This is a genomic window from Agromyces sp. NPDC057865 (assembly GCF_042796995.1).
GTDB lineage: Bacteria > Actinomycetota > Actinomycetes > Actinomycetales > Microbacteriaceae > Agromyces.
Genome location: NZ_JBHVMJ010000001.1, coordinates 453,890 through 615,648 on the forward strand (window position 1 = coordinate 453,890; position 161,759 = coordinate 615,648).

Consider the following 161,759-nt stretch of genomic DNA (forward strand, 5'->3'; position numbering starts at 1 on the left):
GTCGAAACCCTCCTCCGGATTCTGGGTGAGCTTGTACCGGCCTCACAAGAAGGGCACCCGGCCTAGCGGGTAGCGTGGAACGGTGGCAGCCCGCGAGAGAGCCTTCACCGCGCCGACGGTCCAGCTCCTGACCCCCACCGGAGAACTCCGTCCCACCCCTGAGGCGGAGCCCTACCTGCCCCTCGTCGAGGCGCTTTCCGACGACGTGCTCGAGCGGTTCTACCGCGACATGGTCGTCTCGCGTCGCCTCGACGTCGCGGGTGCGAACCTGCAGCGCCAGGGCCAGCTCGCCCTCTGGGTCCCGAGCCACGGGCAGGAGGCCGCGCAGGTCGGCTCGGCGCACGCGGCCCGCGCGCAGGACCACATCTTCCCGTCGTACCGCGAGCACATCGTCGGCATGATCCGCGGGCTCGATCCCGTGAACATCCTGTCGCTGCTGCGCGGCGCGACCCTCGGCGGCTGGAATCCCGCCGAGAACGGCAACTTCCACCTCTATACGCTCGTGCTCGCGTCGCAGACGCTGCACGCCACCGGCTATGCCATGGGCGTGCAGTTCGACGGGCTCTCCGGCACCGGCGACCCCGAGGCCGACACCGCCGTGCTCGTCTACTACGGCGACGGGTCGACCTCGCAGGGCGACGCGAGCGAGGCGCTCGTGTTCGCGGCGAGCTACCAGACGCCGCAGGTGTTCTTCGTGCAGAACAACCAGTGGGCGATCTCGGTGCCCGTCTCGCGGCAGTCGCGCAGCCCGCTCTCGCTCCGCGGCGGCGGCTTCGGCATGCCGGGCGTGCGCATCGACGGGAACGACGTGCTCGTGAGCTACGCGGTCACCCGCCAGTCGCTCGAGGAGGCACGCGCCGGCGAGGGACCGAGCCTGATCGAGGCCGAGACCTATCGCATGGGCGCGCACACGACCGCCGACGACCCGACGAAGTACCGCACCGACGCCGAGGTGGCGTACTGGGCCGAGCGAGACCCGATCACGCGGTACCGCGCGTGGCTCGAGGGCCGCGGGGCATCCGCGGCGTTCTTCGACGAGGTCGACGGCGAGGCGGCGGATGTCGCCGCCGACGTGCGACGTCGTGCACTCGACCTGCCCGCGCCCACACGCGAGAAGATCTTCGCCCACGTCTACAGCGAGCCGCATCCGCTCATGGACGAGGAACTGGCCTGGCTGGAGTCCTACGAGTCGGGCTTCGAGGGAGGCGCGGCATGAGCGCACGCACCGAGGAGGAGCGCGCCGTGGCCGACGCGATCGAGCAGCAGACCGTCGTGGCATCCGCCGAGCCGACGCCCGGAACCGACGTGGTCGAGACGTCGCAGGACGAACATGCCGAGAGCGGCATGCGCGGCATCCAGACCCTCTCGATGGCGAAGGCCATCACGGCGGGACTGCGCGAGGCGCTTCGCGGCGATGACAAGGTGCTGCTGATGGGCGAGGACATCGGCCCGCTCGGGGGCGTGTTCCGCGTGACCGAGGGCCTGCAGGCCGAGTTCGGCGACAAGCGGGTGCTCGACACGCCGCTCGCCGAGTCGGGCATCGTCGGCACCGCGATCGGCCTCGCGATGCGCGGCTACCGCCCGGTCTGCGAGATCCAGTTCGACGGGTTCATCTTCCCCGCCTTCGACCAGATCACGACCCAGCTCGCGCGCCAGACCGTGCGCCACGACGGCTCGATCTCGATGCCCGTCGTCATCCGCGTGCCCTACGGCGGCCACATCGGCTCGATCGAGCACCACCAGGAGAGCCCCGAGGCGTACTTCGCGCACACCCCGGGCCTGCGCGTGGTCAGCCCATCGAGCCCGCACGACGCCTACTGGATGATCCAGGAGGCCATCGCCTCGAACGACCCCGTGCTGTTCTTCGAGCCGAAGAGCCGGTACTGGCCGAAGGGACCGGTCGACCTCGACCACTCGGGCATGCCGCTGCACGCGAGCCGCGTCATCCGCCAGGGCAGCGACATCACCGTCGTCGGCCACGGAGCGATGATCTCGACGCTGCTGCAGGCCGCCGACATCGCCGCCGGCGAGGGCACGAGCATCGAGGTCGTCGACCTGCGCTCGCTCTCCCCCATCGACTACGGCCCGCTGCTCGACTCGGTGCAGCGCACCGGTCGGCTGGTCGTCGCGCAGGAGGCGTACGGCTTCGTGAGCATCGGCTCCGAGATCGCCGCCACAGTCGCCGAGCGGGCGTTCTACTCGCTCGAGGCTCCGGTGCTCCGCGTGTCGGCCTTCGACACCCCGTTCCCGCCTGCCGCGCTCGAGTCCGAGTTCCTGCCGAGCCCCGACCGGGTGCTCGAGGCCGTCGACCGCGCGCTGGCGTACTGACCCGCGGCTCCGGCCGCGACCCGAGAGAGGCGTGAGATGAGCGAGATCCGATTCCCGTTGCCCGATGTCGGCGAGGGACTCACCGAGGCCGAGATCGTGCAGTGGCGCGTCGCGCCCGGCGACCGCATCGTCCTCGACCAGGTCTTCGTCGAGATCGAGACGGCGAAGTCGCTCGTCGAGCTGCCGAGCGCGTTCGAGGGCGTCGTCTCCGAGCTGCTCGTCGACGAGGGCCGCACGGTCGACGTCGGCACCCCGATCCTCGTGATCCAGACCGATGCACCCGATGCGAATGCCGCGGCGCCTGCCCCCTCGGCCGCAGCGCCCACCGCGCCGACGGCGCCCGCCGTGCCCGCTCCCCCGTCGGGCACCGTCGCGTCGCACGCGCCTGCGGCGTCGGAGGGCGGCGGCGTCGTGCTCGTCGGCCACGGTTCGTCGGGCCCCGCCCCGACGCGCCGCAAGCGGCACCCGATCCCCGGTGGCGCCCACGAGCGCCTCGCGGCGCGCACCGAGCCCGAGACCCCCGCGCCCGCCCCAGCCGCTGCCGGCGACGAGGCTGCGACCGCGGCCGCGACCAGTCCCGTGCGCCCCGAACCGCGCGTGCCCGTGATCGCGAAGCCCCCGATCCGCAAGCTCGCGAAGGACCTCGGCGTCGACCTCTCCCGCGTCGCGCCGACCGGCACGATGGGCGAGATCACGCGCGACGACGTGATCCGCGATGCGAGCCAGGTCAGCGTGTTCCGCAACATCCAGACGCCCGAGCTGCCCGCCGACCGCGAGACCCGCGTGCCGGTGAAGGGCGTGCGCAAGGCGATCGCGAACGCCATGGTGCAGAGCGCATACTCCGCGCCGCATGTGAGCGTCTTCGTCGACGTCGACGCCTCGCGCACGATGGAGTACGTCAAGCGCCTGAAGGCCTCCCCCGACTACGCGGGCGTGCGGGTCTCGCCGCTGCTCATGATGGCGAAGGCCATGATCTGGGCCGTGCGCCGCAACCCGTCGGTCAACGCGCAGTGGACCGACGACGAGATCATCATCAAGCACTTCGTCAACCTCGGTGTCGCCGCCGCGACCCCGCGCGGCCTGCTCGTGCCGAACGTCAAGGAGGCGCAGGGCATGACGATGGTCGAGCTCGCGACGGCGCTCGAGCAGCTCACGCTGACGGCGCGCGAGGGCAAGACCCAGCCGGCCGAGATGCAGGGCGGCACGATCACCGTCACCAACATCGGCGTCTTCGGCATGGACACGGGCACGCCCATCCTCAACCCGGGCGAGGTCGCCATCGTGGCGCTCGGCACGATCAAGCAGAAGCCGTGGGTCGTCGACGGCGAGGTGCGTCCGCGCTACGTCACCACGATCGGCGCGTCGTTCGACCACCGAGTCGTCGACGGGGACGTCGCGAGCCGGTTCCTCGCCGACGTGGCGTCGATCATCGAGGAGCCGGCGCTCCTGCTGGAGTGATGCGCGGAGCGCCGCTCGTCAGAGCCGCGCCTGGTAGGTGATCGCGTCGCCGATGCGCTCGGCCTCGACCAGCCCGGCCCGCTCGAGCGCGCGGCGTGCGGGCAGGTTGCCAATCTCGGCCTCGGCGCGCACCGCGGCGGCACCTGCCGACCGGGCGAGCTCGAGCACCTCGAGCACCGTGTCGACCGCGAGTCCCTGACCGCGCACGGCGGGCACGAGCCCGAACGCGAACTCCACCACGCCGTCGGCGTCGGGTGGACCGAACAGGTTCACTCCCCCGATGGCCAGCCCGTCGCGTTCGCGCCGCACGAGGTAGGGCCCGAAGGGCGCGGGGTCGCCGGTCTCGCGCACCGCGCGCACGTACTCGCTGAGGAGTTCGGGCTCGTCGGTGAAGGCGTAGCCGCCCTCCCAACCGTCGTGCGGGTCGACCTCGCCGGACAGCACGCGCTCGGCATCGGCGACGGTGAACGGGTGCAACGTGAGGGGCGTCGTCGTCAGGTCCACGTGCTTCATGCTCGCATGCCGGTGCGACAGTCGGCGAAACGCTCCACAACCGCGCCGTGAACGATGACGCGGAATGACGCTGGCAGCAGCGGTGTTGTGCCGAGTATCGCCGGCCACGCGCCCCGCCAAGGCCGGGACGCCAGATGGTTTTGACAATCATTATCAATAACAGCTACCGTCGTTCCATGACCTCACGCCAGCCCGCTTCGCGTCGCCGTGCCGTCACCGCCGTCGCGACGGGTGCCGTGCTGGCGGTGGGCGTGCTCGCGCTCGCCTCGTGCGCGAGCCCCGGGGCATCCGGGGCAGCGGGGGAGCGGGGCCCGTCGATCGTCGCCACGACCACGCAGGTGGGCGACTTCACCCGCGAGCTCGTCGGCGACACGGCCGAGGTCACGCAACTGCTGGCGCCGGCGCAGAGCGCACACAGCTTCGACCCCTCGGCCGCGCAGCTGCTCGCGCTCGCCGACGCCGACGCGCTCGTCATCAACGGCGCGGGCCTCGAAGGCTGGCTCGACGACGCGGTCAGCGCCTCGGGCTTCGACGGCGTGCTCATCGACGCCAGCACCGGCATCGAGCTCTACGGCAGCGACGACCACGACCACGACCACGACCACGGCGACGACGCGGATGCCGCGGAAGACGACCACGCTGCATCCAGCGACGACGACGCGCACGACGACGACCACGCGGCATCCGACGACCACTCGGGCCACGACCACGGCGACGGCAACCCGCACATCTGGACCGACCCCGAGCTCGCCGAGCACATGGTGCACACCATCGCGCACGGCCTCGAGACGGTGCCGGGCATCGACGCAGGCGCCGTCACGGCGAACGAGGACGGTTACCTCGGCAAGCTCGAGGCGCTCGACGACTGGATCGAGGAGAACGTCGACACCGTCCCGGTGGCGCAGCGCCTGCTCGTGACCAACCACGACGCGTTCACCTACTTCATCGACGCCTATGACCTCACCTTCGTGGGCAGCGTCATCCCGAGCTTCGACGACAACGCCGAGCCGAGTGCGGCCGAGATCGACGACCTCGTCGCGAAGATCCGTGCGACGGGCGTGCAGGCCGTGTTCTCCGAGGCGTCGATCTCGCCGAAGGCGGCAGCGACGATCGCATCGGAGGCGGACGTGACCGTCTACTCGGGCGACGACGCACTCTACGGCGACTCGCTCGGCGTCGCGGGCTCGCCGGGTGAGACCTACCTCGGCAGCCAGATCCACAACGCGAGCCTCATCCTCGAGTCGTGGGGCGTCACGCCTTCCCCGCTCCCAGCCATGCTGCAAGGATGACCGCATGATCGACTCCACCGTGCTGCGGCTCGAGCATGCCGCCTTCACCCACCCGGGCGGAGGCGGGGTCGCCGACCTCGAGCTCGAGATCGCGCCGGGCGAGGCGGTGGCGCTCATCGGGCCCAACGGCGCGGGCAAGTCGACGCTGCTGAAGGGCGTGCTCGGCCTGGTGCCGCTCACGGCCGGCCGCATGGTCGTCGGCTTGAGCCGGTCGGATGCCGCGAGCGAGGCTCGGGGCGATGCGCATGCCCGCAACGGCATGATCGGCTTCCTGCCCCAGTCGGCCGACCTCGACCCCGACTTCCCGATCAGCCTCGAGCAGGTCGTGATGCAGGGCAGGTACCGCCGCATGGGCCTGCTCCGCTGGCCCCGAGGCGCGGATCGCGCCGCCGTGCGCCGGGCGCTCGAGACCGTCGGCCTGGCCGACCTCGCGAAGCGCCGGTTCGGCGAACTGTCGGGCGGACAGCGCCAGCGCGGCCTCCTGGCCCGGGCGCTCGCCTCCGAGCCCGCGCTGCTGCTGCTCGACGAGCCGTTCAACGGCCTCGACCAGCCGAACCGCGACGCGCTCATCGCCACGCTGCACGCGCTGAAGGCGCAGGGCGTGGCCGTGCTCGTCTCGACGCACGACCTCGAGCTCGCGAAGCTCGTGTGCGACGCCGTGGTGCTCGTGAACGGCACGCAGCTCGCATTCGGACCCGTCGACGACGTGCTGACCCTGGGCAACGTGCAGGAGTGCTTCGAGGGCGTCGAGGTCGAGATCGACGAGCACACCCTCGTCGTGCCCGGACACGAGGGGCATTGATGCCGCTCGCGGCATGCACCCTCGCGGCATCCGTGCGCCGAGGCCGGGGGAGTGGTCGATGAGCCTGCTCGACGCCCTCTTCGGCGCGTTCGCGGTGCCGTTCATGGCGCGGGCGCTGCTCGTCATGCTCGTGCTCGCCGTCGTCGCGGGCGTGGTCGGCGTGCTCGTCAACCTGCGCGGCCTCGAGTTCATCAGCGACGGACTCACCCACGCGGTCTTCCCCGGCCTCGCCATCGGCCTGGCGGTGAGCGGCACGGCGGGCCTGATCCCGGGTGCCGCGATCGCCGCGCTGGCGGCCGCGCTCGTGCTGACGTGGCTCGACCGGGCCGGCGTCACGTCGGACGCGGCGATCGCCGTGGTGCTCACGGCGACGTTCAGCGTCGGCGTGATTGTGGTGTCGCGCAGCGACGACTACGCGGGCGAGCTCGAGGCGCTCCTCTTCGGTCGCGTGCTCACGATCCCGCCCGACCAGGTGCTGCCGCTCGTCGCGGTCGGCGCGGTCGCGCTCCTCGCCGTGGGCCTCACCCTGAAGCAGCAGCTGTTCCGCGCGTTCGACGCGGGTGGAAGTCGCGCAGCCGGCAATTCCGCGTTCGTGCTCGACCTCGTGCTCAACGGCGCCGTCGCGCTCGTGGTGGTCGCGGCGGCGAGCACGGTCGGCACGCTCCTGGTGCTCGCGCTGCTGATCGTGCCGGGCGCGGTGGCGCGGCTCGCGACGCAGCGGCTGTGGCTGCTGTTCCCCGCGGCGGCGGTGTTCGCCGGCCTCTGCGCGTGGTTCGGACTCGCGGTCGGATTCTGGGGGTCCGTCGGCTGGGGCATCGACCTGCCGGCCGGCAGCACCATCGTCGTCGTCTTCGTCCTGGGCTACGCGCTCGTGCTGCTCGCCGCCTGGGCGGCCGGCCGGACGCGCACCACCGCTCCGCGACCAGACGACGAGCGGCCGCTCGACGATGCTCGCGCCGTCGTCACGGGGGAGGGGCGCTGATGGGCTACTTCGAGCGCGCCCTCGTCGCGGCGATCGTGATCGGCGCGGGCGCCGGGTTCGTCGGCGCCCTCGTCGTGCTCCGGCGCCGCACGTTCTTCGCGCAGGCCCTGACGCACGGCACGTACCCGGGCGCGGTCGCCGCGGCGGCGCTCGGCGTGAGCGTGCCGCTCGGGGCTGCCGCGGCATCCGTGGTGCTCGTGGCCGTGATGGCGGGCATCGCGCGCGTACGACGTCAGGGCGCGCAGGTCGCCGCGGGCATCGTGCTCACCGGCGGGTTCGCGATCGGCGCGATCCTGCAGGCGGTGATCCCCGGGCTGCCCGTGCGGGCGGAGTCCCTGCTCGTGGGCTCGATCCTCACGGTGACCGACGCCGACATCGTGCTCGCGGCATCCGTGGCCCTCATCGCCGTCGCGCTCGTCGCGATGTTCGGCAAGGAGATCGCCTTCTCGACGTTCGACCCGTCGGGCTTCCGCGCCGCCGGGTACCGCGAATGGCCGATCGAGCTGCTCGTGCTCGCGCTCATCGCCGCGACGGTCGTGAGCGCGCTGCCGGCCGTCGGGGCGATCCTCGCGATCGCGCTCATCGCCGCGCCCGCCGCGGCGGCCCGCATGGTGGTGCCGACGTACCGGGCGATCCTCTGGACGGCGCCGCTCATCGGCGCCGCATCCGGCGTCATCGGGGTGCTCGCGTCGCGGGCGTTCGCCGTTGCGGCGGGCCCGAGCATCGTGCTCGCGGCGACCGCCTTCTTCGCGCTCGCGCTGGGAATCTCCAAGCTGCGCGGGCTACCGTTGAACCGAGTCGCCATCCCCGTGGAGACCGCAGAGGACGCACGCATCGCATGAAACGCAACACCTGGCAACGCGAAGCCGTTCGCGAGGCGCTCGACGAGACCGAGGGCTTCATCAGCGCGCAGGCGCTGCACTCCTCGCTGCACGCGAACGGGTCGCCCATCGGCCTCGCCACGGTCTACCGCGCGCTCGGCGACCTCGCCGCCAACGGGGAGGCGGACTCGCTGCAGTCGCCCGAGGGCGAGGCGCTCTACCGCGCGTGCAGCACGACCGGGCACCACCACCACCTGATCTGCCGCAACTGCGGGCTCACGGTCGAGATCGCCGCCGACGAGGTGGAGTCGTGGGCCAAGCGGGTCGCGGCCGAGCACGGCTTCACCGGTGCCGCCCACGTCGTCGACGTGTTCGGCCTCTGCGCGAACTGCACGAAGGCGCTCGGCGCCGACGCGCGCTGACGCGACCAGCGGCGCAGCGCGCTGACGCGCGACGCGCAGCTGCGACGAGCCCCGCGCACGCCCGTGCCGCCGTCACCCGAAATGAGTGATGTCCTTCCCCCGCCATGCGGCGTAGGGTCGCCGTGTAGACGGTGGCCGGCCCGGGGGGCTCCGGCACCTCCTGGGGTCGAGAGCCTTCCGAGTTCCGCGCGTGCGTGCGGGACCGGAAGCCGAACGACCACTGGAGGGGACATGGTCATTCAGGATGACGCGCTCACGCCGACGTTCTCGCGCATCGGCGAGGCCACGACCGCGCGGTACACCCGGATCCCGGAGGGCTCGATGCTCCCCGACACGGCGTACCGCATCGTGCGCGACGAGACGATGCTCGACGGCAACGCCCGGTTGAACCTCGCGACCTTCGTCGGCACGTGGATGGACGAGCACGCCGACCGGCTGTACAAGGACGCGTTCGACAAGAACATGATCGACAAGGACGAGTACCCCGCGACCGCCGCGATCGAGGAGTACTGCTGGCGGATCCTGGCCGACCTGTGGAACGCGCCCGACCGCGAGGACGTCATCGGCACTTCGACCATCGGCTCGTCCGAGGCCTGCATGCTCGGCGGCCTCGCCCTGAAGCGGCGGTGGCAGCACTCCCGCAAGGCCGCCGGCAAGCCCACGGACAAGCCCAACCTCATCATGAGCTCGGCCGTGCAGGTGTGCTGGGAGAAGTTCTGCAACTACTTCGACGTCGAGATGCGCTTCATCCCGACCACCGAGGAGCGCCCGCTCATGGACGGGACGGGCCTCGAGGAAGTGGTCGACGAGAACACCATCGGCGTCGTCGTCCTCATGGGCGTGACGTACACGGGCGCCTACGAGCCCGTCACGAAGATCGCCGCGAAGCTCGATGAGATCCAGGCGAAGACCGGTCTCGACATCCCGATGCACATCGACGGGGCATCCGGCGCCATGGTCGCGCCGTTCCTGCAGCCCGACCTCGAGTGGGACTTCCGGGTGAAGCGCGTGCAGTCCATCAACACGTCGGGCCACAAGTACGGGCTCGTCTACCCGGGCGTCGGCTGGGTCGTCTGGCGCAACACCGCCGCGCTGCCCGAGGACCTGATCTTCCGGGTGAGCTACCTCGGCGGCGAGATGCCGACCTTCGCGCTCAACTTCTCCCGTCCCGGTGCCCAGGTGCTGCTGCAGTACTACCGGTTCCTGCGACTCGGCCGCGACGGCTACACCGAGATCCAGCAGGCCTCGCAGAACGTCGCCCGTTACCTCTCGCACGGCATCGGCGAGATCGAGGCGTTCGAGCTGCTCACCGACGGCACCGACATTCCGGTGTTCGCCTGGCGGCTGAAGCCCGGCCACACCGACAAGTGGAACCTGTACCACCTGTCCGAGCGGCTGCGGATCCGGGGCTGGCTGGTGCCGGCCTATCCGCTGTCGGGCGACCTCGCCGACCAGACGGTCATGCGCATCGTGTGCCGGAACGGCCTCAGCCGGGACCTCGCCGAGGACCTCCTGCGCGACGTCAAGACGGAGACGGCGTACCTCGACGCGCTCGAGCAGCCGATGCCGCATCCGGGCATCGGTCCGACCTTCCACCACTGATCGCGGAGGTTCGATGAGCGATCCGGGCTCGACGGGCGACGGAGGCGCGGTGGGCGAGCGCGATGGCGCCACTGCACCGGATGCCGCGGGCGGCGCCTCGCGGCACACGGTCACGACCGTGCGACGGCTGCGTCGCGAGGCCTGGGGCTTCGCGGTCGGCTCGCTGTGCTTCTTCGTCGGCGCGCTGCCGTGGTACGCGGACTGGGTCGGCGTCGTCGGCGCGAACGTCACGTTCTTCGTCGGCTCGATCTTCTTCACGCTCGCCGCGTTCATCCAGCTCAGCCTGAGCGGCCGCGTCGCGCCGCACGCGAAGATGAACCGGGCCGACCGGGCGGACTGGTGGGCGGCCGCCATCCAGTTCGCCGGCACCCTGCTGTTCAACATCTCGACGGGCGCCGCGCTCGCCGCGGCCATCGCGCGACCCGACGCGGTGGGCATCGGCTGGCGCCCCGACGCGTGGGGCTCGATCGCGTTCCTCGTCGCGAGCTCGCTCGCCGTCGTCGCCACGAAGGATCGCGGAAAGCTCTGGGATCGGGACGCGCGCACCTGGCACGGCACCGGGCTGAACCTGCTCGGGTCGATCTTCTTCGGCATCTCGGCGGTCGGCGCCTACGTGATCCCCGACTCGGGCAGCCTGCTCGACGAGCTCTGGGCGAACGCCGGCACCGCGCTGGGCGCGGTCTGCTTCTTCGTCGCGGCGCTGCTCTCGCGACGTACGATCCCGAAGGGCTAGTCGGGCTCGTGCCAGAAGTGCTCGGCGACGAGTCGCGCCGGCGCGACCGCCGCCCACGCCTCGGCGACCAGTTCGCCGAGGCGGCGTCGCGAGATCCGGTCGAGGTGCACGAGCACGGCCGCGTAGCCGTCGAAGTGCGGGGTCGTGAAGAACACGGTCGGATCCTCCGCGATGAGCGCGAGCTTCACGGCCTCGTCCTCGGTCTTCGCGCCGAGCACCGGGCCCTGCTGCTCGGCGATCCCGAGCGACTCGAGGTCGGCGCGGCGCAGCGGGCGCTCCCACACGAAGCCCTTCGCGTGCACCTTCCACTGCGCGCCGCCCCGCGACACGTGCTCGCTCGCCTCGGGCAGGGCCAGTGCCAGCTCGCGCACGTCGTCCCACGTCGCCATGGCGATGAGGCTACGCCGGCGGATGCCGCGCCGCAGCCTCCGTGGGGGCCGCAAGCCGTGGCATCCGCTCGATTACGGCCGCGACCAGCCCGTCTGTTAGACTCGACGTTTGGCTGGGTACTTCCACTGCCCAGACCGCGACAATCCCGAACCGAGAACGCGAGCGATCGCGGGCTTCGGCATGGGGATCGTCAGCAGACAAGAGACCTTGGGAGGGGCATCCGCCCCTCGGTATTGGAGGAAAGACCAATGGCAGCAGTGTGCCAGGTGACCGGAGCCGTTCCCGGCTTCGGACACAACATCTCGCACTCGCACCGCCGGACGAAGCGCCGCTTCGACCCGAACGTGCAGAAGAAGACCTACTACGTGCCGTCGCTTCGTCGTAACGTCACCCTGAACGTGTCCGCCAAGGGCATCAAGGTGATCGACGCTCGCGGCATCGAGGCCGTCATCAAGGACATCCAGGCTCGTGGGGTGAAGCTCTAATGGCGAAGCAGCAGGACATCCGTCCCATCATCAAGCTCCGTTCGACGGCCGGCACCGGGTACACCTACGTGACCCGCAAGAACCGTCGCAACAACCCCGACCGTCTCGTGCTCAAGAAGTACGACCCCGTGGTGCGCAAGCACGTCGACTTCCGAGAGGAGCGCTAAGACATGGCGAAGAAGAGCAAGATCGCGCGCAACGAGCAGCGCAAGGCCGTCGTGGACCGCTACGCGGCCAAGCGCCTCGAACTGAAGAAGGCGCTCGTCGACCCGAACGGGACCGACGAGACCCGCGAGGCCGCCCGCGTCGGCCTGCAGAAGCTCCCCCGCAACGCCTCGCCGGTCCGCGTCCGCTCGCGCGACGCGATCGACGGCCGCCCCCGTGGCGTGCTCACGAAGTTCGGCGTCTCGCGCGTCCGCTTCCGTGACATGGCCCACCGCGGCGAGATGCCCGGCATCACGAAGTCGAGCTGGTAAGCATCGCTTGAGCGAAAGGGGCGTCCCGAACGGGGCGCCCCTTTCGTCGTCCCCCGGACGGTCTCGGAAGCATGTCGATGCATCCACTCGGCCGCCCAGCGGACTCGATGGCGCGACACGCCGTGCCCCGATGACGCAGAATGCCCCGGAAATCCGCGTGTTTCCGCGGTTCTCTGCTACTTTGAAGGCGGCCTGATCGGCCACGGGGCGGTCGGATGATCGTTCCCGAGTACTCATCGATAGCTGTACCGAAACAGCGGAAAGTCCGAGGAGGACATTCAATGGCTGACAAGTCGCTGAACAAGACCGAGCTCGTCGCGAAGATCGCTGCGTCGACCGGCCAGAGCCAGGCCACCGTCGACTCCGTGCTCGGCGGTCTCTTCGACGCGCTCGCCGAGTCCGTCGGTTCGGGCACCAAGGTCTCCATCCCGGGCTGGCTCGCCGTCGAGCGCACGCACCGTGCCGCGCGCACCGGCCGCAACCCGCAGACGGGTGCGACCATCGACATCCCGGCCGGCTACTCGGTCAAGGTGTCGGCGGGTTCGAAGCTCAAGGCTGCCGCCAAGTAGCATCCGACCTCCGAAGGGGCGTACGGCGTGGCCGTGCGCCCCTTCGCCGTGCCCGGCCGCGGCGCCACGCGAGGCCTCCGCGAATCGAGCCGTCGCAGATGCACGGTCCGACCATGCATCTGCGACGTTTCGCGAGCTGAACGCCGCCAGGGCGCATGCACCCCGAGGGCGGGGGAGTGGGGGAGTGGGGCGGATGCCGCGACGGCCCGCTCCGAGCGAGCGCACGGGTCGCGCCGTCTAGGCTGGTTCGGTGCCCCGCTCCGTCCGCGTGCTCGGCCCTGCCGTGCTCCTCGCCGTCGCGCTCCTCGCGACGTTCGGCGCCCTCGCGTACGGTGGCGGCGCGGCCCCCTTCCCCATCCAGGACCCCGGCCCGATCGCGCGCTGGGGCCTCCCCGTCGCCAAGCTCCTGGTGAACCTCGGCGCGGCCGGCATGATCGGCTCGCTCGTGCTCGCCGTGTGGGCGCTCGCGCCGTCGAAGAAGGAGTTCGACGTCGCGCTCGACATCGCCGCGGCATCCGCTGCCGTGATGACCGTCGCGAGCGCCGCGACGGGCGTGCTCACCTTCCTCGTCGTGACGGGCGAGACGCTCGACCTCGGCGAGGCGTTCGGGCAGAAGCTCGGGCTGTTCGTCACGTCGATCGAGCTCGGCCAGGCGTGGCTGACCACGACGCTCGTGGCGGCCGCCGTGACCGTGCTGTGCTTCGCGGTGCGCAACCACACCGCCCTCGTGTTCGTCGCCGCGCTCGCGGTGTTCTCGCTCGTCCCGATGGCGCAGCAGGGCCACGCGGCGGGCGCCGCCGGGCACAACGCGGCCGTCGCCGACCTCGGCCTGCACCTCGTCTTCGCCGCGGCCTGGCTCGGCGGGCTGCTCACCATCGTGCTGCTGCGCAACCAGCTCGAGGCCGACCGCCTGCCGGTCGTGCTGGCCCGCTACTCGACCGTGGCGCTCATCAGCTTCATCGTCGTCGCGATCTCGGGCTATGCGAGCGCCGCGCTCCGCATCGGCACCTGGGACGAGCTCGCGACGCAGTACGGCGTGCTCGTGCTCGCCAAGGTCGCCGCGCTCATCGCGCTCGGGCTCTTCGGCGCGCTCCAGCGCCGGTACCTCATCAACCGGATCGCGCGCGCCGAGGCATCCGCGACCCGCGACTTCTGGTTCCTCGTGGTCATCGAGCTCGCCTTCATGGGGCTCGCGTCGGGCGTCGCGGCGGCCCTCGCGCGCACGGCGACGCCCGTGACCGAGGAGGTCGGCTCGATCGCGCGCACGCCGGCGCAGATCCTCACGGGCGTGCCGCTGCCGCCGTGGCCCGACTGGTACCGCTTCTTCACCGAGTGGAACGTCGACCTCATCTGGCTGCTGCTCTGCGGCTTCGGCATCTTCTTCTACCTCGCCGGCGTGTGGCGGCTCCGCCGCCGCGGCGACCACTGGCCGGTGTACCGCACGGTGCTGTGGGTCGCGGGCCTGCTGGTGCTCGCGTACATCACGAACGGCGGCGTGAACGTCTACGAGGAGTACCTCTTCTCGGCGCACATGGGCGCGCACATGGCGCTCACGATGGCGGTGCCGGTGCTGCTCGTGCCGGGCGCGCCGGTCACCCTCGCCGCCCGCGCGATCCACCTCCGCAAGGACGGCTCGCGCGGCGGCCGCGAGTGGATCCTGCTCGCGGTGCACTCCCGCTTCGCGTCGATCATCGCGAACCCGATCGTCGCGGCGGCGCTCTTCGTCGGCTCCCTCTGGGTCTTCTACTACTCGCCGCTCTTCCGCTGGACGATGACCGACCACATCGGCCACGAGTGGATGATCGCCCACTTCCTCATCACGGGGTACCTGTTCGTGCAGTCGCTCATCGGCATCGACCCGGTGCCCTACCGGCTCCCCTACCCGTTCCGGCTCGTGCTGCTGCTCGGCACCATGGCGTTCCACGCGTTCTTCGGCCTGGCGATCATGTCGGGCACCGGGCTGCTCCTGAGCGACTGGTACGGCGCGATGGGCTGGGGCACCGACGCGCTCGCCGACCAGCAGCTCGGCGGAGGCATCGCCTGGTCGGTCGGCGAGATCCCGACGGTCGCCCTCGCGATCACGGTCGCCGTGCAATGGGCGCGCAGCGACGAGAAGGAGTCGCGGCGCCGCGACCGGCACGCCGACCGCACGGGCGACGCCGAGCTCGAGGCGTACAACGCGCGGCTCGCGGCCATCGCCGAGCACGACGCGCAGGGCCCGGTCGGCCGATAGCAGGCGAGCGGATGCCGCGGGCCGCTCACATGAGCTGGATCGCGATGCTCCCGTCGGGCCGGATCGTCGCCGTGAGCGCCAGCATGAACGGCCGGTCCTCCTCGAGCTGGGAGAACTCGCCGTCGAACAGCGATTGCACCTCGACGGAGATGTGCGCCACGCCCTCGGTGGGCGGCATCTCGAACGCGGTCTCTCCGGGGGTGAGCGTCACCGTCGGATAGGTGATCATGGTCCACGCCGGGTCGCTCACGACCTTGTCGTCGATCTCGATCCCGAAGGGGCATCCGGCCGGCTGCAGCACCGCCTGGGCCACGCACTGGTCGAGGTAGCCGTTCACCTGCACCTGCACGCGCTCGACGAACGTGGGGGTGGGCACGGAGTCGACCGTGACCGCCGGTCGGGACGACGGCTGGACCGGCAGGTCGGTCGGGACGGCCTCGAGCAACGTCGACGTGTAGCCCAACTCGTAGACCGCCGGCGCGATGGCGAGGTACGGGGCGGTCTGCGTGAACGCGGTGAGGTCGGCGCCCGACTTCGTCGCGCGGGTGTCGAGTGTCAGCGAGCCCACGGTGAACAGCGGGTTGTGCGCGGCCGTGACGTCGATGACGGCGAGCGGGCTGACCGAGAACTCCCACCGGTTCAGCACGCCGTAGAGCGGAGCGATGGGTCGCACGTCGAACGTGGTCTCGACGATCGACACGTCGAGTCGGTAGCTCGCCGTCACCGTGTGCGATCCGTCCGGCAGGGCGACATCGCTGATGATGCGGATGTCCTCCGGTCCGCTCTTGACGACGTCCGAGCGGAACATCGCCGTCGAGACGTTCTCGGGCAGGCCGAGAGCGGCCAGCTCCCCGGCGTCGAGCGCGACGCCCGGGGTCGTGGATGCCGCGGCGATGTCGTCGTCGGCGATCGCCTCGAGGTAGCGCTCGACGAAGCTCGGAGCGCCGTAGATGGTCTGGTTCAGCGAGCCCAGGGCGGCGAGGAACGCCCCGACGACGAGCACCGCGAGCATCGCCCAGCCGGCGATCGCGGCGGGCGACACCGGTCCCCGTCGCGCGCCCGAGCTCCCCACCCGCACAGTCTAAGCGGGCGCCGGTCGCACGCCCGGACATCCACAGGCGTGCGCGAGCACCCACAGGTGTCCGCCGCCTGGGCCGACGAGGGGCGCGCCGTGGTTACAGTGGGAACGCGCCCGGAGGGGCGCCGCCGCGGGAGGGGCCCGCGGCATCCGCTCGCCGAAGGCCACCAGTGCAGAACCTCACGCTCACCCGCGAACAGGCCGCGGTGTACCAGGCCATCGAGGGCACCCGCGAGCACGTCTTCGTGACCGGGCGCGCGGGCACCGGCAAGTCGACGCTGCTCAACCACCTCAACTGGCACACGCAGAAGCAGATCGTCATCTGCGCGCCCACGGGTGTCGCCGCGCTCAACGTCGGCGGGCAGACGATCCACTCGCTGTTCCGGCTGCCCATCGGCGTCATCGCCGACCGCGACATCGACCAGAACGACGCCGTGCGCAAGCTCCTGAACGCCATGGACACGCTCGTGATCGACGAGGTGTCGATGGTCAACGCCGACCTCATGGACGCGATGGACCGTTCGCTGCGCCAGGCGCGGCAGCGGCCGCACGAGCCCTTCGGCGGCGCCCAGGTCGTGCTGTTCGGCGACCCGTACCAGCTCGCCCCGGTGCCGGGCGACGGCGAGGAGCGGCGCTACTTCGCCGACACCTACGAGTCGATGTGGTTCTTCGACGCGAAGGTGTGGCGGGAGGCCGACCTGCGCATCTTCGAGCTCGGCGAGGTGCACCGCCAGCACGACGACGAGTTCAAGTTCATGCTCAACGCCGTGCGGCACGGCCGCGTCACGGCCGAGATCGCGGGCGTGCTCAACGACGTGGGCGCGCGCCGCCCGCTGCCCGAGCACGGCGCGATCACGCTCGCGACCCGCAACGACACCGTGAACCGCATCAACGCGCAGCAGCTGCACCGGCTGCCCGGTCACTCGCAGGCCAACGAGGCAGAGGTCAACGGCGACTTCGGCGGGCGCGCGTTCCCGGCCGACGAGCGGCTCGAGCTCAAGGTCGGCGCGCAGGTCATGTTCCTGCGCAACGACGTGGCACTGCGCGGCGAGGGCCCGCGGTGGGTCAACGGCACGATCGGCACCGTCACGTCGCTCACGCGCGAGCTGCGCGTCGAGGTCGACGGCGAGGAGCACGAGGTCGAGCCCGCGACGTGGGAGAAGTACCGCTACTCGTGGGATCCGGTGCGGAAGAAGCTCGAGCGCGAGATCGTCGCCGAGTTCACGCAGTTCCCGCTGCGGCTCGCGTGGGCGGTCACGATCCACAAGTCCCAGGGCGCCAGCTACGACACGGCGGTCGTCGACCTCGGGTCGCGGGCCTTCAGCCCCGGGCAGACCTACGTCGCGCTGAGCCGCCTCACCGCACTCGACGGGCTCTACCTCGCCCGGCCATTGCGGCCGAGCGACATCATGGTCGACCGCGACGTCGAGCGGTTCATGGCCGGGGCCATGCGCGAGATCGACGCGGACGCGGTCGGGCCGACCTCGGAGCCGTAACCTGCGCGTCGGGTTACGGCGGAGTTGTGCGTCGATCCGCGCGAGATGGGGCGACGGGCCCCCGTCGCGCGCCGCCCCCGGGATGCGCCCGGGGATGTCGTCGCCACGCACCCCCGGACGCGGTCAGTGGTGGTGACCCTCGTCGGTCACCACTGAGCCGTGCTCGCCGTGCGGGACCGCCAGCCGACCCGCCTCGGTGGCCGCGAGCGCGGGAGTCGCGAGTCCCGCGACGAGCAGCGCCCCGGCGACGAGGCCGACCAGCGGGAGCCGCCCGTCGACGGCCGCGGTCCGTGGCGTGGCGGCATCCGCGCGGCCTTCGCGAACGCGGCGGGCCCGCCTGCGCAGCACGACCGCGCAGTGGCCGGCAACGACGACGATGAACACGGATGCCGCGAGCAGGGGCCCGACCGGCACCTCGTCCGCCGCGGCGAGGCCGCTGCCGACGAGCGCGCCCGTCCCCACGAGGAGGGCCGCGCCCGTGCCGAGCGCGAGGCCCGGCACGAGGGCGCGGCCCGCCCGCAGCGAGAGGACGCCCCAGCCGAGGCCGGCTGCACCGGCCGCGGCCATGACGCCTCCCGGGATCCCCCCGGCACCGGCGGCGAGGGCGAGCAGCACCAGCCCGGCGCCGAGGGCGCAGAGCATCGGCCACGTGCGCGCGAGCGCCGACAGTGCGGTCATGGCCCGGCTCCCTACGCCGTGGCCACGCGTGCGGTCCGCTCGGCCGCCAGCCCCACGCCGAGCAGCACGATGGCGCTCGCGAGGTGCAGGAAGTGGTCGGCGGTGTTGAGGGCGAGGATGTTCGCCGAGGTGCCGGCGAGGAAGAAGCCGACGATGCCGAGCAGCAGGTAGGCCCCGCCGACGACGATGTTCACGGTCTTGGCGGCCGTCGCCGACACGAGTCCGGCGATGAGCAGTGCGGCGCCGATCAGGAGATGGGCGACGTTGTGCAGCGGGTTCACCTGGAAGATGCCGAGCAGCAGTCCGCCCTCGGTGGCGATGAACCCGACGCCGCCCGTCACGGCGAAGCCGAGCAACCCGACGAGCACGTAGACCGCGCCGAACACGGTTGCGACGATGCGGTTCGGGGAGTTGCGCATGAGGTGCCTCCTTCGATGGAGCCCGGCGATCGCCGGGTATGCCGGTGGTTCGGCGCACCGCCGGGAACGGATTGGTCGTCGGGGGACACGCCTCGGGCGGCATCCGGGCGCGGCATCCGCAGCGGCCCGCCGCGACGCCGTCGAAGCTCCTGCGTCATGGGACATCGGCCAACCCGCCTTGGCGGGTTACAATCGCACCGGAACGCACGGCGAGGGGGGCTCGGTGGCAGACCGTCCGGGGAGGTCCCGGCGGCGGGTTGGACCTGTCGCCGCGATGGCGGCGGCCCTGGCGATGGCACTGACCGGATGCTTCGGCACGTCGGTCGATCCGTCAGCGCAGTTCTCGCCCGTCGACGCCCCGCTGTCCAAGGACCTCGCCGAGAGCCTGCAGGGCGTGCTCGACCAGGCGGTCGCGCTCAGCGGCTCGAGCGGCGGCGTCGCCGGGGTGTGGGCGCCGTGGGCGGGCGAGTGGACCGCGGCATCCGGAACCCAGGACTTCGGCGAGAACCCGCCGCGCATGACCGAGGGCACGGGCTTCCGCCTCGCGACCCTGACCACCGAGATCACGTGCACGGTGCTGCTGCGGCTCGTCGACCAGGGCGAGCTCCAGCTCGACGACCCGGTGTCCACGTACGTCGACTGGATCCCGAAGCTCGACGGCATCACGCTCGAGCAGCTGTGCCTGCACACCTCGGGCCTGGCCGACTACTACCCCGTGCTGCGCGCGAGCTTCGGCGCGAATCCCGGACGTGTGTGGCCCGCGAACGAGCTACTCGCGAACGGCATGGCGCTGAACCGCATCGGACCGCCCGGCGAGCAGGTGCGCGAGTCGCGCACCGGCATCCTGCTGCTCGCCTTCGCGCTCGAGCGGCGCACGGGCAAGACGTGGGACGAGCTCGCCCAGCAGTACGTCTTCGGGCCGCTGGGCCTCGAGGACACCTCGGTGCCGGCCGCGACGGTGACCGAGCACGCCGGGGTGATGGGCGGCTACTCGTCGATCACCCCCACCGGCGCGGTCGACTGCGCCGTGCTGCTCGACGACACCGAGGCTTCCAGCTCGATGGGCGGCGCTGCTGCCGGCGCGATCTCGACACTCGAGGACGCCCGCGCCCTGAGCGAGGCGTTCGCGACGGGCGCGCTGCTCAGCGAGCGCACCGAGCGGGAGCAGTGGAACACCGTGCCGCTCGGCGGCGACGCACCGGCCTGGCAGTCGGCGGGCGTCGGCGGCCTGCAGTACGGGCCGATGCGCGGCACCGCCGGCGAGACGGCCGGAGCGCTGACGGCCGCGTTCACCGACCCCGCGAGCGGCCTCACGGTCGTGGTCGCGCTCAACAACTCGACGCCCGGCCCCGCGTTCGTGCGTGAGGTGGCATTCGCCCTCGCGTCGCTCGCGTCGAAGGCGGTGCCCGCCGCCGGCGGCGAGCAGCCCCTCATCGAGCTGCCCTGGTCGGCCGACCAGGCCACGGCGAAGATGCAGGAGCTCGGCGTCTGCCCGAAGGCGTAGCCGCCGCAGGCGGAACGACCTCGACACGGAGGCTCCCATGGGCTCGCTCATCGTCACCGGCCTCACCTCGCTCGACGGGTACATCACCGACGACGAGGGCGACTTCAGCTGGGCCACGCCGGATGCCGCGGTGCACACGTTCGTGAACGGGCTCGAGCGGCGCATCGGCACCCAGCTCATGGGGCGACGCATGTACGAGGTCATGCGCTTCTGGGAGACGGCCGACGAGCTCCCCGACCTGCCCGAGCCCGAGCGCGAGTACGCCGCCATCTGGAAGGACACGGACAAGGTCGTCTACTCGGGCTCGCTCGCCGAGGTCACGACGGAGCGGACTCGGCTGGAGCGCCGTTTCGACGCCGACGAGGTTCGACGGCTCGTGGCCGAGTCGGCCGACGACGTGTCGATCGCCGGGCCGCACCTCGCCGCCCACGCGTTCCACGCGGGCATCGTCGACGAGGTGGGCATGTTCGTCCACCCCGTCATCGTCGGCGGGGGCACGGCCCTGCTGCCCGACGGCGTCCGGCTCGAGCTCCAGCTGCTCGACGAGCACCGATTCGACTCCGGCGTGGTGTACCTGCGCTACGCGGTGCTGCGGGGCTGACTCCGGCCGAGCCGGCCGAGTCGGCCGAGCCGCCCGCGCAGTCGCCGGACCGCACGTCGCGCGACCGACCGCGTGTCGGGGTATGCGGTGACGCGCCCCGCTTCCACGAGCGTGCCGTCGTCCTCGACCTCGACGATGCAGGTCAGCGGATGCCGCCCGCCCACGAAGCTCGTCGCCCGCTCACCGAGCCGCCACACCGCGCGGCCGTCGCGGGCCGGGCGTCGGGCCCGCACGATCGCGCCGCGCCCGCGCCGGCGCAGCGTGATCACCACGGAGCCGCCGCGCGGCGCGCCGCGCAACCTCACCGACACCCGTAGGCGGCCGCGCCGGAACCGCATCCGGAGCCGCTCCACCTCGACCTCGAACGGCGGGGCGGGACGGTCGTGCCGGGCGGCGGCGTCGCGTTGCACGCGGCCCCACGCCGCGACCACGTGCGCGTCGTCGTGCCGCGCGGCGGTCGCGCGCGCCGCCTCCCGCATCCGCGCGCGCTCGGCGGACGGCATCGTGACGATCCGCGCCAGCGCGTCGGCCGCCCCGTCGAGGTCGCCGTCGGGCACGAGCAGGCCGTCGACGCGATCGGCGATGAGGTCCGCCGGGCCGTAGGGGATGTCGTACGCGACGGGGAGGCATCCGCGCGCCATCGCCTCGGCGAGGGTGAGGGGCGAGCCCTCGAACGTGCTCGTCACGAGGGTCCACGAGGCGTGGGCGAACGCGTCGGCGGCCCCCGCGCGGTGCCCCGCGAAAGTCACGGCGTCGCCGAGGCCCTCGTCGTCGACCCGGCGGCGGAGGGCCGCGGCATCCGGGCCGTCGCCGTAGACCACGAGCGTCGCCGGCACGCCTCGGGCCCGGCAGCGCCGCACCACCTCGATCGCGTGGTCGACGCGCTTGCGCGTGGTCAGGCGGGCGAGCACGACCCCCGCCGCGGGATCGCGTTGGGCGTCGGGATCGGGCTCGCGGGCGACGGGATCGATGCCGTTGGGGACGGCCGCGAGGTTGCCGGGGTCGCCGAGGAGGGTCGCGGCATCCGCTCGCTGCCGCTCGGTCAGGAACACGACGCCGTCGAAGCGCTCGAGGTGGGTGAACACCCGTCGCCGTGACGGCCGCAGCACGCCCCAGGGACGCTCGGGCCCGACGAGGTGGGAGTTGTGCACGAGGTGCAGCGACACCACGTTCGGTCGCCGGTACCGCGCCATGAACTCGGCGGCGGTCTTGCTGTCGGTGATGGCATACGCGCGCTCGTCGCCGACCAAGCCGTCGAGCCAGTCGGCGTAGCAGTCCCAGGCGCGGGTCCACTGCCGCACGACCGTGCCCTCGCCGTCGTACGCGGTGATGAGCCGGGCGCGCCCTTCCGCCCTCGCCGGGAAGCGCTCGTCGCGCACGGCGAGGCTGCCGTCGGCGCGGACGTGCTCGACGAGGAGGCCGCCGTGGGTGCCGTGCGTGATCATCGCGGTCCCGCCCGGGCCGCCGCGCAGGTCCTCCCAGACGTTGCGGAGCCGGATGCCCGGGATGAGCTCGCTCGCGTCGACGAGGCGATTGCGCGCGGCATCGAGGTCGGCGCTCGGATCGAACGTCACGACGTCGACCTCGCGGCCTGCGAGCCGCACGAACGCGCGGGAGCGGTGCAGCAGCGCCGAGGTCATGCCGCCGAACGGCTCGGGGATGCCCCACGTCACCGCGAGCTGGCGTCCCTCGGGCAGCGCGGAGCCGGCGGCCGTCGCGACGTACCGCCGCGCTTCCGAGGTGCCGCCCGCCATTCCCCCAAGGCTAGCGACGCCTGCGGCGCTGCACGGCGAACGGGTTGCCCCTTGCCGCCCGTGCCATCATGTGGCATGCCCTTCGGACTCCGTCGCGACGTGCTCCGGCCCGCGGGCACGCCGCGCGCCGACCGGGTGACCTACGTCGAGCTCTTCTTCGACCTCGTCTACGTCTTCGCCCTCACGCAGCTGTCGTCGTACCTCTACCAGCACCAGGACCCGCTCGGCGCCGTCGAGGGCGCGATCATGGTCGTCGCGCTCTGGTGGTCGTGGGTGGCGACCACATGGGTGACGAACTGGCTCGATCCGGTGAAGCTGCCGGTGCGGGGTGCGGTCATCGCGCTTGCGTTCGTCGCGCTCGTCATGAGTATCTCGATCTCCGACGCCTTCGGCGAGCGGGCGTGGGTGTTCGCGATCGCCTACGTCGTGCTGCAGCTCGGCCGCACCGGGTTCATCGTCTACGCCACCTGGCGGCACGACCGGCACGCGGCGCGCGACTTCTCGCGGGTGCTCGCGTGGACCGCCGCGGGGAGCGTGCTCTGGATCGTCGGCGCGCTGCTGCCGTTGCCGGCGCAGCTGCCGTTCTGGGCGATGGCGCTCGGCCTCGAGGTGCTCGGCGCCCTGCTCGGCTTCCCGCTGCCCATGATGGGGCCGATGGACATGGGCCGCTGGGACCTCTCGGGCGCACACATCGCCGAGCGGTCGTCGCTGTTCGTGCTGATCGCCCTCGGCGAGGGCCTGCTCGTCACCGGCTTCGCGTTCGTGGACCTCGACATCACGCCCGAGACGGCGACCGCCATGGTGCTCGCGTTCGCGTCGGCGGCGGCGATGTGGTGGATCTACTTCGACCACGGCGAACGCGTCGGAGCCGAGGCCATGGAGGGCTCCGACAGTCCCGGCCGTCTTGCACGAACGGCGTACACGTTCGTGCACCTGCTCGTGATCGGCGGCATCGTGCTCGCGAGCGTCGGCGACAAGGAGCTCCTCGGACACCCGGAGGATCAGAGCGCCTCCGCGGTCGTCACCGTGCTCGGCGGACCGGTCCTGTTCCTCGCGGGCACGCTCGTGTTCCGGCGGCTCCTCGAACGGCGTTGGCCGACGGCGCAGGTGGCCGGCCTGCTCGGGCTCGTCGCGGTCGCGGCGGTGTCGGGGGTGCTCACGCCGCTCGCCGTCGGTGCGGCGTCCACCGTGGTGCTCGCGGTCGTGGCCGCGATGGAGACCGTCGACCGGGTGCGGCAGGGGCGGCGAGCGGGGGGCTGAGGGCCGCGCGTCAACCCGTGTCCTCGACCGCGCCGCGCGTCGCAGGATGGGATCCATGGCCACACCGACGACCGAGCGACAGGGACGGCTCCGCCGCTTCAACGAGCGGTTCCTCGTGGAGGAGCGCGTGGTCCCGGCAGCCGCTCGCCGTGGCCTGCAGCTCACGGCGGTCGGGCTGATCGTGGTCGGGCTCGTCGGCTTCCTCGTGGTGTTCGACTCCGTGGCCGAGGCCGACGACCTCTCGCGCATCGACGCCCCGGTCGAGGCGTGGCTGCAGACCGCGCGCAGCGACTGGCTGACGGTCGTGATGAGCGTCATCGCGGTCGTGTTCGGGCCGGTGGTGATGCCGATCATCATCGTGATCACCACCGTCGTGTGGGGCGTGCTCGCGAAGCATGCGTGGCGTCCGCTGCTGCTCGCGGGCGGCATGCTGCTGGGCGTGATCGTCGTGCAGGTCATGGCCCCGCTCATCGACCGCGAGCGGCCGCCGGCCCAGGACATGCTCATGGACGTCGACACGACGGCGTCGTTCCCATCGGGCCACGTGATGGGCGTCGCGGACTTCCTGCTCATCACGACCTACCTCGTGTTCTCGCGGCACCGCAACCGTCGGATCGCCGTCTCCGCGTACACCGTCGCCATCGCGGTGATCGCGCTGACGGCGGCGTGCCGCATCTACCTCGGCTACCACTGGGCGACCGACGCGCTCGGCTCGATCTGCCTGTCGCTCGTCGTGCTCGGGATCGTGATCGCCGTCGACACATGGCGCACCGTCAGGGTTGGCACGCCCGAGGAGGTGGCGGCGTCGGAGGCCGCGGCAGAGCGCCCGGGCAACGAGGGGCTGGGATGACCGAGCGCGTCACGGGCTCGACGGGCGACGCGACGGGACCCGACCCGGCGTCCGACCTTCCGCCCGAGACGGGTGCACCGGCGCCGGTGCGCGTGTCCCGCCTCTGGTGGGTGGTCTCGGGAGGCGCGGCCCTCGCGCTGGTGGTGCTCCTCGCGCTCGTCATCGTCTACCGCGAGAGCAACAAGCCGTTCGGGTTCGAGGTCGAGTTCATGAGCGTGCTGGTGGCCGCGCGCAGCGACCTCCTCACGGTGCCGGCGCTCGTGTTCAACGCGCTCGGCGGCGGCCTCATCTCGACCATCGTCGTGCCGGGGGTCATCGTCGCCGGCCTGCTGCTGTGGCGCCGTCCGTGGGGTGCGCTGTACTACGTCGCCGCCGCCCTCGCGAGCGCCACGGTCACCCGCGTCATCAAGGTGATCGTCGCGCGGCCGCGGCCCGAGGACATCCTCGTGACGCCCGACTTCGGGTCGTTCCCGTCGGGGCACAGCGCGAACGCGGCGGTCGTCGCGACCGCGCTCGGCATCATCTTCCTGCGCACGTGGGTGTGGGTCGCGGGTGCGGTGTACACCCTGCTGATGATGCTGAGCCGCACCTACCTCGGGGCGCACTGGGTCTCCGACACGATCGGCGGCATGCTCGTGGGGGCCGGCGTGGCCGTCATCGTCTGGGCGCCGTTCGCCGAACGGCTCTACCGCGAGCATCGGATGCCGCATCCGCCGATCTGGGTCAGGCCGCCGCACGACGCACCGTCGGCGTGACGGGCGCCCGAGGCATCCGTCGCGGCATCCGTCACCCGCTCTGGATCGGGCGGCACCGATTCCGCCATGCTGGTGCGATGCAGGACGTTCCGAGCACCTCGGGCACGTCGGGCGGACGCGCGGGACGCCTCCGCACCGCCGGCGAGTCGAACCGCGTCACGACGTTCGAGCTGTTCTTCGACCTCGTCTACGTCTTCGCGTTCACGCAGGTGAGCCGCCTGATGGCCGACACGCACAGCGCGTTCGGCATCCTGCAGGCGCTCATCGTGCTCGCCCTCATGTGGTGGACGTGGGCGGCCTTCGGCTGGCTCGCGAACCAGGCGCCCGCCGACCAGCCCGGCATGCGCGTCGGCATGACCGCCGCGATGATCGCGGTGTTCATCGCGGCGCTCACCATCCCCGAGGCCTACGAGGACCTGCCGGGCGGGTGGAACGGCCCGCTCGTGCTCGTGCTCGCGTACACGGCCGTGCGCGTCATCCATGCGACCCTGTACCTCGCGGCGGCGGGCGAGGACGCCGGACTCCGTCGCCAGGTGCTGGTCACGCAGGCAGTCGCCATGGTGCCGGCGGTCGGCGCGCTGCTCGTCGGTGTGTGGCTAGGCTCGCCGTGGCAGACCTGGATCTGGCTCGCTGCCTGGCTCTACGACGCCGGCCTCACGTACCTCAGCTCGCGCCGCGTCGGCGGCTGGCGCATCCACTCGACCGCGCACTGGGCGGAACGCTACGGACTCGTGGTCATCCTGGCGCTCGGCGAGTCGATCGTCGCGATCGGCGTGGGCGTCGCGCGCGAGCCGATCGGGCCGGCGATCGCGGTGGGTGCCGCGCTCGCCGTGGTGCTCTCGGTGCTGCTCTGGTGGGCGTACTTCGGTCGACTCGCCGAGGCGGGCGAGCACGCCCTCGAACGACGGTCGGATGCCGCGCGCGTGCAGCTCGCGATCGACGCCTACACCTACGTGCACCTCGTGATCGTCGCCGGGGTGGTCCTCGCGGCGCTCGGCGTCGAGGACGCGATGGCGCACATCGCCGAGGCGGAGCCGTACGGGTGGTTCGGCGCATCCGCGCTCGCCGCGGGGCTCACCGCGTACGTCGCGGCCACGGCCGTGTTCGCCCGGCTCGTCGAGGGGCGGTGGCCGGTCGTGCGGGTCCTCGGGACGCTGCTGCTCGCGGCATCCGTCGCCGTGCTCGCGGTCGTGCCGTCGATGGCGGCGCTCGCGATCGCCGTGGTGCTGGTCACTGCCGTGGTCGCGGTGGAGGGGGCGATGCGCCCGAGATGACCCGCGACCGAGGGCTCACCTGGCTGCCGGGGATCGACACGGCCCGCCACTACCGGCGCGCCTGGCTGCTGCGCGACGTGCGGGCCGGGGTGGTCGTGACGGCGCTGCTGATCCCCGCGGGGATGGGCTACGCCCAGGTCGCGGGCCTGCCGCCCGAGGCCGGCCTCTACGCGACGATCGTGCCGCTGCTGGTCTACGCGGTGCTCGGGCCGTCGAGGATCCTCGTGCTCGGGCCCGACTCGGCGCTCGCGCCGATCATCGCGGCCGCGATCCTGCCGCTCGCGCTCGGCGACGACGACCGGGCGATCGCCCTCGCGGGCCTGCTCGCGATCATGGTGGGCGCCATCCTCGTGCTCGGCGGGCTCCTGCGGCTCGGATTCGTGACCGACCTGCTGTCGAAGCCGATCCGCGTCGGCTACCTCAACGCCGTCGCCCTGCTCGTGATCATCTCGCAGCTGCCGAAGCTGCTCGGCTTCTCGATCGAGTCGGGCTCGCCGTTCGCGCAGGTCGCCCACATCGTCGAGGGGATCCTCGGCGGCGAGGTCGAGCCCCTCGCCGCGGCGTTCGGGATCGGCTCGCTCGCCGTGATCATCGTGCTGACGTGGCTGCGATCGCCCGTCCCCGGCGTCCTCGTCGCCGTCGTCGTGGCGACCCTCGTCACCTGGATGTTCGGGCTCGCCGAGCGGATGCCCATGGTGGGCGCCCTGCCGCAGGGGCTTCCCGCACCCGCGCTCGGCGGCCTGCAGTGGTCGGATGTCGCGGCGCTCGCGCTGCCGGCGGCCGGCATCGCGCTCGTGGCGTTCACCGACAGCGTCGTGCTCTCGCGCACGCTCGCGGCCCGCCGCGGCGAGTCGGTGGACGGCAGCCGCGAGATGGCGGCGATCGGCGCGGCCAACGTCGCGGGCGGCCTGTTCGGCGGCTTCCCGGTCTCCGCCTCCTCGTCGCGCACGCCCGTCGCCGAGCAGGCCGGCGCCCGGACCCAACTCACCGGGGTCGTGGGCGCACTGCTCATCGTCGCGTTCATGCTGCTGGTCCCCGGGCTCACCGCATTCCTGCCCGAGGCGACGCTCGGCGCCGTCGTGATCGCCGCGGCGTCGCGCCTCATCGACTGGCGCGGGTTCGTGCGGCTGGTGCGGATGGACCGGGTGGATGCGTTCCTCTCGCTGGCCGCCTTCGTCGGTGTGCTCGCCGTCGGCGTGCTCGAGGGCATCGCCGTCACGATCGCGCTCAGCCTGCTCGCGTTCGTGAACCAGTCGTGGCGGCCCTACCGCGCGGAGCTCGGCCGGGTGGAGGGGCTCCGTGGCTACCACGACCTGACGCGGTATCCCGAGGGCGAGCGGATCCCGGGCGTCGTGATCGTCCGCTTCGACGCGCCGCTGTTCTTCGCCAACGGCGGGATCTTCGACGACTACGTCCGCTCGCGCGTGCGGGCGGCGGGGACCGGCGTGCACACCGTGATCCTCGCGGCCGAGCCGATCACGGGCATCGACACGACGGCGATCGACGAGCTGATCGAACTCGACGAGTACCTCGCGTCGCACGGCATCCGGCTCATCCTCGCCGAGATGAAGGACCCGGTCGTCGACGTGCTGCGCGCCTACGGCGTGACCGACCGGTTCACGCCCGACCGCTTCGCCCCGACGGTCGGCGCGGCCGTCGACGAGATCACGGGGACGCTGCGCGGCGATCTCCAGGGGACGAAGTGGGCCGGTGAGTCCGGTGCGTCCGATCGTGAGGGCGATGCCGGTGACGGCGACCCCGGAGAATCCGGGGAATCCGGAGAATCCGGCGATTCGGGCGGCCGGACTCGGCCTGACGAGCCGGGCTCATCGGGCCGGTAGCGCGCGTATCGTGAGCCCTGGAGGTCGACATGACTGACAGGAGTTCGAACGCCGGGTGCTTCGCCGGCGGCGGTGCGATCTACGGGCTCGGGATCATCGGCGCGTGGGTGTTCTTCTTCCAGCAGGCCGATCAGTTCTGGGAGTTCATCTGGGCGTTCTTCCAGGGCATCTTCTGGCCGGCGTTCATGGTGTACGAGCTGTTCCACGCCCTCGTGACGTGAGGCGGCCGCTCAGTCCTCGAAGTACAGGTGCGCGTGCAGGCGGCATCCCGGGTTGAACGCGGCACCGCACGCCGGGCAGTCGTCGGTGGCCCGGTAGGCGTCGATCGTGAGCTCGGTGCGGCACACGCCGCAGAGGATCGCGTGCTCGCCGCCCGCGTCGCGCGGCCACTGCCGCGCCGGGTGCGTCTCCGACTCGGCGTGGCAGGCGTGGCACGGGTAGTACCGGTCGCAGCACGCGAACCTGATCGCGACCACGTCGAGCTCCGTGCGGTAGTGGATGCACCGGGTCTGGTCGTCGACGGTGGCGCCGTGCACCGCAGGGGTTGCGTTCGTCATGAGCCGCGGAGGATGGACGTCATCCTCTTGCCGCGAGCGACCTCGTCGACCAGCGTGTCCATGTAGCGGATCTGCTGCATGAGCGGATCCTCGATCTCCTCGACGCGCATGCCGCAGATCACGCCCGTGATCAGGGACGCATTCGGGTTCAGCTCCGGGGCATCCGCGAAGAAGGTTCGCAGGTCGATCCCGTCGTCGATCGCCCGCTCGAGGCCGTCGTCGTCGTAGCCGGTGAGCCAGCAGATGACCTCGTCGACCTCGTCCCGGCTGTGGTTCTTCCGCTCGACCTTCTGCACGTAGAGCGGGTAGATGCTCGCGAAGCTCAGGCCGAAGATCCGGTGTTCCATGGTCGTCGGCCTCCTCCGTGTCGTGGCGATGCCCCTTCCAGCGTACGAGACCGTGGCACGATGCGAGATGACCGTACGTCGAGGATCACGGTCTCGGACGGAAGGCGAGGTGCCGGCGATGACGACGGAGCGGGAGATCATCGGCCAGCGCGACGATCCCGACCTACCGCGGTACGCGGGAATCGCGACCTTTGCGCTGCTGCCGCGGCTCGAGGAGGTCGACCACGCCGACATCGCCGTCGTCGGCGTCCCGTTCGACTCGGGCACGAGCTTCCGTCCCGGTGCTCGATTCGGGCCGGCCCACATCCGGGAGCACTCGCGCCAGCTGCATCCCTACCACCAGTTCCACGAGGCCTATCCGTTCCGGGAGCAGCAGGTGGCGGATGCCGGAGACATCGGGGTCGGGCCGTATGGGATCGAGCGGGCCGTCGAGACCATTCACGCGAACGCCGATCGGCTGGTGCGCGGCGGCTCGCGGATCCTCGCGCTCGGCGGCGATCACACCGTCGCGCTGCCCCTGCTGCGGGCGGCCGCCGCGGCGCACGGGCCGCTCGCCGTGCTGCACTTCGATGCGCATCTCGACACCTGGGACGTGCTGCACGGCGCCTCGATCTGGCACGGATCGCCGTTCCGACGGGCCGCGGAGGAGGGGCTGCTCGATCTCGAGCACTGCCAGCACGTCGGCATCCGAGGCGGCGTCTACGGCCCCGGCGAGCTCGACGACGACCGCCGCGCCGGGTTCGCGATGATCCGGAGCGAGGAGTTCCAGCACCGGTCGACGGACGGCATCGCGGAACAGATCCGGGGACGGCTCGGCTCCGGTCCGGTGTACGTGTCGATCGACATCGACGTGCTCGATCCGTCGCAGGCGCCCGGTACAGGGACTCCCGAAGTCGCCGGGATCACCACCCGCGAGCTCTTCGCCGTGCTCCGCGGGTTGCGCGGTCTCCCCATCGTCGGCGCCGACGTCGTGGAAGTGGCTCCGGCGTACGACCACGCGGGCATCACGGGTCTCGCCGCCGCGCACACGGCGTGGGAGCTCCTGACGCTGATGGGGCTGGGCGGGGCGACGGCCGAGCGGTAGGCCCACCCCCGCTTTGGGGTCAGGAACGACCGCGGCCGTGCGGATACTGTTGCGACGCTGACGTCGGTCCACCCCTTCATCCGGGCCGGCGGATCCGACCCGAAAGCCCGGTGACCATGACCGATTCTCCTCGCCCGCAGTACGGCGAATACGCTCCAGTCGCGTACCCGACCGCTGCGTACCCCACCGCCGTCCACCCCGCCGAGGTGCACCCTCCGGCCGGTCATTTCCTCCCCGACACGGCGGGCGTCCTGCCGTACGGCACCCCTTCGCCGGAGGCGGCGAAGCCCCGGACGCTCGGCCTCGTCGCGTGCATCGGCGCGATCGTCGTGTTCGTCTTCTCGGTCGCGGCGTCGGTGACGGCTGGAGTGATCGCCGGTGAGGCGGCCGATCCGTACGCGACGTTCGAGCAGGACATGGCGGCGCCCCTTTCAGCCGTCGACGTCCAGCTCGGATCGATCATCGTGCTGCAGCTCACGCTCGGCACCGTGATCGGGGTCTGGGCGCTGGTGCAGGGCATCTTCGCCGTGGTCCTGAAGCGTGGACGCGCGTTCGGCATCGCGGCGATCGCCGTGGCCGTCTGCGCGCCGGTGGTCTCGATGATCGTCTACACCGTGACCTCGAGCGTGATCATCGCCACCCGGATGTGAGCGTCCGGTCTCGCGCGTCGTGATGACGCGCTGTGGTGGCGAGACGGACCGGGGCGTAGGCTCCTGCCACACGCCGTCGGGAGATCTTGGTGGGGACCTACTCCGGTGCAGAGCTGCGACAGCCGGCAACGCCGAGCGACCTGCTGCGTGCCGGTCTCGACCGCGATCCGAACGGGCTCGCGCTCGTCTCGGCACGGGCGCGGTTGTCGTGGGAGGCGCTCGAGGACCTCACCGACCGGCTTGCAGCCGGATACCTGCAGCTCGGCCTGGAGCCGGGTGACCGGGTCGCGTCGCTCATGCCCAACCGGTACGAACTCATCGTCCACTACCTCGCCTGCTTCAAGGCGGGCCTGGTCGCGACTCCGCTCAACTACCGCTACACGGCTGCCGAGATCGACCACGCGCTCGGTATCAGCGAGGCACGGATGCTCCTCGCCCACGTCGAGCGCGAGGAGGACCTGGCTGCGAGCGATCGGGTGGCGCGACTCCCGCTGGGCACGATCGGCTACCGGGAGGCCGAGGATGGCGGCGCCGCGTTCCAGGAGTTGTTGAAGCGCGCCGCGCCCGCCGAGCCGCTGGAGTCTCCGGCGCCCACCGCGCCCGCGGTCATCTTCTTCACGTCGGGCAGCACAGGTCCCCCGAAGGGCGTGACGCACACGCATGCGACGCTCGGCTGGATGTTCGCGACCGCGGCGGCCGCGCTCGAGTTCGGCCCCGGAGACCTCGTGCTCGCCGGATCCTCGCTCTCGCACGTCGGCGCCTTCTACGTGTCGTTCGGGGCGCTGAGTGCCGGTGCGGGCATCGCCGTCGCTCGCACCTTCGACGGAGACGAGCTGCTCGCGCTCCTGCGCGACGATCGCCCCACCGTGCTCTCGATGCTGCCGTCGGCCCTCTTCGCACTGACCCGTGACCACGGCGCACGCAGGACGACTTCTCGTCCCTCCGCCTCTGTCGGGCGGCTGGTGACAAGGTGTCCGCGCAACTCGAACGCGAGTTCATCGCGCTCAGCGGGACCACGATCGACGAGGCCTACGGGCTGTCGGAGACCGGGCTCGTGAGCGTGAGTCCACCCGCCGAGATCAGGATCGGATCCGTCGGCCTGACCGCACCCGGCGTCGCGCTCTCGATCCGCGATGACGTCGGCGCCGAGGTCGAGGTCGGTGCCGAGGGTCGCGCGTGGATCAAGACCAGGGGCGCCTGCGTCGGCTACTGGGGTGACGCCACCGCAACGGATGCCGCGTTCGCCGACGGCTGGCTCGACACGGGCGACGTCCTCCGCGCAGACCCCGATGGCTTCCTCTACTTCACCGGTCGCCGGAAGCAGATCATCGTGCACGACGGATCGAACATCAGCCCGCAGGAGATCGAGGATGTCCTGCTGGAGCACCCCAGCGTCGACAGCGTGGGGGTCGTCGGAATCCATGACGAGGTCCACGGAGAGAACGTGCGCGCGTACGTCACGCTGCGTGAGGGCTGCGAGCGGCCCCCCGATGTCGAGCTGATCCGCTTCGCGCGGGCGAAGATCGGCTACAAGGCACCCGAGGAGATCGTCGTGATCGACGAGATGCCCTCCACCGCCACGGGAAAGGTGGATCGCATGGGTCTCAAGCGGATGGCGGAGAGCTCGGTGCACGGCTCCAACGCGGGCGTGCCTGATCAGGGTCGGACCGGGGACCCGAGATAATGGACGAATGTCCTCGTCCGTGGAACCCCGCTCCAACCCGACTGCCTGGGCCGCGTTCTGGTTCGCACTCGCTGGGCTCGTGCTCATGCCCATTCCACTGTTCATCGGGCTGATTGTGGGCGGCGGCCTTTCCATCGTCGCCGCGGTCCTCGCCGTGATCGCCCTCTTGAAGGGGCTCGCGCGCAGCGGCAAGGGCATCGCCCCCGTCGTGTTCGCCGGGATCTTCATCGCGCTCACGTGGGGCGGCATCTCGGCCGGCGGCGGCACCGTCTGGTAGGTCTGCCGATCGAGCATGGGCCTACCGTCGAAGGCCCTGTCGCAGGTCGGTCGTCGCGGGACCGGATGGGACGGCGGAGATTCGAGGCCACGTCCAGGCGGACCGCAGGACGAAGGCCAGGAGCAGCACCTCGATTCCGATGGAGATGCCGTAGAAGGCGGCCCAGTCCCAAGTCGCCCCCGCCGCGTTGAAGATCGAGTAGGGGATGAGAAGCGATGCGACGACGAGGTTCGTGGCGCGGTTCACCCGGGCGGGCAGCGTCATGGAGAGGATCACCATCAGGGCCGGGATCGACACGGAGACGAGGAAGATCGTCAACAACGTCGAACTGATGTCGAACCTCCAGACGAGGCCGTTGAGGATGCCGTCGACGACGCCGGGCTTATAGAAGTTGAGGACGTCCACGTAGACGTACAGGAACATGAAGCTGGTCCATGCGGCGGCGAGCTTGGCCTGCACGGGGATCGGCGGGTTGTCGAGCAGGTTCGGGGTTGTCGTTCGGATGGTCATCGGTTCTTCCTTTGAGTGGAGCGGTCCGTCCGCGGGGTGGCGGCAGGTCTGGGCGTGCGTACGCACGGGTGGGTCGTTCTCGTCGGTCGGGTCGTCAGACGGTGATGACGACCTTCCCTCTGGTGTGGCCGGCCGCGACGTGGCGGAGGGCGTCGGCCGCTTCGTCGAGGGCGTAGGTGCGGTCGATGACGGGCCTGACCTGCCCGGTCGCGAGCAGGTCGGCCAGGGTGAGCAGGTCCTGGCGCTTCGCGAACGACGTGAAGGGCTTCAGCCGCTGTCGGGTGAACCCGGACAGCACGCGCGCCTTGACGATCCGGCCGAGGGGGCCGAGCCAACGGCCGCCGTGTCCGCTGTTGGGGATGAGGGTGCCGGTGGGCGTGAGCGCGCGGCGGAGATCCGCCAAGGGCTGGGCTTCCACGTTGTCGAGGATGACGTCGTAGCGCTTCCCGGTACGGGTGAAGTCGGTCCTCGTGTAGTCCACGACATGGTCGGCACCGAGCGACCGGACCAGGTCGACGTTCCGGGTGCTGCACACACCGGTGACCTCGGCACCGAACGCCTTGGCGAGCTGCACGGCGAAGGAGCCCACGCCGCCCGACGCGCCCGTGATCAGCACCGTCTGGCCCGGTCGAACGTTCGCGATGTCGCGTAATGCCTGCAACGCCGTCGTGGCCGATGTGGGCACCGCCGCCGCATCCGTGACCGACAGATCGGCAGGCGTGGACACGAGGTGGTCCACCGGGACGCAGGCATACTCCGCGAGTGTTCCCGTGGTGCTCCAGCCGAACACCTCGTCGCCGGGGCGGAGCGCCGTGACATCCGTACCCACCGCTGCCACCACGCCGGCGAGGTCCCTGCCCGGGATGCCATGACGTGGCCGTCGGAGCCCGAACGCCAGGCGCACCACGTACGGCTGACCGGTCATGACGAAGTAGTCACCGGGATGCACCGAGGCTGCGCCGACCTCGACGAGCACCTCGCCGCGACCGGGTAGCGGCAGCCCGACCTCGGACACCTCGAGGACGGAGGGCGGGCCGTAGCGGTGCTGGACGACGGCCCGCATCGTCGCCGCTCCCGGACTCGTACGCGGCACCCGGGGTGCTCCGGCATCCGATCGTTGTTCGACTCCCACAAGATCCTCCTCACGTCAGGGCGGACTCCCGCCGACTCGTACACCGTACTCGTACACTGTACTATGACTCGTACGCTGTACCATTGTCAAGCGATTCGAGCGAGCGAGGAGACCCGTGTCTGCGAGTGAACGACGTCAGGTCACGCCGGACGCGGGGCTGAGCAAGCAGCGGGTGGTGGACGAGGCGATCCGGCTCGCCGACCGCGAGGGGGTCGACGGGCTCAGCATGCGTCGGCTGGCTGTGGCGCTCGGCGCGGGCGCGATGTCGCTCTACCACTACGTGGCGAACAAGGAGGAGTTGCTCGACGCGATGGTCGACATCGTGTTCCAGGAGATCGAGCTCCCGCCCCAAGAGACCGACTGGCAGTCGGCGATCCGCCAGCGGGCGGTATCCGCCCGCCAGGTTCTCGCGCGCCACCCGTGGGCGGTCGGCCTGATGGAGTCGCGGACCTCGCCGGGGCCTGCGAACCTACGCCACCACGAAGCGGTCATCGCCTGCCTGCGGAGGGCCGGCTTCTCGGTCGTGATGGCGACGCACGCCAACTGGTTGCTCGACAGCTACGTGTACGGCTTCGCCCTGCAGGAGGCAAGCCTGCCGTTCGACACCGCCGATGAGCTCGCGGGCATGGCCGAGGGCGTCTACCTGCCCCAGCTTCCGCCGGACGAGTTCCCCTACCTCAACGAGTCCGCCGCGGCGCTCGTCGCTGCCGGCTTCGACCCGGCGGAGCAGTTCATCTTCGGCCTCGACCTCGTCCTCGCCGCCCTCGAGCCACTGAGAACCTCCGCATAGCCACGCTCATGGTAAGCCGCGCCGATCATCTCGCTGGTCGTGTACTTCGTGACGTCGGCCGCGAACCTCGCCACGAGGATCTGAGGTTCCGTCTCACGGCGTGAATGCCCGGCGCCCTACCGGGCATCGGGCCGGCGCGCCGTGACCAGCGACGTCGCCATCCACGGACCCGACCACCAGAAGCGCCAGCCGAGGGGTCGAGGTCCCACCACCTCGAACCCGGCGCCCGTCAGCTCGACCGCGTACTCGCGCGCACGTTGGATGTCCGCGATCACGATGACGCCGCCCGGCGCGAGGACCCGCCCGGCCTCGCGCAGCGCCCGTCGCCGACCGTCGGCGGTCGGGACGTTGTGGATCGACACGCTCGCCGTGATGAGCTCGAAGCTGCCGTCGTCGTAGGGAAGCTCGGTCATGTCGCCGGTGTCGAAACGCACGCGATCAGCGACGCCGTTCAGCTCGGCGTTCCTCCGCGCGACGTCGATCGAGTTGCCCGACTGGTCGATCGAGCGCCAGAGGTCGATGCCCGTGACCTCCGCGGCCGGAAACCGCAGGGCGGTCATGATCGCGATCGCGCCACGCCCGCATCCGAGGTCGAGTGCCCGGTCGCCGGGGCGGAGGGCGACGCCGTTCAGCAACCCGGCCCAGACCTCGAACTTCCCGCGAAGCGTCGCGCGCCAGTAGACCCACGCGCCGAGCATGCCGCCCACCGCGAGCACCGCGAAGTAGCAGGTCAGGAGGATCGACCACCACGACGGCGTCATGGTGGCGAACACGATCACGCCGACGATCCCGCCGAGGGCGAGCGCGACCCAGATCCACGGAACCGCCGGTGCGTCGATGCCGAACGCACCCCGCGGCCGTGCCGGTAGCAGCGTCTCCCGCATATCGAAAGTATGCGCCGGAGTCGCGTGCTCCCTCATCCACACATCGAACGCAGCCGCGGGATCGGAGCATCCCTCCCAACCTGGTCCTGGTGCCGGCCGCCGGCAGCGGCGGCGAGATCGTCGCGGGGCTCCGGCCTGCGGCCAAGCGGGGATCACGAGGCTCGCCGGTGCGCACGCGGCATGGGAGCTCCGAGCGCTCATGGCATGAAGGACCGGCCGCGCCGTGCTTCGATCGGCCGTATTCTCCTCCGGTCATCGCCTAGCGTGAAGCCCCTGTGCCGATCGTTCTGAGCGCGCCCATGATGGCGACGTGCCGAAGGGCGAGATGCGAGAGCGGCGAAGAACGGCCACACGTTCGGACACCAGCCGAGCGGTGGCCTTCAGCGACGCTGTCATCGCGATCGTCATCACGCTCCTCGTACTCGATCTCAGGCCGCCGAAGGCCGAGCCCGGCGGCCTGCTGTCCGCCCTGCTCGGCGAGTGGCCGACCTATCTGGCGTATGCGGCCTCCTACATCTACCTGGCCGTGATCTGGCTGAACCACAAGGCCGCCTTCTCCCGGATCCGTGAGATGGATCGCGGCCTGCAGTGGGCGAATCTCGGGATCCTGGCGACGCTCGCGCTGGTGCCCTGGCCCACCGCGGTGATCGCGGAAACGGCCAGGACCGGCAATCTCGAGGACGAGCGGGTTGCGGTGGGGCTGTACGCGATCGTGGGCGCATTGCTGTGCCTGTCCTGGTTGGTGTTCTTCTCCTACTTGGCGCGGCATGCCGACCTCACGAAGGAGGAGGTGGACGATTCGTTCTTCGCGCGCGAGCGCCCGCGGGCGCTCATCGGGGTCGTGCTGTACCTGGCAGCGGGAACGGCCGGCATCCTCATCCACCCCCTGGTGGCGTCGGTGATCTTCTTGCTCCTGCCCGCCTTCTACGGCTTCACCAGCCACGGGCTCGACCACGGGCCGGGATTTCTCCGTCGTGGCGTCGAGCACGGCGACGTCGGACGAGACACGTCGTCGAGGGGCACCGGGGACCCGGGACAATGAGCGAATGTCCTCCTCCGTCGAACCCCGCGCCTGGCGTTCCGGTAGGCCGTTGTCGCGCGACTTCTCAGAACCCGTAGGGCTCCTCGTCGGCAGCGAACCGCAACTCGCCTCGCCGCGCTGGGATGCGGGTCGGTGGCCTTACCGGAGGTTGTCCCGAAGGGCCGACTGTATCCGAACGGCGATGTGGAGATTGAGCCGGGAGTCCGGGTCGCTGAAGTCGGAGCCGATCAACTCGCGAATGCGGCCGAGCCGGTACCGCAGTGTGCTCCGGTGGATCATCAATTCATCCGCCGTGCGATCGTAGTTGCCACCTGAATCGAGGTACGCGCCGAGCGTCCGAACGAGTTCGGAGCGGTGATCCCGATCGTGCTCGACGAGCCGCCCGAGCCACTCGTTCACGAAGCGTTCGAGTTCGACGCCGTCGCCGGAGGTGTCGAGAACGCGAAGCAGACCGAGGTCATCGTGGTTCGACACCCCGTACGGCCGACGCGACTCCACGCGGAGACGTAGGGCTCGGCCCGCCTCGGCGAACGAGTCGGCGAGGTCTTCGGCGACGTGAGCCCCGCCGACGCCGATCGTGCCCTGCGTGCTGGAGACCGAAGTGGACAACCTCCGGTGGAGCTCGGAAAGATCCTGGCCACCGGCAACCACCGCGAGCATTCCATCCGATCGCCGCGAGATCAGCGCCGGCACGTGCATCGCCGCCAGTTCGTGCCGCAGCGCAGCGCCGATGTCGACGCCGTTGGGGGTCGGCGACTTCCAGCGGACGAGCACCACGCGTTGAGCGCCGCTGAGATCGAACTGGAGCGCCTCAGCGCGCGCCGGGGCGTCGACGGCACGGGGACCTGCGACGAGATCGTCCGCGAGGTCGCGTCCCAGCCGGATCTCGACCTCCGCGACGTTTCGATGGTGGGCGAGCTCGACGGCGATCATCTCGCTCGCGAACTCGACGGCGAATCGATCGTCCTCGCTCAGGCTGTCGTCGGGATCGTGGATGCCGATGACACCGAGCGTCTCCCCCCGCGAGCGGATCGGCGTCGCAGACCATTCGGGGTCGTCGGTCGATGCGGTGGTCGAAGGCTCGCCGTCGGGCTGGAGCAGGCGCAACGGTGCCGCGGAGACACCGACTGCCGCGAAGGCACGCTCGACGCCGAAGGAGTCCTGCAGTACGACCGGCCGTCGGGTGATGACACTCACGGCCTCGACGATCTGCGCCTCACCGTTGCCGGTGCCGGCCGCGGCGAGGATCAGATCACGGATGTTGCGATGCGCGTTCAGCCGCGCGATCGTGGCCGCCATCGTACGGTTCGAGCCCGCCTGCGCCTCCGTGAGCCGTCGGAGTTCTTTGGCGTGACGACGCTCGCGGTCGATGAGGTCGGCAGTGGCCAAGGCTGCCCCGGTCGGCTCCGCGAGCGCGTGGAGCAGGAACATCTCCTCGTTCGACGGCTCCGCCGCCGACTGGAGTACGAAGGCTCCCCTGATCTTGCCGGTTCCCCAGAAGAACAGGGCGTAGCGCCAGACGCCTCGATCGTCGATGACACCGCTCTCGCCTTCCCGCGCCTCGACCAGCAGATCGAGGCTGCGATTCGCCCTCCCCGAGAAGCGGACGAGCCGGTCGTCGTCGTCGGCGACGTACGCGGCACGTACGGCGCATCCGGCGATCCCCTTGGCTGAGGCGCCTGCGAGGCGCAGCGTCCTTCGCGTCGACGGGCGCTCGAACATCTTCGATCCCACCCTGAAGAGGTCGTACATGCCCGACTGCTTCTCAGCATCGAGGTGGGCCTGCGCGACAGGGTCCGAACCGCTCATTGCGCACATCGTGGTGCACTCCCTTGCCCCAACCTAATCCCTTCCCGGTTGGGCCCGGCAGGGCTTGCGTCGGACGATTCTTTCGTCCTCGCAGGGCGAAGAAGCGGACGAGCCGGAGGCGCACACTTGGCACGAGGCAGACCGTCGTCGGGCGAGGAGAGCGCGACACCACGAAGGGGAATCTCATGGCCAAAGCAGTCGGCATCGACCTCGGCACCACGAACTCGGTGATCGCCGTGTGGGAGGGGGGAGAGGCGAAGGTCATCCCGAACGCGGAAGGCGCCCGCACGACCCCGTCCGTCGTCGCGTTCACGGACACCGGCGAGCGACTCGTCGGGCAACTCGCACGACGGCAGGCCATCCTGAACCCCAAGGGCACCATCTCTTCAGCCAAGCGATTCATCGGGCGCAAGTTCGACGAGGTCGAAGAGGAGGCCAAGGCGGTCGGATTCGACGTCGCGCCCGGTCCGAACGGCGAAGCCAGGTTCAACATCCGTGGCAAACTCCACGCGCCCGAGGAGATCAGCGCGCTCGTACTGCGCAAGCTGGCCGACGATGCCGGCAAGTTCCTCGGTGAGAAGGTGACCGAGGCGGTCATCACCGTCCCGGCGTACTTCAACGACGCGCAGCGCACTGCGACGAAGGACGCCGGCCGCATCGCCGGTCTCGAGGTGCTCCGCATCATCAACGAGCCGACCGCGGCGGCCCTCGCATACGGGATGGACAAGAAGGAGCACGAGACGGTGCTCGTCTTCGACCTCGGTGGCGGCACGTTCGACGTGAGCCTGCTCGATGTGGGCGACGGCGTGGTGGAGGTGCGCGCAACAGCGGGTGACACCCACCTCGGCGGCGACGACTTCGATCGCCGCATCGTCGACTACCTCGCCGACGAGTTCCAGAAGGACAACGGCATCGACCTGCGCCAGGACCCCCAGGCCCTCCAGCGCCTGTTCGAGGCGGCCGAGAAGGCGAAGGTCGAGCTCAGCAGCGTCAGCCAGACGCAGGTCAGCCTGCCGTTCATCACGGCGGACGCCGCCGGTCCGAAGCACCTGACGGCCACGCTCAAGCGCTCCGAGTTCGAGAACATCACCGCGGACCTGGTCGAGCGCTGCCTCGGCCCGGTCCGCCAGGCGATGGAGGATGCCAAGGTCTCCGAGAACGACATCGACGAGGTCATCCTCGTCGGCGGTTCGACGAGGATCCCTGCCGTGCAGAACCTCGTCAAGCGGCTGACCGGCGGCAAGGACCCGAACATGACCGTCAATCCGGACGAGGTGGTCGCCCTCGGCGCGGCCACCCAGGCCGGCGTGCTGAAGGGCGAAGTCAGCGACGTGCTCCTGCTCGACGTCACACCGCTCTCGCTGGGCGTCGAGACGCGGGGTGGGGTGATGACGAAGATCATCGAACGCAACACCACCATCCCCGCGCGGCGGAGCGAGGTCTTCTCCACTGCCCAGGACAACCAGGACTCCGTGGAGATCGTCGTGCTGCAGGGCGAGCGCGAGCGCGCCGCCGACAACCGGGTTCTGGGCAGATTCGCCTTGACCGGCATCCGGCCGGCGCCGCGTGGCGAGCCCCAGGTCGAGGTCACGTTCGACATCGACGCCAACGGCATCCTCAACGTCAACGCGCGCGACAAGGACACCGGTGTCGAGCAGGGCATCACGATCAGCGGTACCACGAATCTCGATCAGGCCGAGATCGAGCGCATGGTGCAGGAAGCCGAGCAGCACCGCGCCGAAGATCAGCGCCTGCGTGAGGACATCGACGCCCGAAACGAGCTCGACGCCGCCGCGTACCGGGTCGAGCGCGCGTTGTCCGAGCTCGGCGCAACCGTACCGGAGCACGAACGCTCACGCGCCGAGATGCTGATCGGGCAGGCGAGGGAGGCGGTGGAGCGACAGGTCCCCGCATCCGAGGCCCGAGAACTCGCCAGTGAACTGCTGCAAGTGGAGGCCGGCTTGTCCATCGCCCGCTCGTCCGAGGCGTCGTCATCCGAAAGCCCGGGCGCTGCCGAGGACTCCGACGATGTCGTGGACGCCGAGTTCGATCGAGCCTGAGGGAACGTGGGAGATGGGAAACCCAGAGGAGCGCGACACGGACCCCGAGGAGAGCCGTGCTTCCAGCGAGCGGCCCAGCCCTCCGGAGGACCCGTCGCCGGCCCCGCAGGAGGACCTGAACCTCCGTGTCACGGAGTTGGAGGACCGCTGGCGTCGTGCGGCCGCGGATCTGGACAACGCTCGGAAGCGGGCCGCCCGCGACCTCGCACTGGCCCAGGACGCCGAGCGGGCGCGCGCGGCATCCGTCTTCCTCCCCGTCGTGGACGGGCTCCAGGATGCGGTCACGTACGCCGAGCAGGTCGACGAAGGACTCGCCGAAGGCGTGGGATCGATCCGGGAGCACGCCGTCGCCGCGCTCGAGCGGCTCGGCTACCCCCGCATCGACGACGTGGAGGTGCCGTTCGATCCCCGCGTCCACGAGGTGGTCTCGGTCGTCGACCGCGGCGACTTGCCACCGCGGACGGTCGCCGCAGTCGCTCGGCTGGGATTCGGGACTCCCGAACGCCTGCTGCGGCCCGCCGGAGTCGTGGTCACGGCATCGGAGGAGTGACGGCGTGGCGGACGACTACTACCAGCTGCTCGGCGTTCCGCGGTCGGCGGACGCCACGGAGATCCAGCGCGCGTACCGCAAGCTGGCACGCGAGTACCACCCCGACGTGAACAAGAAGGCGGGCGCCGAGGAGAAGTTCAAGCAGATCAGCGAGGCGTACCACGTGCTGTCGGACCCGGAGTCGCGGGCCCAGTACGACCGATTCGGGCCGGAGTTCCGGCAGTACGCGGCTGCCGAGCGCGAGTACGCCTCGCAGGCCGCCGGTGGACGGGGTGGTCGCGGTGGCGGCCGCACCAGAACTCGCCCGGGACCGTCCGGCTTCAGCTGGTCGAGTGCGCAAGGCGCCGCTGGTCCCGGCGGGGCTTCCGTCGACTGGGGAGACCTCTTCGGCGACGTCTTCGGCTCGATGCGGGGAATGGACAATCAGGTCGAACTCGAATTGACCGTCGAGGAGGCCTTCCGCGGTGGCCCCCGGACCATCGTCCTCTCCGGCCCGGACGGCGACCGTCAGACCTTCGACATCCAGATCCCGCCCGGCGTCCTCGACGGCCAGCGCCTCCGCATCGCCGGTGGCGGGAGTGCAGGGAGGCAGGACGGCGGGGCCGGAGATCTCATCGTCACGTTCAGAGTCCGGCCCGACCGTCGCCTCCGGCTCGACGGCAAGAACATCGAGATGGACCTGCCAGTCTCCCCGTGGGAGGCCGCCCTCGGCGCAAGCGTGTCGACTCGGGTGCCCGGTGGCCCGGTCACCGTGCGGGTGCCCCCGGGCTCGTCCAGTGGCCGGCGGCTACGACTGAAGGGCCAGGGGATGCCGCAGCCGGGAGGCAAGCCCGGCGACCTGTTCGCGAAGGTCAAGGTCATGGTTCCGCCGCACCTGACCGACCGTGAGCGCGAGCTCTTCGAACAGCTGAGGCGCGAATCCGCCTACGACCCGAGGTCGTCATCATGAGTTCTCCACTGCTCCCGGTACTCCCGCCCCGCCTGGACCTCGAGATGGTCGCCGCCGCGTCCCGCGTGCATCCCGAGTTGGTGCGACGGTTCGTCGAGCTCGGGCTCCTCCCCGCCCGGCAGGACGGGTCGGGTCGGTTGTGGTTCACCCCGGCCGCGCCCGAACTGGTACGTCGCATCGTGCGACTGCACGCCGACCTGTCGCTCAACTACGCCGCCGTCGCCCTGGTCATCGACCTGCTCGCGCGGATCGATGCACTCGAGACCCGGCGGTGGGTGATCCCCTCCGGAAGGGAGACTCCGCCATGGAGATGAACAAGCTGACCCAGAAGTCCCAGGAAGCCCTGCAGGACGCGCAGAGCATCGCGAGCCGGAACGGGCAGACGGAGATCGAGAACGAGCACCTGCTGCTCGCGTTGCTGACGCAGGAGGGCGGGCTGATCCCGCGACTGCTCGAGGCGGCCGGCGTCGATCTCACGGTCCTACTCAACGAGGTGCAGCACGCGATCGAGCGCAAGCCGAGCACCACCGGCCCCGGTGCGACCCCCGGTCAGGTGTTCATCTCGAAGAGCACGGCCGCGACCCTCGATCGGGCCGAGCGGGAGGCGACTCGACTCAAGGATTCCTACGTCTCGGTCGAGCACCTGCTGCTCGCGCTTGCCGACGACCCGTCGGGCAGCGCAGCTGCGCGCCAACTGCGGAACAACGGCGTCACCCGAGAGTCCTTCCTCAAGGCGCTCACCGCCGTTCGCGGAAACCAGCACGTGAACTCCGCGACTCCCGAGCAGACGTACGAGGCTCTGGAGAAGTACGGCCGGGACCTCGTGACCGACGCGCGTGCGGGCCGGCTCGATCCGGTCATCGGGCGCGACACGGAGATCCGGCGCGTCATCCAGATCCTGTCGCGCAAGACGAAGAACAACCCGGTGCTGATCGGCGAGCCCGGTGTCGGCAAGACGGCCATCGTCGAGGGCCTTGCACAGCGGATCGTCCGCACCGACGTCCCCGAGGGGCTCCGGGACAAGACGATCTTCCAGCTCGACCTCGCCGCCCTCGTCGCAGGCGCCAAGTACCGCGGCGAGTTCGAGGAACGGATGAAGGCGGTGCTGGCCGAGGTCGTCGCCGCAGAGGGGCGCATCCTCCTCTTCATCGACGAACTCCACACCCTGGTCGGTGCCGGCGCGACCGAGGGCGCGATGGATGCGGGCAACATGCTGAAGCCGATGCTCGCGCGAGGCGAGCTGCACCTCATCGGGGCGACGACCCTGGACGAGTACCGCCAGCACATCGAGAAGGACGCCGCCCTCGAGCGCCGCTTCCAGACCGTGATGGTGGATGAGCCGAGTGTCGAAGACGCCATCTCGATCCTTCGCGGACTGCGCGAACGTCTCGAGGTGTTCCACGGAGTGCGCATCCAGGACAACGCCCTCGTGGCGGCGGCGACCTTCTCGCACCGCTACATCACCGACCGGTTCCTGCCCGACAAGGCCATCGACCTCGTCGACGAGGCCTGCGCCCGGCTGAGGACCGAGATCGACTCGATGCCGGCGGAGCTCGACGAGCTCACACGGCGTGTGACCCGGCTCGAGATCGAGGAGGCCGCGCTGGAGAAGGAGAAGGACAAGCCGAGCCGGATTCGTCTCGAGGAGCTGCGCCGCGAACTCGCCGACCTGCGAGCCGAAGCCGACGCGAAACGCGCGCAGTGGGAGGCCGAGCGTCAGGCGATCCGCAAGGTGCAGGAACTGCGTGGCGAGCTGGAGAAGGTGCGCCGCGAAGCCGAGGACGCCGAGCGCAGCTACGACCTCAACCGTGCCGCCGAGCTGCGCTACGGCCGGCTCGCGGAACTCGAACGCCACCTCGCCGCCGAGGAGCAGCGACTCCGTTCGAAGCAGGGCCAGCAGCGGCTGTTGCGCGAAGTCGTGACCGAAGAGGAGATCGCGGAGATCGTGGCGGCCTGGACGGGCATTCCCGTCGCACGACTCCAGGAAGGCGAACGCGAGAAGGTGCTGAAGCTCGACGAGGTCCTGCGCGAGCGTGTCGTGGGGCAGGAGGAGGCCGTGACACTCGTCACCGAGGCGATCATCCGCGCCCGATCGGGCATCCGCGACCCACGACGGCCCATCGGGTCGTTCATCTTCCTGGGGCCGACGGGCGTCGGCAAGACCGAGCTCGCGAAAGCGCTGGCCGGCGCCCTGTTCGACAGCGAGTCCGCGATGATCCGCCTCGACATGAGCGAGTACCAGGAGCGGCACACGGTGAGCAGGCTGGTCGGAGCCCCTCCGGGGTACATCGGGTACGACGAGGGCGGCCAGCTCACCGAGGCGGTGCGACGGCGGCCGTACTGCGTCGTGCTCTTCGACGAGATCGAGAAGGCGCATCCGGATGTCTTCAACACGCTGCTGCAGGTGCTCGACGACGGCCGCATCACCGACAGTCAGGGTCGCACCGTCGATTTCCGCAACACCATCGTGATCATGACCTCCAACATCGGGGCCGAAGACCTGCTGACCGGTGCGCGGGACAGCAGCGGAGGGATCGCCGAAGACGTGCGGAACCGGGTGCTCGGGCAGTTGCGCGGCCACTTCCGCCCGGAGTTCCTCAACCGCGTCGACGACATCATCATCTTCGCCCCGCTCGGGCTGGAGCAGATCGAGGCGATCGTGGACCTGATGATGGGCGACCTGCGGCGCCGCCTCGACGAGCGCCAGATCACGCTCGAACTCACGCCGGAAGCACGGCACCTGATCGCCGAGCGTGGATACGATCCGCTGTTCGGCGCACGGCCCCTGCGCCGGTACATCTCGCACGACATCGAGACCCGCCTGGGCCGGGCGCTCCTCTCCGGAGCGGTGGCCGAGGGCTCCACCGTGCGCATCGATGTGCGCGACGGTGACCTCGTCGTCGACGTGGTCGACGTGCCGGCTGAGTCGGAGGTCGACGAGGAGGTCGCGGTATGAAGACGCCCGCGGCGACCACGATCATCCGCTGCCCGAATTGCGGACGCAAGAACCGCGTGCCCTCCGTGGCCGAAGGGCGGCCGCGGTGCGGGAACTGTCATCGGGCGCTGCCCTGGATCGTCAACGCGCTCGACGACACCTTCGCCGAGATCGCCGAGAAGGCGGACCCGCCGGTGATCGTCGACATGTGGGCGACCTGGTGCGGCCCCTGCCGCATGGTCAGCCCGGTGCTCGAGCAACTGGCGACCGAGCGGGCGGGCGAAGTGAAGCTGGTCAAGGTGGATGTCGACCGGGCGCCCCGGCTCTCGTCGCGGTTCACGGTGCAGGCGGTGCCGACGCTGCTGATCATGCACCACGGCAAGGTGATCGCAAGGCAGGCGGGCGCTGCGCCCGTCGAGGTGCTGCGCCGGTGGTTCGATGACGCGATGGCGAGGGACGCGCAGGACGAGAAGTCCGTAGGGCGAGACGAGGACGTCGCGTGACGCGCAACCCCGGAACAGAGGACCTGGCCACGGAGACCCCCGACACGCTCGGTGCATATCCGCGGCTCACACCCCTCCAGTTGCAGACGCTGAGCGAGGTCGGTACGACCAGGCCCGTCTCCGAAGGCCAAGTGCTCGCGCGGGCCGGCGAGCCTCCCGGGTCGTTCTTCGTCGTGGTCGAGGGTCGGGTCATGGTCTACGACGGCGATCCGGGCCTCCAGCAGGGTGGTCGGGAACCTGGCCGCGACGACTCGGGCGGTGGGGACGCTCGGATCGAGATCCATGGTCCCGGCCGCTTCGTCGGCGACATCGGCTTCTTGGAAGGGCAGCCCTCCTTCGCCACGATCGCCGCACTGGAACGCGGCAGCGTGCTCGACGTGCCGATCCCAGCGCTGGAGCGGATCGTCACGGGCGATCCCCTGCTCGGCGACGTCATCCTGCGCGCGTATCTCATCCGTCGGTCGATGGCGATCGGGTTCGGCAGCGGGCTGCGTATCGTGGGATCGCGCTTCTCTCCGGACACACGCCGGCTGCTCGACTTCGCGGCTCGCAACCGGATACCCCACCGGCTGCTCGACCTGGAAGGCGACCCCTCCGCCGAAGCCATCGTGCGGCGGCTCCGCGTGGGCGTCGACGACGTGCCAGTCGTCATCATCGGAGGCTCCCGCATCCTGCGGAATCCCTCGATCGTCGAGGTCTCGGACGCGCTGGGCCTGCGGAGCAGTCGACCCCCGGCGACCAGCGATGTACTGGTCGTCGGCGCGGGGCCGGCCGGCCTCGCTGCCACCGTCTACGCCGCCTCCGACGGGTTCTCGGTGGTGCTCTCCGACGCCGTCGCGACCGGCGGCCAGGCGGCACGCTCGGCGCGGATCGAGAACTACCTCGGATTCCCCTCGGGGATCTCGGGCGCGGAACTCGCCGACCGTGCCGGGCTCCAGGTCGCCAAGTTCGGCGCCACTCTCTTCGCCCCCTCCGCGGCTCAGCGACTCACGTCCGCCGGCGGCGAGTTGGAGGTGCACTTCGAGGACGGAACGCGCATCTCCGCACGCGCGGTCGTGGTCGCATCCGGAATGGAGTACAACCGCCTCGCAGCCGAGCATCTCGATCGGTTCGAGTACACCAGCGTCTACTACGCCGCCACGGTCAACGAGGCGCGCGAGTGCGGCACCGACCCGGTCGTCGTGGTCGGCGGCGGGAACTCGGCCGGGCAGGCGGCCGTCTTCCTGGCCGGGACCGCTGCCCACGTCCACCTGATCGTGCGCGGAGACGACCTGGCGGAGAGCATGTCGCGATACCTGGTCGCCCAGGTGGAGGCTCACCCGCGGATCACCGTGCATCGGCGGACCGAGGTGGTCGAGGCGACCGGCACGACGCACCTCGAGTCGGTCGTCGTCGAGCATCGGCCCTCGGGCACCCGGGAGGAGATCGCCGCCGAGCACCTCTTCGTCTTCATCGGGTCCACGCCCGCGACCTCGTGGCTGGGGCCGGGCATCGAACGAGATGAGCGCGGCTACCTCATCACCGGATCCGGCACGACATCCCCCGACGCGCGTCGTCAGCCCCTCGAGACCTCCGTGCCCGGTGTCTTCGCCATCGGCGACGCCCGCAGCGGGTCGGTGAAGCGCATGTCGGCGGCGATCGGCGAGGGCGCGAGTGTCGTCAAGATGGTCTACGACTACCTCGAAACCGGTGGCTCCCGGTTCTGAGCGAGCGTTGCGGAGATGGAGCCGATCCGAGTGGGCCTGGTGGCGGACCCGGCTTCGCCGACCGAGGTGGCGCGCCGGATGACGGATCTCGTTCCGCCGGACAGTGAGGACCGCGGTGGCTGGGACATCGAGCTGGTGAGCGAGCCGTTCACGCTGGGGTCCGAGGATGTCGACACCGCGTTGGGACGACTTCGTGCGCTGCGCGACAAGCGCCACTGGGACCTGGTGATCGGGGTGACCGAGCTTCCGCTCCGCGACGACGACGGCCGCTACTTGCTGGCGGCGATCGATCCGCAGCAACAGTCGGCGGTGCTGTCGCTCCCCGCTCTCGGCGGGTACCGTATCCGGAGCCGCGCCCGACACGCCGTGCAAGGGCTCGTCAGCGGCATGGCCGAACCCGCCTCGCCCGACGAGCAGCGCCTGCCGCTCCCCGGTCTCAGTGGTCGTGCGCGAGTGCTGCTGGGCATGGTGCTCGCCAACCGTCCGTGGCGTCTCGCGGCAGGGCTCAAGTCCGCGCTCGTGGCGGCTCTGGCGACCGGTGCGGTGGCGACCATCGAGCCCACGTTCTGGCTGCTCGCCGCCTCCCTGTCGTGGTGGCGCCTCTGGGTCGCGACCTTCGCCTCCATCGCGATCGTCGTCGCCTGGATCGTGATCGACGGTGAACTGTGGGACCGGCCCGACGACGATTCCGCGCAGGCTCGGGAACGGTCCCGTCTCTACAACACCTCGACACTGCTGACGCTGACGGTGGGGGTCGTCATCTGCTATCTGGCGCTGTACGTCGTGAACCTGGTCTGGGCGCTGTTCGTCCTGGACCCGGCCGTGATGGGCGGATCGCTCGGCACGTCCTTCGGCTACGACGACCTGTTCGTGCTCACCTGGCTCGTCGCGTCCGTGGCCACCCTCGGCGGTGCCCTGGGCACGGGCCTGGAGTCGGACGAAGCGATCCGCGCCGCGGCGTACTCGAAACGCGAAGAGGAGCGCCGCGCCCGCCTGGCAGACGAGCGGGCCTAGGAAGTCCGCCGATGGGACGACCGGGAGATGGTTGACCAGGGCGAATTCACGGAGAGCCGATGACGGGAATCGAACCCGCGCTGTCTGCTTGGGAAGCAGAAGTTCTACCATTGAACTACATCGGCATGCGACATCCGTGGATGCAGCGTTGACCATCGTAGCAAGTGCGGGCCCCGTTCTCGCGCCCTCGGCGACCGGCGGAACGAGGCGGCCAGGCTCGCTAGGCTGGCGTGCATGCTGCTCTCGGATCGTGACATCAGGGCGGAGCTCGAACGCGAGCGCATCCGGCTGGAGCCGTACGAGCCCGGGATGATCCAGCCGTCGTCGATCGACGTGCGACTCGACCGCTACTTCCGGCTCTTCGACAACCACAAGTACCCGTTCATCGACCCCGCCGAGGACCAGCCCGAGCTGACCCACCTCATCGAGGTGCGCCCCGAGGAGCCGTTCATCCTGCACCCGGGCGAGTTCGTGCTGGCGTCCACGTTCGAGGCCGTCACGCTGCCCGACGACGTGGCGGCGCGCCTCGAGGGCAAGAGCTCGCTCGGTCGGCTCGGCCTGCTCACGCACTCGACGGCCGGCTTCATCGACCCCGGGTTCACGGGTCACGTCACGCTCGAGCTGAGCAACGTCGCGACGCTGCCGATCAAGCTCTGGCCCGGCATGAAGATCGGGCAGATGTGCTTCTTCCGGCTCTCGTCGCCGGCCGAGAAGCCCTACGGCTCCGCGGATTACTCGAGCCGCTACCAGGGGCAGCGCGGGCCGACGGCGTCGCGATCGTTCCAGAACTTCCACCGGACCGACGTCGGGGTGACCGAGGCGGGGTCCGCGGGTCGCTGAGGGATGCCGCGTCCTCCGCTGACGGCAGGCGCCCACTGTCCCGAGCCGTCTGCGCCCTCGTCTCCGTGAAGGTACGATGACCACGATGCCCGCGTTGTCGTCGCGGGCATGGCGGGAGGGGGAACGGTGCCCGAGGTGATCCTCGCCCACGACTACCTTCTGCAGGTGGGCGGAGCGGAGCGCGTCGTGGCCGAGTGGGCCGCCGGATTCGGCGCGCGGCGCGTCGTGACGCTGGCGCACGCCCCCGCATCGACCTTCGACGAGTTCCGCGACCTCGACGTGCGTGCCACCATCCCGGGTGCGTTCGCGAACCAGGTCGAGTGGATGCTTCCGGCACTGCCGTCGATCGCCGCGCGCACCACCGTCGACGGGGGCGATGTCGCGCTCGTCTCGAGCAGCGGCTGGGCGCACCGGTTCCAGTTCGAGATCCCGCACGTCGTCTACGTGCACAGCCCGGCGCGCTGGCTCTACGCGGCCGACGACTACCGGATGCGCCTCAATCCGGTGCGACGGGCGGGCCTGACGCTCAGTACGCCGCTGCTCAAGCGAGGCGACCTCGACGCGATGCATCGTGCCGGGGCGGTGGTCGCGAACTCGGCGGTCACGCAGGAGCGCATCCGCACCTGGTACGGCATCGAGTCGATCGTCGTGCACCCACCTGTCCAGCCCGTGGCGCCGGTCGCGATCCGGCCGGATCGGGAACTCCCCGCCGAGTTCGCCGTGATCGTCGCGCGCGACCGCGGCTACAAGAACGTCGGCCTCGCGGTGGCGGCCGCACAGCTCGCCGGCCTGCCCATCGTGGTCGCCGGATCGGGATCGCACGCGCTCGACGAGCCCGAGTCGGGCGTCTTCGGCCTCGGGCGGATCAGCGACGCCGAGCTCTGCTGGGTGTACCGCAACGCGGCCGTCGTGATCGGCGCCGGGCGCGAGGACTTCGGCCTCACCGTCGTCGAGGCGGCACTCGAGGGCACGCCGGCGGCGACCGTTGCGGCCGGCGGGTACCTCGAGACCGTGAGCCCCGGGATCAACGGCTTCCACGCGGCATCCGAGACGCCCGAGGCCCTCGCGGAGGCGATCCTGCTCGCGCGCCGTCTCGATGCCGACGCGTGTCGGGCCTGGGGTCGCTCCTTCGGGCGCGACGATCACGTCGCTCGGCTCTCCGACGTGATCGAAGCGGTGGTGCAGCGGGCGTGAGCGAGTCGCGGGTGAGCGTCCCGCTCCCGGTGCGCCTGCGCTTCGGACACGCGGCCGTGCAGCACCTCGCCGACTCGATCCGGGTCGACCTGCTCCACATCAAGGGCGCCGCCGTCGATCCCTCGCTGCGCCCGCCCGAGATGCACGGCACCGACGTCGACGTGCTCGTGCGGCCGGCGCACTTCGCCGCGCTCGACCGTGCGATGCGGGCTCACGGATGGCGGTTGCACACCACGTTCTTCTCGGGGTCGCCGTTCGGCCATGCGCAGACCTACCTGCACGACGTGTGGGGCTACATCGACGTCCACCGCTTCTTCCCGGGCGTGCGGCTCCGCCCCGACGCCGCGTTCGAGCGGTTGTGGGCCGACCGCGGCGTTGTCGAGATCGCGGGCATCGGATGCCCCGTGCCGAGCACCGTGGCGCAATCGCTGCTGCTCATTCTCAACGTGGCCCGCGCTCGCGGCTCTAATCCGGGCGATCTCGACGCCGCGTGGCATCGGGCGAGCCCCGAGCGCCGGGAGGAGATCGAGTCGCTCGTGGCCGACCTCGACGCGCACGTCGGCTTCGCGGCGGCCGTCGGCGACCTCGACGAGTATCGCGGGGAACGCGACTTCCGGCTGTGGAAGGCCGTCTCCTCCGGGGGTACGCGCTCCGAGGAGTGGTGGGGACGTGTTCGCGCCGCGCCCACGTGGTCCGAAGCGGTGGGCATCGTGGTGCGGGCGCCGCTCGTGAACGTGGACCACCTCGAGTACCGGCTCGGCCGGCCGCCCACCCGGGGCGAGATCGTGGTCGAGTTCGTCGCCCGACCCGCGAGGGCGGTCGGCGAGGCGTGGCGTGGCGTGCGACGGCGGGGGGCGGCGCGATGAGCCGCCTGCGTCCCGCGCCGGGCGTCGCCGTGGTCGAGGAGGGTGACGTCGTCTATGCGGCACCGGTGCCGGACGGCCAGATCGCGGTGCTCGACGGGGGCGCCGCTGCGATCTGGGTCGCCGCCCGCGCCGGCGAGCGGGACTCGATCGCCGAGCGCGTCGCCGAGCTGACCGGCGCACCGCTGTCGGCGGTGCAGGGCGAGGTCGAGCGCATCGTCGACGATCTCGTGCGACGAGGGCTTCTCGTCGCCGACCCCGAGGATGCCCCGGCCTGACGCCGTTGCACCCCCGCCGGATGCCGAGCGCTCCTCACCCTGCGATACTGGAGCGGATTTCAGGAAGGGCACGGCCATGGGTTCCACGAGCTTGCGCGCGGAGTTGTGGCGCGAGCGGCTCGCCGACTGGTGGGCCGGACTCTGGCGATGGGTGCTGCTCGCCGGAGCCGCCGCGGCCGCGGCCTACATCGTGCTCAACCAGGGTCTCGAGAACGCGACGGTGACGGCCTTCGCCCTCGCCGGTCTCGTCATCGGCGCGGTGCTCACCCCGTCGGTGCCGCTGGCCATCGCCCTCATGTCGATGCCCGCGCTCTTCATCGTGCAGCGCGTCGGCCTGGGTGCGGGCGACCTCTCGGTGTCGGACTTCGCGCTCGCCGCGGCGTTCGGGTGCGCAGTGCTGCTCGGCAAGCGCCCCTACAGCCGGTCGCTCCGAGCGCTGCTCTGGTTCAACCTCTTCTACCAGTTCACGACGCTGTTCACCGTCATCGTGAACCCCTATGCGGCGAACACGTTCGAGTGGGTGCACGCCTGGCTGCTCGTATCGGGTGCCCTCATCGTGGGGTGGGCCCTCGGCGCGGCCGGGTACGCGCGACTGGCGCTCTCCCTCCTCGTGGTGACCGCGTGCGCCATCGCCCTGCTCACGGTGATCCAGGGCGGACTCCAGTACGTGACGGGCAATTTCAGTCCCGTCTACATCACCTGGCCGTTCGGGATGCACAAGAACTTCATCGGCACGGCCCTCGCCTTCGCCGCCGTGGTGGTGTACGTGAACCCCGACTGGGTGGGGTGGAACCGCACGCTCGCCAGGTGGACGCTGGCCCTTCTCGTCGTGGCCATCCTCATGACGCAGTCGCGTCAGGCGCTGGTCGGGCTGATCCTCGCCGTCGTCGTGGTCGTCATCCGGCGCAAGGTCACCGGCCGATCCCGCCTCGTGCTGCTCCTGCTCATCCCCGCGGCGTGGCTGATCGCGACCATGATCGCCGACCAGGTCGCCTCGCAGAACGAGTTCAACTCCGTCTTCCAGCGGCTGAACTGGTTCCGCGAGGTCTTCCACTACTGGCGCGAGTCGCCGATCTTCGGCCACGGCCTCCGGTACTGGTACAACGACGCGACGGTGCCCTTCCAGCCGCCGCAGGCGGAGATGGAGGTACTCGCCTCCGCCGGGATCATCGGGCTCATCGGCTTCATCGTGATGTGGATCGGCGTGCTCGTGGTGCTCTGGCGCGTCGATCCGCGCTACGGCACGATCGCGGTCGCGGTCGTGCTGAGTCGCATCGTGCAGGGCCAGTTCGACCTCTTCTGGATCGCGGCCCAGGTCTCGATCCCGTTCGTGATCGCGGGCATCTGCCTCGGCGCGCTGGATCGCGAGGAGCAGAGCATGACGGGCGAGCCGGATGCCGCGGCGTCACGGCGCCCGGGGGCATCCGTGCGCCCGCCGTCGCGAGCCGCGACCTCGTGGAAGGCGACCCGCTAGAACGCGACCAGCAGCCCGGCCTCGACGAGGTCGGCGATCGCCGCGCTCACCACGGCCGACGGGTCGACGCCCTCGGGCGGCGTGGGCAGCTGCCGCACCGCGGCCGCCGTGATCTCGGCCTCGGTCGAGTCGTTCGCGGCGAGCCACACGATCGGGCCGATGCCATCGAGCACGGTCACGCTGCCCGGCACGAGCACGAGGAGCTGGTCGTCGACCATCAGCGCGTCGCGGTGGGTGGCCCGTCGGAACGTGCCGGCAGGGCCGTCGCCGCGCGGCTGCGGGGCATCGGGGTACTGCTCGGGCAGCAGGTGCTTGAAGCAGTCGCAGTCTCGCTCGGGCGTGGCGACCTCGGTGAGGCGCGGGTCGTCCTCGACGGACGGGTTCGCGAGGATCTGGTCGACGAGGCTCGGGAGCGTGTCGGCCTCGGCGTAGACGGCCCGTCGCACGCCGCCCGTCGAGACGACGAGCTCGGCGAGCGTGCGGAGCGGATTCTCCAGCTCGGGGAGGAAGCTCGTCTGGGGGACGAGCTCGGCCAGCACCTCGGTCAGCGGGACGTGCTCGAGGGTCGGCTCCGCGGCGTCGGGCTGACGGTCGAGGAGGGCGATCGCGGCGAGCCGGAGCGGGGCCTCGGCGGCCGGCTTCAGGCCGAGGGCCGTCGCCCCCTCGGTGCGCTTGTGCCCGGGGCGCTGGCCGAGTGACAGCGGCTTGGGGTACGGGACGACGGTGCCGTCGGGGCGCACCGCGAGGGTCTCGTCCGTGACGTAGCCGAACGCCGTTCCCAGCGCCCGCGACGCGGTCGTCTTGCCACGACCCGACGGGCCGACGAAGCCGACGACGCGACCGTCGTCGAGCGAGATGCCCGCCGCGTGCAGCATGAGCGCCTGGCCGCGGAGCTCCGTGATGCCCTGATGCGTGATCTCGGTGGCGATGAGGTCGGCGAGGATCTCGGCGGACGGTGCGACGACGGTCGGCGCGTCGTCCTCCGCGAGCATGCCCGAGACGCCCGCGCTGATGGTGCGGAGGGGCGCGTCGCCGTCGTCGACGATGAGGTCGGACCACTGTGCGGCGATGGTCTGCTGCTCGTCGGCGCTCAGGCTGTCGTCGAGCTCGATCCGGACCGTCGAGGAGAGAGCGCGCACATCAAAGGCAGTTGGCATACCATGGAGCCTACTCACAGACGGTCAGCCGCGCCGCGGCCGGAATGGCCGAACGCACCACGGAGGTGGCATGGAGTTCCGCGACTACCTGCGTGGCCTGCGCCGGCACTGGGTCGCCATCGTCCTCATGACGATGGTCGGCGTCGCCGCCGGTTATGGCTGGACGCTGTTGCAGACCCCGGTGTACACCGCCGGAGCCAGCGGTTACGTCGCGGCGAAGCAGAGCGAGGACGTGAGCCTCTCGACGGTGGGCGACGGGCTCGCCCGCTCCCGCGTGCAGTCGTATCTCGATATCGCCGGTTGGCGTTCCGTCGCGGAGAACGCGATCGACGAGCTCGGCCTCGACACGACCCCCGAGGCCCTCGTGGGCCGCGTGACCGTCACCAATCCGACCGACACGGTGATCATGAAGATCAGCGCCGAGGCATCGACGCCCGAGGATGCTCGCAACCTCGCCGAGGCGTGGATCCGGGCGATGATCATCGAGATCGACCAGATCGAGGGCGACGGCTCCGAGGGATCGGCGGCGGTGACGGTCATCCCCGGAGACTCGGCGTCGCTGCCCACCAGTCCCACGTTCCCCGACCTCCAGACCGCCCTCCTCGTGGGCGGCATCCTCGGCTTCGGGTTCGGTGTCGCGTTCGCGCTCATCCGCACCGTGTCCGACCGTCGCATCCGCACGGCCGAGGACGCCGAGCAGAAGACGGGCGTTGCGGTCGTCGGCACGATCCCCGTGGCGCCCGGCCTCGACGCCGCGACGCGGCTCGTCGACCCGTCGGCGCCGAGCGGGGGCAAGGGCGGCACGTTCGCCGTCACCGAGGCGCTGCGCGCCCTGCGAACGAACCTCCAGTTCATGGACGTCGACCACCCGCCGAAGACCATCGTCGTCACGAGCCCGCTCCCGGGCGACGGCAAGTCGACGATCGCGTGCAACCTCGCGCTGACCCTCGCAGCCGCGGGCACCACCGTCGTGCTCGTCGACGGCGACCTCCGCCGGTCGACGGTCGCCAAGACCATGGGCCTGCCCGACGGCGCCGGCCTGAGCGACGTGCTGGCCGGACGCGCGGCGCTCTCCGAGGTGCTGCAGCGCACGCCCAAGTCGAACAACCTCCTCGTGCTCGCGGCCGGCAGCACGCCGCCGAACCCGAGCGAGGTGCTCGGCTCCGAGCGCATGCACACGCTCATCGCCGACCTCACCAAGCACGCGACCGTCATCATCGACGCGCCGCCGCTCCTGCCCGTCACCGACGGCGCCGTGCTCACACACCAGGCCGACGGAGCGCTCGTCGTGGTCACGCTCGGCAAGACCACCCACGACCTGCTCACCAAGGCGCTCGACACGCTCTACAAGGCGCGCGGTCGGGCGCTCGGCATCGTCCTCAACAAGGCGCCGCTCCGCGGCGTCGACGCCTCGCCGTACTCCTACGAGTACCGCCGCGAGTACGCGAAGGACGACGCCGGCGCGGCCGAGGTGCCCGTCGTTCCGGCCGGCACGGTCGTGCCCGACAGCGCGAGCGAGCTCGTCGAGGAGGCCACGGCGCACTCGGGTCGTCGCGGTCGTCGCGGCTGAGCCGCGTGGCCCGCGGAACGGACATGGGCGGCGCGGGACATCCTGAGCCCGAGCGGACGACGACCCCGGAGCGGTCGTCGAGGATCGCGCTCGTCGCCTCCTCCGCCTACCCCAATCCGGGTGGCGTCGAGCAGCACGTCCGGCACGTCGCCCGCGAGCTGACCGCGCGTGGTCACGCGGTCGAGGTGTGGACCGTCGCGCGCGACGGCGTCCCGAGCCGAGACCTCGTCGACGGCGTACCCGTGAGGTGGCTGCCCGCCCCGCTCCCGGCCAGATCGGCGGGGGCGCTCGCCGGCTTCGCACGTCGGGTTCCGCAGGCGTGGGGCCTGTGGGCCGAGGCCGTCCGGAGCTTCCGGCCGAGCCTCCTGCACGTCCAGTGCTTCGGACCGAACGGCGTGTACGCCGCGGCGCTCAGCCGTCGGTTCCGGATCCCGATGGCGGTCAGCTCGCACGGCGAGACCTTCATGGACGAGGACGACGTGTTCGGGCAGTCGGCACTGCTGCGGTCGGGGCTCCGAACGGCCATCGCGCGGTCCGAGTTCGTGACCGGCTGCTCCGAGTACACGCTCGCCGACCTCCGCGCCCGGTTCGGCCTCGAGGGCGGACACGTCGTGCTCAACGGCGTCGATCCGCTCGATGGCCCCTCGGTCGCCGCCTCCTCGGGTGTCGACCCCGCGGATGCCGCGGGCACGGCGCCGAGCGCCGAGCCGACGGTGTTCGCCGTCGGGCGGCTCGTCCGCGTGAAGGGCTTCGACCTGCTGCTCGAGGCGTTCGCGCGCGCCTCGGTCCCCGACGGCACGCGCCTGGTGGTCGGCGGCGACGGCGCAGAGCGCACTGCCCTCGAGGCATCCGCGGATCGTCTCGGGGTGGCCGACCGCGTTCGTTTCCTCGGCCGCCTCGACCCGCCCGAGGTGGCCCGTGCCATGGCGTCGGCGTCGCTCCTCGTCGTGCCGAGCCGGGTGGAGGCGTTCGGGATCGTGGTGCTCGAGGGATGGCGCGCCGGGCTGCCCGTGATCGCGACCGACCACGGCGGCCCTGCGGAGTTCGTCGCGCACCTGCACGACGGGTACCTCGTCGATCCCGAGCACCCCGACGCGCTCGCACGCGCACTCGAGGAGGTGCTCGGCGACGCCGGCCTCGCCGACCGGCTGGGCGCTGCGGGTGCCGAACGCGTGGCGGCGTTCACGTGGGGGGCCACAGTCGATGCCTACGAGCGGCTCTATCGCGAGCGGGTGGCGCTCCCGGGCACCCTGACGGTGCGATGACGGCCCCCGACGCCGGCGCCCGGCGGCTGCGCATCGCCATGGTGTCGAACTACCTGCCGAGCGACAGCAAGATGGGCGTCGGCTACCAGGCCCACGCGATGGCGACCGAGCTGGCGCGACGCGGCCACGAGGTCGTCATGTTCAGCCCGAGCAGTGCCGTCGAGGGCGCAGAGTACGCCCATCGCGCCGTGCCGGTCATCGGGTCGTTGCGCACCTTCAGGTTCGCGCTCGCGCTGCGCGAGCAGGACTTCTCGGGGTTCGACGTGATCCACGCCCACGGCGACGACTACTGGCTCTGGCGGCGGCGCGCACCCGTGCACGTGCGCACCATGCACGGGTCGTGCTTCGAGGAGGCGTTGCGCATCAGGGGCGCGAAGGAACGGCTCCGGATGCTGCTGCTCGGCGTCACCGAGACCCTCGCCACGCTCGTGGCCGATCGCACCGTGCTCGTCTCGCCGGGGACCCGCCGATGGATGCCCTGGGTCTCGACCGTCGTGCCGAACGGCGTCGACATCGATCGCCTCGCGACGCGGGTCCCGAAGGCGGAGCGGCCGACCGTCCTGTTCGTCGGCACCTGGGGGGCGCGGAAGCGGGGCTCGTTGCTGGCCGAGGCCTTCCTGCGCGACGTGGTCCCGCGCGTGCCCGACGCCGAGCTGCGGATGGTCACGCGCGACGCGCCCGCCGACCTCCCGCCGACCGTGCGCGCACTCGGGCGGCTCGACGACGCCGAACTCGCAGAGGAGTACGGCCGGGCGTGGGTGTTCTGCCTGCCGTCGACCTACGAGGGCTTCGGCATCCCCTACGCGGAGGCGATGGCCGCGGGCGTGCCGGTCGTCGCGACCCCCAACATCGGCGCCCGGTTCGTCACCGACGGCGGTCGGGCCGGTGTCCTCGTGGCGCCCGAATCGCTCGGACTCGCCATCGCGGACGTGCTGTCGGACCCCGAGCGCCGGACGGCCCTCGGGGAGGCCGGACTCCGCCGCGCGGCCGCATTCGACCTCCGCCGCGTCGTCGACGCCTACGAGCGGATCTACCGCGACGGGCTCGGCCGACGCGCCACACGCCGTCGCCGCCGCTAGACTCCATCGTGCCCGAGCCGAGGAGACCCTGATGACGCGTCCGACGGTTTCCGTCGTCATCGCGACCTTCCAGCGCGCCGCGTTCGTCGACGAATGCCTCACGCACCTGGAGCGCCAGACGGTGCGCCCCGCGCGGACCGTCGTCGTCGACGCCTCGCCCGACACCGCGACCCGCGACGTCGTGGCGCGGCATCCGGGCGTCGAGTACCGCAGGAACGAGCGCGGCATCGGCACCACGGCCACCAGCCGGGCCATCGGCGTCGCCGACCTGGAGGAGGACGTCGTCGCCTTCCTCGACGACGACGCGTTCGCGGAGCCGAACTGGCTCGAGGAGCTCCTGAAGCCGTACGACGACCCCGCCGTCGCCGCGGTCGGCGGCAGGGCCCTCAACGGCCAGCCCGGCGAGGATCGCGAGGGACTCGGCCAGATCGGCCTGCTCCTGCCCGACGGCCGGCTCACGGGCTTCTTCGCGGCCGATCCCGGACGCGTGCTCGACGTCGACCACATGCTCGGTGCCAACATGTCCGTCCGGATGCCGGTGGTCCGCGAGCTCGGCGGCATCCGCGATCTCTACCCCGGCACCTGCCTCCGCGAGGAGACCGACATCGCGCTGCGCATGCGGCGCGCCGGCCTTCGGGTCGCCTACACGCCGTTCGCCGTCGTGCGGCACGTCGCGGGCGTCTACGCGAAGGGCCGTCGCTTCGACACCCGCTACCGCTACTACGGCGCACGGAACCACGTCGTGCTGCTCGCGACGACGCTCGGGTACCGCGACCCGCACTTCCGGAGCTGGATGCGGACGGCGGCCCGGCAGGTGGGCCGGAACGTCGTCGACGGCGTTCGCTCGGTGCGGGATCCCGACCGCCCGGACCTGCGTTCCAAGGCGCGTGGGATCGCGGGCGGCGGCTGGCGTGCGGTCGTGGACACGGTCGGCACGGCGGCGGGCGTGGTCGCCAGCGCCCGCGACGTCGCGCGCCTGCGCCGGGCCTCGGGCGGCGCAGCGGGATGACCGCCGGGCCGAGCGTCGACGTGGTGGTGGCGACGCACCGGCTGCTGCCCTTCCTCGCCGTCGCCCTGGAGTCGGTCCGCGACCAGACCTGGCTGGACCGGCGGATCATCGTCGTCGACGACGGTTGCGCCGACCCCGAGGCCGTCGAGCGCGTGGCGGGTCCCGAAGCCATCGTGCTGCACCGGCGGAACGGCGGCCAGGCTGCCGCCCGGAACTCGGGGATCGACGCCGGGGACGGCGAGCTGGTCGCCTTCCTCGACGACGACGATGTGTGGCCGCCGGGGCGCCTCGAGCAGCTCGTCGGCGTGCTCGCGGCGAGGCCCGACGCGCTCGCCGCCTTCGGCGACGGCCGCTACGTCGACGCCGACGGACGACCGTTCGGCTCCTGGGCGACGGCGGACGCCTCGCGCGAGGACTTCCTCAGCGGCGCGACGCCGATCCCGCGGATCACCACGATGGTGGTGCGACGCGACGCGCTCGCCCGCACGGGCCCGTTCGACACGACGTTCCGGCTGGCCGAGGACGACGAGTTCATCCTGCGGATGCTGCGGCTCGGTCCCATGGCGAGCTCGGGGACCGTCGTGGTCGACTACCGGCGGCACGACGACAACATCACCCGTGCCGATTGGCGCACCCGCTACGCGGCGAGCGTGCGCGCCATCCGGGTGAACATCGACGCCGCGACGACCGCGGGGGACGAGCGGAGCGTCGAGCTGCTGCGCCGGAACCTGCGCCGCTACCGGTCGATGATGGCCGCGGGGGCCCCGGCTCGGATCGGCGAGCAGGTCCGCGGTCGAGACGTCGGGGGTGCGGTCGCGGAGGTCCGGGACGCCCTTCGCATCTCGCCGAGCGGCTTCGCCCGGGGCGCGTTCGAGACGGTCGCGAGCCGCCTGCGGCTCACGTCTCCTGGTACGTGAAGTCGCAGAGCACGGTGCCGTGGCTCCACGCGTCCTCGGTCGCCGACTCGGGGTACGGCAGGGTGGGGAGCACCTCGAATGCCGCAGCACCCTCCCAGGCGTCCATGACGCCCGTGGCGCACAGGAAAACGTCGACCGAATAGCGCCCGGGACGCAGCATGAGGTCCTCGATCCCGAGCACGAGCTCGTGCGGCACCTCGGGGTCGAGCCACGTGCCCACGAGCCGCGAGTCGCACTGCACGACTGTGACTCCGTTGGCGTCGGTGACGTGGCAGGAGACGTAATACTGGCCGATCTCCGACGGTCCGCTCGGGACCTCGATCGTGACCTGCTTGCGCTCGGCCGAGGCGTACGTCGGCTTCGAGACGGTCACGGCGTCGGCGCGCAGCTGCCCCGAACCGGGGCGGCGGGATGCCTCGAGCTGCGCCTGCGCGTGGTCGTCGAACGTGTCGCGGTAGCGCTGCATCGCGGTCTCGACATCGCCCTGGTAGGCCAGCTCGCCGGCCTGCAGGAAGAGCGCGGACGTGCACAGGTTCATCACGGTGTGCATCTGGTGGCTGACGAACAGGACCGTGCGACCGTCGGCGGCCGCGTCGCGCATCTTCGCGATCGACTTGCGCTGGAACTCGGCGTCGCCGACCGCCAGCACCTCGTCGATCGCGAGGATCTCGGTGTCGAGGTGCGCCGCGACGGCGAAGGCCAGTCGCACGTACATGCCCGAGGAGTAGCGCTTGACGGGCGTGTCGAGGAACCGCTCGATGCCCGCGAACTCGACGATCTCGTCGAATCGGCGCTTGATCTCGCGGTGGCGCATGCCGAGCAGGGTGCCGTTGAGGAAGATGTTCTCGCGTCCGGTGAGCTCGGGGTGGAACCCGGTGCCGACCTCGAGCAGGCTGCCGACGCGGCCGTTGAGCACGATGCGTCCGGTCGTGGGCGCGGTGATGCGGGTGAGGAGCTTGAGCAGCGTGGACTTGCCGGCGCCGTTGCGGCCGATGATGCCGACGGCCTCGCCCTGCGGGATCTCGAAGTCGAGCGCATGGAGAGCGTCGAAGAGCTCCACCTCGGGGCGTCGAAAGGGTCGGCGGAGGAACTCGACCATCGCCTCGGTGGCGCGGCTGCTGCGATGCTGGTGGCTGATGCGGTAGGTCTTCGAGAGGTTCGAGACCGAAATCGCGGTGCCGTTGGCCATACGATCCCTCGTGCTCGGTGGGTGGCCGGGCTGCCCGGCCACGGCGACTCATACGCTAACATCCGCGCCATGACACCCGAACACGGGGTGCCGAGGATATGACTGAGGATTGCTTCTGCTCTAGAGTTGGCTCCTGAAAACCGATACTCTCAGCCCGAGAGTTGCAAACTCACAGCATTCACCCGAATAGCGGTCGCGCTCAGGCGGCCGCCTCCAGTCCACAGCCCAGGAGAAGCACGCCATGAGCGACCTCGATCTCGAAGAGAAGAAGCCGGGCGTCAGCCGACGCACGGTCGCCAAGGCGATGGCGTGGTCCGTGCCCGCAGTCGCCCTCGCCGTTCCGGCTCCGGCCTACGCCGCGAGCCCCTGTACGCCCGTCCCGTCGTTCGGCGGCCAGAGCTGCAAGTGCCCCGGTGGTTCCACCGGCGTCAAGTTCGGCTACATCCTGCAGATCTGCGTCACGGTCGGCAACCAGTGCGCGCTTCCTCCGGGCGGGCTCATCGCGACGATCACGGGCATCGTCAACAACTCGAACAAGCCGCTCACCCCGCTCACGCCGGGTGTCAGCTACCCCTTCAACGTGCCGGTCACGGTCGCCCCGAACTGCGGCGGCACCGCGATCCTGTTCGACTCCGAGAGCTCGGCTTCGACGCTCATCGTCTCGTACACCATCGGTGGCGGGCCCACCCAGACGATCTCGCTGCCGGCTCCGCCCGACTGCGCGACCAACTGCAGCGGCCCCGCCTGATCCTTCAGTGCGTCGGAAGGCCCGGTCGATCTCGACCGGGCCTTCTGCATGCGCTGGAACGCCCGAGCGCCGACCGTCAGATCAGGTCGGCGAACGAGCGCTCGTTGCGCTGGAACACGATCGAGCCGGCGAGGAAGACGCCGAGACTGACGACGACCGCGCCGATGAGCTGCCACGTAGGCGGCATCGCGGTGCCGAGCATCGAGAACCGCCAGAGCTCCATGAGCCACGAGAGCGGGTTCGCGAGGAACAGCGGCTCGAGGCCCGCGGGCACCGCCTCGAGCGAGTACGCCACGGGCGTGGCGAAGAGCGCGATCTGGATGATCCACGGGAGCACGTAGGCGACGTCGCGGTAGCGCACCATCCATGCGGAGGCGGCGAGCCCGATGCCGAGTCCGAGCAGCACGAAGAGCAGCACCCAGATCGGCATGAGGAGCACGCCCCATCCGGGATTCACGCCGAAGACGATGAGCAGCACGATGCCGAGCCCGAGGCCGACGACGAAGTCGAGCAGCGCGGCCATGACGGTCGAGATCGGCACTAGCATCCGTGGGAAGAAGACCTTAGACACGAGCGCCTGGTTGGCGACGAGCGATGGCGCGGAACGGCTCACGATGCTGCTGAAGAGGGTCCACGCGAGCATGCTGATGAACGTGAACAGGAAGTAGGGGATGCCCCCGGTCGGCAGGCCCGCCACGCCGCCGAAGATGATCGAGAAGATGCCCGCCGCGGCGAGGGGCTGGATCAACACCCAGATGACGCCGATCGCGGTCTGGCGGTAACGCAGCACCACGTCGCGCTGGCCGAATCGCAGGGCGACCTCTCGGGCCTCCCAGAGCTCGTGCCAATGCGGCAGCGCGAAGCGGCCGGGAGGGGTGATCACCGTGGGTCGCATGCGGGTCCGTCTCGAGAGGTGACCCGCCGATCGGAGGGACCCTCGAATGCTACCGGCCCGTCGCCCGTAGCATGTGGTCGTGCCCGACCTCATCCACGTCATCACCCCGGGCGACCACTACTCGCCGCGAACGGGCTCGGCGACGTCGACGGTCGCGCACGGGCTCTCGGCCGCCGCACAGCGCGACGGGTGGGGCTACCGGCCGTTCGTGGTGCTGGATGCCTCGACGATGCGTCCGCGGTACGACAGCGCTACGCCCATCGAATACGACGGCGTACCCGGCCCGTCGCGGCGCGAGCGGCTCGCGGATGTCGCGCTGGGGCGCGTCGGGCTGCCCCGCCGCGCGGCGGCGCGGTACTTCCGCCCCGCCGCCGACGCGATCGCCGAGCGGAAGCCCGCGATCGTGCTGGCCCACAACGCGCCCGTCCTGGCGTGGCTCCTGCGCGATACACCCCATCGCGTCGTGCTCTACGCGCACAACGACCTGCTCGGCACGTACACGAAGTCGGAGGCGGCGCGCATGCTCGGCGGGGTGGCTGCGATCGTCGCGGTCAGCGATTCGTTGGCGGCACAACTCGCACGTTCCCTGCCGCGCCCTCTCGTTGACCGGTTGCATGTCGTGCGCAACGGCGTGGACTGCGAGGTCTTCACGCCGGCGCCTGGGCCGAGGAGCGTCGGTCCGCTCCGGATCCTCTTCCTCGGACGCATGATCTCCGACAAGGGTCCCGACGTGCTGCTTCGTGCGGCGGCCATGCTCGGCCGAGACGATCTGGAGTTCGCGTTCGTAGGCAGCGTGGGGTTCGACCGGAACGCCGCAGCGTCGCCCTACGAGGTCGAGCTCCGCCGCCTCGCCGCGGACGCCGGTCCGAACGTCACGTTCGAGCCCTTCGTCGACCGGGCATCCGTCCCCGAGATCTTCCGCGGCGCCGACGTGTTCGTCGTGCCGTCACGCTGGGCGGACCCGTGCCCGCTCACGGCGGGCGAGGGCCTCGCGAGCGGGCTCGCGGTGGTGGCGAGCCGCATCGGCGGCATCCCCGAGGTCGTCGGCTCTGCTGGCCGCTATGTGTCGCCCGACGACCCCGACGCGCTCGCCGCGGCCATCGCCGAGCTCGTGGACGACCCGGCCCTCCGGCAGCGGCTCGGGGCGGCGGCGCGGCAGCGCGCCCTCGAGCACGACTGGTCGTGGGCGTGGGCGAACCTGCGGGCCGTGCTCGACAGGCTCTGAGACGCGTCAGGGCGCTTGCTGACGGACGGTGAAGGTCCCGGACGCGTTCAGGTCGCTGCGGGGTCCTCCGCGCGGCCCAACCGCGCCAGCACCTCGCCCATCGCGCGCGCCCGCTCGGCCCAGTCGGCCACGGGCCCGTCCGCGCCGGCAGGGAAGGTCGTCGTCGCCGGCACGGCCGCTGCGACCGCCGCCGCGAACCCCGCGCCATCCGCGATCGTGATGCGCGGGTCGACCACGTCACGGAAGCCGGCGACCGGGGTCGAGACCACCGGGCGACCGACGGCCTGGTACTCGTAGAGCTTGATCGGGTCGAGGCTGTCGGTGAACGCGTCGACCACATGCGGCACGACGAGCACGTCGGCGTGCTGGAGGTAGCCGATCACCTCATCGCGGCGGCGCGGGCCGAGCAGGCGCGCGCCGGAGGCCTCGAGCCGCCGCACATCGTCGGCGCCGAGGAGGTTCGGGCCGACGAGCACGAGCCTCCCCGTCGCGCCGAGCGCCCGCGCAGTGGCCTCGCACAGGTCGACGTCGATGCGGTCGGCGTGCACGGTGCCGAGGTAGAGCGCGACCGGCCCCGCCGGAAGGTCGGACGGGCGCGGCCGGGGCCGGCGATACGCGTCGACGTCGACCGCGTTCGGGATGAGCACGACGGGCCGCTGCTCGCCCTTGCGCCGGGCCAGCTCGGGTGAGCACACGACGACCTCGCGCGCGAGACGGAAGAGCGTCGCCTCGTTCGCCGCCGTCCGCTGCAGCTCGGCCGCCGGCCGGTCGGCCGCGAGCCAGTCGTCGGTGACGTCGTAGAGCGACGGCCACCCCGACCGCTCGGCGAGCGGCGCCATGCCGGGGTCGTTGATCCAGAGCAGCGGATGCCGCATCCCCAGCCTGCGGGCGGCACGCATGATCGACCGGGCGAGCCGGTCGTCGGCGCGACGGTCGAGCCGCCGCGGAAGCCATTTCACCGGACGCACCGAGTGCAGCCGCCCGGGCGCCACGCCCGCGACCTCCCGGATGCCCCGCCCGAATCGCGGCCGGCGGCGTGACAGCAGGTCGTGCGTGGGATCGGCCGGCGGCTCGACGAACAGCACGCGGAGTTCGGGGTCCGCCGCGAGCAGTCCGGCGACGAGGTGCTGGTTCCGACGCCACACGTCGTCCCAACGCTCCAGCGACGCCACCACGAGCTCGGTCACAGCACCTCCCGGTAGACGGCCTCGGTCCCGTCGGCCTGCGCGCGGGTCGAGAAGGCCTGTTGCTGGCGGACGCGCTCCGCGGCCCCGAGGTCGGCGCGCCCCCGCTCGTCACCCGCGAGCGCTCGAAGCCGTCGCGCGGCGTCGTCCGCGTCGTCGGCCGCGAACAGGGTGCGCTCGTCGAGGTCCTCGAGCAGCTCCACGTGTCCGCCCGCCGCGGCGGCCACGACGGGGAGGCCGCCCGCCATGGCCTCGAGCACCGTGAGCCCGAGCCCCTCGAGCGGGCACGGGGCGATGAGGATGCCCGCCCGGTCCATGACCGCGGGCAGGTCGGACCGGAATCCCGAGAATCGCACGACCTCCGCCAGGCCCAGCTCGCGGGCCAGCGCGTGCACCGCATCCCGTTCCGACCCGTCGCCGGCCACCTCGAGCGTCCAGCCGTCGGCGGCGAGGCCGGATGCGGCGAAGGCGCGGATGCCGACGTGCGTGTGCTTCTCGGGCTCGAGCCGCTGCGCGATGAGCACAGTGGGGTCACGCGGGCGGCCGTCGCCGAGCGGACGCGGGTCGACGCCGGTGTGCACCACCGTGCTGGGCCGGTCGACGGATGCCGCGACGGCGGCGCTGATCGAGACCTCGGCGTCGATGCGGTGGCGCACGAGCGCGTCGATCGGCACCGGGCCGAGGCGCCCGCGGGGCTGCGCGAAGTGGCGCGTGGACACGAGCGCGGGCCGACGACGCCCGGTCAGCGCGATGACGGCGGCGACATCGGCCGCGGTCATGTGCGTGTTCACGACGTCGACCTTAGCGGCACGTGGACGCACCGCGCGCTGCACCTCGACGGTGCGTGCAGCGGGCACGTGTTCGACGCCCGCTGCGTCGAGGTCGGGCCGCATCCGCTCGGCCGCGCCGCCGATGACGGCCACGTCGTGGCCGTCGGCCGCCTGCGCGAGCGCGAGGCGCAGCACGAACTGCTCGACGCCGGCGAACCCGTCGGACCGGACGGCGTGCAGGATCCGCAGTGGGGCCTTCACGCGCGCGCCTCGCGCTCGGCTCGGAGGGACTCCACGAGCTCGAGGTAGCGCCGGGCGATCTCGGGCCACGAGTACTGCTCGGCGGTCGCCCTGGCGGCCGCACGCAGCGCCGTGAGGTCGCTCCGGTCGAGCTCGTCCAGTCGATCGCCGACGGATGCCGCGTTCCGGTCGACGAGGTGGCCGTTCTCGCCGTCGCGCACGAGGTCGGGAGCGAACCCGACCCGCGTCGCCACGACCGGCAGGCCGCAGGCGAGCGCCTCGAGCAGCACGAGCGCATTCGCCTCGTAGGCGCTCGGCAGCACGAGGGTGTCGGCGGCCCAGAGGAACGGCACCGGATCGTCGTGCGTGCCGACGAAGCGCACGCGGTCGGCGACGCCGAGCTCGCGCGCCTCCGACTCGGCGCGGCGGATCATGTCGGGGCTGCCGCCGACGACCACGAGCGTGACGCCGACGGCGCGCGGCAGGCCCTCGATCACGAGCGGAAGCCCCTTGCGCTCGTACTCGTGGCCGACGAACACGGCGACCGTGCGGTCGTCGTCGATCCGGATCGCCGTGCGCGCCTGCGAGCGCTCCGCGGCGTCGGGCGGGCGGAACCGCTCCACGTCGACGCCGTTCGGGATGACGTGGATGGGCGCACGGACGCGACCGTAGGTCTCGACCAGGAGCTCCGCCTCCGCGGACGTGAGGGCGACGATCGCGCGGTGCGTGCGACCCCGATACCGGATGCGGTCGCGGATCGCCGTGAACAGGTGCACGGGATTGCGCACCATGCGCCAGGCGTAGTTGCCGCGCGCCCGCATCGCCGCCTGCAGGAGTCCGTGGTTGACGTAGACGTCGCCCGCCAGGACGTCGTTGTGGCAGATCGAGACGGCGTCGGGACGCTGGGCGAGGAATCGGCGCGCCCGCCGCGTGCCGACCGTGCTGAACCAGACCACGTTGCGGGCGCCCTCGAGGTGGTTCCCGATCGTCGTGTGCCCGGTCGAGCGACGCGGGCGCTTGCCGGCCTCGTGCAGCGTGAACCGTTCGACGGTCGCGCCCGCGGCCGCGAACTCCCGTTCGAGCGCATACGCGACGCCGGCCACGCCGCTGCCCGGCCGGATCGTGGGGACGATCTGCACGATGCGGGTCATCCGGCCGCCCTGGCCTCTGCGCTGCCGGGCGCACCGCGCTCGGTCGTCGCTGCACGCTCGGCGAGCAGCTCCTCGGCGAGGGCGAGGTAGCGCTCGGCGGTCGCGCGCCACGAGTGGCCCTCCACGCTGGCCCGGGCTCGCCGGCCGAACGCGGCGAGCTCCTCCTCCTCGAGCCCGGCGAGCTCCTCCAGGCGCTCGCCCACGGCCCGCGCATCGCGGTCGACGAGGTAGCCGTTGTCGCCGTCCACCACGATCTCGGGAGCGTAGCCGACCCGGGTCGTCACGACGGGCAGCCCGCTCGCGAGCGCCTCGAGCACCACGAGCGCGTTCGCCTCGTAGGCGCTGGGCAGCACGAACACGTCGGATGCCGCGAGGAACGGCGCGAGGTCGTGTCGGGGCCCGACGAACAGCACGCGGTCGCCGACGCCGAGCTCCTGCGCGGACGCGTTGGCCTCGGCGATGATGTCGTCGGAGCCGCCCACGATGAGCAGCAGCACCGACGGCGCGAAGCGCAGTCCCTCGATGGCGTAGCGCAGTCCCTTGCGGTGGAACTCGTGGCCCACGAACACCGCCACTCGCTCCTCGGTGCCGAGCCCGAGCGCGCTCCGAGCCTCGACTCGCTCGTCGGGGGTCGGTGGCCGGAAGCGCTCGAGGTCGACCCCGTTCGGGATCTCGACCAGGCGCGGGCGGACACGCCCGTACGCGTCGCGCAGCTCCGCGACATCCTGCCGCGACAGCACGACCACCGCCCGGTGGGTGCGACCGCGGTACCGCGCGCGGTCGCGCAGGTGGATGTAGATGTGGAACGGGTTGCGCACCATGAGCCACGCGGGGTTGCCGCGTGCCCGCATCGACCCGAGGATCACGCCGTGGTTCACGTAGACGTCGCCCGCCATGACGTCGTTGTGGCAGATGGAGACGGCGTCGGGCCGTTCGGCCAGGAAGCGACGTGCGCGTGTCGTGCCGAACGTGCTGAACCAGACCACCCGCCAGCCGCGCGCGAATCGCCGCAGCAGCTTGGCACGGGGCCAGTGCAGCGGTCGCCCCTGCCGCGCGTCGTCGAACGTGTAGCGCTCGACCGTCGCGCCGAGGGCGATGAGCTGCTGCTCGAGGTTGAACGCGACGCCGGCGACGCCCGAGCCGGGGCCGATGAACGGCACGATCTGCACGATATGGGTCATCCGATGGTTCCGTCCGCCGGCTCGAGGTACCTGGCCTCCACGCGGACGGGTCCGAGACGATAGAGCGCCGCGCGCTTGCGGGCGGCCCGGCCGCGCTCGCCGGGGAGCGCGATCGACCGGGCCATGGAGCCGATCCACTGGGCCGTGCGGGCGGACTGCCAGCCGAGCGATCCGTGGTGCTTGCGGAGGTAGCGCTCGAGCGAGGCGTGGAAGTGCGCCTCTCGTCGCGCGGGGTCGCTGCTCGTGCCGGCGCCGGCGTGCACCGCCCGCGCGGCGGGGACCTCCGCGTGGCGCCACCCCAGGCGGTGGGCGCGGTACGCCCAGTCGGTCTCCTCGGCGTACAGGAAGAAGCCCTCGTCCAGTCCGCCGACCTGGTCGAGCGCCTCGGCGCGCAGGAGGAGCACCGAGCCGATGACGAACGTCGGCCCACGGCGGAGCCGTGCGAGCCCCAGCGCCTCGAGCCAGGTGGCGGTCGGCGACGGGTAGCGCCACTCCACCTGCGCGGGCGCGCCCTGCTCGTCGACCTGGGAGGGGCCGACGCTCGCGAGGTCGGGCGCGGCCAGCAGTGCCGCGTGCAGTACGTCGGTGTCGGCGCGGGAGATCACGGCGTCGGGGTTGACGAGCAGCACGTCGTCGCCCGGACGGAGCCGGTCGGCAAGCGCGACGTTCACCCCGGCGGCGAACCCCGCGTTGCGGCCCGGGTCGAGGTAACGCACCCCGAGCTGGGCGCACAGCGCGGCGATCTCGGGCAGCGACGAGTTGTCGACGACCGTGACGGGCAGGCCCGCCAGCGGCTCGAGCGCCCGCCGGAGGAGCTCGGGTGCGCCGTACGCCACGACGACGACCTCGAGGCCGCGCTCGGCGTCTCCAGGCCCACCGGGCGAGCCCGCGGGCGCCACGGCTTCGGAGCCGTGCAGCACCGACCGGTACAGGTCGAGGTAGGCGCGGCCCACCTCGCTCCAGTCGCAGGATGCCGCGCGCTCGCGTCCGAGCGCCCCCAACTCGTCGGCGCGCGGGCCGGCCGCCTCCGCGAGCGCTGTGGCGAGGGCGTCGGCGTCGCCCACCGGGACGACGAGGCCCGCCCCGCCGACGACGTCGGGCAGCGCGCCCGCATCGCTGGAGACGACGGGTACGCCGCACGCCATCGCCTCGATCGCGACGCGACCGAACTGCTCCGTCCAGGTCGGCGTCGGGAGCGAGGGCACGGCGAGCACGTCGATCGAACGGTAGAAGCCGGGCACGTCCTCGGGCGCGAGCGCGCCGAGCAGTTCGACGCGGTCGCGGAGACCGCGTCGCGTCAGGATCTCGGGCAGGTCGTCGGCCATCGGGCCCCCGCCGGCGATGCGTGCGTGCAGCCGTCGGTCGCGCGCCATCGCGTCGAACAGCACGCCGAGTCCCTTCTCGGCGACGAGGCGGCCGGCGAAGCCCACGATGATGCGGTCGGCGTCGTCGGGGGGATCCGTCGCGGCATCCGCCGGCCTGGCACTGAATCGCTCGAAGTCGATGCCGAGCGGGATGACGCGAGCGCGGCCGGCGAAGCCCTTCGCCTCGGCGATGCGCGCGGCATCCGTGTTGCAGGCCGAGATGCCCGACGCGGTGCGCAGCGCGTGCCGTTCGAGCCAGCGGAACGGGATCGGGTAGCGCTTCTGCAGGTTCTGGGCCGTGTAGAGCACGACGGGCGCGTGGTTGCCGCGGAGGGCGCGGAGCAGCAGGAGTTCCGCGGTCGCGAGCGAGAACGGCTCCTCGTGCACGTCGATGACGTCCCAGTGCTCGCCGAGGCGGCGCCAGAGCGGGCGGGGGTCGTAGAGGAACAGGGCGGGATGGCGCCCGATCGTGGCCACCCCGTCGACGTTCTCGCCGGGGCGTGGGTGCAGGTCCACCAGGGCGCCGCCCTCGGGCCACGTCCGGGCGCTCAGGAGGGAGACATCGACCCCGAGGCTCGCGAGGGACCGCTCCCGGCCGCGCCACTCGCCGACGACGGCGCTGTGCGATACCCTCAGCGCGCGCACACCGCCCCCTCCACGTAGACTGCCTCTGACAGTTACAAGATATCCGTGCGTGCACGCGACCACCCATCGTCGGCCGCAAACGGATCGAGTGCCCTAGCCGGCCCGAAGCTTGGGGGAAGAACAGTGGTCGACGACGCCTGCACTGTGCTTGCCGCGAGACCCGGTGGAACCGCCGGGCCGATCGCAGCGCGCCGTCGTGCCCAGGATCGGACTCGTCGATGAGCCACGAGGCCGGCCCCGGCCGTCGACCCACGGTCGCGGATGCCCCGAAGGTGCTCCACCTCGACCACACCACCGTGGCAGGCGGTGCCGAGTTCGCCCTGCTCCGGATGCTGCAGATCGGCGCTCCGTGGTCGCCGTCGATCATGCTCGCGCCCACCGACGACACGGGGCTGGGCGTGTACGAGGCGCTGCCCGCCGACGTGCCGTGCCGTGTCGTCGGCGTGCGGCAGCCCGCGGGCGTCAGCTGGGGCGGATTCGGCCTGCAGGTGCTGGCCACCGTCCGGCTCGCCATCCAGGCCGTCGCGACGCGCATGCAACGCGAGTTCCGCACGGCCGACCTCGTGGACGCCAACACGGCTCGTGCGGCGGCGTACAGCGCGCTCGCGGCGCGCTTCTCGCGAGTTCCCTTCGTCGTGCACGTGCGCGACATGACCGACCGCGACGCGCTGGGGCGTACCGGGCACTTCCTGATGCGGCGCGTCATCCTGCCCCGCGCCGACGGCATCATCAGCGACACGCACCCGCCGCTCGACTCGGCCCGGCCCTATCTCAAGCCCGACGCGCTCATGAGCGTCATCCCGAGCGCGTCCGGCATCCGGCTCCGCGAGTCGCCGCCCGTGCGCACCCAGGGCGGCCTGCGCGTCGGCATGCTCGCCCGGATCGACCCGTGGAAGGGCCAGCGCGTGCTGCTCGACGCCTTCGCGGAGGCGTTCGCCGGCACTGACGCACGGCTCGAGTTCGCCGGTGCGGCGCCCTTCGGCCACGAGGACTTCCTCGCCGAGCTGCAGGATCGCGCGGCCGAGCTCGGCGTCGCCGACCAGGTCGTCTTCCATGGTCACGTCGATGACGTCGACGCGCTCATCGAGGAGTGGGACGTCGCCGTGCAGGCCTCCACGCGGCCCGAGCCCCTCGGCCAGAACGTGCTCCAGTACCTCGCCGCAGGACGCGCCGTCGTCGTCGCCGACGAGGGCGGGCCCACCGAGTGGGTGCGCGACGGCGTCAACGGGCTGCAGTTCCCCGCACGCGACGTGCAGGGGCTCGCCGCGGTGCTCCGCCGGCTCGACGAGGATCCGGCCCTGCGCGAGCGCCTCGGCGTCGGCGCCGCGACCACGCCGGGCCTGCTCGACGACGCGGAGGTCGCCGAGGCCCACGCGACGTTCTACAACGAGGTGATCGAGGCCGTGCGTCGTCGTGCGACGCGCGGACGCCGTGCGCACGAGACGATCTACGACGACGTCGTGCGGCGCACCGCGACCGTGAGCAGCGCCTCCACCGTGAGCAGCGCCTCCACCGTGAGCAGCGCGTCGGGACCCGCGTGACGGCGCAGGCCGACGGCGACTTCACCGTGCTGGTGGTCTGCACGGGCAATATGAACCGGTCAGCGCTCGGGCACGTGCTGCTCGACACCTGGTCGGACTGGTACCTGCCCGCCGACACCGCACGTCAGGTCAGCATCACGAGCGCGGGTCTCCGCGCGCCCGAGGGGTCCACCATGGGCCGGCGCTCTCGCACGATCGCCGAGGCGCTGGGCGCCGACGGATCGGCGCACCGTGCCCGGCAGATCTCCGAGGCAGCCATCCGCAACGCCGACCTGGTCCTGGTCTCGTCCGCCCGGCAGCGCGACGACGTGCTCGGGCTGGTCCCCGGAGCGCTCCGGTCGACGTTCACCATCCGCGAGGCCGGGCGCATCGCGAGCTTGCTCGACACGTCCATCGCCCCGACGACGACGGAGGAGATGCGCGCGCGCGTCGCGAAGCTGGCCGAGAACCGTGCCATGGCACCCGCCACGGGCGACCGCGACGACATCGTCGACCCGCAGGGCAGGGACGACGACGCCTATCGGCTCATGGCGCGCCAGGAGGTCCCCGCGCTCACGGCGATCGCGGGACTGCTCTTCGGGATGCCGAAGGCCGAAGCCGCGGCGTACGAAGAGGCCGTGGAGGCGGCGCGCTTCGGGCTCGAGGGCGAGCCCGAAGCGACGGGCGACGGCGAACGGCCTCGAGGGCGCCGCCAGGCCTGAGGGTCGGCTCGGCCGGTTCCGCCGGCTCAGTGCCCGTCGGCCTGCGGCGGCAGCGCCGCGACGAGCGGGTGGTCGAAGGCGTACGCCCCGACCTTCGCGGCGCCGCCGGGTGAGCCGATCTCATCGAAGAACGCGACGTTGGCCGTGTAGTAGTCGGCCCAGACGTCGGGGAGGTCGTCCTCGTAGTAGATCGCCTCGACGGGGCAGACGGGCTCGCAGGCGCCGCAGTCGACGCACTCGTCGGGGTGGATGTAGAGCGAGCGCTCGCCCTCGTAGATGCAGTCGACGGGGCACTCGTCGATGCAGGCCCGGTCCTTGACGTCGACGCAGGGCAGCGCGATGACGTAGGTCACGACGCGACCAGCGCGCCCGCGCGGGAGATCTCCACCTGCTCGTCGCGGGGCACGACCTTCACGCGCTCGCGCTCGACGCCCTCGAACGCGTCGCCGAGTCCGCGCTCGTGCGCGTCCAGCTCGAGCCAGCCGGCCCAGGTCGTGTAGCGGATGCCGCGGGCCTCGAGCAGCTCGAGCACCTCGGCTCCCTCGGCGGCCTCGACGAGCGTCGCGGGGAGCGCGCCCGCCGCGGCATCCGCGAGCAGGTTCGTGATCGTCTCGAGCGCGTCGCCCTTGGTGTGGCCGATCAGGCCCACGGGACCGCGCTTGATCCAGCCGGTCGCGTAGACGCCGGGGAGGTGGGCGCCCGCGGCATCCGTCACCCGCCCGCCGTCGTTCGGGATGACGGCGCTGCGCTCATCGAACGGGACGCCGGGGACCGGCGAGCTCGCGTAGCCGACCGCGCGGTACACGGCCTGCACGGCCACGTCGACGAACTCGCCCGTGCCCTCGACGCTGCCGTCGCCGACCGGGCGCGTGCGCTCGAACCGCACGCCCTCGACGCGCCCGGCGCCGAGCACCTCGACCGGGTTGTAGAGGAAGTGCAGGTGCAGGCGCCGCGACGCGGTGCGAACGGTGTCCGTCGAAGGGCGCCACCCGTTCAGCGTCCGCGTCATGACCTTCACCTGGTTGTTCGACGCGTGCAGCTGCTCGGCGTGCGGGTCGCCGGCGGCGCGCTCGAAGTCGTCGTCGTAGACGATCACGTCGACGTCGGGCACCTCGCCGAGCTCGCGCAGCTCGATGGGCGTGAACTTCACGTGGCCGGGGCCGCGGCGGCCGAACACGTGCACGTCGGTCACGGGCGACGCCTCGAGGCCCGCCACGACGTTGGCAGGCACGTCGGTGGTGAGCAGGTCCTTCGGGTGCTTCGCGAGCACGCGGGCGACGTCGAGCGCGACGTTGCCGTTGCCGATCACCGCGATCTGCTCGGCCTCGAGCGGCCACTCGCGTGGCACGTCGGGGTGGCCGTCGTACCAGGCCACGAGATCGGCGGCGCCGTAGGAGCCGGGCAGGTCGATGCCCGGGATGTCCAGCGGGGCGTCCTTCAGCGCGCCGGTCGCGAAAACGACGGCGTCGTAGCGCTCGCGCAGCTCTTCGACGGTCACGTCGCGGCCGACCTCGACGTTGCCGATCAGCCGGATGGTGCCGGCGTCGAGCATCTCGTGCAGCGAGTTCACGATGCCCTTGATGCGCGGGTGGTCGGGTGCGACGCCGTAGCGGATCAGGCCGTAGGGCGCCGGCAGCGACTCGAAGAGGTCGATCGCGACCTCGCCGCCGCCCTCGGAGACCTGGCGATGGAGGATGTTGCCCGCGTAGATGCCGGCGGGGCCGGCTCCGACGATCGCGACGCGAAGGGAGAGGGTCATCGGGTGGTGGCCTTTCGGTGTCCGGTGGTCGAGCTCGAGGTTCCGCTGGTTGAGCTCGTCGAAACCAGGTCGGGGCCGCTGGTTTCGACGAGCTCAACCAGCGGGTGGGGTGCGTACGGGCTCAAGGTCACGACATCGCCGACCACGACGACGGCGGGCGAGCGGATGCCGCGACGCGCGGCCTGCAGCGCGATCGTGTCGAGCGTGCCGACGGTGACCCGCTGGCGCGGTCCGTAGCCGTCCTCGATGATCGCGACGGGGCAGTCGCCGCCGCGCTCGCCGCGGGCGAGCGTGATCGCGGAGTTCGCGAGCGTGCCGATGCCCATGAGCAGCACCACGGTGTGGTCGCGGCCACCGCCGAGGGACTGGATCTGGTCGTGGCCGGTGACGACGGTGAACGTCGTCGCGAGGCCGCGGTGCGTGAGCGGGATGCCCGCGATCGCGGGCACCGAGATGGCGCTCGTGATGCCGGGCACGACCTCGACGTCGATCCCGCGGTCGCAGCAGTACGCGAGCTCCTCGCCGCCGCGTCCGAAGATGAAGGGGTCGCCGCCCTTGAGGCGCACGACCTGCCTGCCGTCGAGCGCGAGCGTGACGAGCAGCTCGTTGATGGCGTCCTGCGGCACCGCGTGGTGGCCCGGGAGCTTGCCGACGTCGACGACCTCGGCGCGCAGCTGCACGCCCTCGGCGGCGAGCCCGTCGAGCACGCCGCGGGCGCCCAGCCGGTCGGCGACGATCACGTCGGCGGCCTCGAGCGCGCGGAGTCCGCGGATGGTCAGCAGCCCCGCGTCGCCGGGGCCGGCGCCCACGAGGGTGACGCGACCCTTCCGGTCGTCGAGTAGCGCCGCCGTAGGCGACGCGTATCGAGACGCGGCGAGTTCCGAGGCCGGGGCACTGGGTCTCGATACGCGTCCGGCTTCGCCGGGCGCTACTCGACCACCGGGGTGTCCGGTCATCGGTCTCGCTCCACGAGCAGGCCGCGGCGGCGCAGCATCCGTCGCTCGAGCGGGGCGAAGACCACGAGCTCGATCAGGATGCCGATCGCGAGGATCACGAGGATCGTCGCGAGCACCCCCGCGAGGTCGGCCAGCTCGCGCGTCTGCTGCAGCATCGAGCCGAGACCGAAGCCGATCGTGCCGCCCATGGCGATGATCTCCGCGGCCATGAGCGAGCGCCACGAGAACGCCCAGCCCTGCTTCAGGCCCGCGACGTAGCCGGGCAGCGCGGCCGGGAGCACGACGAGGGTCGCGAGCCGCCAACGGCGGGCGCCGAGCACCGTGCCGACCCGGCGCAGCTGCGGCGGCACCTGGTCGACGCCGGCGATGAGGCCGTTCACGATCGAGGGGATCGCGCCCATCAGCACGACGAAGTAGACGGTGGCGTCCGAGAGGCCGAACCAGATGATCGCGGCGGGCACCCACGCGACCGACGGGAGCACCTGCAGGCCCGAGATGATCGGGCCGATAGCGCGGCGCAGCGGACGCACCTCGGCGAGGAGCAGGCCCAGCGGGGTCCCGATCGCGACCGAGATGAGGAAGCCGATGACGCCGCGCTCGAGGCTCGTGGCGACGGCGAGCTGGAGCCGGCCGGACTCCCACGCCTGGGTGATCGCGGCGAGCACGTCGAGCGGGCCGGGGACGATGTCGGGGCGGGGCTCCGCGATGACGATGTAGAGCTGCCATGCGGCGACGAGCACGACCACGAACAGGATGGGCGGGAGCACGCTCGTCGTGAAGCGGCGCCAGGCGCTCGCGCGGCGCTCGGGGGTGGTCTGCAGCCGGTCGAGGCCGGCCTCGAGGCTGCGGAGGTCGTCGTGGGTGTGCGTCTCGATACGCGTCGCCTCCGGCGGCGCTACTCGACGACCGGGTTCCTCCGTCTGCGTCTCGATACGCGTCGCCTCCGGCGGCGCTACTCGACGACCGGACTCCTCTTCCAGCAGGGTGTCACGCGGCATTTCGGCGGATCTCCTTCCGCAGCTGGTCGGTGATCTCGATGGAGAGCGCCGCGACCTCGGGCGACTCGATGCGCCGTCCTGCGGTCTCGGCGATGCGCCACTCGCCCGCGACTCGGCCGGGGCGGCTCGACAGGAGCACGACCCGCTGTCCGAGCCGAGCGGCTTCGCGGACGTTGTGGGTGACGAAGACGATGGTGCGGCCGGTCTGGCGCCACACGCGCTCGAGCTCCTCGTGCAGGAGGTCGCGCGTGATGGCGTCGAGCGCGGCGAACGGCTCGTCCATGAGCAGGACGGGCCGGTCCTGGGCGAGGGCCCTGGCGAGGGCGACGCGCTGGCGCATGCCGCCCGACAGCTCGTGCGGACGCTTCTCCGCGGCATCCGCGAGGTTGACGACGTCGAGCAGTTCGAGCGCCTCGCCGCGACGGGCGGTACGCGGCACGCCGCGCAGGCGCAGGGCGAGCTCGACGTTCGCGCGGGCCGTGAGCCAGGGCATGAGCGCCGACTCCTGGAACATCACCGCGGAGCCCTCGGCGGGCGTGTCGATCGAGCCCGTGGTGGGCCGGTCGAGTCCCGCGATGAGGTTCAGCAGCGTCGACTTGCCGCAACCGGATGCCCCGAGCAGGCAGACGAACTCACCCGTCGTGATCGAGAGGTTCACGTCGTCGAGCACGAGCGGCCCGGCGCCGAAGCGCTTGCCGAGGTGCTCGATGCGGATGGCCGTCTGCCCGCTCATGGGTCGATTCCCTACTCCTCGCCGAGGTCGCCCGCGGAGACCGGGTCCTCGCCGGCATCCGCGAGCAGTCCGTTCAGCAGGCGCAGGTCGAACAGGCCCTCGATGGAGCCGTCCTTCTGCGTGCCGGCCTCGAGGCCGTTCTCGACGAGCGTCGTGAACGTCTCGGCGTGCGGGTCGGCCGAGAACGTGACGTGCTCGAGCGATCGCGTGATGACCTCGTCGGAGAGGGGCTTGCCCGTCTCGGCCTCGAGGGCGGCGTTGATGACCGTCGGCGCCTCTTCGGGGTGCTCGTCGAGCCACGCGATCGACGCGAGGTGGCCCTCGAGCAGCGCCTCGACCGTCTGCGGGTGCTCGGCGAGGAACGTGGCGTTCACGAGCAGCACGGTGGTCGGGAAGTTCCCGTCCTCCCAGAGGTCGGCCTCGTCGACGAGCACCTTCGCGCCCGCGTCGATGATGAGCCGCGACACCCACGGCTCAGGCAGCCACGCGCCGTCGAGCTGGCCCTGCTGGAACAGGGTCAGGGTCTGGGCGTTCTCGGTCGGCGTGATGTGCACGTCGCCGCCGCCCGAGGTGTCGGTCGTGAAGCCCTCGTCGGCGAGCCAGCTGCGCAGCGCCACGTCCTGCGTGTTGCCGAGCTGCGGGGTCGCGAGCGTGGTGCCCGCGAGGTCCTCGGGCGAATCGATGTCGTCGCGCACCACGAGCGCGGCGCCGCCCGTCGCGGCGCCCGCGACGATGCGAGCCGACTCGCCGGCCGACTGGATGAACGTGTTGATCGACGGGTTCGGCCCGATGTAGGTGGCGTCGATGGCGCCGGCGGTGAGCGCCTCGATCGCGGCCGGGCCGGCATTGAAGACCTGGGTCGACAGCTTCGTGTCGCCGAGCGCCTCCTCGAAGAGGCCCTCCTGCAGGCCCACGAGCGCGGGCGCGTGCGTGACGTTGGCGAAGTAGCCGAGGCGGAGTTCCTCGGCCGGCGTGCCGGTCTCGGCGGATGCCGCGGCGGTCTCGCCCGAGGCGGACTGCGCGCTGCATCCGGTCAGGACGGCCGAGGCGACGATCGCGCCGGCCATCATCATGCCGCCCACCAGGCCGAGGCGGGATCGGACGCGGGACGTTGCGTTCATGCTGCTGCTCCTTCGGTGGTGGTCGTGCGAATGGGGGTGTCCGTCGCGGGTGCGACGGGCGGGGTGACGATCGCGGCCGCGAGGGTCGCGCCGTCCTGCGGGTGGATCACGAGGAACGCACCCGCACGTCGGTGGTCGGCGTACGGTTCGACCGGGAGCTCGGCGGCGAGCTTCAGGGCGACCTGTCCGATGTCGTTGGCCTCGAGCCGGTCGGCGGGTTCGAGGGCGAGCGTGCCGAGGTCGCGGCGGCCATGCACGGCCGTGACGAGCGCCTGCACGGTGGAGGTGCCGGTCTTCACGAGCACGCGCGAGCCCGGCACGAGCGGCCGGGAGTCGAGCTGGAAGACCGACGCGTCCAGCTCTCGGCGCGGCTCGGGCAGCGAGCCGGATGCCGCGATGACGGCGCCGCGCGCCGCGTCGATCTCGTCGGCGAGCCGCAGCGACACCGACTGCGGAGCCGACGCGGACTCGAGCTCGACCGGACCGGCGTCGATGCCGACGACCGTGGTCGTCGCGCCGCCGGGGAACACCTGCACGGCGTCGCCGACGCGCACGGTCCCCGACGCGATGCGTCCGGCGAACGCGCGGTAGTCGCGGAACCCCTCGGGGTCGGCGACGTCGGGCGCCAGCGCGCCCTGGGGGCGCACGACGAGTTGCACCGGCATCCGCAGCGCCTCGAGCTCGGTCTCGAGCTCGTCGAGCGACGGCAGCGCTTCGAGGAGCTCGAGCAGTGCAGGACCCGAGTACCAGGGCGTGTTCGCCGAACGGTCGACGATGTTGTCGCCCGCGAGGGCGGAGACGGGGATGACATGAGCGTCGGGCAGGCCGAGCTCGCGCGCGAGCGCGGTGACCTCGTCGGCGACGCGCGTGAACGCGGACTCGGAGTAGTCGAGCAGGTCGATCTTGTTCACCGCGACGATGACGTGCGGCACGCGAAGGAGCTGCACGACGGCGAGGTGCCGACGGGTCTGCTCGAGCACGCCCTTGCGCGCGTCGACGAGCACCACGACGGCATCGGCTGTGGTGGCGCCGGTCACCATGTTGCGCGTGTACTGCACGTGGCCGGGGCAGTCCGCGAGGATGAACGACCGACGGCCCGTCGCGAAGTAGCGGTAGGCGACGTCGATCGTGATGCCCTGCTCGCGCTCGGCGCGCAGGCCGTCGGTGAGCAGCGCGAAGTCGATCGCACCGGGTTCGCCGCCGAAGCCGCGCTCGGCGGACGTGCGGGCGACCGACTCGAGCTGGTCGGCGAGGATCGCCTTCGAGTCGTGCAGCAGCCGCCCGACGAGGGTCGACTTGCCGTCGTCGACCGAGCCGGCCGTCGCGAAGCGGAACAGGCCGGCGGCCGGTGATCGAGTAGCGCCCGGCGCAGCCGGGAGCGTATCGAGATCCTCGTGACGGGGCAGCGTCTCGATACGCGTCGCCTGCGGCGGCGCTACTCGACGACCAGCAGTCGCATGCGTCATCAGAAGTACCCGTCCTTCTTGCGGTCCTCCATGGCGGCCTCCGAGATCCGGTCGTCGGCGCGGGTCGCGCCGCGCTCGGTGAGGGTCGACGTCGCGACCTCGCGCACCACGTCGGCGACGGATGCCGCGTCGGACTCGACCGCGCCGGTGCAGCTCATGTCGCCCACCGTGCGGTAGCGAACGACGCGCCGCTCGATCGCCTCGTCCGCGCTGGCCGGCGACACCTCGGACACGGCCCGCCACATGCCGTCGCGGCGGTAGACCTCGCGCTCGTGCGCGTAGTACAGCGGCGGGAGCTCGATGCCCTCGCGCTCGATGTAGCGCCAGACGTCGAGCTCGGTCCAGTTCGAGATGGGGAACGCGCGCACGTGCTGGCCGACCGTGTGGCGGCCGTTGTAGAGGTCCCAGAGCTCGGGGCGCTGGTTGCGCGGGTCCCACTGCCCGAACTCGTCGCGCAGGCTGAGGATGCGCTCCTTCGCGCGGGCCTTGTCCTCGTCGCGGCGTGCGCCGCCGAAGACGGCGTCGTGCCGTCCGGCGGCGATCGCGTCGAGCAGCGGCTGCGTCTGGAGCGGGTTGCGCGTGCCGTCGGCGCGTTCCTGGAGGCGTCCGTCGTCGAGGTAGTCCTGCACGGCGGCGACCTGGAGCCGCAGTCCGAGACGCTCGACGGTGCGGTCGCGGAAGTCGATGACCTCGGGGAAGTTGTGGCCCGTGTCGACGTGCAGCACCGGGAAGGGCACCTTCGCCGGCCAGAACGCCTTCGCGGCGAGGTGCAGCACGACGACGGAGTCCTTGCCGCCCGAGAACAGCAGCACCGGGCGCTCGAACTCGGCGACGACCTCGCGGATGATGTGGATCGACTCGGACTCGAGCGCGTCGAGGGTGGAGAGGGCGCGGACCGGTCGTCGAGTAGCGCCCGGCGCAGCCGGACGCGTATCGAGACGCGGTGAGTCGGTCTCGGTATGCGTCTGCGTCTCGCCACGCGTCTGCGTCTCGACACGCGTCGCCTCCGGCGGCGCTACTCGACGACCGGTGGCGCGGATCGTGATCTCGCTCATAGGTGCAACCCGCATTCGGTCTTCGCGAGGCCGGCCCAGCGCCCGGACCTCGGGTCCTCGCCCGCCGCGACGGGCTTCGTGCACGGCTCGCAGCCGATCGAGGGGTAGCCGTGCGACATGAGGAGGTTCACGGGAACCTGGTGCGCGCCGGCGTAGTCGAGCAGCTCGTCGAACGTCCACGCCGCGAGGGGGTTCACCTTCACGAGCCCGTTCCGCTCGTCCCACGACACGAGCGGCGTGTTGGTGCGCGTCGGCGCCTCCTCGCGGCGCACGCCCGTGAACCACACCTCGTAGCCGGCGAGCGCCTGCTGCAGGGGCGCGACCTTGCGGCGCGCGCAGCAGAGGCCAGGATCGCGCGCGAAGAGCTCGGCGCCGAACTCGGCGTCCTGCTGGGCGACGGTCTGCTCGGGCAGCACGTCGACGATCCGGACGTCGAGCGCACGGGCGACCTCGTCGCGCGTCACGTACGTCTCGGTGAAGTGGTAGCCCGTGTCGAGGAACAGCACGTCGACGCCGGGGAGCTGCTCGGCGATCACGTGCGGCAGCACGGCGTCGGCCATCGAGCAGGCGACCGCCGCAGCATCCGTGCCGAAGTGCTCGGCGACCCACGCGACGACGGCCCGGGCGGATGCCTCGTGGTCGGTGAGGCTGCCGAGCTCGAGGTTTCCCGCCTCGGCCAGCGTTCGCAGCTCGTCGGCGGGCCTTTTCCGGTCGTCGAGTAGCGGCGCCGGAGGCGACGCGTATCGAGACGCATCATCACCGGGTCTCGAGACGCGTCCAGCTTCGCCGGGCGCTCCTCGATCACCGAGGGAACCCACGTTCCGCGCGCTCATCGCAGCGCCTCCTCGTCGGCGCGGTGCGCCCACTGTGCGAACGACTCGTCGGCGGCGCCGTCGCGCTCGGCGAGGAACCGCGTGACCACGCGCTCGACGTAGTCGGCGATGCCGTCGGCCGTGACCTTCAGGCCGCGCACGGTGCGGCCGAGGCCGGCCTCGTCGCGGTCGAGCGACGCGAGCCCGCCGCCGAGGTGCACCTGGTAGCCGGGGACCTGCTCGCCGTCGATCGTGACGAGCTGGCCCTTGAGGCCGATGTCGGCCGTCTGGATGCGGGCGCACGAGTTGGGGCAGCCGTTGACGTGCAGGCTGATCGGGTGTGGCAGGTCGAAGTCCGCGAGTCGCTCCTCGAGCTCGAGCACGGCCGCCGTCGCGTACGCCTTGGTCTCGACGATGGCGAGCTTGCAGAATTCGATGCCCGTGCACGCGATCGTGCCGCGGCGGATGAGGCTCGGCCGGGCCGAGAGCCCGAGCTCGTCGAGGCCCGCGATGAGCGACTCGACCCGGTCCTCGGGGATGTCGAGGATGACGACCTTCTGGTGCGGCGTGGTGCGCAGCCGGGTCGATCCGTGCGCCTCGACGAGGTCGGCGAGCTTCGTCAGGGCCGGGCCGGAGACGCGGCCGACGATCGGGGTCGCGCCGACGTAGAAGCGGCCGTCCTTCTGGCGGTGCACGCCGACGTGGTCGCCGGGGGTCGTCGGCGTCGGCGCCGCGGGGCCGTCGGGCAGCGGTGCGTCGAGGTACTCGGTCTCGAGCACCTCGCGGAACTTCTCGACGCCCCAGTCGGCGAGCAGGAACTTCAGGCGGGCCTTGTTGCGCAGGCGCCGGTAGCCGTAGTCGCGGAAGATCTGCGCGACGCCGTGCCACGCGTCGGCGACCCGCTCCGGCGCGACGAAGACGCCGAGCCGCTCCGCGAGCCGCGGCGCCGTGGAGAGGCCGCCGCCGACCCAGAGGTCGTAGCCGACGCCGAGCTCGGGGTGCTCGACCGCGACGAACGCGACGTCGTTGATCTCGTGCACGACGTCCTGGCTCGGGTGGCCGGTGAGGGCGGACTTGAACTTGCGGGGCAGGTTCGCGAGCGACTCGTCGCCGATGAAGCGGCTCGTGATCTCGTCGATCTGCGCCGTCGGGTCGATGAGCTCGTCGGCCGCGATGCCGGCGACCGGCGAGCCGAGCACCACGCGCGGCACGTCGCCGCACGCCTCGGTCGTGCCGAGGCCGACCGCCTCGAGCCGGCGCCAGATCTCGGGGACGTCCTCGACGCGGATCCAGTGCAGCTGGATGTTCTGGCGGTCGGTCAGGTCGGCCGTGTCGCGTCCGAACTCGGTCGAGATGCCGCCGATGACGCGGAGCTGCTCGGTCGTGAGCTGCCCGCCGTCGATGCGGACGCGCAGCATGAAGTACTCGTCCTCGAGCTCGTGCGGCTCGAGCGTGGCGGTGCGACCGCCGTCGATGCCGGGCTTGCGCTGCGTGTAGAGGCCCCACACGCGGAACCGGCCGTGCAGGTCGGTCGGGTCGATCGACGCGAACCCGCCCTTCGAGTAGATCTGCTCGATGCGACCGCGCACGCTCAGCCCGTTGTCGACCTGCTTCCACTCCTCGTTGCCGTTGAGGGGCTCGGTGCCGTCGACCTTCCACTGCCCGTGCGGGCGGGAGGCGGGGCGGGCCGGTCGGTCGCCGCGAACCGGGCGGTCTCCGGCGGTGCGCTCGGGCCGGGCCGGACGCTCGGTGCGGGCCGGGCGCGCGGGCGCGGCATCCGTCGTCGTGGGCGGTGTCGTCACGGGCGTCCTCCTCTCGGCCGGCGCGATTGCGCGGTGGTGTCCGGTCGAACGTAGGCGAGTCGGCGACCCGCGAACAGGTGACGTGTCATGCCCGGTCACGGCCCGTCGCATTGCGTCACATGGCGTCGTTGTTCGACACAGGGGGTTGCGCTCCGCCGGGAGGCGGTAATGGACGATCGCCTCCGTTTCGGAGCGCGTCGGTCAGTCGGTCAAGCGAGCCGAGCGGATGCCGCGGCGTAGCGTTCGAGCACGACGTCGACGACCTCCCGCGGGGCCGGCTCGTCGGGCACGAGGAGCGGCTGCGCGGTGACATCGGCGCCGGCGGCTCGCGCGAGGTCGTCGAAGTAGCCCGGCGCGAGCAGGTAGTTCGCGACGACGACGCGTCCGCCTGCCCCGGCCCCGGTCGCCTGCCCCTGCGTCCGCGCTGCCGCGACCGCCTCGGGGAGCCTCGGCTCGGCCGCCGAGAGGAACCCGAGCGCGATTTCCCGGCCGGATGCCGCGGCGAGCCGTGCCGCCTGGTCGCGGCAGTCCTCGACGGCGCGCACGTCGCTCGAGCCCGCGACGGCCAGCACGATGCGATCGTCGTCGCGGAGTCCGGCCTCCTCGAGCCGGCGGAGCAGTACGGTCGCGAGCCGGTCGTCGGGTCCGAGGGCGCCCGAGAGCACGACCGGGCGGGTCGACTCGTCGGCGACGGCCTCGGTCAGATCGACATACACGTGGTAGCCCGCCGAGAGCAGCAGCGGCACGACGACCGCGGGCTCACCGGCCTCGAGCGAGGCGAGGGTCGCGGGCACGTCGGGCTGCTCGACGTCGACGTGTCCGAGGCGCACGCTGGGCGGGGCATCCGGATGCCGCTGCGCCACCACTTCGGCGACGGCGTCGCCCAGCGCGCGCACGGCGCGCTGCCCCTCGGGCGACGAGGTGCCGTGCGAGATGCCCACGAGGGCGGGGGTGCGCTGCGCCATGCGTCCATGCTCGCACCTGCGCAGCGGTGGCTCGACGCCAGGCCGGCGGCTCGACCCGGCGCCCGCCGCCTCGGCTAGCGTTGCCGCCATGGCGAACCCTCCCCGCATCCGCGTCGGCATCATCGGCACCGGCTGGATGTCCGACATGATCGTGCCGGACTTCCGTGCCCTCGACGCGTTCGAGCTCGTGGCGGTCGCCGGCCGCCATGCCGAGCGCACGCTCGCGTTCGCGGCGGACCGCGACATCCCGCACGCCGGATCGGTCGACGACCTGCTCGGCCGTGACGACCTCGACCTGCTCTACATCGCGACGACGCACGACAGCCACTTCGAGCTCGCGCGGCGTGCGCTCGAGCGCGACCTGCCGGTGCTCCTCGAGAAGGCGTTCACGATGGATGCCGCGGAGGCCGAGCAGCTCGTCGCGCTCTCGCGCGAGCGCGGGGTCTTCCTCATGGAGGCGATGTGGATGCGGTTCAACCCCGCGATCCGCCGCGTCGCCGAGCTGCTCGCCGACGGGGCGATCGGCGAGCCGCGCAACCTCGCCGCCACGTTCGGGTTCGTGATCCCCGATCCCACGCACCGGCTCTGGGACGCCGAGCACGGTGGCGGGTCGGCCCTCGACCAGGGCGTGTACCCCCTCGCGCTCGCCGACCTGCTGTTCGGGCCGTACGCGTCGCTCGCGGCGACCGGCTCCCGCCTCGGTCCCGACGGTGCGCCGACCGTCGTGGACGGCGAGCTCGCGGTCCTCCTCGGCTACGAGGACGGCCGCCAGGCGACCCTGGCGACCTCGCTCCGCTCGCTGCTGCCGTGCGACGCCTCGATCGGCGGCACCGCCGGCCGCATCCGGATCCTGCCCGCGTTCTGGGCGACCGAGGGCTTCGTGCTCGAGCGCCCCGTGGGCGGCATCGAGCACGACCGCGAGGAGGTGCTGATCCCGAAGGTCGGCAACGGCTACGTGCCGATGCTCGAGGCGGTCGCCGAGGCACTGCGCGACGGGCGCATCGAGCACGAGCTCAGCAGCCACGCCGCGACGCTCCGCGTCATGCGCACGGTCGACGCGGTGCTCGCGGCGGTCTGACGCGGCTCGTCTCCTCCTGACTCAGGCGGATGCCGCGGGCACCGAGCGTTCGCCGAGGCCGACCGCGTCGACGCCCGCGAGCCCGCCCAGCGCGAACGCCGTGACCGCGTCGAGCGTCGCATCTGCGCCGAGCACCCGCGCGTGGCCCGCACCCTCGGTGAGCACGAGCCGCGAGCGCCCGCCGTGGGCGTCGTGCAGGCGCAGCGACTCCGCGACGGCGACCTCGCGGTCGGCGCGGTCGTGCACGAGCAGCAGCGGGACGGCGTCGGGCAGCGGGTTCGACACGGCGTCGACCCGCACGAACGGCTCCGCGACGTCGGGCAGGACGCGCCGGGAGAACTCGCGGGCGAGCACGTCGGCGCTCGCGTGGCCGATGCCGACGCGGTCGGCGAACGAGTCGACGAGGTAGCGGGCGTCGCCCATGCCGGCGATCGCGACGACGCCGCCGGTCGCCGTGCCATCGCGCACGGCGGTGAGCGTCGCGAGGGCGCCGAACGAGTGCCCGATCACGAGGCTGAACATCCCATGGCGGCGCTGCATCGCCTCGATGCCCGCGAGGTAGTCCCGGATGTCGGTGTGCCGCCCGGCCGAGGCGCCGTTCGCCGGGGCGTCGAACGAGACGACGCGGAAGCCCTCGGCGCGCAGCTCCCGCACGATCGGCCCGAACTGCGACGCGCGACCGCGCCAGCCGTGCACGACGAGCACCGTCTCGGGCCCGCGGCCCCACGAGTACGTGACGACCTCGCGGCCGCGCACGGTTATCGTGCCGCCCTCGGCGTCCGCATGCACGGCGCGGTCGCTCGGACGTACGGGCAGCACGGGTCGCACCTGGCGGAACAGCGGCAGGGCGAGGCGCCCGGCGAGTGAGGGGGAGACCCGGTCGGCGGCGCGAAGCGCCGAGACGGCGAGGGTGGTGGCGGGGTTCATGACGGCCTCCGATGGTCGTGGCTCGCGGCATCCGCGGGTCGATCTTCAATCAATACGAACGATCGTACGTACACTATACGTACGATCGTGCGTAAACTACAAGACATGGACCAGGTCGACGGCCGACGACTCCGCGGCGACGCCTCGCGGCGCGTCGTGCTCGAGCGTGCGGCCGACCTCGCGTCGGTCGAGGGGCTCGACGGACTCTCGATCGGCCGCCTCGCGGCGGCCGCCGACGTGAGCAAGAGCGGCGTCGCGACGCTGTTCGGCTCGAAGGAGCGCCTGCAGCTGGCGACCGTCGAGGCGGCGGCGCAGCGGTTCCGCGAGCACGTGCTCGAGCCCGCGCGCGTCGAACCGCGCGGCGTGCGCCGCATCGCGGCCCTGCTCGACGCCTGGATCGCGTACTCGCGCGACCGCGTCTTCCCCGGCGGATGCTTCTTCGCCGCGGCCCTCGTCGACTTCGACGCGAAGCCCGGCCCCGTGCGCGACGCCATCGCCGCCGCCTACCGGAGCTGGAACGACTACCTGCGCATCTCGGTCGGGTACGCGATCGAGCAGGGCGAGCTCGATGCCGGCACGGATGCCGCGCTGCTGGCGTTCGAGTTCGTCGCCCTCCTCGACGCGGCGAACGCGCAGTCGGTCATGTCGGGGTCGCCCGCGCCGTATGCGTTGGCCCGCCGGGCGATCGCGCCGCGCCTCCTGGCGGCCGGTGCACCCGACGACGTCGTGCGCCGATTCCTCGACGTCGACGACCTCGCGGCCTGAGCGCGCGCCGGCGGCGCAGGTGCGCCGCGCCGCCGCCCGAGCCCGCTAGAAGCTCGTGACGAGGTCGCCCAGCACGTCGCTGACCTTGGTCGGGTCGGTGGCGTCGTAGTAGTGCGCGCCCGTGGCGCTGGAGATCGACTGCAGCGTCGCCACGTCCGCGTCGGCGCCGTACGCCAGCGTGAAGATGAGCACGGGCGTGTCGTGGTGCAGCGCCTTGAGGTTCTCGATCATCTGGTTGGCGTCGATGGTCGGGCCCATCGTCTCGTTCTTGCCGTCGCTCAGCAGCACGATGGCGTTGATGCGGTCGGGCTGGAAGTTGGCCGCCTGCTCGTGCGCGAACGTGTCGACCGCCGCGTAGAGCGGGGTGAACTCGATCGGCTGCAGACTGCCGAGTGCGCGCAGGAAGTCGGGGCGTGTGTCGCCGATGTCCTGCACGGGGCTCACGTTTCCCGGCGTGATCGGGCCGTCGTCGACCGAGGAGAACGCGGCGAGGCCGAGATTGTCGCCGGCCGAGAAGTGGCCGAGCGCCTCGGTGATGGCGTCCTTCGCCGCGGCAAGCTTCGTCTCGCCGGTCGCGATCGGCTCGTCCATCGAGCCGGAGACGTCGACGAGGAAGAGCAGCTGGGCGCGCTTGCGGACGTCGGGGAACGCGTCGTGCGCCGCGATGACCACGCGCTGGCTGGGGAAGGGGAGCCCGCCGTTCTCGGTCGGGTCGCCGAGCAGGCCGACCGACTGCACGATCGGGCTGAGCCCGCCGTTGAGGTCGCGGTAGCCCGTGTCGCGCACGATCTGCTGGCCCTGGCTGGTGCGGGCGAAGCGGATGAAGTCGGCGCCGGCGGCCTTCTCGGTCTCGTCGACCCACGGGCCCGAGAGCACGGCGCCCGGGTTGTCGGCGATGTAGTAGCCGTCGCTGGGGTAGATCGGCACGAGCGGCTCGGCCGGGGGCGTGCTCTCGATGCGGTTCACGCCGTCGCGGCTCGTGATGCCGCGGTTGTAGTCCCACACCGACTTCTCGTCGACGATGACCGCGGAGAGGAAGTCGGCGACCGAGCCGTTGTCGGCGGCCTGGCGGGCGTGCCAGAGGAAGTGCTCGGGCGTCGCCATGTAGTGGCTCGTGCTCAGCTCGTGCTGGCGCACCTCGTCGGTGATCTTCTCGTCTTCGATCTGGTCGGCGGTGAGGTCGGCGACGGAGCCCGCGGCGGAGCCGTACGACGCCAGCAGCGCCGCCTCGCCGGAGCTCGCGATCAGCGGGCTGGTCTTGCCGAGCTTGAACGATCCCCACTCGGGGTGGCCGAGGTCGGTCCAGAGGTTCTCGTCGTCGGCGGAGGAGAAGATGTCGTCCCACGTGGGGCGCGTCTGGTCCCAGCCGATGGCGGTCGCGAGCGACTTCGGCATGGCGAGCACGATGTCGGAGTACCCGATGCTCTCGGCCGCCTTCGGCACGCTCGCGCCGCCGCCGCTGTAGCGCGCGACCGAGAGCCAGGAGCTCGCGTCGGGGATCCAGACGATGGGCCGCTCGTCTTCGGCAAGGTTCTTGAAGTTCGCCGCGGCGTCCTCGGCCGCGAGGCCCGACTTGTCCTTCGTGACGACGACGTTGACGCAGTTGCCGTCGATGTCGCGGGGCTGCGCGTTGTAGCCCTCGGCGAGCTTGGTCACCATCTCGGAGTTCTCGAGCGAGGCGAGCACCTTCACCTGCGTGCAGGGCTCGGCGCCCTGCGCGGTGGCCGGCACGTCGTCCTCGAAGACGACGGGCTCGGCCGGCTTCGGCGTCGACGCGGTGGTCTCGGGCTGGCCGTTGTCCTGGTTCATGAGCACGGCGGCGGTGACGCCGCCTCCGACGAGCAGCACGAGGGCGGCCGCTGCCGCGGCCGAGATCCAGACGACGCGCCGACGGCGCCGCCGGCGCTCCTCCCGGAGCTGTCGACGGTCGCTGCTGCGCGATGGCAGGCCCGCGCTCATGGCGTCGCCTCGTACCGCCACGGGCCGGGGTAGGGCAGGCGGTCAGTGTGAGCGGAACGGGCGTCCAATGCGTGGCGCATCGAAGAATCCTTCAGTCCGGGGGTACTGGGATCGTCGTGAGCCTATCTCAGAACCCTGTGGAGAAGCCGAGCGTGTACACAGCAAGCATTCGGGAGGCGTTCAGGTCGTCGCGTCGAGCGGCTCACGTCGTGGCATTTAACATGCCGATGAAGACCGCGGTCCACCACGCGACCTGCGAGACGATGGCGCTCGTCATGAACCCGACGCGGGCCGCCCGGGGCAGCTGGCCGTACCTGGCCGTCGGGGGGACCCGGGCCAGGTCGGCGGTCCAGCGAGTCAGTGCGACCCCGTTGAGCGACAGCACGAGCACCGCGACCATCTTGATGATCGTGAGCGGGTTGTCGAGGTGCGGCTCGAGCAGCGCACCCGTCAGGAGCAACCCGAAGAGGCCCACCCAGATCGGCAGGATGAGCGTGCGGTCGGCCTGGCGCAGCTCGCGCACGGAGCTCCAGCCGGTGGCCCAGAGCAGCGCGTGCCAGTCGATCGCGAGCACCGCGCCGAGCCCCACGACGAGGGCGGCGAGGTGCCCGAACAGGGCGATGAGGTGCAGCCAGTCGGGCGGCGAGAGCAACTGGCTCACCCAGATGGAGAGCGCCCAGGCGACGGTGACGCCGAGGTACGCGAGCGCCCGCTGCCGCTGCCGGCGGCGCCGCTTCTCGCGGATCGTGATCGTCACGGCCGAGCCCACCCCTCGTCCGTTGCGGCCGAGCGCCGTCACGCTTCGAGCACGAGCGCGAGCGAGGTGTCCCCGCACGGGACGACGGCTTCGCCGCCCGGGAGGCTCGCAGCATCCGTTGCCGTGGCGTCGTCGCGCAGCGGCGTGAGCGCGTCGGCGAGGCCGTCGAGGCGCAGGAGCGCGCCGGTGGCCCGGCGCGCGTCGGTCGACGCGACGATGCGTCCCGAGGCATTGACGAGGGTGCACGGATGCCCCGACTCGCGGATCACCGGCAGCAGCACGCCCTCGAGTCGCGCGACGTAGAGGTCGGTGCCCACGAGGCCCGCCATCTCGCCGCCCACGCGCACGGGCGTGGTGATCGTGACCGTGTAGTCGTCGGTGCAGAGGTAGTCGACGTAGGGACCGGTGAGGTGCCGCGTCCCGGTGCGCGCCGGAACGCGCCACCACTCGAGGGTCGTGTAGTCGCGGAACTGTTCGGAATCGGGATCGCTCACGACCTCCAATCGTCGCAGCTTCGGATCGGGTCCGGCGCCGAACGTGTTCGATCCGCTGAGCCACCAGGCCAGGTGCCAGGGCGCATCGACGAGGAAGCCGGGTGCGGCGACGAAGCCGGCGCCCGTGATGAGCGTGCCGTCGCGCTCGAGCTCGGCGCTCACGAGGGCGGCCACGACGGGGTCGAGGGTGGCGGCGGTGGGCTCGGATGCCCCGGTCAGGGCACCCGCGAACGGGCCCTCGAGCTCGCGCTCGAGCACGTCCCGCCAGCCGTCGATCATGGCGAAGACGGGGTCGATCGTGGAGGCGATGCGCCGCGCGATGTGCTCGGCGGCGACGTCGACGGTGACGGTCATGGCCTCCCTCCTTCCGGTGTTGCAGTCCCGGAAGCCTCGACGGCGTCCGGCGTCGGCGCCTGCTCGAGGCGCACCTTCTCGTCGATGAGCCACTCCACGGCCGACGCGATGTGGTCGGTGGTCACGCGCCGTGCACGTTCGGGTTGCACGTCGCGGATCGCCTGGATGACCTCGAGTCGAGCGGTGCGACTGCGATCACGTGAATACTGCTCCCTCAGGCACAGCCAGAGCAAGGGCCCGGCCTCCGCCTGCAGGCGCAGCTCCTCGTGCACGAGCCGCGGCGACTGGCTCACGGCGGCCACCTCGAGCTGGAAGCGGCCGACCGCGCGGCGGGCTCCGCCGGGGGTCGTGAGGTCGGCGCGTGCGTCCACCTCGACGAGGCTCGCGAGGTCGTCCTCGCTCGCGCGGTCCGCGGCGATCTCGGCCGCCATGCCCGCGATCGCGGCGTAGTGCAGGGAGAGGTCGCGCAGCTCGATGCGGCTGAGGGCGCGCACGCGGTCGTCGACCATGCGGGCGGCCGCGTCGCGGTCGTGCGTGACGAAACTGCCGCCGTCGCGGCCCCGCCGGGTCTGCACGAGGCCCTTCTCGCGCAGGGCCACGAGCGCCTCGCGCGCCGTCACGACGGCGACGCCGAGGCTGCGCGCGAGGTCGGACTCGCTGGGCAGGCGCTCGCCGTCGCGGAGCACGCCGGCGACGATCGCGTCGGTCAGTCGCTGCTCGACGAGTTCGGCGCGACCGGCCCCGTCGAGCGGGGAGAAGACGACCGCGCGCGTGGCATCCGTGCGTCCCGTCGCCTGCGGCATCCGTTCCTCCCGTACCCGGCGTCTGGAAATCCGTGACAAGACCGTAACACGCAGGACTGGACGTAGACATCTGGATCCATATGATTTAGACGAACGCACATCGAAGGGGAGAGCGTCATGACCGACCAGCAGCCGGCCATCCGGCTCACCGGACTCACCAAGGAGTTCGGCGCCGTCACCGCCGTCGACCACGTCGACCTCGAGATCGCGGCGGGCGAGTTCTTCTCCATGCTCGGGCCGTCGGGCTCGGGCAAGACCACCGTGCTGCGGCTCATCGCGGGGTTCGAGCAGCCCACCGCCGGCACCATCGAGCTCTTCGGCACCGACGTGACCAAGCGCGCCCCGTTCGACCGCGACGTCAACACGGTGTTCCAGGACTACGCGCTGTTCCCGCACATGAACGTGCTCGACAACGTCGCCTACGGCCTGCGCGTGCGCGGCATCGGCCGCAAGGAGCGCAGCGAGCGCGCCCGCCGGGCGCTCGCCTCCGTGCGCCTCGAGCAGATGGCGGATCGCAAGCCGTCGCAGCTCTCGGGCGGCCAGCGCCAGCGCGTCGCGCTCGCCCGCGCCACTGTGGTCGAGCCGAAGGTGCTGCTGCTCGACGAGCCGCTCGGCGCGCTCGACCTCAAGCTCCGCGAGCAGATGCAAGTCGAGCTCAAGCAGATCCAGCGCGACCTCGGCATCACGTTCATCTTCGTGACCCACGACCAGGAGGAGGCGCTCACGCTCTCCGATCGGATCGCGGTGTTCAACGCGGGCGGGATCGAGCAGCTCGGCACGCCGGCCGAGCTCTACGAGCAGCCCACCTCGCGCTTCGTGGCCGACTTCGTCGGCACCTCCAACCTGTTCGACGACGAGCGGTCGCGCACGATCCTCGGTCGCGACGGCCACCACTCGGTCCGCCCCGAGAAGATGTCCGTCACCCGCGACGGCCTCCAGGGCGAGGGCGTGGTGAACGTCGCGGGCACCGTCGTCGAGGCCATCTACCTCGGCAGCGGCGTGCGGCTCGTCGTCGACCTCGACGACGGCACGCGCGTCAGCGTGCTCGAACAGAACGACCGCGATCGCGTCCATGACGACGAGCGCGGCGACCGGGTGGTCGTCTCATGGCACGACGACGACGTCGTGCCCCTGGGACCGGGCGTGCTCCCCGGGATCTCCGGCTGAGGCATCCGCCCACCGGACCAGCCCACCGCACCTGCAACTGCACATCACTGCACCACCTGCACTGCACAGAACAAGGAGAGAACCATGATGCGAATGCGCACCGCCGCTCGCGGCGCGACCGTGGGGCTCGCGATCGCCTCGGTCGCGCTGCTCACCGCCTGTGGCACGTCCCAGGCCGGCGGCTCCGGAGGCGGCGAGGCCGCCGAGGAGCTCGGCGAGATGGAGGGCCAGGTCTCGATCCTCGCCTGGCCCGGCTATGTCGAGGACGGCTCCAACGACCCCGAGGTCGACTGGGTGACGCCGTTCGAGGAGGACACGGGCTGCGAGGTCACGACCAAGACGTTCGGCACCTCCGACGAGGCCGTCAACCTCATGAAGACCGGCGAGTACGACGTGGTGTCGGCCTCGGGCGACGCGACCCTGCGGCTCATCGCCGCCGGCGACGTGGCTCCCGTCAACACCGACCTCATCCCGAACTACGCGAACGTCTACGACTTCCTCAAGGAGAAGGAGTGGAACTCGGTCGACGGCGTGCCCTACGGCGTGCCGCACGGCTACGGCGCGAACCTCCTCATGTACAACACGACGGTCTTCCCCGAGGCGCCCACCTCGTGGGACGTGGTGTTCGACAAGGCCGGCGACTACAGCGGCAAGGTCACCGCGTACGACTCGCCCATCTACATCGCGGATGCCGCGGTGTACCTGATGGCGCACCAGCCCGAGCTCGGCATCGAGAACCCCTACGCGCTCGACGAGGAGCAGTTCCAGGCCTCCGTCGACCTGCTGAAGGCCCAGCGCGCGCACGTCGGCGAGTACTGGTCGGACTACCTCAAGGAGATCCAGGCGTTCACGACCGGCGACTCGGTGGTCGGCACGACCTGGCAGGTCATCCAGAACGCCCTCGCGGGCGAGGGTGCGACGACCGACGTCGTCCTGCCCGAGGAGGGTGCGACCGGCTGGTCGGACACGTGGATGATCTCGTCGCAGGCGAAGAACCCGAACTGCGCGTACGCGTGGCTCGACTACATCGCGAGCCCCGAGGCGAACGCCACGGCGACCTCGTACTTCGGCGAGGCGCCCTCGAGCGACGAGGCCTGCGAGTTCCGCGACGACTGCGAGGCGTACCACGCCGGTGACGCCGACTACGCGTCGCAGATCTGGTACTGGACCACCCCGATCGAGGACTGCGTCGACGGTCGCACCGATGTGAAGTGCGTCGACTACGCGGCCTGGACCGAGGCCTGGTCGGAGATCAAGGGCTGACATTCCGGTCGTCGAGTAGCGGCGCGGGAGGCGACGCGTATCGAGACGCCACGACGGGTCTCGATACGCGTCGGCCTCCGGCCGGCGCTACTCGACCACCGGGATCCGAAAGGAATCCATGACGACGAACGCCCCGACGAGGCAACCGATCCGATCCCCCCGCGACACGCTCGCGCGGAAGGGGTCGGCCTTCCTCGCGACCCATCCCAGGGCGCGACTGGCCTTCCTGCTCACCGCGCCGCTGTTCTGGCTCGTCGTCGTCTACATCGTGGCGCTCGCGCTGCTGCTCGTCACCGCGTTCTGGTCGGTCGACAGCTTCACCGGCGAGATCACGACCGAGTTCACGCTCGACAACATCATCGAGGTCGTCACCGGCTCGCTCTACCAGGTCGTGACGCTGCGCACGCTCGGCGTCGCGCTGCTCGTCACCCTCATCGACGTGCTGCTCGCGCTGCCCATCGCGTTCTTCATGGCGAAGGTCGCGTCGCCGCGGATGCAGCGCGTGCTCGTGATCATGGTGCTGACCCCGCTCTGGGCGTCGTACCTCGTGAAGGCGTACGCGTGGCGGTCGGTGCTGTCGCAGGACGGCATCCTCGAGTGGCTCCTCGCGCCCTTCGGCGGGCACACTCCCGGGTACGGGCTCCCGGCGACCGTCATCACGCTCTCGTACCTCTGGCTGCCGTACGTGATCCTGCCGATCTACGCGGGACTCGAGCGCGTGCCCGACTCGCTGCTCGAGGCGTCCGGCGACCTGGGCGGCAAGACCTGGTCCACCCTGCGGCTCGTGGTGCTGCCGCTCATCTTCCCCGCGATCATCGCGGGCACGATCTTCAGCTTCTCGCTCTCGCTCGGCGACTACATCACGGTGAACATCGTCGGCGGGGCGAGCCAGATGCTCGGAAACCTCGTCTACACGAACGTGGGCGCGGCGAACAACCTGCCGCTCGCATCGGCGATCGCGCTCATCCCGATCGTGATCATCTTCGGCTACCTCTTCCTCGTGCGCCGCACCGGCGCCCTCGACAACCTCTAGGGGCGACGGATGCGACTCTCACGGCTCTCCCGCACGGTGCTCGGCATCGTCACGGCGTTGATCCTCGTCGTGGTCTACGTGCCCCTGCTCGTCGTGCTCGTGAACTCCTTCTCGACCTCGACGTCGCTGACCTGGCCGCCGCCCGGCTTCACGCTCGAGTGGTGGGGCCGCGCGTTCCAGAGCGCGGGCGCGCTCGAGGCGGTGTGGACCAGCGTGCAGATCGCCGCGATCGCGACGCTGATCTCGCTGATCCTCGGCACGCTCATCTCGCTCGCCCTGCAGCGGTTCTCGTTCTTCGGCCGCGACGCCATCAGCCTGCTGGTGATCCTGCCGATCGCGCTGCCCGGCATCATCACCGGTATCGCGTTGAACAACTTCTTCCGCACGATCATGGGCGTGCCGCTGTCGATCTGGACGGTCGTCATCGCGCACGCGACGTTCTGCATCGTGACGGTGTTCAACAACGTCATCGCACGCCTGCGCCGGCAGGGCACCAACCTCGAGGAGGCGTCGAGCGATCTCGGCGCCGGCGTCTGGACGACGTTCCGGCTCGTGACGTTCCCGCAGCTGCGCTCGGCGCTCCTCGCGGGCGGCCTGCTCGCCTTCGCGCTCTCGTTCGACGAGATCATCGTGACGACGTTCACCGCCGGGTCGGGCGTGACGACGCTGCCGATCTTCATCCTGAACAACATGTTCCGGCCGAACCAGGCGCCGATCGTCTCGGTGATCGCGGTCGTGCTCGTCGTCGTGTCGATCGTGCCGATCTACATCGCGCAACGGCTGTCGGGGTCGGAGCAGCAGCGGCGCTGAGCTGCGCAGATGTGCACCGATGCCGCGTCGCCGCGCACATCCGCGCGATTCACCGACCCTTCACCCACGGGACCCTTCCACCGCTCGACGTCGGTCCCCTAGTCTGACGAGGTCTCGGGGGGCACGTCGGCACCCCCGCGCGATGAAGCTGGGGAGCTCCGATGATCCGGTCCGTCCGCCCTGTCACCGCCATGGTCGTCGCAGCGTCGCTGCTCGCCGTCGGACTGGCCGCCGCTCCGGCGTCCGCCGCCGAGGCCGCGGTCCCGGCCGACGTGTTCATCAGCGAGTACGTCGAGGGCTCGTCGACGAACAAGGCCGTCGAGATCTACAACCCCACGGATGCCCCGATCGACCTCGGCGCCTACACGCTGCGGGTGTACTTCAACGGCGGCACGACCGCGAACGTCAACCAGGTGCTCAACGGCACGGTCGGCGCCGGCGACACGTTCGTCTTCGCCGACAACCTGCTCGCGGCGTTCGCCGACCAGACGACCGGGGCCGGCCTGTGGAACGGCGACGACGCCATCGTCCTCTGGAAGGGCACGAACGTCGTCGACTCGCTCGGGCAGGTCGGCTTCGACCCGGGCACCGAGTGGGGAACCGGCCTGACCTCCACCATGGACAACACGCTGCGTCGTGCGGCGTCCGTGTGCACGGGCGACACGAACCCGAACGACGCGTTCGACCCCGCCGTGGAGTGGATCGGGTTCGCGTCGAACACGTTCGACGGGCTCGGCTCCCACACCTGCGGCGAAGCGGGTCCGCAGCCGACGGTGATCAACGAGTTCTCGGCCTCCACGGCCGGCACCGACGTCGAGTACGTGGAACTGCTCGCCGAGCCCGGCACCGACCTCAGCGGCGTCCGCGTGCTCGAGATCGAGGGCGACGCCGGCACCTCGCTCGGCGTGGTCGACGAGGTGATCTCGTTCGGCGCCCCCGACGACGAGGGCCGCTCGCTCGCCTGGCTCCCCGCCAACGCCCTCGAGAACGGCACCATGTCGCTGCTGCTCGTCACCGGCTTCGCCGGCGCCCTCGGGGATGACCTCGATGCGAACGACGACGGGGCGATCGACGAGATCGACGGCCTCGACATCGTCGACGCGGTCGCCGTCCACGACGGCGGGCCGAGCGACCGCGCCTACGGCGGCACCGTGCTCACCGCCTCGTACGACGGCGGCGCCTTCACGGTCGGCGCGGCCTCGCGCATCCCCGACGGCGCCGACACCGACTCGACGGCCGACTGGGTGCGCAACGACTTCGACAAGGCCGGCATCCCCGGCAACGCCGGCACGCTCGTCAGCGGCGAGGCGGCCAACACCCCCGGGGTCCGCAACTCGCTCACGGTCGTGATCGTGCCGCTCCCCCCGGCCGACTGCGACGCACCCGTGGTGACGATCGGCTCCGTGCAGGGTGCCGGCGCCGCGTCGCCGGTCGTGGGTGCATCCGTCGAGATCGAGGGCGTCGTCACCGGCGACTTCCAGGTCGGCGGCTTCGACGGCTACTACCTGCAGGATGGCGGTGACGCGAACGCCGCGACCTCCGACGGTGTCTTCGTCTACGCGCCGACCGGCCTCGACGTCGCCGCCGGCGACGTGGTGCACATCGCCGGCACTGTCAGCGAGTTCTTCGGCATGACGGAGGTCACGGCGACCGCCAACTCGGTCTGCGACCAGGGGGCTCCGCTTCCCGCGCCCGCCGCGATCACCCTGCCGGCCGCGTCGCCCGACGTCTACGAGTCGCTCGAGGGCATGCGCGTCACCCTGCCGCAGTCGCTCTCGATCCTCGAGTTCTTCGAGTACGGCCGATTCGGCACGATCACGCTCGGCAGCGAGCGCCACATGACGCCCACCGCGGTGGTCGAGCCGGGGCAGCCGGCGACGGCCCTGGCGGCGGCGAACGCGCTCGACTCGATCACGCTCGACGACGGCCGCAGCGAGGAGAACCCCGACCCGGCGATCCACCCGAACGGCGACATCTTCACGCTCGCGAACTCGTTCCGCGGCGGCGACCTCGTCGCGAACGCGACCGGCGTGCTCGACTACCGCTTCGACACGTGGGCCGTGCAGCCCACGCAGGGGGCCGACTACCAGGCCGTGAACACGCGCGCCGCGAACCCGGTGCCCGAGGTCGGCGGCACGACGAAGGTGGCGAGCTTCAACGTGCTGAACTACTTCACGACGCTCGGTTCGCGCGGCGCGAACGACGCCGCCGAGTTCGCGCGCCAGGAGGCGAAGATCGTCTCGGCGATCGCCGCGATCGACGCCGACATCGTCGGCCTCATCGAGATCGAGAACAACGGCGACGTCGCGGTCGGCACCCTGGTGGACGCGCTCAACGACGAGGTCGGCGAGGGCACCTACGACTTCATCTCGACGGGCGTGCTGGGCACCGACGTCATCACGACGGCGCTCATCTACCAGCCGAGCGAGGTGGCGCCCACCGGCGCCCACGCCGTGCTCGACTCGTCGGTCGATGCCGACTTCGACACCGACTTCAACCGCCCGGCGCTGGCGCAGACCTTCACCGACCTGCAGGCCGGCGGCGAGGTCACGGTCGTCGTGAACCACCTGAAGTCGAAGGGCTCCGACTGCAACGACGTCGGCGACCCCGACCTCGGCGACGGCGCAGGCAACTGCAACGTCACCCGCACGAAGGCGGCGAAGGCGCTCTCGAAGTGGCTGGCCGGGGACCCGACGGGCCAGGGAGCCGGCAACGAGCTCATCATGGGCGACCTGAACTCCTACGACAAGGAGGATCCGATCGACGCGTTCCGCGCGGCCGGGTACACGGACCTCGTGCGCGAGTTCCAGGGCGAGGAGGCGTACTCCTACGTGTTCGACGGCCAGCTCGGATACCTCGACTACGCGCTCGGCGGCACGAGCATCGTCGACCGGATCACCGGAGCCGAGCCGTGGCACATCAACTCCGACGAGCCGAGCCTGATCGACTACGACATGACGTTCAAGAAGCCGGCGCAGGACGCGCTCTTCGCGCCCGACGAGTGGCGTTCGAGCGATCACGATCCCGTCGTCGTGGGACTCGACCTCGACGTCGTCGCGCCCGAGCTCGCCGTCACCGCCTCCAACGAGGTCGTCTTCCCGCCGAACGCCAAGTGGCGCTCGATCACGTTCGACGTCGCGGCGACCGACAACGTCGACGCCGATGTCACGGTAGAGGTCGTGGGCGTTCAGGCCACCGGCCACAAGGCGGAGATCCGCAAGGTCTCCGACACCGAGGTCGAGGTGCTCGCTCGCCAGGGCGCGACCTACGCGGTAACGTTCCAAGCGACCGACGACTCGGGCAACGCCACGACCCAGACGGTCACGATCCGCGTGGCGCCGTGAGGTGACGGGACATGGACAGCTTCGCGAGTGAGTTCCGGGCGACGCTGCCGGCGTGGCTCGTGGAGGAGCTGCCGACCCTCACTGCGAAGGGTCCGCTCGCGACCGAAGCCGAGCGCATGGCCCTCGCCAACCGCCTCGCCGACCAGAACTGGCGGGCGGGTAACGGCGGGCCGTTCGCCGCGGTCGTCGTCGACGCGGCATCCGGCGAACTCGTGTCGGTGGGCGTCAACGTCGTGCTCGCCTCCGGCCTCAGCTCGCTGCACGCCGAGGTCATGGCGCTGAGCCTCGCGCAGCAGCGCCTCGGGCGTTGGGACCTCGGCGCCGACGGGGCGGACCTCGAGCTGGTGGTCAACTGGCGCCCGTGCGTCATGTGCTACGGCGCGACCATGTGGTCGGGCGTCCGTTCGCTGTCCATCGCCGGCGAGGGGTCGGAGGTCGACGAGCTCACCGGGTTCGACGAGGGGCCGATGCACGACGACTGGATCGGCGAGTTCGAGCGTCGCGGCATCCGCGTCTCGATCGGGGTCGGGTACGACGAGGCGATCGAAGTGTTCCGTGCGTTCGGCGCGTCGGACGCCGTCGTCTACAACGCGCGCGGGGCCGGCGGGGTCTAGCGGCGGCCGCGGCATTCACGTCGGCGCGGGTGCGGATCGGGGTTCGGGCGGGGATCGCAGGGATCGCATGCCGATCGACAACGAGGTCTACGACCGGCTCGGGGCGGGCTGGTGGGACGAGGACAACCCGCTGAACATGCTGCACGGCAGCTGCACGCCGGGGCGCATGGCGTACTTCCGCGACGTGCTCGGGCGACGCGGGACGGCCGGCGGCCGCACACTCGACATCGGATGCGGCGCGGGCTTCATCACCGAGGAGCTCGCCGGCCTCGGCTTCACCGCGACGGGCATCGATCCGTCGTCGGTCGCCATCGAGGCGGCCCGCGCGCACGCGACGCAGGGTAGGCTGGCGATCGAGTACGTGGTCGGCGTCGGCGAACAGCTGCCGTTCCCGGATGCCGCGTTCGACCTCGTCACCTGCTGCGACGTGCTCGAGCACGTGCGCGACCTCGACCGCGTGGTCGCCGAGACGGCTCGCGTCCTGCGGCCGGGCGGGCTGTACCTCTTCGACACGATCAACCGCACGCGCCTGAGCCGGCTGCTCGCGATCCGGGCGATGCAGGAGTGGCGGCTCACGCGCATCGTGGACACGTCGATCCACGAGTGGTCGATGTTCATCACGCCGGAGGAGCTCGAGGCGACGCTCGACCGGCACGGCCTGGAGCTCGGGGAGCTGGCCGGGCTGGCGCCGCGCGCGTCATGGCCGACGATCGTCGGGGCGCTGCGCGCGACGCGCCGCGGCCGGATCGGCTACGGCGAGCTCAGCCGCCGCCTCGACTTCGGTCGCGTGGAGTCGCTCGCCCTGTCGTACATGGGCTTCGCGGTGCGTCGCGGGTGACACGACGGAGCCGGGAGCACGCGTGGCGTGCTCCCGGCTCCGTGCGGCGGCGTCAGGCCTCGGGGTGCGGCCGTCCGTGGTGACGGTGACCGCGCCCCTTGCCCTTCCGGTCCTCGTGCACGTGCACGTGGACGTGGACGTCCTGTTGGGGATGTCCGGCGAAGCCGGGACGCGGGCCGAAGCCCGGGCGCGGGCCGAAACCCTCACGGCCGAAGCCGTGCGGGCCGAAGCCGTGAGCGGCCTCGGGGTCGAATCCGTGGGGGGCGCCGAACCCGTGGGGGGCGCCGAACCGACGGCCGAAGCCGTGGCGGTGGCCCCATCCGTGCCGGCGTCCGCCGCGCTTGCCGCGCGGCATCGGCTGCGACTCGTCCCAGCCGAGCTCGCGGGCCACGGCCTCGAGGGTCCGCAGCGTGGTCGCGAAGTCCTCGGGGGGCACCGCGCCGGCGATGCGCTCGCGGAGCGTGGAGACCTGCTCCTCGAGGCGCGCGAGCGCCTCACGACCCGACTCGGTGAGCACGGGCGGGACGCCCTCGACCCAGCCGCGCTCCACCAGGTGGTGCAGGGCGTGGGGCTTGGCGCGGAGCCGCTCGGCGAGCCGCTCGTCCGTCGCCGAACCGGCGAGCAGGTTGAGCAGCCGCCAGTCGCGGCGCGTGATGCCGTCGGCGGCGAAGAGCGCCTCCATCTCCTCGGAGAGGCGACGGTCGACGACCTTCAGCCAGAAGCCGAAGGGGCGGTCGGTGCCCGCGGATGCCGCGGTGGGCTCCTCGTCGGGGCGGTCGGGCTGATCGGGGTTGATCTGATCGGTGGTCATGGTGTTCCTTCCTCGGTGCGCCGTGTGGGCGCCCGGCGCGCGATGCGCGTCCATTCGATATTGCATGTCATGTGACATGTATATGTAGGATGACATGTATGAGCGCAGGTCGTCAAGGCGGACTCGGCGGATCCTCAGGTTCGGGCGGCTCGGGTGGGTCGAGGGGCGGCCGATCAGGCGGGAGCGGCGGCTCGGGCGGCTCGGGCGGCGACGATGCGTCCGACCCGATCGCGGCGATCGAGGCGGCGCTCGGCGCGTTCCGTGGGCGCGGACCCGGCGGTCCTTGGGGGCCCGGACCCTTCGGGCCGGGAGGCCCCGGCGGGCCCGGCGGCCCGGGCTTCGGCCCCGGCCCGTTCGGACGCGGTCCCGGCGGCTGGGGCGGCAGGCCGGGCGGGCATGAGGATCACGACGGCCCGTTCGGCTCGCACGCGCACCACGACCACGGCGGTCCGGTTCGGCACGGCGGGCCAGGAGGCCGCGGCGGACACGCGGCGATGCGCCTCCTCATGGTGCTCTCGCACCGAGGACCGAGTTCGGTGGGCGACGTCGCCGCCGCCATCGGCGTCGACCAGCCCCGTGCGAGCCGGCTCGTGCAGGCCGCGGTGGACGCCGGCTACGTGCGGCGCGAGGTCGACCCGAACGACGCGCGCCGCAGCATCCTCGTGATCACCGACGGCGGACGCACCGCGCTCTCATCGGTGCTCGACCACCGTCGGGCGTCGATCGAGCGCGCCCTCGCCGACTTCTCCGACGAGGACCGCGCCGAGTTCGCCCGCCTCCTCACGCGCTTCGCGGAGGCGTGGGGCCGCACGCACGGCTGACCGCGCGCCGATGCCGCGCGCCGAGTCGTGCGCGCTCTGCCCGTCAGCGCAGCGACAGCTCCACGGGCACGGGCTGCGGCTCGAACCCGGCGGCGCGCACGGCGGCCGCGTCGTGCCGCAGGCAGGCGACCGCGCGGCGCGGGTCGTCGCCGGCGACGTCGGGGATCGTGAGCCCGGGATCGACGGTCGCGCAGGCGTCGAACGCGAACGCGCACCGGTCGCGGAAGGGGCATCCGGCGCCGAGGCGCGCGAGGTCGGGCGGCGAGCCCGGGATGCCCGACAGCTCGCGCCGCGGTCCGCGCAGCGGCGGGAACGAGTGCAGCAGCGCCGACGAGTACGGATGCCGCGGGCGGTGGTAGATGTCGAGCGCGGGCGCGTCCTCGACGATCTCGCCGGCGTACATGATCGCGATGCGGTCGGCGATCTCGATGAGCAGCGACACGTCGTGCGTGATGAAGACGACCGAGAATCCGAGGCGCTCGCGCAGGTCCGCGATCTGCTCGACGATCTGCCGCTGCATCACCACGTCGAGGGCGGTCGTCGGCTCGTCCATGATGAGCACCTGCGGGTCGAGCGCGAGCGCCATCGCGATCATGACGCGCTGGCGCATGCCGCCTGAGAGCTGGTGCGGGTATGACCGCAGCCGGTCGGGCGAGATGCCGACGAGCTCGAGCAGCTCGGCCGAGCGCTCGAGCGCCTCCTGCTGCGACACCCCGGGGCGGTGGGCACGGATGCCGTCGGCGATCTGCCGCCCGATGCGGAACACGGGGTTGAGCGAGTTCATCGCGCCCTGGAACACGATCGCGAGGTCCTGCCAGCGCGACGCCCGCAGCTGCGTGTCGTCGAGGCGCAGGATGTCGGTGGTCGTGCCGTCGCGGTCGGTGAAGAGCACCTCGCCGCCCGTGATGAGCCCCGGCGGCGGCAGCAGCCGCGTCGCCGCGTACGCGAGCGTGGACTTCCCGCAGCCCGACTCGCCCGCGAGCCCGAGCACCTCGCCGCGTCCGAGCGTCAGCGACACGTCGCGCAGCACGTGCACCGGGTCGGCGTCGTAGCCGTAGTCGACCGAGAGGTTGCGGATCTCGAGCACCGGGTCCTTCACCGGCACGAGGGCGCTGCCGTGTCCGGCGGGGGTGGTGAGCGTCATGCGCGGTCCTCCTTCGCGAGCGGTGCTGATGTCGAGCGAGCAACGGATGCCGCGGTGCCGGCCCCCGCCCCAGCTGCCCGGTGCACGACCGGCGTGAACCCGATCCGCGGGCGGATGCCGCGTTTGCGCAGCGTGCGGGCGTGCAGGCCCGTGGAGCGCAGGCGCGGGTTGACGAACTCGTCGATGCCGAAGTTGATGAGCGTGAGCGCCATGCCGAGCAGCGCGATGCAGAGCCCGGCGGGGATGAACCACCACCAGGCGCCGCGCTGCAGCGCGAGCTGGCTCTGCGCCCAGAACAGGATCGTGCCCCAGTTCCAGTCGCCGCCCGATCCGATGCCGATGAACGCGAGCGTGATGAGCGACAGCACCGCGAACATGACCGTGCCGACGAAGCCCGACGCGATGATCGCCGTGAGATTCGGCAGGATCTCGGCCATGACGATGCGCCACGTGCGCTCGCCGTTGGCCCTGGCCGCCTCGACGAAGTCCCGCTTGCGCAGCGACAGCGTCTGCGCGCGCAGCACGCGGGCGCCCCACGCCCAGCCGGTCACGGCGATGACGACGGCCACGGTGAGCCCGCCGGCGCTCGGCAGCTGCCCGGCGATGATGATGATGAGCGGCAGCTGCGGGATCACGAGGAAGATGTTCGACAGCGCCGACAGTGATTCGTCGCCCACACCGCCGATGAAGCCGGCGGTCACGCCGACCACGACGCCGATGAACGTCGCGAGGATGCCGGCGACGAAGCCCACGACCATGACCCCGCGGGTGCCCACGATGAGCTGCGAGAGCACGTCCTGCCCGAGGTGGGTCGTTCCCATCCAGTGCTCCCACGACGGGGGCTGCAGGATGTCGTCGCTCTGCGCGCTCGGGTCGTAGGGCGCGATCCACGGGCCGATGATCGCGATGAGCGTGAAGAACCCGAGGATCACGAGGCCCGCGACGGCCTTCGAGTTGCGCAGGAACACGAACCGGCCGGGGCGACGCCGGCGGCGGGGCACCGACGGCATGACGCCGGTCACCGGTGCACCGGACGGACCGGTGACCTGGTCCTCCTCGATGAGCGTGATGTCGACGGTCATGTCAGCCCTCCTGCCGGGTGCGGGGGTCGAGTGCCGCGTAGACGAAGTCGGCGAGGATGTTCGCCACGAGCACCGCGATCGTGATGACGAGGAAGCACCCCTGCATGAGCGGGTAGTCCTTGGCGTTCACGGCGTTGAAGAGCATGAAGCCGATGCCCTGGTAGCTGAAGACCATCTCCATGATGAGCGTGCCGCCGACGATGAACCCGAGCGACAGCGCGAAGCTCGACACCTGCGGCAGCACCGCGTTGCGCGCCGCGTAGCCCGTGCGCACGGCCCGCTCCGAGAGTCCCTTCGCTTGGGCGACGGTGACATAGTCCTCCGACGAGACCGTCACGACCATGTTCCGCATGCCGAGGATCCAGCCCGCGATCGACGAGATCACGATCGTGAGCGCGGGCAGCGTGCCGTAGTAGATGACCGAGCCGACGAACTCCCACGACCAGCCGGGCACGAGCGAGCGGTCGTAGCTGCCGCTCGCGGGGAACCAGCCGAGCGTGACCGAGAACACGAAGATCGCGATGAGCGCGAGCCAGAAGTACGGCACCGCCGAGAAGAAGGTCGAGATCGGCAGCAGCGAGTCGGCCCACGTGCCGCGGCGCCAGCCGATGCCGGTGCCGATGAGCGTGCCGATGACGAAGCTGATGATGGTCGCGACGCCCACGAGGCCGACGGTCCACGGCAGGGCCTGGTTGATGAGGTCGCTCACCGGGGTCGGGAAGTAGGCGAACGAGACGCCGAGGTCGCCGCTCAGCAGGGTCTTCCAGTAGTCGAGGTACTGCTGCCAGAGCGGCACCTGCTGGTCGAGGCCGAAGAGCGCGTAGAGCGAGTCCATCGCGTCCGTCGAGATGCGGCCCTGGTTCTTCGCGATGAGTGCTTTGACCGGATCGCCGGGCATGAGCCGGGGAATGAAGAAGTTGATCGTGACCGCGGCCCAGAGGGTGATCACGTAGAAGACGAGTCGACGGCCGATGAACCTCATGCGACGGGCTCCTCGACGGTCGGGCGCTCGCCGAAGGCCTCGAGCACCGAGTCGAGCTCGGGTCGTCCGTCGCGGTCGGAGTAGCCCCAGCAGGCGGCCTGCCGGCCCTCGCCGACCTCGGCGAGCGGGGGGACCTCGGCACGGCAGAGGTCGGTGGCGAACGGGCAGCGCGGGTTGAAGCGGCATCCGCTCGGTGGCCGCACGAGGCTCGGCGCCTCGCCGCGGGCGCCGTGGGCGCGGGCCTCGAGGTCGTCGGGGTCGGGCGCCGACCGCACGAGCAGCTGGGTGTACGGATGCTTCGGGTCCTGCGTGACCGACTCGCTGTCGCCGGTCTCGACGACGCGTCCGGCGTACATCACCATCGTGCGGTCCGCGAAGTACCGCGCCGACGCGATGTCATGCGTGATGTAGAGGATCGCGATGCGCAGCCGGACGCGGACGTCCTTGAGGAGGTTCAGGATGCCGAGCCGGATCGACACGTCGAGCATCGAGATCGGCTCGTCGGCGAGGAGCACCTCGGGGTTCGCGGCGAGGGCGCGGGCGATCGCGACGCGCTGCCGCTGCCCGCCCGAGAGCTCGTGGGGGTACTTGTCCACGTACCGCTCGGTCGGCCGCAGCTGCACCCGGTCGAGGAGCTCGTCGAGCGCGGCCTCGAGCTCGTGGCCGCGGAGGGCTCCGCGGTGGATGCGCAGGCTGCGGGTGAGCGTGTAGCGCACGGTGTGCACGGGGTTCAGCGACCCGAACGGGTCCTGGAAGATCATCTGCACGCGCCCGACGTAGCGGCGGAACGCGCGGCGACCCTTGGCGGCGGCATCCGAGCCGTGCAGCAGGATCGTGCCCGACGTCGCGGGCATGAGCTGCCCGAGGAGCCGGGCGATGGTCGACTTGCCCGAGCCCGACTCGCCGACGAGGGCGACGACGCGGCCGCGGTGGAGCTCGAGGTCGACGTCGTCGACGGCGTGCACCACGTCCTTCGAGCGGATGCCGCGGACCGGGAAGTGCTTGCTGAGGCGCACGGCCTGCAGCACCGGGGTTTCGGGTTCGTGGGCTTCGTTGCTCATCTCACTCACCAGGGGTTCGGGTCGGTTCGGGTGCGGTGCGGCGGATTCGGGGAGGCATCCGCCGCACCACACCGGGGGTCACTCGGTGATGCGGGTCACTTCGTGGGCTCGAGCTTCGAGAGGATGAGCGCCGCCTGCGGACCCGTGGGCTGCGGGTTCGCATAGGGGTCGTCCTCCGAGGGGAAGCCCGTGTAGTTCACCGTGGAGTACTGTGCCACGGCGGGGCGCGACCAGATCACCAGGCCGGGCGCGTCGTTCACGAACGCGTCCTGGATCACCTGCATCGCCTCGGCGCGGGTCGCGTCATCCGATGCGCCCTTGAAGGCCGCGAGCGCCTGGGTGACCGCGTCGTTCTGGTAGCGGCCGAAGTTCCAGTTCGCGGTCTCGCCGAGCGGTACGTACGACGCGCCGTCCATGATGTTCGAGTAGAGGTTCCACGGCGTCGAGCCGCCGTCGGTCCAGTGCAGGGTCGCCTGGAAGTTGCCGAACGGGATGATGTCGTTGAACCACGTGTCCTGCACGGCCGGCTCGACGGTCGCGGTGGCACCGAGCTCCTCGGCACCCGCCTTGATGATGTCGAGCGCCGACAGGTAGTCGCTCCAGCCCGCGGGGTTGGTGAGCGTGAAGGTCACGGCGGTGCCGTCGGGATCGACGAGCTTGTCCGACGAGTCCCAGGTGTAGCCGGCGTCGGTGAGGAGCTGCTTCGCCCCGTCGACGTCGACCTCGAGCTCGGCCCCGTCGAACTCCGGCGCGATGTACGCGTCGCCCGACGGCTGCGGCAGTCCCGTGACGCTCGAGATCTGCGGCCACACGCCGTAGCCGGCCTTCTCGGAGATCTCGGCGCGGTCGACGACGAGGTTGAGCGCCGTGCGGAACGCGGGGTCGTCGAACGGCTTCGTCTCGTTGTTCAGGTAGAGCACGTCGACGCCGAAGCCGCCGCCCGCCACCTGGTGGAAGTGCTCGGGATCCTTGGCGATGAACGTGTTCTCGTAGTCGGGGATGAACGTCCAGCCCCACTGCGCCTCGCCGGTGGTGAGCGCCGTGGTCAGGCCGTTGTTGTCGTTGAACGTGTCGTAGCGCAGGGTGCCGACCTTCGGCTGGCCGCCCCAGTAGTCGGGGTTCGGCTTCATGGTGACCGACTGCGGCGTGAACTGGTCGAGCAGGTACGGCCCGGTGCCGATCATCTCGTCGTCGGTGAACTGCACCGGGTCGACGTCGGCCCAGATGTGCTCGGGCACGATGAGCAGCTTGTAGAGCTTGTCGCGGTTGACGTACTGCGAGGTCGTGAAGTCGACCGTGACCTGGTTGCCGTCGACCGAGATGTCGCCGTATTGGTCGGGGAAGTCGATGTTCAGCTCGGGGGTGTCCTTGCGCAGCTGGATCGAGAACGCGATGTCGTCGGCGGTGAAGTCCTCGCCGTCCGACCACTTCACGCCGTCGCGCGCGGTGATGATCGCCTGCGTCGAGTCGTCGTTCCACTCGACCGACTCGGCGAGCCACGGGGTGGGGTCGTCGGTGGGGTGCAGCTCGTTGATCTGCATGAGCGACTCGTACACGACGTACGCGTAGCCCAGCGAGAGCGAGGCCGAGCCGGTGGCGAGCGGGTTCTGGTTCGGCGCCTGCGGTCCGTTCGGCATGCCGATCGTCAGCACCTTGTTGCTCGCGTCACCGCCCCCGCCGCCCCCGGCACTGCACCCGGTGAACGCCAGGCCGGCGGCGACCACGAGGGCGCCGGCGGCCAGGATGCTCTTTCGCATTTCCATGCCTCCTTGCATTTCTGTGTGAGTTGGTGCGTTGGTGTTGCGTGGTGCTCAGCCGCGGATCGGCACGCCGATCTCGAGGCGGAGGTCTCGTGAGGACCGGCCGACGTGCGCGCGGTAGGCGCCGGGCCGGAGGGTGAAGCGCGCGGCATCCGTCGACCAGGTCTCGAACGCGCGGCGGTCGATGGGCAGGTCCACGGTGGCGGTGCCGCCCGCGACGACGTCGACGACCGCGAAGCCGGCGAGCCAGCGCAACGGGCGGTCGGGGTCGGATGCCGCGTCGGCCGGGTCGGCGGCGAGGTAGAGCTGCACGACCTCGCGCCCGTCGCGGGCGCTCGTGTTCGCGATCGTGACGCGCACGACGGCGGCGACATCGGCTTCGGCGGATGCCGCGTCGATGATCTCGACCGAGCGGTACTCCCACTCGGCGTACCCGAGCCCGAACCCGAACTCGCGGGCGGGGGTGCGACCGAGCCGGTCCCAACCGCGGTGGCCCACGTCGAGGCGCTCGGTGTACTCGATCACGCCGTCGACGGGGATGCCGTGCGGCACGGGCACGTCCTCCTCACGGGCGGGGAGGGTCCACGGCAGGCGGCCGCTCGGCTCGATCGCGCCCGTGAGCACCGCGGCGAGCGACGTGCCGGCCTCCTGTCCGGGCAGCCACCACCAGAGCACCGCGGACACCTCGTCGAGCCACGGCAGGATCACCGGGGCGCCCGCGTTCACGACCACGACCGTGCGCGGGTTGGCGGCGGCGACGCGGCGCACGAGCTCGTTCTGCCGGGCGGGCAGCGCGAGGTCGGGGCGGTCCCAGCCCTCGGACTCGGTCTCGGGGTTGGTGCCCACGACGACGACCGCGAGGTCGGATGCCGCGGCGGCCGCCACGGCCGCGTCGAGCTCCTCGTCGATCGTGAGCCCCGGTGCACGGTAGCGGAAGTGCACGCGCACGAAGCGCCCGTACGACTCCCCGTCGACGACTTGCGCGTCGACCTCCACGCGGGCGAGCCGCGGGGCGTCGACTTCGACCACGGCCTCGACGCTGGGCGGATTCGCGTAGCTGGAGTTCAGCACGACCTCGACGCCGACGGGCTCGTCCGACGAGCCCTGCAGGACGCCGTCGACCGTGACGCGGTGCGCGCCGACCGGCGCGAGCTCGATCACGTGCCGGCCGACCGCGCGCAGTTCGACGTCGGTGGTGAGGCGGGCGGATGCCACGGCGGCGTCGTGCACGGGAAACCAGAGGCTCGCGGCATCCGGCACCTGCAGCGACTCGCGCACGGCGCCGTCGGCATCGAGCAGGTCGATGCGGATGCCCGGCTCGCCGTCGGGTGTCGTGAGGAGCTCGCCCGGGGCCAGCGGGGCGCCGACCGTCGCCGCGCCGCCGCGATGCAGGGCGACCTCGGCGTCCGGGAACGCGGCACGAAGGGCGTCGATCGGCGCGCTCACGTGCGGTGGCGTCACGAACGCGCTGCCGCCGCCCTGGGTGAACGGCTCCACCGCGTTGTGGCCGATGAGCGCGATGCGGCGGGGGCCGTCGGCGCCCGTTGCGACCGGGAGCAGACCACCCTCGTTGCGCAGCACGACGGTGGAGCGGGCCGCGGCCTCGGTGAGGAGCGCGACGACCTCGTCGGACGCGGGGTCCTCGGTCGCGCCGCTCGCGTCGTAGGGCAGGACCTCGCCGGCCAGGCCGCTGAGCGCGCCGACCCGCTCGGCGAGGCGCAGGATGCGGGCGACCTTGTCGTCGATCGCCGACTCGGGCACGCGTCCGTCGCGGACCGCGTCGAGGAGCCCCTCGGCCCACGGGCCGCCGGGACCGGGCATCACGAGGTCGAGGCCGCCGAGCGCCGGCTCGACCGCCGTCTTCGTGGCGAGCCAGTCGCTCACCACGACGCCGTCGAAGCCCCACTCGCCCTTGAGGATGCCGTTCAGCAGCGGACCGTGCGCGGTCGCGGTGGCGTCGACGCCGTTGCGGGTGAGGCCGTTGTAGGCGGCCATGATCGTCCAGACGCCGGCGTCGACCACGGCCTCGAACGGCGCGAGGTAGACCTCGCGCAACGTGCGCTCGTCGATGCGCGAGAGGTACTCGGTGCGGTCGGTCTCGGTCTCGTTGCCGACGAAGTGCTTCACGCACGCGGCGACGCCCTGCTCCTGGATGGCGCCGACGAACGCGACGGCGAGGCGCGCGGTGAGCAGCGGGTCCTCGGCGAGGCACTCGAAGTGGCGGCCGCCCACGGGGCTGCGCTGCAGGTTCACGACGGGCGCGAGGATCACGTCGACCGCCTTTCGCCGCGCCTCCGCCGCCATGAGCGCGCCGAGGCGGGCCTGCAGGTCGACGTCCCACGTCGCGGCGGTGGCCGACGGCGCCGGCAGCTGGGCCGAGGCCAGTCCGTCGTCGCCCGTGCCGCGCACGCCGATCGGGCCGTCGGACACCGTCATCGTGCGCAGGCCGATCGCGGGGATCTCGCGCAGCGTCCAGGTCGCGGCGCCGGTCAGCAGGGCGACCTTCTCGTCGAGGGGGAGCGAGGCGGCGGCGGCCGCGGCGTCGAAGCCCCGGCCCTGCGCGATCGTCTCGGTGCCGGAGAGGGATCCGCTCTCGTCGAGGGCGCCGGTGGCGGTCGTTGGGGTCACGCCTATACTCCATTCACAGCTCGTCGTTGAGTGACGAACGACATGCTGGCACACTTACTGACTTGTAAGTAAGTTTGGAAGAGTCACAGTTCGGTAACGGCGTGCCCGGGTCCGTTCCGGGGCCGCGTCACGAGTGCTGCACTCGACTCGCGAGCCTCGTCGGGGCCTCCGGCAGAACAGCGGATGCCGCGGCGGCGAGCCGCACAGGAAGGGAACACCGTGGTGGAGACAGCGCGAGACGACACGCGCAGCCGGCCCGCCGCCGAGCGCGTGCAGCGCCCGCAGGCGCGCACGACCGAGCGCCGCGAGGCGGTGCTGAAGGCGGCGATGAACGTCTTCGGCGCGCGCGGATACAACAAGGGCGCCCTCGTCGAGGTGGCCGAGCAGGCGGGCATGACGCATGCCGGCGTGCTGCACCACTTCGGGAGCAAGGAGGGCCTGCTCGTCGCGATGCTGAAGTACCGCGACGGCGAGGAGGTCGCGGGCGTCCCGGCCCGCGCGCAGACCGAGGGTCCGGCGTTCCTGCAGCACCTCGTCGACACCGTCGAGGAGAACACGCACCGGCGCGGCGTCGTGCAGGCGTACTCCGTGCTCTCGGGCGAGTCCGTCACCGACGGGCATCCGGCGCACGACTACTTCCAGGGGCGCTTCCACGTCCTCCGGGCGAAGATCGCGGGCGTGCTCGGCGAGGTGTCGGGCAACACCGACCAGCAGGAGCTCGAGGACGCGGCATCCGCCCTCATCGCGATCATGGACGGCCTGCAGGTGCAGTGGCTGCTCGAGCCCGAGGCCATCGACATGCCGCGCATCCTCAGCCGCACGATCGACGAGCTCGTCGACCGCCTCAAGCGCGGCTGAGCCGCAGGCTCACGGATGCCGCGGGCGCGCGCCTACGCAGCCGGCGCCCCCGACCGCTCGGGCACGCGCACGAACAGCATCATCACGAAGCCGGCCGCGAGCACGATGATGATGCCGAGGATGCCCCAGTACGTCGCGCCCGCGATGCCGATGAACAGCGACCAGAGCAGCGGCGAGAGGAAGCTCGCCGCGCGGCCGGTCGTGGCGTAGAGGCCGAAGATCTCGCTCTCGCGGCCGGCCGGCGTGACGCGCGCGAGGAACGATCGGGACGCCGCCTGCGCAGGTCCGACGAAGAGCGTGAGCACGAGCCCGAAGACCCAGAACACGAGCTTGCCCGCGTCGTGCAGGAAGAACACGAGCAGGCCCGACACCACCAGTCCGCCGAGGGCGACGAGGATGACGGCCCGCGCGCCGAACCGGTCGTCGAACCGGCCCGCGAGGATCGTCGACAGGCCCGCGAGCAGGTTCGCGGCGACGCCGAACAGCAGCACCTCGTTCGAGGTGAAGTGGAAGGCGACCGCCGCGATGACGGCGCCGAACGCGAACACGCCGGCCAACCCGTCGCGGAACACGGCGCTCGCGAGCAGGAACCAGAACGTGGGCCGCGACTCGCGCCAGAGCGCCTTGATGTCCCGCACCAGCACGGCGTAGCCGCGGAAGAACCCGACCTTCTCGCGGTGCGCGGCGGGCGGCGCCTCGGGCACGTACGCGAAGATCGGCCAGGCGAACAGGATCGCCCAGATGGCGCAGCCGACCGCGATGACGCGGTACGCGAGGCCGTTGTCGGTCGGCATGCCCCACCAGTCGAACGTCGTCGCCACGACCACGAGCACGAGCGCGATGATCCCGCCGATGTAGCCGAGCCCCCAGCCGAGGCCCGACACCTTGCCGACCGTCTTCGGCGTCGACACCTGCACGAGCATCGCGTTGTAGTTCACGCCCGCGATCTCGCTGAACACCGTGCCGGCCGCGATGAGCGCGATGCCGAGCACGAAGTACGCGGGGCTCGCCTGCACGAAGAACAGCGCGAACATCGTGACGATGAGCGCGATGGTCGCGCCGCCGAGCCAGACCTTGCGGCGGCCCGAGACGTCCGCGCGCTGGCCGAGCACGGGAGCGAGCAGCGCGATGAGGATGCCGGCGATCGTGATGGCCCACCCCAGCCCGCTCGCGAGATCGGCCAGGCCCTGCTCGTGCGCCGGGTCGTCTTCGCCGAGGCCGGCCACCGACGGGTTCAGGAAGGCGTCGCTCGTCAGGTACAGCGCCGTGAACACGAACGTGAGGATCACCGAGTTGAACGGCTGCGTCGCCCAGTCCCACAGCGCCCACGACCAGACCTGCTTCGCCGGGATCCGGTGATCGCCCTGGAGCTCGAGTCCGGTCACGGGTTCGAGGTGCTCGGTCGCGCCGGCGGACTCGGAGTGCTGGGTCATGTGGGAGAGCCTCGTTCGTTCGGGTGAACGGCGGATGTCGCGCGGCTGAGCGCCGCCGCATCGGCCGGGGGATCGTCGCTGATCCTGCTGCACTGTAACGCCGCCGATCCCCCGCGCGCGAGAGGGCGGCGTCACCGTGTCACGGCAGGCTCACGTCGGCCACGACCGCGAAGTGGTCGGACGGGAACAGCCCGTCGACCGGCTCGCCGGCGACCGACGCGCCATGCACCGTGACGCCGTCGCCGCGCCGCACCAGCACGTGGTCGACCCGGCGGTCGATCTCCTTCACGGCCTCGAGCGGCGCGAACGGCACCACCGAGCTCAACGTGACCGTGTCGGGTCCGCCGCCGCCGAGCTCCCAGGTGTCGTCGGACACCGCCGCGAGCGGCGCGAACTCGGGCTGCGTCACGTCGCAGTTGAGGTCCGCGAGGAGGAACGCCGGACCCGCCTTCGTCGCCGCAGCGAGGAGCTCGGCGAGCCTCGTCGTCTGCGCGAGGTGGTCGGCGGCGTACGCCGGCTCCCACTCGGTCGCCGCGACGATCACGCGGAACGCGGCATCCGGATGCCGCACCTCGGCCTCGAGCGCCACGGGCGCGACCTGCCGGTGGCTCACGGGCAGCACGTGGCGCGTGACGCCGTGGATCGGCCACCGGCTCACGAGCCCGACGCCCATGGATACGCCCGCCTGGTCGGGATGCTCGGGCGGCACCGGCACGGGCGGCAGCGACGGCGCGAGGAACTCCGCGTGCAGCCCGAGCCGTTCCGCCACGACGTGCGCCTGCGAGGTCCCGTCGGTTCCCCAGCACTCCTGCAGGCCCACGACGTCGGGTCGCAGCCGCCCGAGCGTCACGAGGATGCCGCGCTCCCGCGCCCGCCAGTCGGGCTCGAACCGCCACAGCACGTTCCATGTCACGAAGCGCATCGGGCGAGCGTAGGCCGCGCCCGCGGCATCCGGAACCCCGTTGCGCTGCCGAACGGACGCCTGATGCGAGCTGCGAAGGGTCGTTCACGCAGCTGGCGTCCGTTCGGCGGGGCGGCCCCGCGGCCCGCAAGATCCGCGCCGCGGGGCCAGCCCTAGAACCCGACCTCGCCCACGAGCTCGCCGAACAGCTCCTCGGCGTCGCACTCGAGCCGCTGCCGGGTGAACCAGTCGCACACGTTGACGCAGTCGCGGTGCAGCAGGTCGAAGCCCTGCGGGTTCGACACGAGGTCGACCACCTGGGGCAGGTCGATCGCCACGACCCGGCCTTGGTGCACGAGCAGGTTGTACGGCGAGAGGTCGCCGTGCGCAAGGCCGGCCCGGGCGAGCAGCCGCATGAAGTCCGCCACCTGCTGGAACAGGTCGCGGAGGGTCGCGGCATCCGCCCGCTGCTGGGCGAGGCGCGGTGCCGCAACCCGGCCGTCGCCGATGAACTCCATGAGCACCTCGGTCTCGTGCACCTGCACCGGGTACGGCACGGATGCCCCGAGCTCGGTGAGCCGGGTCAGCGCGTCGAACTCGGCGTAGGCCCACTGCACGCGCGCCACCGCGCGACCGAACGACGTGCCCTTGGCCACGGCGCGGACGTCGCGGGTGCGGCGCAGGCCGCGACCCTCGGTGTAGATGGTCGAGCGGTGGAAGTCCGAGTGCTCGCTCGTGCGGTAGCGCTTTGCGGCGAGCAGCACCCGGTTCCCCGGCACGTCCGTCGGGGCATCCGGGATCGCCCGCTCGATGAGGTGGAGGTTCGCCTCCTTGCCGGTCTTCACGACGCCGAGCTCGGTGTCGATTGCCGCGGCGGAGGTGACGAGCCAGTCGGGGCGCGGCTCGGGGCCGCGCTCGGATGGGATGGTCGCCGGCCACGTGGACCAGCGCTGGCCCTCGCCGGGCTCGGCGGCCTGGAATGCGAGGGAGGTGGGCGCGCCGGACGGCGCGGCGGAATCGTCCAGAGACGAGAGGAAGTTCACGGTGGTTCTCCGAGATCATGGAGGCCACCGGACGCGGCGCTGAGCGCTACGGGCGGGCGGCCTCGCAGGGAAGGGTGTCTGCGATGAGGCGCGCGACGAAGACGGTGGTCATCGTTCTCTCCTTCCGCTCTCGGGCTCGGATGCCGCGTGGCGCGGTCCGGAGGCGAGCATACGCGCTGTGCGCCGCCGTGTCCACGGTCGATTCGGGGCCCGGTCGCCGAGCGGATGCCGCGTCCGTGCGCGCGAGTAGGGTGCTGCCATGCGCGCGGACGCGACCGTGGTGCTCGTCGAGGGCGAGAGCGACCGGCGCGCGCTCGCGGCGCTCGCACGTCGTCTCGGACACGATCTCGCGGCATCCGGCGCCGACGTCGTGCCCATGGACGGCATCACCAACCTGCGGCACCACCTCGCCGAGCTCGACGCGCGGGAGGCGCCGCCGCGGGTGCTCGGCCTGTTCGACGTCGGCGAGCAGGCGCACGTCGCGCGCATGCTCACGGCGGCCGGGCGCGGCCCGGCCGACTCGGTCGACGACCTCGAGGCGCTCGGCTTCTTCGCCTGCACGCTCGACCTCGAGGACGAGCTCATCCGCGCCGCGGGCGCCGACGTGATCGAGGGCGTGCTCGCCGAGCATCGCGACCTCTCGCGGTTCCGCACGTTCCAGCGCCAGCCCTACCAGCGCGACCGGCCGATCGATGCGCAGCTGCGCCGCTTCGCGGGCACGGCGGCCGGGCGCAAGACCTGGTTCGCCGCCGACGTCGTCGAGGTGCTGCCGATCGAGCGGATGCCGCAGCCGATGCTGCGCCTGCTCGACGCCGTCGTGGGCTGAGGCTCCGACTCCGGCCGCGCGACCGCGTGCGTCAGCGGGCGTGGTCGGCGAGGATCTGGTCGACGTCGATCTGCGAGAGCAGGTGCTGCCAGTCGAGCCGGCGGGCGACGTCGGCGACGTCGGGGTCGGCGAACGCCTGGCCGTTGCGGTGCACGACGACGCCCGTGGGCACCAGCTCGTTCAGCTTCGCGAGGATGGCGTCGTCGACCGCCTCGGTGTCGAAGTCGGCGCCGACCGTCGCGTAGTAGTCCGCCGAGAGGGTGTACGAGACCTGTCCGACCTCGATCGGTTCCGCCATGCCGGCTCCCTTCGCCGATGCTCGTGATCCGGTTCCCCATTCTGCCAGCGCCCGGTGGGACGCGGTCATGGAATCCGCTGCGCGTCGGGTCTACCCGTGCGCGACGGACTGTGGTTGTGTTCAGTCATGAGTGGACAGGGCGCGCCTGGGGCGCCGTTCAACTTCCGTCTCGCGTTCCTCCTCGCGATGGCGATGTTCGTGCTCGTGGTCGACACGTCGCTCATGAACGTGTCGATCTCCGCGGTCGTGCGCGACCTGGACACCACGGTGAGCGGCGTGCAGGGCGCGATCGCGCTCGAAGCGCTCGTCTCGGCCGCCTTCATCCTCATCGGCGGCAAGACCGGCGACCTCATCGGCCGCAAGCTCGCCTACATCCTCGGCCTGCTCGGGTACGCCGTCGGGGCGATCGCCATGACGCTCGCGCAGAACCTCGGCGCCGTCATCCTCTTCTGGGCCGTCATCGGCGGCATCGGGGCATCGCTGCTGCTGCCCGCCATGCAGTCGCTCATCCACGGCAACTTCGAGGGAGATCACCAGAAGCGCGTGTACGCCCTCGTCGGGGCATCCGCCGCCATCGCCGCGGCCGTCGGACCGCTCCTCGGCGGCTTCATCACCACGTTCCTCTCCTGGCGGGTCGGGTTCCTGCTCGAGGCCGTGATCATCGCCGTGGTGCTCGCGGGCATCGGCCTCGTGAAGGACGTGCCGTACCACGGCGACCGCTCGATCGACCTCGTCGGCGCCGCGCTCTCGATCATCGGCATGGGCGGCGTCGTCACCGGCATCCTCGTCTGGCAGGAGGGCGGCGGCTACGTCGGCGTGATCATCGGCCTCGGCGTCATGGCCTTGGGCGCGCTCGTGTGGTGGCTGCGGCGGCGGAAGGCCCGCGGCAAGCCGACGCTGCTGGATCCCGACCTCTTCAAGTCCAAGATGTTCCGCACCGGGGCATCGGGACAGCTGCTGCAGCAGGTCGCGCTGGGCGGCACCATGATCGTGCTGCCCATCTACCTGCAGATGGTGTTCGAGTACAACGCGCTGCAGGCCGGACTCTCGATCGCGCCGCTGTCGATCAGCATGTTCGTCATCGCGCTGCTCGCTGGCCGCGGGCTCAAGCGACGTCCGGCGAGCGTCATCCTCTGGGGCTTCGTGCTCGTCGTCGCCGGGCTCGCGATCCTCGTGCCCATCGTGCCGATCGCCGACTCGGGCTGGTGGCTCACGATCCCCCTCATCATCTCGGGCTGCGGCCTTGGCCTGCTCGTGTCGCAGCTCAACAACTACACGCTGTCGCCCATCTCCGACGAGCGGGTGAGCGAGGCGGCGGGCGTGAACTCGGCCGCAGGTTCCTTCGGCCTCTCGTTCGGACTGGCGTTCGCCGGCGCGATCATGCTCGCGACGCTCGCCTTCACGTTCACCGCGATGGCCGACGCGAGCACGGTGCTCTCGTCGGAGCAGCAGCAGCAGGTCTCGACGGTGCTCGAGGAGGACGCGGAGATCATGTCGAACACGGGCCTCGAGGAGCTCCTGGCCGACGAGACGCCCGAGGTGCAGGCCGAGGTACTGGCCATCAACACGGACTCGCGGAACATCGCGCTGCAGGTCGCGCTCCTCGTGCCGATCCTCGCCGGCGTGCTCGGCATCCTGAACGGGTTCCGGATGCGTCGACTGCCCGATCCCAAGGCGTCGGGCGCGAGCGAGGGGATGATGCTCGGCTAGGTTCCGGGCAGCGATGGGGGATGCCGCGTGCGCCGCTGCGCCCGCGCCCCGCACACGGATCGGCCCCCGCGCGCCGGGCCGGAGCCGCGACGCGCGAGGGCCGATGGGTGGCCGACCGCCCGCTGCCTAGGGCAGCGTCCAGGTTGCCGGGGGCTTCACCTGGTCGTACAGCCAGGTCTGGAAGAAGGCGTCGAGATCCTTGCCCGAGACCTCCTCGTACACGGCCTGGAAGTCCTCGGCCGTGCCCGCCGAGTCGTCGTAGCGCTGCAGCCAGAGCTGTGCACCGGCGAAGAAGGCGGTGTCGCCGACCTCGAGCCGCAGGGCGTGGAGCGTGCCAGCCCCGCGGTCGTAGACCTGCCCGGCGAAGAGCCCGAGCGGCTGGGGGTTGCCGACCTGGAGCTGCCAGTAGGAGGCCGGGCGGTTCACGTTGTACCAGTTGTTGTACGCCGTCTGGGCGGTGCGGATGCCTCGCTGCTCGTTCCACAGCCAGGTGGCGTAGGTCGCCCAGCCCTCGTTGAGCCAGATGTCCTGCCAGCGCTCGGGGCTCACCGCGTCGCCGAACCACTGGTGGGCGAGCTCGTGCGCGACCGTGCCCTCGCTCGCCGACGACGAGTACACCGGGCGGGTCTGGGTCTCGAGCGCGTAGCCGACCGAGTCGTTGTCGACGATGGAGCCGAACGAGTTGAACGGGTACTTGCCGAACTTGCTCTCGAAGAAGTCGATCATGGCGACCTGACGTGCCAGGCTCGCGTTCGTCGTGTTGAGCCGCGTGGTCGTCAGCTTCGTGTCCACCGCGTCGATGATCGGCACGCCGCTCGTCGAGGTGTAGGTGTCGCGGAGGTCGAAGTCGCCGACCGACGCCGTCGTGAGGTAGCTCGCCTGCTGGTCGGGCGCGTCCCAGAACCAGGTCGTCCAGCCGTTCGCCGTCTCCTCGGGCTTCGGCTGGACGCCGTTGGCGACCGCGACCTTGCCCGCGGGCACCGTGATCGCGAAGCTGTACGAGGCCTTGTCGGTCTGGTGGTCGCTCACCGGGTACCACGTCATCGAGCCATCGGGCTCGCTCACGACCATCGCGCCGTCGCGCGTCGTGACCCAGCCGTAGAGGGCCTCTTCGATGTCCTCCGGGCGAGTCGTCGTGCCGCCGTACTCGACGACGACCTGCACGTGCTGGCCCGCCTTGATCTTCGGGCGAGGCTGCACCGTGAGCTCCCAGACGCGGGTGGCGTCGTCCTGCACCTGCCAGTAGGCGGCGCCGTCGACCTCGGCGCCGGCGGCCGGCACGGGCACCTCGCCGGCACGCTTGCCGTTGACGGTGAGGGCCGTCACGTCCATGTCGCGCAGGTCGAGGTTGAACCGGTCGAGGTCCTGCGTGGCGACCAGGTCGATCGTCGCGACGCCCGTGAGCTGGCCCTCCAGCGGCGCCGGCGACGCGGCCGGCGGCGTGTACGTGATGTCGAGGTCGTAGTGCTGCACGTCGTACCCGCCGTTGCCCGCGTACGGGAAGTACGGGTCGCCGGCGCCGGTGGCGCCCGCCGTGTAGCGGGGTCCGGGCCCCTTCGGCGCGGCGGCCGCGCCCGTCACGCCGATCCCGGCGACCACCACCAGCGCGACGGTCGCACCGCCGAGCATTCGTCTCCGCATCCTGTCCACCTGTCCTCCTTCACCGTTCCGTCTGACGCACACTTGGGCGAAACCATAGCGGTGTGTGACATGGCGCCGATAGACCCTGAGCGAGGCGCAGCGGGTGATCGGATGCCGCCGCGCATCGCCGCGCGACCGCGCCGCGGCATCCGATCACCGACCGGGACGGCTAGTACTCGACCGCGTCGCGCGAGAGCGGGCACGTCATGCAGTGGCCGCCGCCGCGCCCCCGGCCGAGCTCCGCGCCGACGATGGTGATCACCTCGACGCCGGCCTTCCGCAGCAGCGTGTTCGTGTGCGTGTTGCGGTCGTACGTGAAGACGACCCCGGGCTCGACGGCGACGGCGTTGTTGCCGCTGTCCCATTGCTGGCGCTCGCCCGCGTACCATCCGCCGCCGGGTTCGACCGTGCGGAGCCGGGGCAGTCCGAGCGCGTCGGCGACGACTTCGACGAACGGCCGGCGCTCCTCGGTCACTTCGAGGCCACCGTCGTCGGCCGGACGCAGCGAGAACGCGTGGATGCCGTCGACGATGTCGGGGTAGTACGTCACGAGGTCGCGATCGGCGAACGTGAACACCGTGTCGAGGTGCATCGCGGCACGCAGCTTCGGCATGCCGGCCACCACCACCCGGGTCGCCGCCCCAGCCTCGAACAGCTTCGCGGCGACCTGTGTGATCGCCTGCCGCGACGTGCGCTCGCTCATGCCGATGAGCACGGCGCCGTTGCCGACCGGCATGACGTCGCCGCCCTCGAGCGTGGCCTGGCCCCAGTCCTCCTCGGGGTCGCCCCACCAGACGGTGCTGCCCGTGTATCCGGGGTGGAACTCGTAGATCGCCTTCATGAGCAGGGTCTCGCCGTGCCGCGCCGGCCAGTAGAGGGGGTTCAGCGTGAGGCCGCCGTAGATCCAGCAGGTGGTGTCGCGCGTGTAGATGGTGTTCGGCAGCGGCGCCATGAGGTACTCGTCGACGCCCGATGACTCCCGTGCGAGCGCGAGGGCGTCCGAACGGAACTCGTCGGGCAGCTCGCGGGTGGAGAGCCCGCCGATGAGCAACTCGGCGAGCAGCGCGTCGTCGAGGGAGTCGAGGTAGGCGCGCGTGTCGCCGACGAGGCCGTACCCGACTTCGTTCGCGGTGATCTTGCGGTCGAGCAGCCACTCCCGCGCGCCCGGCACGCCCAGCGTCTCGGCGAGGAGGTCGTGGAGCTCGACCACCTCGACCCCGCGGTCCTGCAGCTTCAGCACGAAGTCGTGGTGGTCGCGCTTCGCGTTGTGCACCCAGAGCACATCGTCGAACAGCAGGGCGTCGTTGTTGCTCGGCGTGAGCCGCTCGTGCCCCAGTCCGGGCCGGCACACGAGCACCCGGTTGAGCTTCCCGACCTCGGAGTGGACCCCGAACGTGGTGGACATGGACGCTCCCTTCCGTCGTGCGCGCGGCATCCGCTCGCACATGATCAGACCTGCACGACCCCCGTCGCGAGCAGCACGACGCCGACCACCGCGAAGGCCAGGACGATTATGAAGATCACCAGGCCCGGCCGGGTGAAGACGCGCGCCCCCTGCTGCCGACGGGCCAGGATGTAGAGCACCGTCGCCGGCGCGAGCAGGATGCAGGCGAGGAAGAGGAACACGTACCCGGCCGCCCACATCAGGAAGAGCGTGTAGAGCGTCGAGATCGCCGCGATGACGAGCTCGCGCGTGCGCCGTGCGGGCTCGACGTCGCCGTAGCCGTCGCGTCGCAGGGCGATCTTGACGGCGTAGGCGCTGGCGAGCGCGTAGGGCGCCAGGGCGAGTGCGGCGGTGAGGTCGAGCGTGAAGTCGAGGGCGTTCCGCACGAACTGCACCGCGAAGAGGATTGCCGTCACGAAGATCGACGTCCAGAGGACCGCGTGCTCGGGCACCTCCCGCCTGTTGAGCACGGCGAAGTGGCGCGGCAGGTCGTTGTCGCGTGCGGCGGCGAATACGACGTCGGCGGCGAGGAGCTGCCAGGCGAGATACGCCCCGAGCACCGAGATGATGAGCCCGACCCGGATGAACGCACCGCCCCATGGGCCCACGGCAGCCTCGAGCACGCCGCCGACCGACGGCTGCGGCAGGTCCGCGAGCTCCGCCTTCGGGAGGATGCCGTACGACAGGATCGAGACCGACGCGAACAGCGCGAGCACCGAGAGGAACCCGAGCACGGTGGCCCGGCCGACGTCCTCGCGGCGCTTCGCGTAGCGCGAGTACACGCTCGCGCCCTCGATGCCGAGGAACACGAAGACCGTGATGAGCATGGTCCCCTGCACCTGCTCGAAGAGCGACTCGCCGCCGGGCGCGTCGGCGCCTCCGCCGAGGTTCGCGACGAACACGTCCCAGTCGAGGAAGAACACGACGAGCACGAGGAACAGGGCCAGCGGCACGAGCTTCGCGAGCGTCACGATGAGGTTGATCCCCGCGGCCTCCTTCACGCCGCGCCGGATGAGGAGGAAGAAGCCCCAGACGGCGGCCACGGAGATGAAGAACGCCGGCCAGGTGTCGCCCTGCCCGAGCAGCGGCTCGAGGTCGGGGAACAGCTGGCTCAGCGTCGTCATGATGAGGACCCAGTAGAACGCGTTGCCGGCGCACGCCGACGCCCAGAAGCCGATGGCCGACAGGAAGCCGGGGTAGAGGCCGAACCCCTCGCGCGCGTAGACGTACACGCCGTTGTCGAGCTTCGGCTTGCGCACCGCGAGGGTCTGGAACACGAGCGCCAGTGTCAGCATGCCCAGCCCGGCGATCGCCCACGCGATCAGGGCGCCGGAGACGCCGGTCTGGCTCGCGAAACGCGCAGGGAGCTGGAACACCCCGGCGCCGACCATCGAGCCGACGACCATCGCCGTCAGGGCCGGCAGGCTGAGCTTCGAGGTCGTCGTCGACGTCTCGGCGGCGGTCGTCATCGGTCGTCCCTCCCCAGTGCTCGATCCCCCAGGTGCGAACGGTGCAGGGCGGGCGCGCGGCCCGATCCGTGTCTAGCGCAGGGCGGATGCCGCCGCAAGGACCGCAGGAAGACTGGGAACTCGCCGAGAGTTGAGTCGAACGCGCTCAAGTCTGGTCGACGCGACTTGACACGAATCTGGACGGTTTGACACACTTGAGCCGTCGGGACTCAAGTTCCGACGCCATTGACTTCGGTCGCGGGCCAGGACGGCCGGGCCGACCGCCGGCAAAGGGGTCTCGAGACGCGTCGCGTTCCGCGGCGCTCCTCGACCACCGGCGCGGCAGAAGGAGAAACACACATGTCACGAGCAGTAGGAATCGACCTCGGCACCACGAACTCCGTCGTGAGCGTGCTCGAGGGCGGTGAGCCCACGGTCATCGCGAACGCCGAGGGCTTCCGCACGACCCCGTCGGTCGTCGCGTTCACGAAGGACGGCGAGGTGCTGGTCGGCGAGACCGCCAAGCGCCAGGCCGTCACCAACGTCGACCGCACCATCGCGTCGGTGAAGCGCCACATGGGCACCGACTGGTCGAAGGAGATCGACGGCAAGACGTACACGCCGCAGGAGATCTCGGCGCGCATCCTGCAGAAGCTGAAGCGCGACGCCGAGCAGTACCTCGGCGACACGGTCACCGACGCCGTCGTCACCGTGCCCGCGTACTTCAACGACGCCGAGCGCCAGGCCACGAAGGAGGCGGGCGAGATCGCCGGCCTCAACGTGCTCCGCATCATCAACGAGCCCACCGCCGCGGCCCTCGCATACGGCCTCGACAAGGGCAAGGAGGACGAGCTCATCCTGGTCTTCGACCTCGGTGGCGGCACGTTCGACGTCTCCCTCCTCGAGGTGGGCAAGGACGACGACTTCTCGACCATCCAGGTGCGTGCGACCGCAGGTGACAACCGCCTCGGCGGCGACGACTGGGACCAGCGCATCGTCGAGTGGCTGATCAAGCGCTTCAAGGACACCACCGGCGTCGACGTCTCGAAGGACCGCATCGCGCTGCAGCGCCTCAAGGAGGCCGCCGAGCAGGCGAAGAAGGAGCTCTCGAGCTCCATGTCCACGAACATCCAGCTGCCCTACCTCTCGCTCACCGAGAACGGTCCGGCGAACCTCGACGAGACGCTCACGCGCGCCCAGTTCGAGAACATGACGAGCGACCTGCTCGACCGCACCAAGAAGCCCTTCGAGGACGTCATCCGCGAGGCCGGCATCAAGGTGTCCGACATCGCGCACGTCGTGCTCGTCGGCGGCTCGACCCGCATGCCCGCCGTCTCCGAGCTCGTGAAGCAGGAGACCGGCAAGGAGCCCAACAAGGGCGTGAACCCCGATGAGGTCGTCGCCGTGGGCGCCGCCCTCCAGGCGGGCGTCCTCAAGGGCGAGCGCAAGGACGTGCTGCTCATCGACGTCACCCCCCTCAGCCTCGGCATCGAGACCAAGGGCGGCATCATGACGAAGCTCATCGAGCGCAACACGGCGATCCCCACCAAGCGCAGCGAGACCTTCACGACCGCCGACGACAACCAGCCGTCGGTCGCGATCCAGGTCTTCCAGGGCGAGCGCGAGTTCACGCGCGACAACAAGCCGCTCGGCACCTTCGAGCTGACCGGCATCGCCCCGGCACCCCGCGGCATCCCGCAGATCGAGGTCACCTTCGACATCGACGCGAACGGCATCGTGCACGTGTCCGCCAAGGACAAGGGCACCGGCAAGGAGCAGTCGATGACGATCACGGGCGGCTCGAGCCTCCCCAAGGACGACATCGAGCGCATGGTGCGCGACGCCGAGGAGCACGCGGCCGACGACAAGAAGCGCCGCGAGTCCGCCGAGACGCGCAACCAGGCCGAGCAGCTCGTCTACCAGATCGAGAAGCTCATCAAGGACAACGACGACAAGCTCCCCGAGGACGTGAAGTCCGAGGTGCAGGGCGACGTCGACGCGCTGAAGTCGGCGCTCGCCGGCGACGACGACGCGGCCGTGAAGTCGGCGTTCGACAAGCTCTCGCAGTCGCAGGGCAAGCTCGGCGAGGCGATCTACGCCTCCTCGCAGCAGCAGCCGGCCGGCGCGAATCCGGGCAACCCCGGTGAGGACGCCTCCGCCAGCGGCACCGACGGCGGCAGCTCCTCCGACGAGGACGTCGTCGACGCCGAGGTCATCGACGACGAGGACGAGAAGAAGTAGCCATGACGGACGAGAACCAGGACCACGACGAGCCGATCATCCGCGACAAGCGGCGGATCGACCCCGAGACGGGTGCGGTTCGGCATCCCGAGGGCGAGGGTGAGGCCGAGGCGACGGATGCCGCATCGGCCGAGCCCGACGACGAGGACGTGCTCACGGTCGACGACATCCTGAACGCGGCGCAGGCCGAGGTGCAGGAGCCGAGCGACGAGCACCTCGCCGACCTCAAGCGCGTCACCGCCGAGTACGCGAACTACCGCAAGCGCACCGAGGCGAACCGGGAGGTCGAGCGGGAGCGTGCGGTCGGCGCGGCGGTGTCCGTGCTGCTGCCCGTGCTCGACGACCTCGACCGGGCCGAGAAGCACGGCGACCTCGAGGGCGACGCGCCCTTCGCGACCATCGCGGCGAAGCTCCGCGCGGCGGTCGAGAAGCTCGGGCTGACCCCGTTCGGCGAGGTCGGCGAGCCGTTCGACCCGACGCGGCACGAGGCGATCTTCCAGCAGCCGTCCGACGAGGTCGACACCGACACGGTCGGCGACGTCGTCGAGACGGGATACCTGCTCGGCGGCACGCTGCTGCGTGCGGCGAAGGTCGTCGTCAAGACGCCGCAGGAGTGATCCCGGTCGTCGAGTAGCGCCGCCGAAGGCGACGCGTATCGAGACGCTCAGAGGTCTCGATACGCGTCCGGCTCAGCCGGGCGCTCCTCGACCACCGGTTCATCAGACAGACTCAGAAGAGGAGGTGCCGATGGCCAGCCAGGATTGGTTCGACAAGGACTTCTACCAGGTGCTCGGCGTCTCCAAGGACGCGAGCGACGGCGACATCAAGAAGGCGTACCGCAAGCTCGCGCGCAAGTACCACCCCGACCAGAACCCGGGCGACGCCGCGGCCGAGGCGCGCTTCAAGGAGATCAGCGAGGCGCACTCCGTGCTCGCCGATCCCGAGGAGCGCAAGGAGTACGACGCGATCCGGGCCATGGGCACGGGCGCGCGGTTCACGGCTCCGGGCGCCGGCGGTGCGGGCGGCTTCGAGGACGTGTTCGGCGGCATGTTCGGCGGCCCGGGGGGCGCCGGCGGCGGCACGCGCTACACGTTCCAGCAGGGCGGCGACTACGACGACCTGCTCGGGGGCCTGTTCGGCGGCGGCCGCTTCGGCACGCCGAGCGGCGGCTACCGCGGCTTCGGCGGCCCCACGAAGGGCCGCGACGTCACCGCGTCGACCACGCTCGACTTCATCACCGCCACCAAGGGCGACCAGATCACGCTGCAGACCGCCGAGGGCAAGCCGATCACGGTGCGCATCCCCGCGGGCGTGGCCGACGGCCAGAAGATCAAGCTGCCCGGCAAGGGCCACCCGTCGCCCGACGGCGGCGAGTCCGGCGACCTCATCCTCACCGTGAACGTGCGCAAGCACCCGGTGTTCGAGCGCGACGGCCTCAACCTGCGCGTGACCGTGCCGGTCACGTTCGCCGAGGCGACGCTCGGCGCCACCATCCAGGTGCCCACGCTCGGCGGCGAACCCGTGAAGCTCCGGGTCGCGCCAGGCACCCCGAGCGGACGCGTGCTGCGCGTGAAGGGTCGCGGCGTCGAGACGAAGAAGGGCACGGGCGACCTGCTCGCCGTCGTGCAGGTGGCCGTGCCGTCGCACCTCTCGAAGGACGCCAGCGAGAAGCTCGAGGAGTTCGCGGCGCTCCTGCCCGACGAGGACCCGCGTGAGGAGCTGCTCGCGAAGGCGAGGAGCCAGCGATGAACGAGTCGAGCCCGCTGTTCGTGATCTCGGTGGCGGCCGACCTCGCCGGGATGCACCCGCAGACGCTGCGGCAGTACGACCGCATGGGGCTCGTCTCGCCGACCCGCACGGCGGGCAAGTCGCGGCGGTACTCGATGCGCGACGTCATGCAGCTGCGCGAGATCGCGCAGCTCTCGAGCGAGGGCGTGAGCCTCGAGGGCATCCGTCGCGTGCTCGGCCTCGAGGACGAGGTGCAGGGCCTGCGGGCCCGCGTGCGCGAGCTCGAGGCCGCGCTCGCCGACGAGATGCTCAACCGGCCCGGCCGCCGGGTCTTCGCCGCCGGATCCGCGGGCGACATCGTGTCGCTCCGCACCGGCACTCGGATGCGCCGCGAGAACGCCCTCGTCGTGTGGCGGCCGCTCGACCGCGAGTAGTCCTCGACCTCCTGCTGTTTCCTTGCGCCCCCGACGGTCGTGCGCGAGGCTCGCTCCGGGGGACCTCCCCGGGGGAAGGAGCACACATGGAACAGCGCGAACCGTCCGAGGCCGTCACGGCGGCGAACCAGGCGGCGCTGGCGGCGTTGCCGTTCGACGATGACGCCGACTTCGCGGCGGCCGATCGGGGCTTCGTCGGCACGCTCGACGATCCGGCCGTGCGCGACGAGGGCGGCACGGTCGTGTGGGATGCCTCGTCGTTCGACTTCGTCGACGGGGACGCGCCGACGTCGGTGCATCCGAGCCTGTGGCGCCAGTCCAAGCTCGTCGCGAAGCACGGCCTCTACGAGGTCGTTCCCGGCCTCTACCAGGTCCGCGGGCTCGACCTGTCGGTCACGTCCTTCATCGAGGGCGACACGGGCGTGATCGTCGTCGATCCGCTCATCTCGAAGGAGACCGGAGCCGCGGCGCTGGCCCTGTATCGCCGGCACCGTGGCGATCTCCCCATCGTCGCGGTGATCCACACGCACAGCCACATCGACCACTTCGGCGGCGTGCTCGGGATGGTGACGCAGGAACAGGTCGACGCCGGCGACGTACAGGTCATCGCGCCCGAGGGCTTCGTCGAGCACGCGGTCGCCGAGAACGTGTACGCCGGCGTCGCGATGGGCCGCCGTGCCGGGTACATGTACGGCGCGCGGCTCGACCGCGGACCCAAGGGCCAGGTCGGCGCGGGCCTCGGCCAGACCACCTCGACCGGCCAGCCCGGGATGATCGTGCCGACGCTCGACATCCGCGAAACCGGCGAGACGCACGTGATCGACGGTGTGGAGATCGAGTTCCAGATGGCGCCCGGTACCGAGGCGCCGTCGGAGATGCACTTCTACCTTCCGGGCTTCAAGGCGCTGTGCATGGCCGAGAACGCCACGCACACGCTGCACAACCTGCTCACGCTGCGGGGAGCGCTCGTGCGCGATCCCCACGTCTGGTCGCAGTACCTCACCGAGGCGATCGAGCGCTATGGCGACCGCGCCGAGGTCGTGTTCGCCTCCCACCACTGGCCGACCTGGGGCAACGACGAGCTCGTGCGGTTCCTGTCCACGCAGCGCGACCTCTACGCCTACCTGCACGATCAGACGCTCCGCATGCTCAACCAGGGCCTCACCGGCGCCGAGATCGGCGAGGCGTTCGAGCTCCCGCCCGCACTCGAGAACGCCTGGAACGCCCGCGGCTACTACGGCTCGGTCAACCACGACGTGAAGGCGATCTACCAGCGGTACATGGGCTGGTTCGACGGCAACCCCGCGCGTCTCTGGCCGCACCCGCCGCAGGCGCTCGCGGAACGGTACGTGGACGCCATCGGCGGCATCGACCGCGTCGTCGAGCTCGCGCAGGCGGCGTTCGACGCGGCCGACTATCGATGGGCGGCGACCCTGCTCGACCATGCGGTGTTCGCGGATGCCGCGCACGAGGGTGCGCGGGCCCTCTACGCGGACACGCTCGAGCAGCTCGGTTACGGGGCGGAGAACGGCACCTGGCGGAACTTCTTCCTCTCCGGTGCGACCGAGCTCCGCGAGGGCAACTTCGGTACCCCCACCTCGACCGCCGCACCGGCGATCCTCGCCCAGCTCACCCCCGAGCAGCTGTTCGACGCGGTCGCGATCCGCGTCGACGGTCCGCGGGCGTGGGACCTGGACCTGGCGCTCGACCTCACCCTCACCGACCTGGGCCGCAGCTTCCACCTCACGCTGCGCAACGGTGTGCTGGTCTACGTCGAGCGCGAACCGGCGCCGGATGCCGCGCTGCACCTGACGCTCGACAAGCCGCGCCTGCTCCGGCTCGCCGGCGGCGACCTGTCACCCGAGGGCATCGAGGTGGACGGCGACCTCGACATCCTGCGTCGGCTGATCGACGTGCTCGACCAGGGCGATCCGTCGTTCGACATCGTGGTGCCCTAGCGCGCCGAGCCGGGTCATGTCACGGCGCTCGGGTCAGCCCCAGGCCGACTCGGGCGCCGTGATCACCTTCACGGGCGCCGTCGACCAGTGCGAGCCGTACCCGTAGTGGCTCCCCGCCCACGGCGACGCCCAGATCGCCTGCGCCGTGGCGTTCGCGTCGTTCCCCGCTTCGAGCGAGGCCTCGATCGCGTCGTAGAACGAGTACCGCCGCAGGCTGTCGGCGGCGTACTCGGCCGCGATCGAGAGGGTCGCGTAGCTGCCGAGGCCGGATCCGCCCCCCGAGCCGTTGCCGTTGTTCAGCGGGTTGTTGCGGTTCCACCAGTTGTCGGGACCGTTCTCCTGCCGCATCCATCGCAGCATCACGTCGATGTTCGCCTGCGTGATCGGGAAGTCGCCGTAGATGAGCACGAGCTCGGCCCAGTCGTGGTTCGTGCCCGACTCGACGAGTGTCTCAGGGCCGGTCGTCGTGACGTAGGACTCGTGCGATACGTCGGGAGCGGCGACGTCGCCGGCCACGCTCACGGTCTGCGTCGCGCCAGAGAACGCCTCCCCCGCGCCGGGCGGCTCCGAGGCCGCGGGCGCCGGGGGCGTGAGCGCGTAGGTCAGCCCGAGCGAGAGCACGGCGATCGCGGCGGCGAGCGGCGCGAGGCGGCGGCCGATCCGGGCACGGTGCTCGAGGCCCGCGGCGTGGATCCTCGCCGCGCGCCGCTCCCCCTGAACCGGTCGCCCTGCTGCTGGCATGCGGGCACGAGGGTAGCAAACCGAACCGGGAGCCGCACTCGGGTTGACCCGCCACGCGTAGCCTTTCACCATGGTCCTGGACTTCGCCCTGCTGCGTCGCCACCCCGACGTCGAGGGGCATGGGCTCGAGGCGTCGGATGCCGCGGACCGCCTGATCCTCGACGAGTCGACGCCGCTCCTGGCAGGCGCCGGCGACGGCGGCGTCGTGGTGCTCGACGACGCCTACGGGGCCCTCGCGCTCGGCGCCGCCGCGGCGGGAGCCCGTGGCATCCGCGTGCATCAGGACCTCGTCACCGGGGAGCGGGCGCTCGCCGCCAACGCCGAGCGCGTGGGGCTCGCCGACCGGGTGCGGTCGCTTCCGCTCGGCGCCGACCTGCTCCGCGACGCGCGCCTCGTGCTCCTGCGCCTGCCGCGGTCGCTCGACCGGCTCGACGAGCTGGCCGGGCTCGTGGCCGCCTACGCGGCATCCGACGTGGTCGTCGTCGCGGGCGGGCGCATCAAGCACATGTCGCTCGCGATGAACGATGTGCTCGGCGCCTGGTTCGAGCGCGTCGACGTGTCGCATGCCCGCCAGAAGTCCCGCGTGCTCGCGGCGCGCGGCCCGCGGGCCCAGCGGCAGCCCTCGGCGCCGGGCTGGCCGCGTGGCGAGCGGCACGACGACGTCGGCGTCACGGTCGTCGCGCACGGCGGCGTGTTCGCCGGCACGGGCATCGACATCGGCACGCGGTTCCTGCTCGAGCACCTCGACGGCGCGGTGCCGGATGCCGCGTCCGCCGTCGACCTCGCGTGCGGCTCGGGCGTGGTGGCCGCGTGGCTCGCCCGCAGGCGCCCAGGACTGCGCGTCACGGCGACCGACCGCTCGGCGGCGGCCGCGGCATCCGCTCGCGAGACCGCGGAGGTGAACGGCGTCGCCGATCGGGTGACCGTCACGCACGCCGACGCGCTCGAGCTCCTGCCCGACGCGAGCGAGGCGCTCGTGGTGCTCAACCCGCCGTTCCACTCGGATGCCGCGCTGCACACCGGCATCGCAGCGCACCTGTTCGACGACGCGGCTCGCGTGCTCGCACCGGGCGGCGAGCTGTGGTGCGTCTGGAACTCGCACCTGCGCTACCGGCCGCTCCTGGAGCGCGCGGTGGGGTCGACCCGCCAGGTCGCGCGCAACCCGAAGTTCACCGTCACGGCCTCGCGGCGCCCGGGATGACCACCGACGAGCGCCCCCGCGCGGGCGACGATGCGACGCGCCCGGCACGACCCGCGCGGGCCGCGGATGTCCCGGCCTCCGCGCACGAGCAGCGGCTCACCCCGGTCGAGCGGGCGATCGATCGCGCGGCGCACCGCCTGCTCGCCGACGCGTCCCACCGTGGCATACGTGCCGGGCTCATCGAGTTCCTCGTGTTCGGGGCCAAGCAGGCGTGGGCCTGCGTCTTCGGTGCGGCGCTGCTGGCCGTGATCGTCGCGGCCCGGCTCTGGTACCCCGACGACGCGGCCCTCGCGCCGAACGACGCGCTCACGATCGCGGCCGTGCTCATCCAGGTCGTGATGGTCGCGACGCGGCTCGAGACGGGTCGGGAGCTCTGGGTCGTCGTGCTGTTCCATCTCACGGGCACGGTCATGGAGATCTTCAAGACGGACGTCGGGTCGTGGGCCTACGATGACGGCGGCGTGCTGCGCATCGCGGGCGTCCCGCTGTTCTCGGGGTTCATGTACGCCGCCGTCGGCTCCTACCTCGTGCGCGTGCACCGGCTGTTCGACCTCGGCTTCACGCGCTACCCGCGGCGCTGGCTCACCGAGGTCGTCGCGGCCGGGATCTACGCGAACTTCTTCACGCACCACTTCATCGTCGACGTCCGCTGGGTGCTCCTCGCCGCGGTCGCGCTGCTCTGGTGGCCGACGGTCATGCACTTCCGCGTGTGGCGTCGCACGTACCGGATGCCGCTCCTGCTCGCGTTCGCGCTGGTCGCGCTCTTCATCTGGATCGCCGAGAACATCGCCACCTGGGCGGGCGCGTGGTTCTACCCCGACCAGGCCGACGGATGGCAGCCGGTGTCGGTGTCGAAGCTGGTCTCGTGGTTCCTGCTCATGATCATCTCGGTGGTGCTCGTCACGTTCGTGTACCCGCCGCGGACGCCGGCGGCGGCGTCCGATCGGGCCGTCGCAGCATCCGGGTTCCGTCGGGCGGGCGCTCGTGGAAGGCTGGACGGGTGACGCCCACGCTCGAACAGCTCGACGCCGACACGACCACACAGGACGTGTCGGAGCAGCCGTGGCGCACGATCGTCTGGGACGATCCGGTCAACCTCATGACGTACGTGACGTACGTCTTCCGCACGTACTTCGGGTACCCGCGCGAGGTCGCCGAGAAGCTGATGCTGCAGGTGCACCACGAGGGTCGCGCCGTCGTGGCATCCGGCAATCGCGAGGCCATGGAGCGGCACGTGCAGGCGATGCACGGCTACGGCCTGCAGGCCACGGTGTCGAGGGCCGAGACGTGATCGTCGCCGGGCGCAGCGGCGGCGAGGGCGTGCGCATCGTGCTCGAGGTCGAGGAGGCGATGCTCCTTTCCGAGCTCGCCGACCAGGTCGACTCGGTGCTCCTCCTCGGCGAGGCCGACGATCCGGCGCTCGGGCGGCTGCTGCCGAACGCGTACCCCGAGGACGCGCCGGCGTCGCAGGAGTTCGGCCGGTACACGCGCGAGAGCCTCGTCGACGGCAAGCGCCAGGCGGCGCAGCGCGTCCGCGACGCGACCGCCGTGGCCGACGGCGACGAGGGCGTCGTGCAGATCGAGCTCGACCAGTCCGAGGCGTGGGGCTGGCTCACGTTCCTCACCGACCTGCGGCTCATCCTCGCCGAGCGCGTCGGCATCGTCGAGGAGGACGACGACGAGGCCGACGAGACGCGCGACGACTACCTGCGCGCGGCCTACGAGTGGGCGGGCTTCGTGCAGGGCTCGATGCTCGAGGTGCTCGACCCGACCGACTCCTGAGCTCCGCGCGGGTTCGAACCGAGCGGATGCCGCGGGCCGGGCATTCCGGACGATCGCCGCAACCGATGCGTGACACCGAGCGATCCGGCTGGCATCCTGATCCCCACAGCGGCCGCCTGGGGCCGCGGGAGGGAAGCCCCGATGACCGCTCCGACCAGCACCGCCCCCGCGCGCAGCACGCAGCCGTCCACCTCGATCCGCCGCGTGCTGCGGCATCCGGCGGAGAACGCGGAGTCGCTCGAGTCCGTCGCCCTCCTCGCCGGCGCCGCCGCGTTCCTGGTCGGCCTGGCCGTGGCCTGGATCTTCTTCTGGGGCCGGAACGTCCCGATCGCCGGACCCGCTTCGCTCGGGCAGTTCGTCGCGATCGGCGGCGCGGTGGTGGCCATCGTGGCGTTCGTGCTCGGCCGGGTGGTGCTCCGCAGGCCGGCACCGTCGCTGCAGGACCGCGTGGACGACGGGCTCGAGGTGCAGGGCGCCCGCCTGCACTGGTTCGACATCGTGGCGCTCGCGCTGGCGCACGCCGTGATCGTGCTCCTCGGCTGGATCGGCCTCGCCGACCTGCTCGAGCGCAGCTTCATCGGCGCGGTCGTCTTCACGTTCCCGGCGGCCGTGCTCTCGGGCGTCGCGTTCGCCGTGACCGCCTACGCGGTGTTCCTCTCGTCGGCGCGGCTCACCCCGATGCTGCTGTCGCTCGTGCTGGCGGTGTTCCTCGTCGTCGGCGCGCTCGCCAGCATGCTGAGCTCGAGCGACCCCCAGTGGTGGCAGAAGAACCTGTCGGCGCTGGGCATCACCAACGACGTGTCGTCGCTCGCGTTCAACCTGACGCTCATCATCGCGGGCGCGATCGTCACGATCATCGCCCGATACGGCACGGCGAGCCTGCCGACCTCGACGCCGCTCGACCTCCGGCACCGCAACCTGGTGCGCGTGAGCCTCGCCCTCATCGGCGTGCTCCTCGCCTGCGTCGGCATCTTCCCGGTGAGCGAGTTCTTCCTCCTGCACAACACCGTGGCCACGGGGATGGCCGTCGTTTACGCGGTCGTCGTGTTCGCGCTGCCGCGCTGGGTGCCCTCGATGCCGAAGGTGTTCGTGATCCTCGGCTACGTGTACGTCGCCGTGACGGTGCTGCTCGGCATCTTCTTCGCGGTCGGCTACTACAACCTCACGGCGGTCGAGCTCGTGGCCGGCGTGCTGATCTTCAGCTGGATCATCCTGTTCCTGCGCAACGCCGGCGTGATCCGCTCCGCGACGCCCGCGGACGGTGCTCGCCCGGTCGTCGACCCCGACCCCGACGCCGTCGGAGACCCCGCGGGAGCGCCGGTGCTCACCTGAGCACGAAACTGTTGACGTGCGCGCTCGGCGGGGTGGATGATGCGCGTATCGGCACACGTTCACTGGGGAACGCGCCGAACGGAGAGGGGATCCAGATGTCAGACACTGCAACGACCGGATGGGTCGGCTGGGGCTGGTTCGCGGCGATCGTCATCATCATCGCCGGCGTGATCGACGCCCTGTACGGACTCGTCGCCATCCTCATGCCCGGGAGCGCATACTTCGTGCTGGGCGAGGGCGGGCTCCTCCTGTTCGATGTGGCGGGGTGGGGGTGGTGGCATCTCGTGTTCGGCGTGGTGCTCATCCTCGTCGGCCTCGCGCTGATCGCCGGCGCCACCTGGGCGCGGGTGGTCGCGATCATCCTCGTCGCGTTCAACGGCGTCTCCCAGCTCGCCCTGCTTCCCGTGCAGCCGTGGTGGTCGCTGATCGTGCTGACGCTGGACATCCTCGTCCTCTACGCGCTCACCGTCCACGGCAAGGAGCTGAAGGCCGCGAGCTGAGTTCGCCCGAGACGACGAAGGGGCGGGTGCCGAAGCACCCGCCCCTTCGTCGCTCGTCGATCAGGCGCCGTGGCTGAGCGCCCGGGCCTTGAGCTGGTCGTACTCGGCCGGGGAGATCGTGCCGGCGTCGAGCAGTGCCTTCGCCTTGGCGATCTCGTCGGACGGGCTCGCTGCTCCGGCGGTCGCGCGGATGTAGTCGTCCGTCGCCGCCTGCACCTGCCGGGCCTCCTTCTGCGCGCGCTCCGCCATGCCGCTGCCGCGGGCGATGAGGTACACCAGCGCGGTGAGGAACGGCACGAAGATCAGGAAGATGATCCAGACGGCCTTCCACCAGCCGTTGAGCTTGTGGTCGCGGAAGAGGTCGGTGATGATCGCGATGACCGCCCAGAGGTAGGCGAAGAACGCGAAGAACCACAGGGTCCACCAGAGGATGTCGCCCAGGCTGTTCCAGAAACTCATTGGAGCCCTTTCAGAGTGTCGGATGCCGCCGCTGGGGGCGGCGACGGGTCGCGCCCGTCATCCGGGGTGCGCTGGTCCCGACTGGAGCCTGCGATCCCCCTGATCTCGGTGTCTCCCGTGGGCACCATATCGCGAGGGATGCCGCGGGGGTAGCGGGAATTCGCGTCGTGTCAGCCGAATCGACGGGGATCGCAGGCCGTATGGTGGGCCCGTGAGCGGCGAGTTCCTCGATTGGTCCACCCTCAGCGCCTGGGATGTCACGTTCGCCCTGCTCTCCGTCGTCGCGGGCTGGATCCTGTCGCGGCTCGTGCGCAGGGGCGTGCTCGCGCTGATGGGCCGGCTGGAGGGGATCTCCGCCGAGACCGGCCGGCGGATCGCGAGCATCTCGGGCATCGTCGTGCTGCTCTTCGGCATCGGCGTCGCGCTGAGCTTCCTCGGCGCTCCGCTCGAGCCGTTGCTCGCGATCGTCATCATCGTGGCGATCGTGGCCCTGCTCGTGCTGCGCGGCATCGCCGACAACTTCTCGGCGGGCATCGTGCTGCAGACCCGCAAGCCCGTGCAACCCGGCGACCAGGTGGAGACGCCCGACTACGACGGGACCGTCGAGGAGCTCACGAGCCGATCCGTCATCGTGCGGTCGTTCGACGGACGCGCGGTGCACGTCCCCAATGCGGCGTTCCTGAACACCCCGTTCGTGAACGGATCCGCGTTCGGGGCGAACCGCACCGAGCTCGAGGTGCGGACGCCGCTCGGCGGACTCGGCGTCGAGGCGATGCTCGCCGAGTTGCAGCGCGTCGCGGCATCCGTCGACGGCGTGCGCATGGAACCCGTCGAGCAGGCGCCATGGGCGCGTGCCCTCACGATCGGTGCTGGACGCGTGACCGCCCGCGTGCAAGTGTGGCACGAACCTGGGCGCAGCCAATCGGTCGGCGCAGCGGTGGTGCAGGCGCTCGCCGCGGCGCTCGCCGATCGTGGTCCAGACGTGCTCGTCACGAGTGAGCTGCCGACCTCGATGACGCGGATGGAGGAGCGATGACCGACCAGCCCGCCCGACCCGAGCCGCGACCGGCGCTGCCCGCCGCCGGGCAGACCGAGGGCGAGCTGCCGGCTCCCACGCCACGTCAGCTCCTGCTCCTGCTGATCCCGGCGCTCCTGATCGGCATCATCACGGCCCTCGTGCTGTGGAGCCTCGACACGGCGTCCGGCGCCCTCGAGGACGTGATCTGGACCACGCTGCCCGACGCCCTCGGCGTCGACCCGAACGGCTGGTGGATCATCGTCGTGCTGACGACGGTGGGCCTCCTCGTCGGACTCGGGCTGCAGTTCCTGCCGGGCCACGGTGGACCCGACTCGGCGACGACCGAGCTGGTCGGGCCCGTGCTGCCGCTGAAGGCCATACCCGGGCTGCTCATCGTGACGTTCATCAGCCTCGCGGGCGGCGTGAGCCTCGGCCCCGAGAACCCGATCATCGCGGTGAACGTGGGCCTCACGGTCGCCCTGCTGGCGCGCTTCATGCCGCGCGTGACGCCACAGCTCGCCATGCTCATGGCCGCGGCCGGCACCATCGGCGCGCTGTTCGGCACACCGGTCGCAGCAGCGCTGCTGTTCACCGGGATCGTCGCCGCCGTGCGCGGCGGGGGCGCGCTGTGGGACAAGCTCTTCACGCCCCTCGCGTCGGCCGCAGCCGGCGCCACCACCATGCACGTGCTCGGCGCGCCGCCGCTGGCCTTCACCGTACCCGAGGGCACGGTCGACCCGATCGACCTGCCGATCGGCATCCTCATCGCCTGCGCGGCCGTCGTCATCGGCCTGATCGGGGCGTACGCCTTCCCATGGGTGCATCGCGCGTTCCACGCGTTGCGCAGCCCGATCCTCATCGCGGGCCTCGGCGGTCTCGTGCTCGGGATCCTCGGCTTCATCGGCGGGCCCATCACGATGTTCAAGGGCCTCGAGCAGATCGGCGAGCTCCTGAAGGATCCGGGGGCCTACTCGGCGGGCGACCTCGCGCTCATGGTCGCCGTGAAGCTCGTGGCGCTCCTCGTCGCGGCGAGTGCGGCCTTCCGCGGCGGTCGCGTCTTCCCGGCGGTGTTCATCGGCGTGGCATTCGGCCTGCTCGCGGTCGCGCTCATCCCCGGGCTGTCGATGGGCCTCGGGATCGCGTGCGGCGTGCTCGGCATCGTCCTCGTCGTGACCCGCGACGGGTGGCTCTCCCTCTTCGTGGCGGTCGCGATGACCGGCGACCTCGCCGTGCTGCCGTGGATGACGGTGATCGTCCTCCCGGCGTGGCTGCTCGTCACGCGTGCACCCGAGTTCCGCATCGTGCCGAAGGCGCCGCCGGCAGCGGAGCCGCCGCAGCCCCCGGAGCCGCCGACGGAGGCCGCCCCGAAGCCCGCCGCCAACGGCTAGATTCGATCCCGGGAGGGGGCCGATGCAGAAGCCGCTGGCGGGCCTGAGCCGCCGGAACCTGGTTCGCGAACTCACCGCCGGCGTCACGCTCCTCGCCATCGCCATCCCCCTGAACATCGGCTACGCGCAGATCGCCGGCCTGCCCGCCACGGCCGGTCTCTACGCGCTCATCGTGCCGACGATCGTCTACGCGCTCGTCGTGTCGAGCCGACAGCTCGTCGCGTCACCGGACGCCGCGGCCGCCGCGCTCGTCGCCTCGTCGATCGGCGGGCTGGCCACCGCCGGCAGCGCCGACTACGCGACGCTCGCGATGGCCCAGGCGATCATCTGCGGCATCCTGTTCCTGCTGCTCGCGGTGCTGAAGCTCGGATTCCTCGCCAACTTCCTCTCGAAGCCGATCCTCGTGGGCTTCGTCGGCGGCCTCGCGCTCGACATCCTCGTGAGCCAGATCGCGAAGATGCTCGGGGTGCAGATCGACTCGGGCGGCGAGTTCGTCGACAAGGTCGCAGGACTCGTGACCGGGCTCGGCACGACCAACCTCGTGTCGCTCGCGATCTCGATCGTCTCGGTCGCGATCCTGCTGCTCGGCCGCCGCTTCCTGCCGGTCGTGCCGTGGGCGCTCGTCGTGCTCGTGCTCGCCACGATCGTCGTCGTGATCGCCGACCTCGACGATCAGGCCGGCGTCGACGTGCTCGGCGCGGTGCCGGCGGGGCCGCCCGCGATCACGTGGCCGGTCATCGACTGGTCGATGTGGCTCGTGCTCATCCCGTCGGCGATCGCGCTGACGCTCGTGACGACCGCCGAGGGGCTGCTGGTCTCCCGGTCCTACGGCGAGAAGCGCGGGTACGCCACCGACCCGAACCGCGACCTGTTCGCCTTCGGCCTCGGCAACATCGCCGCCGGGGCGAGCGCCAGCTTCGCCGTCGGGTCGTCGACCTCGCGCACCGCCGCCATGGACCAGGCGGGCTCCCGCACCCAGCTGCCCTCGCTCGTGCTCGCGGCCGGGACCCTGCTGCTCCTGCTGTTCGGCACGGCGCTGCTCGCCGACATCCCCTCGCCCGCGATCGGCGCGATCGTCGGCGTCGCGATCCTGCCGCTGCTCGGCATCCGCGACTTCGCACAGCTCTGGCGGCAGGACCGGTTCGAGTTCGTGGTCGGCGCCGCGTGCTTCCTCGTCACGCTGTTCATCGGCGCGATCCCGGGCATCCTCGTCTCGTTCGTGCTCGCGCTCATCAACCTCGCGAAGCGGGCCGCGAACCCGGCGATCGACGTGCTCGAGGCCGGCGGCGAGCCGACCGACTCGCTGCTCGACGAGGCGCCGAGCGGCGCCGTGACGGCACCGGGCGTCATCGTGATCCGCCTCGCGGCACCGCTGTTCTTCGCCAACGGCACGGTGTTCGACGATGCGGTGAAGCGCGCGGTCACGGCTGCGGAGCACGCGGGGAACGGCCCGGTGCGACACCTCGTGGTGGACATGGAGGCCGTGACCGACGTCGACGTCACGGGCGCCGAGAGCTTCGAGGCGCTGCTGGCGTGGCTCGAGCAGCGGGGCGTCGCGCTCGCCTTCAGCCGGGTGCGCCCCGACGCCCGCCGGCGGCTCGTCGAGCTCGGCCTGCTCGGAGACCGTCCGGTGTACGACACGAACCGCGCGGCGATCCAGGCGCTCGCCGCGCCGACGCCCTGAGCGGGATTCCCGCCCGCCTGCGGCATCCGACCGCTAGTGTGCAATCAGCACGCTGAGCAGGCGTCGACGAGGGGGACTCTTGGGATCCGTCATCGGAGATATCCTGCCGCTGGCGGTCGGGATCGCGATCAGTCCGATCCCGATCATCGCGGCGATCCTCATGCTGCTCTCGCCGAAGGCGAAGGGCACGAGCGTCGGCTTCCTGCTGGGCTGGGTCATCGGCATCGTCGTGGCCGTCGTCGTGTTCACGCTGCTGTCGTCGGTCCTGCCCGAGCAGGACCCCGACGCCGCGAAGCCCGTTTCCGGCGTCATCAAGATCGTCCTCGGCGTGCTGCTCCTGCTGCTCGCGATCCGGCAGTGGCGCAGCCGCCCGAAGCCCGGCGAGGAGCCGCCGCTGCCGAAGTGGATGTCGGCGATCGACGACATGAACGCGGGTCGCGGGTTCGGGCTCGGCTTCCTCCTCTCGGCGGTCAACCCGAAGAACCTCATCATGGCGGTCGGGGCGGGCATCACCATCGGTACGGGTGGGCTCACGGTCGGCGAGGACGTCATCGCGATCCTGGTGTTCACCCTCATCGCCGCGAGCTCGGTCGCGGTGCCCGTGATCGCCTACCTCGTGGCATCCGCCCGCATGGCCGGGCCGCTCGAGTCGCTCAGGACCTGGCTGGTGCACAACAATGCGACGGTCATGGCCGTGCTGCTCCTCGTGATCGGCGTGGTCGTCATCGGCAAGGGCATCGGGAGCTTCTGACATGACCGGGCCGGCGACGACGGATGCCCCCACGGGGGCAGGCGCGGGCCGGACCGGGTTGGCGCACGGCACCCGCGTGCTGCTGACGTTCGCCGCCGCGGTCGTCGCCTTCGCGGGCATCTGGCTCGGACGCGAGATCCTCGCGCCCGTCGCCGTCGCGGCGGTCGTCGTGATCATCGCGCACCCCGTGCGCTTCCCGCTCGAGCGTCGCGGCTGGCCGAAGTGGGCCGCGACGACGCTCGTGATCGTGGTCGCGTACCTCATCCTGGGCATCCTCGCGGGCCTGCTCATCTTCGCCTCGGCGCAGTTCGTGGCGATGCTCCCCGACTACGCCGACGAGCTGCAGGCGACCGCGGCGTCGATCGCCGACACGCTCTCGACGCTGGGGCTCACCGACGAGGCATCCGCTGCCGCATCGTCGGTGCTCGAGCCCGGCACGCTCGTGGGCATCGCGGCATCCGTCGCCGATGCAGTGCTGGGGTTCGCGACCGCGTTCTTCTTCGTGCTCGCCTACGTCATCTTCATGGCCGCGGATGCCGCCCGGTTCGGCCGCCTGCGCACCGTGTTCGGCGGCGCGCGCGCCGACGGAATCGGCACCCGGTACTTCAGCGGCGTGCGCCGCTACTACGTCGTGAACGCGACCTTCGGCGCGATCGTGGCCGTGCTCGACGGCCTGCTGCTCTGGGCGCTCGGCATCCCGATCCCGATCGTGTGGGCGATCCTCGCATTCGTCACGAACTTCGTCCCGAACATCGGCTTCGTGCTCGGACTCATCCCGCCGGCCGTGCTCGCCCTCGTCGTCGGCGGCTGGCCGCTCGCGCTCGCCGTCGTGCTGGCCTACTGCGTCATCAACGTGACGCTGCAGGTGCTCATCCAGCCGAAGTTCGTGAGCGACGCCGTCGACCTCAGCCTCACCCTCTCGTTCTTCTCGGTCGTCTTCTGGGCCTTCGTCATCGGGCCCATCGGGGCGATCCTGTCCATCCCGCTCACCCTGCTCGTGCGAGCGCTGCTCGTGGAGCCCGACGATCGTGCTGAAACGCTCCGACGCCTGTCGGGGAACCCGGCCCAGGAGGGGAGTCACCATGTGGTGGAACCGTCGCAAGCAGGCTGAGGTCGAGCCGCCCGAACCGGCCGCACCCGACGCGCCACCGGCCGACACCACGCCGGTGTCGGCGCATCGCACCGCCTTCATCATGCTCGGACTCGCCGGGGCGGTCGTCGTGTCCTTCGGCATCGCCGCGATCGCCGAGATCTTCATCTGGTCGTTCTTCGCGCTGGTGCTCACGATCTGCGTCTACCCGCTCCGGTCATGGCTCGAGCGGCATGGCATCAAGCGGGGCGTCGCGACGGTCGCGGTGATCCTCGCCGTCGTGCTGCTCCTGGGCGCGTTCGCGTTCGCCTTCTTCTTCTCGTTCGCCCAGTTCCTCGCCCTGCTCCCGCAGTACACCGACGAGTTGCAGTCGTGGGCGTCCAACGTGGGCACGTGGCTGTCGAGCCTCGGCCTCGGCCAGCAGCAGATCGACGAGATCACGACGTGGTTCGACCCGGGCAAGATCCTCGACGTCATCGGAAGCGTCGTGGGCAGCGCCGCCGGGTTCGTGACCGCGGCCGTGATCCTCCTGACGATGCTCATGCTCATGGCGATGGACTCGTCCCCGGTGCGGACGCTCGTACGCGAGCTGTACCCGCGGCGTCCCCTGCTCGCCACGGCGGCCTTCGCGTACACGATCGGGGTGCGCCGGTACATGGTCGTGACCACGTTCCTCGGCATCGCCCAGGGCGTGATCAACTGGATCGCCCTGGTGCTGCTCGGCGTGCCGGGCGCCGCCCTGTGGGGCGTGCTCGCGTTCCTCTGCAGCTTCATCCCGAACGTCGGCTACTTCATCGCCATCATCCCGCCGATCGTGTTCGGCGCGCTCGTCGGAGGCTGGCCGCTCGTCCTCGCGGTCATCGTGGTCTACGGCATCATCAACGCGGTGGTGCAGTCGCTCGTGCAGCCTCGCGTCGTCGGCAACGCAGTGGCGCTGAGCCAGTCGATCACCTTCTTCTCGGTCCTGTTCTGGGCGGTGGTACTCGGCCCGATGGGTGCCATCCTCGCCATCCCCCTGACGCTGCTGGTGCGGATGCTGCTCGTCGACTCGAACCCGAACATGACGTGGACACGCGCCGCGCTCGGCGACTTCGACGAGGCGAAGAAGGTCATGGAGGCCGAGGACGCGGCCGCGAAGGCCGAGCGCAAGCTCCGGCGGCACCCCGCGGCATCCGGTGGCAGCGCCGCAGCCGACCCCGGAGCTGCTGCGGCGGCGACGGATGCCGCGCCGAGCTGACCCGTCGACGGATGCCACGGCGGGGCGGCTGACCCGTCGGCTCAGTCGGCCGGGATCGTGCCCTTGCGGTCGGGCAGGCGCCGCGTGAACGGCAGTGCGAGGAGCGCGGCCGCGGCGCACGCGAGCATGCCCAGCTTGACGCCCATGAGCTGGGCCGCCGAGTAGTTCGCCACGAGGTCGTCGACCTGGTCGGCCGGGATGCCGGCCTCGAGCAGCGCCTGCTCGGCCTGCGCCGGCGGGATGTACTCGAGGCCCGAGGAGACCTGCACGGTCACCTGGTCGGCGACGGCCGACTCGATGTCGGGGTCGTCGGCGATGAGGCCCAGCACGGATGCCGCGAGCGCGCCCACCATGAGCGAGCCGATCAGCGCCGTGCCGAGCGACGAGCCGAGGTTCTGTGCGGTGTACTGCAGGCCGCCGGCCTCGCTGCGGGCGTCGGACGGCACCGACGACTGCACGACGTTGCCGAGCTGCGAGGCGAGCAGGCCGGTGCCGAGGCCGACGAGGGCCATGCCGATGGCGAACGGCGTCGTCGCCAGCTGGGGTTCGATCGTGGAGATGATGACGAGGCAGGCGACGGCGATCGTGAGCAGCCCGACGCGCACCAGGGCTCGTGCGCCGAAGCGGCCGCCGAGTCGCGCGCCGATCGCGGCGGCGGCGAGCATGGCGATCGACGTCGGGAGGAGGCGGAGGCCTGTCTGGAACGCGTCCATGCCCTGCGTGATCTGGAGGTAGAGCGGCACGGCGAAGAAGATGCCGAGCAGCACGAGGTTCTGCGCGAGCAGGCTCGCGAGGCCCGATCGGAGTGCGGGGATCCGGAGGTTGGTCACGTCGAGGAGTGGCACGCGACCCCGGTTCGCGACGTGCCGCTCCCAGGCGAGGAACGCCCAGAGCACGAGGAGCCCGGTCCCGATGACGAACGGCGTGAGGGCGAAGCCGAACGGGGTGATCGGCGACTGCACGGGCTGGATCCAGCCCCACGTGCCGCTCTGCAGCACCCCCACGACGACGAGCGCGAGTCCGAGCGCCGACAGGATGGACCCGACGACGTCGAGGCGGAACTTCGCGCGCACGTGGTCGTCGGTGATCCACGAGCTCACCGCGAGCACGAAGATGACGAAGACGACCTCGCCGGCGAACACCCAGCGCCAGGAGTACTCGGTCGTGAGCCAGCCGCCGAGCAGCGGCCCGATCGCGATGCCGGCGCCGGCGACGCCGCCGATGATGCCGTAGGCGCGGGCTCGCGCGGCGCCCTCGTAGCTGCCGGCCACAAGGGCCGCGAGCGCCGGCAGCACGAGGGCGGCGCCCGCGCCCTCGATGAACGACCAGCCGAGGATGAGGATGCCGATGGTCGGCGCGAGCGCGGTCATCAGCGATCCGATCGCGTAGATCACGAGCCCGATGCGGAAGATCCGCAGGCGCCCGAACAGGTCGCCGATCTTGCCGCCGGTCAGCATGAGCGCGGCCATGACGAGCGCGTAGAGCGTGATCGCGAGCTGGATCATCGACACGGTCGTGTCGAACTCCTCGACCAGCTGGCTGATCGACACGCTCATCACCGAGCTGTCGAGCACCATGATGAACTGGGCGATCGCGAGCGGGATCACCGCGCGCGACGCCTTCTCCGCGGCCGTCGCTGGAGCGCCGGTCGGCGGGGTCGCCCGGGTCACGATGCCGACGCCTCGACGCGGCCCTCCGCGATCGCGGCGAGCAGCGCCGCGTGGTCCGCCTCCGTGCGTTCGGCGTAGGCCACCGAGAAGTCGAGGATGGCGCGGGCCAGGTCCTTCGCGTCGCCGACGTAGCCGCTGATCACCGCCGGATCGCCGCCGCGGGCGTGCGCCCGCGCGAGGATGATGCCGCAGTACTCGGCGTAGAGGCGCATGGTCGACGGCTCCATGATCTCGGGCTCGGCCGAGCCCTTCCAGTCGCGGAACTGTCGCACGTAGAAGTCGCGATCCTGCCCGTCGATGCCCGTGCCGGTGGTCCAGCCGACCAGCAGGTCGCCGAGCGCTTGCATGATGCGCTGGCCGTGCACCACACGCTGCCCCTGGTGCGCGTACGCGCTCGGTTCGTCGGGCCGCTCCAGCACCGACTGCTGCGCCTCCTTGGCCTGCAGCATGAGCACGTCGTTCTTGCCGTTGCCCTGGAACAGGACGACCCACGCGCGCGTGCCCACGCTGCCGACGCCGACGACCTTCATCGCGGCGTCCACCATGCGGAAGCGATCGAGCACGCGCCGGCGCTCGGGCGGGAGCGTCTCGCGGTAGGTCTCGAAGATGTCGCGCAGGCGTTGCTCGCCCTCGTCGATGGCGAGCCCGCTCTCCTCGGCGAGGTGCCGGAACGGGACGAGGATCGGGGGGTCGGACTTGAACCGCCAGACGCCGTCGACCCGCTCGGCCAGGCTATTCGCGGCCTGCCGGCTGTCGCGGCGACGCGACTTCGCGATGAGGCGGTGGGCGCGCTCGGACGCCTCGGTCGCGAGCTCGCTGCTCAGCCCCGTGAGCACGTCCTCCATGTCGAGCCGCGCCGTGAAGAGCTCGACGAGTGGGGTGCGCGCGGCCTGCCGCATCGCGGCGCCGTACGCCCGCACCACGCGCATGACGATCCTGGCGCGGGTCTCGTCGTCGAATCCGCGTGCGCGGGCTGCGATCTCGAAGCTCGCGGCCATGCGCTTGACGTCCCATTCGAAGGGGCCGGGCGCCGTCTCGTCGAAGTCGTTGAGGTCGATGACGAGCGACCGCTCGGGCGAGGCGAACACCCCGACGTTGGAGAGGTGCGCGTCCCCGCAGAGGTGGGTGATGATGCCGGAGTCGGGGACCTCGCGGAGGTCGTCGGCCATGATGGCGGCCGCTCCCCGGTAGAACGCGAACGGCGACGAGGCCATGCGGCTGTGCCGGAGGGCGATGAGGCTCGGGACGCGCGATTCGGCCTGGCGTTCGAGCACGGAGATCGGGTCGCGGTCGGACGACGCCACCTCGCCGTGCGCCTCGACGGGCAGCCTCGTGCGCGCCTCGCGTCCGAGGTCGCGTCGCGCCTTGCGGGGCAGGAGGGCCTGGTCGGTCCGGGTGTCGAGTGCGATGGTCATGGCGGCTCCTCCGCTCAGTTGACGGACTCCGGTACGGCCGCGGTGGACGGCGGCGACGGCGGCGCCGCGGCATCCGCGGTGGAGGCGACGACGGCGTCGATGAACCGGATGAAGACGGTGATCCAGCTGAAGATGATCGTGAACGCGATGAGTTCGAACGCCGTGAGGTTGTAGTACGCGATGGGCGTGAACAGCAGGAACGCGCCGATCAGCATCGCGAATGTCACGTAGCAGATGACGAAGAAGCGGCGCGGCAGGCCCTTCAGGATGTACGGCGACCCGAGCACCATGACGGCGAACGCCGCGGCCATGCCCGACGCGCAGCCGTTGTGCACGGCCATGTTGACGTCGACGGGGAAGAGCCCGACGCCGGCGAGCATGACGCCGAGGATGACGAACGTCACCGACATGAAGCGCGGCGCCCAGCGGTGCTCGAGGATGCCGCGGTCGACGAGCGTCGTGAGGTCGCGGTGCAGGTAGAGCGTGAAGGTCGTGACGAAGAAGCCCGCGACGATGAGGGTGGTGTTGAACATCCACGCCGAGAAGTCGCCGGCCGTGCCGAGCTGGCTGAAGTGGTACTCCCACCAGTACTCGTCCTCGACTGCGGCGATCGACGCCAGTGTCGAGAGCGCCATGAACGAGACGAGCAGCGTCGCCATCTTGCGTGTCGTGATGTCGGACACCGACAGGTAGATGAGGTAGCCGCTCGCCCCGGTCGCCGCGATCACGGCGATGGTGCCGATGATGACGTCGACCTCGAGTCCGTCGAAGCTGCGCTGCAGCACCACGAACACCGACGCCGTGAAGATCGCCGCGAGGGCCGCGTGCACGAGCGCGACGGTGGTCGCGTCGAGCACGAACTTCCACGGCCGGATGCGCAGGCGCCACTCCTGGCCCGGGCGGTGCCGGGATCGCCAGTAGCCGAGGTACGCCGCGACGACGCCGGCGAGGAGTGCGGAGATCGCCGCGATCGCTCCGACGGACAGGCCGCCGCCCCACAGCGGGACCATCCGGCCGATGAACAGGGTGAAGGCGACGATGCCGCACACCACGGCCGCCGCCGTGCCGGCGTAGACCGCCTCGCTCTCCACCCTGAGCCGCGTCGAGCGGATGCCTCGGCCGCCGGATCCCGCATCCACACTCACGCCCACTGGAACCCCCGTTCCGTTGCGCCACCGCGATCGACCACTGATCGTGTCTGCATGATATGCCGGGGACGGGCCCGGGGATAGACCCCGGGAAGCGGGGGTGGATCGGCTCTTCCCGAACCGTCGCGCCGGGCGTACGCTGCCCTCAGGTGAGAGGGGGAACATGCCTGAATTCGAGTACGGACCCGTCGAGATCCTGGTCGTCGGGTTCCCTGGTGAGCGGCCCGATGCCGCGACCTTCGAGGCGATCGGAGACCTCGTCGAGGCCGGAGACATCCGGTTGCTCGACGCGGTGGTCGTGTCGCGTTCCGAGAACGGAGACCTCGACATCGTCGAGATCGAGGACCTCGGCGACGAGATCGACGTGACCGAGATCGAGCTCGAGGCCAACGGCCTCGTCGGCGAGGAGGACGTCAACGACCTCGGCGGGGCGATCCCGCCGGGAACCTCCGGCGCGATGCTCGCCATCGAGCTCGTCTGGGCGAAGCGGCTCGCGTCGCGGTTCGCCGAGTCCGGCGGCGTGCTCCTGCAATCGGAGCGCATCCCGGCGCCGGTCGTCAACGCCATCATGGCCGAGGCCGAAGAGGCCGAGGCCGCCGCTACGGAGTGAGGGGAAGCACATGCTGAGGAGGATGGGACGTCCTGGTCTCGTCGGGATGGCCGCCCGCACCGCTGTCGTCGCGGGCACCGCGACCGCGGTGTCGGGCAGCGTGCAGCGACACCAGCAGGAGAAGGCGCAGAACCAGTACGAGCAGCAGCAGTACGAGGCCATGCAGCAGCAGGAGGCGATGAACGCCGCCGCGCAGCAGGCCGTCGCCCAGCAGCAGGCTGCGGCCGCGCAGGCGGCTCCGGCGGCGCCCGCCGGCGGCACCGATGTCGTCGCCGAGCTGCAGAAGCTCGCCACGTTGAAGGAGCAGGGCATCCTCTCCGACGACGAGTTCGCCGCGGCGAAGGCGAAGCTGCTCGGCTGAGCAACGACCCGGCGGCCGGGCCCTCACTCGTGAGACGTGGGACCCGGCCGCCGTTCCGTCGTGTCCGGCGAGCGGCTGCGGAACGCGCGCTCGCGGCATCCGGCCTGTGCCTTGCCTGCGAACGGCCGTGCACCCCTTGCCGAGGCATCCGCCCGCCCCTCTACGATGAGGCATGGCCGTCGCGCTCAGGGGACTCTCGACCGTCGTACCGCCCACCGTGCTGATCCAGGAGGAGGTGCGGGACGTCTTCGGGACGCAGCCGGGCCTGAACCGCCTCGCGCAGCGCATCGTCTCGACGAGCTTCAACGTGTCGGGCATCGAGACGCGGCACACCGTGCTCGAAGAGCTGAGTCGCGACGCGCATCCCGACGAACCCGTGTTCTTCGACATCGACAGCGGCGAGCTGCTGTTCCCCGGCACCAAGGCGCGCAACGAGCTCTACGCCGAGTTCGCCACGAAGCTCTACGTCGAGGCGGGCCGCGCGGCGATCGCCGCAACGCCGGGCATCGAGGCATCCGATGTCACGCACATCATCACGGTGTCGTGCACGGGCTTCTACGCCCCGGGTCCCGACTTCGTGATCGCGCGCGAGCTCGAACTCGACGCCGGCGTCGAGCGCTACCACCTCGGGTTCATGGGCTGCTACGCCTCGGTGCCCGCGCTCCGCATCGCGAAGCAGCTGTGCGAGGCGGATGCCGCGGCCGTCGTGCTCGTCGTCTCGGTCGAGCTCTGCACGCTGCACCTGCGCTCCTCCAACGACCCCGACACGATCGTGGCCTCGTCGCTCTTCGCCGACGGCGCCGGCGCGGGGATCGTCACGGCCCGCCCCCTCGAGGACGGGGAGCGCGCCTTCGACCTCGATCGCTTCGCCACGCGCATCACGCCCGTCGGCGAGGGCGACATGGCGTGGAAGATCGGCGACCACGGCTTCGAGATGGTGCTGTCGAACGCGATCCCCGCGATCATCGACGGCCACATCACGGGCGCGCTCGAGCCGCTGTTCGACCACGATCCGGCGCTCGCCGAGGCGCTGGCGACGGATGCCTCGAGCGACGCGATCGAGCACTGGGCCATCCATCCCGGCGGTCGCAGCATCCTCGACAAGGTCGAATCGCGGCTGGTACTCACCGAGGCGCAGCTCGTGCCCGCGCGCGAGACGCTGCGCGACTACGGCAACATGTCGAGCGCGACGGTGCTGTTCGTGCTGCGGAACATCCTCGACTCGGATGCCGCCGCCGACGGCGACCGCGTCGCGGCCATGGCCTTCGGGCCGGGCCTGACCGTCGAGTCGGCCCTGCTCACCGTGCGCGCCTGAGCCGATGGCCGCGCCCCGGTTCGTCGATCGCGGGTTCCTCGCGCGGCGCGACGAGGACGCGACGGAGCTCATGGACGACCCCGACGCGGACCTCGATGCGCTCGAGCGCACGTACGTCCGGTTCGCGCAGGTGAACGCGGTGGTGTCGAACGTGGGGGCCGTGTACCGCCGCTGGGTGCGCCCGGCCCTGTCGCCGACCGCGACGCGGCGCGTGCTCGACGTCGGCACGGGCGGGGCCGACTTGCCGCGCGCGCTCCTCCACCGCGCGCACGCCGACGGGCTGCGGCTCGAGGTGACCGCGATCGACCCCGATCCGCGCGCACTGGACTGGGCACTGAGCCAGCCGCCGCAACCCGGCCTGGTGCTGCGACGCGTCTCGAGCACCGAGCTGGCGCTCGCCGGTGAGCGCTTCGACGTGGTGCTCTCGAACCACGTGCTGCACCACCTCGACGGGGCCGCGCTCGGCGCGCTGCTCGCCGACTCCGAGCGGCTCGCGCGCGGCGGCGGCGTCGCGGTGCACGCCGACATCGAGCGGTCGCGGCTCGGCTACGCGGGCTTCGCGCTCGGCACGCTGCCGTTCCAGCCGAACCTGCTGAAGGGCTCGTACATCCGTCCCGACGGGCTCACCTCGATCCGGCGCAGCCACACCGCGCGCGAGCTCGCGGGCGTGCTGCCGCCGGGCTGGAGCGTGCGGCGTGGGTTCCCGTCGCGGCTCGAGGTCGTGTGGGGCGCGGATGCCTGAGCGCGAGCGCCTGCCCCATGAGCCGCGCCACGACGTGGTGATCATCGGCGGCGGGCCGGTCGGCCTCCTGCTCGCGTGCCTGCTCGCTCGTCGTCACCTCGACGTGGTGGTGCTGGAGCGCCGGACCGCCCGCGGCGGGCGATCCCGGGCGATCGGCATCCACCCTCCGGGCCTTCGCGCGCTGGCACGGGCCGGCGTGGGCGACGAGGTGCGGGCCCGGGCCGTGCAGATCCACTCGGGGCGCGTCACCTGCGAGGGACGCACACTCGGCTCGATGTCGTTCGCGAAGGCCGGCACCGTGCTGTCGCTGCCCCAGCTCGAGACCGAGGACCTGCTGGAGGCGCGGCTCGAGCGGCTGCGCCCAGGGAGCCTGCGCCGCGGCGTCGAGGTGGGAATGGTGCACGACCGTGGCACGCACGTCGTGGTGGAGGGCGTGGAGCGCGCCGGCGACGGCGACGCCCCCGGTGGGAGCGGAGGCGGTGGTGCCGCCGGGAGCGGCGAGCCCGTCAGCGTGACGGCGTGGTACGCGGTCGCCGCCGACGGCGTGCGCAGCGGCATCCGCGACGCGCTGGGGATCGCCTGGCACGATCGGCGAGGGCGCGCCCACTACGTGATGGGCGACACCCGCGACGACACCGGCGAGCCCGAGACGGCCCTGCTGCACTTCGAGCCGGCGGGGGTCGTCGAGTCGTTCCCGATGCCGGGCGGCCTGCGTCGCTGGGTCGCGTGGGTGCGACGTCCGCCGGCCGAGCCGACCGCCGGGCAGCTCGCCACGATCGTGCAGTCGCGGAGCGGCGGGACGTTCGACGTGGCGGCGGCCGGCGAGCCCAGCGCCTTCGAGGCGCGCCAGCACCTGGCGTCGCGGATGTCGCAGGGCCGCGTCGCGCTCGTCGGCGACGCCGCTCACGAAGTGAGCCCCATCGGCGGACAGGGCATGAACCTCGGCTGGCTCGACGCCGTGCGGCTGGATCACGACCTCGCCGCGGCGCTCGCCGTGGGAGCGCCGTTCGAGGCGTTCGACGCCTACGACCGGGTGCGGCGGTCGGCCGCGTCACGCGCGCTGCGGCAGGCGGCGTTCAACATGCGGATGGGCGCGCCGGCGGCGGGCCTGCGCCTGCGCACCCGCAACGCGGCCGTGCGCGTGCTGGGAATCCCGCCGTTCCGGGCGCTGCTCGCCCGCGCGTTCACGATGCGCTGGCTCTGACCTAGCGCCGCCGGTGGTCGAGTAGCGCCCGGCGCAGCTGGACGCGAATCGAGACCTCCTGCCTCAGAGCACGATGCGCGTGAGCAGGAACACCGGGATCTGCCGGTCCGTCTTCTCCTGGTACCCGTCGTACGACGGCCACGTCTCGTTCGCACGGCGCCACCAGCGCTCGCGCTCCTCGCCCTCGAGCTCGCGCGCGGTGTAGTCGTGCTTCTCGGCGTTGTCCTGCAGTTCGACGTGCGGATGCCGCCGCAGGTTCGACACCCACTTCGGATCGTGGTGCGACCCGCCCTGCGAGCCCACGACGGCGTACTCGCCGTCATGCTCGACGCGCATGAGGGCCGTCTTGCGGAGCTTGCCCGACTTCGAGCCGACCGTCGTGAGCACGATGATCGGGCGTCCGCGCAACGTGTTCGCCTCGGCACCGTCGCTCGCCTCGAACGCCTCGGCCTGCTTCCTCGCCCAGCCTGACGTGCTGGGTGCGTACTCGCCTTCGAGCGGCATGCGTCCTCCCGGTCTCTCGTCCTCCTCCGACCGTAACCCCGCCGCGGCGGAACGCATTCCGGGTTGCGCCGGCGGGTTCGCGGTGGTGTTCGCCGTCTCGGTGGCGGGCCGCGGAGCATCCGGTCTAGCGTGAACGATGGGGCGAGTTCCACGCGACCGAACCGGAATACCCGCCTTCGGGTCAAAGTTGAGCGTAGTAGACTCAAGTTTGTGGAAGGAGGCCGCACGTGGCCAACATGCAGGGCGCGCCGAGCTCGCAGGAGGAGCAGCAGTCGGCGCTCGAACAGTACGGCGTGAACCTCACCGACCTCGCCAAGCAGGGCAAGCTCGACCCCGTGATCGGGCGCGACAGCGAGATCCGGCGCGTCAGCCAGGTGCTCACTCGGCGCACGAAGAACAACCCCGTGCTCATCGGCGAGCCCGGCGTCGGCAAGACCGCCGTCGTCGAGGGGCTGGCGCAGCGCATCGTCGAGGGCGACGTCGCCGAGTCGCTGAAGGACAAGCAGCTCGTGGCGCTCGACATCTCGGCGCTCGTCGCCGGTGCGATGTACCGCGGCCAGTTCGAGGAGCGGCTGAAGGCCGTCCTGAAGGAGATCGACGAGTCCGAGGGTCGCGTCATCACGTTCGTCGACGAGCTGCACCTGCTCATGGGCGCCGGCGGCGGCGAGGGGTCGGTCGCGGCATCCAACATGCTGAAGCCCATGCTCGCGCGCGGCGAGCTGCACCTCATCGGCGCGACCACGCTCGACGAGTACCGCGAGTACATCGAGAAGGATGCCGCGCTCGAGCGCCGCTTCCAGCAGGTGTACGTCGGCGAGCCGTCGGTCGAAGACACCGTCGCGATCCTCCGCGGGCTCAAGGGCCGGTACGAGGCGCACCACGGCGTCACGATCACGGATGCCGCGCTCGTCGCCGCGGCATCCCTCTCGAACCGCTACATCACGGCCCGCCAGCTGCCCGACAAGGCCATCGACCTCATCGACGAGGCGATGTCGCGGCTGAAGATGGAGATCGACTCGTCGCCCGTCGAGATCGACCAGCTCAAGCGCGAGGTCGACCGCATGAAGCTCGAGGAGCTCGCCCTCAAGAAGGAGAAGGACGACGCCTCGAAGGAGCGCCTGGCGAAGCTGCGCGAGACCCTCGTCGACAAGGAGCGGCACCTCGCCGAGCTCGAGGAGCGCTGGGCGCGCGAGCGGCAGGGCCTCAACCGCGTGGGCGAGCTGAAGAAGAAGCTCGACGAGGCGATCACCCAGCGCGACCTCGCGCTGCGCGAGGGCAACTACCCGAAGGCGTCGAAGCTCGAGTACGAGACGATCGCGAACCTGCAGCGCGACCTCGATGCGGCCGAGCAGGCGGATGCCTCCGGCAACGCCGGCAGTGAGAACCGCATGGTGAACGAGCAGGTGACCGAGGAGGACATCGCCGCGGTCATCTCGGCGTGGACCGGCATCCCGGTCGGCAGGCTCATGCAGGGAGAGACCGAGAAGCTGCTGCACCTCGAGTCCGAGCTCGGCAAGCGCCTCATCGGGCAGAAGCCCGCGGTGGCGGCGGTCGCCGACGCCGTGCGCCGTTCCCGCGCGGGCCTCAGCGACCCGAACCGTCCGACCGGCTCGTTCCTGTTCCTCGGCCCGACCGGCGTCGGCAAGACCGAGCTGGCGAAGGCGCTCGCGGAGTTCCTCTTCGACGACGAGCACGCCATGGTGCGCATCGACATGTCGGAGTACGGCGAGAAGTTCTCCGTCTCGCGGCTCGTCGGCGCGCCTCCGGGGTACGTCGGCTACGAGCAGGGCGGCCAGCTCACCGAGGCCGTGCGGCGGCGTCCGTACTCGGTGATCCTCCTCGACGAGGTCGAGAAGGCGCACCCCGAGGTGTTCGACGTGCTGCTGCAGGTGCTCGACGACGGCCGACTCACCGACGGGCAGGGCCGCACGGTCGACTTCCGCAACGTGATCCTCATCCTCACCTCCAACCTCGGCTCGCAGTACCTCATCGACCCGGGGCTCTCGTGGAGCGACAAGGAGCAGGCGGTGCTGCAGACCGTGCGGCAGGCCTTCAAGCCCGAGTTCGTGAACCGCCTCGACGACATCGTCGTGTTCTCGGCGCTCAGCGAGCAGGAGCTCGGCGAGATCGTGAACCTCTACATCGACCGACTCTCGGCGCGCCTGCACGAGCGCCGGCTCGAGCTCGGCGTCACGCCCGACGCCCGGGCCTGGCTGGCCGAGCGCGGGTACGACCCGCTCTACGGTGCGCGCCCGCTGCGACGGCTCATGCAGAAGGAGATCGACGACCGGCTCGCCCGCGCGCTGCTCGCCGGCGAGATCCGCGACGGCGACTCGGTGCTCGTGGCCCTCGCGCCCGACGGTCAGACGCTCACCGTGTCGCGGGCCGAGGGGCCCGTGGCGGCGGGCGGTGGGCCCGACGACGAGATCGTCGACGCGGAGATCGTCGAGTAGGCGGGGGGTCAGCTCGGCGGCTGCGGCGCCGGGGTCGCCTCGGCGGGTTCGATCACGCCGTTCGCGCTCGGCGGGATGCGGCGCTCGAGCGCCATCGCCAGCACGCCGATGACCAGGCATCCCACGACCATGAGCGCGATGTAGGCGACGTCGAGGTCCTGGTCGAGCAGGATGCCGGCCGCGATCGGTCCGGTGATCGCGCCGGCCTGGAACGCCGCCGCGTTGATCGCGTTGTAGCGGCCTCGATTGTGGTCGGAGGCGAGGTCGTTGTAGACGGCCGGCACCGTCGGCTGCAGCAGCGTCTCGCCGAACGCGAAGACGCCCATGAAGGCGAGCACGCCGATCGCCGCGGCCACCGTGTCGGGCAGCAGCCCGGCGGCGCCGAGGACGAGCCAGGACAGCGCCCACACGCCCGCCATGACGAGCATCACGCGCGTGCGGCGCCGGCCGCTGATGCGCTTCAGCACCGTGAACTGCAGCAGCACGATGACCGCGGTGTTGACCGCGAACGCGAGGCCGACGGTGCGCGTCGACACCTCGGCGACCTGCCGAGCGTAGGCGGGGAAGCCCGCCTCCATCTGCCCGTAGCCGATGAACATCGCGATGAAGGTGAGCAGGCTCAGCCACAGGATCGCCGGCTGCCGGATGATCTCGCGGTAGCCGCCGGCCGCCGGCGCGTCGTCGGACGGCGTGTGCTGCGTGCGGACGTGACGGAGCGGCCCGAGGAGCAGCGCCATCGGGATGAGGCTCGTGGCCGCGTCGACCAGGAAGATCACGGTGAACGTCCCGGGCGAGCTCACATCGACGTAGAACCCCCCGATGATGCCGCCCACGCCGATGCCGAGGTTCACGAGCGCGAAGTTGACGCCGAAGTACTGCTGCCGCAGGTCGCCGTCGACGACCGACGCGATGAGCGCGTTGAAGCCGGGCCACGAGACGCCGAAGTTCACGCCGATGAGCACGAGGGCCACCGCCGCGACCGCGGGGTGGGTCGCGAACGCGAGCAGCGTGCACCCGGCGATCATGGCGGTGAGGCCGGCGAGCAGCACGGCTCGGGCGCCGAACCGGTCGATGAGGGAGCCGCCCGGACCGGTCACGATGAGTCCCGTGATGGCGATCAGGCTCATCAGCGCGCCGGCGAGGTCGAGCTCGAATCCGCGCACCTCGTGCAGGTAGATGATCGTGAACGGCAGCGTGAGCCCGCGCCCGAGGGTCTGGATCGCGACGGTCGACAGGAGCCAGCGGCCCTCGGTGGGGAGTGCGCTCCAGAACGTCCTGATGCCGATCACTGCAACATCCTGACGGATGCCGCCGACATCGCGCAGCCGGCCTCCGCAAGCACCTCGCCCCATGGCCCGTCCGCGCCTAGGCTCGGAGCATGCCGGAGTTGCTCGGGCGCGCGACGGGGGCGGATGCGCGGCTCGTCGAGACCGACGCGGGCGCCGTGCGCGGCGTCCGCCGGGGCGGGGTGCGCAGCTGGCGGGGAATCCCCTACGGCGCGTCGACCGGCGGGGAGCACCGCTTTCGTGCGCCCAGGGCGGCTGCGGGCTGGGACGGCGTGCTGGATGCCGCCGAGTTCGGGCCCGTGGCGCCGCAGAACCGTCGAGGGCAGTTCATCGGCGCGCATCCGGGCCTGCCGCGCAGCGAGGACTGCCTGAGCGTCAACCTGCTCGCGCCCGACGAGCCCGCCGAGGGCCGCCCGGTCATGGTCTTCATCCACGGCGGCGCGTACAGCGTGGGCTCGTCGGGCGAGTACCCGCGACAGGGCGAGCTGCTCGTCCGGCGCCACGGCGTCGTCTACGTCAGCCTCAACTACCGGCTCGGTGCGCTGGGATGGCTCGACTTCCGCCGGTACTCGTCGGCGCGGCATCCGCTCGAGTGCAATCTCGGGCTGCGCGACCAGGTGCTGGCGCTCGACTGGGTGCGGCGCAACATCGCCGCGTTCGGTGGCGACCCGGGCAACGTCACGCTCTTCGGCGAGTCGTCGGGCGCGAACTCGGTCACGACGCTGATGGCGGTGCCGGCGGCCGAGGGGCTGTTCGCCCGGGCGATCGCCCAGAGCGCGCCCGCCAACGCGGTGTACACGGCGGCCACCGCCGCGCGCTTCGCCGACGAGTACGTGCGGATGCTCGGGCTGATGGTCGGCGACGACGCGGTCGCGGGCTCGCCCGAACACGCGTCGCACCTGCTCCGCACGGCCGACGCGACGATGCTCGCCGAGGCCACGACGGCGCTCTCCGTGGCCACGCCCGATGAGCGGCCGGGCACCATCAGCCTCGCGCCCGTCATCGACGGCGAGTTCCTCCCCGAGCGCCCGCTCGACGCGTTCCGCGACGGCAGCGCCCACCCGATCCCGCTGATCATCGGCACGAACGACCGCGAGGGGTCGCTGTTCCAGGGCCGGATCGGCATCCTGCCCACGACGAAGCCGCGCATCCGGGCGGTGTTCGCCAACACGCGCAAGAAGGCACGGAAGGCGATCAAGCGCCAGTACCCCGGGCTGCCCGACCCGCGGCCGGCGGCGGACTTCGGCGGCGACTTCACGTTCTGGTTCCCGAGCGTGAAGGTGGGCGAGCGGCACTCCCGCCACGCGCCGGTGTACTTCTACCGCTTCGACGCGGCGCCGCGCATCGCCCGGCTCATCGGCCTCGACGCGACGCACGGCCTCGACCTCTTCGCGCTGTTCGAGAAGTTCGACACCTGGACGGGCGCCGGGCTCACGCTGCTCGGCGGTCGCCGCATGTACCGCGAGGTCGGGCGGCGGATGCAGCGGCACTGGACGGCGTTCGCGGCATCCGGCGCACCCGAGCCCACGTGGCCGCGCTATGACGAGGCCGCCCGCCGCACGCTCGTGCTCGATCGGGTCGACCGGGTGGAGTCGGATCCGCGACGCGAGAAGCGACTCGCGTGGCAGGCGTTCGTGCCGCACGTGTGAGCGGGGGCGCGCCTCACCCGATGAACTCGATCACGTCCGCGCAGAAGTCGCGCTCCGGACCGGATGGACATGAGAAGCCCTCATTCTGGGGAGGCGCGTAGGCTCGGACCATGCTCGCCACCCTCATCCACGCGCCCCGCGACATCCGCGTCGAGACGGTGCCCGACCCCGTGCTCTCGACCGGCGGCGACGCCATCGTGAAGGTCGTCGCCTCGTGCGTCTGCGGCTCCGACCTGTGGCCCTACCGGGGCGTCACGCCCACCCGCGAGCCGCACCGCATCGGCCACGAGTTCGTCGGCGTGGTCGAGGCCGTCGGCGACCGCGTCGAGCGCATCCGGGTCGGCGACTTCGTGATCGCGCCGTTCTACGTGTGCGACAACACGTGCATCAACTGCCGCAACGGCGTCTCGACGTCGTGCCTGCACGGCGGATGGTGGGGGAGCGACGACCGCCTCGGCGGCTTCGCCGACGGCGGCCAGGGCGAGCGGATCCGCGTGCCGCTCGCCGACGGCACGCTGGTGCCGGTGCGCGAGGAGATCACCGACGAGCAGGTGCCCGGCCTCCTCACGCTCTCCGACGTCATGGGCACCGGCCACCACGCGGCGGTGTCGGCAGGGGTCGGCCCGGGCGACTCGGTCGCGGTGGTCGGCGACGGTGCGGTCGGGCTCTGCGCGATCATCGCCGCGCGCCGGCTCGGGGCGACGACGATCATCGCGATGTCGCGGCATCCCGACCGCCAGGCACTCGCCCGCGAGTTCGGGGCGACCCACATCGTGGCCGAACGCGGCGACGTGGGCGTCACGGCGGTGCAGGAGCTCACGCACGGCATCGGCGCCGACCGGGTGCTCGAGTGCGTGGGCACCAAGGAGTCGATGGACCAGGCGATCCGGTCGACGCGGCCGGGCGGCATGATCGGCTACGTCGGTGCGCCGAACGGCGGGCCGGAGCTGCCGGTGCGGCCGCTGTTCAACCGCAACATCGGCGTCAACGGCGGCGTCGCGCCGGTGCGCGGCTACATCGAGGAGCTGCTGCCCGACGTGCTGTCGGGCGCGATCCAGCCGGGCAAGGTGTTCGACCTCGAGCTCCCGCTGCGCGACGCCGCCGAGGCGTACGCGGCGATGGACGAGCGTCGCGCGATCAAGGTGCTGCTGCGGCCATGAGCGAGCTCCGGGATCGACTGGTGGCCGAGGACGCCGAGCTGCGGTTCGCGACCTTCACGCTCGACGACGCGTGGGAGCTGGGCGGGCGCCTCCGCGCCGCCGCCGCGGAGCGCGGGCTCCCGGTCGCGATCGCGATCTGGTTCGGGCCCCAGCGGGTGTTCCATGCGGCACTGCCCGGCGCGAGCGCCGACAACGACGGGTGGCTCGACCGCAAGCACCGCGTCGTCGAGCGGTTCGGCGGGGCGTCGCTGCTCGTCGGCGAGTCGTTCCGCGCGAACGGCGAGGACTTCGACACCCACGCCCGGCTCGACCCGCGGGAGTACGCCGCGCACGGCGGCGTCGTGCCGATCCGCCTCGAGGGCGGCGCCGTCATCGGCGCGGTCGGCGTCTCGGGCCTGCCGCAGCAGGACGACCACGACCTCGTCGTGGAGCACCTGCGCGCATACCTGGCGGAGCAGCGCGCGGGCTGAGCGGCCCGGCCCGGTCGGTGCAATGCAGGAAGATCGGGCCGACACGCCGATCGCGCGCATGCCGTTCGCGGCGTTTCGGCAGGTTCTTCCTGCAGTAGCGCATCGCGTCGTGGTGCGCGCCACACAACTCGACCGTGCACCGACGAAACGAGCGGATGCCGCACCGGGGGGAGTGCGGCATCCGCTCGGGTTCACTCGACGCGACCGGGCGCTGTGGGCGTGGGCTACTCGCCCGCGACGACCAGCTCGTCGAGCGGCTTGCGCAGGCGCGGCGCGACCTCGCGCTCGCGCAGGGGCTCGGGCAGCGCGTCGAGGTCGCCGAGCACGCCGATCGCGGTGATCGAGACGACCTCGAAGTGCTCGCCGAGGCCGAACGCCTGGGCGATGCGGGCGCCGTCGAAGCCGCCCATCTGGTGGGTGTGCAGGCCCTCGTGCTGTGCCTGCACGGTGAGGTGGGCGACGGCCTGGCCGAGGTCGTAACGCGCCCACGGACGCGGCTTGCCCTCGTCGTCGGCGGTCTCGGCGATGTTCACGATCAGGACGGCGGCGGAGTCGGCCCAGGCCTGGTTGAAGCCCATGAGCGCGTCGTGCACGGTGGTGAACGCGTCGCTGCCGCGGCGGGCGACGATGAAGCGCCACGGCTGGGTGTTGTTCGCCGACGGCGCCCAACGGGCGGCCTCGAGGATGGTGCGGAGCACATCGGTGGAGACCACGGCGGTCGGGTCGTAGGCGCGCGGGCTCCAGCGCTCGACGAGCGGGTGGATGAGGGGCGCGGTGGTGTCGGCCTTACGGGAGGTGAGGTCGGTGACGAGGGTCATGAGCGATCAGCTTTCGTGCGATGGAGCGGTTGCCGGGGCGCCGTCGACCCAGTCCATTCCAACGCATGCAAGCTGGAGATATTCCGGATGCCGCACCGCGACGTCATCGGTCGTGCGCGCCGTGGGACCTTCGCCCCCTTGCGCAAGCGCGCATCGCCGTAGCCTTCGATCGAGGTCGCGACGCGACCGCCGGAGGTGGGATCGATGAAGGCGTTGGTCGCCTATGCCAGCAAGTACGGCGCGACGAAGGGCATCGCCGAGCGGGTCGGCGAGGTCCTGCGCCGCCGAGGTCTCCAGGTCGACCTGAAGCGCTGCGAAGACCTGCACGAGGTGTCGGGGTACGACGCGTACGTGATCGGGTCCGCGGTGTACGAGTTCAACTGGCGCAAGGACGCGAGGAAGCTCGTCGAGCGCAACGCGGACGAGCTCGCCGCGCACGCGACCTGGCTGTTCAGCAGCGGCCCCGTGGGGACGGAGACGGTCGACAAGGACGGCCACGACGTGCTGAAGGGTGCGGAGCCCAAGCAGTTCGCGCTGTACGGGGACCTCATCCACCCACGGGGCACGCAGGTGTTCCGGGGTGCCTTCGATCGCGACAAGGTGCGCGGCGGCGACCGGATCATCGCCTGGATGCCGGCCATCCGCGACATCCTCCCCGAGGGCGACTATCGCGAGTGGGATGCGATCGAGGCCTGGGCGGGCGGCATCGCCGACGAGCTGGGTGCGCGGGTCGCGACCTCCTGACGGCCAGACCGCCTGGCCGGGCCTGCGCCTGCGGGTCGAGTCAGGCCGCGGCGTGCAGCTCGTCGCGGATGCCAGCCACGAAGTCGTCGATGTCGGCCTCGCTGGTGTCGAACGAACACATCCAGCGCACCTCGTTGCGCGAGGCGTCCCAGTCGTAGAACTTGAAGCCGCGGTCGCGCAGCCGGTCGGCGACGCCCGCCGGCAGGGTGGCGAACACGCCGTTCGACTGGGTCTCCTGCGTGAAGCCGAGGCCGGGCAGGTCGCCCGACGCGATGCCGGCGTCGAGTGCGTCGCGCAGGCGGCGGGCCATCGCGTTCGCGTGCGACGCGCTGCGGATCCACAGGTCGCCCTCGAGCAGCGCGACGAGCTGCGCCGAGACGAACCGCATCTTCGAGGCGAGCTGCATGTTGAGCTTGCGCAGGTACTTCAGGCCCTCGGATGCCTCGGGGTTCAGCACCACGATGGCCTCGGCGCCGAGCGCGCCGTTCTTGGTGCCGCCGAAGCTCAGCACGTCGACGCCGGCGTCGCGCGTGAAGGCGCGGAGCGGCAGTCCGAGCGAGGCGGCAGCGTTCGAGAGCCGGGCGCCGTCGAGGTGCAGGCGCATGCCGCGCTCGTGCACGTGATCGGCGATCGCACGGATCTCCTCGGCGGTGTACGCGGTGCCCAGCTCGGAGGTCTGCGTGATCGACACGACGAGCGGCTGGGCGCGGTGCTCGTCGCCCCAGCCCCATGCCTCGCGGTCGATGAGCTCGGGCGTGAGCCTGCCGTCGGGCGTCGGCACGGTGAGGAGCTTCATGCCGCCGACCCGCTCGGGGGCGCCGCCCTCGTCGGAGTTGATGTGGGCCGTCGACGCCGAGACGACCGCCCCCCAGCGCGGCAGCATCGACTGCAGGCCGGTGACGTTGGCGCCGGTGCCGTTGAACACCGGGAACACCTCGACGCCCTCGCCGAAGTGCCCGGCGAACACCTCCTGGAGGCGCTCGGTGTACTGGTCCTCGCCGTAGGCGATCTGATGCCCGCCGTTCGCGGCCGCGATCGCGTCGAGCACTTCGGGGTGCACGCCGGAGTAGTTGTCGGAGGCGAAGCCGCGGAAGCCGGGGTCGTGGAGCTGGTCGGTCACCGGACCATCCTGCCACCCGGCCACTCGACCGCCGAACCGAGCGGATGCCGCGACCGCGTGAACGGGCCGGGGAAGGGGTGGCGGGGGGCCGCCCGGGGCCCCCCCCCCCCCCCCCCCCCCCCGGGGGGGGGGGGGGGGGGGCGCCCCCGCCCGCGCCCCCCCCCGCCCGCCCCCCCCGGGGGGCCCCCCCCCCCCCCCCCCCCACC

152 protein-coding genes, 1 tRNA gene and 1 pseudogene (1 of these 154 cut by a window edge) are annotated in these 161,759 nt (G+C 71.4%); 94 read left to right on the forward strand and 60 right to left on the reverse strand.

Annotated elements, in window-relative coordinates; translation table 11 throughout:
* From ACFVN5_RS02050 to ACFVN5_RS02065, 4 genes are all read left to right on the forward strand, one after another.
* Positions 1-66, forward strand: the 3' end of a protein-coding gene (locus ACFVN5_RS02050; protein WP_376952963.1) for a histidinol-phosphate transaminase. Its footprint begins 1,059 nt before the window's first position; only the last 66 of its 1,125 coding nucleotides appear in the window; its start codon lies off the left edge, out of view; its stop codon occupies positions 64-66.
* A 16-nt stretch (positions 67-82) separates the two neighbouring features.
* The gene (locus tag ACFVN5_RS02055) at positions 83-1,216 is read left to right on the forward strand and encodes a thiamine pyrophosphate-dependent dehydrogenase E1 component subunit alpha (protein ID WP_376952964.1); all 1,134 of its coding nucleotides are present in this window, start codon (positions 83-85) and stop codon (positions 1,214-1,216) included.
* Between the two features lie 128 nt (positions 1,217-1,344).
* A complete protein-coding gene (locus ACFVN5_RS02060; RefSeq protein ID WP_376954294.1) occupies positions 1,345-2,328 on the forward strand; it encodes an alpha-ketoacid dehydrogenase subunit beta in 984 nt (327 codons plus the stop codon).
* A 36-nt stretch (positions 2,329-2,364) separates the two neighbouring features.
* Entirely contained in the window at positions 2,365-3,786 is a 1,422-nt protein-coding gene (locus ACFVN5_RS02065) for a dihydrolipoamide acetyltransferase family protein (protein WP_376952965.1), read from the forward strand.
* 18 nt (positions 3,787-3,804) lie between these two features.
* Here ACFVN5_RS02065 and ACFVN5_RS02070 read toward each other — a convergent pair whose 3' ends face one another.
* Positions 3,805-4,290, reverse strand: coding sequence for a GNAT family N-acetyltransferase (locus ACFVN5_RS02070; protein WP_376952966.1), 486 nt, complete (start codon positions 4,288-4,290; stop codon positions 3,805-3,807).
* 185 nt (positions 4,291-4,475) lie between these two features.
* On the opposite strand from ACFVN5_RS02070, the gene ACFVN5_RS02075 reads away from it, so the two are divergent.
* From ACFVN5_RS02075 to ACFVN5_RS02105, 7 genes are all read left to right on the forward strand, one after another.
* Positions 4,476-5,588: a metal ABC transporter substrate-binding protein gene (locus ACFVN5_RS02075; protein WP_376952967.1), complete on the forward strand. Its 1,113-nt coding sequence runs from the start codon at positions 4,476-4,478 to the stop codon at positions 5,586-5,588.
* A 4-nt stretch (positions 5,589-5,592) separates the two neighbouring features.
* The gene (locus ACFVN5_RS02080; RefSeq protein ID WP_376952968.1) at positions 5,593-6,390 is read left to right on the forward strand and encodes a metal ABC transporter ATP-binding protein; all 798 of its coding nucleotides are present in this window, start codon (positions 5,593-5,595) and stop codon (positions 6,388-6,390) included.
* A gap of 58 nt (positions 6,391-6,448) precedes the next feature.
* On the forward strand, positions 6,449-7,372 hold the full coding sequence (locus ACFVN5_RS02085; RefSeq protein WP_376952969.1) for a metal ABC transporter permease: 924 nt from the start codon (positions 6,449-6,451) through the stop codon (positions 7,370-7,372).
* A complete protein-coding gene (locus ACFVN5_RS02090; protein ID WP_376952970.1) occupies positions 7,372-8,214 on the forward strand; it encodes a metal ABC transporter permease in 843 nt (280 codons plus the stop codon). Before ACFVN5_RS02085 ends, ACFVN5_RS02090 begins: the two co-directional genes overlap by 1 nt.
* Positions 8,211-8,615 (forward strand): Fur family transcriptional regulator, encoded by a 405-nt coding sequence (locus ACFVN5_RS02095; RefSeq protein WP_376952971.1) that lies wholly within the window; start codon positions 8,211-8,213, stop codon positions 8,613-8,615. Before ACFVN5_RS02090 ends, ACFVN5_RS02095 begins: the two co-directional genes overlap by 4 nt.
* A 231-nt stretch (positions 8,616-8,846) precedes the next feature.
* Positions 8,847-10,217 carry a glutamate decarboxylase gene (locus ACFVN5_RS02100; protein ID WP_376952972.1) on the forward strand — a complete coding sequence of 457 codons (1,371 nt, stop codon included), beginning with the start codon at positions 8,847-8,849 and terminating at the stop codon, positions 10,215-10,217.
* A 13-nt stretch (positions 10,218-10,230) separates the two neighbouring features.
* The gene (locus ACFVN5_RS02105) at positions 10,231-10,950 is read left to right on the forward strand and encodes a hypothetical protein (protein WP_376952973.1); all 720 of its coding nucleotides are present in this window, start codon (positions 10,231-10,233) and stop codon (positions 10,948-10,950) included.
* On the opposite strand, the gene ACFVN5_RS02110 is transcribed toward ACFVN5_RS02105, so the two are convergent.
* Positions 10,947-11,339: an MmcQ/YjbR family DNA-binding protein gene (locus ACFVN5_RS02110; protein ID WP_376952974.1), complete on the reverse strand. Its 393-nt coding sequence runs from the start codon at positions 11,337-11,339 to the stop codon at positions 10,947-10,949. The two genes, ACFVN5_RS02105 and ACFVN5_RS02110, sit on opposite strands and share 4 nt — an antisense overlap.
* A gap of 249 nt (positions 11,340-11,588) precedes the next feature.
* Between ACFVN5_RS02110 and rpmB the strand changes: the two genes are divergently transcribed.
* The 5 genes from rpmB to ACFVN5_RS02135 all read left to right on the forward strand — a co-directional run bounded on the left by rpmB (position 11,589) and on the right by ACFVN5_RS02135 (position 15,103).
* Positions 11,589-11,825 carry a 50S ribosomal protein L28 gene (rpmB, locus tag ACFVN5_RS02115; protein WP_056727420.1) on the forward strand — a complete coding sequence of 79 codons (237 nt, stop codon included), beginning with the start codon at positions 11,589-11,591 and terminating at the stop codon, positions 11,823-11,825.
* Positions 11,825-11,992 carry a 50S ribosomal protein L33 gene (rpmG, locus tag ACFVN5_RS02120; protein WP_021760158.1) on the forward strand — a complete coding sequence of 56 codons (168 nt, stop codon included), beginning with the start codon at positions 11,825-11,827 and terminating at the stop codon, positions 11,990-11,992. Before rpmB ends, rpmG begins: the two co-directional genes overlap by 1 nt.
* A 3-nt stretch (positions 11,993-11,995) precedes the next feature.
* Entirely contained in the window at positions 11,996-12,301 is a 306-nt protein-coding gene (gene rpsN, locus ACFVN5_RS02125) for a 30S ribosomal protein S14 (protein WP_148733081.1), read from the forward strand.
* Between the two features lie 281 nt (positions 12,302-12,582).
* The gene (locus ACFVN5_RS02130; RefSeq protein WP_376952975.1) at positions 12,583-12,870 is read left to right on the forward strand and encodes an HU family DNA-binding protein; all 288 of its coding nucleotides are present in this window, start codon (positions 12,583-12,585) and stop codon (positions 12,868-12,870) included.
* Positions 12,871-13,120: 250 nt separating this feature from the next.
* A complete protein-coding gene (locus ACFVN5_RS02135) occupies positions 13,121-15,103 on the forward strand; it encodes a cytochrome c oxidase assembly protein (RefSeq protein ID WP_376952976.1) in 1,983 nt (660 codons plus the stop codon).
* A gap of 25 nt (positions 15,104-15,128) precedes the next feature.
* On the opposite strand, the gene ACFVN5_RS02140 is transcribed toward ACFVN5_RS02135, so the two are convergent.
* Positions 15,129-16,175 carry a hypothetical protein gene (locus ACFVN5_RS02140; protein WP_376952977.1) on the reverse strand — a complete coding sequence of 349 codons (1,047 nt, stop codon included), beginning with the start codon at positions 16,173-16,175 and terminating at the stop codon, positions 15,129-15,131.
* A gap of 176 nt (positions 16,176-16,351) precedes the next feature.
* Here ACFVN5_RS02140 and ACFVN5_RS02145 point away from each other — a divergent pair, with 176 nt between their 5' ends.
* The gene (locus ACFVN5_RS02145; protein WP_376952978.1) at positions 16,352-17,677 is read left to right on the forward strand and encodes an ATP-dependent RecD-like DNA helicase; all 1,326 of its coding nucleotides are present in this window, start codon (positions 16,352-16,354) and stop codon (positions 17,675-17,677) included.
* A gap of 123 nt (positions 17,678-17,800) precedes the next feature.
* On the opposite strand, the gene ACFVN5_RS02150 is transcribed toward ACFVN5_RS02145, so the two are convergent.
* On the reverse strand, positions 17,801-18,355 hold the full coding sequence (locus ACFVN5_RS02150) for a hypothetical protein (protein WP_376952979.1): 555 nt from the start codon (positions 18,353-18,355) through the stop codon (positions 17,801-17,803).
* Between the two features lie 11 nt (positions 18,356-18,366).
* Positions 18,367-18,774, reverse strand: coding sequence for a DUF4383 domain-containing protein (locus ACFVN5_RS02155; RefSeq protein ID WP_376952980.1), 408 nt, complete (start codon positions 18,772-18,774; stop codon positions 18,367-18,369).
* Between the two features lie 292 nt (positions 18,775-19,066).
* Here ACFVN5_RS02155 and ACFVN5_RS02160 point away from each other — a divergent pair, with 292 nt between their 5' ends.
* Positions 19,067-20,278 (forward strand): serine hydrolase domain-containing protein, encoded by a 1,212-nt coding sequence (locus ACFVN5_RS02160; RefSeq protein ID WP_376952981.1) that lies wholly within the window; start codon positions 19,067-19,069, stop codon positions 20,276-20,278.
* Between the two features lie 37 nt (positions 20,279-20,315).
* On the forward strand, positions 20,316-20,879 hold the full coding sequence (locus ACFVN5_RS02165; protein WP_376952982.1) for a dihydrofolate reductase family protein: 564 nt from the start codon (positions 20,316-20,318) through the stop codon (positions 20,877-20,879).
* Here ACFVN5_RS02165 and ACFVN5_RS02170 read toward each other — a convergent pair.
* Positions 20,858-22,633: a glycosyltransferase gene (locus ACFVN5_RS02170; RefSeq protein WP_376952983.1), complete on the reverse strand. Its 1,776-nt coding sequence runs from the start codon at positions 22,631-22,633 to the stop codon at positions 20,858-20,860. The two genes, ACFVN5_RS02165 and ACFVN5_RS02170, sit on opposite strands and share 22 nt — an antisense overlap.
* A gap of 75 nt (positions 22,634-22,708) precedes the next feature.
* Here ACFVN5_RS02170 and ACFVN5_RS02175 point away from each other — a divergent pair, with 75 nt between their 5' ends.
* From ACFVN5_RS02175 to ACFVN5_RS02200, 6 genes are all read left to right on the forward strand, one after another.
* Complete coding sequence (locus ACFVN5_RS02175; protein ID WP_376952984.1) at positions 22,709-23,893, forward strand: low temperature requirement protein A; 1,185 nt, start codon at positions 22,709-22,711, stop codon at positions 23,891-23,893.
* 55 nt (positions 23,894-23,948) lie between these two features.
* Entirely contained in the window at positions 23,949-24,743 is a 795-nt protein-coding gene (locus ACFVN5_RS02180; RefSeq protein ID WP_376952985.1) for a phosphatase PAP2 family protein, read from the forward strand.
* Entirely contained in the window at positions 24,740-25,498 is a 759-nt protein-coding gene (locus tag ACFVN5_RS02185; protein ID WP_376952986.1) for a phosphatase PAP2 family protein, read from the forward strand. The genes ACFVN5_RS02180 and ACFVN5_RS02185 overlap by 4 nt, the downstream gene beginning before the upstream one ends.
* A 77-nt stretch (positions 25,499-25,575) precedes the next feature.
* Positions 25,576-26,772: a low temperature requirement protein A gene (locus ACFVN5_RS02190; RefSeq protein WP_376952987.1), complete on the forward strand. Its 1,197-nt coding sequence runs from the start codon at positions 25,576-25,578 to the stop codon at positions 26,770-26,772.
* The gene (locus tag ACFVN5_RS02195; protein WP_376952988.1) at positions 26,769-28,613 is read left to right on the forward strand and encodes a SulP family inorganic anion transporter; all 1,845 of its coding nucleotides are present in this window, start codon (positions 26,769-26,771) and stop codon (positions 28,611-28,613) included. The genes ACFVN5_RS02190 and ACFVN5_RS02195 overlap by 4 nt, the downstream gene beginning before the upstream one ends.
* A gap of 29 nt (positions 28,614-28,642) precedes the next feature.
* Positions 28,643-28,834 (forward strand): hypothetical protein, encoded by a 192-nt coding sequence (locus tag ACFVN5_RS02200; protein ID WP_376952989.1) that lies wholly within the window; start codon positions 28,643-28,645, stop codon positions 28,832-28,834.
* A 9-nt stretch (positions 28,835-28,843) separates the two neighbouring features.
* Here the strand turns inward: ACFVN5_RS02200 and ACFVN5_RS02205 are convergent, their stop codons facing one another.
* Complete coding sequence (locus tag ACFVN5_RS02205; RefSeq protein WP_376952990.1) at positions 28,844-29,170, reverse strand: CHY zinc finger protein; 327 nt, start codon at positions 29,168-29,170, stop codon at positions 28,844-28,846.
* Entirely contained in the window at positions 29,167-29,517 is a 351-nt protein-coding gene (locus tag ACFVN5_RS02210; RefSeq protein WP_376952991.1) for a DUF2200 domain-containing protein, read from the reverse strand. Before ACFVN5_RS02210 ends, ACFVN5_RS02205 begins: the two co-directional genes overlap by 4 nt.
* Positions 29,518-29,635: 118 nt before the next feature.
* Here ACFVN5_RS02210 and speB point away from each other — a divergent pair, with 118 nt between their 5' ends.
* The 5 genes and pseudogenes from speB to ACFVN5_RS02235 all read left to right on the forward strand — a co-directional run bounded on the left by speB (position 29,636) and on the right by ACFVN5_RS02235 (position 33,212).
* Positions 29,636-30,601, forward strand: a complete 966-nt coding sequence (speB, locus tag ACFVN5_RS02215; protein WP_376952992.1) for an agmatinase — start codon at positions 29,636-29,638, stop codon at positions 30,599-30,601.
* Between the two features lie 116 nt (positions 30,602-30,717).
* Positions 30,718-31,251: a hypothetical protein gene (locus ACFVN5_RS02220; protein WP_376952993.1), complete on the forward strand. Its 534-nt coding sequence runs from the start codon at positions 30,718-30,720 to the stop codon at positions 31,249-31,251.
* Positions 31,252-31,340: 89 nt separating this feature from the next.
* Positions 31,341-32,404 (forward strand): annotated as a pseudogene (locus ACFVN5_RS02225) (class I adenylate-forming enzyme family protein); the annotation flags it as partial.
* 177 nt (positions 32,405-32,581) lie between these two features.
* The gene (locus tag ACFVN5_RS02230) at positions 32,582-32,935 is read left to right on the forward strand and encodes a hypothetical protein (RefSeq protein ID WP_376954295.1); all 354 of its coding nucleotides are present in this window, start codon (positions 32,582-32,584) and stop codon (positions 32,933-32,935) included.
* A 7-nt stretch (positions 32,936-32,942) separates the two neighbouring features.
* The gene (locus ACFVN5_RS02235; protein ID WP_376952994.1) at positions 32,943-33,212 is read left to right on the forward strand and encodes a hypothetical protein; all 270 of its coding nucleotides are present in this window, start codon (positions 32,943-32,945) and stop codon (positions 33,210-33,212) included.
* Between the two features lie 21 nt (positions 33,213-33,233).
* Here the strand turns inward: ACFVN5_RS02235 and ACFVN5_RS02240 are convergent, their stop codons facing one another.
* The gene (locus tag ACFVN5_RS02240; protein WP_376952995.1) at positions 33,234-33,722 is read right to left on the reverse strand and encodes a DUF6326 family protein; all 489 of its coding nucleotides are present in this window, start codon (positions 33,720-33,722) and stop codon (positions 33,234-33,236) included.
* 94 nt (positions 33,723-33,816) lie between these two features.
* The gene (locus tag ACFVN5_RS02245) at positions 33,817-34,698 is read right to left on the reverse strand and encodes an NAD(P)-dependent alcohol dehydrogenase (protein WP_376952996.1); all 882 of its coding nucleotides are present in this window, start codon (positions 34,696-34,698) and stop codon (positions 33,817-33,819) included.
* 271 nt (positions 34,699-34,969) lie between these two features.
* Between ACFVN5_RS02245 and ACFVN5_RS02250 the strand changes: the two genes are divergently transcribed.
* Entirely contained in the window at positions 34,970-35,644 is a 675-nt protein-coding gene (locus ACFVN5_RS02250) for a TetR/AcrR family transcriptional regulator C-terminal domain-containing protein (protein ID WP_376952997.1), read from the forward strand.
* Positions 35,645-35,760: 116 nt separating this feature from the next.
* Here ACFVN5_RS02250 and ACFVN5_RS02255 read toward each other — a convergent pair whose 3' ends face one another.
* Positions 35,761-36,528, reverse strand: a complete 768-nt coding sequence (locus ACFVN5_RS02255; protein WP_376952998.1) for a class I SAM-dependent methyltransferase — start codon at positions 36,526-36,528, stop codon at positions 35,761-35,763.
* A gap of 310 nt (positions 36,529-36,838) precedes the next feature.
* On the opposite strand from ACFVN5_RS02255, the gene ACFVN5_RS02260 reads away from it, so the two are divergent.
* Positions 36,839-37,570, forward strand: a complete 732-nt coding sequence (locus ACFVN5_RS02260) for a TMEM175 family protein (protein WP_376952999.1) — start codon at positions 36,839-36,841, stop codon at positions 37,568-37,570.
* Positions 37,571-37,708: 138 nt separating this feature from the next.
* On the opposite strand, the gene ACFVN5_RS02265 is transcribed toward ACFVN5_RS02260, so the two are convergent.
* Positions 37,709-39,379 carry a helix-turn-helix domain-containing protein gene (locus ACFVN5_RS02265; protein ID WP_376953000.1) on the reverse strand — a complete coding sequence of 557 codons (1,671 nt, stop codon included), beginning with the start codon at positions 39,377-39,379 and terminating at the stop codon, positions 37,709-37,711.
* A 185-nt stretch (positions 39,380-39,564) separates the two neighbouring features.
* Between ACFVN5_RS02265 and dnaK (ACFVN5_RS02270) the strand changes: the two genes are divergently transcribed.
* The 8 genes from dnaK (ACFVN5_RS02270) to ACFVN5_RS02305 are packed head-to-tail and all read left to right on the forward strand — an operon-like array spanning position 39,565 to position 49,096.
* Complete coding sequence (gene dnaK / locus ACFVN5_RS02270) at positions 39,565-41,439, forward strand: molecular chaperone DnaK (protein ID WP_376954296.1); 1,875 nt, start codon at positions 39,565-39,567, stop codon at positions 41,437-41,439.
* Positions 41,440-41,452: 13 nt separating this feature from the next.
* Positions 41,453-41,989, forward strand: coding sequence for a nucleotide exchange factor GrpE (locus tag ACFVN5_RS02275; protein ID WP_376953001.1), 537 nt, complete (start codon positions 41,453-41,455; stop codon positions 41,987-41,989).
* A 4-nt stretch (positions 41,990-41,993) separates the two neighbouring features.
* Positions 41,994-42,938: a DnaJ C-terminal domain-containing protein gene (locus ACFVN5_RS02280; RefSeq protein ID WP_376953002.1), complete on the forward strand. Its 945-nt coding sequence runs from the start codon at positions 41,994-41,996 to the stop codon at positions 42,936-42,938.
* Positions 42,935-43,252 (forward strand): chaperone modulator CbpM, encoded by a 318-nt coding sequence (locus tag ACFVN5_RS02285; protein WP_376953003.1) that lies wholly within the window; start codon positions 42,935-42,937, stop codon positions 43,250-43,252. The genes ACFVN5_RS02280 and ACFVN5_RS02285 overlap by 4 nt, the downstream gene beginning before the upstream one ends.
* A complete protein-coding gene (gene clpB / locus ACFVN5_RS02290) occupies positions 43,243-45,894 on the forward strand; it encodes an ATP-dependent chaperone ClpB (protein ID WP_376953004.1) in 2,652 nt (883 codons plus the stop codon). The genes ACFVN5_RS02285 and clpB overlap by 10 nt, the downstream gene beginning before the upstream one ends.
* The gene (gene trxA / locus ACFVN5_RS02295; RefSeq protein ID WP_376953005.1) at positions 45,891-46,376 is read left to right on the forward strand and encodes a thioredoxin; all 486 of its coding nucleotides are present in this window, start codon (positions 45,891-45,893) and stop codon (positions 46,374-46,376) included. Before clpB ends, trxA begins: the two co-directional genes overlap by 4 nt.
* Entirely contained in the window at positions 46,373-48,082 is a 1,710-nt protein-coding gene (locus ACFVN5_RS02300) for an FAD-dependent oxidoreductase (RefSeq protein WP_376953006.1), read from the forward strand. Before trxA ends, ACFVN5_RS02300 begins: the two co-directional genes overlap by 4 nt.
* A gap of 15 nt (positions 48,083-48,097) precedes the next feature.
* Positions 48,098-49,096: a hypothetical protein gene (locus ACFVN5_RS02305; protein WP_376953007.1), complete on the forward strand. Its 999-nt coding sequence runs from the start codon at positions 48,098-48,100 to the stop codon at positions 49,094-49,096.
* Between the two features lie 54 nt (positions 49,097-49,150).
* On the opposite strand, the gene ACFVN5_RS02310 is transcribed toward ACFVN5_RS02305, so the two are convergent.
* Positions 49,151-49,221 (reverse strand) — tRNA-Gly (locus ACFVN5_RS02310).
* Positions 49,222-49,330: 109 nt separating this feature from the next.
* On the opposite strand from ACFVN5_RS02310, the gene dcd reads away from it, so the two are divergent.
* From dcd to ACFVN5_RS02335, 5 genes are all read left to right on the forward strand, one after another.
* Positions 49,331-49,936, forward strand: coding sequence for a dCTP deaminase (dcd, locus tag ACFVN5_RS02315; RefSeq protein ID WP_376953008.1), 606 nt, complete (start codon positions 49,331-49,333; stop codon positions 49,934-49,936).
* 126 nt (positions 49,937-50,062) lie between these two features.
* Complete coding sequence (locus tag ACFVN5_RS02320; RefSeq protein ID WP_376953009.1) at positions 50,063-51,130, forward strand: glycosyltransferase; 1,068 nt, start codon at positions 50,063-50,065, stop codon at positions 51,128-51,130.
* Positions 51,131-51,141: 11 nt separating this feature from the next.
* On the forward strand, positions 51,142-51,996 hold the full coding sequence (locus ACFVN5_RS02325; protein ID WP_376953010.1) for a nucleotidyltransferase family protein: 855 nt from the start codon (positions 51,142-51,144) through the stop codon (positions 51,994-51,996).
* Entirely contained in the window at positions 51,993-52,271 is a 279-nt protein-coding gene (locus ACFVN5_RS02330) for a PqqD family peptide modification chaperone (RefSeq protein ID WP_376953011.1), read from the forward strand. Before ACFVN5_RS02325 ends, ACFVN5_RS02330 begins: the two co-directional genes overlap by 4 nt.
* A 76-nt stretch (positions 52,272-52,347) precedes the next feature.
* Positions 52,348-53,745, forward strand: coding sequence for an O-antigen ligase family protein (locus tag ACFVN5_RS02335; protein ID WP_376953012.1), 1,398 nt, complete (start codon positions 52,348-52,350; stop codon positions 53,743-53,745).
* Here the strand turns inward: ACFVN5_RS02335 and ACFVN5_RS02340 are convergent.
* Complete coding sequence (locus tag ACFVN5_RS02340; RefSeq protein WP_376953013.1) at positions 53,742-54,902, reverse strand: hypothetical protein; 1,161 nt, start codon at positions 54,900-54,902, stop codon at positions 53,742-53,744. The genes ACFVN5_RS02335 and ACFVN5_RS02340 overlap by 4 nt on opposite strands.
* Before the next feature lie 70 nt (positions 54,903-54,972).
* Between ACFVN5_RS02340 and ACFVN5_RS02345 the strand changes: the two genes are divergently transcribed.
* The 5 genes from ACFVN5_RS02345 to ACFVN5_RS02365 are packed head-to-tail and all read left to right on the forward strand — an operon-like array spanning position 54,973 to position 60,742.
* Positions 54,973-56,472 (forward strand): polysaccharide biosynthesis tyrosine autokinase, encoded by a 1,500-nt coding sequence (locus ACFVN5_RS02345; RefSeq protein ID WP_376953014.1) that lies wholly within the window; start codon positions 54,973-54,975, stop codon positions 56,470-56,472.
* A gap of 5 nt (positions 56,473-56,477) precedes the next feature.
* Positions 56,478-57,737 (forward strand): glycosyltransferase family 4 protein, encoded by a 1,260-nt coding sequence (locus tag ACFVN5_RS02350; RefSeq protein ID WP_376953015.1) that lies wholly within the window; start codon positions 56,478-56,480, stop codon positions 57,735-57,737.
* Positions 57,734-58,816 carry a glycosyltransferase family 4 protein gene (locus ACFVN5_RS02355; protein ID WP_376953016.1) on the forward strand — a complete coding sequence of 361 codons (1,083 nt, stop codon included), beginning with the start codon at positions 57,734-57,736 and terminating at the stop codon, positions 58,814-58,816. The genes ACFVN5_RS02350 and ACFVN5_RS02355 overlap by 4 nt, the downstream gene beginning before the upstream one ends.
* 31 nt (positions 58,817-58,847) lie before the next feature.
* Positions 58,848-59,825 carry a glycosyltransferase family 2 protein gene (locus tag ACFVN5_RS02360; RefSeq protein WP_376953017.1) on the forward strand — a complete coding sequence of 326 codons (978 nt, stop codon included), beginning with the start codon at positions 58,848-58,850 and terminating at the stop codon, positions 59,823-59,825.
* A complete protein-coding gene (locus tag ACFVN5_RS02365) occupies positions 59,822-60,742 on the forward strand; it encodes a glycosyltransferase family 2 protein (protein WP_376953018.1) in 921 nt (306 codons plus the stop codon). The genes ACFVN5_RS02360 and ACFVN5_RS02365 overlap by 4 nt, the downstream gene beginning before the upstream one ends.
* On the opposite strand, the gene ACFVN5_RS02370 is transcribed toward ACFVN5_RS02365, so the two are convergent.
* Positions 60,723-61,931, reverse strand: a complete 1,209-nt coding sequence (locus ACFVN5_RS02370) for a polysaccharide ABC transporter ATP-binding protein (RefSeq protein WP_376953019.1) — start codon at positions 61,929-61,931, stop codon at positions 60,723-60,725. The genes ACFVN5_RS02365 and ACFVN5_RS02370 overlap by 20 nt on opposite strands.
* A 241-nt stretch (positions 61,932-62,172) precedes the next feature.
* On the opposite strand from ACFVN5_RS02370, the gene ACFVN5_RS02375 reads away from it, so the two are divergent.
* Entirely contained in the window at positions 62,173-62,679 is a 507-nt protein-coding gene (locus tag ACFVN5_RS02375) for a hypothetical protein (protein WP_376953020.1), read from the forward strand.
* A 76-nt stretch (positions 62,680-62,755) separates the two neighbouring features.
* Here the strand turns inward: ACFVN5_RS02375 and ACFVN5_RS02380 are convergent, their stop codons facing one another.
* Positions 62,756-63,574 (reverse strand): ABC transporter permease, encoded by an 819-nt coding sequence (locus ACFVN5_RS02380; protein WP_376953021.1) that lies wholly within the window; start codon positions 63,572-63,574, stop codon positions 62,756-62,758.
* 79 nt (positions 63,575-63,653) lie between these two features.
* Here ACFVN5_RS02380 and ACFVN5_RS02385 point away from each other — a divergent pair, with 79 nt between their 5' ends.
* Positions 63,654-64,799 carry a glycosyltransferase family 4 protein gene (locus ACFVN5_RS02385; protein WP_376953022.1) on the forward strand — a complete coding sequence of 382 codons (1,146 nt, stop codon included), beginning with the start codon at positions 63,654-63,656 and terminating at the stop codon, positions 64,797-64,799.
* 47 nt (positions 64,800-64,846) lie between these two features.
* Here the strand turns inward: ACFVN5_RS02385 and ACFVN5_RS02390 are convergent, their stop codons facing one another.
* Genes ACFVN5_RS02390 through ACFVN5_RS02410 form a run of 5 tightly spaced genes read right to left on the reverse strand, consistent with a single transcriptional unit; the run spans position 64,847 to position 71,334 of the window.
* A complete protein-coding gene (locus tag ACFVN5_RS02390) occupies positions 64,847-65,986 on the reverse strand; it encodes a glycosyltransferase (protein WP_376953023.1) in 1,140 nt (379 codons plus the stop codon).
* Positions 65,983-67,014, reverse strand: coding sequence for a glycosyltransferase (locus ACFVN5_RS02395; protein ID WP_376953024.1), 1,032 nt, complete (start codon positions 67,012-67,014; stop codon positions 65,983-65,985). Before ACFVN5_RS02395 ends, ACFVN5_RS02390 begins: the two co-directional genes overlap by 4 nt.
* Complete coding sequence (locus tag ACFVN5_RS02400; RefSeq protein WP_376953025.1) at positions 67,011-68,144, reverse strand: glycosyltransferase family 4 protein; 1,134 nt, start codon at positions 68,142-68,144, stop codon at positions 67,011-67,013. The genes ACFVN5_RS02395 and ACFVN5_RS02400 overlap by 4 nt, the downstream gene beginning before the upstream one ends.
* Entirely contained in the window at positions 68,141-69,325 is a 1,185-nt protein-coding gene (locus ACFVN5_RS02405) for a glycosyltransferase family 4 protein (protein ID WP_376953026.1), read from the reverse strand. Before ACFVN5_RS02405 ends, ACFVN5_RS02400 begins: the two co-directional genes overlap by 4 nt.
* Positions 69,322-71,334 carry a glycosyltransferase gene (locus tag ACFVN5_RS02410; RefSeq protein WP_376953027.1) on the reverse strand — a complete coding sequence of 671 codons (2,013 nt, stop codon included), beginning with the start codon at positions 71,332-71,334 and terminating at the stop codon, positions 69,322-69,324. The genes ACFVN5_RS02405 and ACFVN5_RS02410 overlap by 4 nt, the downstream gene beginning before the upstream one ends.
* 218 nt (positions 71,335-71,552) lie before the next feature.
* On the opposite strand from ACFVN5_RS02410, the gene ACFVN5_RS02415 reads away from it, so the two are divergent.
* Positions 71,553-72,875, forward strand: a complete 1,323-nt coding sequence (locus tag ACFVN5_RS02415; RefSeq protein WP_376953028.1) for a glycosyltransferase family 4 protein — start codon at positions 71,553-71,555, stop codon at positions 72,873-72,875.
* On the forward strand, positions 72,872-73,576 hold the full coding sequence (locus tag ACFVN5_RS02420; protein WP_376953029.1) for a hypothetical protein: 705 nt from the start codon (positions 72,872-72,874) through the stop codon (positions 73,574-73,576). Before ACFVN5_RS02415 ends, ACFVN5_RS02420 begins: the two co-directional genes overlap by 4 nt.
* A 26-nt stretch (positions 73,577-73,602) precedes the next feature.
* Here the strand turns inward: ACFVN5_RS02420 and fdxA are convergent, their stop codons facing one another.
* The 11 genes from fdxA to ACFVN5_RS02475 all read right to left on the reverse strand — a co-directional run bounded on the left by fdxA (position 73,603) and on the right by ACFVN5_RS02475 (position 85,243).
* Positions 73,603-73,929, reverse strand: a complete 327-nt coding sequence (fdxA, locus tag ACFVN5_RS02425) for a ferredoxin (RefSeq protein WP_376953030.1) — start codon at positions 73,927-73,929, stop codon at positions 73,603-73,605.
* Entirely contained in the window at positions 73,926-75,335 is a 1,410-nt protein-coding gene (locus ACFVN5_RS02430; protein WP_376953031.1) for an FAD-dependent oxidoreductase, read from the reverse strand. The genes fdxA and ACFVN5_RS02430 overlap by 4 nt, the downstream gene beginning before the upstream one ends.
* A complete protein-coding gene (cobA, locus tag ACFVN5_RS02435) occupies positions 75,332-76,291 on the reverse strand; it encodes a uroporphyrinogen-III C-methyltransferase (protein WP_376953032.1) in 960 nt (319 codons plus the stop codon). Before cobA ends, ACFVN5_RS02430 begins: the two co-directional genes overlap by 4 nt.
* Complete coding sequence (locus ACFVN5_RS02440) at positions 76,288-77,289, reverse strand: ABC transporter permease (RefSeq protein WP_376953033.1); 1,002 nt, start codon at positions 77,287-77,289, stop codon at positions 76,288-76,290. The genes cobA and ACFVN5_RS02440 overlap by 4 nt, the downstream gene beginning before the upstream one ends.
* Positions 77,279-78,022, reverse strand: coding sequence for an ABC transporter ATP-binding protein (locus ACFVN5_RS02445; protein ID WP_376953034.1), 744 nt, complete (start codon positions 78,020-78,022; stop codon positions 77,279-77,281). The genes ACFVN5_RS02440 and ACFVN5_RS02445 overlap by 11 nt, the downstream gene beginning before the upstream one ends.
* Positions 78,023-78,033: 11 nt before the next feature.
* On the reverse strand, positions 78,034-79,143 hold the full coding sequence (locus tag ACFVN5_RS02450; RefSeq protein ID WP_376953035.1) for an ABC transporter substrate-binding protein: 1,110 nt from the start codon (positions 79,141-79,143) through the stop codon (positions 78,034-78,036).
* Positions 79,140-80,609 (reverse strand): sulfate adenylyltransferase subunit 1, encoded by a 1,470-nt coding sequence (locus ACFVN5_RS02455; RefSeq protein WP_376953036.1) that lies wholly within the window; start codon positions 80,607-80,609, stop codon positions 79,140-79,142. The genes ACFVN5_RS02450 and ACFVN5_RS02455 overlap by 4 nt, the downstream gene beginning before the upstream one ends.
* A complete protein-coding gene (cysD, locus tag ACFVN5_RS02460) occupies positions 80,609-81,664 on the reverse strand; it encodes a sulfate adenylyltransferase subunit CysD (RefSeq protein ID WP_376953037.1) in 1,056 nt (351 codons plus the stop codon). The genes ACFVN5_RS02455 and cysD overlap by 1 nt, the downstream gene beginning before the upstream one ends.
* On the reverse strand, positions 81,661-82,497 hold the full coding sequence (locus tag ACFVN5_RS02465; protein ID WP_376953038.1) for a phosphoadenylyl-sulfate reductase: 837 nt from the start codon (positions 82,495-82,497) through the stop codon (positions 81,661-81,663). Before ACFVN5_RS02465 ends, cysD begins: the two co-directional genes overlap by 4 nt.
* Positions 82,494-84,278 (reverse strand): nitrite/sulfite reductase, encoded by a 1,785-nt coding sequence (locus tag ACFVN5_RS02470; protein ID WP_376953039.1) that lies wholly within the window; start codon positions 84,276-84,278, stop codon positions 82,494-82,496. The genes ACFVN5_RS02465 and ACFVN5_RS02470 overlap by 4 nt, the downstream gene beginning before the upstream one ends.
* Positions 84,279-84,487: 209 nt before the next feature.
* Positions 84,488-85,243 (reverse strand): sirohydrochlorin chelatase, encoded by a 756-nt coding sequence (locus ACFVN5_RS02475; RefSeq protein WP_376953040.1) that lies wholly within the window; start codon positions 85,241-85,243, stop codon positions 84,488-84,490.
* A gap of 88 nt (positions 85,244-85,331) precedes the next feature.
* On the opposite strand from ACFVN5_RS02475, the gene ACFVN5_RS02480 reads away from it, so the two are divergent.
* Positions 85,332-86,321: a Gfo/Idh/MocA family protein gene (locus ACFVN5_RS02480; RefSeq protein WP_376953041.1), complete on the forward strand. Its 990-nt coding sequence runs from the start codon at positions 85,332-85,334 to the stop codon at positions 86,319-86,321.
* A gap of 21 nt (positions 86,322-86,342) precedes the next feature.
* On the opposite strand, the gene ACFVN5_RS02485 is transcribed toward ACFVN5_RS02480, so the two are convergent.
* Positions 86,343-87,248 carry an alpha/beta hydrolase family protein gene (locus tag ACFVN5_RS02485; RefSeq protein WP_376953042.1) on the reverse strand — a complete coding sequence of 302 codons (906 nt, stop codon included), beginning with the start codon at positions 87,246-87,248 and terminating at the stop codon, positions 86,343-86,345.
* Positions 87,249-87,353: 105 nt separating this feature from the next.
* Here ACFVN5_RS02485 and ACFVN5_RS02490 point away from each other — a divergent pair, with 105 nt between their 5' ends.
* Positions 87,354-88,013 carry a TetR/AcrR family transcriptional regulator gene (locus tag ACFVN5_RS02490; protein ID WP_376953043.1) on the forward strand — a complete coding sequence of 220 codons (660 nt, stop codon included), beginning with the start codon at positions 87,354-87,356 and terminating at the stop codon, positions 88,011-88,013.
* A gap of 45 nt (positions 88,014-88,058) precedes the next feature.
* Here the strand turns inward: ACFVN5_RS02490 and ACFVN5_RS02495 are convergent, their stop codons facing one another.
* The 4 genes from ACFVN5_RS02495 to ACFVN5_RS02510 all read right to left on the reverse strand — a co-directional run bounded on the left by ACFVN5_RS02495 (position 88,059) and on the right by ACFVN5_RS02510 (position 92,380).
* Positions 88,059-89,972, reverse strand: a complete 1,914-nt coding sequence (locus tag ACFVN5_RS02495; RefSeq protein ID WP_376953044.1) for a substrate-binding domain-containing protein — start codon at positions 89,970-89,972, stop codon at positions 88,059-88,061.
* Positions 89,973-90,174: 202 nt separating this feature from the next.
* The gene (locus ACFVN5_RS02500) at positions 90,175-90,729 is read right to left on the reverse strand and encodes a hypothetical protein (protein WP_376953045.1); all 555 of its coding nucleotides are present in this window, start codon (positions 90,727-90,729) and stop codon (positions 90,175-90,177) included.
* Between the two features lie 38 nt (positions 90,730-90,767).
* Positions 90,768-91,577 (reverse strand): hypothetical protein, encoded by an 810-nt coding sequence (locus ACFVN5_RS02505; RefSeq protein ID WP_376953046.1) that lies wholly within the window; start codon positions 91,575-91,577, stop codon positions 90,768-90,770.
* Positions 91,574-92,380: a FadR/GntR family transcriptional regulator gene (locus ACFVN5_RS02510; protein WP_376953047.1), complete on the reverse strand. Its 807-nt coding sequence runs from the start codon at positions 92,378-92,380 to the stop codon at positions 91,574-91,576. The genes ACFVN5_RS02505 and ACFVN5_RS02510 overlap by 4 nt, the downstream gene beginning before the upstream one ends.
* A 117-nt stretch (positions 92,381-92,497) precedes the next feature.
* Here ACFVN5_RS02510 and ACFVN5_RS02515 point away from each other — a divergent pair, with 117 nt between their 5' ends.
* The 7 genes from ACFVN5_RS02515 to ubiG all read left to right on the forward strand — a co-directional run bounded on the left by ACFVN5_RS02515 (position 92,498) and on the right by ubiG (position 101,449).
* Entirely contained in the window at positions 92,498-93,547 is a 1,050-nt protein-coding gene (locus ACFVN5_RS02515; RefSeq protein WP_376953048.1) for an ABC transporter ATP-binding protein, read from the forward strand.
* A gap of 84 nt (positions 93,548-93,631) precedes the next feature.
* A complete protein-coding gene (locus ACFVN5_RS02520; protein WP_376953049.1) occupies positions 93,632-94,810 on the forward strand; it encodes an ABC transporter substrate-binding protein in 1,179 nt (392 codons plus the stop codon).
* A gap of 118 nt (positions 94,811-94,928) precedes the next feature.
* Entirely contained in the window at positions 94,929-95,843 is a 915-nt protein-coding gene (locus tag ACFVN5_RS02525) for an ABC transporter permease (RefSeq protein WP_376953050.1), read from the forward strand.
* A gap of 9 nt (positions 95,844-95,852) precedes the next feature.
* Positions 95,853-96,653: an ABC transporter permease gene (locus tag ACFVN5_RS02530; protein ID WP_376953051.1), complete on the forward strand. Its 801-nt coding sequence runs from the start codon at positions 95,853-95,855 to the stop codon at positions 96,651-96,653.
* A gap of 161 nt (positions 96,654-96,814) precedes the next feature.
* Positions 96,815-99,997: an ExeM/NucH family extracellular endonuclease gene (locus ACFVN5_RS02535; protein ID WP_376953052.1), complete on the forward strand. Its 3,183-nt coding sequence runs from the start codon at positions 96,815-96,817 to the stop codon at positions 99,995-99,997.
* 11 nt (positions 99,998-100,008) lie between these two features.
* Positions 100,009-100,611: a nucleoside deaminase gene (locus tag ACFVN5_RS02540; protein ID WP_376953053.1), complete on the forward strand. Its 603-nt coding sequence runs from the start codon at positions 100,009-100,011 to the stop codon at positions 100,609-100,611.
* Positions 100,612-100,678: 67 nt separating this feature from the next.
* Positions 100,679-101,449, forward strand: coding sequence for a bifunctional 2-polyprenyl-6-hydroxyphenol methylase/3-demethylubiquinol 3-O-methyltransferase UbiG (gene ubiG, locus ACFVN5_RS02545; RefSeq protein ID WP_376953054.1), 771 nt, complete (start codon positions 100,679-100,681; stop codon positions 101,447-101,449).
* Positions 101,450-101,501: 52 nt separating this feature from the next.
* Here ubiG and ACFVN5_RS02550 read toward each other — a convergent pair whose 3' ends face one another.
* On the reverse strand, positions 101,502-102,260 hold the full coding sequence (locus ACFVN5_RS02550; protein WP_376953055.1) for a MarR family winged helix-turn-helix transcriptional regulator: 759 nt from the start codon (positions 102,258-102,260) through the stop codon (positions 101,502-101,504).
* Positions 102,261-102,358: 98 nt separating this feature from the next.
* Here ACFVN5_RS02550 and ACFVN5_RS02555 point away from each other — a divergent pair, with 98 nt between their 5' ends.
* Positions 102,359-103,081, forward strand: coding sequence for a MarR family winged helix-turn-helix transcriptional regulator (locus ACFVN5_RS02555; protein ID WP_376953056.1), 723 nt, complete (start codon positions 102,359-102,361; stop codon positions 103,079-103,081).
* A gap of 43 nt (positions 103,082-103,124) precedes the next feature.
* Here the strand turns inward: ACFVN5_RS02555 and ACFVN5_RS02560 are convergent, their stop codons facing one another.
* From ACFVN5_RS02560 to ACFVN5_RS02585, 6 genes are all read right to left on the reverse strand, one after another.
* Positions 103,125-104,225: an ABC transporter ATP-binding protein gene (locus ACFVN5_RS02560; RefSeq protein WP_376953057.1), complete on the reverse strand. Its 1,101-nt coding sequence runs from the start codon at positions 104,223-104,225 to the stop codon at positions 103,125-103,127.
* Positions 104,222-105,307 (reverse strand): ABC transporter permease, encoded by a 1,086-nt coding sequence (locus ACFVN5_RS02565; RefSeq protein WP_376953058.1) that lies wholly within the window; start codon positions 105,305-105,307, stop codon positions 104,222-104,224. Before ACFVN5_RS02565 ends, ACFVN5_RS02560 begins: the two co-directional genes overlap by 4 nt.
* A gap of 1 nt (position 105,308) precedes the next feature.
* The gene (locus ACFVN5_RS02570; protein WP_376953059.1) at positions 105,309-106,289 is read right to left on the reverse strand and encodes an ABC transporter permease; all 981 of its coding nucleotides are present in this window, start codon (positions 106,287-106,289) and stop codon (positions 105,309-105,311) included.
* Positions 106,286-107,350 carry an ABC transporter ATP-binding protein gene (locus ACFVN5_RS02575; RefSeq protein ID WP_376953060.1) on the reverse strand — a complete coding sequence of 355 codons (1,065 nt, stop codon included), beginning with the start codon at positions 107,348-107,350 and terminating at the stop codon, positions 106,286-106,288. The genes ACFVN5_RS02570 and ACFVN5_RS02575 overlap by 4 nt, the downstream gene beginning before the upstream one ends.
* Before the next feature lie 95 nt (positions 107,351-107,445).
* Entirely contained in the window at positions 107,446-109,107 is a 1,662-nt protein-coding gene (locus tag ACFVN5_RS02580; protein ID WP_376953061.1) for an ABC transporter substrate-binding protein, read from the reverse strand.
* Between the two features lie 54 nt (positions 109,108-109,161).
* Complete coding sequence (locus ACFVN5_RS02585; RefSeq protein WP_376953062.1) at positions 109,162-111,738, reverse strand: beta-glucosidase; 2,577 nt, start codon at positions 111,736-111,738, stop codon at positions 109,162-109,164.
* Positions 111,739-111,960: 222 nt separating this feature from the next.
* Here ACFVN5_RS02585 and ACFVN5_RS02590 point away from each other — a divergent pair, with 222 nt between their 5' ends.
* A complete protein-coding gene (locus tag ACFVN5_RS02590; protein ID WP_376953063.1) occupies positions 111,961-112,596 on the forward strand; it encodes a TetR/AcrR family transcriptional regulator in 636 nt (211 codons plus the stop codon).
* 32 nt (positions 112,597-112,628) lie between these two features.
* Here the strand turns inward: ACFVN5_RS02590 and ACFVN5_RS02595 are convergent, their stop codons facing one another.
* The 3 genes from ACFVN5_RS02595 to ACFVN5_RS02605 form a co-directional block, all read right to left on the reverse strand.
* Positions 112,629-114,029 carry an MFS transporter gene (locus ACFVN5_RS02595; RefSeq protein WP_376953064.1) on the reverse strand — a complete coding sequence of 467 codons (1,401 nt, stop codon included), beginning with the start codon at positions 114,027-114,029 and terminating at the stop codon, positions 112,629-112,631.
* A 139-nt stretch (positions 114,030-114,168) separates the two neighbouring features.
* The gene (locus tag ACFVN5_RS02600) at positions 114,169-114,951 is read right to left on the reverse strand and encodes an endonuclease/exonuclease/phosphatase family protein (RefSeq protein WP_376953065.1); all 783 of its coding nucleotides are present in this window, start codon (positions 114,949-114,951) and stop codon (positions 114,169-114,171) included.
* 152 nt (positions 114,952-115,103) lie between these two features.
* Positions 115,104-115,973, reverse strand: coding sequence for a serine protein kinase RIO (locus tag ACFVN5_RS02605; RefSeq protein ID WP_376953066.1), 870 nt, complete (start codon positions 115,971-115,973; stop codon positions 115,104-115,106).
* 259 nt (positions 115,974-116,232) lie between these two features.
* Between ACFVN5_RS02605 and ACFVN5_RS02610 the strand changes: the two genes are divergently transcribed.
* On the forward strand, positions 116,233-116,799 hold the full coding sequence (locus tag ACFVN5_RS02610; protein ID WP_376953067.1) for a TOPRIM nucleotidyl transferase/hydrolase domain-containing protein: 567 nt from the start codon (positions 116,233-116,235) through the stop codon (positions 116,797-116,799).
* Between the two features lie 31 nt (positions 116,800-116,830).
* Here ACFVN5_RS02610 and ACFVN5_RS02615 read toward each other — a convergent pair whose 3' ends face one another.
* Positions 116,831-117,097, reverse strand: a complete 267-nt coding sequence (locus ACFVN5_RS02615; RefSeq protein ID WP_376953068.1) for a hypothetical protein — start codon at positions 117,095-117,097, stop codon at positions 116,831-116,833.
* A 126-nt stretch (positions 117,098-117,223) separates the two neighbouring features.
* On the opposite strand from ACFVN5_RS02615, the gene ACFVN5_RS02620 reads away from it, so the two are divergent.
* A complete protein-coding gene (locus tag ACFVN5_RS02620; protein ID WP_376953069.1) occupies positions 117,224-118,807 on the forward strand; it encodes an MFS transporter in 1,584 nt (527 codons plus the stop codon).
* 126 nt (positions 118,808-118,933) lie between these two features.
* On the opposite strand, the gene ACFVN5_RS02625 is transcribed toward ACFVN5_RS02620, so the two are convergent.
* From ACFVN5_RS02625 to ACFVN5_RS02635, 3 genes are all read right to left on the reverse strand, one after another.
* A complete protein-coding gene (locus tag ACFVN5_RS02625) occupies positions 118,934-120,448 on the reverse strand; it encodes a M1 family metallopeptidase (protein WP_376953070.1) in 1,515 nt (504 codons plus the stop codon).
* 169 nt (positions 120,449-120,617) lie between these two features.
* Positions 120,618-121,853, reverse strand: coding sequence for an arginine deiminase (locus ACFVN5_RS02630; protein WP_376953071.1), 1,236 nt, complete (start codon positions 121,851-121,853; stop codon positions 120,618-120,620).
* 44 nt (positions 121,854-121,897) lie between these two features.
* Positions 121,898-123,361 carry a basic amino acid/polyamine antiporter gene (locus ACFVN5_RS02635; protein ID WP_376953072.1) on the reverse strand — a complete coding sequence of 488 codons (1,464 nt, stop codon included), beginning with the start codon at positions 123,359-123,361 and terminating at the stop codon, positions 121,898-121,900.
* Between the two features lie 339 nt (positions 123,362-123,700).
* Here ACFVN5_RS02635 and dnaK (ACFVN5_RS02640) point away from each other — a divergent pair, with 339 nt between their 5' ends.
* The 5 genes from dnaK (ACFVN5_RS02640) (at position 123,701) to ACFVN5_RS02660 (ending at position 129,701) form a co-directional block, all read left to right on the forward strand.
* Positions 123,701-125,581, forward strand: a complete 1,881-nt coding sequence (gene dnaK / locus ACFVN5_RS02640) for a molecular chaperone DnaK (RefSeq protein WP_376953073.1) — start codon at positions 123,701-123,703, stop codon at positions 125,579-125,581.
* A 2-nt stretch (positions 125,582-125,583) separates the two neighbouring features.
* Positions 125,584-126,198 carry a nucleotide exchange factor GrpE gene (locus ACFVN5_RS02645; RefSeq protein WP_376953074.1) on the forward strand — a complete coding sequence of 205 codons (615 nt, stop codon included), beginning with the start codon at positions 125,584-125,586 and terminating at the stop codon, positions 126,196-126,198.
* A 130-nt stretch (positions 126,199-126,328) separates the two neighbouring features.
* Positions 126,329-127,330 (forward strand): DnaJ C-terminal domain-containing protein, encoded by a 1,002-nt coding sequence (locus ACFVN5_RS02650; protein WP_376953075.1) that lies wholly within the window; start codon positions 126,329-126,331, stop codon positions 127,328-127,330.
* The gene (locus ACFVN5_RS02655; RefSeq protein WP_376953076.1) at positions 127,327-127,743 is read left to right on the forward strand and encodes a heat shock protein transcriptional repressor HspR; all 417 of its coding nucleotides are present in this window, start codon (positions 127,327-127,329) and stop codon (positions 127,741-127,743) included. Before ACFVN5_RS02650 ends, ACFVN5_RS02655 begins: the two co-directional genes overlap by 4 nt.
* A gap of 86 nt (positions 127,744-127,829) precedes the next feature.
* On the forward strand, positions 127,830-129,701 hold the full coding sequence (locus ACFVN5_RS02660) for an alkyl/aryl-sulfatase (protein ID WP_376953077.1): 1,872 nt from the start codon (positions 127,830-127,832) through the stop codon (positions 129,699-129,701).
* 33 nt (positions 129,702-129,734) lie between these two features.
* On the opposite strand, the gene ACFVN5_RS02665 is transcribed toward ACFVN5_RS02660, so the two are convergent.
* On the reverse strand, positions 129,735-130,442 hold the full coding sequence (locus ACFVN5_RS02665; RefSeq protein WP_376953078.1) for a hypothetical protein: 708 nt from the start codon (positions 130,440-130,442) through the stop codon (positions 129,735-129,737).
* Between the two features lie 70 nt (positions 130,443-130,512).
* Between ACFVN5_RS02665 and ACFVN5_RS02670 the strand changes: the two genes are divergently transcribed.
* The 6 genes from ACFVN5_RS02670 (at position 130,513) to ACFVN5_RS02695 (ending at position 135,257) form a co-directional block, all read left to right on the forward strand.
* On the forward strand, positions 130,513-131,643 hold the full coding sequence (locus ACFVN5_RS02670) for a class I SAM-dependent methyltransferase (RefSeq protein ID WP_376953079.1): 1,131 nt from the start codon (positions 130,513-130,515) through the stop codon (positions 131,641-131,643).
* Positions 131,640-132,647 carry a DUF817 domain-containing protein gene (locus ACFVN5_RS02675; RefSeq protein ID WP_376953080.1) on the forward strand — a complete coding sequence of 336 codons (1,008 nt, stop codon included), beginning with the start codon at positions 131,640-131,642 and terminating at the stop codon, positions 132,645-132,647. Before ACFVN5_RS02670 ends, ACFVN5_RS02675 begins: the two co-directional genes overlap by 4 nt.
* The gene (gene clpS, locus ACFVN5_RS02680; protein WP_376953081.1) at positions 132,644-132,934 is read left to right on the forward strand and encodes an ATP-dependent Clp protease adapter ClpS; all 291 of its coding nucleotides are present in this window, start codon (positions 132,644-132,646) and stop codon (positions 132,932-132,934) included. The genes ACFVN5_RS02675 and clpS overlap by 4 nt, the downstream gene beginning before the upstream one ends.
* The gene (locus ACFVN5_RS02685; protein WP_376953082.1) at positions 132,931-133,425 is read left to right on the forward strand and encodes a DUF2017 family protein; all 495 of its coding nucleotides are present in this window, start codon (positions 132,931-132,933) and stop codon (positions 133,423-133,425) included. The genes clpS and ACFVN5_RS02685 overlap by 4 nt, the downstream gene beginning before the upstream one ends.
* Before the next feature lie 141 nt (positions 133,426-133,566).
* Positions 133,567-134,757, forward strand: coding sequence for a hypothetical protein (locus tag ACFVN5_RS02690; protein ID WP_376953083.1), 1,191 nt, complete (start codon positions 133,567-133,569; stop codon positions 134,755-134,757).
* Between the two features lie 95 nt (positions 134,758-134,852).
* Positions 134,853-135,257, forward strand: a complete 405-nt coding sequence (locus ACFVN5_RS02695; RefSeq protein ID WP_376953084.1) for a hypothetical protein — start codon at positions 134,853-134,855, stop codon at positions 135,255-135,257.
* Positions 135,258-135,317: 60 nt separating this feature from the next.
* Here ACFVN5_RS02695 and ACFVN5_RS02700 read toward each other — a convergent pair whose 3' ends face one another.
* Positions 135,318-135,716, reverse strand: coding sequence for an SHOCT domain-containing protein (locus ACFVN5_RS02700; protein ID WP_376953085.1), 399 nt, complete (start codon positions 135,714-135,716; stop codon positions 135,318-135,320).
* A gap of 211 nt (positions 135,717-135,927) precedes the next feature.
* On the opposite strand from ACFVN5_RS02700, the gene ACFVN5_RS02705 reads away from it, so the two are divergent.
* From ACFVN5_RS02705 to ACFVN5_RS02730, 6 genes are all read left to right on the forward strand, one after another.
* Entirely contained in the window at positions 135,928-136,752 is an 825-nt protein-coding gene (locus ACFVN5_RS02705; protein ID WP_376953086.1) for a mechanosensitive ion channel family protein, read from the forward strand.
* On the forward strand, positions 136,749-138,122 hold the full coding sequence (locus tag ACFVN5_RS02710) for an ion channel protein (protein ID WP_376953087.1): 1,374 nt from the start codon (positions 136,749-136,751) through the stop codon (positions 138,120-138,122). Before ACFVN5_RS02705 ends, ACFVN5_RS02710 begins: the two co-directional genes overlap by 4 nt.
* 22 nt (positions 138,123-138,144) lie before the next feature.
* Positions 138,145-139,806 (forward strand): SulP family inorganic anion transporter, encoded by a 1,662-nt coding sequence (locus tag ACFVN5_RS02715; RefSeq protein ID WP_376953088.1) that lies wholly within the window; start codon positions 138,145-138,147, stop codon positions 139,804-139,806.
* Positions 139,807-139,885: 79 nt separating this feature from the next.
* Positions 139,886-140,557 (forward strand): GAP family protein, encoded by a 672-nt coding sequence (locus ACFVN5_RS02720; protein WP_376953089.1) that lies wholly within the window; start codon positions 139,886-139,888, stop codon positions 140,555-140,557.
* 1 nt (position 140,558) lies between these two features.
* Positions 140,559-141,668: an AI-2E family transporter gene (locus tag ACFVN5_RS02725; RefSeq protein ID WP_376953090.1), complete on the forward strand. Its 1,110-nt coding sequence runs from the start codon at positions 140,559-140,561 to the stop codon at positions 141,666-141,668.
* Positions 141,640-142,884, forward strand: a complete 1,245-nt coding sequence (locus ACFVN5_RS02730) for an AI-2E family transporter (RefSeq protein ID WP_376953091.1) — start codon at positions 141,640-141,642, stop codon at positions 142,882-142,884. The genes ACFVN5_RS02725 and ACFVN5_RS02730 overlap by 29 nt, the downstream gene beginning before the upstream one ends.
* Positions 142,885-142,925: 41 nt before the next feature.
* Here ACFVN5_RS02730 and ACFVN5_RS02735 read toward each other — a convergent pair whose 3' ends face one another.
* The 3 genes from ACFVN5_RS02735 to ACFVN5_RS02745 are packed head-to-tail and all read right to left on the reverse strand — an operon-like array spanning position 142,926 to position 147,060.
* Positions 142,926-144,554 carry an MFS transporter gene (locus ACFVN5_RS02735; RefSeq protein ID WP_376953092.1) on the reverse strand — a complete coding sequence of 543 codons (1,629 nt, stop codon included), beginning with the start codon at positions 144,552-144,554 and terminating at the stop codon, positions 142,926-142,928.
* Positions 144,551-145,969 (reverse strand): DUF2252 domain-containing protein, encoded by a 1,419-nt coding sequence (locus ACFVN5_RS02740; RefSeq protein WP_376953093.1) that lies wholly within the window; start codon positions 145,967-145,969, stop codon positions 144,551-144,553. Before ACFVN5_RS02740 ends, ACFVN5_RS02735 begins: the two co-directional genes overlap by 4 nt.
* Before the next feature lie 14 nt (positions 145,970-145,983).
* Positions 145,984-147,060, reverse strand: coding sequence for a DUF998 domain-containing protein (locus tag ACFVN5_RS02745; protein ID WP_376953094.1), 1,077 nt, complete (start codon positions 147,058-147,060; stop codon positions 145,984-145,986).
* A gap of 220 nt (positions 147,061-147,280) precedes the next feature.
* On the opposite strand from ACFVN5_RS02745, the gene ACFVN5_RS02750 reads away from it, so the two are divergent.
* The 5 genes from ACFVN5_RS02750 to ACFVN5_RS02770 all read left to right on the forward strand — a co-directional run bounded on the left by ACFVN5_RS02750 (position 147,281) and on the right by ACFVN5_RS02770 (position 151,349).
* On the forward strand, positions 147,281-147,727 hold the full coding sequence (locus tag ACFVN5_RS02750; protein ID WP_148733189.1) for a DUF6325 family protein: 447 nt from the start codon (positions 147,281-147,283) through the stop codon (positions 147,725-147,727).
* Between the two features lie 22 nt (positions 147,728-147,749).
* Positions 147,750-148,088 (forward strand): SHOCT domain-containing protein, encoded by a 339-nt coding sequence (locus ACFVN5_RS02755; RefSeq protein ID WP_376953095.1) that lies wholly within the window; start codon positions 147,750-147,752, stop codon positions 148,086-148,088.
* Positions 148,089-148,260: 172 nt separating this feature from the next.
* Positions 148,261-149,403 carry a type III polyketide synthase gene (locus ACFVN5_RS02760; RefSeq protein ID WP_376953096.1) on the forward strand — a complete coding sequence of 381 codons (1,143 nt, stop codon included), beginning with the start codon at positions 148,261-148,263 and terminating at the stop codon, positions 149,401-149,403.
* Positions 149,404-149,407: 4 nt separating this feature from the next.
* Positions 149,408-150,145, forward strand: coding sequence for a methyltransferase domain-containing protein (locus ACFVN5_RS02765; protein ID WP_376953097.1), 738 nt, complete (start codon positions 149,408-149,410; stop codon positions 150,143-150,145).
* Positions 150,138-151,349, forward strand: coding sequence for an FAD-dependent oxidoreductase (locus tag ACFVN5_RS02770; RefSeq protein WP_376953098.1), 1,212 nt, complete (start codon positions 150,138-150,140; stop codon positions 151,347-151,349). Before ACFVN5_RS02765 ends, ACFVN5_RS02770 begins: the two co-directional genes overlap by 8 nt.
* A 63-nt stretch (positions 151,350-151,412) precedes the next feature.
* On the opposite strand, the gene ACFVN5_RS02775 is transcribed toward ACFVN5_RS02770, so the two are convergent.
* Positions 151,413-151,853, reverse strand: a complete 441-nt coding sequence (locus ACFVN5_RS02775; protein WP_376953099.1) for a nitroreductase family deazaflavin-dependent oxidoreductase — start codon at positions 151,851-151,853, stop codon at positions 151,413-151,415.
* Positions 151,854-152,089: 236 nt separating this feature from the next.
* On the opposite strand from ACFVN5_RS02775, the gene ACFVN5_RS02780 reads away from it, so the two are divergent.
* The gene (locus ACFVN5_RS02780; protein ID WP_376954297.1) at positions 152,090-154,306 is read left to right on the forward strand and encodes an ATP-dependent Clp protease ATP-binding subunit; all 2,217 of its coding nucleotides are present in this window, start codon (positions 152,090-152,092) and stop codon (positions 154,304-154,306) included.
* An 8-nt stretch (positions 154,307-154,314) separates the two neighbouring features.
* On the opposite strand, the gene ACFVN5_RS02785 is transcribed toward ACFVN5_RS02780, so the two are convergent.
* Complete coding sequence (locus ACFVN5_RS02785; RefSeq protein ID WP_376953100.1) at positions 154,315-155,595, reverse strand: MFS transporter; 1,281 nt, start codon at positions 155,593-155,595, stop codon at positions 154,315-154,317.
* Between the two features lie 89 nt (positions 155,596-155,684).
* Between ACFVN5_RS02785 and ACFVN5_RS02790 the strand changes: the two genes are divergently transcribed.
* The 3 genes from ACFVN5_RS02790 to ACFVN5_RS02800 all read left to right on the forward strand — a co-directional run bounded on the left by ACFVN5_RS02790 (position 155,685) and on the right by ACFVN5_RS02800 (position 158,871).
* Positions 155,685-157,241: a carboxylesterase/lipase family protein gene (locus ACFVN5_RS02790; RefSeq protein ID WP_376953101.1), complete on the forward strand. Its 1,557-nt coding sequence runs from the start codon at positions 155,685-155,687 to the stop codon at positions 157,239-157,241.
* A gap of 110 nt (positions 157,242-157,351) precedes the next feature.
* A complete protein-coding gene (locus ACFVN5_RS02795) occupies positions 157,352-158,401 on the forward strand; it encodes a zinc-dependent alcohol dehydrogenase family protein (RefSeq protein ID WP_376953102.1) in 1,050 nt (349 codons plus the stop codon).
* Positions 158,398-158,871, forward strand: coding sequence for a heme-degrading domain-containing protein (locus tag ACFVN5_RS02800; RefSeq protein WP_376953103.1), 474 nt, complete (start codon positions 158,398-158,400; stop codon positions 158,869-158,871). The genes ACFVN5_RS02795 and ACFVN5_RS02800 overlap by 4 nt, the downstream gene beginning before the upstream one ends.
* Before the next feature lie 224 nt (positions 158,872-159,095).
* On the opposite strand, the gene ACFVN5_RS02805 is transcribed toward ACFVN5_RS02800, so the two are convergent.
* Positions 159,096-159,689 carry a nitroreductase family protein gene (locus ACFVN5_RS02805; RefSeq protein ID WP_376953104.1) on the reverse strand — a complete coding sequence of 198 codons (594 nt, stop codon included), beginning with the start codon at positions 159,687-159,689 and terminating at the stop codon, positions 159,096-159,098.
* A gap of 204 nt (positions 159,690-159,893) precedes the next feature.
* Here ACFVN5_RS02805 and ACFVN5_RS02810 point away from each other — a divergent pair, with 204 nt between their 5' ends.
* Entirely contained in the window at positions 159,894-160,433 is a 540-nt protein-coding gene (locus ACFVN5_RS02810; protein WP_376953105.1) for a flavodoxin domain-containing protein, read from the forward strand.
* Positions 160,434-160,473: 40 nt separating this feature from the next.
* Here the strand turns inward: ACFVN5_RS02810 and ACFVN5_RS02815 are convergent, their stop codons facing one another.
* Positions 160,474-161,553 (reverse strand): threonine aldolase family protein, encoded by a 1,080-nt coding sequence (locus tag ACFVN5_RS02815; protein WP_376953106.1) that lies wholly within the window; start codon positions 161,551-161,553, stop codon positions 160,474-160,476.
* Positions 161,554-161,759: the final 206 nt, after the last annotated feature.

Bases quoted from the DNA above. Each gene is read 5' to 3' on its own strand.
- ACFVN5_RS02405 (WP_376953026.1), bottom strand. From the start codon at position 69,325: ATGACCCATATCGTGCAGATCGTGCCGTTCATCGGCCCCGGCTCGGGC.
- ACFVN5_RS02760 (WP_376953096.1), top strand. From the start codon at position 148,261: ATGGCCGTCGCGCTCAGGGGACTCTCGACCGTCGTACCGCCCACCGTG.
- ACFVN5_RS02695 (WP_376953084.1), top strand. From the start codon at position 134,853: ATGTCAGACACTGCAACGACCGGATGGGTCGGCTGGGGCTGGTTCGCG.
- ACFVN5_RS02285 (WP_376953003.1), top strand. From the start codon at position 42,935: ATGAGTTCTCCACTGCTCCCGGTACTCCCGCCCCGCCTGGACCTCGAG.
- ACFVN5_RS02365 (WP_376953018.1), top strand. From the start codon at position 59,822: ATGACCGCCGGGCCGAGCGTCGACGTGGTGGTGGCGACGCACCGGCTG.
- ACFVN5_RS02100 (WP_376952972.1), top strand. From the start codon at position 8,847: ATGGTCATTCAGGATGACGCGCTCACGCCGACGTTCTCGCGCATCGGC.
- ACFVN5_RS02240 (WP_376952995.1), bottom strand. From the start codon at position 33,722: ATGACCATCCGAACGACAACCCCGAACCTGCTCGACAACCCGCCGATC.
- ACFVN5_RS02645 (WP_376953074.1), top strand. From the start codon at position 125,584: ATGACGGACGAGAACCAGGACCACGACGAGCCGATCATCCGCGACAAG.
- ACFVN5_RS02480 (WP_376953041.1), top strand. From the start codon at position 85,332: ATGGCGAACCCTCCCCGCATCCGCGTCGGCATCATCGGCACCGGCTGG.
- ACFVN5_RS02455 (WP_376953036.1), bottom strand. From the start codon at position 80,609: ATGACGCATGCGACTGCTGGTCGTCGAGTAGCGCCGCCGCAGGCGACG.
- ACFVN5_RS02275 (WP_376953001.1), top strand. From the start codon at position 41,453: ATGGGAAACCCAGAGGAGCGCGACACGGACCCCGAGGAGAGCCGTGCT.
- ACFVN5_RS02520 (WP_376953049.1), top strand. From the start codon at position 93,632: ATGATGCGAATGCGCACCGCCGCTCGCGGCGCGACCGTGGGGCTCGCG.
- ACFVN5_RS02095 (WP_376952971.1), top strand. From the start codon at position 8,211: ATGAAACGCAACACCTGGCAACGCGAAGCCGTTCGCGAGGCGCTCGAC.
- ACFVN5_RS02490 (WP_376953043.1), top strand. From the start codon at position 87,354: ATGGACCAGGTCGACGGCCGACGACTCCGCGGCGACGCCTCGCGGCGC.
- ACFVN5_RS02750 (WP_148733189.1), top strand. From the start codon at position 147,281: ATGCCTGAATTCGAGTACGGACCCGTCGAGATCCTGGTCGTCGGGTTC.
- ACFVN5_RS02800 (WP_376953103.1), top strand. From the start codon at position 158,398: ATGAGCGAGCTCCGGGATCGACTGGTGGCCGAGGACGCCGAGCTGCGG.
- ACFVN5_RS02600 (WP_376953065.1), bottom strand. From the start codon at position 114,951: ATGCGCTTCGTGACATGGAACGTGCTGTGGCGGTTCGAGCCCGACTGG.
- clpB (WP_376953004.1), top strand. From the start codon at position 43,243: ATGGAGATGAACAAGCTGACCCAGAAGTCCCAGGAAGCCCTGCAGGAC.
- ACFVN5_RS02305 (WP_376953007.1), top strand. From the start codon at position 48,098: ATGGAGCCGATCCGAGTGGGCCTGGTGGCGGACCCGGCTTCGCCGACC.
- ACFVN5_RS02235 (WP_376952994.1), top strand. From the start codon at position 32,943: ATGTCCTCGTCCGTGGAACCCCGCTCCAACCCGACTGCCTGGGCCGCG.
- ACFVN5_RS02440 (WP_376953033.1), bottom strand. From the start codon at position 77,289: ATGCCGCGTGACACCCTGCTGGAAGAGGAGTCCGGTCGTCGAGTAGCG.
- ACFVN5_RS02155 (WP_376952980.1), bottom strand. From the start codon at position 18,774: ATGCGCAACTCCCCGAACCGCATCGTCGCAACCGTGTTCGGCGCGGTC.
- ACFVN5_RS02330 (WP_376953011.1), top strand. From the start codon at position 51,993: ATGAGCCGCCTGCGTCCCGCGCCGGGCGTCGCCGTGGTCGAGGAGGGT.
- ACFVN5_RS02495 (WP_376953044.1), bottom strand. From the start codon at position 89,972: ATGAGCGCGGGCCTGCCATCGCGCAGCAGCGACCGTCGACAGCTCCGG.
- ACFVN5_RS02530 (WP_376953051.1), top strand. From the start codon at position 95,853: ATGCGACTCTCACGGCTCTCCCGCACGGTGCTCGGCATCGTCACGGCG.
- ACFVN5_RS02430 (WP_376953031.1), bottom strand. From the start codon at position 75,335: ATGACCCTCTCCCTTCGCGTCGCGATCGTCGGAGCCGGCCCCGCCGGC.
- ACFVN5_RS02555 (WP_376953056.1), top strand. From the start codon at position 102,359: ATGAGCGCAGGTCGTCAAGGCGGACTCGGCGGATCCTCAGGTTCGGGC.
- ACFVN5_RS02475 (WP_376953040.1), bottom strand. From the start codon at position 85,243: ATGGCGCAGCGCACCCCCGCCCTCGTGGGCATCTCGCACGGCACCTCG.
- ACFVN5_RS02160 (WP_376952981.1), top strand. From the start codon at position 19,067: ATGGCACTGACCGGATGCTTCGGCACGTCGGTCGATCCGTCAGCGCAG.
- ACFVN5_RS02065 (WP_376952965.1), top strand. From the start codon at position 2,365: ATGAGCGAGATCCGATTCCCGTTGCCCGATGTCGGCGAGGGACTCACC.
- dcd (WP_376953008.1), top strand. From the start codon at position 49,331: ATGCTGCTCTCGGATCGTGACATCAGGGCGGAGCTCGAACGCGAGCGC.
- ACFVN5_RS02355 (WP_376953016.1), top strand. From the start codon at position 57,734: ATGACGGCCCCCGACGCCGGCGCCCGGCGGCTGCGCATCGCCATGGTG.
- ACFVN5_RS02380 (WP_376953021.1), bottom strand. From the start codon at position 63,574: ATGCGACCCACGGTGATCACCCCTCCCGGCCGCTTCGCGCTGCCGCAT.
- ACFVN5_RS02570 (WP_376953059.1), bottom strand. From the start codon at position 106,289: ATGAGGTTCATCGGCCGTCGACTCGTCTTCTACGTGATCACCCTCTGG.
- rpsN (WP_148733081.1), top strand. From the start codon at position 11,996: ATGGCGAAGAAGAGCAAGATCGCGCGCAACGAGCAGCGCAAGGCCGTC.
- ACFVN5_RS02700 (WP_376953085.1), bottom strand. From the start codon at position 135,716: ATGAGTTTCTGGAACAGCCTGGGCGACATCCTCTGGTGGACCCTGTGG.
- ACFVN5_RS02560 (WP_376953057.1), bottom strand. From the start codon at position 104,225: ATGACGCTCACCACCCCCGCCGGACACGGCAGCGCCCTCGTGCCGGTG.
- ACFVN5_RS02265 (WP_376953000.1), bottom strand. From the start codon at position 39,379: ATGAGCGGTTCGGACCCTGTCGCGCAGGCCCACCTCGATGCTGAGAAG.
- ACFVN5_RS02565 (WP_376953058.1), bottom strand. From the start codon at position 105,307: ATGACCGTCGACATCACGCTCATCGAGGAGGACCAGGTCACCGGTCCG.
- ACFVN5_RS02130 (WP_376952975.1), top strand. From the start codon at position 12,583: ATGGCTGACAAGTCGCTGAACAAGACCGAGCTCGTCGCGAAGATCGCT.
- ACFVN5_RS02580 (WP_376953061.1), bottom strand. From the start codon at position 109,107: ATGCGAAAGAGCATCCTGGCCGCCGGCGCCCTCGTGGTCGCCGCCGGC.
- ACFVN5_RS02510 (WP_376953047.1), bottom strand. From the start codon at position 92,380: ATGCCGCAGGCGACGGGACGCACGGATGCCACGCGCGCGGTCGTCTTC.
- ACFVN5_RS02345 (WP_376953014.1), top strand. From the start codon at position 54,973: ATGGAGTTCCGCGACTACCTGCGTGGCCTGCGCCGGCACTGGGTCGCC.
- ACFVN5_RS02595 (WP_376953064.1), bottom strand. From the start codon at position 114,029: ATGACCCAGCACTCCGAGTCCGCCGGCGCGACCGAGCACCTCGAACCC.
- ACFVN5_RS02665 (WP_376953078.1), bottom strand. From the start codon at position 130,442: ATGCCAGCAGCAGGGCGACCGGTTCAGGGGGAGCGGCGCGCGGCGAGG.
- ACFVN5_RS02725 (WP_376953090.1), top strand. From the start codon at position 140,559: ATGACCGGGCCGGCGACGACGGATGCCCCCACGGGGGCAGGCGCGGGC.
- ACFVN5_RS02770 (WP_376953098.1), top strand. From the start codon at position 150,138: ATGCCTGAGCGCGAGCGCCTGCCCCATGAGCCGCGCCACGACGTGGTG.
- ACFVN5_RS02575 (WP_376953060.1), bottom strand. From the start codon at position 107,350: ATGAGCAACGAAGCCCACGAACCCGAAACCCCGGTGCTGCAGGCCGTG.
- ACFVN5_RS02205 (WP_376952990.1), bottom strand. From the start codon at position 29,170: ATGACGAACGCAACCCCTGCGGTGCACGGCGCCACCGTCGACGACCAG.
- ACFVN5_RS02080 (WP_376952968.1), top strand. From the start codon at position 5,593: ATGATCGACTCCACCGTGCTGCGGCTCGAGCATGCCGCCTTCACCCAC.
- ACFVN5_RS02200 (WP_376952989.1), top strand. From the start codon at position 28,643: ATGACTGACAGGAGTTCGAACGCCGGGTGCTTCGCCGGCGGCGGTGCG.
- ACFVN5_RS02775 (WP_376953099.1), bottom strand. From the start codon at position 151,853: ATGCCGCTCGAAGGCGAGTACGCACCCAGCACGTCAGGCTGGGCGAGG.
- dnaK (WP_376953073.1), top strand. From the start codon at position 123,701: ATGTCACGAGCAGTAGGAATCGACCTCGGCACCACGAACTCCGTCGTG.
- ACFVN5_RS02805 (WP_376953104.1), bottom strand. From the start codon at position 159,689: ATGACCCTCGTCACCGACCTCACCTCCCGTAAGGCCGACACCACCGCG.
- ACFVN5_RS02360 (WP_376953017.1), top strand. From the start codon at position 58,848: ATGACGCGTCCGACGGTTTCCGTCGTCATCGCGACCTTCCAGCGCGCC.
- ACFVN5_RS02180 (WP_376952985.1), top strand. From the start codon at position 23,949: ATGGCCACACCGACGACCGAGCGACAGGGACGGCTCCGCCGCTTCAAC.
- ACFVN5_RS02670 (WP_376953079.1), top strand. From the start codon at position 130,513: ATGGTCCTGGACTTCGCCCTGCTGCGTCGCCACCCCGACGTCGAGGGG.
- ubiG (WP_376953054.1), top strand. From the start codon at position 100,679: ATGCCGATCGACAACGAGGTCTACGACCGGCTCGGGGCGGGCTGGTGG.
- ACFVN5_RS02370 (WP_376953019.1), bottom strand. From the start codon at position 61,931: ATGGCCAACGGCACCGCGATTTCGGTCTCGAACCTCTCGAAGACCTAC.
- speB (WP_376952992.1), top strand. From the start codon at position 29,636: ATGACGACGGAGCGGGAGATCATCGGCCAGCGCGACGATCCCGACCTA.
- rpmG (WP_021760158.1), top strand. From the start codon at position 11,825: ATGGCGAAGCAGCAGGACATCCGTCCCATCATCAAGCTCCGTTCGACG.
- ACFVN5_RS02485 (WP_376953042.1), bottom strand. From the start codon at position 87,248: ATGAACCCCGCCACCACCCTCGCCGTCTCGGCGCTTCGCGCCGCCGAC.
- ACFVN5_RS02375 (WP_376953020.1), top strand. From the start codon at position 62,173: ATGAGCGACCTCGATCTCGAAGAGAAGAAGCCGGGCGTCAGCCGACGC.
- ACFVN5_RS02110 (WP_376952974.1), bottom strand. From the start codon at position 11,339: ATGGCGACGTGGGACGACGTGCGCGAGCTGGCACTGGCCCTGCCCGAG.
- ACFVN5_RS02060 (WP_376954294.1), top strand. From the start codon at position 1,345: ATGCGCGGCATCCAGACCCTCTCGATGGCGAAGGCCATCACGGCGGGA.
- ACFVN5_RS02175 (WP_376952984.1), top strand. From the start codon at position 22,709: ATGCCCTTCGGACTCCGTCGCGACGTGCTCCGGCCCGCGGGCACGCCG.
- ACFVN5_RS02635 (WP_376953072.1), bottom strand. From the start codon at position 123,361: ATGACGACCGCCGCCGAGACGTCGACGACGACCTCGAAGCTCAGCCTG.
- cysD (WP_376953037.1), bottom strand. From the start codon at position 81,664: ATGAGCGAGATCACGATCCGCGCCACCGGTCGTCGAGTAGCGCCGCCG.
- ACFVN5_RS02185 (WP_376952986.1), top strand. From the start codon at position 24,740: ATGACCGAGCGCGTCACGGGCTCGACGGGCGACGCGACGGGACCCGAC.
- ACFVN5_RS02190 (WP_376952987.1), top strand. From the start codon at position 25,576: ATGCAGGACGTTCCGAGCACCTCGGGCACGTCGGGCGGACGCGCGGGA.
- ACFVN5_RS02075 (WP_376952967.1), top strand. From the start codon at position 4,476: ATGACCTCACGCCAGCCCGCTTCGCGTCGCCGTGCCGTCACCGCCGTC.
- ACFVN5_RS02710 (WP_376953087.1), top strand. From the start codon at position 136,749: ATGACCGACCAGCCCGCCCGACCCGAGCCGCGACCGGCGCTGCCCGCC.
- ACFVN5_RS02220 (WP_376952993.1), top strand. From the start codon at position 30,718: ATGACCGATTCTCCTCGCCCGCAGTACGGCGAATACGCTCCAGTCGCG.
- ACFVN5_RS02765 (WP_376953097.1), top strand. From the start codon at position 149,408: ATGGCCGCGCCCCGGTTCGTCGATCGCGGGTTCCTCGCGCGGCGCGAC.
- ACFVN5_RS02630 (WP_376953071.1), bottom strand. From the start codon at position 121,853: ATGTCCACCACGTTCGGGGTCCACTCCGAGGTCGGGAAGCTCAACCGG.
- dnaK (WP_376954296.1), top strand. From the start codon at position 39,565: ATGGCCAAAGCAGTCGGCATCGACCTCGGCACCACGAACTCGGTGATC.
- ACFVN5_RS02780 (WP_376954297.1), top strand. From the start codon at position 152,090: ATGCAGGGCGCGCCGAGCTCGCAGGAGGAGCAGCAGTCGGCGCTCGAA.
- ACFVN5_RS02755 (WP_376953095.1), top strand. From the start codon at position 147,750: ATGGGACGTCCTGGTCTCGTCGGGATGGCCGCCCGCACCGCTGTCGTC.
- ACFVN5_RS02625 (WP_376953070.1), bottom strand. From the start codon at position 120,448: ATGCGGAGACGAATGCTCGGCGGTGCGACCGTCGCGCTGGTGGTGGTC.
- ACFVN5_RS02210 (WP_376952991.1), bottom strand. From the start codon at position 29,517: ATGGAACACCGGATCTTCGGCCTGAGCTTCGCGAGCATCTACCCGCTC.
- ACFVN5_RS02795 (WP_376953102.1), top strand. From the start codon at position 157,352: ATGCTCGCCACCCTCATCCACGCGCCCCGCGACATCCGCGTCGAGACG.
- ACFVN5_RS02535 (WP_376953052.1), top strand. From the start codon at position 96,815: ATGATCCGGTCCGTCCGCCCTGTCACCGCCATGGTCGTCGCAGCGTCG.
- ACFVN5_RS02165 (WP_376952982.1), top strand. From the start codon at position 20,316: ATGGGCTCGCTCATCGTCACCGGCCTCACCTCGCTCGACGGGTACATC.
- ACFVN5_RS02620 (WP_376953069.1), top strand. From the start codon at position 117,224: ATGAGTGGACAGGGCGCGCCTGGGGCGCCGTTCAACTTCCGTCTCGCG.
- ACFVN5_RS02610 (WP_376953067.1), top strand. From the start codon at position 116,233: ATGCGCGCGGACGCGACCGTGGTGCTCGTCGAGGGCGAGAGCGACCGG.
- ACFVN5_RS02150 (WP_376952979.1), bottom strand. From the start codon at position 18,355: ATGACCGCACTGTCGGCGCTCGCGCGCACGTGGCCGATGCTCTGCGCC.
- ACFVN5_RS02090 (WP_376952970.1), top strand. From the start codon at position 7,372: ATGGGCTACTTCGAGCGCGCCCTCGTCGCGGCGATCGTGATCGGCGCG.
- ACFVN5_RS02715 (WP_376953088.1), top strand. From the start codon at position 138,145: ATGCAGAAGCCGCTGGCGGGCCTGAGCCGCCGGAACCTGGTTCGCGAA.
- ACFVN5_RS02655 (WP_376953076.1), top strand. From the start codon at position 127,327: ATGAACGAGTCGAGCCCGCTGTTCGTGATCTCGGTGGCGGCCGACCTC.
- ACFVN5_RS02445 (WP_376953034.1), bottom strand. From the start codon at position 78,022: ATGAGCGGGCAGACGGCCATCCGCATCGAGCACCTCGGCAAGCGCTTC.
- trxA (WP_376953005.1), top strand. From the start codon at position 45,891: ATGAAGACGCCCGCGGCGACCACGATCATCCGCTGCCCGAATTGCGGA.
- ACFVN5_RS02400 (WP_376953025.1), bottom strand. From the start codon at position 68,144: ATGACCCGCATCGTGCAGATCGTCCCCACGATCCGGCCGGGCAGCGGC.
- ACFVN5_RS02650 (WP_376953075.1), top strand. From the start codon at position 126,329: ATGGCCAGCCAGGATTGGTTCGACAAGGACTTCTACCAGGTGCTCGGC.
- ACFVN5_RS02415 (WP_376953028.1), top strand. From the start codon at position 71,553: ATGAGCCACGAGGCCGGCCCCGGCCGTCGACCCACGGTCGCGGATGCC.
- ACFVN5_RS02335 (WP_376953012.1), top strand. From the start codon at position 52,348: ATGGGTTCCACGAGCTTGCGCGCGGAGTTGTGGCGCGAGCGGCTCGCC.
- ACFVN5_RS02515 (WP_376953048.1), top strand. From the start codon at position 92,498: ATGACCGACCAGCAGCCGGCCATCCGGCTCACCGGACTCACCAAGGAG.
- ACFVN5_RS02255 (WP_376952998.1), bottom strand. From the start codon at position 36,528: ATGCGGGAGACGCTGCTACCGGCACGGCCGCGGGGTGCGTTCGGCATC.
- ACFVN5_RS02660 (WP_376953077.1), top strand. From the start codon at position 127,830: ATGGAACAGCGCGAACCGTCCGAGGCCGTCACGGCGGCGAACCAGGCG.
- ACFVN5_RS02550 (WP_376953055.1), bottom strand. From the start codon at position 102,260: ATGACCACCGATCAGATCAACCCCGATCAGCCCGACCGCCCCGACGAG.
- ACFVN5_RS02170 (WP_376952983.1), bottom strand. From the start codon at position 22,633: ATGGCGGGCGGCACCTCGGAAGCGCGGCGGTACGTCGCGACGGCCGCC.
- ACFVN5_RS02450 (WP_376953035.1), bottom strand. From the start codon at position 79,143: ATGAACGCAACGTCCCGCGTCCGATCCCGCCTCGGCCTGGTGGGCGGC.
- ACFVN5_RS02340 (WP_376953013.1), bottom strand. From the start codon at position 54,902: ATGCCAACTGCCTTTGATGTGCGCGCTCTCTCCTCGACGGTCCGGATC.
- ACFVN5_RS02465 (WP_376953038.1), bottom strand. From the start codon at position 82,497: ATGAGCGCGCGGAACGTGGGTTCCCTCGGTGATCGAGGAGCGCCCGGC.
- ACFVN5_RS02615 (WP_376953068.1), bottom strand. From the start codon at position 117,097: ATGGCGGAACCGATCGAGGTCGGACAGGTCTCGTACACCCTCTCGGCG.
- ACFVN5_RS02540 (WP_376953053.1), top strand. From the start codon at position 100,009: ATGGACAGCTTCGCGAGTGAGTTCCGGGCGACGCTGCCGGCGTGGCTC.
- ACFVN5_RS02525 (WP_376953050.1), top strand. From the start codon at position 94,929: ATGACGACGAACGCCCCGACGAGGCAACCGATCCGATCCCCCCGCGAC.
- ACFVN5_RS02740 (WP_376953093.1), bottom strand. From the start codon at position 145,969: ATGACCATCGCACTCGACACCCGGACCGACCAGGCCCTCCTGCCCCGC.
- cobA (WP_376953032.1), bottom strand. From the start codon at position 76,291: ATGACCGGACACCCCGGTGGTCGAGTAGCGCCCGGCGAAGCCGGACGC.
- ACFVN5_RS02675 (WP_376953080.1), top strand. From the start codon at position 131,640: ATGACCACCGACGAGCGCCCCCGCGCGGGCGACGATGCGACGCGCCCG.
- ACFVN5_RS02105 (WP_376952973.1), top strand. From the start codon at position 10,231: ATGAGCGATCCGGGCTCGACGGGCGACGGAGGCGCGGTGGGCGAGCGC.
- ACFVN5_RS02085 (WP_376952969.1), top strand. From the start codon at position 6,449: ATGAGCCTGCTCGACGCCCTCTTCGGCGCGTTCGCGGTGCCGTTCATG.
- ACFVN5_RS02690 (WP_376953083.1), top strand. From the start codon at position 133,567: ATGACCGCTCCGACCAGCACCGCCCCCGCGCGCAGCACGCAGCCGTCC.
- ACFVN5_RS02195 (WP_376952988.1), top strand. From the start codon at position 26,769: ATGACCCGCGACCGAGGGCTCACCTGGCTGCCGGGGATCGACACGGCC.
- ACFVN5_RS02505 (WP_376953046.1), bottom strand. From the start codon at position 91,577: ATGACCGTCACCGTCGACGTCGCCGCCGAGCACATCGCGCGGCGCATC.
- ACFVN5_RS02730 (WP_376953091.1), top strand. From the start codon at position 141,640: ATGTGGTGGAACCGTCGCAAGCAGGCTGAGGTCGAGCCGCCCGAACCG.
- rpmB (WP_056727420.1), top strand. From the start codon at position 11,589: ATGGCAGCAGTGTGCCAGGTGACCGGAGCCGTTCCCGGCTTCGGACAC.
- ACFVN5_RS02790 (WP_376953101.1), top strand. From the start codon at position 155,685: ATGCCGGAGTTGCTCGGGCGCGCGACGGGGGCGGATGCGCGGCTCGTC.
- ACFVN5_RS02810 (WP_376953105.1), top strand. From the start codon at position 159,894: ATGAAGGCGTTGGTCGCCTATGCCAGCAAGTACGGCGCGACGAAGGGC.